The 227,094-nt window shown below is 70.2% G+C and carries 208 protein-coding genes, 2 tRNA genes and 1 riboswitch (1 of these 211 only partly in view); of the genes, 86 read left to right on the forward strand and 124 right to left on the reverse strand.

The genetic code is table 11. From position 1 onward, the window contains the following. The first annotated feature begins 133 nt into the window (after window positions 1-133). Genes HUS56_RS04405 through HUS56_RS04425 form a run of 5 tightly spaced genes read left to right on the forward strand, consistent with a single transcriptional unit; the run spans window position 134 to window position 5,318 of the window. Window positions 134-1,084: a hypothetical protein gene (locus HUS56_RS04405; protein ID WP_173922188.1), complete on the forward strand. Its 951-nt coding sequence runs from the start codon at window positions 134-136 to the stop codon at window positions 1,082-1,084. Then, entirely contained in the window at window positions 1,075-1,737 is a 663-nt protein-coding gene (locus tag HUS56_RS04410) for a DUF4129 domain-containing protein (protein ID WP_254431289.1), read from the forward strand. The genes HUS56_RS04405 and HUS56_RS04410 overlap by 10 nt, the downstream gene beginning before the upstream one ends. Further along, window positions 1,734-3,008, forward strand: coding sequence for a DUF4350 domain-containing protein (locus HUS56_RS04415; RefSeq protein WP_217423927.1), 1,275 nt, complete (start codon window positions 1,734-1,736; stop codon window positions 3,006-3,008). Before HUS56_RS04410 ends, HUS56_RS04415 begins: the two co-directional genes overlap by 4 nt. Next, entirely contained in the window at window positions 3,005-3,979 is a 975-nt protein-coding gene (locus HUS56_RS04420) for a MoxR family ATPase (protein ID WP_173922190.1), read from the forward strand. The genes HUS56_RS04415 and HUS56_RS04420 overlap by 4 nt, the downstream gene beginning before the upstream one ends. A 1-nt stretch (window position 3,980) precedes the next feature. Next, on the forward strand, window positions 3,981-5,318 hold the full coding sequence (locus HUS56_RS04425) for a DUF58 domain-containing protein (protein WP_173922191.1): 1,338 nt from the start codon (window positions 3,981-3,983) through the stop codon (window positions 5,316-5,318). A 105-nt stretch (window positions 5,319-5,423) separates the two neighbouring features. Here the strand turns inward: HUS56_RS04425 and HUS56_RS04430 are convergent, their stop codons facing one another. Next, entirely contained in the window at window positions 5,424-6,419 is a 996-nt protein-coding gene (locus HUS56_RS04430; protein WP_173922192.1) for a stage II sporulation protein M, read from the reverse strand. 17 nt (window positions 6,420-6,436) lie between these two features. Between HUS56_RS04430 and HUS56_RS04435 the strand changes: the two genes are divergently transcribed. Continuing rightward, complete coding sequence (locus tag HUS56_RS04435) at window positions 6,437-7,279, forward strand: RDD family protein (RefSeq protein WP_173922193.1); 843 nt, start codon at window positions 6,437-6,439, stop codon at window positions 7,277-7,279. A 102-nt stretch (window positions 7,280-7,381) separates the two neighbouring features. Here HUS56_RS04435 and ahcY read toward each other — a convergent pair whose 3' ends face one another. The 3 genes from ahcY to HUS56_RS04450 are packed head-to-tail and all read right to left on the reverse strand — an operon-like array spanning window position 7,382 to window position 10,554. Beyond that, window positions 7,382-8,869: an adenosylhomocysteinase gene (ahcY, locus tag HUS56_RS04440; RefSeq protein WP_173922194.1), complete on the reverse strand. Its 1,488-nt coding sequence runs from the start codon at window positions 8,867-8,869 to the stop codon at window positions 7,382-7,384. 39 nt (window positions 8,870-8,908) lie between these two features. After that, window positions 8,909-10,342 carry a phosphomannomutase/phosphoglucomutase gene (locus HUS56_RS04445; RefSeq protein ID WP_173922195.1) on the reverse strand — a complete coding sequence of 478 codons (1,434 nt, stop codon included), beginning with the start codon at window positions 10,340-10,342 and terminating at the stop codon, window positions 8,909-8,911. Next, on the reverse strand, window positions 10,339-10,554 hold the full coding sequence (locus HUS56_RS04450; RefSeq protein WP_173922196.1) for a DUF3499 family protein: 216 nt from the start codon (window positions 10,552-10,554) through the stop codon (window positions 10,339-10,341). Before HUS56_RS04450 ends, HUS56_RS04445 begins: the two co-directional genes overlap by 4 nt. Before the next feature lie 45 nt (window positions 10,555-10,599). Here HUS56_RS04450 and HUS56_RS04455 point away from each other — a divergent pair, with 45 nt between their 5' ends. Beyond that, window positions 10,600-11,040, forward strand: coding sequence for a hypothetical protein (locus HUS56_RS04455; protein ID WP_173922197.1), 441 nt, complete (start codon window positions 10,600-10,602; stop codon window positions 11,038-11,040). A 10-nt stretch (window positions 11,041-11,050) separates the two neighbouring features. On the opposite strand, the gene HUS56_RS04460 is transcribed toward HUS56_RS04455, so the two are convergent. From HUS56_RS04460 to HUS56_RS04480, 5 genes are all read right to left on the reverse strand, one after another. Continuing rightward, complete coding sequence (locus HUS56_RS04460) at window positions 11,051-12,499, reverse strand: DUF5719 family protein (RefSeq protein ID WP_173922198.1); 1,449 nt, start codon at window positions 12,497-12,499, stop codon at window positions 11,051-11,053. Beyond that, entirely contained in the window at window positions 12,489-15,584 is a 3,096-nt protein-coding gene (locus HUS56_RS04465; protein ID WP_173922199.1) for a glycosyltransferase, read from the reverse strand. Before HUS56_RS04465 ends, HUS56_RS04460 begins: the two co-directional genes overlap by 11 nt. A gap of 92 nt (window positions 15,585-15,676) precedes the next feature. Further along, complete coding sequence (locus HUS56_RS04470) at window positions 15,677-15,997, reverse strand: WhiB family transcriptional regulator (RefSeq protein ID WP_173922521.1); 321 nt, start codon at window positions 15,995-15,997, stop codon at window positions 15,677-15,679. A gap of 183 nt (window positions 15,998-16,180) precedes the next feature. After that, a complete protein-coding gene (gene galE, locus HUS56_RS04475) occupies window positions 16,181-17,149 on the reverse strand; it encodes a UDP-glucose 4-epimerase GalE (protein ID WP_173922200.1) in 969 nt (322 codons plus the stop codon). 97 nt (window positions 17,150-17,246) lie between these two features. Beyond that, window positions 17,247-17,396: a hypothetical protein gene (locus HUS56_RS04480; protein ID WP_173922201.1), complete on the reverse strand. Its 150-nt coding sequence runs from the start codon at window positions 17,394-17,396 to the stop codon at window positions 17,247-17,249. Between the two features lie 85 nt (window positions 17,397-17,481). On the opposite strand from HUS56_RS04480, the gene HUS56_RS04485 reads away from it, so the two are divergent. Next, window positions 17,482-18,438: a GlxA family transcriptional regulator gene (locus tag HUS56_RS04485; RefSeq protein WP_254431290.1), complete on the forward strand. Its 957-nt coding sequence runs from the start codon at window positions 17,482-17,484 to the stop codon at window positions 18,436-18,438. Window positions 18,439-18,469: 31 nt separating this feature from the next. On the opposite strand, the gene manA is transcribed toward HUS56_RS04485, so the two are convergent. Next, on the reverse strand, window positions 18,470-19,723 hold the full coding sequence (manA, locus tag HUS56_RS04490) for a mannose-6-phosphate isomerase, class I (protein ID WP_173922202.1): 1,254 nt from the start codon (window positions 19,721-19,723) through the stop codon (window positions 18,470-18,472). A gap of 76 nt (window positions 19,724-19,799) precedes the next feature. On the opposite strand from manA, the gene HUS56_RS04495 reads away from it, so the two are divergent. Together HUS56_RS04495 and HUS56_RS04500 are read left to right on the forward strand one after the other, a co-directional pair. After that, window positions 19,800-21,158: an O-antigen ligase gene (locus HUS56_RS04495; protein WP_254431291.1), complete on the forward strand. Its 1,359-nt coding sequence runs from the start codon at window positions 19,800-19,802 to the stop codon at window positions 21,156-21,158. Next, window positions 21,155-22,471 (forward strand): O-antigen ligase, encoded by a 1,317-nt coding sequence (locus tag HUS56_RS04500; protein ID WP_254431292.1) that lies wholly within the window; start codon window positions 21,155-21,157, stop codon window positions 22,469-22,471. Before HUS56_RS04495 ends, HUS56_RS04500 begins: the two co-directional genes overlap by 4 nt. A 62-nt stretch (window positions 22,472-22,533) precedes the next feature. Here the strand turns inward: HUS56_RS04500 and HUS56_RS04505 are convergent, their stop codons facing one another. From HUS56_RS04505 to HUS56_RS04520, 4 genes are all read right to left on the reverse strand, one after another. Further along, window positions 22,534-24,519 carry a glycosyltransferase gene (locus tag HUS56_RS04505; RefSeq protein WP_173922203.1) on the reverse strand — a complete coding sequence of 662 codons (1,986 nt, stop codon included), beginning with the start codon at window positions 24,517-24,519 and terminating at the stop codon, window positions 22,534-22,536. Window positions 24,520-24,547: 28 nt separating this feature from the next. Next, entirely contained in the window at window positions 24,548-25,702 is a 1,155-nt protein-coding gene (gene glf / locus HUS56_RS04510; protein ID WP_173922204.1) for a UDP-galactopyranose mutase, read from the reverse strand. Window positions 25,703-25,819: 117 nt separating this feature from the next. Beyond that, window positions 25,820-26,686, reverse strand: a complete 867-nt coding sequence (gene rfbA, locus HUS56_RS04515; protein WP_173922205.1) for a glucose-1-phosphate thymidylyltransferase RfbA — start codon at window positions 26,684-26,686, stop codon at window positions 25,820-25,822. Further along, the gene (locus HUS56_RS04520; RefSeq protein ID WP_173922206.1) at window positions 26,686-27,291 is read right to left on the reverse strand and encodes a dTDP-4-dehydrorhamnose 3,5-epimerase family protein; all 606 of its coding nucleotides are present in this window, start codon (window positions 27,289-27,291) and stop codon (window positions 26,686-26,688) included. The genes rfbA and HUS56_RS04520 overlap by 1 nt, the downstream gene beginning before the upstream one ends. A 73-nt stretch (window positions 27,292-27,364) precedes the next feature. Between HUS56_RS04520 and rfbB the strand changes: the two genes are divergently transcribed. From rfbB to HUS56_RS04535, 3 genes are read left to right on the forward strand one after another with little or no spacing between them, the layout of a single operon-like run. Next, a complete protein-coding gene (gene rfbB / locus HUS56_RS04525; RefSeq protein ID WP_173922207.1) occupies window positions 27,365-28,351 on the forward strand; it encodes a dTDP-glucose 4,6-dehydratase in 987 nt (328 codons plus the stop codon). Further along, window positions 28,348-29,226 (forward strand): dTDP-4-dehydrorhamnose reductase, encoded by an 879-nt coding sequence (gene rfbD, locus HUS56_RS04530; protein ID WP_173922208.1) that lies wholly within the window; start codon window positions 28,348-28,350, stop codon window positions 29,224-29,226. Before rfbB ends, rfbD begins: the two co-directional genes overlap by 4 nt. After that, window positions 29,223-30,503, forward strand: coding sequence for a lipopolysaccharide biosynthesis protein (locus tag HUS56_RS04535; protein WP_173922209.1), 1,281 nt, complete (start codon window positions 29,223-29,225; stop codon window positions 30,501-30,503). The genes rfbD and HUS56_RS04535 overlap by 4 nt, the downstream gene beginning before the upstream one ends. Before the next feature lie 35 nt (window positions 30,504-30,538). On the opposite strand, the gene HUS56_RS04540 is transcribed toward HUS56_RS04535, so the two are convergent. Genes HUS56_RS04540 through HUS56_RS04550 form a run of 3 tightly spaced genes read right to left on the reverse strand, consistent with a single transcriptional unit; the run spans window position 30,539 to window position 34,307 of the window. Further along, the gene (locus tag HUS56_RS04540; protein ID WP_173922210.1) at window positions 30,539-31,726 is read right to left on the reverse strand and encodes a hypothetical protein; all 1,188 of its coding nucleotides are present in this window, start codon (window positions 31,724-31,726) and stop codon (window positions 30,539-30,541) included. Between the two features lie 32 nt (window positions 31,727-31,758). Then, on the reverse strand, window positions 31,759-33,063 hold the full coding sequence (locus tag HUS56_RS04545; RefSeq protein ID WP_173922211.1) for a nucleotide sugar dehydrogenase: 1,305 nt from the start codon (window positions 33,061-33,063) through the stop codon (window positions 31,759-31,761). Window positions 33,064-33,116: 53 nt separating this feature from the next. Continuing rightward, window positions 33,117-34,307, reverse strand: a complete 1,191-nt coding sequence (locus tag HUS56_RS04550) for a glycosyltransferase family 1 protein (protein ID WP_173922212.1) — start codon at window positions 34,305-34,307, stop codon at window positions 33,117-33,119. 264 nt (window positions 34,308-34,571) lie between these two features. Between HUS56_RS04550 and HUS56_RS04555 the strand changes: the two genes are divergently transcribed. Genes HUS56_RS04555 through HUS56_RS04570 form a run of 4 tightly spaced genes read left to right on the forward strand, consistent with a single transcriptional unit; the run spans window position 34,572 to window position 39,299 of the window. Continuing rightward, complete coding sequence (locus HUS56_RS04555) at window positions 34,572-35,747, forward strand: glycosyltransferase (protein WP_173922213.1); 1,176 nt, start codon at window positions 34,572-34,574, stop codon at window positions 35,745-35,747. After that, window positions 35,731-36,903 carry a glycosyltransferase gene (locus HUS56_RS04560; protein ID WP_173922214.1) on the forward strand — a complete coding sequence of 391 codons (1,173 nt, stop codon included), beginning with the start codon at window positions 35,731-35,733 and terminating at the stop codon, window positions 36,901-36,903. The genes HUS56_RS04555 and HUS56_RS04560 overlap by 17 nt, the downstream gene beginning before the upstream one ends. A gap of 3 nt (window positions 36,904-36,906) precedes the next feature. Then, the gene (locus HUS56_RS04565; RefSeq protein WP_173922215.1) at window positions 36,907-38,079 is read left to right on the forward strand and encodes a glycosyltransferase family 4 protein; all 1,173 of its coding nucleotides are present in this window, start codon (window positions 36,907-36,909) and stop codon (window positions 38,077-38,079) included. After that, window positions 38,076-39,299, forward strand: a complete 1,224-nt coding sequence (locus HUS56_RS04570; RefSeq protein ID WP_173922216.1) for a glycosyltransferase — start codon at window positions 38,076-38,078, stop codon at window positions 39,297-39,299. The genes HUS56_RS04565 and HUS56_RS04570 overlap by 4 nt, the downstream gene beginning before the upstream one ends. 24 nt (window positions 39,300-39,323) lie before the next feature. Here the strand turns inward: HUS56_RS04570 and HUS56_RS04575 are convergent, their stop codons facing one another. Beyond that, a complete protein-coding gene (locus HUS56_RS04575) occupies window positions 39,324-40,637 on the reverse strand; it encodes an acyltransferase (RefSeq protein WP_173922217.1) in 1,314 nt (437 codons plus the stop codon). Window positions 40,638-40,646: 9 nt separating this feature from the next. On the opposite strand from HUS56_RS04575, the gene HUS56_RS04580 reads away from it, so the two are divergent. Then, a complete protein-coding gene (locus tag HUS56_RS04580; protein ID WP_173922218.1) occupies window positions 40,647-41,729 on the forward strand; it encodes a glycosyltransferase in 1,083 nt (360 codons plus the stop codon). Window positions 41,730-41,760: 31 nt separating this feature from the next. Here HUS56_RS04580 and HUS56_RS04585 read toward each other — a convergent pair whose 3' ends face one another. The 4 genes from HUS56_RS04585 to HUS56_RS04600 are packed head-to-tail and all read right to left on the reverse strand — an operon-like array spanning window position 41,761 to window position 46,267. Further along, entirely contained in the window at window positions 41,761-43,557 is a 1,797-nt protein-coding gene (locus HUS56_RS04585) for an ABC transporter ATP-binding protein (RefSeq protein WP_173922219.1), read from the reverse strand. Between the two features lie 19 nt (window positions 43,558-43,576). Continuing rightward, window positions 43,577-44,563 (reverse strand): Gfo/Idh/MocA family protein, encoded by a 987-nt coding sequence (locus HUS56_RS04590; protein ID WP_173922220.1) that lies wholly within the window; start codon window positions 44,561-44,563, stop codon window positions 43,577-43,579. Continuing rightward, window positions 44,563-45,666 (reverse strand): DegT/DnrJ/EryC1/StrS aminotransferase family protein, encoded by a 1,104-nt coding sequence (locus tag HUS56_RS04595; RefSeq protein WP_173922221.1) that lies wholly within the window; start codon window positions 45,664-45,666, stop codon window positions 44,563-44,565. Before HUS56_RS04595 ends, HUS56_RS04590 begins: the two co-directional genes overlap by 1 nt. Next, the gene (locus HUS56_RS04600) at window positions 45,656-46,267 is read right to left on the reverse strand and encodes an acyltransferase (protein WP_254431293.1); all 612 of its coding nucleotides are present in this window, start codon (window positions 46,265-46,267) and stop codon (window positions 45,656-45,658) included. The genes HUS56_RS04595 and HUS56_RS04600 overlap by 11 nt, the downstream gene beginning before the upstream one ends. A gap of 72 nt (window positions 46,268-46,339) precedes the next feature. Here HUS56_RS04600 and HUS56_RS04605 point away from each other — a divergent pair, with 72 nt between their 5' ends. Both HUS56_RS04605 and HUS56_RS04610 read left to right on the forward strand, forming a co-directional pair. Next, entirely contained in the window at window positions 46,340-47,050 is a 711-nt protein-coding gene (locus HUS56_RS04605; protein ID WP_173922222.1) for a glycosyltransferase family 2 protein, read from the forward strand. A gap of 2 nt (window positions 47,051-47,052) precedes the next feature. Next, window positions 47,053-47,424, forward strand: a complete 372-nt coding sequence (locus tag HUS56_RS04610) for a DUF2304 domain-containing protein (protein WP_254431308.1) — start codon at window positions 47,053-47,055, stop codon at window positions 47,422-47,424. On the opposite strand, the gene HUS56_RS04615 is transcribed toward HUS56_RS04610, so the two are convergent. The 7 genes from HUS56_RS04615 to purE all read right to left on the reverse strand — a co-directional run bounded on the left by HUS56_RS04615 (window position 47,421) and on the right by purE (window position 56,621). Further along, window positions 47,421-49,379 carry a DUF6541 family protein gene (locus HUS56_RS04615; protein ID WP_173922223.1) on the reverse strand — a complete coding sequence of 653 codons (1,959 nt, stop codon included), beginning with the start codon at window positions 49,377-49,379 and terminating at the stop codon, window positions 47,421-47,423. The genes HUS56_RS04610 and HUS56_RS04615 overlap by 4 nt on opposite strands. Further along, a complete protein-coding gene (galE, locus tag HUS56_RS04620; protein ID WP_173922224.1) occupies window positions 49,376-50,356 on the reverse strand; it encodes a UDP-glucose 4-epimerase GalE in 981 nt (326 codons plus the stop codon). The genes HUS56_RS04615 and galE (HUS56_RS04620) overlap by 4 nt, the downstream gene beginning before the upstream one ends. A gap of 114 nt (window positions 50,357-50,470) precedes the next feature. Continuing rightward, window positions 50,471-52,798 (reverse strand): VCBS repeat-containing protein, encoded by a 2,328-nt coding sequence (locus HUS56_RS04625; protein ID WP_173922225.1) that lies wholly within the window; start codon window positions 52,796-52,798, stop codon window positions 50,471-50,473. A gap of 105 nt (window positions 52,799-52,903) precedes the next feature. Beyond that, window positions 52,904-53,752, reverse strand: a complete 849-nt coding sequence (locus HUS56_RS04630; RefSeq protein ID WP_173922226.1) for a glycosyltransferase — start codon at window positions 53,750-53,752, stop codon at window positions 52,904-52,906. After that, entirely contained in the window at window positions 53,752-54,702 is a 951-nt protein-coding gene (locus tag HUS56_RS04635; RefSeq protein WP_173922227.1) for a glycosyltransferase, read from the reverse strand. The genes HUS56_RS04630 and HUS56_RS04635 overlap by 1 nt, the downstream gene beginning before the upstream one ends. A gap of 84 nt (window positions 54,703-54,786) precedes the next feature. Next, the gene (locus HUS56_RS04640) at window positions 54,787-56,157 is read right to left on the reverse strand and encodes an LCP family protein (protein ID WP_173922228.1); all 1,371 of its coding nucleotides are present in this window, start codon (window positions 56,155-56,157) and stop codon (window positions 54,787-54,789) included. Next, entirely contained in the window at window positions 56,154-56,621 is a 468-nt protein-coding gene (gene purE / locus HUS56_RS04645; RefSeq protein WP_173922527.1) for a 5-(carboxyamino)imidazole ribonucleotide mutase, read from the reverse strand. The genes HUS56_RS04640 and purE overlap by 4 nt, the downstream gene beginning before the upstream one ends. 167 nt (window positions 56,622-56,788) lie before the next feature. Here purE and HUS56_RS04650 point away from each other — a divergent pair, with 167 nt between their 5' ends. Continuing rightward, complete coding sequence (locus tag HUS56_RS04650) at window positions 56,789-57,928, forward strand: glycosyltransferase family 1 protein (protein ID WP_173922229.1); 1,140 nt, start codon at window positions 56,789-56,791, stop codon at window positions 57,926-57,928. Window positions 57,929-57,937: 9 nt separating this feature from the next. Here HUS56_RS04650 and HUS56_RS04655 read toward each other — a convergent pair whose 3' ends face one another. Beyond that, window positions 57,938-59,083 (reverse strand): 5-(carboxyamino)imidazole ribonucleotide synthase, encoded by a 1,146-nt coding sequence (locus tag HUS56_RS04655; RefSeq protein ID WP_256368776.1) that lies wholly within the window; start codon window positions 59,081-59,083, stop codon window positions 57,938-57,940. A gap of 72 nt (window positions 59,084-59,155) precedes the next feature. Here HUS56_RS04655 and HUS56_RS04660 point away from each other — a divergent pair, with 72 nt between their 5' ends. Then, the gene (locus HUS56_RS04660; protein ID WP_254431294.1) at window positions 59,156-59,782 is read left to right on the forward strand and encodes a GtrA family protein; all 627 of its coding nucleotides are present in this window, start codon (window positions 59,156-59,158) and stop codon (window positions 59,780-59,782) included. On the opposite strand, the gene HUS56_RS04665 is transcribed toward HUS56_RS04660, so the two are convergent. The 3 genes from HUS56_RS04665 to HUS56_RS04675 form a co-directional block, all read right to left on the reverse strand. Next, window positions 59,779-60,462, reverse strand: coding sequence for a DarT ssDNA thymidine ADP-ribosyltransferase family protein (locus HUS56_RS04665; RefSeq protein ID WP_173922230.1), 684 nt, complete (start codon window positions 60,460-60,462; stop codon window positions 59,779-59,781). The genes HUS56_RS04660 and HUS56_RS04665 overlap by 4 nt on opposite strands. Window positions 60,463-60,717: 255 nt before the next feature. After that, window positions 60,718-61,269: a PH domain-containing protein gene (locus tag HUS56_RS04670; RefSeq protein WP_173922231.1), complete on the reverse strand. Its 552-nt coding sequence runs from the start codon at window positions 61,267-61,269 to the stop codon at window positions 60,718-60,720. A 4-nt stretch (window positions 61,270-61,273) separates the two neighbouring features. Beyond that, window positions 61,274-62,173 (reverse strand): biotin--[acetyl-CoA-carboxylase] ligase, encoded by a 900-nt coding sequence (locus HUS56_RS04675; RefSeq protein WP_173922232.1) that lies wholly within the window; start codon window positions 62,171-62,173, stop codon window positions 61,274-61,276. 125 nt (window positions 62,174-62,298) lie between these two features. On the opposite strand from HUS56_RS04675, the gene HUS56_RS04680 reads away from it, so the two are divergent. Beyond that, window positions 62,299-63,897: an acyl-CoA carboxylase subunit beta gene (locus tag HUS56_RS04680; protein ID WP_371808294.1), complete on the forward strand. Its 1,599-nt coding sequence runs from the start codon at window positions 62,299-62,301 to the stop codon at window positions 63,895-63,897. Window positions 63,898-63,902: 5 nt separating this feature from the next. Next, a complete protein-coding gene (locus tag HUS56_RS04685; RefSeq protein ID WP_173922233.1) occupies window positions 63,903-64,151 on the forward strand; it encodes an acyl-CoA carboxylase epsilon subunit in 249 nt (82 codons plus the stop codon). Between the two features lie 374 nt (window positions 64,152-64,525). On the opposite strand, the gene HUS56_RS04690 is transcribed toward HUS56_RS04685, so the two are convergent. The 4 genes from HUS56_RS04690 to HUS56_RS04705 are packed head-to-tail and all read right to left on the reverse strand — an operon-like array spanning window position 64,526 to window position 68,737. Then, window positions 64,526-65,533 (reverse strand): hypothetical protein, encoded by a 1,008-nt coding sequence (locus HUS56_RS04690; protein ID WP_173922234.1) that lies wholly within the window; start codon window positions 65,531-65,533, stop codon window positions 64,526-64,528. Further along, complete coding sequence (locus HUS56_RS04695) at window positions 65,530-66,768, reverse strand: sensor histidine kinase (RefSeq protein WP_173922235.1); 1,239 nt, start codon at window positions 66,766-66,768, stop codon at window positions 65,530-65,532. The genes HUS56_RS04690 and HUS56_RS04695 overlap by 4 nt, the downstream gene beginning before the upstream one ends. Beyond that, window positions 66,755-67,441, reverse strand: coding sequence for a response regulator transcription factor (locus HUS56_RS04700; protein WP_254431295.1), 687 nt, complete (start codon window positions 67,439-67,441; stop codon window positions 66,755-66,757). The genes HUS56_RS04695 and HUS56_RS04700 overlap by 14 nt, the downstream gene beginning before the upstream one ends. 18 nt (window positions 67,442-67,459) lie before the next feature. Next, window positions 67,460-68,737 (reverse strand): class I SAM-dependent RNA methyltransferase, encoded by a 1,278-nt coding sequence (locus HUS56_RS04705; RefSeq protein ID WP_254431310.1) that lies wholly within the window; start codon window positions 68,735-68,737, stop codon window positions 67,460-67,462. A 124-nt stretch (window positions 68,738-68,861) separates the two neighbouring features. Here HUS56_RS04705 and HUS56_RS04710 point away from each other — a divergent pair, with 124 nt between their 5' ends. Both HUS56_RS04710 and HUS56_RS04715 read left to right on the forward strand, forming a co-directional pair. Further along, the gene (locus HUS56_RS04710) at window positions 68,862-69,500 is read left to right on the forward strand and encodes a nucleoside triphosphate pyrophosphatase (RefSeq protein WP_173922237.1); all 639 of its coding nucleotides are present in this window, start codon (window positions 68,862-68,864) and stop codon (window positions 69,498-69,500) included. A gap of 141 nt (window positions 69,501-69,641) precedes the next feature. Beyond that, complete coding sequence (locus tag HUS56_RS04715; protein ID WP_173922238.1) at window positions 69,642-71,423, forward strand: biotin carboxylase N-terminal domain-containing protein; 1,782 nt, start codon at window positions 69,642-69,644, stop codon at window positions 71,421-71,423. A 28-nt stretch (window positions 71,424-71,451) separates the two neighbouring features. Here the strand turns inward: HUS56_RS04715 and HUS56_RS04720 are convergent, their stop codons facing one another. Next, window positions 71,452-72,966, reverse strand: a complete 1,515-nt coding sequence (locus HUS56_RS04720) for an APC family permease (protein WP_173922239.1) — start codon at window positions 72,964-72,966, stop codon at window positions 71,452-71,454. 139 nt (window positions 72,967-73,105) lie between these two features. Between HUS56_RS04720 and HUS56_RS04725 the strand changes: the two genes are divergently transcribed. Continuing rightward, window positions 73,106-74,503 (forward strand): LLM class flavin-dependent oxidoreductase, encoded by a 1,398-nt coding sequence (locus HUS56_RS04725; RefSeq protein ID WP_173922240.1) that lies wholly within the window; start codon window positions 73,106-73,108, stop codon window positions 74,501-74,503. Continuing rightward, the gene (locus HUS56_RS04730) at window positions 74,500-75,027 is read left to right on the forward strand and encodes a flavin reductase (RefSeq protein WP_217423928.1); all 528 of its coding nucleotides are present in this window, start codon (window positions 74,500-74,502) and stop codon (window positions 75,025-75,027) included. Before HUS56_RS04725 ends, HUS56_RS04730 begins: the two co-directional genes overlap by 4 nt. A gap of 1 nt (window position 75,028) precedes the next feature. Here HUS56_RS04730 and HUS56_RS04735 read toward each other — a convergent pair whose 3' ends face one another. After that, on the reverse strand, window positions 75,029-76,459 hold the full coding sequence (locus tag HUS56_RS04735) for an NAD(P)H-quinone dehydrogenase (RefSeq protein ID WP_173922241.1): 1,431 nt from the start codon (window positions 76,457-76,459) through the stop codon (window positions 75,029-75,031). Between the two features lie 83 nt (window positions 76,460-76,542). Between HUS56_RS04735 and HUS56_RS04740 the strand changes: the two genes are divergently transcribed. Together HUS56_RS04740 and HUS56_RS04745 are read left to right on the forward strand one after the other, a co-directional pair. Then, on the forward strand, window positions 76,543-77,370 hold the full coding sequence (locus HUS56_RS04740) for a purine-nucleoside phosphorylase (protein WP_173922242.1): 828 nt from the start codon (window positions 76,543-76,545) through the stop codon (window positions 77,368-77,370). An 11-nt stretch (window positions 77,371-77,381) separates the two neighbouring features. Next, window positions 77,382-79,091, forward strand: coding sequence for a phospho-sugar mutase (locus tag HUS56_RS04745; protein ID WP_173922243.1), 1,710 nt, complete (start codon window positions 77,382-77,384; stop codon window positions 79,089-79,091). A 19-nt stretch (window positions 79,092-79,110) separates the two neighbouring features. On the opposite strand, the gene HUS56_RS04750 is transcribed toward HUS56_RS04745, so the two are convergent. The 10 genes from HUS56_RS04750 to HUS56_RS04795 form a co-directional block, all read right to left on the reverse strand. After that, the gene (locus tag HUS56_RS04750; RefSeq protein ID WP_217423929.1) at window positions 79,111-79,587 is read right to left on the reverse strand and encodes a PTS sugar transporter subunit IIA; all 477 of its coding nucleotides are present in this window, start codon (window positions 79,585-79,587) and stop codon (window positions 79,111-79,113) included. Window positions 79,588-79,639: 52 nt separating this feature from the next. After that, window positions 79,640-80,761, reverse strand: a complete 1,122-nt coding sequence (locus tag HUS56_RS04755) for an adenosine deaminase (protein WP_173922244.1) — start codon at window positions 80,759-80,761, stop codon at window positions 79,640-79,642. A gap of 34 nt (window positions 80,762-80,795) precedes the next feature. Further along, window positions 80,796-82,097 carry a thymidine phosphorylase gene (locus tag HUS56_RS04760; RefSeq protein ID WP_173922245.1) on the reverse strand — a complete coding sequence of 434 codons (1,302 nt, stop codon included), beginning with the start codon at window positions 82,095-82,097 and terminating at the stop codon, window positions 80,796-80,798. Beyond that, the gene (locus HUS56_RS04765; protein WP_173922246.1) at window positions 82,094-82,513 is read right to left on the reverse strand and encodes a cytidine deaminase; all 420 of its coding nucleotides are present in this window, start codon (window positions 82,511-82,513) and stop codon (window positions 82,094-82,096) included. Before HUS56_RS04765 ends, HUS56_RS04760 begins: the two co-directional genes overlap by 4 nt. Window positions 82,514-82,572: 59 nt before the next feature. Then, window positions 82,573-83,862 (reverse strand): ABC transporter permease, encoded by a 1,290-nt coding sequence (locus tag HUS56_RS04770; protein ID WP_217423930.1) that lies wholly within the window; start codon window positions 83,860-83,862, stop codon window positions 82,573-82,575. Then, on the reverse strand, window positions 83,859-85,238 hold the full coding sequence (locus HUS56_RS04775; RefSeq protein ID WP_173922247.1) for an ABC transporter permease: 1,380 nt from the start codon (window positions 85,236-85,238) through the stop codon (window positions 83,859-83,861). Before HUS56_RS04775 ends, HUS56_RS04770 begins: the two co-directional genes overlap by 4 nt. Next, complete coding sequence (locus HUS56_RS04780; RefSeq protein WP_173922248.1) at window positions 85,235-86,752, reverse strand: ABC transporter ATP-binding protein; 1,518 nt, start codon at window positions 86,750-86,752, stop codon at window positions 85,235-85,237. Before HUS56_RS04780 ends, HUS56_RS04775 begins: the two co-directional genes overlap by 4 nt. A gap of 163 nt (window positions 86,753-86,915) precedes the next feature. Beyond that, window positions 86,916-88,013, reverse strand: coding sequence for a BMP family protein (locus HUS56_RS04785; protein WP_254431296.1), 1,098 nt, complete (start codon window positions 88,011-88,013; stop codon window positions 86,916-86,918). 230 nt (window positions 88,014-88,243) lie between these two features. Continuing rightward, a complete protein-coding gene (locus HUS56_RS04790; protein ID WP_173922249.1) occupies window positions 88,244-89,305 on the reverse strand; it encodes a BMP family protein in 1,062 nt (353 codons plus the stop codon). A 26-nt stretch (window positions 89,306-89,331) separates the two neighbouring features. Next, on the reverse strand, window positions 89,332-90,456 hold the full coding sequence (locus HUS56_RS04795) for a mannose-1-phosphate guanylyltransferase (protein ID WP_173922250.1): 1,125 nt from the start codon (window positions 90,454-90,456) through the stop codon (window positions 89,332-89,334). A 178-nt stretch (window positions 90,457-90,634) separates the two neighbouring features. Here HUS56_RS04795 and sdhC point away from each other — a divergent pair, with 178 nt between their 5' ends. From sdhC to HUS56_RS04875, 16 genes are all read left to right on the forward strand, one after another. Beyond that, window positions 90,635-91,057 carry a succinate dehydrogenase, cytochrome b556 subunit gene (gene sdhC, locus HUS56_RS04800; RefSeq protein ID WP_173922251.1) on the forward strand — a complete coding sequence of 141 codons (423 nt, stop codon included), beginning with the start codon at window positions 90,635-90,637 and terminating at the stop codon, window positions 91,055-91,057. A gap of 10 nt (window positions 91,058-91,067) precedes the next feature. After that, a complete protein-coding gene (locus tag HUS56_RS04805; protein WP_173922252.1) occupies window positions 91,068-91,514 on the forward strand; it encodes a succinate dehydrogenase hydrophobic membrane anchor subunit in 447 nt (148 codons plus the stop codon). A 7-nt stretch (window positions 91,515-91,521) separates the two neighbouring features. Further along, window positions 91,522-93,330 carry a succinate dehydrogenase flavoprotein subunit gene (sdhA, locus tag HUS56_RS04810; RefSeq protein WP_173922253.1) on the forward strand — a complete coding sequence of 603 codons (1,809 nt, stop codon included), beginning with the start codon at window positions 91,522-91,524 and terminating at the stop codon, window positions 93,328-93,330. 1 nt (window position 93,331) lies between these two features. Next, a complete protein-coding gene (locus HUS56_RS04815; RefSeq protein WP_173922254.1) occupies window positions 93,332-94,087 on the forward strand; it encodes a succinate dehydrogenase iron-sulfur subunit in 756 nt (251 codons plus the stop codon). A 66-nt stretch (window positions 94,088-94,153) separates the two neighbouring features. Beyond that, a complete protein-coding gene (locus tag HUS56_RS04820; protein WP_254431297.1) occupies window positions 94,154-95,404 on the forward strand; it encodes a YihY/virulence factor BrkB family protein in 1,251 nt (416 codons plus the stop codon). A 10-nt stretch (window positions 95,405-95,414) separates the two neighbouring features. Continuing rightward, a complete protein-coding gene (locus HUS56_RS04825; protein WP_173922255.1) occupies window positions 95,415-96,254 on the forward strand; it encodes an exodeoxyribonuclease III in 840 nt (279 codons plus the stop codon). 26 nt (window positions 96,255-96,280) lie between these two features. Beyond that, a complete protein-coding gene (gene trpS / locus HUS56_RS04830; RefSeq protein WP_173922256.1) occupies window positions 96,281-97,291 on the forward strand; it encodes a tryptophan--tRNA ligase in 1,011 nt (336 codons plus the stop codon). A gap of 1 nt (window position 97,292) precedes the next feature. Continuing rightward, entirely contained in the window at window positions 97,293-97,871 is a 579-nt protein-coding gene (locus HUS56_RS04835; RefSeq protein ID WP_173922257.1) for a GNAT family N-acetyltransferase, read from the forward strand. 208 nt (window positions 97,872-98,079) lie between these two features. Next, a complete protein-coding gene (locus tag HUS56_RS04840) occupies window positions 98,080-99,321 on the forward strand; it encodes a hypothetical protein (protein WP_173922258.1) in 1,242 nt (413 codons plus the stop codon). Between the two features lie 78 nt (window positions 99,322-99,399). Further along, window positions 99,400-99,545: riboswitch (FMN riboswitch) on the forward strand. A gap of 70 nt (window positions 99,546-99,615) precedes the next feature. After that, window positions 99,616-100,686 (forward strand): bifunctional diaminohydroxyphosphoribosylaminopyrimidine deaminase/5-amino-6-(5-phosphoribosylamino)uracil reductase RibD, encoded by a 1,071-nt coding sequence (ribD, locus tag HUS56_RS04845; protein ID WP_173922259.1) that lies wholly within the window; start codon window positions 99,616-99,618, stop codon window positions 100,684-100,686. A gap of 11 nt (window positions 100,687-100,697) precedes the next feature. Next, on the forward strand, window positions 100,698-101,393 hold the full coding sequence (locus HUS56_RS04850; RefSeq protein ID WP_173922260.1) for a riboflavin synthase: 696 nt from the start codon (window positions 100,698-100,700) through the stop codon (window positions 101,391-101,393). Further along, window positions 101,390-102,724: a GTP cyclohydrolase II gene (gene ribA, locus HUS56_RS04855; protein ID WP_173922261.1), complete on the forward strand. Its 1,335-nt coding sequence runs from the start codon at window positions 101,390-101,392 to the stop codon at window positions 102,722-102,724. The genes HUS56_RS04850 and ribA overlap by 4 nt, the downstream gene beginning before the upstream one ends. Then, window positions 102,721-103,191: a 6,7-dimethyl-8-ribityllumazine synthase gene (gene ribH, locus HUS56_RS04860; protein ID WP_173922262.1), complete on the forward strand. Its 471-nt coding sequence runs from the start codon at window positions 102,721-102,723 to the stop codon at window positions 103,189-103,191. Before ribA ends, ribH begins: the two co-directional genes overlap by 4 nt. A gap of 87 nt (window positions 103,192-103,278) precedes the next feature. Continuing rightward, window positions 103,279-103,635: a hypothetical protein gene (locus tag HUS56_RS04865; protein ID WP_173922263.1), complete on the forward strand. Its 357-nt coding sequence runs from the start codon at window positions 103,279-103,281 to the stop codon at window positions 103,633-103,635. A 150-nt stretch (window positions 103,636-103,785) separates the two neighbouring features. Beyond that, window positions 103,786-105,210 carry an MFS transporter gene (locus HUS56_RS04870; protein WP_173922264.1) on the forward strand — a complete coding sequence of 475 codons (1,425 nt, stop codon included), beginning with the start codon at window positions 103,786-103,788 and terminating at the stop codon, window positions 105,208-105,210. A 202-nt stretch (window positions 105,211-105,412) separates the two neighbouring features. Then, entirely contained in the window at window positions 105,413-105,838 is a 426-nt protein-coding gene (locus HUS56_RS04875) for an aldehyde dehydrogenase (protein WP_173922265.1), read from the forward strand. Between the two features lie 11 nt (window positions 105,839-105,849). Here HUS56_RS04875 and HUS56_RS04880 read toward each other — a convergent pair whose 3' ends face one another. Next, window positions 105,850-106,203, reverse strand: coding sequence for a hypothetical protein (locus HUS56_RS04880; RefSeq protein ID WP_173922266.1), 354 nt, complete (start codon window positions 106,201-106,203; stop codon window positions 105,850-105,852). A 167-nt stretch (window positions 106,204-106,370) separates the two neighbouring features. Here HUS56_RS04880 and HUS56_RS04885 point away from each other — a divergent pair, with 167 nt between their 5' ends. After that, window positions 106,371-107,288 (forward strand): pseudouridine-5'-phosphate glycosidase, encoded by a 918-nt coding sequence (locus HUS56_RS04885; protein WP_173922267.1) that lies wholly within the window; start codon window positions 106,371-106,373, stop codon window positions 107,286-107,288. After that, window positions 107,272-108,171: a carbohydrate kinase family protein gene (locus HUS56_RS04890; RefSeq protein WP_254431298.1), complete on the forward strand. Its 900-nt coding sequence runs from the start codon at window positions 107,272-107,274 to the stop codon at window positions 108,169-108,171. Before HUS56_RS04885 ends, HUS56_RS04890 begins: the two co-directional genes overlap by 17 nt. A 22-nt stretch (window positions 108,172-108,193) precedes the next feature. Here the strand turns inward: HUS56_RS04890 and HUS56_RS04895 are convergent, their stop codons facing one another. The 10 genes from HUS56_RS04895 to HUS56_RS04935 all read right to left on the reverse strand — a co-directional run bounded on the left by HUS56_RS04895 (window position 108,194) and on the right by HUS56_RS04935 (window position 116,771). Beyond that, window positions 108,194-109,015 (reverse strand): IclR family transcriptional regulator C-terminal domain-containing protein, encoded by an 822-nt coding sequence (locus tag HUS56_RS04895; RefSeq protein WP_173922269.1) that lies wholly within the window; start codon window positions 109,013-109,015, stop codon window positions 108,194-108,196. A 13-nt stretch (window positions 109,016-109,028) separates the two neighbouring features. Next, window positions 109,029-110,204, reverse strand: a complete 1,176-nt coding sequence (locus HUS56_RS04900; protein WP_173922270.1) for a thiolase family protein — start codon at window positions 110,202-110,204, stop codon at window positions 109,029-109,031. A 1-nt stretch (window position 110,205) separates the two neighbouring features. Then, window positions 110,206-110,880 carry a 3-oxoacid CoA-transferase subunit B gene (locus HUS56_RS04905; protein WP_173922271.1) on the reverse strand — a complete coding sequence of 225 codons (675 nt, stop codon included), beginning with the start codon at window positions 110,878-110,880 and terminating at the stop codon, window positions 110,206-110,208. Continuing rightward, window positions 110,877-111,635, reverse strand: a complete 759-nt coding sequence (locus tag HUS56_RS04910) for a 3-oxoacid CoA-transferase subunit A (RefSeq protein ID WP_173922272.1) — start codon at window positions 111,633-111,635, stop codon at window positions 110,877-110,879. Before HUS56_RS04910 ends, HUS56_RS04905 begins: the two co-directional genes overlap by 4 nt. 77 nt (window positions 111,636-111,712) lie before the next feature. Continuing rightward, complete coding sequence (gene pcaC / locus HUS56_RS04915; RefSeq protein WP_173922273.1) at window positions 111,713-112,129, reverse strand: 4-carboxymuconolactone decarboxylase; 417 nt, start codon at window positions 112,127-112,129, stop codon at window positions 111,713-111,715. Continuing rightward, window positions 112,126-112,917 (reverse strand): alpha/beta fold hydrolase, encoded by a 792-nt coding sequence (locus HUS56_RS17120; RefSeq protein WP_217423932.1) that lies wholly within the window; start codon window positions 112,915-112,917, stop codon window positions 112,126-112,128. Before HUS56_RS17120 ends, pcaC begins: the two co-directional genes overlap by 4 nt. After that, a complete protein-coding gene (locus tag HUS56_RS17125) occupies window positions 112,914-114,389 on the reverse strand; it encodes a lyase family protein (protein ID WP_217423933.1) in 1,476 nt (491 codons plus the stop codon). The genes HUS56_RS17120 and HUS56_RS17125 overlap by 4 nt, the downstream gene beginning before the upstream one ends. A gap of 65 nt (window positions 114,390-114,454) precedes the next feature. After that, window positions 114,455-115,051 (reverse strand): protocatechuate 3,4-dioxygenase subunit alpha, encoded by a 597-nt coding sequence (gene pcaG / locus HUS56_RS04925; protein ID WP_173922274.1) that lies wholly within the window; start codon window positions 115,049-115,051, stop codon window positions 114,455-114,457. Beyond that, entirely contained in the window at window positions 115,051-115,917 is an 867-nt protein-coding gene (gene pcaH / locus HUS56_RS04930; RefSeq protein ID WP_173922275.1) for a protocatechuate 3,4-dioxygenase subunit beta, read from the reverse strand. The genes pcaG and pcaH overlap by 1 nt, the downstream gene beginning before the upstream one ends. Before the next feature lie 86 nt (window positions 115,918-116,003). After that, on the reverse strand, window positions 116,004-116,771 hold the full coding sequence (locus HUS56_RS04935) for an IclR family transcriptional regulator (RefSeq protein ID WP_254431299.1): 768 nt from the start codon (window positions 116,769-116,771) through the stop codon (window positions 116,004-116,006). Between the two features lie 164 nt (window positions 116,772-116,935). Here HUS56_RS04935 and HUS56_RS04940 point away from each other — a divergent pair, with 164 nt between their 5' ends. From HUS56_RS04940 to HUS56_RS04955, 4 genes are all read left to right on the forward strand, one after another. Then, window positions 116,936-117,163, forward strand: a complete 228-nt coding sequence (locus HUS56_RS04940; protein WP_173922276.1) for a hypothetical protein — start codon at window positions 116,936-116,938, stop codon at window positions 117,161-117,163. Between the two features lie 91 nt (window positions 117,164-117,254). Then, window positions 117,255-119,138, forward strand: a complete 1,884-nt coding sequence (locus tag HUS56_RS04945) for an ABC transporter ATP-binding protein (protein ID WP_173922277.1) — start codon at window positions 117,255-117,257, stop codon at window positions 119,136-119,138. Between the two features lie 259 nt (window positions 119,139-119,397). Next, window positions 119,398-120,234, forward strand: coding sequence for a hypothetical protein (locus tag HUS56_RS04950; protein ID WP_173922278.1), 837 nt, complete (start codon window positions 119,398-119,400; stop codon window positions 120,232-120,234). 44 nt (window positions 120,235-120,278) lie between these two features. Then, window positions 120,279-120,785 carry a 2'-5' RNA ligase family protein gene (locus HUS56_RS04955; RefSeq protein WP_173922279.1) on the forward strand — a complete coding sequence of 169 codons (507 nt, stop codon included), beginning with the start codon at window positions 120,279-120,281 and terminating at the stop codon, window positions 120,783-120,785. Here HUS56_RS04955 and HUS56_RS04960 read toward each other — a convergent pair. After that, window positions 120,782-121,174 (reverse strand): DUF1622 domain-containing protein, encoded by a 393-nt coding sequence (locus HUS56_RS04960; RefSeq protein ID WP_173922280.1) that lies wholly within the window; start codon window positions 121,172-121,174, stop codon window positions 120,782-120,784. The two genes, HUS56_RS04955 and HUS56_RS04960, sit on opposite strands and share 4 nt — an antisense overlap. Window positions 121,175-121,300: 126 nt before the next feature. Continuing rightward, window positions 121,301-123,154: a phosphoenolpyruvate carboxykinase (GTP) gene (locus HUS56_RS04965; RefSeq protein WP_173922281.1), complete on the reverse strand. Its 1,854-nt coding sequence runs from the start codon at window positions 123,152-123,154 to the stop codon at window positions 121,301-121,303. A 127-nt stretch (window positions 123,155-123,281) separates the two neighbouring features. On the opposite strand from HUS56_RS04965, the gene HUS56_RS04970 reads away from it, so the two are divergent. The 3 genes from HUS56_RS04970 to HUS56_RS04980 all read left to right on the forward strand — a co-directional run bounded on the left by HUS56_RS04970 (window position 123,282) and on the right by HUS56_RS04980 (window position 126,246). Then, complete coding sequence (locus HUS56_RS04970; RefSeq protein ID WP_173922282.1) at window positions 123,282-124,724, forward strand: helix-turn-helix domain-containing protein; 1,443 nt, start codon at window positions 123,282-123,284, stop codon at window positions 124,722-124,724. Window positions 124,725-124,930: 206 nt separating this feature from the next. Beyond that, window positions 124,931-125,272 (forward strand): PadR family transcriptional regulator, encoded by a 342-nt coding sequence (locus HUS56_RS04975; protein ID WP_173922283.1) that lies wholly within the window; start codon window positions 124,931-124,933, stop codon window positions 125,270-125,272. Next, window positions 125,269-126,246: a hypothetical protein gene (locus HUS56_RS04980; protein WP_173922284.1), complete on the forward strand. Its 978-nt coding sequence runs from the start codon at window positions 125,269-125,271 to the stop codon at window positions 126,244-126,246. Before HUS56_RS04975 ends, HUS56_RS04980 begins: the two co-directional genes overlap by 4 nt. 51 nt (window positions 126,247-126,297) lie before the next feature. Here HUS56_RS04980 and HUS56_RS04985 read toward each other — a convergent pair whose 3' ends face one another. The 3 genes from HUS56_RS04985 to HUS56_RS04995 form a co-directional block, all read right to left on the reverse strand. Next, window positions 126,298-127,086 (reverse strand): 3-hydroxyacyl-CoA dehydrogenase, encoded by a 789-nt coding sequence (locus HUS56_RS04985; protein WP_173922285.1) that lies wholly within the window; start codon window positions 127,084-127,086, stop codon window positions 126,298-126,300. Between the two features lie 76 nt (window positions 127,087-127,162). Beyond that, window positions 127,163-128,338: a thiolase family protein gene (locus HUS56_RS04990; protein WP_173922286.1), complete on the reverse strand. Its 1,176-nt coding sequence runs from the start codon at window positions 128,336-128,338 to the stop codon at window positions 127,163-127,165. Between the two features lie 44 nt (window positions 128,339-128,382). After that, on the reverse strand, window positions 128,383-129,876 hold the full coding sequence (locus HUS56_RS04995; protein ID WP_256368777.1) for a glyceraldehyde-3-phosphate dehydrogenase: 1,494 nt from the start codon (window positions 129,874-129,876) through the stop codon (window positions 128,383-128,385). Between the two features lie 309 nt (window positions 129,877-130,185). Between HUS56_RS04995 and HUS56_RS05000 the strand changes: the two genes are divergently transcribed. Together HUS56_RS05000 and HUS56_RS05005 are read left to right on the forward strand one after the other, a co-directional pair. Then, window positions 130,186-130,350, forward strand: a complete 165-nt coding sequence (locus HUS56_RS05000; RefSeq protein WP_173922288.1) for a hypothetical protein — start codon at window positions 130,186-130,188, stop codon at window positions 130,348-130,350. 233 nt (window positions 130,351-130,583) lie between these two features. After that, a complete protein-coding gene (locus HUS56_RS05005) occupies window positions 130,584-132,242 on the forward strand; it encodes a thiamine pyrophosphate-binding protein (protein WP_173922289.1) in 1,659 nt (552 codons plus the stop codon). Window positions 132,243-132,322: 80 nt separating this feature from the next. On the opposite strand, the gene HUS56_RS05010 is transcribed toward HUS56_RS05005, so the two are convergent. Next, complete coding sequence (locus HUS56_RS05010) at window positions 132,323-133,702, reverse strand: MFS transporter (RefSeq protein ID WP_173922290.1); 1,380 nt, start codon at window positions 133,700-133,702, stop codon at window positions 132,323-132,325. A 149-nt stretch (window positions 133,703-133,851) separates the two neighbouring features. Between HUS56_RS05010 and hpaH the strand changes: the two genes are divergently transcribed. From hpaH to hpaD, 6 genes are all read left to right on the forward strand, one after another. Further along, on the forward strand, window positions 133,852-134,637 hold the full coding sequence (hpaH, locus tag HUS56_RS05015; RefSeq protein WP_173922291.1) for a 2-oxo-hept-4-ene-1,7-dioate hydratase: 786 nt from the start codon (window positions 133,852-133,854) through the stop codon (window positions 134,635-134,637). Continuing rightward, entirely contained in the window at window positions 134,622-135,467 is an 846-nt protein-coding gene (locus tag HUS56_RS05020) for an HpcH/HpaI aldolase/citrate lyase family protein (protein ID WP_173922292.1), read from the forward strand. Before hpaH ends, HUS56_RS05020 begins: the two co-directional genes overlap by 16 nt. 72 nt (window positions 135,468-135,539) lie before the next feature. Beyond that, a complete protein-coding gene (locus HUS56_RS05025) occupies window positions 135,540-137,114 on the forward strand; it encodes a fumarylacetoacetate hydrolase family protein (protein WP_173922293.1) in 1,575 nt (524 codons plus the stop codon). After that, the gene (locus tag HUS56_RS05030) at window positions 137,114-137,821 is read left to right on the forward strand and encodes a GntR family transcriptional regulator (RefSeq protein ID WP_173922294.1); all 708 of its coding nucleotides are present in this window, start codon (window positions 137,114-137,116) and stop codon (window positions 137,819-137,821) included. The genes HUS56_RS05025 and HUS56_RS05030 overlap by 1 nt, the downstream gene beginning before the upstream one ends. Before the next feature lie 11 nt (window positions 137,822-137,832). Continuing rightward, complete coding sequence (gene hpaE, locus HUS56_RS05035) at window positions 137,833-139,368, forward strand: 5-carboxymethyl-2-hydroxymuconate semialdehyde dehydrogenase (protein ID WP_173922295.1); 1,536 nt, start codon at window positions 137,833-137,835, stop codon at window positions 139,366-139,368. Between the two features lie 53 nt (window positions 139,369-139,421). Further along, a complete protein-coding gene (hpaD, locus tag HUS56_RS05040) occupies window positions 139,422-140,588 on the forward strand; it encodes a 3,4-dihydroxyphenylacetate 2,3-dioxygenase (protein ID WP_173922296.1) in 1,167 nt (388 codons plus the stop codon). 60 nt (window positions 140,589-140,648) lie between these two features. On the opposite strand, the gene HUS56_RS05045 is transcribed toward hpaD, so the two are convergent. The 5 genes from HUS56_RS05045 to HUS56_RS05065 all read right to left on the reverse strand — a co-directional run bounded on the left by HUS56_RS05045 (window position 140,649) and on the right by HUS56_RS05065 (window position 145,816). Then, the gene (locus tag HUS56_RS05045; RefSeq protein ID WP_254431300.1) at window positions 140,649-141,473 is read right to left on the reverse strand and encodes an alpha/beta fold hydrolase; all 825 of its coding nucleotides are present in this window, start codon (window positions 141,471-141,473) and stop codon (window positions 140,649-140,651) included. Beyond that, window positions 141,470-142,075 (reverse strand): isochorismatase family protein, encoded by a 606-nt coding sequence (locus tag HUS56_RS05050; RefSeq protein ID WP_173922297.1) that lies wholly within the window; start codon window positions 142,073-142,075, stop codon window positions 141,470-141,472. The genes HUS56_RS05045 and HUS56_RS05050 overlap by 4 nt, the downstream gene beginning before the upstream one ends. Beyond that, complete coding sequence (locus tag HUS56_RS05055; protein WP_254431301.1) at window positions 142,072-143,283, reverse strand: M20/M25/M40 family metallo-hydrolase; 1,212 nt, start codon at window positions 143,281-143,283, stop codon at window positions 142,072-142,074. Before HUS56_RS05055 ends, HUS56_RS05050 begins: the two co-directional genes overlap by 4 nt. Further along, window positions 143,280-144,761 (reverse strand): D-alanyl-D-alanine carboxypeptidase/D-alanyl-D-alanine-endopeptidase, encoded by a 1,482-nt coding sequence (locus HUS56_RS05060; protein ID WP_173922298.1) that lies wholly within the window; start codon window positions 144,759-144,761, stop codon window positions 143,280-143,282. Before HUS56_RS05060 ends, HUS56_RS05055 begins: the two co-directional genes overlap by 4 nt. Window positions 144,762-144,832: 71 nt before the next feature. After that, complete coding sequence (locus HUS56_RS05065) at window positions 144,833-145,816, reverse strand: Gfo/Idh/MocA family protein (RefSeq protein WP_173922299.1); 984 nt, start codon at window positions 145,814-145,816, stop codon at window positions 144,833-144,835. Between the two features lie 140 nt (window positions 145,817-145,956). Here HUS56_RS05065 and trxA point away from each other — a divergent pair, with 140 nt between their 5' ends. Together trxA and HUS56_RS05075 are read left to right on the forward strand one after the other, a co-directional pair. After that, on the forward strand, window positions 145,957-146,283 hold the full coding sequence (gene trxA, locus HUS56_RS05070) for a thioredoxin (protein WP_173922300.1): 327 nt from the start codon (window positions 145,957-145,959) through the stop codon (window positions 146,281-146,283). 81 nt (window positions 146,284-146,364) lie between these two features. Next, complete coding sequence (locus tag HUS56_RS05075) at window positions 146,365-148,041, forward strand: thiamine pyrophosphate-binding protein (protein ID WP_217423934.1); 1,677 nt, start codon at window positions 146,365-146,367, stop codon at window positions 148,039-148,041. Between the two features lie 32 nt (window positions 148,042-148,073). Here the strand turns inward: HUS56_RS05075 and HUS56_RS05080 are convergent, their stop codons facing one another. After that, window positions 148,074-149,312, reverse strand: a complete 1,239-nt coding sequence (locus HUS56_RS05080) for a Bcr/CflA family efflux MFS transporter (RefSeq protein ID WP_173922301.1) — start codon at window positions 149,310-149,312, stop codon at window positions 148,074-148,076. 161 nt (window positions 149,313-149,473) lie between these two features. On the opposite strand from HUS56_RS05080, the gene HUS56_RS05085 reads away from it, so the two are divergent. Both HUS56_RS05085 and HUS56_RS05090 read left to right on the forward strand, forming a co-directional pair. Further along, entirely contained in the window at window positions 149,474-151,234 is a 1,761-nt protein-coding gene (locus HUS56_RS05085) for a dihydroxy-acid dehydratase (RefSeq protein ID WP_217423935.1), read from the forward strand. Then, entirely contained in the window at window positions 151,231-152,598 is a 1,368-nt protein-coding gene (locus tag HUS56_RS05090) for an FAD-dependent oxidoreductase (RefSeq protein ID WP_173922303.1), read from the forward strand. The genes HUS56_RS05085 and HUS56_RS05090 overlap by 4 nt, the downstream gene beginning before the upstream one ends. A 22-nt stretch (window positions 152,599-152,620) precedes the next feature. On the opposite strand, the gene HUS56_RS05095 is transcribed toward HUS56_RS05090, so the two are convergent. From HUS56_RS05095 to HUS56_RS05135, 9 genes are all read right to left on the reverse strand, one after another. Next, window positions 152,621-153,412 (reverse strand): IclR family transcriptional regulator, encoded by a 792-nt coding sequence (locus HUS56_RS05095; protein ID WP_173922304.1) that lies wholly within the window; start codon window positions 153,410-153,412, stop codon window positions 152,621-152,623. A gap of 84 nt (window positions 153,413-153,496) precedes the next feature. Further along, complete coding sequence (locus HUS56_RS05100; RefSeq protein ID WP_173922305.1) at window positions 153,497-154,294, reverse strand: ABC transporter permease; 798 nt, start codon at window positions 154,292-154,294, stop codon at window positions 153,497-153,499. A gap of 1 nt (window position 154,295) precedes the next feature. Then, complete coding sequence (locus HUS56_RS05105; protein ID WP_173922306.1) at window positions 154,296-155,132, reverse strand: ABC transporter ATP-binding protein; 837 nt, start codon at window positions 155,130-155,132, stop codon at window positions 154,296-154,298. 85 nt (window positions 155,133-155,217) lie between these two features. After that, window positions 155,218-156,324, reverse strand: a complete 1,107-nt coding sequence (locus tag HUS56_RS05110) for an ABC transporter substrate-binding protein (RefSeq protein WP_173922307.1) — start codon at window positions 156,322-156,324, stop codon at window positions 155,218-155,220. A 91-nt stretch (window positions 156,325-156,415) separates the two neighbouring features. Then, complete coding sequence (locus tag HUS56_RS05115; protein WP_173922308.1) at window positions 156,416-156,895, reverse strand: aconitase X swivel domain-containing protein; 480 nt, start codon at window positions 156,893-156,895, stop codon at window positions 156,416-156,418. Continuing rightward, window positions 156,892-158,172 (reverse strand): aconitase X catalytic domain-containing protein, encoded by a 1,281-nt coding sequence (locus HUS56_RS05120; RefSeq protein WP_173922309.1) that lies wholly within the window; start codon window positions 158,170-158,172, stop codon window positions 156,892-156,894. The genes HUS56_RS05115 and HUS56_RS05120 overlap by 4 nt, the downstream gene beginning before the upstream one ends. A 24-nt stretch (window positions 158,173-158,196) precedes the next feature. Then, window positions 158,197-158,454 carry a hypothetical protein gene (locus tag HUS56_RS05125; protein WP_173922310.1) on the reverse strand — a complete coding sequence of 86 codons (258 nt, stop codon included), beginning with the start codon at window positions 158,452-158,454 and terminating at the stop codon, window positions 158,197-158,199. 1 nt (window position 158,455) lies between these two features. After that, window positions 158,456-159,565: a hypothetical protein gene (locus tag HUS56_RS05130; protein ID WP_173922311.1), complete on the reverse strand. Its 1,110-nt coding sequence runs from the start codon at window positions 159,563-159,565 to the stop codon at window positions 158,456-158,458. A 2-nt stretch (window positions 159,566-159,567) separates the two neighbouring features. Beyond that, a complete protein-coding gene (locus HUS56_RS05135) occupies window positions 159,568-160,101 on the reverse strand; it encodes a UGSC family (seleno)protein (RefSeq protein ID WP_173922312.1) in 534 nt (177 codons plus the stop codon). A 204-nt stretch (window positions 160,102-160,305) separates the two neighbouring features. Here HUS56_RS05135 and HUS56_RS05140 point away from each other — a divergent pair, with 204 nt between their 5' ends. From HUS56_RS05140 to HUS56_RS05165, 6 genes are read left to right on the forward strand one after another with little or no spacing between them, the layout of a single operon-like run. Next, on the forward strand, window positions 160,306-161,430 hold the full coding sequence (locus tag HUS56_RS05140; RefSeq protein ID WP_173922313.1) for a zinc-binding dehydrogenase: 1,125 nt from the start codon (window positions 160,306-160,308) through the stop codon (window positions 161,428-161,430). Next, the gene (locus tag HUS56_RS05145; protein WP_173922314.1) at window positions 161,427-161,903 is read left to right on the forward strand and encodes a MaoC family dehydratase; all 477 of its coding nucleotides are present in this window, start codon (window positions 161,427-161,429) and stop codon (window positions 161,901-161,903) included. The genes HUS56_RS05140 and HUS56_RS05145 overlap by 4 nt, the downstream gene beginning before the upstream one ends. A 5-nt stretch (window positions 161,904-161,908) precedes the next feature. After that, window positions 161,909-162,817, forward strand: a complete 909-nt coding sequence (locus tag HUS56_RS05150) for an SDR family oxidoreductase (protein WP_173922542.1) — start codon at window positions 161,909-161,911, stop codon at window positions 162,815-162,817. After that, on the forward strand, window positions 162,814-164,421 hold the full coding sequence (locus HUS56_RS05155) for an AMP-binding protein (RefSeq protein WP_173922315.1): 1,608 nt from the start codon (window positions 162,814-162,816) through the stop codon (window positions 164,419-164,421). The genes HUS56_RS05150 and HUS56_RS05155 overlap by 4 nt, the downstream gene beginning before the upstream one ends. Next, complete coding sequence (locus HUS56_RS05160; protein WP_173922316.1) at window positions 164,418-165,299, forward strand: amidohydrolase family protein; 882 nt, start codon at window positions 164,418-164,420, stop codon at window positions 165,297-165,299. Before HUS56_RS05155 ends, HUS56_RS05160 begins: the two co-directional genes overlap by 4 nt. After that, window positions 165,296-166,477 (forward strand): acyl-CoA dehydrogenase family protein, encoded by a 1,182-nt coding sequence (locus HUS56_RS05165; RefSeq protein WP_173922317.1) that lies wholly within the window; start codon window positions 165,296-165,298, stop codon window positions 166,475-166,477. The genes HUS56_RS05160 and HUS56_RS05165 overlap by 4 nt, the downstream gene beginning before the upstream one ends. Window positions 166,478-166,502: 25 nt before the next feature. On the opposite strand, the gene HUS56_RS05170 is transcribed toward HUS56_RS05165, so the two are convergent. Next, window positions 166,503-167,633 (reverse strand): NDMA-dependent alcohol dehydrogenase, encoded by a 1,131-nt coding sequence (locus tag HUS56_RS05170; protein WP_217423936.1) that lies wholly within the window; start codon window positions 167,631-167,633, stop codon window positions 166,503-166,505. A gap of 178 nt (window positions 167,634-167,811) precedes the next feature. On the opposite strand from HUS56_RS05170, the gene HUS56_RS05175 reads away from it, so the two are divergent. Genes HUS56_RS05175 through HUS56_RS05190 form a run of 4 tightly spaced genes read left to right on the forward strand, consistent with a single transcriptional unit; the run spans window position 167,812 to window position 171,378 of the window. Beyond that, window positions 167,812-168,819 carry an ABC transporter substrate-binding protein gene (locus HUS56_RS05175; RefSeq protein WP_173922318.1) on the forward strand — a complete coding sequence of 336 codons (1,008 nt, stop codon included), beginning with the start codon at window positions 167,812-167,814 and terminating at the stop codon, window positions 168,817-168,819. A gap of 8 nt (window positions 168,820-168,827) precedes the next feature. Then, window positions 168,828-169,757, forward strand: coding sequence for an ABC transporter permease (locus HUS56_RS05180; RefSeq protein WP_254431302.1), 930 nt, complete (start codon window positions 168,828-168,830; stop codon window positions 169,755-169,757). Continuing rightward, window positions 169,754-170,524, forward strand: coding sequence for an ABC transporter permease (locus HUS56_RS05185; protein ID WP_173922319.1), 771 nt, complete (start codon window positions 169,754-169,756; stop codon window positions 170,522-170,524). Before HUS56_RS05180 ends, HUS56_RS05185 begins: the two co-directional genes overlap by 4 nt. Next, on the forward strand, window positions 170,521-171,378 hold the full coding sequence (locus HUS56_RS05190; RefSeq protein WP_254431303.1) for an ABC transporter ATP-binding protein: 858 nt from the start codon (window positions 170,521-170,523) through the stop codon (window positions 171,376-171,378). The genes HUS56_RS05185 and HUS56_RS05190 overlap by 4 nt, the downstream gene beginning before the upstream one ends. Window positions 171,379-171,478: 100 nt before the next feature. Here the strand turns inward: HUS56_RS05190 and HUS56_RS05195 are convergent, their stop codons facing one another. Continuing rightward, on the reverse strand, window positions 171,479-172,918 hold the full coding sequence (locus tag HUS56_RS05195) for an aldehyde dehydrogenase (protein ID WP_173922320.1): 1,440 nt from the start codon (window positions 172,916-172,918) through the stop codon (window positions 171,479-171,481). A 63-nt stretch (window positions 172,919-172,981) separates the two neighbouring features. Continuing rightward, window positions 172,982-173,842: an IclR family transcriptional regulator gene (locus HUS56_RS05200; RefSeq protein ID WP_173922321.1), complete on the reverse strand. Its 861-nt coding sequence runs from the start codon at window positions 173,840-173,842 to the stop codon at window positions 172,982-172,984. 219 nt (window positions 173,843-174,061) lie between these two features. Between HUS56_RS05200 and HUS56_RS05205 the strand changes: the two genes are divergently transcribed. Continuing rightward, a complete protein-coding gene (locus HUS56_RS05205; RefSeq protein WP_173922322.1) occupies window positions 174,062-174,409 on the forward strand; it encodes a hypothetical protein in 348 nt (115 codons plus the stop codon). A 43-nt stretch (window positions 174,410-174,452) separates the two neighbouring features. Here HUS56_RS05205 and HUS56_RS05210 read toward each other — a convergent pair whose 3' ends face one another. The 7 genes from HUS56_RS05210 to topA form a co-directional block, all read right to left on the reverse strand. Further along, window positions 174,453-174,755, reverse strand: a complete 303-nt coding sequence (locus tag HUS56_RS05210) for a hypothetical protein (RefSeq protein WP_173922323.1) — start codon at window positions 174,753-174,755, stop codon at window positions 174,453-174,455. Continuing rightward, the gene (locus HUS56_RS05215; protein WP_173922324.1) at window positions 174,752-175,078 is read right to left on the reverse strand and encodes an ATP-dependent DNA ligase; all 327 of its coding nucleotides are present in this window, start codon (window positions 175,076-175,078) and stop codon (window positions 174,752-174,754) included. The genes HUS56_RS05210 and HUS56_RS05215 overlap by 4 nt, the downstream gene beginning before the upstream one ends. A 214-nt stretch (window positions 175,079-175,292) precedes the next feature. Further along, a tRNA-Thr gene (locus HUS56_RS05220) sits at window positions 175,293-175,365 on the reverse strand. 103 nt (window positions 175,366-175,468) lie between these two features. After that, window positions 175,469-177,052 (reverse strand): alpha/beta hydrolase, encoded by a 1,584-nt coding sequence (locus HUS56_RS05225; RefSeq protein WP_371808295.1) that lies wholly within the window; start codon window positions 177,050-177,052, stop codon window positions 175,469-175,471. Then, the gene (locus HUS56_RS05230) at window positions 177,049-178,236 is read right to left on the reverse strand and encodes a DNA polymerase III subunit delta' (protein ID WP_173922325.1); all 1,188 of its coding nucleotides are present in this window, start codon (window positions 178,234-178,236) and stop codon (window positions 177,049-177,051) included. The genes HUS56_RS05225 and HUS56_RS05230 overlap by 4 nt, the downstream gene beginning before the upstream one ends. Before the next feature lie 72 nt (window positions 178,237-178,308). Next, window positions 178,309-178,929 (reverse strand): dTMP kinase, encoded by a 621-nt coding sequence (tmk, locus tag HUS56_RS05235; RefSeq protein WP_173922326.1) that lies wholly within the window; start codon window positions 178,927-178,929, stop codon window positions 178,309-178,311. Then, window positions 178,926-181,760 (reverse strand): type I DNA topoisomerase, encoded by a 2,835-nt coding sequence (gene topA, locus HUS56_RS05240; RefSeq protein ID WP_173922327.1) that lies wholly within the window; start codon window positions 181,758-181,760, stop codon window positions 178,926-178,928. The genes tmk and topA overlap by 4 nt, the downstream gene beginning before the upstream one ends. A 203-nt stretch (window positions 181,761-181,963) precedes the next feature. Between topA and HUS56_RS05245 the strand changes: the two genes are divergently transcribed. Further along, window positions 181,964-182,200, forward strand: a complete 237-nt coding sequence (locus tag HUS56_RS05245; RefSeq protein ID WP_173922328.1) for a hypothetical protein — start codon at window positions 181,964-181,966, stop codon at window positions 182,198-182,200. 9 nt (window positions 182,201-182,209) lie between these two features. Here the strand turns inward: HUS56_RS05245 and HUS56_RS05250 are convergent, their stop codons facing one another. The 5 genes from HUS56_RS05250 to HUS56_RS05270 form a co-directional block, all read right to left on the reverse strand. After that, window positions 182,210-182,608 carry an Rv3654c family TadE-like protein gene (locus HUS56_RS05250; protein ID WP_173922329.1) on the reverse strand — a complete coding sequence of 133 codons (399 nt, stop codon included), beginning with the start codon at window positions 182,606-182,608 and terminating at the stop codon, window positions 182,210-182,212. After that, window positions 182,605-182,913, reverse strand: a complete 309-nt coding sequence (locus HUS56_RS05255; protein ID WP_173922330.1) for a TadE family type IV pilus minor pilin — start codon at window positions 182,911-182,913, stop codon at window positions 182,605-182,607. Before HUS56_RS05255 ends, HUS56_RS05250 begins: the two co-directional genes overlap by 4 nt. A gap of 16 nt (window positions 182,914-182,929) precedes the next feature. Beyond that, window positions 182,930-183,154 carry a DUF4244 domain-containing protein gene (locus HUS56_RS05260; RefSeq protein WP_173922331.1) on the reverse strand — a complete coding sequence of 75 codons (225 nt, stop codon included), beginning with the start codon at window positions 183,152-183,154 and terminating at the stop codon, window positions 182,930-182,932. A gap of 70 nt (window positions 183,155-183,224) precedes the next feature. Further along, window positions 183,225-184,235 carry a type II secretion system F family protein gene (locus HUS56_RS05265; protein WP_173922332.1) on the reverse strand — a complete coding sequence of 337 codons (1,011 nt, stop codon included), beginning with the start codon at window positions 184,233-184,235 and terminating at the stop codon, window positions 183,225-183,227. Beyond that, entirely contained in the window at window positions 184,232-185,299 is a 1,068-nt protein-coding gene (locus HUS56_RS05270; RefSeq protein ID WP_173922333.1) for a TadA family conjugal transfer-associated ATPase, read from the reverse strand. Before HUS56_RS05270 ends, HUS56_RS05265 begins: the two co-directional genes overlap by 4 nt. 506 nt (window positions 185,300-185,805) lie before the next feature. Here HUS56_RS05270 and acs point away from each other — a divergent pair. Then, the gene (gene acs, locus HUS56_RS05275; RefSeq protein ID WP_173922334.1) at window positions 185,806-187,761 is read left to right on the forward strand and encodes an acetate--CoA ligase; all 1,956 of its coding nucleotides are present in this window, start codon (window positions 185,806-185,808) and stop codon (window positions 187,759-187,761) included. 194 nt (window positions 187,762-187,955) lie between these two features. On the opposite strand, the gene HUS56_RS05280 is transcribed toward acs, so the two are convergent. The 3 genes from HUS56_RS05280 to HUS56_RS05290 all read right to left on the reverse strand — a co-directional run bounded on the left by HUS56_RS05280 (window position 187,956) and on the right by HUS56_RS05290 (window position 189,805). Next, window positions 187,956-188,714 carry an endonuclease domain-containing protein gene (locus HUS56_RS05280; protein WP_173922335.1) on the reverse strand — a complete coding sequence of 253 codons (759 nt, stop codon included), beginning with the start codon at window positions 188,712-188,714 and terminating at the stop codon, window positions 187,956-187,958. Between the two features lie 387 nt (window positions 188,715-189,101). Then, entirely contained in the window at window positions 189,102-189,572 is a 471-nt protein-coding gene (locus tag HUS56_RS05285) for a RidA family protein (protein WP_173922336.1), read from the reverse strand. Continuing rightward, window positions 189,572-189,805 (reverse strand): hypothetical protein, encoded by a 234-nt coding sequence (locus HUS56_RS05290; RefSeq protein ID WP_173922337.1) that lies wholly within the window; start codon window positions 189,803-189,805, stop codon window positions 189,572-189,574. Before HUS56_RS05290 ends, HUS56_RS05285 begins: the two co-directional genes overlap by 1 nt. Window positions 189,806-189,918: 113 nt before the next feature. Between HUS56_RS05290 and HUS56_RS05295 the strand changes: the two genes are divergently transcribed. The 3 genes from HUS56_RS05295 to HUS56_RS05305 all read left to right on the forward strand — a co-directional run bounded on the left by HUS56_RS05295 (window position 189,919) and on the right by HUS56_RS05305 (window position 193,650). After that, window positions 189,919-192,477, forward strand: a complete 2,559-nt coding sequence (locus HUS56_RS05295) for a transglycosylase domain-containing protein (protein ID WP_254431304.1) — start codon at window positions 189,919-189,921, stop codon at window positions 192,475-192,477. Between the two features lie 7 nt (window positions 192,478-192,484). Further along, window positions 192,485-193,471, forward strand: coding sequence for a metallophosphoesterase (locus HUS56_RS05300; RefSeq protein WP_173922339.1), 987 nt, complete (start codon window positions 192,485-192,487; stop codon window positions 193,469-193,471). A gap of 102 nt (window positions 193,472-193,573) precedes the next feature. Beyond that, window positions 193,574-193,650, forward strand: a tRNA-Pro gene (locus HUS56_RS05305). 117 nt (window positions 193,651-193,767) lie between these two features. Here HUS56_RS05305 and HUS56_RS05310 read toward each other — a convergent pair. Next, the gene (locus tag HUS56_RS05310) at window positions 193,768-195,600 is read right to left on the reverse strand and encodes a glycoside hydrolase family 15 protein (RefSeq protein ID WP_173922340.1); all 1,833 of its coding nucleotides are present in this window, start codon (window positions 195,598-195,600) and stop codon (window positions 193,768-193,770) included. Between the two features lie 118 nt (window positions 195,601-195,718). Next, entirely contained in the window at window positions 195,719-197,020 is a 1,302-nt protein-coding gene (locus HUS56_RS05315) for a UDP-glucose/GDP-mannose dehydrogenase family protein (protein WP_173922341.1), read from the reverse strand. A gap of 115 nt (window positions 197,021-197,135) precedes the next feature. On the opposite strand from HUS56_RS05315, the gene HUS56_RS05320 reads away from it, so the two are divergent. Further along, the gene (locus tag HUS56_RS05320) at window positions 197,136-197,585 is read left to right on the forward strand and encodes a VanZ family protein (protein ID WP_173922342.1); all 450 of its coding nucleotides are present in this window, start codon (window positions 197,136-197,138) and stop codon (window positions 197,583-197,585) included. A gap of 33 nt (window positions 197,586-197,618) precedes the next feature. On the opposite strand, the gene HUS56_RS05325 is transcribed toward HUS56_RS05320, so the two are convergent. The 3 genes from HUS56_RS05325 to HUS56_RS05335 form a co-directional block, all read right to left on the reverse strand. Beyond that, entirely contained in the window at window positions 197,619-198,464 is an 846-nt protein-coding gene (locus HUS56_RS05325) for a universal stress protein (RefSeq protein WP_173922343.1), read from the reverse strand. A gap of 455 nt (window positions 198,465-198,919) precedes the next feature. Continuing rightward, on the reverse strand, window positions 198,920-200,734 hold the full coding sequence (locus HUS56_RS05330; protein WP_173922344.1) for a hypothetical protein: 1,815 nt from the start codon (window positions 200,732-200,734) through the stop codon (window positions 198,920-198,922). Continuing rightward, a complete protein-coding gene (locus HUS56_RS05335; RefSeq protein WP_173922345.1) occupies window positions 200,731-201,501 on the reverse strand; it encodes a glycosyltransferase family 2 protein in 771 nt (256 codons plus the stop codon). Before HUS56_RS05335 ends, HUS56_RS05330 begins: the two co-directional genes overlap by 4 nt. Window positions 201,502-201,563: 62 nt before the next feature. On the opposite strand from HUS56_RS05335, the gene HUS56_RS05340 reads away from it, so the two are divergent. Next, window positions 201,564-202,061: a GtrA family protein gene (locus HUS56_RS05340; protein WP_173922346.1), complete on the forward strand. Its 498-nt coding sequence runs from the start codon at window positions 201,564-201,566 to the stop codon at window positions 202,059-202,061. A 17-nt stretch (window positions 202,062-202,078) separates the two neighbouring features. On the opposite strand, the gene HUS56_RS05345 is transcribed toward HUS56_RS05340, so the two are convergent. The 15 genes from HUS56_RS05345 to HUS56_RS05415 all read right to left on the reverse strand — a co-directional run bounded on the left by HUS56_RS05345 (window position 202,079) and on the right by HUS56_RS05415 (window position 220,971). Then, window positions 202,079-203,851 (reverse strand): DUF4012 domain-containing protein, encoded by a 1,773-nt coding sequence (locus HUS56_RS05345; RefSeq protein ID WP_173922347.1) that lies wholly within the window; start codon window positions 203,849-203,851, stop codon window positions 202,079-202,081. A gap of 37 nt (window positions 203,852-203,888) precedes the next feature. Beyond that, window positions 203,889-205,364 carry a sugar transferase gene (locus tag HUS56_RS05350; RefSeq protein ID WP_173922348.1) on the reverse strand — a complete coding sequence of 492 codons (1,476 nt, stop codon included), beginning with the start codon at window positions 205,362-205,364 and terminating at the stop codon, window positions 203,889-203,891. A 172-nt stretch (window positions 205,365-205,536) separates the two neighbouring features. After that, a complete protein-coding gene (locus tag HUS56_RS05355) occupies window positions 205,537-206,601 on the reverse strand; it encodes a heparan-alpha-glucosaminide N-acetyltransferase domain-containing protein (RefSeq protein ID WP_173922349.1) in 1,065 nt (354 codons plus the stop codon). A gap of 76 nt (window positions 206,602-206,677) precedes the next feature. Then, window positions 206,678-207,307 (reverse strand): thymidine kinase, encoded by a 630-nt coding sequence (locus HUS56_RS05360; protein ID WP_173922350.1) that lies wholly within the window; start codon window positions 207,305-207,307, stop codon window positions 206,678-206,680. After that, window positions 207,307-208,014 (reverse strand): response regulator transcription factor, encoded by a 708-nt coding sequence (locus HUS56_RS05365; RefSeq protein ID WP_173922351.1) that lies wholly within the window; start codon window positions 208,012-208,014, stop codon window positions 207,307-207,309. Before HUS56_RS05365 ends, HUS56_RS05360 begins: the two co-directional genes overlap by 1 nt. Next, entirely contained in the window at window positions 208,001-209,140 is a 1,140-nt protein-coding gene (locus HUS56_RS05370) for a hypothetical protein (RefSeq protein WP_173922352.1), read from the reverse strand. The genes HUS56_RS05365 and HUS56_RS05370 overlap by 14 nt, the downstream gene beginning before the upstream one ends. Continuing rightward, window positions 209,137-210,378 carry a sensor histidine kinase gene (locus HUS56_RS05375; RefSeq protein ID WP_173922353.1) on the reverse strand — a complete coding sequence of 414 codons (1,242 nt, stop codon included), beginning with the start codon at window positions 210,376-210,378 and terminating at the stop codon, window positions 209,137-209,139. Before HUS56_RS05375 ends, HUS56_RS05370 begins: the two co-directional genes overlap by 4 nt. Before the next feature lie 132 nt (window positions 210,379-210,510). Continuing rightward, window positions 210,511-211,599 carry an Rv2578c family radical SAM protein gene (locus tag HUS56_RS05380; protein ID WP_173922354.1) on the reverse strand — a complete coding sequence of 363 codons (1,089 nt, stop codon included), beginning with the start codon at window positions 211,597-211,599 and terminating at the stop codon, window positions 210,511-210,513. Between the two features lie 98 nt (window positions 211,600-211,697). After that, window positions 211,698-212,123, reverse strand: coding sequence for a GreA/GreB family elongation factor (locus tag HUS56_RS05385; RefSeq protein ID WP_173922355.1), 426 nt, complete (start codon window positions 212,121-212,123; stop codon window positions 211,698-211,700). A gap of 101 nt (window positions 212,124-212,224) precedes the next feature. Beyond that, the gene (locus HUS56_RS05390; protein ID WP_173922356.1) at window positions 212,225-214,135 is read right to left on the reverse strand and encodes an ATP-binding cassette domain-containing protein; all 1,911 of its coding nucleotides are present in this window, start codon (window positions 214,133-214,135) and stop codon (window positions 212,225-212,227) included. Window positions 214,136-214,447: 312 nt separating this feature from the next. Then, on the reverse strand, window positions 214,448-216,832 hold the full coding sequence (gene ppsA / locus HUS56_RS05395) for a phosphoenolpyruvate synthase (RefSeq protein ID WP_173922357.1): 2,385 nt from the start codon (window positions 216,830-216,832) through the stop codon (window positions 214,448-214,450). Window positions 216,833-216,914: 82 nt separating this feature from the next. Continuing rightward, window positions 216,915-217,772 (reverse strand): pyruvate, water dikinase regulatory protein, encoded by an 858-nt coding sequence (locus tag HUS56_RS05400; RefSeq protein WP_173922358.1) that lies wholly within the window; start codon window positions 217,770-217,772, stop codon window positions 216,915-216,917. A gap of 255 nt (window positions 217,773-218,027) precedes the next feature. Next, window positions 218,028-218,528 carry an LLM class flavin-dependent oxidoreductase gene (locus HUS56_RS05405; RefSeq protein WP_217423937.1) on the reverse strand — a complete coding sequence of 167 codons (501 nt, stop codon included), beginning with the start codon at window positions 218,526-218,528 and terminating at the stop codon, window positions 218,028-218,030. 680 nt (window positions 218,529-219,208) lie between these two features. Next, window positions 219,209-220,183 carry an electron transfer flavoprotein subunit alpha/FixB family protein gene (locus tag HUS56_RS05410; RefSeq protein ID WP_173922359.1) on the reverse strand — a complete coding sequence of 325 codons (975 nt, stop codon included), beginning with the start codon at window positions 220,181-220,183 and terminating at the stop codon, window positions 219,209-219,211. Window positions 220,184-220,194: 11 nt separating this feature from the next. Then, window positions 220,195-220,971, reverse strand: coding sequence for an electron transfer flavoprotein subunit beta/FixA family protein (locus tag HUS56_RS05415; RefSeq protein WP_173922360.1), 777 nt, complete (start codon window positions 220,969-220,971; stop codon window positions 220,195-220,197). Between the two features lie 123 nt (window positions 220,972-221,094). Between HUS56_RS05415 and HUS56_RS05420 the strand changes: the two genes are divergently transcribed. After that, a complete protein-coding gene (locus tag HUS56_RS05420; protein ID WP_173922361.1) occupies window positions 221,095-221,628 on the forward strand; it encodes a MarR family winged helix-turn-helix transcriptional regulator in 534 nt (177 codons plus the stop codon). A gap of 12 nt (window positions 221,629-221,640) precedes the next feature. Here HUS56_RS05420 and HUS56_RS05425 read toward each other — a convergent pair whose 3' ends face one another. The 5 genes in view from HUS56_RS05425 to HUS56_RS05445 are tightly spaced (at most 14 nt apart) and all read right to left on the reverse strand, a layout consistent with a single transcriptional unit that may run on beyond the window. Continuing rightward, the gene (locus HUS56_RS05425) at window positions 221,641-222,417 is read right to left on the reverse strand and encodes an enoyl-CoA hydratase (RefSeq protein WP_173922362.1); all 777 of its coding nucleotides are present in this window, start codon (window positions 222,415-222,417) and stop codon (window positions 221,641-221,643) included. A gap of 10 nt (window positions 222,418-222,427) precedes the next feature. Further along, the gene (gene mmsB, locus HUS56_RS05430) at window positions 222,428-223,354 is read right to left on the reverse strand and encodes a 3-hydroxyisobutyrate dehydrogenase (RefSeq protein WP_173922363.1); all 927 of its coding nucleotides are present in this window, start codon (window positions 223,352-223,354) and stop codon (window positions 222,428-222,430) included. Then, window positions 223,351-224,430, reverse strand: coding sequence for an enoyl-CoA hydratase/isomerase family protein (locus tag HUS56_RS05435; protein WP_173922364.1), 1,080 nt, complete (start codon window positions 224,428-224,430; stop codon window positions 223,351-223,353). The genes mmsB and HUS56_RS05435 overlap by 4 nt, the downstream gene beginning before the upstream one ends. After that, window positions 224,427-225,575 (reverse strand): acyl-CoA dehydrogenase family protein, encoded by a 1,149-nt coding sequence (locus HUS56_RS05440; RefSeq protein WP_173922365.1) that lies wholly within the window; start codon window positions 225,573-225,575, stop codon window positions 224,427-224,429. The genes HUS56_RS05435 and HUS56_RS05440 overlap by 4 nt, the downstream gene beginning before the upstream one ends. A 14-nt stretch (window positions 225,576-225,589) precedes the next feature. Continuing rightward, window positions 225,590-227,094 carry the 3' portion of a CoA-acylating methylmalonate-semialdehyde dehydrogenase gene (locus HUS56_RS05445; protein ID WP_173922366.1) on the reverse strand. It continues 16 nt past the right edge of the window, so only the last 1,505 of its 1,521 coding nucleotides appear in the window; its start codon lies off the right edge, out of view — the gene reads right to left on this strand; its stop codon occupies window positions 225,590-225,592.

A 227,094-nucleotide genomic window follows, 5' to 3' on the forward strand; every position in this document is an offset into this window, starting at 1 on the left:
TTCTCGACGCGCGTGATGGTGAGGATCAGGAACGGCACGAACACGGCGGCCGCTCGGCTTCGGCACGCTCCTGTGGGCGCCGTTCCGCACCCTCCGCCGTAACCCGGTCCCCACCTTCGGCAGCGGCCTCGTCGTGCAGCTCGTCTCGGTCGTCGCCACGGCCGCCGTGTTCGTGCCGTTCCTGATCCTCACCATCACGCGCGTCGAGAACGCCTCCGCGGCCGACGCCGACGCGATCCTCTCGGGCGCCGTCGGCGGGCTGCTCCTGCTGATGCTCGTGCCCATCGCCGTCTCCGTCATCGCGAGCGCCTTCCTGCAGGGCGTCATGGTGCTCGAGGTCGCGACGGGCACGCTCGGCGAGCGGCTGAGCTTCGGTGCGCTGTGGCGGCGCGCGGCATTCCGCATCCGGCCGCTCATCGGCTGGACGCTCATGGTGGCGGCGGCCCTGCTCCTCGCGTTCGGCGTGGTCGTGCTCATCGTCGTGCTGGCCGCATCGATCTCGCCGCTCGGGCTCGCGATCGGCATCGGCGTGGCGATCCTCCTCGGGCTGGGCCTCCTGGTGCTCGGCGCCTGGCTGGGCGTGAAGCTGTCGCTCGTGCCGAGCGCGATCGTACTCGAGCGCGTCGGCATCCGGACGGCCGCCGTCCGCTCCTGGCGCCTCACCGACGAGTACTTCTGGCGCACGCTGGGCACGCTGCTGCTCGTCGCGGTCATCCTCAACATCGCGGCGCAGATCGTCGTGCAGCCGGTCTCCCTGATCGGCACCATCCTCGCGGTCGCCATCGATCCGACCGGCACCGGGTCGGGCCTGACGGTGACCATCGTCACCACCGTCGTCACGATGATCCTCTCGCTGCTGATCGGTGCGATCACGGCGGTCGTGCAGGCCGCGCTCGTCGCGGTCATCTACATCGACCTCCGCATGCGCAAGGAGGGCCTCGATCTCGAGCTCGAGCGGCACGTCGAGGCGCGCGACGCGGGCCGGGCGACGGACGATCCGTACCGGGTGCCCGACCGAGCCGCGCCGGCCCGAGCGAGCGCCACCCCGGCCACCCGAAGCGAGCCTCCGGCAACGTGGTCCTGACGCCCCGCATCGAGATCCCGCTCGATCCCGACGCCCCCGAGGCCCGACGCTGGCTCGAGGAGGAACTCGCGAAGCCCGAGTACCAGAACGCGAAGCCGAGCGCCTTCGACCTGGCCATGCTGGCCGTCCGCGACTGGATCGCGAGCCTCTTCGAGGGTGCGGTCGGCCTGCCGACGCCAGTGCTGTGGCTGCTCGGCGTGCTCCTCGTCGTGGTGCTCGTGGTGGTCGGCCTGCTGGTGTTCGGGGTCCCACGCCTTCGACGTCGGCGACCGGCACCCGCCCCGCTGTTCGACGACGGCGACCTGCGAGACCTGACGACGCTCCGCCGTGCCGCCGCCGCAGCGGCTGCATCGGGCGACTGGCCGCTCGCAATCGAGGAGCGGTTCCGAGCGCTCGTTCGCGGCATGGTCGAGCGCGACCTCGTTCGCGTTCACCCCGGCTCGACGGCACACGGAATCGCGGATGCCGCGGCGCGCCGCTTCCCGGGCGAGGCCGAGGGCCTGCGCGCCGCGGCCGTCGACTTCGACGCCGTGCGATACCTCGGTCGAGCGGGGTCGAGCGAAGCGTACGCCCGGGTCACGGAGCTCGAGCAGCGCCTGGCGCAGACCGCGCCGGCCGGCGCGGTCATGCCCGAACCGGAGCCCGCGCGATGACGGCGTCGCAGACCGCGACACGGCCTCCGCAGCGGGGCGGACCATCCGTCGCCCCGCCGGTGACGCCCACGTTCCGGGCCTTCCTGCGGCGCCACCGTGCGTGGATCGTCATCGCGGCGGTCCTCGTCGTGGGCGCGTTCGTCGTCCTCATCGTGCAGGGCGGTGTCCGAGGTCCCGGGGTTCCGCTGGGTCCGGACAATCCCGCGCCGGCCGGCGCGAAGGCCGTCGTCGAGGTCCTTCGGGCCGAGGGGGTCGACATCCTCGACGCACGCAGCGCCGACGTCGCCGTCGATGCGGCCCGACACGGCGCCACCGTCTTCCTGTTCGACGAGTTCGGGCTGCTCGCCGACGACCGGCTGACCGAGCTCGCCGAGGCGGCCGACCGGCTCGTCGTCGCTCGGCCCGGATTCTCGGCACTCGAGGCCATCGCCCCGGGCGTGCGGCTCGGGGGCGCCGCGACCGGCCCGCTCGACGAGGTCGCCTGCGAACTGCCCCCCGCCGAGCGCGCCGGCGCCCTGTCGGATGGGCAGCAGCTGCTCACGATCGACGATGACGCCGAGGCCCGGGGATGGCGTGGTTGCTTTCGCGACGGCGACTTCGGGTTCGCCGCCGCAACGGGATCCGGTCCGGGCGGGTCGAACGCGGGCGACCTGACCCTCGTCGCCGCGACCACGGTGTTCGAGAACGAGCATGTCGCGGAGGCGGGCAACGCGGCCTTCGCGCTGGGGCTGCTCGGGGCATCCGAGACCCTCGTCTGGTATCTGCCGGGGCCCGGCGACTCCGACGCGGCCGGTGCGCCCTCGCTCGCCGCCCTGCCGCCCGGCTGGGTCGGCCGGGTGATGGTGCTCGCGATCGCGGCCCCCCTCGCCGCCGCGATCGGGCGGGGGCGACGATTCGGCCCCCGGGTCGTCGAGACCCTGCCCGTGCGGTTTCCGGCCGGCGAGACGAGCGGGGGCCGCGCCCGCCTCTACGCGCGGAACGCCGCTCGCGGTCACGCCCTCGACCAGCTCCGGATCGGCACCATCGAGCGGCTCACGGCTCTCCTGAAGCTGCCGCGTTCCGCCTCCGTCGATGAGGTGTCGGATGCCGCGGCGGCCTCGCTCGGCCGCGATGCGGCATCCGTCACCCGGCTGCTCGCCGGCGACCCGCCGCGCGACGACCGCGAGCTCGTGACGCTCGCGGGCGATCTCGAGCATCTCGAACGCGACGTGCGCGAAACCCTGCGCCGAAGCGCCGACGACCACACCGACCCGACAGGAAGGCGAACATGACCGACACGATCGCGACGACCGACGAAGAGCTGCGGGCCGCGCTGAACCGCGTGCGCACCGAGGTCGGCAAGGCGGTCGTCGGGCAGGACGGCGCGGTCACCGGGCTCATCATCGCGCTCCTCACGCGCGGCCACGTGTTGCTCGAGGGCGTGCCCGGCGTCGCCAAGACGCTGCTCGTGCGCACGCTGAGCCGCACGCTCGAGCTCGACACGCGCCGACTGCAGTTCACGCCCGACCTCATGCCGGGCGATGTCACGGGGTCCCTCGCGTACGATCCCCGATCGGGCGAGTTCGCCTTCCGGGAGGGCCCGGTCTTCACGAACATCCTCCTCGCCGACGAGATCAACCGCACGCCGCCGAAGACGCAGTCGGCGCTGCTCGAGGCCATGGAGGAGCGGCAGGTCTCGGCCGACGGGGTGACGCGGCCGCTGCCCGATCCGTTCATGGTGGCGGCGACGCAGAATCCGATCGAGTACGAGGGCACGTATGCGCTGCCCGAGGCCCAGCTCGACCGGTTCCTCCTGAAGCTGGTGCTCGACATCCCCGAGCGCGACGACGAGGTGTCGCTGCTCCGCCGACACGCCGAGGGATTCGACCCGCACGATCTTTCCGCGGCCGGCGTCGAACCGGTGCTCGGCGCGGTGGAGCTCGCCGCGGCGCGCACGTCGGCCGCAGCCGTGGGCGTCTCCGACGACGTGCTCGCGTACGTGGTCGACCTCGCGCGCGCGACGCGTCGGAGCCCGTCGATGCGCCTCGGCGTGAGCCCGCGCGCGTCGACCGCCCTGCTTGCGGCGTCGAAGGCCTGGGCTTGGCTCACCGGCTACGAGTCGCTCACGCCCGACCACGTGCAGGCGATGCTCCTGCCCGTGTGGCGCCACCGCGTGCAGCTGCGGCCCGAGGCCGAGCTCGAGGGCGTGTCTGTCGATGCGGTGCTGCGCGGAGTCGTGCAGCAGGTGCAGGTGCCGCTCTGAGATGGCGGTCTCCGGTCGGTTCGCGCTGCTCGTCGCGCTCGGCGTCATCCCCGTCGTGGCGACGGGGCTGTCGAGCGCGGATGCCGCGTGGCTCGCCCTGCTCGCGTGGCTGGTGCTCTGCATCGGCGTGGGGCTGCTCGACCTCGCGCTCGCTGCTTCGCCTCGCCGGGCGGTGCTGAGCCGGTCGTTGCCCGGTCGCGTCCGGCTGGGCGAGACGGTGACCGCCGAACTGGCCGTGGCGAACACCGGAACGCGAGTCCTGCGCGCCGTGGTGCGCGACGGATGGGAGCCCTCGGCGGGCGTGGCCGGCCCGAACCGCACGGCGCTTCGAGTTCCGCCCGGCGAACGTCGGCGGATGTCGCTCGAGCTCACGCCGTGGCGTCGTGGCGACCGCCGGGTCGAACACGTCACCATCCGATCGTGGGGTCCGCTCGGGCTGTGGGCACGCCAGGCGACCCTCTCGGTGCCCGGACGCGTGCGCGTGCTTCCGCCGTTCCACTCGCGGGCGCACCTGCCGTCGCGCCTCACGCGGTTGCGCGAGCTCGACGGCCGCACTCCGATGCTCATTCGCGGGCAGGGCACCGAATTCGACTCCATCCGGGAGTACGTGCGCGGCGACGACGTGCGCTCGATCGACTGGCGCGCCACGGCGCGCCACAACGACCCCGAGGTGCCGGGCGGCTCACGGCTCATGGTGCGCACGTGGCGCCCCGAGCGCGACCGCCGCATCGTCATCGTAGCCGACCCCTCACGTGCCGCCGCGGCCCGGATCGGCGACGAGCCGCGCCTCGACACCGCGTGGGAGGCCTCGCTCCTGCTCGCCGCGCTCGCATCGCACGCGGGCGATCGCGTCGACTTCCTCGCGTGGGACCGCCGGCTGCGCGGACGCGTGCACGGCGTGAGCGGCGCCGAGCTGCTCGCCCGGATGGTCGACACGATGGCCGACATCGACGCCGAACTCATCGAGGCCGATTGGGCGGCCGTGCCCGGACAGGTGCGTCGGGTGACGAGCCGCCACGCGCTCGTCGTGCTGCTCACCGCCGCCGATTCCCCCGGCACCGCCAGGGGCCTGCTGGCGGTGCTGCCGCAGCTCACCGCGCGCCACACCGTGATCGTGGCGTCGGCCGCCGACCCCGCCCTCGTGGCGGCGAGCCGCGAGCGCGGGTCACTCGACGAGGCGTACCGGGCGGCGGCGGCCGGGCGCGCACTGCTGGACGGCGAGCGCGTCGCGGGGGCGATCCGCCGGCTCGGGGCGATCACCGTGACCGCGCCGCCCAGCGAGTTGCCGCCGGCGCTCGCCGACCGGTACCTCGAACTCAAGGCCGCCGGCCGCCTCTGATTCGACGTGTGACCGCCGAGTGTGCTCGAAACGCCACCGCCACGTCGGGGAGGAGCGGCGCGGCGAGTGGTTTCGGACACACTCGGCGCCGTGGCATCCGTCGACTCAGCCGGCCGTCATGCGGGTGGCCCCGGCGTCGAACTCCTCGAGGTCTCCGGTCGCCCCCGCCCTCGCGGCACGACGGCCGAGCACCAGCATGTAGGCGAGGAAGCCCGCGAGCGCGAGGAGGCCGACGCCGATCTTCACCGGCCACGGCCACGGAGCCGGCGTCACGAACCCCTCGATGACTCCCGAGACGAAGAGGAAGAACACCAGCCCGATCGCAACGCTGAAGAGGGCCCGGGCGTCCTCGGCGAGCGCCTGCGCTCGTGACCGCGACCCTGGCGCGACCCACGCCCAGAAGATCCGGAGCCCGGCCGCTGCGGCGACGAACACGCAGGTGAGCTCGAGCAGTCCGTGCGGCGCGATGTAGAGGAAGAAGGTGTCGGCTTCGTCGTACGCGAACATGATCGCGGCGGTCAGGCCGAGGTTCTGCGCGTTCTGCAGGATCACCCACGGCACCCACACCCCGAGGATGCCGAACGCCACGCACTGGGCCGCGATCCACGCGTTGTTCGTCCAGACGGCCCCCGCGAACGAGGCGGCCGGATTCTCGGAGTAGTAGGCGACGAACCCCTCCTCCGCGAGCTGGCGGAACTCCTCCTCGGTGCCGAGCGTTGCGAGCACGCGCGGGTCAGCGGCGACCCACCACGCGTACAGTGCGGCGACCGCGACGGTCGCGACGGCCACGGCGAGGGTCAGCCAGCGGAGCCGGTAGAGCGCGGCGGGCAGCCCGTCGACGGCGAACCGCGTGAACTGGCGCAGCGGGTTCTCGGGCGTTCCCGTGAACCGCAGTCGCGCCCGCGCGAGCGAGATCGAGAGGCGGTCGCCGAGCGCGGTGGATCCGGCGGTCGTCTGCACGAGCGAGAGGTCGGATGCCGCAGCCTGATACCGCTCGATGAGCTCGTCAGCGCCGGGACCGTCGAGCCGGCCCGAGCGTGCGAGCGCGTCGAGCCTCTCCCAGTCGGCGCGACGGGCGGAGGCGAGGGCGTCGAGATCCATCTGCTTGAATACTACCCATGGCCGACGCGACCACAGCGCCCCGCCGAGTCGCCCGGTTCGACGACGAGGGTCTCGTGACCGGCGAGGCCGTCACGCTCGATGTGCGCCCCGCGAGCGCCCTCATCCGCGCCGGCGGCACGGCCATCGACGTGCTGCTGACGATCGTGCTCCTGCTCGGGCTCCTCTTCGCGTTGAGCGGGCTCTCGGTCGATGCGGCGGCATTCCGCGCCATCATCATCACCGGTCTGGTGCTGTGCATCGTCGTGATCCCCACCGCGGTCGAGACCGCGTCGCGCGGACGCTCGCTCGGCAAGCTCGCGCTCGGCCTGCGCGTGGTCCGCGACGACGGCGGGGCCATCGGCTTCCGGCACGCGTTCATCCGAGCCCTCGTGGGGGTCCTCGAGATCTACCTCACGTTCGGCGGCCTCGCCGCGCTGGTCGGATTCCTGAACCCGTCGTCCAAACGGCTCGGCGACATCATGGCGGGCACGCACGCCCAGGTCGAGCGGGTGCCGAAGCTGCCGTCGACGGCGTTCGGCGTGCCGGCCGAACTGGCCGCGTGGGCGCCGCTCGCCGACGTCGCCCGGCTCCCCGATCCGCTCGCGCGCCGAGTCGCCTCGTTCTTCGTGAACGCGCCGCACCTCGTGCCCGACAGTCGACGACGCATCGCCGCGTCACTCGCGGCCGAGGTCGCGGCGTTCGTGTCGCCGCTGCCCGATGCCGACCCCGAGCTCTTCCTCGCTGCGATCGTGGCACTTCGACGGGAGCGCGACCTGGCGGCGCTCCGGCTCGAGGACGCGCGGATGACCGCCCTCGAGCCCCAGCTCACGGCGAGGCCCGTGGGCTTTCCCCGGCGCTGACCCTTCCTGTTGGTCGAGTAGGCGCGTCAGCGCTGTATCGAGACCCCGCGACCGGTCTCGATACGCGTCCTCCTGCGTCGAGCGCTACTCGACCACCGAGGCTCAGTACCGGTAGTGGTCGACCTTGTACGGCCCCTCGACGGGCACGCCGATGTAGGCCGCCTGCTCGGGAGTGAGCTCGGTGAGCTCGACGCCGAGCGCGTCGAGGTGCAGGCGGGCGACCTTCTCGTCGAGGTGCTTCGGCAGCACGTAGACGCCGACCGGGTAGTGCTCGGGACGCGTCCACAGCTCGATCTGGGCGAGCACCTGGTTGGTGAACGAGTTCGACATGACGAACGACGGATGCCCCGTCGCGTTGCCGAGGTTCATGAGCCGGCCCTCGCTGAGCACGAGCACGCTGCGCCCGTTCGGCAGGCGCCACTCGTGCACCTGCGGCTTGATCTCGATGCGCTCGGCACCGGCGAGCGACTCCAGCCCGGCCATGTCGATCTCGTTGTCGAAGTGACCCACGTTCGCGACGATGGCGAGGTGCTTGAGGGCGAGCAGGTGGTCGAGGCGCACGACGTCCTTGTTGCCGGTGCCGGTCACGAGGATGTCGATCTCGCCGATGACCGACTCGAGGCGCTTGACCTCGTAGCCGTCCATCGCGGCCTGCAGCGCGTTGATGGGGTCGATCTCGCTCACGATGACGCGGGCGCCCTGGCCGCGCAGCGCCTCTGCCGCACCCTTGCCCACGTCGCCGTAGCCGGCCACGAACGCGACCTTGCCGCCCATGAGCACATCGGTCGCGCGGTTCAGCCCGTCGGGCAGCGAGTGGCGGATGCCGTACTTGTTGTCGAACTTCGACTTCGTGACGGAGTCGTTCACGTTGATCGCCGGGAAGAGCAGCTCGCCGCGTGCGTGCAGCTCGTACAGGCGGTGGACTCCAGTCGTCGTCTCCTCGGTGACGCCCTGGAGCTCGTCGGCGATGCGGGTCCACCGGTCGGGGCTCAGCTCGAGCGAGCGCCGGAGGGTGTCGAGCACGACGCGGAACTCGTGACTCGTGGCATCCGTCGCCTCGGGCACCCGCCCCGCCGCTTCGAACCGGCGACCCTCGTGCACGAGCAGCGTCGCGTCACCGCCGTCGTCGAGGATCATGTTCGGGCCGATCCAGTCGGCATCGGATGCCGCGGCCTCCGCACTCCAGTCGAAGATGCGTTCGGTGCACCACCAGTACTCCTCGAGCGTCTCGCCCTTCCACGCGAACACCGGGACGCCCTTCGGGTCGTCGACGGTGCCGTCGGGGCCCACCACGACGGCTGCGGCCGCCTCGTCCTGCGTCGAGAAGATGTTGCAGCTCGCCCAGCGCACCCGGGCGCCCAGCGCCACGAGCGTCTCGATGAGCACGGCCGTCTGCACGGTCATGTGCAGGCTGCCAGCGATGCGCGCGCCCGCCAGCGGCTTGCTGTCGCCGAACTCCTCACGCAGGGCCATGAGGCCCGGCATCTCGTTCTCGGCGAGCCGCAGCTGATGCCGACCCGATTCGGCGAGCGAGAGGTCGGCGACCTTGAACGGGAGGGCGGATGTCGCGGGCGAGCTGGCGATCGTCATGGGCTCCATTCTCGCAGGCGATTCGACCGCGTTGCGCCGTCAGCCTCTGATGAGCCCCAGCACCTCGTCGCGGATCGCCGTCATGGTCGCGGCATCCGCCCCCTCGACGTTCAGGCGAAGCAGCGGCTCGGTGTTCGAGGGGCGCACGTTGAACCACCAGAACGGCTCACTCTCGGGGGTGAGGCCGGTGACGGTCAGGCCGTCGAACTCGTCGAAGTCGGCTCGGCCGGTGAAGGCCTCGACGATGCGGGTGTACGCCGCCGGCACGTCGTCGACCGTGGAGTTCACCTCGCCCGAGAGCGCGTAGGGCGTGAACCGGGCGGCGACCTCGGAGAGCGGGGCCTGCTGCGCACCGAACTCGGCGAGCAGGTGCATCGCCGCGAGCATGCCGTTGTCGGCGCCCCAGAAGTCGCGGAAGTAGTAGTGCGCCGAGTGCTCACCGCCGAACACGGCACCCGTCTCGTTCATGCGGTCCTTGATGAGGGAGTGCCCGACGCGGGTGCGGATGGCGGTGGCGCCGGCCGCCTCGATCGTCTCGGGCACGTATCGCGAGGTGATGAGGTTGTGGATCACCGCGATCTGCTGCTCGCCCGCCGCGCGCACGCGCTCGATCTCGCGCAGCGCGACGATGGCGGCGACCGCCGACGGGCTCACGGCCCCACCCAGCTCGTCGATCACGAAGCACCGGTCGGCGTCGCCGTCGAAGGCGAGCCCGAGGTCGGCGCCGTGCTCGACCACAGCCCGCTGCAGGTCGACGAGGTTCGCCGGCTCGAGCGGGTTCGCCTCGTGATTGGGGAACGAACCGTCGAGCTCGAAGTACAGCGGCACGATCTCGACAGGGAGCGGGGGAAGCCCGGCTGCCTCGCCGAGGACCGCCGGGACCGTGAGTCCACCCATGCCGTTGCCGGCGTCGACGACCATCTTCAGCGGTCGGATGCCGCTCAGGTCGACGAGCGAGCGGAGGTACGCGGCGTAGTCGGCCAGCACATCGACCTCGACGGCGGTGCCCGGCCTCGCGGCATCCGTGATGCCCTCATCGAGGTACTCGGCGGCCCGATCGCGGATCGCCGCGAGCCCGGTGTCGAGCGAGATGCCCTGCGCGCCCGCCCTCGAGAACTTGATGCCGTTGTAGGCGGCCGGGTTGTGGCTCGCCGTGAACATCGCGGCGGGCGCGTTCATGGATCCCGACGCGAAGTAGGTCTCGTCGGTCGAGCAGAGCCCGATCGACACCACGTCGGCGCCCCGCCGCGTGGCTCCGCGGGCGAAGGCGGCAGCGAATCGGGGCGAGGAGTCGCGCATGTCGTGCCCGACGACCACCCTCGCACCTGCGGCGCCGACCTCGTCGACGAACGCGGCGCCGAGCGCCTCGACGATCTCGTCGTTCAGGCCCTCGCCCACGAGTCCGCGCACGTCGTACGCCTTCACCACCGCGTCGAGGCGCGCGCGACCGTCGGAGGAAGCAGGGGGGTTCATGCCTTGAAACCTACCTCACCGAGCGACACGTGCCGCACGACCTGCCACCCCACCGGGGCCGACGTGCGCTCGGCGTGGCGGGCGCAGAGATCGTAGCCGCTCGGGTCGCGGGAGCCGGCGAGCGGGCCCAGCGCCGCCATGGAGTCGGCGTAGTCGAAGGTGAGGGGCGCGACCGCCTCGGCGGGGCAGGCGGGACGGGGGCAGCGTCTCATGGCTCGACCAGAGTATCGAGCGGGCCGGACATTACGATGGAGGGTATGGCTCGTTCCCGTCGTGTCGCCGCACCGCGCTCGCCCCGACGCCTCGCACGGGACCGGCACGGACGTGGCATGCGCCCCGCGGTCACCGGGCCCCACCTCGAGCCCATCCGCCCGCGGATCGACGAGTTCGACTTCACGATCGCGTCGCCGGCAGCGTACCTGCGCGGGTTGTGGCCCGAGCTCGAGGGCGTGGTGTTCGAGGTGGCGCAGGCGCCCGCCGAGGCGTTGCACGGCGACCACGTCGACCGGTGGCGGGTCTCGCACGACGAGCGGCGCATCACCTTCTATCGCCTGCCGATCGTACGATTCCTGCGGCTCCAGGAGGGCGAGGACCGCGACGAGAAGCTGCTCGTCGAGAGCTGCGTGTTCCGCGCCGTCGCCGAACTGCTCGACCGGGACCCCTGGGAGCTCGCCCCCGGGCGCTACCGTCACTTCTGACCGGGCCGGCTCAACGGGGATACACCTGCAGCGGCGAGTCGAGCGGCCCCGGGGGCTGCACCGCCATCGAGGCCAACTCGTCGGCGCCGCTGAACGACACCGACGCGTGCACGCCCTGCGTCCCGCCGAGCACCACGCGGTCGCCGTCGACGGCGACGGATGCCGCACCCGCTGCGGGCACCGAGACGACGCGCTCCCCGCCGGCTCCGGTCACCGTCGCCTCCACTGCCGCGCCGCCCGGGTTGACGAGGTGCAGGGTCGGCGACGGACCAGGAGGCACCGCCACGACGGCAGACTCGAGCAGCGGCGCCGTGGCGACGGTCCACGCCAGGTCGGACGGCGCCGACGCGTCGGTCTGGCCCTCGGCTCCGCCCACGGTGGTGCGAGCGGCCGCCACGACGGGGGCGTCGGCCTCGATGCGCAGGGTGTACACCCCTGCTTCGAGCGTGCCGAGCGGCACATCGAGCACCTGCCCGGGCTGGAGCGTCGTCTCGATCGTGTCTCCCCCGCTGCCCGACTCGGCGACGACGCCGATCGACCCCTCCACGGCCTCGCCTCCGGGTGCGAAGAGTCGCACGACCGGGTGATCGTCGCCATCGGCGTGATCCTCCGTCGCCTCGACGCCGCCCGCCTGCGGAACGGGCACGCCCGGGATCACCTGACTCGTCGCGGGCGCCGCCGTCGCGCCCGTCAACTCGATGCCGGCGGGCGCGAGGCCGACGACCACCGAGTGCTCGAGGCTCGCCGCGATCGCGCCGCCGGTGCTGGACACGTGCACCACGGGTGAGACGACGTCCGGTGCGAGGCCGGCCAGGGAGAGCACACGCTGGGTGCCGGCGGGCACGATGATGCCGAGCGCGGAGGGAGCGTCGACCGCTCCTGCCTCGCCGAAGACCCGGACGTCGACCGTCGCTGCGACCGCGGTCGGGTTGGCCAGCAGCACGAGGCCGGACCGCCCCAGGTTGGTCGCACCCGCGACCAGCCACGACTCGGCGACGGCCTCGGCGCACGCCGTGGCGGCGAAGCCCCGGAGCGTCTCGGAGTCGACGGCCTGCGACTGCGCACCGGCGAGCATCCCGGCATCGACGCCGCCCGGTTCGGCGGCGATGGCAACGGGGGTTCCGTCGGCACCGGCACCCGCGTCCTCGGACGCCTCGAGCTGGGTCTCCTCCAGCACGGCGTCCGCCGGCTCGGCGGCGGTGACGATGGTCGCCGGCCCGACCGACGTGACCGCCGTCGCGGCCGCGGCGTCCTCGCCCAGCGTGAGCAGCGGGCCGGGACACACGCGCTGCTGTCGGCTCTCCGCCGGCCGCACGAGCACCGAGGGCGGTTCGGCGCGATGATCGGGCCACGGGATGTAGGCAGCCGCGGCCAGCAGGCCGACCGCGAGCGCAGCCGCCCCCAGGAACCCGAGCGCTCGGATGCCGCCTCGAATCAGCGTCCTCCGGTCAACGGCCATCGTCGTCTCCCTTCGACGCGGGCTCGAGGGCATGGTCGGGCTCGGCGTCCGCGTCGGCCCCCGGCTCTGCACCGGCCTCGGGCTCTGCACCGGGCTCGGGCTCTGCACCGGCCTCGGGCTCTGCACCGGGCCCGGGCTCTGCACCGGGCCCGGGCTCTCCGCCGGGCTCGGCGTCCGCGTCGGCGCCGGGCTCGGGCTCGGCCGCCGCTTCGGAGTCTGCTCCGACCGCCGCACCGGCCTCGGGGGCGGGCGAAGCGGAGCCGCCGTCACCGCCTCGAGCACCTCGGCCGCGACGCGGCATCCGCCGATCGGGCTCGCGACCGGCACCGGTCGGGATCGACAGGAGCAGCGCAGCCAGGATCACGATCACCTGCACGGTCGTGATGAGGGCGCCGATCCAGCCGCCTGCCGCCGCGGGAATGCGGGCCGCCGGCTCATCGGGCACGGCGGAGGGGAAACGCCAGAGGGTGCCGAAATCGGTTCGGCCGACGGGTATGAGTGCCGGGTTCCCATCGAGCGCCGTCCGGGCACGCGCCTCCGCCTGCCCCGCCTCGCGGTCGTCGTCGCGTGCGGGCGCCAGCAGCACGAACGCGACCCCGAAGTCTCTCACGGCGGCCTCGGGGTCGAACCCGCTCCGTGAGGCGAGGTTGCCGGCCACGGTCGCGAGCTCCTCGTCGTCGGCACTCAGGTCTGTGCTCGTCTGGTCGAGGGTGGACTGATCGTCGAGCGTCGCACCGCTACCGTGTTCGAGCGTCGCGCGCATGCCGCCGTCGGACTCGGGCTGCATCACGAGCGTGGTGACCCTCGGGTCGGAGTCGGCCTGCGCGACGACGTACGCCGGAAGGCTCCGCTCGCCCGCAGGTGAGAGCGGGACGTCGTCCGTGGCGATCGCGACAACGGCGGGGATCACCGCCACCATGGAGACGACCGCGATCGCTCCGCCGATCAGCGCGGATCCCCGACGGATGGCGGAGATCGCCATCACGGCGGCGAGCGTGAGGCCGAGCCAGGCGAGGCTCAGGCCCCCACCGGCCCAGACCGGCACGACGTCGGGTCCGACGATCGCGACCGACACGTGCGTGGCCGCGACGGCGGTCGCGAACCCGAGCACCACGACGCCGAGCGCGAGGAGTGCCCGACGGATGCCGGGCACGATCACGGACGCGAGCGCGGCGAGCACGAGTGGGATCACCAGTACGCCGGCGATCACCCTCGGGTCGACATCCCAGACGCCGGCGAGGAGTTCGTCCCATCGGCCCCATCCTCCGCTGGGATGCCCGAGTGCGAGCTGCCAGACCGTCGGCGTCGGCCCGCCGACGGGCACGCCCGGGTCGGCCAGCAACGCCATGGGCGTGCCGCGCTGCACCTGCTCGACGATGAGCGGCAGGGCGAGCGCCAGCGCCGGGATGGGAAGCCCGGCCAGCCGCACGGCCGCCGGGCCGCTCACCGCCAGGGCGGCCATCCAGGCGATGACGAGTGCGGGCGCCAGGCTGGGCGATGCGGCGATGACGGCCGCGAAGAGCAGGGAGGCGGTCGCCGCCGCAGCCCACGAGGTGGCGGCGCCGAACACCGCGAACGCGAGCCACCCGAGCAGCACGTGGGCGACGACGGCACCGGGCCGGCCCTCGGCGAGTGCGCTGAGGAACGGCGGGGCGACGGCCCAGACGATCGCGGCCAGGGCGCGCAACGAGCCTCGCTCGGTCAGCCGGGATGCCGCGAACCATGCGCCCATCGCCGCGGCCGGCAGCGCGACGAGCCAGGCCAGCACGAGCGCGAACGACGGCGACCAGAAGGTCAGGGAACCCAGCACGGCGAGCGCACCGGCGAACGGGTCGGCCGCCCCGACGAAGCCCGTGCCGACATCGCGCCATCCATATGCGGCGTTGCGCCAGAGCTCCGCGAAGCCCGAGAGCGGGAGCAGCGCGCCGCCTCCGACTCCCGTCGCGCCGATCAGCCACGAGAACAGTGCGACGGACGCCACGATCGAACCGAGCAGCACCCAGCCCCCGCCCGTGCCGAGGAACTGCAGCTCGTCGGTGCGCCCTCGTGCGCGCACCTTGCGTTCCTCGGCCGCGGCCTGCCGACGACGCCGCACCTCATCGGGTTGCATGCGCAGCGGGGCGATGGCCGACCACCCGGTGGTGCGGGCCGATCTCAGCACACGGCGCGAACGACCTACGCGCAGGCCCGAGAACATGGTCGTGAGCGCTGCGGCGAACTCGCCCGGGATCGAACCGGGCTGCTTCAGCAGCAGGAGTCGTACCGACCGGATCACGGCGAGCGGCAGGAAGCTCAGCCAGTGGAGCGGCACGGCCCACGCGGGCGCGTAGGCGAGCCGTCGGTGCAGCGCCGCCGCGCGCGCGGCGCGAGCCCGTCGGCGCCTCGACCGCCCACGTTCATCGCGGGGTGGGCCGGCGACGCCGGCTCCGGCGAAGCGCACGCGGGCCTCGGGCACGACGCTCACGCGGTGGCCGGCGAGCCGGGCACGCACGCCGAGGTCGAGCGCATCGTCGATCGTCGGCAGCGCCGGGTCGAATCCGTCGAGCGCCTGCCAGACCGCATGGCGCACGAGGATCCCGGCCGGTTCGAGGCCGAGCACGTCGCTCAGCCGGTCGTGTTGCCCCTGGTCCAACTCGTCGACGACGATCGGCACGCTCCGCCCGAACCGGGTCATGGTGCGCCCGAGCGCTGCGATGCGTCGGGGTTCGTCCCACTTCACGAGCTTCGGGCCCGCGACGGCGACCGAGCGGGCGGTCTCGAGGGTCGCCAGCAGGGAACCGAGTGCTCCGGCATCCGGTGCCGAGTCCTCGGCGAGGAGCCAGAGCGCGTCGGCGTCCGACGCGGGGGCATCCAGCACCCGCTCCCCCGCACGCACGGCGTCTCCGAAGGGGAGCGGTTCGCCCGCGTCGACGATGTGCGATGCACCGATCGCCGCAACCTGCTCACGTGCATCGGCATCCGCTTCGGTGAGCACGACCACGAGCGCGTCGGGAGTGCGATCCTGGGCGCGGATCGCGTCGAGGGTGTGCCTGAGGCGGTCGCCGCCATGGTGCACGACGAGGATGGCGGTGACTCTGGGGAACATCGGGGCAAGCCTAAGCGCCGGTCAGTGCGGCATCGGGAAACCGTGCGGGCGTGCCTCGAAACGACGGGCGGGGCTCTGCGACCGGCAGACGCTCAGACGGCGCGCTTGCGCAGCTTGCGGCGCTCGCGTTCGGACAGGCCACCCCAGATGCCGAACCGCTCGTCGTTCGCGAGGGCGTACTCGAGGCACTCGCCGCGCACCTCGCATCCCGTGCAGATGCGCTTCGCGTCGCGAGTGGAGCCGCCCTTCTCGGGGAAGAACGCCTCCGGATCGGTCTGCGCACACAGTGCGTCGCTCTGCCACGCCAGCGGATTGTCATCGCCGACGCCCAGGCGAACCCCCGGAACGCCCAGTCTCACCGGATCGACGAACCAATCGTCAGGTACTCCAGAACGATATTCAGGGTTTCCCATATCGTCTCCCACCCAGTTGTACCGACCACCCAGAGGGTGTGTCATGACAATTACACCGGTGTAATTCGTGGGAGTCAAGTCGCAGATCGTAAACCCTCAACCGCCCGTGGAGGCTTCAACCCGGCTTCGACACGCCGACGCGCACCCGGAACGTTATCTTCCCCCCGAGTGAGGGACACGCCGTCACCCTCCTGTCGCCTCCCGGCGCGCGTCCCACGCGGTGCGCACCATGTCCGCGAGCGAGTGCCGCATGCGCCAGTCGAGGTCTCGAGCGGCGAGCTCGCCCGACGCCACGATGCGGGCCGGATCACCTGGGCGTCGCGGACCGACCTCGGGCGTGAAGTCGATTCCGGTGACCTCTGCGACCGTGCGCATGATCTCACCAACCGAGACGCCATCCCCCGAACCCAGGTTGTAGACCGGCTCGAGGCCCTCGCCGGCCTCGAGGCGCCGGGCGGCCACGACGTGCGCGTCGGCGAGGTCGGCCGCGTGGATGTAGTCGCGCACGCAGGTGCCGTCGGGCGTCGGGTAGTCGTCGCCGTTGATTCGTGGCGTGCGGCCGCCGAGCAGTGCGTCGAAGACGAGCGGGAAGAGGTTGTGCGGACTCGGGTCGAACACGTCGCTCGTGCCGGAGCCGACGACGTTGAAGTACCGCAGGCTCGTGTGCCGGAGCCCGGTCGCACGCCCCTGGTCTGCGAGGAGCCACTCGCCGATGAGCTTCGATTCGCCATAGGGCGACTGGGGGCGCGTCTCGGTCTCCTCGGTGACGAGGTCGACGTCGGGCGTTCCGTACACCGCGGCGCTCGACGAGAACACCATGCGGTCGACGCCGGCGGCGTCCATCGCGGCGAGGAGCGTCGCTGTGCCGGTCACGTTCTGCTGGTAGGTGTGCAGCGGCTTCGAGACCGACACGCCGGCGTACTTGTAGCCGGCCAGGTGCACGACCCCGCGAACCTCGTACCGCTGCATCGTCGACTCGAGCTGTGCTCCGTCGAGGATCGTCCCGTGTACGAACTCCGTGTCGTCGGGAAGGAATGCGTGTCGTCCTGACGAGAGATCGTCCACGACGACGGTGTCGATGCCCTGCGCGGCGAACGCCCGCACGACGTGTGCTCCGATGTACCCGGCACCGCCGGTGACCAGCCAACTCATGCATCCGCCCTTCGCGCCCGGTGCGTCCGGGCGCTTCCCCGATCGTATCGGGGGCGGGCGGCCTCATCCCGGCGCGGCGAGCGCCGGGCGAGCTGGGTCAGACGAGGCGAGTGGGGAGGTTCTCGGCGTGCCGGTTCCGGTCGCGGATCTCGGGACGACCGTAGCCGTCGCTCTCGAGACGCAGGACGGTTGCGAGCACCCCCCAGATCGCGAGGGCCGCGATGATGAGGAAGATGACGGTGTTCATGGCAGAAAATATACTCCTTGCAAGATCCTGCCGACAGTGGCAGAGTAACCACCAGACGACAAATTCCTGCCAATCGGAGGACCCCGTGCTTCACACCATCGCCTGCCTCGCGGTTCCGCAGATGGCGCCCTTCGAATTCGGCGTCATCTGCGAGGTCTTCGGCATCGATCGGGCCGATCAGGGCGGCCCCACGTTCGACTTCCACATCGTGGCCGCAGATCCTGGCCCGGTCACCACCAAGCTGGGGTTCGACGTGGTCGTGCACGAGGGCCTCGACTTCGCCCTCGACGCCGACCTCGTCGCCGTTCCGGCCTCGCTCATCGACACCCCACCCGACGAGCGCGTGCTCGAGATCATCCGCCGCGCCGTCGAGCGCGGGGCGTGGGTGCTGTCGGTGTGCTCGGGCGCCTTCACGCTCGGTCACGCCGGCGTGCTCGACGGCCGTCGGTCGACGACGCATTGGATGTACACCGACCGCCTCGCCGACATGTTCCCCGCAACCGACGTCGACCCCGACGTGCTGTTCGTGCAGGACGGCAAGGTCGTCACGGGCGCCGGCACCGCCGCGGGCATCGACGCCGCGCTGCACATCGTGCGAACCGAGCTCGGGGCGAGCGCCGCGAACATCATCGCCCGCCGCATGGTGGTTCCGCCGCAGCGCGACGGCGGGCAGTCGCAGTTCATCCAGACTCCGGTTCCCGAGGTGCAGAGCGACTCGTTCGCGAAGGTCACCGAGTGGATGCTCGAGCACCTCGACCAGGACCTCACGGTCGACCTGCTCGCTCGCAAGGCGCTGATGTCGCCGCGCACCTTCGCGCGCCGCTTCCGCGCCGAGACCGGCACGACGCCGAACGCGTGGCTGAACCGCCAGCGCCTCCTTCGCGCCCAGCAGCTGCTCGAAGAGACGACGCTCACCCTCGAGGAGGTGGCCCGCGAGACCGGCTTCGGCGCCGCGGCCGTCATGCGCCATCACTTCCTGAAGGTGCTTCAGACGACACCCACGCAGTACCGGCGCGTCTTCGGCCCGCGCGCCGTCGGCTGACCCCCGCCGCGAGTGCGCGCCGTCGACCTCTTCAGCCAGCGGATGCCGCGGAGTCCCCGGTCGTCGCGACCCAGGCGATCCCCGCACCCCTGATCTCGAGCGAACCCTCGTCGGGCGTCGCGTAGAGGGCATCGCCGCGCGAGAGCGACGCCTCGGCGTGTGCGCCCCGGACGCGGAGCTCGCCACCCTCGGCCAGCACGATCGCCGGGCCGGCGAGCGGCACCTCGGCGGCGTCCGCCCCCGGCTCCGCCCGGTACAGCACGAAGTCGGGGACCTCGGGTCGATAGGCGACGACGCCGGCACCCGCCCGCTCGGGCTCGAGTCGCGGCGGCGCCATCGGCGTGAAGTCGAGCACGTCGAGGAGCTCGGGCACGTCGATGTGCTTGGGCGTGAGGCCGCCCCGGAGCACGTTGTCGCTCGCCGCCATGAGCTCGACGCCGAGTCCCGACAGGTACGCATGGATGTTGCCCGCAGCCAGGTAGAGCGCCTCGCCGCGGCGCAGTCGCACCCGGTTGAGGAGCATGGAGATCACGATGCCGGGGTCGCCGGGGTAGGCCGCCGCGAGCGAGCCGACCGTCTCGAACGAGAGCGCGTACTCCGAACGGCCGGCGGTGTCGGATGCCGCGAGCGCCGTCACCCGCTCGGTGACCCAGGCGGCCTCGCCGGTGTCGCCGCCCCGCCCGTCGCGAAGGAGCCACTCGACCGTCTCGCGCAGCGGCTCGTCGCCGGAGAGGTGCTCCGCGAGCAGGTCGAGCGCGCCCTGGTCGGGCGTCGAGCTCGCGGCATCCGCTGCTCGGAGCACCCCGAGCAGGCCGTGCACCTCGGCGAGCGGACGGAACCCCGAGAGCGCATCGAACGTCTCGCTGACGGCGACGAGCAGCTCGGGCTTGTGGAACGGGTCGCGGTAGTTGCGGTCGTACGCGGTGAGGGGGATGCCGGAGGCCTCCTCGCGCGCGAACCCTGCCCGTGCCTGCTCGGGGGTCGGATGCGCCTGCAGCGAGAGCGGTGCTGCGGCCGCGAGGACCTTGAGCAGGAACGGCAGCCGGGCGCCACGAGCCGCCAGCGCCGGCCCGAGCGCACCGTGGGGATCAGCCGCGATCCACGCGGCCAGGTCGGCGTGGCCGACGGATGCCGCATCGCGGATCTTCGCCGGCGACCCCGCGTGAGCGCCCAGCCACAGCTCGGCCTCGGGCTCGCCCGACGGCTCGACCCCCCGGAACTCGGCGATCGCCGTCGTCGAGCCCCAGGGGTAGTCCCGGGGCGTGTTGCCGATCGCCACGAACATGCTCCGCGACCCCTTCCTCGTGTCCGCGGTCCAAGCTATCAACGCACCGCGGGTGCCGCCCGATAGCCTTGGGTCCATGAGCCCGGGACGACGACGCGCCCTCACCGGCGCGTACGCGACGTTCGCGCTGTTCACGGTGCTCGCGGGGCAGTTCTGGCGCAACCTCCTCGGCTGGTGGGGCTTCGGCGCCGTGGTGCTCGTCGTGGTCGGCGGCGCGATCGCCCTCGTCGTCGCCGAGCGTCCGACGTGGATCTGGCGGCGTGTGCCGAAGTCCACGATCGCGTTCCTCCTCATCGCCACGCTCTCGATCGCCTGGTCGTTCTACCCCGGGGCGTCGGCGTTGGGTGTCGCCATCACGCTCATCACCACGTTCGTCGCGGTCGTGCTGGCGCTGTGCCTCAGCTGGAATCGCTTCGTACAGACCCTCGCCGGCGCGCTCAAGTGGGTCCTCGTGCTCTCGATCCTCTTCGAGCTGTGGGTGGCCGTGTTCGTGCGCCAACCCCTGCTGCCGAACTTCCCCGACTTCGAGGTCGACGGCAAGCTGCCGATGGCGTTCTACTGGTCGCGCGCGCTGCTCTTCGAGGGCGGACCCATCGAGGGCATCGTCGCCAGCCGCAACCTCCTCGGCATGGTCGCGCTGCTCGGCCTCATCGTGTTCGGCGCGATGCTGGCGGCGGGCACGATGCGCCGCGCGCAGGGCATCGCGTGGCTCGTCGTCGCCGGCGTCGTGTTCGCCCTCACGCGATCGGCCACCGTCATCCTCGTCGCGGTCATCGTGCTCATCGCCCTCGGGTTCGCGGCGTGGGCCCGGCGCACCGAACCCGGCCGGCGGCGGGGCCTGTACTGGGCCGCAGCCGGCGCGCTCGCGGCATCCGTCACGGCGCTCGTGGTGCTCTGGAACACGCTGCTCGACGTCTTCGGCAAGGGCGAAGACCTCACGGGCCGGCTCGACATCTGGGCGTCGGTGATCGGGCTCGCGACCCAGCGGCCGTGGTTCGGCTGGGGCTGGGTCGGCTACTGGAACCCGCTCGTCGAGCCGTTCGACGATCTCGCCGTCCGCAAGGGAGTCACGTACCTGCAGGCCCACAACGCGTGGCTCGACGTGTGGATGCAGCTGGGGGTCGTCGGGCTCGTCGCGTTCGCCTCGATCGTGATCGGGGCGCTCTGGCGTTCCTGGTTCCTCGCCGTCGACCGGCCGATGGATGCCGCGGGCCGCTCGCTGCCGTACTCGGCCGCGTCGCTCCTGCCACTGCTGCTGCTCGTCGCGCTCATCGGGCAGAGCCTCGCCGAGAGCCGCATCCTCGTCGAGAGCGGCTGGCTGCTGCTCATCGCGATCGCGTGGTCCACCAAGCGGCGGCAGTGGGAGCATGAGCCGCTCCCGGCTGATCCGCCGCCCGTGCCGGCGTTCCGCCGCCCGCCCGAGGGGGACGCGTGAGCGCTGCCGACGACGGTGCGCACGTCGTGCACGCACTGCGCCAGTTCGCCGGTTCCGCCCGGTTCGCCCAGGCCCTCGCCCTCGTGACGGTCGGGTTCGCGTTCTCGACGCACGCACTCCGAGCGCTCATCGGATGGCCCGGGCTGATCGCGGTCCTCGCCGGACTCGTGGCGTTGTGCGGCATCTCGCTCGTCGCCCGATGGCGCGCGGTCGAGTGGTACGGCATCCTCCCGATCTCGATCCTCGTCTTCGTCGGGTGGTGCGTCGCCTCCGTGCTGTGGAGCGGCCCGACCGGCAACGCCCCGGCCGTGACGGCCGTGCGGGTGACGTACCTCGTGGCGTTCGCCTTCCTGGGCGTCTACGTGGCGCTCATGCGCGACACCATCCAGATCGTGCGGGCGTTCGGCGACGTGATGCGCGTGCTGCTCGGCGTGTCGCTGACGCTCGAGGTGCTCTCGGGGATCCTGCTCGACGTGCCGATCGCGTTCCTCGGCATCCAGGGCGACATCGCGCGGCTCGGGCCGATCCAGGGCATCTTCGGCTCGCGGAACATGCTTGGATTCGTCGCGCTCATCGCTCTCCTCACGTTCGTGGTGGAGTGGCGGACCCGGATCGTCTCACGCGCCCGCACCTGGGGGTCCCTGGCGCTCGCGCTCGTCTGCATCGCGCTGGCGGGGTCGCCGGCCACCTGGGTGGCCCTCGGCGTGTCCGTCCTCGCCGTCGCGGCCCTGTACGGCCTGCGTCGGGCCGAACCCGTGACGCGGTGGCGGTGGCAGGTCGCGCTGCTCGTCGCCGTGCTCGTCGTGCTCGTCGCCGGCTGGATCCTGCGTGTCCGCATCATCGAGCTCCTCGATGCGCGAGGCGAGTTCGACGTGCGACTCGACGTGTGGCGCGAGCTCTCGCGCTACCTCAACCTCAATCCGCTGCAGGGATGGGGCTGGGTCGGTGCCTGGCGCGATGCGCCGCCGTACACGTGGATCGAGCTCGCCACAGGGCGCCCGCACGCATCCGCGCTGAGCGCCTGGATCGACGTCTACTTCCAGGTGGGCGTGATCGGCGCCGTCTCGTTCATCGCGCTCGTCGGCGTCGCGCTCGTCCGCGCCTGGTTGCTCGCCTCCACGCGGCGCAGCGTCGTGTACGTGTGGCCGGCGCTGATGCTCGTCGTCATCACGGTGACGAGCTTCGCCGAGAGCTTCGCGCTCATCGAGGGCGGGTGGCTGCTGCTCGTCGTCTGCGCCGTGAAGGCCGCTCGCGACATGAGCTGGCGCGACGCGCTGGCTGCGGGGCGTGCGCCGGCAACCACCACGTTCTGAGCGGAGCACGTGCCTCGGCGACGAGCCGGCGCCGTGATGGGGTCACCGCGACCTCGACGCGGTCACTCCTCCCGGCCGAGTGAACGCGCCCAGACGTCCATCGACGTGATGTGCGGCAGGGCCGTGCGGTACCGCTTGCTCAACGCAGCCCAATCGCGTCGATACCGCAGATTCAGGCGGATGGAGTCGGCGAGCATCCGTCGGAACCGGCGCCGGTCGCGCACGTGCCAGGTCACGCCCGATCCCTCGGCGTTCGTGATGAGCACACTGTCGTGCTCGGGCACCTGGAACCAGCGGGCGTCCTGGTAGGGCAGGTGCGCCTTCGGGGCATCCGTTCCCCGGGGCTTCGTCATGGTGTGCCGCCACACCACGCCCAGCAACCAGCGGACGAAACCCACTCCTCGTGGGCCCGGATCGATCGTTCCGGTCGTCACCGACCGGATCTCGCGTGCCGGGAAGCGCGGCAGCTCTTCGGCCGACCGCAGCACCCGCGCCTCGGTGAAGTGGGCGCCGAGCGATCTGACCCGTGCCAGCCGGTCGACCATGTCGGTGTGGAGCTGCTCGGGTCCGCTGAGCACGTTGCGAATGGCCTCGTGCTTCATCGCGACCGTGTAGTAGTCCATCGTGAGGAGGTTCTTCAGGTCGCTGGCGAGATTCGAACGCCACAGCTTGCCACCTCGCTTCATCGGCGAGTGGAGCAGTGCCACGACGAGGCGGTTGCGCGCGTGGAAGAACGCCTGCCAGTCGTGCGTATCGTCCTTGTCGACCCAGGAGACGTGCCAGACCGCGGCACCCGGCAGGCTGACCGTCGCGTAGCCGTGATCGCGAGCCCGAAGCGAGTACTCCGCGTCATCCCACTTGATGAACACGGGAAGTGACAGGCCGATCTCGCGGATGATCTCGACCGGGATGAGCGACATCCACCAGCCGTTGTAGTCCACGTCGAAGCGTCGGTGGATCCACTGCGTCTGCCGCAGGTTGGAGTCGGTGAAGTCGTGCCGGTCGGGCGTGAACGGACCCCACATGAAGGGACCCCAGTGGATGCCCTCGGCGTAGGCGTGGAGCTTCGACTTGTCGTACATGTCGAGCATGTGGCCGCCGACGATCGTCGGGCGATTGCAGAAGTTGCCGAACGTGATCGCGCGCCGGATGCTCTCGGGCTCGACCTCGACGTCGTCATCGAGGAGCAGGACGTACTCCGAGCGACCGTCGCGCACCGTCTCGAGCATGCCGCGCGAGAACCCCCCCGAGCCGCCGAGGTTCGGCTGCTCGATGACCTCGAGGCGGCCGCCGAGGCTCTGCTCCGCGGCCGGGAATCCGCCGTCGTCCCTGATGCGCTGGGTTCCCTGGTCGACCACCAGCACCCGGTCGATCAGGGCGAGCGCGTGCGGGTCGTTCCCGATCTCGCGGAGCAGCCGCGTGCAGTAGTCGCCCCGGTTGAGGGTCGTGATCGAGACGGTCGCGGTTCCGGTGGTGCGTGGCGTCGCGCCGGGTCGTGCCAGCCAATCGGCCTCGACCAACGAGAGCGGCTCGTCGCCCGCCACGAGATCGAACCAGAGCCAGCCGCCGTCGATGAACGATGAGAACGGCAGGTCGAACTCGCTGACCGCCTCCCCCGAGACCTCGATTCCGTCGACGCGCTGCACGACGCCGCGGGCGTTGGAACGGAAGACGACGACGCGGCCCGAACCGCGGGTGCCGACCCGAAGCACCACGCCGTCGAGCGTGGTCCACGTGTTCCAGTAGCTCGCCGGGAACGCGTTGAAGTACGTCGCCAGCGAGATCGACCGGCCGGCGGGCACCGTGAGGCCCCGGCGTCCGTCGAGCAGGGCCACGCTGGTGCGGGAGGTGAGCCGAAGCGGACGACGCGCGAGATTGCCCATCTCGAAGCCGCGAGCACGCGCGAGCTGCGACGAGCCGTCGACGCTGTCGGTTCCACTCCAGGTCTCGGCGTCGAGATAGAGCGGCAGCGCCTGGGGATCGCCGTGCACGGGGAACACGACACGCTGCAGCACGGTCAGCGGCTCGGCCTCGATCGGATCCGTCATCTCGCAGTCCTCGGTGTTCGATCGGCGCTCAGGCGAACGCGGGCTTCAACTTGTTCTCGTACATCGACAGTGCCGAGCCGATCGCCATGTGCATGTCGAGGTACTGGTAGGTGCCGAGGCGACCGCCGAAGTACACGTCGGGCTCGGACTTCCCGAGTTCGCGATACGCGAGGAGCCGGGCGCGGTCATCGGGAGTGTTCACCGGGTAGTACGGCTCGTCCTGCCGAGCGGCGAAGCGCGAGAACTCGCGCATGACCACGGTGCGATCGGAGGGGTACTCCCGCTCGGGGTGGAAGTGCCGGAACTCGTGGATCCGCGTGTACGGCACGTCGAGGTCCGCGTAGTTCATGACCGACGTTCCCTGGAAGTCCCCCACGTCGAGCACCTCGACCTCGAAGTCGAGGGTTCGCCACGACAGCGCGCCCTCGGCGTAGTCGAAGTACCGGTCGACCGGGCCCGTGTAGACCACCGGGACGCTGCCGACCACCGTGCGCCGGTTGATCGGCTGCGACTCGTCGAAGAAGTCGGTCGACAGCCTCACCTCGATGCGGGGGTGATCGGCCATGCGCTCGATCCATGCGGTGTAGCCGTCGGTCGGCAGGCCCTCCCAGGTGTCATTGAAGTACCGGTTGTCGTAGGTGTACCTGACCGGGAGTCGGCTGATCACCTCGGCCGGGAGGTCCTTCGGGTCGGTCTGCCACTGCTTGGCGGTGTAGTCGCGGATGAACGCCTCGTAGAGCGGGCGCCCGATGAGCGAGATCGCCTTCTGCTCGAGGTTCTCGACCGACGCCGCGTCGACCTCGGCCGCCTGCTCGGCGACGAGGGCGCGTGCCGCCGATGGGCCGTGGGCTGCCCGGAAGAACTGGTTCAGCGTGCCCAGGTTGATGGGCAGCGGATACACCTCGCCGCGGTGCGTGGTGTACACCCGGTGCACGTAGTCGGTGAACGTCGTGAAGCGGTTGACGTACTCCCAGACCGCCGGGTTGGAGGTGTGGAACAGGTGCGCGCCGTACCGGTGGACCTCGATTCCGGTCTGGGGCTCGGGCGAGCTGTAGGCGTTGCCGCCGATGTGGTCACGACGATCGATCACCAGCACACGACGGCCGAGCTCCTCCGCGACGCGTTCCGCCACCGTCAACCCGAAGAATCCAGATCCGACGACTACGAGATCGACGTCCGCCATGTATTCAGTCCCATTCCTGTCGTGGATCCCGCCCGGAGCTGCAGCCGAGCGTGCGGCCGCTGGCGAGCCAACGGTCGATTCTAGCCGCCGACGGCTGAGCGCATGCGTCGGGCGCGCTCACCGGTCGCGGAGCAGGCCGGTGAGGTAGTCACCGTAGCCGCTCTTCGCGAGCGGTGCGGCGAGCGCCGCGAGGCGCTCGTCGTCGATCCATCCCGCACGCCAGGCGATCTCCTCGATGCATCCGATCTTGAATCCCTGTCGCTCCTCGATCACGCGCACGTAATCACCCGCCTGCATCATCGATTCCACCGTGCCGGTGTCGAGCCACGCGGTGCCGCGGTCGAGCACCTGCACGTGCAGGCGCCCCTCGCCGAGGTAGTGCTGGTTGACGGCGGTGATCTCGAGCTCTCCGCGGGCGCTCGGCCGGATGCCCTTCGCGACGTCGACGACCGAGTTCTCGTAGAAGTAGAGGCCGGGCACCGCGAAGTTGCTCTTCGGTCGCGCGGGCTTCTCTTCGATGGAGATCGCGCGGAAGTCGCCGTCGAACTCGACCACGCCGTAGTCGCCCGGGTTGCTCACGTGATAGGCGAAGATCCGGGCGCCGTCGATGCTCGTGTTCCGCTGCAGGGCCGTGCCGAGCCCCGCACCGTGGAAGATGTTGTCGCCGAGCACCAGGGCGACGGCCTCGTCGCCGATGAACTCCTCACCGATGATGAAGGCCTGGGCGAGCCCGTCGGGCGAGGGTTGCACGGCATAGTCGAGGCGCAGGCCGAGCTCGGAACCATCGCCGAGGAGCGCTCGGAACTGCGAGTCGTACTCGGGCGTCGTGATGATGAGGATCTCGCGGATGCCGGCCATCATGAGCGTCGACAGCGGGTAGTAGACCATCGGCTTGTCGTAGATGGGCATGAGCTGCTTGGAGATGCCCCTGGTGATCGGCCAGAGACGGGTGCCCGATCCGCCCGCGAGGATGATGCCGCGCATCAGCCGACGCTCGCGAGCGACTCGTAGTGCCGTCGGGCCTCGTCCCAGGTGGGGAGGATGCCGAGTCGCTCCGCCTCGGCGAGGGAGGGCGCCGCGGCATCCTTCTCGGACAGGATCGGAGCACCGGCGGCCGGCGGCAGTTCGAGCCCGATCGCCGGGTCGAGCGGGTTCACGCCGAACTCACGCTCGGGACGGAAGACGTCGTTGACGAGGTAGCTGACCGTGGCATCGTCGGTGAGCGCGACGAATGCGTGACCGAGCCCCTCGGACAGGTATACGACGCGTCGGTCGACCGCGTCGAGGAGCACCGAGTCCCAGCGGCCGAACGTCGGCGACCCCACCCTGATGTCGACGACGTAGTCGAGCACCGATCCGGACATCGCGGTCACGAGCTTGGCCTGGCCGGGAATGGCGGCGAAGTGGATGCCGCGGAGCACGCCCCGGCGGGACACCGAGAGGTTCGCCTGGCGCAGGTCGAGCGCGTGGCCGACCGCCTGCTCGAGGATCTCGAACCGGTACCACTCGAGGAAGAGGCCGCGGTCGTCTCGGAACTGCGTCGGCGTCAGCTCGTAGCCGTCGGGTATCGCCAGTTCGCGGATCTGCACCCGAGCAGCCTACCAACGGGGCTCCCGGTAGACTCGCGACCGCATCCCCCACCCAGAACGGACCCGCGCATCCATGAAGATCCTCGTGACCGGCGGCGCCGGCTTCATCGGCTCGAACTTCGTCCGCCGCACGCTCGAGGACGCTTACGACGGTCTCGAGGGCGCCGAGGTGGTGGTGCTCGACGCCCTCACCTACTCGGGCAACCTGGAGAACCTCGCCCCGATCGCGCACTCCCCCAGGTACTCGTTCGTGCACGGCGACATCCGCGACGCCGCCCTGCTCGACCGGCTCCTCCCGGGCCTCGACGCGGTCGTGCACTTCGCCGCCGAGAGTCACGTCGATCGGTCGGTCCGCGACGCGTCGGCCTTCGTCGACACCAACGTCGTGGGCACGCAGCGCCTGCTCGATGCCGCGCTGCGCGCCGGCGTCGCGCGCTTCGTGCACGTCTCGACCGATGAGGTGTACGGGTCGATCGAAGCGGGATCCTGGCGCGAGGATCACGTGCTCGAACCGAACTCGCCCTATTCGGCGTCGAAGGCGGCCAGCGATCTCCTGGCCCGCTCGTACCACCGCACCCACGGGCTGGACATCTCGATCACGCGGTGCTCGAACAACTACGGCCCGTACCACTTCCCCGAGAAGGTCATCCCGCTGTTCGTGACGAATCTCATCGAGGGCCGGCGAGTCCCGCTCTACGGCACGGGTGCCAATGTGCGCGATTGGCTGCACGTCGACGACCACACGCGCGCGATCGCCGCCGTGCTCACACGCGGCCGTTCCGGCGAGATCTACAACATCGGCGGCGGCACCGAGCTCTCGAACCGGGAGCTCACCGAGCTGCTGCTCGCGGCCACCGGACGCGACTGGAGCTACGTCGAGCTCGTCGAGGACCGCAAGGGACACGATCTGCGGTACTCGGTCGACAGCTCGAAGATCCACCGTGAGCTCGGCTACGAACCGCTCGTGCCCTTCGAGCAGGGCCTGGCCGACGTGGTGCAGTGGTATCGCGACCACCGTTCCTGGTGGGAGCCGCTCACCGCGAAGGCGGCACTCGGGTGAGCACGAGGGGGCGCACGCTCCTGGTGGGTGCGAACGGCCTGCTCGGCAGGGATCTGCGAGCCGCGCTCCGCGACCGGGATACGACGGCGGTCGCGCGATCCGATCTGGATGTCACGGATGAGGCGGCGGTCGTCGCCGCAGCCGCCGGCCACGACACCATCGTCAACGCGGCGGCATACACCAGGGTCGACGAGGCGGAGTCGGATGAGCCGGCCGCGTACGCGGTGAACGCCCTCGGGGCCCGCAACCTCGCGGTCGCGGCTGCACGACACGGCGCACGACTCGTGCAGGTCTCGACCGACTACGTCTTCGACGGGCGGTCGACCGCTCCGTACCCCGAGGACGCGCCGCGCCACCCGATCTCGGCGTACGGACGCACGAAGGCGGCGGGCGAGGAATTCGTGGAGCAGATCGCTCCCGACCGTTCGTACATCGTCCGCACGGCGTGGCTGTACGGGGCTCACGGACCGAACTTCGCCCGCACCATGCTCGCGCTCGCTGCTTCGAAGGACACGTGGGCGGTCGTCGACGACCAGCACGGCCAGCCGACGTGGGCCCGCGACCTGGCCGACGCGATCGTGGCGTTGCTCGACGCCGATGCACCGGCGGGCATCTACCACGGCACGAGCTCGGGCGAGACGACCTGGTTCGGATTCGCACGGGCGGTGCTCGCGGCATCCGGACTCGATCCCGATCGGATCACGCCGACCGGCAGTGCCGACTTCCCGCGGCCTGCACCCCGGCCCGCATACTCCGTGCTGGGCCACGCCGCGTGGACGTCTGCCGGGCTCGCGCCCATCCGCGATTGGGAGGAGGCGCTGTCGGCCGCCGTCGTCGCCGGCGCCCTCGCCGCGGCCGGGGCACAGGCGACATGATCCGTACCAGACGGCTGTTCCGCGCCGCGGGCGGGTACGGCATCTCCGTGGTCATCAGCGGAATCGTCAGTATCGCGGTGATCCCGACCGTCATCATCGTCGCCGGTGAGACGGCGTGGACCACGATCGCCGTCGCGCAGGCGGTCGCCGGGTTCGCATTCGTGATCGCCACCTACGGATGGGGCGTGACGGGACCCACCGATGTGGCGGGGCTCCGGGTCGAGGAGCGCGGACGGTACTTCTTCGACTCGCTGCTCAGCCGAGCGTGGCTCAACCTCGTCGTGCTCGCCGTCTCGATTCCACTGGCGATCGTGATCGCCGACGGGGATCCGTGGCTCGCAACGCTCACGGTGAGCAGCGGCATCCTGGTGGCGCTCTCGTCGGGGTGGTTCTACGTCGGCGAGAAGAGCCCGATCCGGTTCCTGTTGTACGACACCGTGCCGCGCCTGATGGGAACCGCGGCGGGTGCCGGAGTGCTCATCGTCACCGGCGAGGTGCGCTGGTTCGCCGGACTGCAGCTCCTCGGGGTGATCGCGGCAGCCGTCATCTGCACGATCGACATCCTCAGGCGTCACAGCGGATGGACCTTCACGGCATCGCCGGTGCGCGCCGTGCGGAACCTGCACGGCCAGGCGGCCCCCGTGACGATGGCGGCGACCACCTCGCTCTACGTGAACGTGCCGGTCGTCATCGTGCAGATCTTCCTGCCGAGCGCGACGGCGGTGTATGCGCTCGCCGAGCGCATGGTCCGGCTCTCGCTGTACGCGACGAGGCCCTTCGTGCAGGTCGCTCAGGGCTACGTTCCCGCCGATGATCGCAACGTGCTCGTCGAACGCGCTCGGCGGGTGACCGGTCTCGCGCTCGGAATGGCCCTCGTCGGCGGCATCGCCTTCGCGGCATTCGCGCCGTGGGTGAGCGGACTGCTGTCGGGCGGCTCGCTCGAGCTGTCCTGGGCCCTGGCCGCCGCGATGGGGGCGAACATCGCCGCGCTGCTCGCCTCGCAGCTCACCGGCTTCGCATGCCTGACCGCCCTCGGTCTCGCGCGCGTGCTCGCACGGAGCACGATCGTCGGCGCGATCGTCGGTACCGCGCTGATGATTCCGTTCACCATCTGGTTCGGCGTCGTCGGACTCGCGTGGGGTCTGGCGCTGTCGGAGTTCGCCGTGCTCGCCGTGCAGCTGGCGGCGCTGCGCACGGCGTTCGCCCACCCCGAGCGCGTCCGGAAGCGCCGCGAGCCGGCACCGATCGAGGGCCTCGACACCCCGTTCGAGCCCTGACCGCGGCGAACGGTGGCGTGCTCGAGGTCACCGGTTCACGAGCCAAGGAACTCGCGCTCCAGCACCTCGCTCGTCATCCGTCCGTCGTGCACCTCACGGACGAACGCCGGCCCCTCGGCCGCCACGTCGCGATACCGGGCTCGATCCGCGAGGATCCGACGCAGGGTCGCCTCGAGGTCGGCTGCCCGCGTCTCCACGACCGGCAGGTCGCGGCCCGTGGCGGACCGGACGTGCGTGCGCACCTGATCGCTCACGTGCGAGACGACGATCCTTCCGGCGGCGAGCGCCTCGCAGGCCGCGACGCCGTAGATCCCCAGCGAGAACTGGTCGAGCACGATGTCGGCGGCACCGTAGATCGCCGGCATGTCGGCTGCGGCCACCCCCTCGCGGCGCTCGTACCTCACGACACCCTCGTCGTGCAGGCGCCGCATCGTCTCCTCGATGAGCTCCGATCCCTTCAGGCCGGAGCGGCTCGGCACGTGCACGACCACGGGGACGTCGCGCTCGAGGGGCGCTTCCCGGCCGGAATCGAACCACGGTGCTCCGATGACCGCGGGCAACCAGATGCCCTCGGGCACGTCGATGAGGAGATCGGGAGTCGACACGAAGACCTTTCCGCCGACCTCGGTGAGCAGTGCGCGGTTCGCTCTCGCGTGCTCGTCGAGCAGGGCGGTGTCGCGGTACGCCGGAGACCCGCCGACGCCCGCGGCGAACGGGGAGTCCGCCTCGCGCGCCGCGTGCCGACTCGGCAGTCGGATGTCGGAGCCGTGACACGCCATCGCCGTCTGCACGCCGGACGCGCGAAGCGCCTGAACCTCGGCGCGAACCGTCGCCCAGACATCGGTGGCATCCCGGGCGAACCGCGTTCCGAACAGGGGACGCTCGGCCTCGATCATGACGTGCGTGAACCCGGAGGACACCGCGCGGAACTGCGCCCGCTGCCAGGTCGGTGACGCGTCGTAGACCGCGACGGGCACCTCGTAGTCGGCGGGGAAGGCGAAGCCGCCGGCCTCGCGGTAGACCATGTTGCGTGCGGCGACGCCCGGGATCCGCTCGGCGGCCCTGGCCCAGCCGGTCGCCGCCCCCGCGAAGTTCACGGGTGCGATGTAGAGCCGCCGGGAACCGGTCGGCGCAGCGATCGGCGGGGGCACGTCGCGACGTTCGAACCCGAAGGCGCGAGGCAGCAGCCGAGCCTGCACCGAGCGAGGGAGGCGGTCGAACATCCGCCCGCCGATCCGTCGGAGCGCCGCGAACATCAGGCGCTCGAGGGCGCCGCGCCGATGACGAGCCGGGGCGTGCCAGACCAGCGAGCGGGATCCGTCGCCGCTCGTCCATCGACCAGGAGCTTCACGCCCGGCAGGTCGTCGGGAGCGAGTTCGCGGTATTCGCGGTGGTCGGTGTGCAGGATCGCCACGTCGATCGCGTCGCCGAGCGAGTAGGGCTCGAAGCCCAGGCCGCGCAGCTCGTCGTCGGTGTACATGGGGTCGTGCACGCTCACCTCCGCGCCGCGGTCGCGCAGGGCGTCGACCGTCGAGAACACCCCCGAGAAGGCCGCCTCCTTCACTCCCCCGCGGTAGGCCGCCCCGAGGACCACGGCGCGCAGCCCCCGAAGGGAGCCGAGCGTGTCCTGTGCCTTGGCGACGAGCCGATCGGGCATGGATGCGTTGAGCAGTCGCGCCGTGCGCACGATGTCCGCCTCGGCGTCGGTCGAGAGGTAGAGCCGCGGGTACACCGGGATGCAGTGACCGCCGACCGAGATGCCGGGCCGATGGATGTGGCTGAAGGGCTGCGAGTTGCAGGCCTCGATGACCTGATGGATGTCGACGCCGTTGTCGGCGGCGAACAGCGCGAACTGATTCGCCAGCCCGATGTTCACGTCGCGATACGTCGTCTCCGCGAGCTTGGCCATCTCGGCGGCTTCGGCGGAGCCCAGGTCCCAGACACCGTTGGGACGCGCGAGATCGTCACGTTCGTCGAAGGACAGCACCGCCTCGTAGAAGGCCGTCGCCCGGCGGGCGCCCTCGTCGGACAGCGCGCCGATGAGCTTGGGATACCTTCGCAGGTCGGCGAAGACGCGACCCGAGAACACCCGCTCGGGCGAGAAGACCAGATGGAAGTCGCGGCCTTCCTTCAGGCCGGACTGCTCCTCGAGCATCGGCTTCCAGCGTCCGCGGGTCGCCCCGACCGGCAGGGTGGTCTCGTACGAGACCAGCATGCCAGGCTCGAGATGCTTCGCGAGCGCCGCCGTCGCGGCATCCATCCGGCCGAAGTCAGGATTCCAGGTCTCCTCATCCACCACCAGCGGGACGACGACGACGACCGCATCGGCGCCGGGGACGGCCTCTGCGTAGTGGGTCGTCGCGCGGAGCCTGCCCGACGCGACGACCGCTTCGAGCTTCTCCTGCAGTCCCGCTTCACCGGGGAAGGGCTCGGCACCACGGTTGATCGTGTCGACGAGGGCCTGGTCGATGTCGACGCCGACGACGTCGTGACCGGAGTCTGCGAACTGCACCGCGAGCGGGAGCCCGATCTTTCCGAGGGCGATCACGGCGATTTGCATGGGCTCCAGTGTATGGCCGCCGTCGGCCCGCCCATTCGCGGCTGCCGTGCCGCTCACGCGAGGGCGTCCGCCAACGAGCGCCGGTTCGCGACGATCGCATCGACTGCCGCGGCCCAGACCTCGACCTGGTTCTCGGATGACAGCGCCTCAGCCGCGGCATCCGATGCCCGCTTGAACGCATCGACCTGCTCGACCGTGAGCGAGGAGAGCGCGGCGACGATCGCCGGCTCGTCGAACGTCTCGGTCACGACTCCCAGACCTCGATCACGGGTGAGCCTGGCCATCTCGAGGGTCGGCCCGACGACGACGGCGAGCCGTGCCTGCACGTAGTCGAAGAACTTGTTCGGGAGCGCGAGGACGTGGTTCTCGTTGGTGGGCGGAAGCACGAAGATGCCGACGTCGTACCGGTTGAGCGTCTCGATGAGTTCCGACTGCGGCACCGGCTCGTGCACGGTGATGCGCGGGCCGAGCGAGTCGGCCAGTTCGACCAGGTACTCGCGATCGGACGTGTTGTTGTGCGTGAGGTAGAGGTCGAGCGTCAGGTCGGGCACCGCCGCCACGGCTCGCATGGTCTCCTCGGTACCGCGCTCGCGGAACGGGTTCCCGCTGTGGACGAGGCGAAGCGGTTGCCGCGTCGGCTTCACGTCGAGTCGGCGGTAGTGCGTCGCGTTCGTCACGACCCCGGGATTCAGCCCGTACTCCGTGTAGCGCTTCGCGATCTCGGCGCCCACGGTGGTCGACGACCTGGCCTTGGCCGCGTGTCGGCGTATCAGCCACCTCAAGTACCGGCGTTGCCGGTGGCCGAGCCGGGAATCTTCCACCGGCAGCCCCGGGAAGAACTCGTGCAGGTCGGCGTGCACGCGACGTGCGCCGAACATGCGGTTCGCCACTCCGATCGTCTCGGCGTCGTTGGCGATCACGGCGTCGAAGCGTCGACCACGGAGCAGCCGCCTGACCAGCTGCACGTTCGGGATGCGCCAGTACGACCACGTGAACCACTCGCGTTCGCGCGCGAAGCCGTCGAGGTGGTGCTCGATCAGTCGACGCGGACGCACCGAGGAAGGATCGAGCTCGACGTGCTCGACCTGCGGGTGCGGCTGAGGACCGGGCGAACAGGTGGTGACATCGAAGTCCGAGACCAGCCTGCGGACCTGCCTGATCACCCTGGGGTCGGTGCTGATGTCGTCGAAGCAGAGCACGAGGACGCGCGGGCGCGTGGTCGACGCGGCGGGCCGCCCGCTCATCGGGTGCGCCCCGGGAAGGTGGGCGCGCCGGCATCGGGAGCGTGCATGGAACCGCCGTTCGGGTCGAGGAGGCCGCAACTCCCCCAGTGGCGCGCCGTCGGATCGCCCAATCATACGCCACGGCCGTGCGGCGGCCCTCCGCATGGGCCTCGTTAGACTGGTCACCATGACCGATGCGCGACGGGACGACCGCCAGGGATGGTGAACCGGAACGACCTGCCGCGCTTGGTGAACGTTGCGATCGATGCGATCGCGGATGCGCCGATGAGCCCCCTCGGCCGCCTCGCGGCGAAGCGACTCGGCAGGCCCGCCCCTCGTGGCAGCATCGATGCGACGACCTTCGACGACCGCCCCCGGCGCGTGCTCATCGCCCCGGTGAACTACTCCGGCCAGGGAACCGCGTGGGCACGATCGCTCGAGGCGGCCGACCCGTCGATCTCGGCGCGCAACATGGCCGTCGACGTGCCGGGCGGATTCTCGTTCGATGCCGACCTCGTCGTTCCCGTCGGCACCTACCACAACGATCCCGACTGGCAGCGGCGCCAGTTCGAGGCGGCATCGCGTGCGACCCACGTGCTGATCGAGGCCGAGGAGCCGCCGTTCGGGCGACTGCTCGGGCGATCCGTCGGTGCACAGGCAAGGGCCCTGATCGACCGCGGCGTGAACGTCGCCTTCCTCGGGCACGGAACCGACGTGCGTCTCCCATCGCGTCATATGGCCGGCAACGAGTGGTCGTACTACTCCGACCCGTCGGTGTACGCGCCGCGCGCGGAGACCGTCGCTGCCAGGAACATCGCCCTCGTCGTCGAGAGCGGCAGGCCCGCGTTCGTCTCCACGCCCGATCTGCTCGTCGACCTCCCGCATGCCGTCTGGTGCCCGGTCGCCGTCGACCCTCGTCGATGGGCGGCCGGCCGACGACCGCGCGACCCGGCGACGCCCCTGCGCGTGGCACACGCCCCCTCGGTGGCCGCCGCGAAGGGCACGGCGCTCATCATGCCGGCACTCGAACGCCTCGAGGCCGAGGGCGTCATCGAACTCGCCCTGATCCAGGGCGTTCCATCGCGGCGCATGCCGGCCGCATTCGCCGAAGCCGATGTCGTGCTCGACCAGTTCCGGGCCGGATCGTACGGGGTCGCCGCCTGCGAGGCGATGGCCGCCGGATGCATCGTGGTGGGTCACGTGTCGGAGCAGGTGCGCCAAGCTGTTCGCGCGCGGACCGGGCGCGACCTGCCCATTCTCGATGCCACCCCGACGACGCTCGAGACGGTGCTCCGGCGCCTCGCCGACGACCCCGGCCTCGACGAGCGGCGCGCATCCATGATCGAGTTCGTGCGATCCGTCCACGACGGACGCCTCTCGGCCGAGATCCTCATCGACGGCTGGATCCAACCCGCCGCACCCGACGATCGGAAGGAAGCCTCGCGTGCATCCAGTTGTTGAGCGGGCGTGGAAGCTCGTCCCGAAGCCCATGCAGGACGCGATCGCGTCAGGCGTCGATCGCGCCCGCGGCGTCACTCCCCCGCCCGCGCCCGTGCCCGACACGAGCAAGAGGTACCGGATGCTGGTGGGGCCGGTGAACTACGCCGGCCAGGGATATCGCTGGTCGCGCGCCGTCGAGGAGTCGGGCGAGGTCTCCGCGCGCAACTTCGTGCACGTCGACAACAACCCCCTGCAGTACAAGGCCGACTACCTCGTGACGTGGCGAACCGCAGAGCACTCGCGGGCGTGGCAGAAGGACATGATCGACACCATCGCCCGCGACTACACCCACGTGCTGATCGAGGCCTGCTACCCCGTGCTCGGCGGCATGTTCAAGGGCGACATGCGCAAGCAGGTGGCGTTGATGCGGGATGCCGGCGTCAAGGTCGGCATCGTCGGGCACGGCACCGACGTCCGGCTGCCGTCCACGCACATGAAGAACGACGAGTGGTCGTACTTCCACAACGACGTCTGGGTGCCCGCCGACCTCCTCGAGCCGGTCGTGGCCGCGAACCTGCAGTTGATCGCCGACCTCGACGTGCCGACGTTCGTCTCGACCGCGGGCCTGCTCATCGACGTGCCCGACGCGCACTTCCTCGGCGTCGTCGTCGATCCCGACAAGTGGGCCAACGAGGAACCCCTGCTCGTGCGGGACCGCATCAAGGTCGTGCACGCCCCGACCAACCCGAACCTGAAGGGCACACTGCACATCGAGCCGATCGCCCGCAAGCTGCACGAGGAGGGCCTCATCGAGTACGTCGAGATCAAGGGCGTGCCGAACGACGAGATGCCCCGGGTCTTCGCCGACGCCGACGTCGTGCTCGACCAGTTCCGCACCAACGACTACGGCGTGGGCGCCTGCGAGACCATGGCCTCCGGCCGGGTGGTGCTCGCCCACGTGAGCCCCGAGGTGCGTGCAGAGGTCGAGCGCAACGCGGGGATGCCCCTGCCCATCCCCGAGACGACCCTCGACACCCTGGAGGAGGTCCTGCGCGACATCGCCGGCCGCAGGGATCACTACCGGGCGCTCGCCGCGACGGGGCCCGAATTCGTCCGCCGCCTGCACAGCGGCGACTTCTCACGCGATGTCCTCATGCGCCACTTCCTGGCGGTGTGAGTCGTGCGGGTCACGATCGTCTCGCGGATCTATCGTCCCGAACCGGCCGCCGCGTCGTTCTTCCTGGGCTCCGTCGCCGATGCGCTCCTCGCGGAAGGCCACTCGGTCGACGTCCTCACCGCGCGACCGCCGGCAGGATCGGGCAGCGCATCCCACGGTGAGCGGGTGCGCACGTTCCCCGTGCTGCGCGACCGCGACGGCTACGTGCGCGGATACCTCCCCTACCTGAGCTTCGACATCCCGCTCGCGTTCCGCCTGCTCCTCACCCGTCGTCCCGACGTGGTGCTGGTGCAGCCGCCGCCCACGACCGGCGTCGTCGTGCGAATCGTCTGCGCACTGCGCCGGATCCCCTACGTCTACGACGCGGCCGACGTCTGGTCCGACGCCGCGCACATGGCGACGTCGTCGACGATCGTCGTCCGCGTGCTCCGCGCGCTCGAACGCTTCGCCATGCGGGGCGCGGCACACCTGGTCACGATCTCCCAAGGTGTCGTCGACCGTGTCCGCGACCTGGGCGTCTCCCGCCCGATGACCGTGACGGGCTTCGGCGCCGATACGACGGCGTTCACGGTGACCGAGGCCGAGACCGTGCCGGTGTTCCTCTACGCCGGCAGCTACTCGACGTGGCACGGCGCCGAGGTGCTGATCGATGCCTTCGCGCGGTTCGTCCGAACCCGTGACGGCTACACCCTGCGATTCATCGGTCACGGTACGGAGCGACCGGCGCTCGAGGAGCGGGCCCACGAGCTCGGCATCGGCGGCATGGTCGAATTCCTCGACCCGGTGCCGCCGCAGCAGCTCGCGCCCCCCCTCTCGAGCGCCGTCGCGAGCCTGGCCACGCTCAGGCCGGGTACGGGCTACGAATACGCGTTCACGTCGAAGGCCTTCTCATCCCTCGCCGCGGGCTGTCCGGTGATCTTCGCCGGCCCCGGCCCGACTGCGACGTTCCTCGAGACCGCCAATGCCGACGTGCGCGCCGGAGTGGCGGTGCCGTACGACGCCGACGCCATCGCCGCGGCGATGACCGAGCTCGCCGCAGAACCCCTCGCCATGCCGCAGCGCGCAGCCCTCGGCGCGTGGACCGCTGCGCACCACTCCATCGCGGCGGTCGCTCGACGGGTCGCATCCGTGATCCACGGCGTCGGCGCGTCCGCGCCCGGACGGCCGCGACGATGAGGAGCCTCTTCTCCCGCGCCGCCGACTGGATGGTCCGGCATCGCACGAAGCTGCCCCGCTGGATCGACCGCGCGATCGAGTCGGCGGCACGCAATCCCGACGGCGTCGCCGGCCGCCTCGCGTCGCGATTGCTCGGCGGCGGCTCCGCTCCGGTGACGGAGGTGCCCGATCGACCCGTGCGCGTGTACATCGCCCCGACCAACTACTCCGGACAGGGATACCGCTGGGCCCGCGCCCTCGAACGTGCCGACCCCCGGATCGGCGCGCGCAACATGGCCGTCGAGCTACCGGGCGGATTCGCCTTCCCCGCCGACACCTCGGTTCCGATCGCCACGGTGAACTCCTCCGCCGAGTGGCAGGCCGAGGAGTGGGGTGCGGCGAGCCGGTTCACGCACGCGCTCATCGAGGCGGAACGATCGATGTTCGGGCGACGGTTCGACCGGGATGTCTCGAAGGAGATCAGGGCGCTCGAGTCGGCCGGCGTTTCCGTGGCGTACCTGTGCCACGGCACCGACATCCGCGACCCCGATCGGCACGCGGCACTGACACCGTGGTCGCCGTACCCCGAAGACCCGCGCACCGATGTGCTGAGAGCGGATGCCGCGGCGAACCTCGAACTCCTCAGCTCGCTCCGGCGGCCGACGTTCATCTCCACGCCCGACCTCGCGATCGATGTTCCCTGGGCGACCTGGTGCCCGGTCGTGATCGACCCCGACGAGTTCGCGAACGACACCACTCCGTTCGGCGCCGATCGGGTGCGGATCGTGCACGCCTCGAGCGCACCGGTCCAGAAGGGGAGCCACTACATCGAGCCGGCGCTGGAGCCGCTGATCCGCAGCGGCCTCGTCGACTACCGGCTCGTGACCGGAGTCTCGGCGGCGCAGATGCCGGCCGTCTTCGCGGATGCCGACATCGTGATCGACCAGTTCCGGCTCGGGTCCTACGGGGTGGCGGCATGCGAGGCCATGGCCGCCGGACGTGTCGTCGTCGGCCATGTCCTGCCGTTCGTGCGCCAACACGTCGAATCGGACTTCGGGATGCCGCTGCCCATCGTCGAGGCGACGCCCGACTCCCTGCGCGAGACCGTGGAACGGCTCGCCGACGACCGGGAGGCGGCCCGAGCTGCAGCCGCTGCGGGGGTGTCGTACGTCGCCGCCGTGCACTCGGGTCAGGCGAGCGCCCGCGCGCTCATCGAGGGATGGATCGCGAGCGTCGACTGATCCGCCGAGACCCGCCGGGCGGGGTCACGACTGTGCGGCCGCGGGCACGAGGCGCGCGGCATCCTTCCGGTCCTTCCATCGCCGCAGCCGCCGCTCGATCGGCCGCTCGATGAAATGGTGCAGCGCCCAGGCGGCCGTCAGGTCCACGGCGAGCAGCGCCGCGAACCACGCCAGGTTCATCCACGACGGCTCCTGGTAGCCGAAGATCCGCAGTGCGAGGTAGATGAACGTCGCGTGCACGAGGTAGAACGCGAACGACCACTCGCCGAGCTTCACCTGCAGCTTCGTCTCGAAGCCCGAGCGCTTGCCCTCGAGCGTGTACTGCGCGATCGACACGATCGCGAGTGCGCACGCGACCGTGAACAGCTCGTTGCCGAACACGGGCACGAGAGAGAGCACCGGCAGTCCGACGAAGTACTTCGAGGTCAGCACGATCGCACCGACGACGAGGCCCATGGCACCGACTCCCAGCGCCGGGTGGATCCGGATGCGCCAGCCCGATCGAATGGCCCACGCGAGTGCCATTCCGAGGGCGAACTCGGGCAGTCGGACGATCGGGAGCGAGAGGTGCGCGAACCAGGCGTCGGGCGAGCCGAAGGCGAGCGCGCGATAGCCGAACGCGAGGAGCACGATCGCTCCGGCGATGAGCAGGGCACCGCGTCGGGCCGTCGGCACCAGCACCTTGGAGATGTAGGGATGCAGGGCGTAGAAGAACGCCTCGCACGTGAGCGTCCACGCAGCCGGGTTTCCCGAGAAGAGGATGATCGGTGCGAGCCACCAGCCCTGGAGCACCACGAACGAGAGCGCGAGGATGGCCGGGTCGACGGGCTTCAGGAAGCTGTCGGGCGGGATCGGCGCGAAGGTGTAGAAGACCGGGATGGCCAGAATCAGGGCGACGAAGTGCGACGGATAGATGCGGGCGAATCGACGCCAGTAGAACGTCGACTGCCGCACCTCGGGCCGCGCCGACCACGTGAGCACGAAGCCCGAGAGCACGAAGAAGAATGTCACGCCGAGGTAGCCCTGCGCGAAGACCGCACTGGTCGCGCCTGGCAGTGGCGCGAAGACGAGCATGTGGTAGAAGAAGACCATGAACGCCGCCCACCACCGGAGGCCGGTGAGTGCATCGAGCCGCTGCGTCGGCTGGGCGAGGGTGGTGCTGGCGGTCAGGATGTTCTCTCTCTCGGCGTGTCGGAGCCGAAGATCGGCGCGGGCCGCAGTACAGGATACCCGCCTCGGGCCGTGGTCGGTGACGATGACACGTCGCGTGGCCCACCTCGCCCGCTCCGAACGTGCCCACCGCGGGCGCCAGTACGGGCCGGCGCGGGAGGGTAACATCGTCTCTCGATGACCAGCCCCCTCGTCGACGTCACCATCGCTGTCCACACGCCCACCCGACCCATCGCACGCGCAGTGTCGTCGATCGTCGATCACACGAGCGCGCCCGTGCGCGTCACCGTCGTCGCGCACAACATCGATCCCGAGCTCATCCGATCGAACCTCGGCGCGTACGCGGCCGACCCCCGTGTCCGACTCCTCGAGCTCCGCGACGGAATCCCTTCCCCGGCCGGGCCCATGAATCACGGGATCGCGAACTCGGACGCGCCGTTCATCGCGATCATGGGCTCGGACGACGAGCTCGCGCCGGGTGCCATCGACTCCTGGCTCGCCGTGCAGCGCGAGACGGGAGCGTCGACGGTGATCGCGCGCATCCGGATCGGCAGCCGCGGCACCGATCCCTATCCGCCGGTCCGCAACGGCAAGCGCACGCGACGCCTGAGTCCCCGGAAGGACCGCCTCGCCTACCGCAGCGCGCCACTCGGGCTCATCGATCGCGCGCGCTTCGGCGACCTGCGCCTGACCGAGGGGCTGCCCTCAGGCGAAGACCTCGCGTACTCCGCGACGCTCTGGTTCACGGGCGCCGAGATCGCCTACGACCTCGCCGGACCGCCCTACATCATCAACGACGATGCGAGCGACCGGGTGACCTTCTCGCCGCGGAGCGTCGATGAGGACTTCGCGTTCCTCGAGGCCATCGAGTCCGCGCCGTGGTTCGCGCGCCTCGGTCGTGCGGACCGCAAGGCACTCGTCATCAAGATCCTGCGCGTGCACTTCTTCGACGCTGTGCTGGCCCGGATCAAGTCGCCAGACGGCCTCTCGGCGCATCGTGCCAACCTCCTCGGAGTCATCGAGCGGCTCGAGTCCGTGGCTCCCGGGGTCGTGAAGCTCCTGGCCCGAGTCGACCGCCGCGTCATCGACGAGCTGCGAACGGACGACCCGAGCCCCGATGCGATCCTCGTGCTCCTGGATGCGCGGTGGAACTATCGCACGGTCGGCGCCCTCACGACCCGGAATCCGTTCCTCGTCCTCCACCGCCAGGCGCCGTTCCGCACCCTGTACGCGGGCCTGAAGGTCACGACGCGCGCCTGACCGAGCTCCCGGGGTGACCGTCGGTGCGCGACTACCGTTCGAGCTCGCCGGCGAGGCCCGCCAGCAGCACCTGCTCCGCGAACGACGGGAGCGTCGCCGCCACCTCCGCGAAGGTGCCCTCGGCGACGATCACGCCCTCGTCGAGGTAGCAGATCCGGTCGTAGTCCTTGATCGTCGAGAGGCGATGGGCCACCGAGATGAGCGTCACCTCGCCCTGCAGGGCGCGGATCGACTTCGTGACCTCGTCCTCGGTCTTGGTGTCGAGCGAACTCGTCGCCTCGTCGAGCACGAGCACGAGCGGGTCGGTGTACAGTGCGCGGGCGATACCGAGGCGCTGCTGCTGGCCTCCCGAGAGCGAGACCCCGCGTTCGCCGATGCGCTCATCGATGCCGCCGGCCCGCGATGCGACGAGCGAGCCGAGTTGCGCGCGCTCGAGGGCCTGCATGACCCGGACCCGATCGACGTCGTCACCCCAGGTGAGCGCGACGTTCTGCGCGATGGTGCCGTCGAAGAGCGCGACCTTCTGCGGAACATAGCCCACGCGGCCACGCCACTGCCGCAGCACCGACTGCAGCGGCGCCCCGTCGATCGTGATCGACCCGGAGGATGGAAGGCTGAGTCCGAGGAGGAGGTCGATCAGCGTCGACTTGCCCGCGCCGGACGGGCCGACGATGCCGAGGGAGCTGCCGAGTGGGATCGTCAGTGACATCCCGCGGATGACATCGTCGTTGGCCTTCGGATACCGGAAGCGGACGTCGTCGAGACGGAGCTCTCTCGGGTTCGCGGCGAGCTGCGCGGTGTCGGCCGGCGTCTGCGAGACCTTCATGTCCCTCTCCGCCGCGGTGAGGTCGCCGATGACGTCCTTCGCGGAGGGAATGGTCGCAGTGGCCTGGACGATGCCGCCCTGGATGCCGGTGATCGCGGGGATGAGCCGGAAACCCGTGACGGCGAACAGGGCGACGGACGAGAGCGCCGCGGTCATGCCGCCCTGCGAGAAGGCGTATCCACCGATCAGGATGACGCCGCCGATCAGCGCGGCCTCGAATGCGAATCCGGGGATGATGCCGAGGAACGAGCCGTTCGCCCGCGCCCGGACGGAGCGGTTCCGATTCGCCGTGACGAGGTCGGCGACCTCCGAGAGTCGATTCCGCAGGCTCAGCTCCTTCAGCGCCTCCATCATCTCGGTCATCAGGATCGCGACCCGATAGCTGAACATCAGGTTGACCTGACCGGCCTCGAGGGCGCGCTTCGTCACGACCTGGTGCACGACCAACGCGACGAGCGTCAAGTACACCAGCGCGATGATCGACGTCACCGGGTCGACCACGAGAACGACGGCCAGCACGAGGATGAACGTGAAGATCGAGCTCGGGACGCGCATGAGCGGCAGGAGGAACCCGGCCATCGTGTTCGCGATGCCGCCATCGGCGATGCGGGTGATCTCGGCGACCGAGCGCTTCGAGCGCTCCTCCCAGCTGGAGTTGATGTACGCCTTGAACATGCGGTCGCCGATCTCGAGCTCGTACTTGGCGAACCGTCGGGTCGCGAACCAGTGCAGGAGCAGCGAGAGCACGGACTTCGTGATGATGAGCAGGCACGCGGCGAGCGCGAAGACCGGAACGAGCGAGACCGGGATCTCACCCAGGATGGGCAGGTTCAGCGGCGCACCGGTCAGTGCGGGACCGAGGATCACGGCGAGGAGCGACATCGCCGCGACGTCGAGCGCCGTGATCAGCGTCGTTGCGACCATGTATCCCATGAAGTACCGCTGAGCGCCCTGCGGCAGGAGCGGAAGGAGGGATTTCAGTACGGGCCAGACGCGCTTCATCGCAGGCCATGCTTCCTGTTCAGAACTTCACCGGCTCGCCGGAGACGGCCGACTCGAGGGCACCCTCGACGACCTGGAGGGTGCGGAGTCCCTGCTCCATCGTGACGACCTTGTTCGACACGCCGAGGACGGCGTCGCGGAAGGCTTCATGCTCCATGCGCAGCGGCTCGCGCTTGGCGAAGGCGTACCGGGTGATGTCGCCCTCGGAGACGCCCCGGAACGACGAGATCGACTCCCACTCCAGCGGGATCGTGCCGTTCGCGAAGAAGGTCAGGTCGCCGGTCGTCGTGTCGGCGATGTACGCGCCACGGTCACCGCTGACGATCGTGACCCGCTCTTTCATGGGGCTCAACCAGTTCACGAGGTGATTGACGATGATGCCGTTGGCGAGGCGGCCCGTCACGGCGATCATGTCCTCGTACTCGCGGCCGCTCTTGTGCGCCGTCTGGGCGAAGACGCTCGCGTACGCGCTCTGTGCGACCCAGCTCGTGAGGTCGATGTCGTGCGAGGCGAGATCTTTGGCCACGCCCACATCGGCGATTCGCACCGGGAACGTGCTCTGACGCCGGGTGGCGATCTGGTAGACCTCGCCGATCGCACCGTCCTCGAGGCGCCGACGCATCTCTTGAAGCGCCGGATTGAAGCGTTCGACGTGCCCGACGGCACCGACGAGTCCCTTGGCCGCGAAGGCCTCCGTCATGCGGCGCCCGGCCTCGAGGCTGTGCGCGATGGGCTTCTCGACGAGCGTGTGCACGCCGGCCTCGGCGAGCTTCAGCGCGGCATCCTCGTGGAATCGAGTGGGCACGGCCACGACCGCGATATCGATGCGGGCCTCGATCAGCGCGTCGATGTCGGGGAGCACCTCGAGGTCGCCCGACACCCCGTGCGGGTCGCCGCCGGGGTCGGCGATGGCGACGAGATCGATGCCCTCCACTTCCCTCAGCACGCGGGCGTGGTTGCGGCCCATCATGCCGACGCCCAGGAGCCCCGCGCGAAGCGTCGCCATCAGGCGCCCGCCCCTGCGACGGCGTTGACGGCGGCGACGATGCGGTCGAGGTCGCCCTGGTCCAACGATGGGTGCACGGGAAGGGAGACGACCTCGCGCGCGGCTCGCTCGGTCTCGGGAAGGTCGAGCCCTGGCGCGTACGGCGCGAGCGAGGGCAGGCGGTGATTCGGAAGCGGGTAGTACACGCCGCTGCCGATGTTGTGCTCGTTCCTCAGGGCCGCGACGAAGCCGTCGCGGTCGTCGGGGACCCGGATCGTGTACTGGTGGTACACGTGCACGGCACCCGCGGCGACGGGCGGCACGACGACATGCTCGAGGTTCGCGTCGAGGAAGGCGGCGTTCGCTTGGCGCTGCGACGTCCAGTCCATGACCTTGGTCAGCTGGACCCGGCCGATCGCCGCATGGATGTCGGTCATGCGGGCGTTGAACCCGACGACCTCGTTCTCGTACTGGCGCTCCATGCCCTGATTGCGCAGGAGCTTGACCTGGCGGACGAGCTCGGGCGTGGCACAGGACACCATGCCGCCCTCGCCGCTCGTCATGTTCTTCGTCGGATACAGGCTGAACATGGCGAACGCTCCGAAGGTGCCCACTCGGCGACCGTCGAGTTCGGCGGCGTGCGCCTGCGCGGCGTCCTCGAAGACCTGGATGCCGTGCTTCTCACCGAGCGCGGTGAGCTCGTTCATCTTCGCCGGGTGACCGTAGAGGTGCACCGGCATGACCGCACGAGTGCTGGGGGTGATCGCGGCTTCGACGGCCGCGGGATCGAGGGTGAACTGCTCGGGCTCGATGTCGACGAAGACCGGAGTCGCGCCGGTCAGCGCGACGGAGTTGCCGGTCGCCGCGAACGTGAACGACGGGACGATGACCTCGTCGCCGGGACCGATGCCGGCGGCGAGCAGGCCCAGGTGCAGTCCGGATGTCCCGGAGTTGACGGCGACGGAGGCGCGACCGCCGACCATCGCCTCAGCGAACTCAGCCTCGAACGCCGCCACCTCGGGACCTTGGGCGACCATGCCCGAGCGCATCACCCGGTCGACGGCCGCCCGCTCGTCGTCACCGATGATCGGTTTCGCGGCGGGGATGAATTCGTCATTCGCCATCGTTCAACTCCATGAGTACTCCTTCGCGCTCCGCGTAGCGGGCGTTCGTTTCAGGGCAGATCCAGACTCCGTCGGACTCCACGAGGCGACGGCCGGATCGTCCGACCCACCCGATCCGTCGCGCGGGAACGCCGGCGACGAGGGCGAAGTCGGGCACGTCCCGCGTCACGACGGACCCGGCGGCGACGGTCGCCCACGCACCGATCCGCACCGGAGCGACGCACACCGCACGCGCGCCGACCGAGGCGCCCGTCGCGATCTCGACGCCGACCGGCTCCCAGTCGTGCGCGCTCTTCAGCGTGCCGTCGGGATTCACCGCGCGAGGATACGTGTCGTTGGTGAGAATCACCCCCGGGCCGATGAAGACGCCGGCGGCGAGCTTCGCCGGCTCGTAGACGAGCGCGTAGTTCTGCACCTTGCAGTTGTCTCCGAGGGAGACGCCCGTGCCGATGTAAGCCCCGCGCCCGATGACGCAGTTCTCGCCGAGAACCGCGCGTTCACGCACCTGTGCCAGGTGCCAGATGGAGCTGCCTGCGCCGATCGACGCGTCGGCGGCGACGTCGGCGGAGTCGACGACGCGCACGCCGGGACTTGGATTCACGTGGGCTCCTGGGGAGGGGTATGCGGACGAGGCACTGCCGACGAGTCTAACGCGCTCTGCAAGAATGGATGCATGCCGCCAACCCCCGAGCCGTCGTCCGTGGACCCGAGACGGCACGCCGCGGACACCTGGATCGTGGTCCCGCTCTACAACGAATCCACCGTGATCGGCGACGTCGTCCGTGGCCTGCTGGCATCGTTCGACCACGTCGTGTGCATCGACGACGGCAGCACCGACGGCAGCGCCGAGGCGGCGGCAGCGGCGGGGGCCCGGGGCCTCCCCCACCCCCTCCACCCCGGTCAGGGCGCCGCCCTGCCGACGGGGGTCTCGTACGTCGCCCCGCAGCCCGAGGCCCGGTTCGTGGTGACCTTCGACGCCGACGGGCAGCACCGCGTCGAAGACGCGCTCGAGATGCTCGACGTGGCGGAGGCCGAGGATGTCGCGATCGTCTTCGGTTCCCGCTTCCTCGACACCCGCACCGATCCGGGCATCCTGAAGCGCATCATCCTGAAGACGGCGGTCTCCGTCACGAACATGACGACGGGGCTCCGGCTCACCGACGCCCACAACGGCCTGCGCGTCATCCGCACCGACGCGATGCGGAGCATCGAGCTCGAGCAGGACCGGATGGCGCATGCCACCGAGATCGTCCTGAAGCTCGGTCGCACCAAGCTGCCGTGGCGCGAATACCCGGTCGAGCTGCTCTACACCGACTACTCGAAGGCGAAGGGCCAGTCAGTGCTCAACTCAGTGAACATCCTCGTCGACCTGCTGGTGCGGTGAGCATGATGTGGATCCAGATCCTCCTCGTCGTCGGCGTGATCCTCGCCGGGCTGTTCCTCGCTCGTCCCGCGGGCGGAGACAGCCACCTCGCCCTGCGCCGGCTCTTCATGTTCGTGTTCGTCCTCGCGGCGATCGCGTCGATCCTGTTCCCGCAGTGGCTGACCTGGCTCGCCAACCTCATCGGCGTCGGCCGAGGCGCCGACCTGCTGCTCTACGCGCTGGTGCTGGCGTTCCTCGTGACGGTCGCGACGAACTACCGGCATCACGTGGCGATGAATCGCAAGCTCACGCTGCTGGCCCGCGAGGTCACGCTCGCCCGCGCTGCGGCCGACGACGCCGCGGCCGCACGCAGCGCCGACGGCGGCGACCGCTAGCCGCACGCGTCCACGCGGTAGAGCACGGCGTCTTCGCCCTCGCGATCGACCTCGACGAAGCCGGGGGTGTCGGCCAGGTCGAGCAGCCCCTCGTATCCGACGGTGCTGTCGAAGTGCAGCTCGTCGGCCGCGTCCCGGAAGTACGTGCCGAAATCGAGGACCCACCGCACATCGAGGTCGCGCACGGCGTCGCAGACCGCGGCATCCGACCCTGCTTCGTTCAGCTGCGTGTTCACGACCGTGCGCTCGGGGAGGTAAGCGGTGTTGAAGTGCGGATTGAGCACGTGCTGGCCGACGAGCGCGTAGGCGAGGCTGCTTCCGGTCCAGGGGTTGCCCGCCGCGACGCCCTCGAGGCCCGTCGTCTCGGGGAGGCGCTCGATGAGCGCGAGCTCGTCGGCGGTGATGATGGGCGAGAACTCGTTCAACTCGTAGACGGCCCGCGCGTTCGCGACGGCTGAGCCCACCGCGGGCGCCTGCAGTCCGCCCACGGCGACGACGGCCACGACCGCGCCCACGATCGGAGCCGGTCGCACACGCGCCAGCGCGGGGACCCGAGCGATCCACTCCCGCAGCCGCTCCCAGACGAAGAGCCCGCCGGTGATCGCTGCCGGGAGGGCCAGCACCATGAACAGGGAGGCGAGGCGGGGCGGGTCCTTGTAGAACACCCCGAGCAGGATGTTCCGCAGGTCGGACACCGGCAGGACGACGGCGGCGTAGTAGAGCAGCGCCCCGACGAGCCACATGCCGGCGACCCAGCGCCGCCCTGGCCGAAGCGCCGAGCGGATGACTCCGACGACGACGAGGATCGCCAGTCCCAGCGCGGGCGGCCCATCGTCGATGGAGAACAGCAGCACGTCGTATGCGCCTTCGGCCAGGTCGCCCTCGGGACCCCACGGCGCGGTGTACCCGATCGCACCGGCCTGGCGCCACACCACGGCGAGCGCGGCGAGGGCCGCGAGCGCGAGGGCGACGATCGTGATGCGCTGCGTCGTGCGCCGGGTGCGACGGAACAGCCCGATGACCGCGGATGCGGCGACCGGAAGTGCGGCGGCGACGAGCCCGAACACGACCGAGGGCTGCGCCAGGCCCATCGCGGCGATGACCGCCACGAGCAGCAGGATCCTCGTCGCCAGCGGCAGCCCGAGCGATCCCGCCTTGCCGAGCACGGAGACGACGAGCGCGATGGCGAGGGGCAGGAACGCGACGGCGAGGAAGAACGGGAACAGCACCCCGAACGTGAGCGGGAGCAGTGGGAACCACGGAAGCAGCGCGCTCAGCACCGCGGCGATCCAGAGCGCTGACGGATGCCGCGGAGCGACCACCCGCGCCAGCACCAGCACTCCGCCCGGCCACACGAGCCCCGAGACCACGAGGCTGACCGCATTCGCCGCGGCCGGGAGGCTGCCACCCGCGCTCGACACGACGAGCGCGGTCAGGTCGTGCCACGCGGCCGGATAGACGCCGGTGCCGCCCGTGACGCCGCTGATGGCGAACGACGAGGCGTTCCCGGTGTCGAGGATGTAGCGCACCGCACCGAGGTGGAACCCGTTGTCGAACGTCTGCGAGATCGCGTCGGGCGCGCCGAGGCTGATCATCACCTGCACCGCGATCGTCAGCGCGGCCAGTGCCCACGCGCCGATGAGGTGCCAGGCGGGCTGGGCTTCACCGCTCGCGCGTCTCGCCGGGAACCGCCAGCGACGGCGCAGCAGCAGTCGGATGGCGAGGAGCACGATCACCACGACCGCGACGGCCGCGGCGACCGAGAGGGTCGACCACGGGATGCCGATCGCGCCGTACGCGATGGCGAGCACCCCGAAGAAGGCGACCGAGAGGGGGGCCGAGCCCGCGAGCAGCACGAGCCCTCGTACGTCGACGAGCCAGAGCACGAGGGCGCCGGGCAGTACGAGCCAGGCGATCGTCGTGAGCAGTGCTGGAACCAGTTCGAGCCAGCTCATGCCGACGGCCCGTGGTCGCGGGCGTGCCGGTGCGCCTCCCAGGCCGACGCGATGATGCTCCGAAGGTCGTGCTCGGCTCGCCAGCCGAGCTCCGCCGTGATGCGTTCGGTTCGTGCGACCACGGCCGCCGGGTCACCGGCGCGCCGCGCGATGACCTCGGTCTCGAAGCGGCGACCGGTGACGTCGGCGACCATGTCGAGGAGCTCGAAGACCGATGTTCCGACTCCGGTGCCGACGTTGAAGACTCGATGGCTGCCGGGTTCGCCCGCCTGGTCGAGGGCGGCGATGTGCGCGTGAGCCAGATCGACCACGTGCACGTAGTCGCGAACGCCCGAACCGTCGGGCGTCTCGAAGTCGTCGCCGAACACGACGGGTGGCAGTCCGCGCTCGATGCGATCGAGCACGATCGTCACCAGGTTCAGCGTCTCGGGGTCGCCGAGGTCGGGCCATCCGGCGCCGGCGACGTTGAAGTAGCGCAGGCTCACGGCGCTGAACGACTGCGCCCTGACGGCGTCGTCGAGCATCCATTCGCCGATCAGCTTGGTGCGCCCGTACGGGTTGATGGGACGGGTCGGCGAGAGCTCGGTGACGAACGATTCCTCGGGCGATCCGTAGACCGCTGCCGACGACGAGAACACGAACCGTTCGACCGCGGTGCCCTCCAGCGCGGCGAGCACCGCGGCGAGGCCGCCGACGTTCTGCTCGTAGTACCAGACGGGTCGGGCGAGCGACTCGTCGACGCGCTTGCGCGCAGCGAAGTGGATGACGGCTTCGACGCCCTCATCGATGATGAGCGTGCGGAGCTGCTCGGCCGATCCCGGTGCCAGGAGGTCGAGGCGGCGGACGACGGCGTCACGGTTCCGGCCCGGGTCGGGCTCCCGTGCATCGACGACGACGACCCGTTCCCCCCGCTCCTGCAGGGTTCGCACGACGTGAGCGCCGATGTACCCCGCTCCGCCGGTCACGAGCGTCGCCATTCGAGTACCTCAACTTCCCGCACCGACCTTCCGCGGCATCCGTCGAATGGAGTCCGCCGGGATCGGGCCGAAGTCGATCCTAGCGAGTACGGGGCACTGCCCCAGGCCGCCCGCTCACGAGATCAGCCGCATGCCCGACCAGCCCGACCCGACCTGCCGGGGCACGCCCCATCCGCCCGCGCCGTTGCCCGGGTAGAGCAGGAGCGACCCGTCGGTGGCTCGCGCCAGCACGTCGGCCCTGAGGTCGCCGTCGAAGTCGCCCGGGCTGAACACGTGATCGAGGCCGAGCCAACCCTGTCCGATCCTCCTCGCTTCGAGGAGCGTGCCGGCGCCGTCGCCCCGATACAGCAGGAGGTTGCCCTGGGCGTCGACCGCCATGATGTCGCTTCGACGGTCGCCGTCGAAGTCGCCCGGGCTGAACACCGCGCGCATGGCCGCCCAGCCATGGCCGATCTGCACCCGTCCCGCGAACCCGCCGGCACCGTCACCGGGATACAGCCACAGCGCACCGCTCCCGTCGCGACCGACCACGTCGACGGACCGATCGCCGTCGAGGTCACCGGGGCTGAACACCGCGGTGAACACGTTCCAGCCGTTGCCCGACCTCACGGGCGCGGCGAAGCCGCCCGACCCGTTGCTCGGAAGGCGCCAGAGGTCGCCGGCGCCGTCGCGCACGAAGACATCTCGCAGTCCGTTCCGATCGAAGTCGCCGCCACCGAAGACCGCGTCGGGCGCGGCGACCCCGAGGTCCAGCCGCTCGATCGCCGACCAGCCGCCACGCCCGTCGGTCGCATAGAGCCACGAGCTGCCATCGTTCCCGACCGCGACCACGTCGGACGATCCGTTCCCGGTGAGGTCGCCGATCCCCGCCGTGGGCGCGAATCGACCGGATGCCACGGCGCCGGCACCGATCACCAGTCGAGCGCCGCCCCAACCGGCGCCGACCAGCCTCCCAGCCATGAGCCCGCCCGCGCCGGTTCCCGGGTACAGCCACATTCGCGCGCCGCTGTCGACGGCGAGGAGATCGGCGGTGCCGTTGCCGGCGCAGTCGCCCCGCGACAGCACGGCCGTCATGCCGTTCCAGCCGTTGCCGATCTGCACCGGCACGCCCCATCCCGCGCGACCGTCGCCGGGATACAGCAGGAGCTGGCCGGACGGCTGCCGCGCGACCACGTCGGGCCTTCGGTCCCCGTTGAAATCGACACCGCCGACGAGGGCGCTGAACCCGGCCCATCCGTTGCCGATCGCCCTCGCGGGCGCGAACTGCCCGAGGCCGTTGCCCGCGAGGAGCTGCAGGTCGCCGGCCGCATCCCGAACGATGATGTCGTTCGTGCCGTCGGTGTTGAAGTCGCCCGCGCCGATCACGGCCGTCGCCGTGCCGAATCCGTCGCCGATCTTCGCGGAGCTCGTGAACCTCCCGAGGCCGTCGGTGCGGTAGATCCAGAGCGTCCCGGCGCTGTCCAGTGCGAGCACATCGCGGTTGCCGTCGCCGTCGAGGTCGCCCGCGCCGTCGACATGGCGCATCCCACCCCACCCGACGCCCGTCTGGTAGGGAGGCGCCCAGCTCCCCTGCCCATCGCCGGGGTAGACGGTGAAGTCGCCGTTCCATCCGACGGCGTAGACGGCCGGCCCCGTGTTCACCGGTCGCACCACGGATGCCGTACGCGTCGATCCGAACCAGTCTGTGAACATGCGCCAGAAGTTGCGGTTCCCGTAGCTCGAGCACGCGTCGCCCGTGCCGTAGAGATTGGCGAGCGCGGCCGCGTTCGGCCGGTACGGCGTGTAGATGTAGAGGCCGGCGGTGGCCTGGTTCGCGATGTACACCTGCGAGGTGCCGCAGGCGGTGTTCGGATGCCAGGGGATCGTGTTGGTGCGCCCGGCCTGGTAGGCGCGGATGGAGGGATTGGCACGATACTTCCTGAACTGCCAGGCCGCGTTGTACAGCTGGTTGAAGAACCCGTAGTAGAGCGTGTCGCAGGCGGCGGTGTCGGGACAGCCGTACCCGGCGGCGGAGCGGTATTGTCGTTCGGCCGGCGTCGCGTCGCTGACGAGGCCCTGCTCCTTCTCGAGGAGCACGATCAGCGCCTGCGGATTGATCCCGCATGCCACGGCCACGTTCGCGATGATCTGCGCGGCCGTCTCGCTCGGCTGCCCGGTGTACGGCGCGCAGCCCTCGGATCGGGCGGGCTGGCTCTGCGTCGCCTGCCGGTAGTCCTTGAGGCAGACGTACCCGCTGCTGCAGGTGGGAACTCGTGCGTTCAGGAAGCTCTGGACCTGGGACGCCGTCATCGTGGAGCTGTTGTAGAAGACCTCATCGGCGATGATCATGCCGGGGTCGAAATCCTTCGGGTCCGCGGCGTTCGCCGTGATCGTCGGCGCGACCGTCGCCGACTGGCCGAACTGCACGCCGGTCACGACGAGCGCTGCAGCGAGCACCGTCACGATCCATCGTCGCCGACCATTCACGAGCTACCCCCCGGTGCGCCGCGGCGACGGCGCCGCGGCGACACCAGAGTAGGGGTGCTCGACGCACAGTCGGCGATTGACTCACGGCGTGGCGTCGTGCTGGGGGATCGGGCCTCCCCGGGCGATCAACCGACGATAGGCGGCCTTCCGCACCGGTTCCGGGACGAATCGGTAGACACCCCGGACCGTCACGTTGCGCACCAGCTGCCAGCGCGAGGTGAAGCCGATCCGGCGCATGGCCCGCTGCAGGTCGAGCTCGCTCCGCCACTGCGCGAGCCCTCCGCGCCTCGCGTACGCGCCCGCTCCGACCCGGTACATCACGAGCGGCTCGGCGAGGGTGCCGACCCTGGCGCCGGCATCGATCATGCGCGCGAACAGCCAGTAGTCCTCCATCAGTCCGAGGGGCTGGTACCCGCCGGCCCGCTCCACCGCCGATCGGCGATAGACCACCGTCGGATGGCTGAAGGGATCGTGGAACCGCGCGTACCGCACGATGTCGTCGTGCTCGGTGCGGGGCACGCGGCGACCCACGATCGAGCCCACGTCGTCGAGGAACTCGAACATGCCGGTGCCCACCAGCTCCAGCCCGTCCTCCACGAGCGGTACCTGCTTCGCGAAGCGCTCGGGGAGCGAGATGTCATCCGCGTCCATGCGGGCGACGATGTCGTGGTCGCTTCGAGCGAGCCCCTCCGTGAGGGCGCGGGCCAGTCCCACGTTCTCCTCGATGCGGTGGTGCACCATCGGCACGGGCGACTCCCGCACCGCGTCCTCGAGGGCCGACGCGAGCTCAGGACCGACCGGCCCGTCCTGCACGAGGACGACCTGGTCGGGCCGGCGGGTCTGTCCTGCGACGCTCGATGTGAAGGCCTTGCGGAAGTGGGCCGCGTCGTCGCCGCGATACACGGGCATCAGCAGGGTGAACGACTCCATCACCCGCGCTCCACCCGCGCGACGGCCTCGCTGACCTCGCCGAGGCCCGCGAGCGACATCGCGTTCGGCCTCGGACGTGTGCGGGTTCCGTCGCGTCGGCCGCGGCGCCAGCCGTCGCGGAGCACGGCACGATCGCCGGATCGTGCGAACGTCACGATCCAGCGTCGCACGCTCGAGACGCCGTACAGCGCCTTCTCGAGCGGCGCGAGGCTCCGGGATCGCCGGAACATCCAGAGCTTGTTGCGCACCTCGTAGTAGAACCGGCCGCCGGGGTCGACGTCGGTCGATCCGAGGACCTTGGTCTTGTGCACGACGACCGAGGCCGGTACGTGGATGCCGCGTCGTCCCCGCAGCACCCGCGTCGAGTACTCGAAGTCGTCGTTCCAGATGAAGTAGTCGGCGATCGGCAGCCCGACCTCGCGGACGACGTCGGCGCGCACGAGCATGGAGACGAACGACGTGCTCCTCACCGGAATCCCACCCGCTCGCGCGGCGGCGAGGCGCTCGGCCCGGCTCGCGTAGGCCTTCGGACGCGGCGTGTTCATCGGGTGCTCGGTGCCGTCGGACCAGATCACGCGCGATCCCGCGGCGACGGCGTCTGCCCGACGCGCCGCGCGCAGCAGTTCGCCGAGCGCGCCGGGCTCCGGGATGGTGTCGTCGTCCATGAGCCACAGCCAGTCGGGCGCATGCCGGTCGAGGGCCACGGCCATGCCCGCAGCGAAGCCGCCCGCGCCACCGGTGTTGCGCGGAAGCCGGACGAGGTCGACGAGGTCGCCGGCCGCCCGCGCGACGTCTGCCGTGTCGTCCGTCGATGCGTTGTCGACCACGACGATGGCGCTGACCGGCGTGTGCTGGGCGGCGACCGCGTCGAGCGCCTCGATGAGCAGGTCGCGCCGGTTGTAGGCGACGACGACGGCGACGACGCGCGGGCGCTCAGGTGACGTGCTCATCAACTCTCGGACTCTCGGTGCGGCTCTGGGCTCACACCATCGTGCCATCTCCGGTCGGCACTGCCCGTCGGGCGTGGACGTGGACTACTCGGCAGTCGGTTCCTCCGTCGCCGGAGTCGTGGCCGACACGACGAGCGAGCGGATGTACTCCCAATCGGGATCGGTGGGGTCGATGCCGTTCTCGGGCACGAGATCCACCGTGACGACCGGCAGTTCCTTCGTCTTCATCGACAGGTTCACGAAGTACCCGAGCATCGTCTGGGGGATGTCGGTCTTCACCGTGTCCGCGCCCGCGGCGGCGACCTCCTGGAACTTCGTGAGCACGTTCGCCGGCGTGAACTGCTGCAGGATCGCCTCCTGCAGCACGGCCTGCCGTCGCATCCGCTCGTAGTCGCCGCCGGCGACGCCGTAGCGTGCGCGGCCGTACCAGAGTGCGTGGTACCCGTCGAGATGCTGCAGCCCCGGTTCGATCCATCCGTCGACACCCTCGTTGTCCTCGTCGCCGCCGATCGGGATGCGGGTCTCGACGTTGATGTCGACACCGCCGAGCGCGTTGATGAGCTGCTCGAATCCCTGCATGTCGATGAGCACGTAGTACTGGATCTCGAGGCCCGTCACGCCCTCGGCCGCGTCGCGCATGGCCTCGATCCCGGGTTCGCTGCCCTCGGCCACGGCGTTCGGGTACATCTCGGGGCTCTTCAGCTCGACCTCGGTGTAGATCGAGTTCAGCTGGCAGACGTCGACGTCGCAGCCGTCGATCGCCCCGTACCCCTCGGGGTAGACCGCCGTCAGCGGCGAGTCGTCGGGGAACGGCACGTACTCGAGGTCACGAGGCAGGCCGATCGTGACCGCCTGCCCGGTCTCGGCGTCGATGCTCATGACCCTCATGCTGTCGGGGCGCATGCCCTCGCGGTCGGGTCCCGAGTCACCGCCCAGCAGCAGGATGTTGTAGCGGCCGTCGACCGGCGGTTCGGTGGGCCCGGCGATGAACACCGAGGCGAGGAATCCGCTCGCGGTCGTGGCGAGGTAGGCACCGTACGCGGCCGTCCCCGAGATCGCGACCATGACGGCGATCGAGAGCATCGCCACCCACGCCCGCGCCGAGGGAGCCGTCTTCACGAGCCGGACGAGGCGCAGCGTGTCGAGGCTCAGCACGACCCAGAGCACGGCGTAGAACGCGAGCACCGCGGCGACGATCCAGAGCGTGATGGTGGTCGAGAACACGGTGTACAACGCGGTGGGCCAGAGGAGCCAGACCACGAGCGCGACGATCACGAGGGACCACAGCGTGAGCGTCGCCCCGAGGCCGAACCGGCCGAGCCGGCGGTCGCCCGCGAGCACCTGTGCGGAGCCGGGGATGAGGAAGTTCAGCACGACGAGCCACCAGGCGCGTCGGGTCATGACGGTGCGCGAAGCGACGTCGGGGAAGCGGATCGGACTGGCGGCGAGGGTCATCGGTTCGACTTGAGCCGTTCGTTCTTCTCCTCGACCAGGTCGGCGAGGGCGGTGGCGTAGTCGGCGAGCGCGCTGCTCAGCGCGGCGTCCGCGGTTGCCAGGATCCGGACCGCGGTGAGGCCGGCGTTCTTCGCGCCCCCGATCGAGACCGTCGCGACCGGAACGCCCGCCGGCATCTGCACGATGGACAGCAGGGAGTCGAGCCCGTCGAGCCGGGACAGCGGAACGGGCACGCCGACGACGGGGAGCGTGGTGACCGAGGCGAGCATTCCGGGCAGGTGCGCCGCCCCGCCGGCCCCGGCGATGATGACCCGGAGACCGCGTCCGGCGGCCTCCTTGCCGTAGGCGACCATCTTCTCGGGGGTGCGGTGCGCGGAGACGACCTCCACCTCGTGCGCGACGCCGAATTCGTCGAGGAGTTCGGATGCCTCGCGCATCACGTTCCAGTCCGAGTCGGATCCCATCACGACGCCGACGAGCGGGGTGGTAGCAGCAGTCACCCGACGATAGTAGAGCGGGGTGCTGTGAGATGGCCGGAGGCACGCAGGCGGCGATCCCCGAGTCTCCACAGCCCTCCGTCGCCCCCGCCGGGAACGGTTAGATTGAGTCCACGCCCGAGGAAATGAGGCCCATGACCACGAGGTTGCGCGTCGTCGTCGACCAGCTCGTCGCTCCGGTTCCCGGAGCTGTGGGGCGCTACACGAAAGACCTGACCCGTGCCCTGATCGCGACGGCTCCGGCGAACTGCGAGGTCGCCGGCATCGTGTCGTCCTCGCCCCCCACCGACTACGAGCTGATCGAGCGTGAACTTCCCGGTCTCGCCGACCTCTATCGCACCTCGCTCGCGCGCCGTGAGCTGGCGGCGGCCTGGCAGATGGGGCTGACCACGTCACCGGGCGGGGGCATCATCCATTCGCCCAGCCTGTTCGCCCCGCTCCGCAAGCACGACCGAGACGCGGGCAACCAGGTCGTCGTGACGGTGCACGACACCCTGGCGCTCAGCCATCCCGAGTCCCTGTCGACGGTCGAGTCCACCTGGCGACGGGCGATGCTGAAGCGAGCGCGCAAGCATGCCGACGCGATCGTCGTCTCGACGCACGCGCTCGCGGTGCGGCTCGGCGAGCACTACGACTTCGGAGATCGGATCCGCGTGATCAGCACCGCGGCACGCTCGGGATTGCAGATTCCCCACGACGCCGGCGAGCGGGCGGCCGAGCTCGGCCTGCCGCGCGACTACCTCGTCACGATCGGCTCGCTCGAGCCGCTCCGAGGCGTCGCCGATGTGCTCGCCGCGCTCGGTCGTCCGGGCATGCCCGAAGTGCCGCTGGTCGTGCTCGGTCCCCGGGAGTGGGGCGAGCAGCAGCTCGCCACCGTCGCCGAGGAGTCGGGACTGCGCCGGGAGTTCGTCCGCTCGTTCGATTCGCTGAGCGACAGCGACCTCGCGGTCGTCATCGGCGGCGCGACGGCGTTCATCGCTCCGTCGCACGAGGAGGGCGACCCGGCGACCCTGATCGAGGCGTTCTCCCTCGGCACTCCCGTCATCCATTCCGACATCCCCGAGTACACCGAGACCGCGGCCGGTGCCGCCATCTCGGTTCCGGTCGGGGTCGCCGACGAGGGCTACGTGAACCGCCTCGCCGCAGCGATCTCCACCGTCGTCACCGATGGAGTCCTCTCCGACCGGCTGTCGATCACCGGCCAGGACCGGGCCCGCAGCTTCAGCTGGCCCGACTCGGCCGAGCGGGTCTGGCAGCTGCACGCCGACCTCTGAGCAGACGCCTCAGTCGTGGAGGAACGCCGCCGCCGCGCGGGCCTCGTACACGACGTCGTCGAGATCGGAGCCGATCGCCGTGACGTGGCCGACCTTGCGACCCGGACGCGGCTGCTTGCCGTAGTTGTGCAGCTTCACGGTCGGATGCCCCGCCAGCGCCTCCGCGTACCGGTCGGTCATGGTGCCCTGATCGGGGCCCCCGAGCACGTTCACCATCACCGCCCACGGCTCGTGGCTGCCCGTGCCGCCGAGCGGCAGGTCGAGGACGGCACGCAGGTGCTGCTCGAACTGCCCCGTCGTGGAGCCGTCCATCGACCAGTGCCCGCTGTTGTGCGGCCGCATCGCCAGCTCGTTCACGAGCACGCGATTGTCGATGGTCTCGAAGAGCTCGACGGCGAGGACGCCGGTGACGTCGAGGCCCTCGGCGATCGTGATCGCGACGTCGGCCGCGACATCCGCGAGCAGGCCGGCCGACTTGGGCGCTGGAGCGATGACCTCGCTGCAGATGCCGCCGACCTGGACGGTCTCGACCACGGGCCATGCGGCGATCTCGCCCGAAGGCCGACGAGCGACGAGCTGGGCGAGCTCACGGCGGAAGTCGATGAGCTCCTCGGCGAGCAGGGCGCCACCGCGACCGTCCTCCGCGGCGGTGGTGAACCACTCCGCGACCTCGGCGCCCCCGTGCACCACGCGCACGCCCTTGCCGTCGTATCCCCCGCGCGGGGTCTTCACGACAGCGGTGCCGCCGTGGTCGGCGATGAAGTCGTCGAGGTCGCCGACGGTCTCGACACGAGCCCAGTCGGGCACCGGCAGGCCGAGCTCCGAGAGGCGTTGCCGCATGAGCAGCTTGTCCTGCGCGTACCGGAGCGCCTCGGGCCCGGGATGCACCCGCACCCCGGCGTCGACGAGCGCGTGCAGCACGTCTTGAGGGACGTGCTCGTGGTCGAACGTGATCACGTCGACCTCGCGGGCGAACCCGAGCACCGTGTCGGTGTCGGTGTAGTCGCCGACCTGCCAGGTGGCGAGGGCCGCAGACATGCCCTCGGCTTCGGCGAGCACCCGGAGCTCGACTCCGAGCTCGATCGCCGCCGGGATCATCATGCGGGCGAGCTGCCCGCCGCCGATCACTCCGACCCGCACCAAGAACTCCCTCACGCTCGCTTCCGGCACCCCCGGCGGCGCGCCCCGTTCAGTCTAGGCCGCAGCGGCACGGCATAGGATGAGCCGGTGTCCACCAGCACCGGCAGCCTGCCAAGCCGTCTCTGGCACGGTTTCCTCGCGTATCTCGTGAAGTTCGGCGTGGTGGGCCTCATCGGGCTGCTCATCGATGTCGCCCTGTTCAACCTGCTCCGCCTCGGGGTCTTCGGTGAGGGCCACTGGGCGCAGTCGGCGATCGGCGCGAAGACCATCTCGACGAGCGTCGCCATCATCTTCAACTGGCTCGGCAACCGGTACTGGACCTTCCGACGGCATCGCCGGCGCAACTACGTGCGCGAATTCGCCGAGTACGCGGTCGTCTCGCTCGGTGGCATGGCGATCGCGCTCGCATGCCTCTGGATCAGCCACCACGCGCTGGGCTTCACGAGCCTGCTGGCCGACAACATCGCGACGAACGTCGTGGGGCTCGCGCTCGGCACGGCCTTCCGGTTCCTGCTCTACCGCTACTGGGTCTACGGGCACCACCGCGCCGACGGCCTCTCCAACATCGACCGCGTCGAGGAGGCGCAGCGGGCGCTGTTCGAAGAGCCCGAGGCGGCGCCGGTCCTTGCGCCCGCCGACGTGCCCGACACCGGGTCCGTCGCTGCTCCCGCCGAGGGGCCGTCAGGAGCCGAGCAACCCGAGAGCCGGCGCTAGCTCGACGCGGCCGCCGCCTGGAACCAGGGCGGATACACGGCGACCCGGGTGCGCAGGCCGACGGCGTCGAGGGCGGCACGCACTCGGTCGCGAACGGGCTCGTTGCCGACCGCGATGAGGATCACGCGCTCCAGCGGGAGGTTTTCGCGCACGAGGAACTCCGCCGAGAGCAGCCGGGCTCCCTCGTCGTCTCGGTGCACCCGCTGCAGCAGGCGCAGCACCGCGGGCCACGACGAGGCCATGGCGACGCCTCCGGCCGCGGCATCCGAGTCGCTCACGACGACCGTGCCGGGCGACTCGGTGCGCGCGCCGACGGCGCTCGTGACCGAACTGACGAGGATGACGTGATCGGCCGCCGGGCGTTCGACGGCGTGCGGCGCGAGCCGGGGATCAGGCGTCCCGGTGCGCACCGCGTTCCAGACGTGTGCGTCGGTCGAGAGGAGGAACGGCACGTAGTCGGCGACGACCGACTCGGTGCCGTCGACGGTCGCCGAGCGGCGGAAGGCACGCGCATCGGGCGCCGAGATGTCGACCTTCGGCGTCGCGCCCGCCGAATCCGCGAGGATCGCTCCTTCGCCGAGGATCGACGCGAGGTTCTCGAGATGGGTGACGTGGTAGATGCGGACCGTCTTCGGGTCGAGGGGCGGGTCGACCAGGCTGCGCGCCTTGGTGCCTGCCACCCTCGATGCCGGCTTCGACGGCCTGGCCGATCGCCCACCGCCCTGGCTCGCCCGGGAGGCCGGCGCAGCGGTCGCCCTCGGTTTCGCCTCAGGTTCCTTCGGGGGGAAGCAGATGGCGCAGAGGCCATCGTCGAAACCGTGGATGCATTCGTCGGCCAAGTGGAACCCTTCATCGCCGGCTCGCACTCGGGGGCGCACGAGCCACCCTCTCTACGTTACGTCCTCGTGGCCGGCTTCATCCCGTCGGGGCGGAGTTCAGCGACGACCCCAGACGATGGTGTCGCCGTCGTCGATGGATCGGTCGGCAGCGCGCCAGTCGGCGCCCGACTCGGCCATCAGCTCCTGGATCGCGGCCTGCACGAGACCAGGACGCGGGACGTCATGCAGTACGAGCGGCATCTCCGCCCCGGTGTCGATCCGCACGTCTCCGGACCCGAACGCGCCCTGCACCCAGGTCCGGCGCACCGCCACGTCGTAGCCGCGGCTGAGGAGCAGCTCCCGGCGCATGCGCACGAAGAGCCCGCTCCGCACGATGATCCTGCGGTTCGTGATGGTGACCCGGCCCGCGAGCCAGGCGAGGAACGGCAGCAGGCACCCGAAGACCACGAGGAGCGCCGCGGCCCCTGCGATGGCGAGCCGTTGCCAGAGCTCGGGCAGCACGGCGAGCGCATAGGCCAGGCCGCCCGCGACGGCGATGAGCACCAGCGTCGGGAGGGTGAGCACGCGAGCATGTCGTCGAATCCGGGCGACGACGCGTTCGGGCGGCCCGGCGGGCTGGCCGGAAGCCCGGCGTGCGGCTCGGCTCATGCGCTCATCCGTACCTCAGGTGCGTGATGTCCCCTGCCGACACCGTCTGCGCCTCGCCGTTCCGGTCGCGCACGACGAGGCGACCGTCGCCGTCGAGCCGTTCGGCCGTGCCGACGAGTTCCTGGTCGGCGGGAAGGCGCACGTGCACGGCCGAGCCCAGTGTGCCGCACAGGGCGGCGACGCGTTCGGCGATACCGCTCGACGCGGCATCCCCGCCGTGTTCGGCGAGTGTGCCCACGAGGGCGAGCAACCGGGTGAGATAGGCCGCCAGGACCGCGTCCGCATCGGGGCGCACTCCGGTCGCCAGCAACAACGAGGTCGACGTGAGGGTCGGCAGGTCGTGCTCGTCGAGCGTGAGATTGAGCCCGGCGCCGACGACGACTCCGGCACCGGGTGCTGCACTGGCATCCATGCCCGACCCGGACGGAGCACCGGCCGGTGCCGTCGGCGGCAGCAGTTCCGAGAGGATGCCGCAGACCTTGTAGCCCGCCACGAGCACGTCGTTCGGCCACTTCAACTCGACCCGGATGCCGCCGGTGCCGTCGTCTTCGTCGCCCCGGAGCTGCAGGGCCGCACGCTCGACCTCGCCGCGCACCGCCTCGGTCATCGCCGCACCCGCGATCAGCGGGATCCACCCGTAGGCCTCGAGTGGAAGCGGTGTTCCACCCGGCCCCTCGGGGCGAAGGAGCACCGAGATCGCGAGCGTCTTGCCGGTGGGCGCCAGCCAGGTGCGGCCGAGGCGTCCGCGGCCATGGGTCTGGTCGTCGGTCACGATCACCGATCCGTGCGGCCATTCCGCCGCCTCTGGCCCGGTCGCAGCCGCCCGCAGGTCGTCGTTCGTCGATCCGGTGGTGGTGACGAATTCCAGGCGCGGCACCGATGCGCGGCTCAGCGGAAGCTCCATGTCGACAGTCTTCCAGTTCCCCGTCTTCCCGCTCTCTGCGCCACGGGAAGGCACCATGTCAGCGCGTGGATTTGTAGGAAAGCATCAACGAAGTGGCCAGGATGCTCGCCGGTAGAGTGAACGGCGTGACCGAAGCGACTGACGGCCCCGACCTCTCCACGACCGCCGGCAAGCTCGCCGACCTGAAGCTCCGATATCACGAGGCCGTGACCGCGAGCGGCGAGGCGGCCATCGAGAAGCAGCACGCCAAGGGCAAGATGACGGCTCGCGAACGCATCGCCGAACTGCTCGATCCCGGCTCGTTCGTCGAGCTCGACGAGTTCGTGCGTCACCGCACGCACGCGTTCGGCATGGATGCCAAGCGGCCGTACGGCGACGCGGTGGTCACGGGCACGGGCACCATCCACGGTCGGCACGTGGCCGTCTACTCGCAGGACTTCACGATCTTCGGCGGCTCGCTCGGCGAGGTGGCCGGCGAGAAGATCATCAAGGTCATGGAGCTCGCCCTCAAGATCGGCGTCCCGATCATCGGCATCCTCGACTCGGGCGGCGCCCGCATCCAAGAGGGCGTGGTCGCGTTGGGCAAGTACGGCGAGATCTTCCGGCGCAACACCGCGGCATCCGGAGTCATCCCGCAGATCTCCATCGTCTGCGGCCCGGCCGCGGGTGGTGCCGTCTACTCGCCCGCGCTCACCGACTTCGTGATCATGGTCGACAAGACGAGCCAGATGTTCGTCACCGGCCCCGACGTGATCAAGACCGTCACCGGCGAGGACGTCGGCATGGAGGAGCTCGGCGGCGCGCTCACGCACAACACGATCTCGGGCGTCGCCCATTACCTCGCGAGCGACGAGTCCGACGCGCTCGACTACGCGCGCACGCTGGTCGCATTCCTGCCCGACAACAACATGACGGATGCCCCGGTGTACGACGCCGAGGTCGAACTCGAGATCACCGACGACGACCGTCGTCTCAACACGATCATTCCCGACTCCCCCAACCAGCCGTACGACATGCACACGATCATCGAGGGCATCGTCGACCACGGCGACTTCCTCGAGGTCCAGCCGCTGTTCGCGCCCAACATCGTGGTGGGCTTCGCCCGCATCGAGGGTCGCTCGGTGGGCATCATCGCGAATCAGCCGAGCCAGATGGCGGGCACGCTGAACATCGCCGCGGGCGAGAAGGCGAGCCGGTTCGTGCGGTTCTGCGACGCGTTCTCCATCCCGATCCTCACCCTCGTCGACGTGCCGGGCTATCTGCCGGGCACCGATCAGGAGTGGACCGGAGTCATCCGCCGCGGCGCGAAGCTGCTCTACGCGTACGCGGAGGCGACCGTGCCGCTCGTCACGGTCATCACCCGCAAGGCCTACGGCGGCGCGTACATCGTCATGGGCTCGAAGCAGCTCGGCGCCGACATCAACCTGGCCTGGCCCACGGCGGAGATCGCGGTCATGGGCGGCCAGGGCGCCGTGAACATCCTCTACCGCGGCGAGATCAAGCGCGCCGAGGAGGCGGGCGAGGATGTCGCGGCGGTGCGCACGAAGCTGGCGAACGAGTACACCTACAACGTGGCGTCGCCATTCCTGGCTGCCGAGCGCGGCGAACTCGATGGCGTCATCGAACCTGCGGCGACCCGCGTCTCGGTCGTGAAGGCGCTCCGAGCGCTGCGCACCAAGCGCGCCAGCCTGCCGCCCAAGAAGCACGGGAACATCCCACTCTAGGGAGCATGATGGAATCCGACCGCGTCTCCGCGCCCGATGCCGCCGCCAGGGGCGTCGACCTCCGATTCGTGACCCGACAGGTCACCGAACAGGAAGCCGCCGCCGTCACCGCGGTCATCATCACGGCGCTCGACGAGGCGAGCACGGCCCAGCCGATGGCCGAGCTCGGCCGACACCCGTGGGTGCAGAGCGGCGGAGCGCTGCGATCGCCCGTCTCGGTCGGCCCCGGCAATTGGCGCCGAGCCGCACGCTGAACCTCGATCGCTTGTCCCCCGATCGGGGATGGTAGGAGGATCCGCCGAGGCGCGCGTCCGTGTGCCGGCGCCCCGCCCCGCTGATCCGGAGGGGGACACGCCATGTCCCCCGAAATGCTGACTTTCTCGGCGTCCGCCCCTCCGTCAATATTGATATCGCAGGCTCCACTGGAGTCGCCACCGTCACCGGTCGGGTAACCGGTGACCGTTGGGGGCGAGTCAGGGCGATATTCGGGTTGTCGCCGTGGCTCGGGCTTGATGGGGGCCGATCATCGATCGGCCCCCACCTTCCGTTACAGGGCGGTGTCACCCTGTTGCCGCAGCGTCGTTGCCGCAGCGTCGAAACGCACCGTCGTTCGGTGCGGCTGCGGGCCTCAGGTGCGCGGGATCTCGAGCCAGAACTCCACCTCGAGATCGTCGGTGTTCTCGACGTGCTCCGTCCCTTCGGGCTCGCGCAACCCGACGACCGTCACCGCGACCGCCGATCCCTCCGCCGCCGTGCGAGCGATGATCCGGTCGGCCTTCGACGCTGCGACCGCCTCGGCGAGCCGGGACAGCACGCGGTCGCGAGTCGGCTCGTCGAGTTCGTCGATCCCGCCCTCGTCGAGCAGGGTGACGACGCTCCCCCGCGCTCGTGCCCGCTGCACGGCGACGCGCACGGCATCGGTGAGGAGCATCCGGCCCCTGATCTCGTCGCGAATCGCCGCCTCGAGCATGCGGCACTCGCGTCGTTGCTCGTCGGTGAGGGCACCGCCGCGGTCGGCGATGCGCCGGAGCATCGGCGCGGCGATCCGGTTCGTCTGCGCGAGCCGCATCCGGCCCTCGAAGAGATGCGCGTCCTGCGCGGCCTGCCACGCGGCCGCCTCCCGCTCGGCCTGCGCGTACCGGCGCGCCTCGCGGGCCGCGGTCGTGAGCGCCGCGGTCAACGTGTGCGCGATGGCGACCCACACGATGCTGCCGATGACGCCGAGGGTGCCGAGCGCGAACGGACCCGCCCACACCGCGGTCTGCACGGCGAGCACGATGACGCCCACCCAGGCCGCCACCAGTTGCCGCCGGGCGGCGGCGATGGTCATGAGCGTGCCGACGGCAGCGACGTACCAGGTCGCATAGCCGTTGTCCACGGATGGGTCGAGCTGGCTCGTCACGAGCAGCGGGAGCATGATGCTGACCGCGAGGTCGAACGCGGCCATCCAATCGGGCATTCGCACGCGCTCCACGGGCCAGAGGCTCGCGACCGTGGCGATCGCGTAGAGCACCAGGGCCACGATCGTCGGCCATGGCGAGCGGGGCACGTCGAGCGAGTAGATTCCGAGGATCACGTGGTAGGCCGAGAACAGGGCGCCGAGGGCGAGAAGCAGGGAACGGGGGACGGAGATCATGCGTCGGCCTCGTCCGGCGCCGCCGGCCACGCGATGGTCACCGTCGTGCCCTCACCGGGGCTCGAGACGATCGCGGCGCTGCCACCGGCATTCGCCATTCGTTCCTCGATCGAGACACGCAGCCCGAGGCGCTCGACCGGCACCTCGTTCCGGTCGAACCCGACGCCGTTGTCGGCGACCTCGATGACGCACCCGCCGGCTCGGACGCCCCGGATGCGCAGCTCTCGTCGCGTGCTGAGTGCCGGGTCGTCGGCGTGCTGCACGCTGTTCACCATCGCCTGGACGGCCGCCGTGTAGAGCGCATCGACCGCCTCGACGGGCAGCTCGACCCCGCCGGCATTCACGACGCGCACCGTGAACGGAGCCGACAGGGTCGTGAGGGCAGCTCGAAGCCGCCGCACGAGCACGGTCAGCCCCACCCGGTCGAGGGCCCGCGGCCCGCTTGCACCCGCCTCGTCGAGGCGCTTGACCGCGTCGGCCGCCATCCGCGCGGCGAGCGCCTGCTCCTCGGCGGTCCGAGCTGCGGCGGCCGTGAGCAGCGTCGTCAACACGCTGTCGTGCACGAGCGCGTCCACCTTCACCCGCTCGTGCTCCGTCGCGTGCTGGCGGGCGGCGACGTCGTACCGTTCCAGCGCCGCCTCCTGGGCGCTGTCGACCGACTCCGCCGCCTGCCGGAGCATGGTGACGATGATGAGCACCACGATGCCGAGGATCGCCGCGTACATCGCATCGAGCACCGCGAGCAGCGGGTCGACGGCACCCCCGGCAGGCAGCAGGCGGACGAGACCGTAGATGGCGGGCACGACGAGCGTGTACCCCGTCGCGATCGGGGCCGACACCGCGACGACGGCCGCGGTGGTCGCCACCGTGCAGATGTAGTACAGCCAGGGCGCTTCGTCTTCGAGCAGGGCGGGATCGGAGACGAGGAAGGGCCACGCGACCAGCGCCGCCGCGTACAGCACGGCGAACACGAGTGCCGCACCGCGAACGGCGACCTTCGTGATCGACGCGATCGCCATCGCCACCATCGCGCCGTACAGCACGGCCATCAGCCCCGCTCCGGCGCCGGGGATGAGCGCCGGCGACTGGGCGAGCGCCATCGGCAGCGTCTGCACCCCGAACACGAGCCCGAAGAGCCCGAGCGCCCGACCCGACACGGTCCCGACCGGGGCCCGCGTGATCGCAGTCCGGCGGCGCGTGGCGAGTCGTGCGACCCGCCATTCAGCGGCGGGCATCCCCGCCTTCGCCCTCGAGCCCCGGCAGGATGCCGTCCTCGACGGCCCGTCGCAGCAGGTCGACCTTCGTCGGCGCCGGCCGCCCGACCTCGACGTACTTGGCGCGGATCCGGTCGAGGTATTCGCGTGCGGTCGAGTGCGCGATGCCGAGCTGGAGCGCCACCAGCTTCAGCGGCAGGCCCGACGCGTAGAGGTGGAGCACGTCCCGCTCGCGGTTGCCCAGCTGCGCCTTCGCGAAGTCGCGGTCGGCCTCGATGGCGCTCGCCCATTCGACGTTGTTGAGCACCTCGCCGTTCGCGACCGTCGCGATCGCCCCGATGACCGCCGACATGGGAGACGCCTTCGGAATGACACCCGCCGCCCCGGCCGCGAGCGCCTCGCGCACCGCCGCGACTCGATCGGCGATGCTGTGCACGAGTACCGCGCTCCCGGTGGCGCGCACGGCCCTCACGTTCTCGGTCACGGAGGAGCCGTCGCCCAGGGAGAGGTCGAGCACGACGACATCGCACGAGGCACCGTCGAGCGCCGCGAGCAGGTCGGGGACGTTGGACGTCTCGGCGACCACCGTGTAGCCCGCCTCGCGGCACGCGGCACGAAGCCCGAGTCGCACTGCCTCGTGGTCATCGACGATGGCGACCGTCGCCGCGGCGACCGGAGTGGTTCGACCTGCCACGCGTCTCCCTTCCGTCAGTCACACGATAGCGGTCAGCCTCGCCACCGCCTCGACGTGGTGGGTGTTCGGGAAGAGGTCGAACGCGACGAGGTCGTCGAGCTCGTACCCGCCGGCACGCAGGAACCCGACGTCTCGAGCGAGGGCGACGGGGTCGCACGCGACGTAGACGAGCTGGCGGGGACGAAGCTCCACGTGCCGTTCGACGACGGCGCGCCCGGCGCCCGATCTCGGCGGGTCGAGCACGACGGTCGCGTCACGCAGGCGAGAGCGCTGCGCCGGGCCCGCGTCTGCGACGAGCTCGTCGAGGAATCGGTCGACCCGTGCCGTCACCGCCCGGGCACCGGCCCAGTCTGCGAGGTTGGCGCGGGCGTGCTCGGTCGCACTGGGGTCCGCCTCCACGGACGTGATGCGGACCCGTTCGCCGAAGCGATCACCCACGGCGGCTGCGAGCAGGCCCACGCCGCCGTAGAGGTCGAGGTTCTCGGCGCGGGGGTCGAAACGCTCGCCGTCCACGAGCTGCTGCACGGCCTGCGTCAGGGTCGCCGCGGCACCGCGATGGACCTGCCAGAACCCGTCGCGGTCGAGGCGGAAGCGCCGCTCGCCGACGCGCTCCTCGATCGTCGGACGAGCGCCGCGCGGCGTGCGCCCGCCCTCGACCACGACCGTCGCCGGGCCGCCGATGCTGGGCGCCACCAGGTCCACCGCCCGCGCGCCGGGGAATCGTTCACCCAGGGGGGCGAGCTCGGCGAGCTCGGCGACCGCGAGCGGCACGCTCGTCACTGGCACCACCGTGTGGCTCCGCGACGCGTACGGCCCCACCGTGCCGTCGTCGCCCACCTGCAGGCGCACGCGGGTGCGCCATCCGGTGCCCTCTTCGACGGAGACGCCGGGCGCGAGGACCGGCTCGATCGCACGCACCTCGACGGCGCGGGACGTGCCGCCCATGCGCTGCAGGGCATCCTCGAGCACCTCGGCCTTGAGCGCACGCTGGCGGTCGGCGCGGATGTGGCCGAACTCGGCGCCGCCCGCCCGCGCCTCGGGTGGCCGGTCGATCCCCGCCTCGGCCCACGGATGCGGGCGCCGATCGGGCGACGCCTCGATCACCTCGATCGTCTCGGCACGCCAGAACCGTTCGTGGCTGCGATCGGTGATGCGAGCGGCGACCCGTTCGCCGGGGATCGCGTCCGCGACGAAGACGACGCGACCCTCGTGACGGGCCACGAAGACGCCGCCGTGGGCGACGCGCTCGACCTCGAGCTCGACCACCGGTCCGTCGGTGTCGGGAGCCCGCGACACGCGGCGCGTTGCGGGTCGCCGGCGCGAACCCGAGCGGTGGGATCTGGGGTTCTCTGCCACGATTCGAGCATTCCACAGACCGGCCGCGGGCACCCGCCGGGATCGAGGCGGCAGGATGGTGGTCATGCGCCTCTACCTCGCATCGACCTCGCCGGCCCGGTTGCAGACGCTTCGCGCCGCGGGGATCGAGCCGATCGCCGTTGCGCCCGGGGTCGACGAGGAGGCGCTCGTGGACGCACACGAGGCGGCATCGGGCCCGCTCGAGCCGCCAGAGCTCGTGCAGCTGCTCGCCCGGGCGAAGGCCGAGGCCCTCGTCGGACGCGACGTCGACGGCGGTCCGATCGACGGGCTCGTCCTCGGCGGCGACTCCGCCTTCCTCACCGGAGGCGCTCTCCACGGAAAGCCCCATCGCCCCGAGGTCGCGCGCGAGCGCTGGCTCGCACAGAACGGAGGGCACGGCGACCTCTGGTCGGGTCACTGGCTGATCGATCCCCGCGGAGGCCTGCCGCGGGCCGCGGTGGGGCGAGCGGATGTCGCCACCGTCCGCTTCGCGGCGCTCGACGAGAGCGAGATCGATGCGTACATCGCCTCTGGCGAGCCGCTGCTCGTGGCGGGCGCGTTCACGATCGACAGCCTCGGCGGACCGTTCATCCGGCGGGTCGAGGGCGACCCGTCCACGGTCGTCGGCCTGTCGCTGTCGACCCTCCGCGATCTCGTCCGGGAGCTCGGCGTGGACTGGCCGTCGCTCTGGAACCGGCGCTGAGCTCCGAACGACGCGCGGCCGCGGCATCCGACACAGATCTCGACCCGCGCAACGGAATTGTCGACGCCCGCAAGGGTCAGACAACTTTTTTGTGGGAGCGACCCAAATGACGAAAGAGGCGCGCCAATAGGCTTGACGATTATGCCGCGCATCACCAAGGTCCTCATCGCCAACCGTGGAGAGATCGCCGTTCGCGTCATCCGCGCCGCTCGTGACGCGGGCATCGGCTCGGTGGCCGTGTACGCCGACCAGGATCGCGACGCCCGGCACGCACGGCTCGCCGACGAGGCCTACGCACTCGACGGCTCGACGAGCGCCGAGACCTACCTCGTGATCGACAAGCTGCTCTCGGTGGCCCGTCGTTCGGGCGCCGACGCGGTGCACCCCGGCTACGGCTTCCTGGCCGAGAACGCCGACTTCGCCCGCGCGGTCATCGACGCCGGCCTCATCTGGATCGGCCCCAGCCCCGAGGCCATCGAACGGCTCGGCGACAAGGTGTCGGCCCGGCACGTCGCCGAGAAGGTGGGCGCTCCGCTCGCACCGGGCACCCTCAACCCGGTGTCGGATGCCGCGGAGGTGCTCGAATTCGTCGACCTGCACGGGCTGCCCGTGGCCATCAAGGCCGCCTTCGGCGGCGGTGGGCGCGGGCTCAAGGTCGCGCGCACCCGAGAGGAGGTGCCCGAGCTCTTCGACTCGGCCACCCGCGAAGCGGTCGCCGCGTTCGGCCGGGGCGAGTGCTTCGTCGAGAAGTACCTCGACCGGCCGCGGCACGTCGAGACCCAGTGCCTCGCCGATCAGCACGGAAACGTCGTGGTGGTGTCGACCCGAGACTGCTCGCTGCAGCGGCGCCACCAGAAGCTCGTCGAGGAGGCCCCCGCCCCCTTCCTCACCGAGGAACAGAACCGCCTCCTCTCCGAGGCGTCGAAGGCGATCCTCAGGGAGGTCGGCTACGTGGGCGCCGGCACCTGCGAGTTCCTCATCGGCCAGGACGGCACGGTGTCCTTCCTCGAGGTCAACACTCGGCTGCAGGTCGAGCATCCGGTCTCCGAGGAGGTCACGGGAATCGACCTCGTGCGCGAGCAGTTCCGGCTCGCCGAGGGCGGTGCGCTCGACTACGGCGACCCCGAGCCCACCGGCCACTCGATCGAGTTCCGCATCAACGGCGAGGACCCGGGCCGTGATTTCCTCCCGTGCCCCGGACCGGTGCACGTCATGCGCTTCCCCGGCGGTCCCGGCGTTCGCGTCGACTCCGGCGTGACCAACGGCGACGAGGTCTCGGGCGCCTTCGACTCGCTGCTCGCGAAGCTCATCGTCACGGGCTCGTCGCGGAGAGACGCGCTCGAGCGCGCGCGTCGCGCCCTCGACGAGTTCGAGATCGCTGGTCTGCCGACGGTGCTGCCGTTCCACCGCGACATCGTTCGCAACCCCGCCTTCGCACCCGAGGACGACGCGCCGTTCTCGGTCTTCACGCGCTGGATCGAGACCGAGTACGAGAACCAGCTCGAGCCGTGGTCGGGTGAGCTCACCGAGACCACGGATCCCGTCGACCGCACCTCGGTCGTCGTCGAGGTCGACGGCCGGCGCATCGAGGTGTCACTGCCGAAGAAGCTCGTCGGCGACCCCGCGGCCACGAGGGCCCAGGCCGGCCCGGCGCCTCGACGTCGCTCGGCAGCGCACTCGGTCGGCACCGCCACCGGCGATGCCGTGAAGGCGCCCATGCAGGCGACCGTCGTGAAGATCGCCGTCGCCGAGGGCGACAAGGTCGTGAAGGGCGACCTCGTGCTCGTGCTCGAGGCGATGAAGATGGAGCAGCCGATCGTCGCCCACAAAGACGGCATCGTCGGTGTCGTGAACGCGGAGGCGGGCTCGACCGTCTCGAGCGGTCATCTGCTGCTCGCGATCACCGACGCCCCGGCGGCCTGAAGCCGAGAACGTCAGCGCTGCCCGCCCCTCAGGGCAGCGGTGGGACGCCCTGCGGCGACGGCAGTTCGACCCCGCTGACCTGCTCTCCCGCCAGCCGTGACCGGCGCCGGCCGTACAGCAGGTAGATCAGGATCCCGATCGCGAGCCAGACGAGGAACCTCACCCAGGTCAGGGTCGTCAGGTTCAGCATCAGCCAGAAGCACAGCGCGGCGGAGAGGAGCGGGAGCACCGGCGACCAGGGCACCCGGAACCCCCGCGGCAGGTCTGGGCGGGTGCGGCGCAACACGACGATGCCCACGCTCACGAGCACGAACGCCGAGAGCGTGCCGATGTTGATCATCTCCTCGAGGAGCCCGACGTCGGTGAACGCCGCGATGATCGCGACGACGAGGCCGCCGAGGATCTGGATGCGCGCCGGGGTCTTCGTGTGCTCGGTCGTCTTGGACAGCCACCGCGGAAGAAGTCCGTCGCGGCTCAGCGCGAAGACGATGCGAGAGAGCCCGAGGAGCAGGACCATGATGACGGTCGTGAGGCCAGCCAGCGCCCCCACGGAGATGACGGCCGACGCCCAGTCCTGCCCGACGAGCCGGAAGGCCGTGGCGAGTGACGGCGTCTCCTCTGCGGCGAGCTCGCGGTACGAGACCATTCCGGTCATCACGATCGAGACGAGCACGTAGAGCGCCGTGACGATGGCGAGGCCGAGGAAGATGCCGCGCGGCAGGCGCTTCTGCGGGTCGCGGACCTCCTCGGCGCTCGTCGCGACGACGTCGAAGCCGATGAAGGCGAAGAACACGAGCGATGCCGCCGCGAGCAGCCCGAAGACACCGTACTGGGCGGGCGCCGCGCCGGTGGCCCACGAGAAGAGCGACTGCTCCCATACGTCGCCGGTGCCGCCCTCGGTGGGCACCGGCTCGGGGATGAACGGCACGTAGTTCGCCGCGTTGACGAAGAAGAATCCCACGACGATCACGAACAGCACGATCGCGACCTTGATGATGGTGAAGACCGCACCGACGCGGGCGGTGAGCTTCGTCCCGGCGACCAGCAGCGCGGTGAAGACGGCGACGATCAGGAACGCCGGCCAGCTCACCTCGAGTCCGCCGAGCTCGATCGTCGCCGGGAACGGCAGGCCGACCGCGAGCAGCGCCTCTCCCAGGTACACGCCCCAGTACTTCGCGATCACCGCCGCAGCGGTGAACATCTCGAGGATGAGGTCCCAGCCGATGATCCAGGCGAGCAGTTCGCCCATGGTCGCGTACGTGAACGTGTAGGCGCTGCCCGCGACCGGCACCGTCGACGCGAACTCGGCGTAGCACATCATGGCCAGCCCGCACGTGATCCCGGCGAGCACGAACGAGATGATCACGCTCGGGCCGGCGAAGTTCGCCGCCGCCTGCGCGCCGACCGAGAAGATGCCCGCGCCGACCGCGACCGCGATGCCCATCAGGGCGAGGTCCCACGTGCCGAGCGAGCGCTTGAGACTCCGGTCGCGGTCGACGGAATCCGCGATCGAGGCCTCGACCGACTTGACTCGAAGGTCCACCGTTCCTCCTGGCGCCGCGCCGGCCCAGCGGCGCCGCCGTCCCAGCGTACGCGCTTCGAGGATGACCGACCATGACGGAGTCTGACGTCATGTTTCGTGCGCGGTCGCGGACCGCGCGGCATCCGTGCACCCTATCGACATGACACGAGAGCACGACGTCCGCCAGATCCGGTTCAACGCGTTCGACATGAACTGCGTCGCGCACCAGTCCTCGGGGCTCTGGCGGCATCCGTCGGACCAGTCGCAGCGGTACACCGAGCTCTCGTACTGGACCGAGCTCGCCAGGCTCCTGGAGCGCGGCACCTTCGACGGCATCTTCATCGCCGACGTGCTCGGCACCTATGACGTGTACGGAGGCAGCAATGAGGCCGCCATCCGCAACGGCGCACAGGTGCCCGTGTCGGATCCCCTGCTCCTCGTCTCGGCCATGGCGCTCGTGACCGAGCACCTCGGCTTCGGCATCACCGCCGGGACCGCGTACGAGCACCCGTATCCGTTCGCCCGGCGCATGTCGACGCTCGACCACCTCACGAACGGACGCGTGGGTTGGAACGTCGTGACCGGCTACCTGCCGAGCGCGGCGCGCAACATGGGCCACGACGACCAGCGCGAGCACGACGACCGCTACGACCATGCCGACGAGTACCTCGAGGTCCTGTACAAGCTGTGGGAGGGCTCCTGGGAGGACGATGCGGTGCTGCGCGACCGTGAGACGGGCGTGTTCGCCGACCCGTCCAAGGTGCACGAGATCGGCCACCGGGGAACGCACTTCACGGTGCCGGGCATCCACATCTCGGAGCCGTCGCCGCAGCGCACGCCGGTGATCTACCAGGCCGGCGCCTCGCCACGAGGCGTCGCGTTCGCTGCCGAGAACGCCGAGGCGATCTTCGTCGCGGCACCGACCAAGGGGGTACTGCGATCCACCGTGTCACGCATCCGAGATGCGCTCGAGGCGGCCGGACGCGACCGGTACGCCGCGCGCATCTACACGCTCGTGACGATCATCACCGACGAGACGCCCGAGAGGGCGCGTGCCAAGTACGACGATCTGCTGTCGTACGCGAGCGAGGAGGGCGCCCTCGTCTTCATGAGCGGCTGGATGGGCGTCGACCTGTCCAAGTACGACCTCGACGAGCCGGTCGGCAATGTCGAGTCGAACGCCATCCGGTCGGTGATCGCGAACTACGAGGAATCCGCCCGCAACGGCGAGGTGTTCACCGTGCGCGACATCGCCCGCGGCGGCGCGATCGGCGGCCTCGGCCCGACCATCGTCGGCTCGGCCACCGAGGTGGCCGACGAGCTGCAGGAGTGGGTGGAATACACCGACGTCGACGGATTCAACCTCGCCTACGCCATCACGCCAGGCACGTTCGAGGACATCGTGGAGTTCGTCATCCCCGAGCTGCGCCGACGGGGCGCGTACCCCACCGAATACGCCCCGGGCACGCTGCGGAACAAGCTGCACGGGCAGGGCGACCGGTTGCCCGATGAGCACCGGGGCGCGCGGTATCGACTCGCCGGGGTGCGGGAGCGGTGAACCCGACCACCGCGATGGAGGTCTGGCAGGCGGCGGATGCGGAGAACTTCGCGTGCCTGTTCCGCGCCCAACCGGGTGGCGTCACGGTGATCACGGCCGACGACGGAAGCGGGCCCGTGGCGCTCACCGCGACGAGCGTCTCGTCGGTGAGCGTGGTGCCGCCGATGCTCGTGCTGTCGGCATCGGATCGGTCATCGGCCACGCCGACCATCGTGGCCGCCGAGACGCTCGTCGTGCACTTCCTCGACGTCGTCGACCTCGAGCTCGCGAAGCTCGCTGCGACGAGCGGTGTCGACCGCTTCGCCGACCGGCGTCTGTGGTCGAGGCTGCCGAGCGGCGAACCGATCTACGACTCGGTGGCCCGCAAGGTGCGAGTCCGAACGGTGGACCGTGTCCGTGCCGGCGGCGCCACCGTGCTGATCGCGCAAGCGCTCGACGTGCACTCGGCGCCCTCGGCGGCATCCCACCCGCTCGTCTATCACGACCGCACGTGGCGGGACCTCGGCGACAGCTACGTGATCTGATTCAGCGGACGATGTGCATCGCCCTCGCGGCATCCGTCAATGAACTCGTCAGCGACGGGTAGATCGGGAACGCCTCGGCGAACTCGTCGACGGTGAGCCGGTGCTCCACCGCGAGCGCGAGCGGAAGCATCAGCTCCGACGCCTTCGGGGCGACGATGACGCCGCCGATGATCGCGCCGGATCCGTTCGACGCGAACAGCTTCACGAATCCCTCGCGGATCCCCATCATCTTCGCTCGCGGGTTCGACGAGAGCGGCAGCTCGTAGACCACCCCCGGGACGAGACCCTCCTCGATCTCGCGCTGCGTCCATCCCACCGTGGCGATCTCGGGCTGCGTGAAGATGTTGGAGGTGATGTTGCGCTCCGTGGGCGGGTCCACGATGTCGCCCATGGCGTGGAAGACCGCCGTGCGGCCCTGCATGAACGCGACCGAGGCGAGCGGGATGAACGTGGTGCAGTCACCGGCGGCGTAGATGTTCGGCATCGACGTGCGGGCCACGCGATTCACGCGGATGTGGCCGCTCTCGGCGAGCTGCACGCCGGCCTCCTCGAGTCCGAGGTCCGACGTGTTGGGCACGGAGCCGACCGCCATCAGGCAGTGGCTGCCGCGTACCTCGCGCCCGTCGGTGAGCGTCGCGACCACCGAGTCGCCGTCGCGCACGACCGACTCGGCGCGAGACTTGTTCATCACCTTCATCCCGTTGCGCTTGAAGACCTTCTCGATGACGGATGCCGCGTCCGCGTCCTCGCCGGGAAGGACCTGGTCGCGGCTCGAGATGAGCGTGACCTTGGACCCGAGGGCGCGGTACGCCGACGCGAACTCCGCGCCGGTCACCCCCGACCCGACGACGATGAGGTGCTCGGGGATGTGCGCCAGGTGGTAGAGCTGGGTCCAGGTGAGGATGCGCTCGCCGTCGGGGACCGCGGTCGGCAGGATGCGGGGCGACGAACCGACCGAGATCACGAGCGTGTCGGCCTCGATCCGGTCGAAGTCGGTGCCGCCCTTCCCGGTCGCGACGATGATGGCGTTCGGACCGTCGAGCCGGCCCTCGCCGTGCACGAGGTGCACCCCGGCGTCGAGGAGGTTCGAGCGCATGTCCTCGGACTGCTGCGCGGCGAGCCCGAGCAGCCGCTTGTTGACCGCGGCGAGGTTGATCGCCACGAGCGGCTTGACCGGCTTCTCGCCCTCGCCCTTGGCGTAGAACTGCACGCCGAGGTCGGCCGCCTCCTTCACCGCGTTCGACGCCTCGGCGGTCGCGATGAGCGACTTCGACGGGACGACGTCGGTGAGCACCGCCGAGCCGCCGACCCCCGCACGCTCGACGAGCGTGACGTCGGCGCCCAACCGGGCGCCGGCGAGCGCCGCCTCGTACCCTCCGGGTCCTCCACCGAGGACGGCGATCCGTTGCGTGCGGGCGAACTCGTAGGCCATGCTCACATTCTGTCGTATCGGTCTCGGGCGAGCACGGGAGCGGGCGCCTGCCGAGGCATCCGCCCCATCATTAGAGTGGTGGGATGCACGCAGCCAATCCGCTCGACGATCCCACCGCAGATCCCTTCCAGGTCGCCGCCGCCGCGGCATCCGTCATCGCCGAGACCACCGGCGTCGAGCGTCACGACATCGCGCTCACGCTGGGCAGCGGCTGGGGTCGCGCGGCCGACGTGATCGGCGAGACGACGCACACGATCGCCGCCCACGAGGTGCCGGGCTTCTCGAAGCCCGCGCTCGAGGGACACGTCGGAACGCTGCGCTCGATCGCCCTGCCGAACGGCAAGCGCGCCCTCGTCATCGGCGCCCGCACTCATTACTACGAGGGTCACGGCGTACGACGGGTCGTGCACTCGGTGCGCACCGCCGCCGCCGCGGGCGCGACGACCATGATCCTCACGAACGGCGCCGGCGGCATCCGCGAATCGTGGACGGCGGGCACGCCCGTGCTCATCCGCGATCACATCAACCTCACCGCGGACTCGCCGCTCGAAGGCGCGACCTTCGTCGACCTGACCGACCTCTACTCGGCGCGGCTGCGCGCACTCGCGCACTCGATCGAGCCGTCGCTCGACGAGGGCGTCTACGTGCAGTTCCGCGGTCCGCACTACGAGACGCCGGCGGAGGTGCAGATGGCGAAGGCCATCGGCGGCGACATCGTCGGGATGTCGACCGCGCTCGAGGCCATCGCCGCGCGGCAGGCGGGCATGGAGGTGCTCGGCATGTCCCTCATCACCAACCTCGCTGCGGGCATCCAGCAGACTCCGCTCAGCCATGAGGAGGTCATCGAGGCGGGGCGTGCGGCGGAGCCGGTGATCTCCGCGCTGCTGGCCAGGATCGTGGCGGAGCTGTAGGAGGCCGGCGGATGTCGCAGACGAACCCCTCCGACGCCGAGCGCGTCGCCCTCGCAGAAGCGTGGATCGCCCAGGATCCCGACCCCGAGACCCGTGCCGAACTCGCCGCGCTCGTCGAGGCCGCCCGCGGCGGCGACGGCGCAGCGACCGCCGAGCTCGCCGACCGGTTCGACACGCGACTCGCGTTCGGTACGGCCGGCCTGCGCGGGGCGATCGCCGCAGGACCCAACCGCATGAACCGGGTGCTCGTCGCCCAGGCGGCCGCCGGGCTCGCCGCCTACCTGCTCGAGCGCGCGAGCGGCGGTGCGACCCCGTCCGTCGTGATCGGGTGCGACGGGCGCAAGAACTCGGCGGTGTTCGCCCGCGACTCCGCCGAGGTGATGGCGGGCGCGGGGGTGCGGGCGGTGCTCCTCCCGCGGCTGCTGCCGACCCCGGTGCTCGCCTTCGCCGTTCGCCATCTCGACGTGTCGGCCGGCGTCATGGTGACCGCCTCGCACAACCCGCCGAACGACAACGGGTACAAGGTCTACCTCGGCGGCGACGATCATGGGTCGCAGATCGTGGCGCCGGCCGACGCCGAGATCGCCGCCCACATCGAGCGCGTGGCCGCCACCACCGCGGTTCCCGACCTGCCCCGCGCGGAGTTCGAGACCGCTGATGAGTCGGTCGTCGACGAATACATCCGGCGCACCGCCCTCGTCGCGGACCGACCGGCAGCGCAACCCCGCGTCGTCTACACCGCCATGCACGGCGTCGGATGGGAGACCGCCGCGCGGGTGCTGGCCGCCGCAGGATTCGACGCCCCGACGCTCGTCGAGGCGCAGATCTCGCCCGACCCGACGTTCCCGACCGTCGCCTTCCCGAATCCCGAAGAGCCGGGCGCGATGGACCTCGCCTTCCAGCGCGCGCGCGAGGCCGGGGCCGAGCTCATCCTCGCGAACGACCCCGATGCCGACCGGCTCGCCGTGGCCGTTCCCGATCCGGCGACGCCCGAGGGCTTCCGTCGCCTGAGCGGCAACGAGGTGGGACTCCTGCTCGGCTGGCGGAACGCTCGCCGTGCACAGGGCGCCGCCAGGGGCGAGCGCGGGGCCGACGGCACGCTCGCCTGCTCCATCGTCTCGTCGCCGGGCCTCGAGGCGGTCGCCCGCGCGTACGACCTCGACTTCGAGGCGACGCTCACCGGCCTCCAGTGGATCTCGCGGGCACCGAATCTCATCTTCGGCTACGAGGCGGCGCTCGGCTACCTCGTGAACCCCGAGACCCTGCGCGACAAGGACGGCATCTCCGCGGCAGTGGCGTTCCTGTCGCTCGCCGCCGAGCTGAAGGCGCAGGGCCGCACGCTCGCCGACCACCTCGACGAGTTCGTCGAACGATTCGGATGCTTCGCCTCGACCCAGATCTCGATCCGGGTCACGGCGCTGTCGCGCATCGGCGAGGTCATGGCACGGCTTCGCGCCGAGCCACCGGCATCGGTCGGCGGGATCCGGGTGGAGCGCATCGAAGACCTCGCCGACGGGTTCGGGGCGCTCCCGCCGTCCGACGTGCTGCGAATCGTGCTCGAGGGCGGCGGCCGGGTCATGGTCCGCCCGAGCGGCACCGAGCCGAAGCTCAAGGTCTACATCGATGCGGTTGCCGACGACGGCACCGTCGCCGAGCGGCGCGCCGCGGCATCCGCTGCCGTCGCCGCGCTGGAGGCGGGAATGCGCGAGCTGACCGCGTGAGGTCGACTCCCGCCGCTCGTCAGGCGCGAGACGCCTGCTGATCCGTCGGGGCGGCGAGTCCGAGGATCTCGCGCACCTCGTCGGCCGAGGTCGCTCGGGCCAGGCGCCTGACGATGCCGCCGTCGTTGAACGTGTTCGCGAGCTTCGCGACGGATGCCACGTGCTCTTCGGCGTTCGAGGCGGCGAGCCCGACGATCACCCGCACCGGATCGTTGTGCGGATGCCCGAACTGCACCGCGGGGGCGAGCGTGACCACCGCGATGCCTTCCCGACGCACATCAGGGCCCGGCCGAGCGTGGGCGAGCGCGAGGCCGGGTGCGACCACGACGTACGCGCCGAACTCTTCGATGACCGCGATCATGCGATCGGCATACTCGGAGCGCGTGGAGCCCGAGCGCATGAGGGCGCGGCCCACCTCGCGGACCGCGGCGCGCCAGTCGTCGACGTGCGCACCGAGCACCACGGCGGTGTCGGCGAGGGGCGGCAGGTCGATCATCGGGTTCCGTTCGGGGGCGGCGTCGAGCGCGACGGGATCACTGGCGGCACGATCAGGCTTCGTCGAAGCCGTCCTGGATGAGCTCGGCGAGCTCCTCCCGGTCGTCGAGGGGAAGGAAGGCGGACGCGGCGGCGTTGAGCTGGAACCCCTCGAGGTCGTCGAGGTCGTACCCGAAGGCGTCGCTGAGGAGCGCCAGCTCGCGAGTCAGGCTCGTGCCGCTCTGCAGGCGGTTGTCGGTGTTCACCGTGACGCGGAAACCGAGCTGGTAGAGGAGGTCGAACGGGTGATCGACGAGTTCGTCGCCCCAGGCCGCGATCGCACCGGTCTGGAGGTTCGACGAGGGACTCGTCTCGAGGGCGATCTCGCGGTCGCGCACCCATTGGGCGACGGGACCCAGCGAGACGTACGTGTTGTCGTCGTCCTGACGCTCGATGACGAGGTCTTCGGCGATGCGCACGCCGTGCCCGAGTCGCAGGGCACGACCGTCGAAGATGGCGCTGCGGATGGAGTCGAGGCCGTCGGCCTCTCCGGCGTGCGCCGTCACCGGGAAGAACTGACTCGCGAGGTAATCGAACGCGGTGCGGTGACGGCTGGGGAGGAAGCCGGCCTCGGGCCCGGCGATGTCGAAGCCCACGACGCCGCGGTCGCGATGCCGCACGGCGAGCTCGGCGATCTCGAGACCGCGATCGGCATGGCGCATCGCCGTGACGAGCTGGCCGACCCGGATCGCGTGGCCCTGGTGGGCGACGTCGTCGATGCCCTCCTCGATGCCCGCCTGCACCGCTTCCACCGCCTCGTCGAGGCTGAGTCCACGGGTGAGATGCTGCTCGGGGGCCCAACGGATCTCGCCGTAGATGACCCCGTCGGCTGCGAGATCCTGCACGAACTCCCGCGCGATGCGCTGCAGACCGGCGCGCGTCTGCATGACGGACGTCGTGAGGTCGAAGGTCTTCAGGTACTCGACGAGCGAGCCCGAGTTCGACTGCGTACCGAACCACTCGGCCAGACCCTCGGCGTCGCCCGCGGGAAGCTCGAGGGAGATCTCGTCGGCGAGCTCGAGGAGCGTCTGCGGCCGGAGCCCGCCGTCGAGGTGGTCGTGGAGGGACACCTTCGGCAGCGACCGCAGGTCGGTGCCGACGCCTTCGAGCCGGTACTCCGTGGGATTCGTGTTCACGTGGTCCACGATAGCGGCGGCCCTCGCGATCGTCCTACCGGCCGATGCGGTCGGCGATGAGGGGGCCGCCGTCTTCGATCGCGTCACCCGGATCGCCGATGCGATACGCGCCCTCGACCGCCTCGAGGGCACGAGCGAAGCGGGCCGGCTCGTCGGCGTGCAGGGTGAACAGCGGATCGCCGGCGCGCACCCGGTCGCCCGGCTTCGCGTGCAGGTCGATACCCGCCGCGTGGTGCACGGGGTCCTCCTTGCGGGCACGCCCGGCGCCGAGTCGCCACGCCGCGATGCCGAACGGCAGTGCCTCTTGCTCCACGAGGACGCCGTCGCGCTCGGCGGTGACGACGTGCCGTTCGCGCGCGACCGGCAGCGGAGCATCGGGGTCGCCCCCTTGGGCGCGGATGGCGCGCCGCCAGGTGTCCATGGCTCGACCGTCGTCGAGCGCCGCCTCGACGTCGGCATCGAGGACTCCCGCGAGCGAGAGCATCTCTCGGGCGAGCTCGACGGTGAGCTCACGAACGTCGGCGGGGCCACCTCCGGCCAGCACCTCGACCGACTCGCGCACCTCGTTGGCGTTGCCGATCGTGAGCCCGAGGGGCACGTTCATGTTCGTGATGAGCGCCGAGGTCGCCACGCCGGCATCCTCGCCGAGCTCCACCATGGTGCGTGCCAGTTCACGAGACCGATCGATGTCCTGGAGGAAGGCCCCCGAGCCGAACTTCACGTCGAGCACCAGCGCACCCGTTCCCTCGGCGATCTTCTTCGACATGATCGACGAGGCGATCAGGGGGATCGCCTCGACCGTGCCCGTGATGTCGCGCAGCGCGTAGAGCTTCTTGTCGGCGGGCGCGAGCCCCGCACCGGCGGCGCAGATGACTCCGCCGACGTCGCGGAGTTGGGCGAACATCTCGTCGTTCGTGAGCTCGGCCCGCCACCCCCGGATCGACTCCAGCTTGTCGAGCGTGCCGCCCGTGTGCCCGAGTCCCCGGCCCGACAGCTGCGGAACCGCGACGCCGAACGTCGCCACGAGCGGCATCAGCGGCAGGGTGATCTTGTCGCCCACGCCGCCGGTGGAGTGCTTGTCAGTGGTCGGCTTGCCGAGCCCCGAGAAGTCCATCCGCTCGCCCGACGCGATCATCGCCATCGTCAGGTCGCGGATCTCACGACGCGACATCCCGTTCAGGAAGATCGCCATGGTCATCGCCGACATCTGCTCGTCGGCCACGTACCCGCGGGTGTAGGCGTCGATCAGCCAGTCGATCTCGGCCGTCTCGAGTTCGTGTCCGTCGCGCTTCGCGCGGATGAGGTCGACGGCGTCGAACGCCTCCACGACGCTCACGCGTGGCCTCCCCGGAACTCCTCGAGTTGCCGCGGGCCGAACGCGTCGGGAAGCACCTCGTCGATGGTCTTGATGCCCGAGACCGTCTCGAGCAGCATCCCCTCGGCCGAGTGCTCGTACAGCAGCTGTCGGCAACGACCGCACGGCATCAGCGTGTTGCCGTGCCCGTCGACGCACGCGAAGGCGACGAGCCTGCCGCCCCCCGACATGATGAGCGCCGACACGAGGGAGCATTCTGCGCACAGCGTCACCCCGTACGAGGCGTTCTCGATGTTGCAGCCGCTGACGACACGGCCGTCGTCGACGATCGCCGCCGCACCGACCGGGAACTCGGAGTAGGGCACGTACGCCTTCGCCATCGCCTCTCGTGCTCGCTCGCGAAGCGACGGCCAGTCGATCGCATCCGTTGCGGTCATGGTGCTCCCCCGTTCAGGATCGGTCGGTGTCGACGGATGCCCCGCGGCCGGGGCATCCCTCAGGACTTGATGTACGGCTTGCCGTCGGCGGCGGGCGGGCGCGACCGGCCGACGAGCCCGGCCACCGCGAAGATCGTCACGACGTACGGCAGCATGAGCATGAACTCGCTCGGAACCGGTGAACCGATCACCGACAGCGTGTTCTGCAAGTTGGAGGCGAAGCCGAACAGCAGCGCGGCGAGTGTCGCCTTGATGGGATCCCACTGTCCGAAGATCACCGCGGCGAGCGCGATGAAGCCGGCGCCCGCGGTCATCTCCTTGTTGAACGCGATTCCGGAGCCGATCGTGAAGAACGTGCCGCCGAGGCCGGCGATCGCTCCGGCGAGCGCGACGTTCCAGAACCGGGTGCGGTTCACGTTGATGCCCACCGTGTCGGCGGCCTGCGGGTGCTCGCCGACCGCGCGGACGCGCAGGCCCCACCGCGTGTAGAACAGGCCGAAGAACACGAGCGCGACGGCGATGTACATGAGGTAGACGATGACGGTCTGGCGGAAGAACACCGGACCGATGATCGGGATGTCGCTGAGGAGCGGAATCGGAAGGCGATCGAAGCGCGGCGGCGTGTTGAGCGTGGCGGCATTCGGGGCGAGCACCTGCGAGAAGAAGAAGCTCGTGAGGCCGGTGACCAGCACGTTCAGCACCACACCGACGATGATCTGGTCGACGAAGTACTTGATCGCGAACGCCGCGAGCACCATGCCGACGAGCATGCCGGCCACCATGGCCGCGACGAGCCCCAACCACGGCTGGCCCGTCACCGAGGCCACGACGGCCGCCGTGAAGGCGCCGGCCAGCAGCTGGCCCTCGATCGCGATGTTCACGACACCGGCCCGCTCGCCGATGACGCCCGCCAGGGAGCCGAAGATCAGCGGCACGGCCAGGCTGAGCGACCCGAAGAGGAGGCCGATCATCGGCAGTGACGAGCCCGCACCCGCCCAGGTGAGGAACCCGAACATGAAGAGGATCGCGAAGACGACGATGAGCCAGAGCGGCACGCGCCGCTTCGACCGCACGAGGAGCACGGAGTAGACCGTCGCGACGGCGAGGAGCGCGACCACGGCCCAGAGCGCCTGCTCGGCGGGAACCACGAGGTCGGGCACCTGGATGGCGTCGGTCTCGCGCGACCACCGGTAGGTCGTGTCGCCCGAGCGCGGTGCGAACACGGCGAGCGCGAGGGCGACGACGGTGAAGATGGCGAAGGCGATCGGCGCCTTCCAGCTCGTGACGACGGTGGTGTCGAGCGTCACGGCCTGCGGCGACACGTCGTGGTGTTCGGCGGTCCTGGTCACTTCGCCGCCACCTCCTTCTTCGCGGCCTTGCGAGCTCGCTTGGGCTTCGCATTCGGGTCGGGCAGTCGGAAGATGGTGCGCACGAGCGGCGGCGCCGCGATGAAGAGCACGATCAGCGACTGCACCACGAGCACGATCTCGATCGGCACGCCCTCGGCCGCCTGCATCGAGAAGCCACCCGCCTTGAACGCGCCGAACAGGATGCCGGCGGCGAAGGTTCCCCACGGCGTCGAACGGCCGAGCAGCGCCACCGTGATGGCGTCGAAGCCGATGCCCGCGTCGATGCCGGCCGTGAAACCGGTGGTGACGGTACCGAGCACCTGGTTCACGCCGGCGAGACCCAGGAGCGCGCCGCTGATGAGCATGGCGTAGACGTACATGCTCTTGACATTGATGCCGGCCACCCGGGCCGCGTTGGGGTTGATCCCGACCGCGCGGAACTTGAATCCGAGGCTCGAGCGATTGAGGATCCACCAGACGAGGAAGGTGGCGGCGAGCGCGAGGAGGAATCCGAGATGCAGGTTGAACTGCGGCCCGAGGAGGGCGGGGAAGATGGCGGTGTCCTTCATGCCCGGCGTTTTGGGGTTCGACGACCCGGGCGCCTGGAGCAGGCCCGGCGTCCGCAGCATCCACGACACCAGGTAGAAGGCGACGTAGTTCAGCATGATCGTCACGATCACCTCGTGCGCACCGGTGCGGGCCTTCAGCACGCCCGCGATGCCCGCCCAGATCGCACCGCCCACCATGCCGCCGATCAGGGCGACGAGCATGTGCAGGCCCCACGGCAGGTCGAAGCCGAAGCCGATCCATCCGGCGACGGAGGCGGCGATGAGCATCTGGCCCCGGCCACCGATGTTGAACATGCCGACCCGGAACGCGAGGGCGACGCCGAGGCCACCGGCGATGAGCGGGGTGGCGAACGTGAGCGTCTCGGTGAGCGGCCGGATGCCCGCGAGGAAGGTGTCGCGCCGGAAGTTGTAGATCGAGCCCTGGAACAGTGCCGCGTACGCGCCGGACACCGAATCCCAGATCGCGCCGAGCATGTCGGACGGACGAGCGAAGAAGTACGCGCTCGTCTCCTGCACGCGTTCGTCGGTGAACGCGATCATGATCGCGCCGACGATGAGCGCGAGGATGACCGAGAGCACCGAGATCAGGGCGTTGCCGGTCGCGATCTGGCGCAGCATGGTGTGCCACCTCGAGGGTGGCGGTGCGTCGGGCTCGGTCGGGCCGCCCGGGCCGGTGGCCGTGGCGCGAGCGTCGACGGTGGCGGTGCCCGTTGCGGGCGACGCTGCCCCCGGCTCCTCGAGGGCGACATCGGGATCGAGGTCGTGCGCTCGGGGGGCCTCGCCCCTCGGCTCTGTCGGGTCGCTCATGCGGCGGCTCCTTCTGCGGGGGATTCCCCGGCCATCATGAGGCCGAGGACGTCGCGGGGGGTGTCGCCCGGCACGATGCCGACGATTCGGCCGCGGTACATCACCATGATGCGATCGGCGAGGGCGACGACCTCGTCGAGCTCGGTCGAGACGACGACGACCGGCACGCCGGCGTCGCGCGTCTCGACGATGCGCTTGTGGATGAACTCGATGGATCCGACGTCGACACCACGCGTCGGCTGTGCGGCGACGAGCAGCCGCAGGTCTCGGCTCAGTTCGCGGGCGAGCACCACCTTCTGCTGGTTGCCGCCCGACAGCCGCTGCACGTATTCGTCGATGCCCTGCGTGCGGATGTCGAACTCGTCGACCTTCTCGCGTGCGAACTCGGCGAGCACGCGGCCCTGGAGGTTGCCGGCTCGCACGAACGGCTCGCCCTCGCTGCGGTTGAGCATCAGGTTCTCGGCGATGGTGAACTCCCCGACGAGCCCGTCTTCGGTGCGATCCTCGGGAACGAAGCCGACGCCGGACTCGAGGATCCGGCGGACGCTCGACCCGTTCAGCTCGACTCCGTCGAGCTTGATGGACCCCTGCACGCGTGGCTGGAGTCCGACGAGCGCCTCGGTGAGCTCGGTCTGCCCGTTGCCCTGCACGCCGGCGACCGCGAGGATCTCGCCGCGTCGCACGGTGAAGCTGACGTCGTTCACGACCAGCTGGCCGATCTGGTCGACGACCGTGAGGTTCTGCACGACGAGGGCGTGGTCGCCCAGCTCCGCTTCCTCCTTCTGCACGGTGAGTTCGACCGCCCTGCCCACCATCATCGAGGCGAGCTCGGCGTTCGACGCCGTCGGCGCCGCCTCGCCCACGACCTTGCCGAGCCGGATCACGGTGATGCGGTCGGCCACCTCGCGCACCTCGCGAAGCTTGTGCGTGATGAAGACGATCGACGTGCCCGACTCCTTCAGCTGGCGCATCATGCCCATCAGCTCGTCGGTCTCCTGCGGCGTGAGCACCGCGGTCGGCTCATCGAACACGAGCACACGCGCGTCGCGCGACAGGGCCTTGATGATCTCGACGCGCTGCTGGATGCCGACGGGCAGGTCTTCGACGATGGCGTCGGGATCGACGTGGAACCCGAATCGGGCCGAGATCTCGTTCACCTTGGCACGGGCCGTGGCGAGATCGAGCACGCCGACCGCCTTCGTGGACTCGTTGCCGAGCATCACGTTCTCGGCGACCGTGAACACGGGGATGAGCATGAAGTGCTGGTGCACCATGCCGATGCCGGCGGCCATGGCATCGCCAGGCCCCTCGAAGTGCTGCACCTCTCCGTCGAGGAGCACCTCCCCTTCATCGGCCTGGTACAGGCCGTAGAGCACGTTCATGAGCGTTGACTTGCCTGCGCCGTTCTCGCCGAGGAGGGCGTGGATCTCGCCGGCCTCCACGGTGAGGTCGATGTGGTCGTTGGCGACCAAGCTGCCGAATCGCTTCGTGATGCCGCGAAGTTCGAGCTTCATGTCCCTGATCCTAGTGAGATGGCTGCATCGGTCGTTGATGCTGCACGAAAGATGAGCGCCGCGGATGCCCCTGCTCGATGTTGCGGAGAACGCGCCGATGCGCCCCGGGCAAGGAATCGGGGAGGTCGGCGTCCGACGCCGACCTCCCCGGACCTTCGTCGCCTTACTCGGAGAGGTAGGACGTGACCTCGACGTCGCCGGCGATGATCGCTTCCTTCAGCGCGTCGAGCTCGCCCTGCAGCTCGGCCGGGACCTTCGACTCGAACTCGTGGAACGGCGCGATGCCGACTCCATCGTTCTCCAGCGTGCCGATGAACGGCGTGGTGTCGAAGTTGCCCTCACCAGCAGACAGCACGGCCTCCTCGGTGCCGACCGCGATGCCCTTGAGGATCGACGTGAGCATGAGGTCGGCGACCGACGGGTCGGTCTCGGTGAAGTCGGCGTCGACGCCGACCATCGCGATCTCACGACCGGCCTCGCGGATCGCGGCGGCGGCCGACTGGTAGATCGGGCCGCCGACGGGCAGCAGCACGTCGACGTTCTGGTCGATCAGGCTCTGCGCCACCTGGCGGGCGGTGTCGTTGGCCTCGAAGCCACCCGTGAAGAGGCCGTCGGTGCCGTCCCACCCGAGGACCTGCACGTTGGTGCCCTTCTCCTGGTTGTGGTAGTCGACGCCCTGCTTGAAGCCGTCCATGAAGATGGACACGGTCGGGAAGTTCATGCCGCCGAAGGTGCCGACGACGCCGGTCGTCGAGTACGCCGCTGCGGCGTATCCGGCGAGGAAGGCCGCCTGCGCGGTGTCGAAGAGGATCGGCTTGATGTTCGGCGCGTCGACCTCGCCGTCGAAGTCGTTGTCGGCCGCGTCGTCGATGATGACGTATTCGACGTCGGGGTTCGCGAGCGCCGACTCGACCGTGGCCGCCGAGAGGGCGAAGCCGACGGTGACGATGACGTTGCAGCCCTGGTCGACGAGGTTGGTGAGGTTGGGCGCGTAGTCGGTCTCAGCGTCGGACTGCACCGCGATGAGCTCGACACCCAGCTCGTCGGCTGCGGCGGTCGCGCCCTCGAAGCCCGACTGGTTGAACGACTTGTCGTCGAAGCCGCCCGAGTCGGAGACCATGCAGGGGATGAAGTCGCTGGCCTCTCCCCCGTCGGTGCCGTTGTCGGACTCCTCTGGGGCGGTACCGCAACCGGCGAGCAGCACGGCCGCCCCCAACATCGCGAGGCCGCCGAGGGCGGCCTTCCTGGTCGTGACCTTCACTGTGTCCTCCAAAGAACTCGCCCCAACCCTCGTGGGACCCGGGCATCACGTTACCCAAAGTTGCGTTCACTGCTCAGGTGCCGGGCGCCTGCGACATCCAATGGTTATCAAGACGCGATGTTCTGCTCATATGAGCACGGCCGAGCGCCCCCGAACGGGGGTCGGTCGGCCGTGGAGGAGCGCCGCCGGAGGGCGACGCGTCTCGAGACGGGGTATTCGGCGTGGGCGAGTCAGGGTGCCGACGGCGACTCGACGACGATCTCGCCCGAGATGATCGCCTGCCGAAGGCCTTCGATCTCGCCGTCGAGCGCGGGCGACACGAGCGGGGCGAGGTCGTGGTAGGGCGCGATCTCGACGCCGCCGTTCTCGAGCGTTCCGACGTACGGCTCGTTCGAGAACGAGCCGTCCTGCACGGCGCCGACGATCTCGACCATCGCGTCCTGTGTGTTCTTCAGCACGCTCGTGAGCAGCACGGGGCGGAACTCCGCGGCCAGCGACTCGTAGCCGTCGCTGTCGACCCAGATCACCGAGACGCCGCCGCGCTCGAGGGCCGCAGCCGTTGCGCCCTCGCCCACCTGACCGGCGACCGGCAGGATGACGTCTGCGCCCTGGTCGATCAGGCTCTCCGACAGGGCCTTGCCCTTGTTGATGTCCTCGAAGTCGCCGGTGAACGCGCCATCCTGCGCCGCCTTGTCCCAGCCGAGCACCTGCACCGCGGTGCCATGCACCTCGTTGTACTTCGCGACGCCGTCGACGAAGCCGTCCATGAACAGGGTCACGGGCGGCTGGTTGCCGCCGCCGAACGTGGCGACGATGCCGGTCTTCGACACGCCCGCCGCGAGGTAGCCGGCCAGGAACGAGGCCTGCGCAGTGTCGAAGATGACGGGCTTCACGTTCTCGGCCTCGACCACCTCGTCGACGATGGCGAACGCGAGATCGGGGTTGGCCTCCGCCTGCGACAGGGTCGCGTCGGCGAGCTCGAAGCCGACGGTGACGATGAGCTCGCACCCCGACTCGACGGCCTGCTGCACGTTGGGAGCGAGATCGGTCTCGCCGGTGGAGACGATGGCCTCCGCCTCGACCCCGAGTTCGTCCTCGGCTCGCTGCAGCCCCTCCCAGCTCGCCTGGTTGAATGAGCGATCCTCGAGGCCGCCCGAATTCGTCACCATCCGCACGCAGGACTCGCTCGCCGCCTCGGTCGAGCCGCCCTCGGGTGCAGGGCCGCAGCCCACGAGGGTGACGGATGCCGCGACGAGCACCGCTCCGTAGCCGAACCACCGACCCACCGACATCCCTCGCCCCGTTCTCTCGCGTGCCGTCAGAGCACGTCGTTCGATCCGCCGAGCCGGAGGGCGTCGACGACCGCCTTGACCCGCTGGGCGTGCTCGCTCGTGGTGACGAGGAGCGCGTCAGGCGTGTCTACCACGACGATATCGTGCACGCCGATGAGGCTGATCACGCGATTCGACCGACTCACCACGATGCCGCTGGAGGCGTCGGCGAGCCCCCTGGCGTTCTCGCCGAGGATGGCGAGCTCGCCCGAGCGACCCGCCGTGTTGAGCTTCGCGAGCGACGCGAAGTCGCCGACGTCGTCCCACTGGAAGTGACCGCGGATGACCGCGAGGCGACCCGCGGCTGCGGCAGGCTCGGCGACCGAGTAGTCGATCGCGATCTTCTCGAGGGTGGGCCAGATGCGGTCGACGGCCGGGCCGCGCGTGGCGGGATCGTCCCAGACCGCGGCCAGCTCGAGCAGGCCGGCGTGCAGCTCGGGTCGCGTGCGGGCGAGCTCCTCGAGCAGGGTCGACGCCCGGGCGATGAACATGCCGGCGTTCCAGAGATGGTCGCCGCCATCGACGTAGCGTCGGGCCGTCTCGAGGTCGGGCTTCTCCACGAAGTTCGAGACCGCCTCGACGCGGTCGGCGCCCGGGACGCTCAGCGGCCCGCCGCACTCGATGTAGCCGAAGCCGACGGCCGGTTCGGTGGGGGTGATCCCGATGGTCGGGATGTACCCGGCACGAGCCGCTGCCACGGCGTCGGCGACCGCCGACTGGAACAGGGCGTCGCCGGAGATGACGTGGTCGGCCGCGAACGATCCGATCACCACGCCCGGCTCGCGGCGCTCGAGGATGGCGGCGGCGAGCCCGATCGCGGCGGACGAGTCTCGCGGCTCGCTCTCGAGCACGATGTTCGCGTCGGCGAGCTCGGGCAGCTGCGCTTCCACCGCGGCGCGGTGGGCACGACCCGTGACGACCATGATGCGCTGCTCGCCGGAGAGCGGGACGAGCCGATCCCACGTGTCCTTGAGGAGGGTCTGGCCCGATCCGGTCAGGTCGTGCAGGAACTTGGGAGCGTCCGCGCGCGACAGGGGCCACAGCCGTGACCCGACACCGCCCGCCGGGATGACACTGTAGAAGCCGTCGAGCGGCGCGGTTGGAACGGGCATGCGTCCGAGGATAGCCGTCGAGCCTCCGCCGCATCGGATCGCCCGTCTGTCTCGACGTCGAGACAGTTCGCTCGCCGGGCGTCTCGGCCACCCGGAACCCGGCGATAGACTCTCCTCGGGCCGCGCGCCCTCATGCCCGCATGTCACGGGCGATCCACACAACCAGGGAGGGTTGTCCATGTCAGAGGCATCGACAAGGACCCTGACCGCATCCACGAAGCCGGCGCAGCAGCGGCCGGGCGGCACGCTCTATCGCGGTCGCGAGGGCATGTGGTCGTGGGTGCTGCATCGCATCACGGGCGTCGCCATCTTCTTCTTCCTCCTGGTGCACGTGCTCGACACGGCCCTCGTGCGCGTGAGCCCCGAGGCGTACAACGCGGTGATCGGCACGTACCAGACCCCCATCATGGGCCTCGGCGAGGTCGCCCTCGTCGGAGCGATCGTGTTCCACGCCTTCAACGGCCTCCGCGTCATCCTCGTCGACTTCTGGTCCTGGGCCACGAGGCACCAGCGCGTGCTCTTCTACGTCGTCATCGCCCTCTGGGTGGTCACGATGCTCGCGTTCGTGCCCCGCCACCTGATCAACGTCTTCAGCCACTAGGAGCGCCGAGATGACCGTCATCGAATCCCCGCGCACCCCCGCCCGGCCGGCGCCCAAGCGCGGCGTCAACTGGGAGAAGTGGGGCTGGATCTACATGCGCGCCTCGGGCGTCGTGCTGATCGTGCTGATCTTCGGGCACCTGTTCACCAATCTCATGGTCGGCGAGGGCGTGAAGGCCATCGACTTCGGCTTCGTCGGCGGCAAGTGGGCCGATCCGTTCTGGCAGTGGTGGGACGTGCTGATGCTGTGGCTCGCCCTCATCCACGGTGCCAACGGCATGCGCACCCTGGTGAACGACTACACGAGCCCCGGCGTGATGCAGAAGGTGCTGAAGGGCGCCCTGTTCGCCGCAGCAGCCGTGCTCATCGTGCTCGGCACGCTCGTGGTGTTCACCTTCGACCCGTGCCCGGCCGGCTCGCCCGCCGACCTGCTCCCCTCGTTCTGCGAAGCCGCCTAGGAGATCTGTGAAGTCCGAGAACGCCCACGTCGAGACGAAGGTCGTCGACGGCGTCCACTACCACCAGTACGACATCGTCATCGTCGGCGCCGGCGGCGCCGGCATGCGGGCCGCCATCCAGGCCGGGCCCGGCGCGAAGACCGCCGTCATCACCAAGCTCTACCCGACGCGCTCCCACACGGGAGCGGCGCAGGGCGGCATGGCCGCCGCGCTCGCGAACGTCGAGGAGGACAGCTGGGAGTGGCACACCTTCGACACCGTGAAGGGCGGCGACTACCTCGTCGACCAGGATGCCGCCGAGATCCTCGCCAAGGAGGCGATCGACGCGGTGATCGACCTCGAGAACATGGGCCTGCCGTTCAACCGCACGCCCGAGGGCAAGATCGACCAGCGCCGCTTCGGCGGTCACACGCGAGACCACGGCAAGGCGCCGGTGCGCCGTGCCTGCTACGCGGCCGACCGAACCGGCCACATGATCCTGCAGACGCTGTTCCAGAACTGCGTGAAGCTCGGCATCGAGTTCTACAACGAGTTCTACGCGCTCGACCTGGTGATGACGGAGGTCGACGGGGTCGAGCAGCCGTCGGGCATCGTCGCGTACGAGCTCGCGACCGGTGAACTCCACGTGTTCCAGGCGAAGGCGATCATCTTCGCGACCGGCGGCTTCGGCAAGATCTTCAAGACCACGTCCAACGCGCACACGCTCACGGGCGACGGCGTCGGCATCATCTGGCGCAAGGGCCTCCCGCTCGAGGACATGGAGTTCTTCCAGTTCCACCCGACCGGGCTCGCCGGCCTCGGCATCCTCCTGACCGAGGGCGCCCGCGGCGAGGGAGCCATCCTGCGCAACGCCAGCGGTGAACGCTTCATGGAGCGCTACGCACCGACGATCAAGGACCTCGCACCCCGCGACATCGTCGCCCGCTGCATGGTGCAGGAGGTCGCAGAGGGCCGCGGCGCCGGCCCTGACAAAGACTATGTGCTCCTCGACTGCACGCACCTCGGCGCAGAGGTGCTCGAGACCAAGCTGCCCGACATCACCGAGTTCGCCCGCACCTACCTGGGTGTCGATCCCGTGTACGAGCCGGTGCCGGTCATGCCCACCGCCCACTACGCGATGGGCGGCATCCCCACGAACGTCGCCGCCGAGGTGCTGCGCGACAACGACACGGTCGTCCCCGGCCTCTACGCCGCCGGCGAATGCGCCTGCGTCTCGGTGCACGGCTCCAACCGGCTGGGCACGAACTCGCTTCTCGACATCAACGTCTTCGGCAAGCGCGCCGGCGACAACGCCGTCGAGTACGTGAAGACGGCCGACTGGGTTCCGCTTCCTCCCGATCCCGCCAAGAACGTGCGCGAGGAACTCGACCGCCTGCGCAACTCGAGCGGCACCGAGCGCATCGCGACCATCCGCAAGGAGCTCCAGGACGAGATGGACCGGAACGCGCAGGTGTTCCGCACCGACGAGTCCCTCGCCCATGTGACCGAGGTCATCGAGGGCCTCCGCGATCGCTACCGCAACGTGGCCGTGCAAGACAAGGGCAAGCGGTTCAACACCGACCTGCTCGAAGCCGTCGAGCTGGGCTTCCTGCTCGACCTCGCCGAGGTCGTCGTGTTCTCGGCCCGCAACCGCAGGGAGAGCCGCGGTGGGCACATGCGCGACGACTTCCCGAACCGCGACGACGCGGAGTACATGAAGCACACGATGGCCTACCTCTCGGGTGACCCGCACTCGTCGAACGCCGCAGATCACATCCGGCTCGACTGGAAACCCGTGACCATCACCCGCTACCAGCCGATGGAGAGGAAGTACTGACGTGTCCACCGCAATCCTCGAGGCACAGCCCGACACCGCCGTCCGCTCGTTCACCGTCACGTTCCTCATCCGCCGGTTCGACCCCGACTTCGACACCGAGCCGCGCTGGCAGGACTTCGATGTCGAGATGTACCCCACCGACCGCGTGCTCGACGCCCTGCACAAGATCAAGTGGGAACAGGACGGCTCGCTCACGTTCCGCCGCTCGTGCGCGCACGGCATCTGCGGATCCGACGCCATGCGCATCAACGGCCGCAACCGGCTCGCCTGCAAGACGCTCATCAAGGATCTCGACATCTCGAAGCCGATCTACGTCGAGGCCATCAAGGGCCTGCCCCTCGAGAAGGACCTGGTCGTCGACATGGAGCCGTTCTTCGCGAGCTACCGCGAGGTGCAGCCGTTCCTGATCGCGAACTCGCAGCCCGAGCCCGGCAAGGAGCGCGTGCAGTCGATCGCCAAGCGCGAGATCTTCGACGACACGACGAAGTGCATCCTCTGCGCGGCATGCACCTCGAGCTGCCCGGTGTTCTGGACCGACGGGCAGTACTTCGGCCCCGCCGCGATCGTCAACGCGCACCGGTTCATCTTCGACGACCGCGACGATGCGGCATCCGTTCGCCTCGACATCCTGAACGACAAGGACGGCGTCTGGCGTTGCCGCACGACGTTCAACTGCACCGACGCGTGCCCGCGCGGCATCGAGGTCACGAAGGCCATCGCCGAGGTGAAGCAGGCGATCCTGCGCGGCCAGCCCTGACCGCGACGCGATGCCGCGGCATCGGGGTGACACGGATGCCGCCGGTGCCCTCGCTACGCTGAGAGCGTGAGCGAGCGAACCCCGCGTTCGGATGCCGCGCCCGATGCGGCCGGCGATCGATCCGCCGCCGGCGAGGCGGGCGCTCGCGAGCGATTCGATGCGTTCAGCCAGCCGATCCGGGAGCGACTCGAGGAGCCCATCTCGAGGGTCTCGACGATCACTCGCAAGACCATGGCGCTGTTCCCCGTCCGGGTCTGGCGCCACTTCCTGGCCCGCAACGGGTTCCTCCTCTCGTCGGGCATGAGCTACCAGGCGCTCTTCGCGATCTTCGCCGCGGTCTACGTGGTGTTCGCGGTCGCCGGCATCTGGCTGACGGGCGATCCCGAAACGCTGAACGCGTTCGTGACGCTGCTCAACACGTATGCGCCGGGGCTCATCGGCGACAACGGCATCATCACGACCGACGACCTCACCGAGATCGCCACCTCCAGCACGAGCCTGTTCGGGCTGACGGGAGCGGTCGCCCTGGTGGGCCTCATCTGGACGGCCATCGGGTGGGTCACGTATTCCCGGCTGGCCGTGCGCAGCATCTTCGGGCTCCCGAAGGACACCCGTGCCTACGCGCTGCTGAAGGCGCGCGACTTCCTCGCCGCCCTCGTGTTCGGAACCGCGCTGCTGATCGCGGCAGTGCTGTCGGCGGTGACGACCTCGTTCCTGGGATGGTTGACCGACCTCACGGGGATCGACCCGTCGTCGGGATGGTCGACGTTCCTCCTGCAGGCGGGCGGCTTCGCCGTCGTGTTCGGGATCGATACGCTCGCGCTCGCGGTGCTGTTCCGGTTCCTGTCGGGGGCTGCCATGCCGTGGCGCCGCATGTGGATCGGGTCGCTGCTCGGGTCGGCGGCCCTCACCGTGCTGCAACTCGTGAGCGGATTCCTGGTGTCGAGGGTGAGCACCAACCCGCTGCTCGCGACGTTCACCGTGTTCATCGGACTGCTGCTGTGGTTCCGCCTCGTGAGCATCGTGATCCTCGTGGCCGCGAGCTGGGTGGCGGTGGAGGCATCCGACCACAACGAGTCCCTCCGTGCGGTGACGCCCGAGCAGCTGCTGGCCGAGCAGCGCGAACGAGAGCGGAGGGCGCTGGTCACCGCGGCGGAGGTCCGCGTGCGTCAGGCGCGTTCCGAGCTGGCCGATGCGAAGTGGTGGGAGCGGGTTCCCGCGCGCCGGAAGCTCGCCCGGGCCGAAGCGGAGCTCGAGCGCGCGGAGGCGGCCGCGATGGCTCCCGCGGCGGCATCCGACGTCGGCGGGCTCCCATAGGATCGAAGGCATGCCCTCCGCCAGACCCCTCCGTGTCGCCAGCGTCAACGTGAACGGAGTACGGGCGGCGTTCCGTCGCGGCATGGGCGACTGGCTGGCCGGCCGCGACGTCGACATCCTCGCGATGCAGGAGGTACGTGCCTCCACCGAAGACCTGCAGGCGCTCCTCGGCGAGGAGTGGGACCTGCTGCACGACCCGGCGACCGCGAAGGGTCGCGCCGGGGTCGCCATCGCGAGCCGCAACCGCGCGAGCATCCACCGCGTCGAACTCGGCGCGCCCGACTTCGACAGCGCGGGGCGCTGGCTCGAGGCCGACTACGAGGTGGGCGATCGGGTCGTCACGGTCGTCAGCGCGTACGTGCACTCCGGCGAGGCCGACACGCCGAGGCAGGTCGAGAAGTACCGCTTCCTCGACGCGATGGAGGCACGACTGCCCGAACTCGCCGCCCACTCCGAGCTCGCGCTCGTGGTCGGCGACCTCAACGTCGGCCACCGCACGCTCGACATCCGCAATTGGAAGGGCAACGTCAAGCGCGCCGGCTTCCTGCCCGAAGAGCGCGCGTACTTCGACCGGTTCGTCGGCGCCGAGGGTGACGAGGGGTACAACAACGGCGCCGGGCTCGGCTGGGTCGACGTCGGGCGTCGGTTCGCAGGCGAGGTCGAGGGGCCGTACTCCTGGTGGTCGTGGCGCGGCAAGGCGTTCGACAACGACACCGGATGGCGCATCGACTACCAGCTGGCGACCGCATCGCTCGCCGACGCCGCGGTCTCCTACTCGATCGACCGCGCCGCCACGTACGACGCCCGATGGTCCGACCACGCTCCCGTCGTCGTCGACTACGCCGTCTGACCCACCTCGACAAGGATCACCTCCACATGAACGCTTCCCGTCCCGTCGTCTTCTCGGGCATGCAGCCGTCGAGCGACTCGCTCCACCTCGGCAACTACCTCGGCGCCCTCGTCAACTGGGTCGCGCTGCAAGACGACTACGACCCGATCTACTGCGTCGTCGACCTGCACGCGATCACGGTGCAGCAAGACCCCAGGGCGTTGCACGAGAACGTCCGCCGCACCGCGGCGCAATACCTTGCGGCCGGCGTCGACCTCGACCGGTCCACGCTCTTCGTGCAGTCGCACGTGCCCGCTCACGCCGAGCTCGCCTGGGTGCTCGGCACGCTGACGGGCTTCGGCGAGGCGAGCCGCATGACGCAGTTCAAAGACAAGTCCACGAAGCAGGGCGCCGACGCCACCACGGTCGGGCTGTTCACCTATCCCGTGCTGATGGCCGCCGACATCCTGCTCTACGGCACGCAGCTGGTTCCCGTGGGCGACGACCAGCGCCAGCACCTCGAGCTCACGCGCGACATCGCCGGTCGCTTCAACTCGCGCTACGGCGACACCTTCGTCGTGCCCGAGGCGCTCATCCCCAAGGAGTCGGCGCGCATCTACGACCTGCAGGACCCGAACGCGAAGATGTCGAAGTCGGCGGGCTCCGAGGCCGGGCTCGTGAAGCTCCTCGACGATCCCTCGGTCACGGCGAAGAAGTTCCGCAGCGCGGTCACCGACACCGGCCGCGAGGTGCGGTACGAGCCGGTCTCGAAGCCCGGCATCTCGAACCTCCTCGACATCCTCGCCGCAATCACCGGCCGGCCGATCGCCGATCTCGAGGTCGAGTACGAGGGCCGTGGGTACGGCGACTTCAAGAAGGACGTCGCCGATGCGGTGGTCGAGCGCATCGCGCCCATCCGCCGGCGCACGCTCGAGCTCATGGAGGACCCCGCCGAGCTCGATCGGCTGCTGGCGATCGGGGCCGACCGCGCCGGTGAGCGGGCCGAACGGATGCTGCGCACGGTCTACGACCGCGTCGGTTTCGTTCGCCGGGGCTGACGTGCGCCCGGTCGAACTCCGCACCGCGCGGCTCGTGCTCGACCTGCCGACGCTCGACGACGCCGACCTCGTCACGCAGTACTGCCAGGACCCGGCGTTCGAGCAGTACCTCACCACCCCATGGCCGTACACCCGCGCCGACGCCGAGGAGTTCCTCGGCACGCATGTTCCCGAGGCGTGGGCGACGGGTGCCGAGCTCACCTGGGCGGTGAGGGATGCCGAAGGCGGCCCCCTCCTCGGCGTCATCAGCGTGCGAGAGACACAGCACGAACTGGGGTTCTGGATGGGCGAGGAGCACCGCGGAACGGGCATGATGAGCGAGGCGGCAACGGCGGTCGTCGAGGGGGCGCCCGGGGGCGGCATCCGGGGCGCCGAGAGCGTGCTCTGGCGGGCCGTCGAGGGCAACATCGCCTCGGCCAAGGGCGCCCGCGCCGCCGGCTTCCGGCGCATCCAGCCCGACCGGCCGACCGTGCCGACTCGCGACGGGGGCACCCTCCCGGCCTGGTACGGCGTGCGTGAGGCGACCGTCGATCCGAGGGCGTACGACAGCTGGATCGACATCCTCGGCGCCGACGCCTGAGGCCACACCGCGACCTGCGACTCCACGGCGACGGAAGGGCCGGGCGCACCCCCATGCGCCCGACCCGTGGTGACAGGGTAGCCTGCTGACCGGCCTCTGCCCCGACCGCACGCCGGTGTGCCGTGCCCCTTCGGGATGCGCGCGAGCCTCGGAGGCGGTTACCTTGAACTGGCCGTCCCCCAGACGGCGTACCACCGAACGGACAGACGTGACCGAGACCACCCCCACTTCCGGCCCCGCGGCGGCCGAGCCGGCTCTCGACGAAGGTCCCGACCTCGCGGTCGCCGGTGGGAGGACGCCTCCGAAGCGGCCGCGTGGCGGGGCCATCCGATCGCTCGGCATCGGGCTCGTCGCGGTGTCGGCGGTCGCGGCCGGGTACCTGGCGCACCATGCGCTGTCCACGGAGCTCTACGAGGGCGCGTACCGGGAGCTCGAGCAGGCGAATGCCGCGGTGATCGCCAACTCGGCTGACTACCAGCGGTCGCTGCGCACGTCGGATGTCGCGGCCGAACAGGCCGAGGCGCTCGAGCAGGTCATCGTCCCCGGGTACGCGAAGCCCGAGGATGTCGAGGCGTTCCTCGCGGCGAGTGACGCGCTCGGGGCGGCCCTCGCCGACGCGGCACCCGCCGAGCCGGGCGACATCGACACGTTCACCGCGCCGGCGGCGCTCGAGTCGGCCGCGTGGGAGCGGTACGCCGATGCGGCGACCATGCTCGACCTGGCGTCGGCTCGTGAGGACGAGGCCGCGATGTTCGAGGACGCCGCCGACCCGCTGTTCGAAGCGAGGGCGCAGAACCAGGCTGCGGTCGAGGCCCTGTTCGCCGGTGCGCGTGAGGTCGCGGCGGCCGAGCTGCAGGCGAACCCATCGGCGACGAATCGCACGCGGATCCCGGTGCAGCGGATCATCGACGACACGAGGGATGACGCGGGCCCGCCCGCCCATTCCGCCACGGCGTTCACGGCGCTCGTCCAGGCCGTCGATGCGCTGCGCGCCTCGCACGCCGCGGAGGAGGCGCGCAAGCTGGAACCCGAGTACCCGATGCGAGCCGAGATCGAGGCCTTCGCCCGCTCGATCGCCGGGGGTGTCGCACTCGATTTCGTGTGGGCCCATCACGTGAACGGCCTGTCGAGCGACGGCTGGTACTCGGGGACGGCCCAGTTCTGGCCGACGGACGGCGGATGGGCTGAGATCAATCTCACGCACAGCGTGTCCGACCACTGGGCCGACGACCCCAACGCCCGCGCGGTCGTCGTGCACGAGGTCGGCCACACCCAGGTGGTGCGGCCACTGTGCGAGCCGCTCTTCACCGGACCCGAGTTCGCCGGCGACCACGAGATGTGGGCGACGGCGTGGGCCATCGGCATGGGCCACGACCTGCCCGGCGCGGGAATCGAGGCCTACGGGCGGCCGTCCGACGCCCAGATCGCTGTCGCGGCGCAGTGCCGATGAACACCACGGAGGTCCCGAAGGATCGTGGCGGCGTCGGGAATATCCCGACCATCCGCGCGTTGGCTAGAATCGACAGAGAAACGTGCTCCGGGGTCGGTGTAATTCCGAACCGGCGGTGAAAGTCCGCGAACCGCGAGCGCGAGGCCCACGGGCCCTGCGCGAACGGTCGAACCGGTGGAATTCCGGTACCGACGGTGAAAGTCCGGATGGGAGGCGGCACGTGTCGACCGTGTCGTGCATGGTCGACGACCGGCATCGCCGAGCACCCCCGGAGCCCTGAGACAGGACGACCGGATGACGAGCGATGTGCACACGATGGCGGATGCCGATGCGATGCGCCGTGCGCTCGAGCTCGCTACACGGGGCCCGTCGAAGGGCGTGAACCCGCGCGTAGGCTGCGTCATCCTCTCCCCCCACGGTGACGTGCTGGCCGAGGGCTGGCACCGCGGAGCGGGCACCGCGCACGCCGAGGTCGATGCCCTCTCGCGCCTGGCACCCGGCGATGCCGAGGGGGCGACCGTCGTCGTGACGCTCGAGCCCTGCAATCACACCGGTCGCACCGGGCCGTGCGCAGTGGCCCTCATCGAGGCGGGCGTCGCCCGCGTCGTCTATGCCGTCGCGGATCCCGGCGCCGACTCGGCGGGCGGCGCTGAACGGCTGCGTGCCGCGGGCATCGAGGTCACGCACGACGTGCTGGGCGACGAAGTCGAGGCGTTCCTCGGCGACTGGCTGTTCGCCGCTCGACAGCGGCGACCCCGGGTGACGGTGAAGTGGGCCGCGAGCCTCGACGGACGTGCCGCGGCATCCGACGGTTCGAGCCGATGGATCACCGGCCCCCTCGCGCGCGCCGACGTGCACCGCCGCCGGGCCGCCGCCGACGCGATCGCGGTCGGCACGGGCACGATCTTCGCCGACGACCCCGCGCTCACCGCCCGCGACCCGGGTGGGGAGTTCTTCGACTCGCAGCCGGTTCCGGTGGTGTTCGGTCGCCGGCCGGTTCCAGTGGATGCCGCGGTGACCCGTCATCCGCACGCCCCCATCCTGCTCGAGGGCGCAGATCTCGCGCGCGACCTGGCGCTGCTGCAGCGCCGAGGCATCCGCTCGCTCTTCATCGAGGGCGGGCCCACGCTGGCCAGCGCCTTCATCGCGGCCGGCCTCGTCGACGAGCTGCTCGTGTACGTCGCGCCCGTACTGCTCGGTGGGCCACGACTCGCCATCGGCGACCTCGGCATCGACAACGTCGCCGATGCCCGTCGCTTCGACTTCGCCGCCATCGAGCGGCTCGGCGACGACCTCCTCGTCGTCGCACACCCGACCGATCACCGACCCGCCGAGCGGCCCGCGCTTCTCGACCACCGACCCTGAGAGGGACCGACATGTTCACCGGAATCATCGAGGAGCTCGGCTCCATCGCGCGCGTCGAACGCGCCGTCGACGCCGCTCGCCTCACCGTACGCGGACCCATCGCGGTCGAGGGCGCGAAGCACGGCGACTCCATCGCCGTCTCGGGCGTGTGCCTCACCGTCGTGGACTTCGATGCCGAGTCGTTCACCGCCGACGTCATGGCGCAGACGCTCGCGATGTCGACGCTCGCGGATGCGCGCGAAGGACGTCGCGTGAACCTCGAGCGCGCCGCGCGGGTGGGTGACCGCCTGGGCGGCCACATCGTCCAGGGGCACATCGACGGCACCGCGCGCGTGCTCGAGGTGCGGCCGGGTGAGGCCTGGCGCGTCATCCGGTTCTCGCTCGACGAGGCGCACGCCCCGCTCGTCGTCGACAAGGGCTCCATCGCGGTCGACGGGGTCTCGCTGACGGTGAGCGCGCTCGGCGATGAGCCGGATGGGTCCTGGTTCGAGGTGTCGCTCATTCCCGAGACCATCACCGCCACGACGCTCGGCGATCTCGAGGTCGGCGACCTCGTGAACATCGAGACCGACATCGTCGCCCGCCACGTCGAGCGGATGCTGCGGCTCGACGCCCATCGCTCGCTGCCGTCATCGGTATCGGGCCTCGAGATGCCGCCGTCCGCGGCGCCGCAACCCGCAGCTTCCGATGCAAGGAGCCTCGCATGAGCCTCGCCACGATTTCCGAAGTGCTCGACGCGCTGCGAGCGGGCAAGCCCGTCATCGTCGCCGACGACGAGGCCCGCGAGAACGAGGGCGACGCCATCATGGCCGCCGAGTTCGCCACGCAGGAATGGATCGCGTGGATGGTGCGGCACACGAGCGGCTTCCTCTGCGCCCCCATGCCCGGCGAGGTCGCCGACCGCCTCGAACTCCCGCTCATGACGGAGCGCAATGAGGACGTGCGAGGCACCGCGTACACGATCTCGGTCGACGCCGCCGACCGCAACTCGACCGGGATCAGCGCCGCCGAGCGTGCCCACACGCTCCGAGTCCTGGCCGACCCCGAGTCGGGCCCCGAGCACCTCATCCGGCCGGGCCACATCCTCCCGCTCCGGGCCGTCGAGGGTGGCGTCCGCGAGCGCGCCGGGCACACCGAGGCCGCCGTCGACCTGCTCCGCCTCGCGGGCCTCTCCCCCGTCGGCGTGATCGCCGAGATCGTCGAGGACGACGGCGAGATGATGCGCCTGCCGGCGCTGATCGAGCTCGGCGAGCGCGAGGGGCTTCCGGTCACGACGGTCGCCGCCCTCATCGACTGGCTGCGCGAGCGCCACGGCGGGCACGACCTCGCGACGGCGGCCGGACACGCCCCCGAGGTACCCGAGTCATCGCTCGTCGCCTTCGAGGTCGAGACCGCACTCCCGACCGAGCACGGGGTCTTCCGTGTCCGCGCCTACCGCGACCGCCGCACGGGCGCCGATCACGTCGCGATCATCGCGGGCGAGCCTGCCGAGGATCCACGCGGCGCGGTCGTCCGAGTGCACTCCGAGTGCCTGACCGGCGAAGCCTTCGGATCGCTCAAGTGCGAGTGCGGACCACAGCTCGACGCCGCGCTCGAGGCGATCCAGGACGAGGGCGGCGTGGTCGTCTACCTCCGCGGCCACGAGGGCCGGGGCATCGGCCTCATCAACAAGCTCCGCGCCTACCGCCTGCAGGAGGACGGCCTCGACACCCTCGACGCGAACCTCGCGCTCGGGCTCCCGATCGACGCGCGCGACTACACCGCCGCGACCGCGATCCTCGCGGACCTCGGCATCGACACGGTGCGACTGCTCACGAACAACCCCGAGAAGGTGCGCCAACTCGAGGCCCGCGGCATCCGGGTCTCGGAGCGCGTGCCGCTGGTCGTCGGGGTCGGCGCCGGCAACGCCGGATACCTGCAGACCAAGCGCGCCCGCATGGGGCACGCGATCGACGATCGGCAACTGGCAGACACCTCGACGGAGCTCAGCGGAACGGCCGCTGACCCCGAGACCATCCTGGAAGGACACGCATCGTGAGCGGCAAGGGCTCCCCCGAACTCGACATCGACGGCACCGGCATGCGGGTCGTGATCGTCGCGGGCAGCTGGCACGAGGAGATCTCGAACGGGCTCATCGCCGGCGCGACACGCACCCTCGAGGCATCCGGTGCCTCGTACGAGCTCATCCGGGTGCCCGGCAGCTTCGAGTTGCCGGTGGTCGCCAAGGCGGCGCTCGAATTGGGCGCCGACGCGGTGGTCGCCCTCGGCGTGATCATCCGCGGCGGCACGCCGCACTTCGAGTACGTCTCGTCTGCGGCGACCGACGGCCTCACGCGGGTGGCGCTCGACACGGGAAAGCCCGTCGGCTTCGGTGTGCTGACCCTCGACGACGAGCAGCAGGGGCTCGACCGCGCCGGCCTCCCGGGCTCGAAGGAGGACAAGGGCCGCGAGGCGGCCGAGGCGGCGATCGCCACGGTTCGCGCGCTGCGGGGCCTCACCGTCTGAGCCCGCGGCATCCGTCGTTCGATTGATTCCCGCCCGGCGCCCGCTCCTCGGCTGGCCCCCGGCTCTCGCGGCTCCTAGGCTCGGGGCATGGACATCCTTCGCATCATCCTCCTGATCCTGCACTTCGTCGGCCTCTCGATGCTCCTCGGGGGCTTCCTCGTGCAGGCGAAGGCCGTCGCGCAGGGCAAGGGCACGGTGGTGCGGGCGATGATCGACGGCGCGCTCACCCAGTTGATCACCGGCCTCCTGCTCGTCGCGACGATCGAGATGGGCGACCTGGGCGACGTGAACAACATCAAGATCGGCGTGAAGCTCGTCATCGCGATCATCATCACGGTGCTCGTCTTCATGTACCGCAAGAAGACCCCGGCTCCGTCGTGGGCGCTGTGGACGATCGGCGGGTTGACGCTCGCGAACGTCATCATCGCGGTCGCCTGGCGCTGACCGCGTCGGACGGTCGGGTTTCGGGATCGTATACGAAAGCCGTAGACTTGTTCGGTTGCCACAAGCGACCATTCCTCATTCCGCACGCCGATCCGTCCGACCGACGCCCCCGTGCGGCTCCATCCCTTCAACGGAGCCTCCCGCACGAACATGTCCACTCCCGATACCGCGACCTCCACGGGCGCAACCGCTTCCCCCGCCAACCCGCGCAGCCGGGTGGTGCTCGCCAGCCTCATCGGCACGACGATCGAGTTCTACGACTTCTACGTCTACGCCACCGCGGCGGTGCTCGTCTTCCCGCACCTGTTCTTCCCGACCGGTGACCCGACAACGGCCCTGCTCTCGTCGTTCGCGATCTTCGGCGCCGCCATGGTGGCGCGCCCGCTCGGCGCGATCTTCTTCGGCCACCTCGGCGACAAGCACGGTCGCAAGGCCACCCTCGTCGGCGCGCTGCTCACCATGGGCATCGCGACCTTCCTCATCGGCGTGCTGCCCACCTACGCCGTCGTCGGGTGGTTCGCCCCGCTGCTGCTCGTGATCCTCCGCCTCGCGCAGGGCTTCGCCCTCGGCGGCGAGTGGTCTGGCGCCGCGCTCGTCGCCACCGAGAACGCTCCGGCCGGCAAGCGCGCCTGGTACGGCACGTTCCCGCAGCTCGGTGCGCCGCTCGGCTTCATCATCGCGAACGGCCTGTTCCTCATCATCGCCGCGGTGCTCCCATCGGACGACCCCACCCGGCCCTCGCAGGCATTCCTCGACTGGGGCTGGCGCATCCCGTTCCTGTTCTCGATCGTCATGGTCGCCGTCGGACTGTGGGTGCGACTTCGACTCGTCGAATCGACGGCCTTCTCCAAGGCATCGAAGGAGGGCAGGCTCACGAAGCTGCCCCTCGCCACGGTCTTCCGCAGGTACTGGAGGCAGCTCATCCTCGGGACCTTCTTCATGCTCGCGACGTACGTGCTCTTCTACCTGATGACGACGTTCTCGCTCAGCTACGGTCGCGCGGCGGTGGAGCCCACCGACGGCTCGCTGCCCGGACTCGGCTACTCGTACAACACCTTCGTGCTCATGCTGATCGCGGGCGTCGTGTTCTTCGGCATCTTCACGCTCGTCTCCGGCCCGTGGGCCGACCGATGGGGTCGCCGCAGGACGCTCATCTGGGTGACCATCGGCATCATCCTGTTCGGCCTCGTCTGGGTGCCGCTGCTCGGCGCCGGCTTCATCGGCGTGATGGCCTGGCTCATCATCGGCTTCACCCTCATGGGACTCACGTTCGGCCCGATGGGCGCGCTGCTGCCCGAGCTGTTCCCCACGAACGTGCGCTACACCGGATCCGGCATCTCGTACAACGTGTCGTCGATCCTCGGCGCCGCCGTGGCCCCGTTCATCGCGGTCGCGCTGTGGCAGGCCGGCGGCGGCTCCCCGTTCTGGGTGGGCGTGTACCTCGCGGGCTCCGCGGTGCTCACGCTCATCGCCCTCCTGCTCTCGAAGGAGACGAAGGACGTCGACTACGAGGCCGCGGGCGACGAAGCCGAGGGCCGGCTGGCCGAGGGCCAGGCCGAGGCCGCGGCGCTGTAGCGACCCGACCGATCACGGGGTGGATGCCGCGACCGACGGCTCTGCGGCATCCACCGCCACCATCCTCATCATCGACGGTGCGCGACGTCTCGCGACCCCTTCTCCCCCTGCCACTCGCGGCGTAGCATGGCCCGCGACAGGGGCCGCCGGGTCATCCGCCGGCAGTCGTCGGCGCTCGGCCGCCCGGAACGATGAGCGAGCGATGAACATGACGATGGACATGATGAAGGGCGCCATGTCGTCGTCGGACATGCCCATGAAGGACATGGATCCGGCGATGATGCAGGAGTGTATCGAGGCCGTCTCAGCATGCGCGCAGGCCTGCATCATGTGCGCGGACGCCGATGCCGGAGAGGGCATGGGCCGATGCGCCGGGCTGTGCGCGAACTGCGCAGACGTCTGCGACACCATGGTCCGCATGATGCTCCGCATGAACGGCATGGACATGCAGGTCACGATGTCGATGATGCAGACGACGGTCATGATGTGCCGGGCCTGCTCGGCGGAGTGCATGAAGCACGCCGAAATGAGCGAGCACTGCCGCATGTGCGCCATGGCGTGCGATCAGGCCGTCATGGCCATGGAGAAGATGATGGGCGCGATGCGGGAGTCGATGCCCACGACCTGAGCCGCTCGGGATCAGGCGTCGGCGACGCTCCATCGTCCGCCGCCGAGTGCGAGCACGCCGTACACCGCGTGCAGTGCGACCGGCTCGCCGGGGCGAAGCGCGCCGTCGAATGCGTCGTGGTGCCAGACGCGGTGCGGGTCGCCGCCATCGAAGCGGATGAGCGTGGCGTAGCCCTCGTCGTCGACGTCGGCGACGATCGCGTCGACCCACCTGCTCGGCGTGGCCAGCGCGAGGCGCTCCTGCATCGCATGGAGGCCGTGTCCGGGTCGGTGGCTCTCGCAGGTCGCCGCCGTCACGCAGCCGCGCATGCCCATGACCTCGCCCGTGCGGGGCTCGGTGGCGGCGTGCGGCTCGCGGTACGACATGAGGACTCCTCGGTCTCGGATGCAGCCACGATACGCCCGGCATCTGCGGATTCCGCGGCCGGGTGTCACATACGGAAACACGCTTCGACCCTCGGCGACCCGAGCGGGTCGAGGCGGCCCGCATCTCCCGATACGGCGGCCTCGGCGAGTGCTCGTACGATGTCGCCATGCAGACACCTCCCCACGGCATCCGGGTGGCCGACGAGGTGCGCGTCGCCATCGAGGCCGGCGCGCCCGTGCTCGCGCTCGAGTCGACGATCCTGAGCCACGGCCTGCCGACCCCGCGCAACCTGGAGGTGGGACTGGCGTCGGAGGAGCAGGTGCGCTCCGCAGGGGTCCTGCCCGCCACCATCGGCGTGATCGACGGCGTCGCGACGGTCGGTCTCGCGCGCGACGAGATCGAACGCCTCTGCACGTCGGCCGAGGTCGTGAAGGTCAGCGTGCGCGACCTCCCGATCGCGCGAGCGCAACGCAGAGACGGCGGCACGACGGTCGCCGCCACCGCCTGGCTGGCGCACCGCTGCGGCATCCGGGTCATGTCGACGGGCGGGCTCGGCGGAGTGCACCGCGGCGCCGCGGAGACCTTCGACGAGTCGGCCGACCTCACGACGCTCGCCGAGACGCCCATCACGCTCGTGAGTGCCGGGGTGAAGTCGATCCTCGACATCGGCGCGACGCTCGAACGCCTCGAGACCCTCAACATCCCAGTGGTGGGCTACCGCACCGACCGGTACCCGGGCTTCTACGTCGCCGACTCGGGGTTCGGCCTCGAGTACCGGATCGAGAGTCCGGCGGATGCCGCGGAGCTCGCGCGTGCCCGCGATGAGCTGGGGCTCCGTGGTGCCGTGCTCGTCGCGAACCCGGTGGATGCCGCGAAGCAGCTCGACCCCGAGTTCCACGACCGCGTCCTCGCGGAGGCGCTGGCCGCGGCATCCGACGCCGGAATCAGCGGCCACGACACGACCCCGTTCCTGCTCGACCACGTGCAGCGCGCCACCGGCGGACGGAGTCTCGAGGTGAACCTCGAGGTCTACCGGGGCAACGTCGCCCTCGGCGCGGAGATCGCACGTGCCGTCGCCGGGTAGCCCGATGCTCGCCGTGGTCGGCGACCTCGTCGAGGACATCGTGGTGTGGGCGGGCGAACCTATCCGCTCCGCCACCGACACCGCTGCGCAGGTGTTCCGAGCCCGCGGCGGCAGCGGCGCGAACGTCGCGGCGCTGGCCGCGCCGCACGTGCCCACACGGTTCATCGGCCGGGTCGGGAAGGATGCCGCGGGCGAGGCGCTCGTCGCCGACCTCGCCGCGCTCGGGATCGACGTGCGGGTGCAGCGCGACGGTCGCACCGGCACGGTCGTGCTGCTCGTCGACACGGAGGGCGAGCGCACGATGTTCCCCGACCGTGCTGCCGCGGCCCGGCTCGACCGCGTCGACGACGCCTGGCTCGACGACGTGGCGTGGCTGCACGTTCCGGCCTACGGGTTCGAGCTGGAGCCCATGCGCAGCGAGGTCGTGCGGCTCGCGGGGGTGGCGCGATCGGTCGGGGCGGGCGTGTCGGTGGACGCATCCTCGACGGGCCTGCTCGCCGGCCTCGGCGTCGATCGTGCGCTCGAGCTGATCCGAAGCGCCACTCCCGATGTGCTGTTCGCCAACGAGCACGAGGCCGCACTGCTCGGACTCGCGGGCGGTGGTGCGGTCGCGGCGTCCGTCGCCCCCGTCGTGGTCATCAAGCACGGTCCGCTGCCGACGGACGTGATCGGGTCGGGCGAGCTGGTCGCGCGCGTCGACGTGCCGCCCGTGTCCGACATCCGCGACCTCACCGGGGCCGGCGACGCGTTCGCGGCGGGCTACCTGGCCGCCACGCTCGGCGGGGCGGATGCCGCGGCCGCGTGCATCGCCGGGCACGCCCTTGCGGCATCCGTCCTCGCGAACCCCGGCGCGCACGCGTCGCCGTCCGCCGGCCCGCGCTGACCGCCGGCCTCGTCGTCGCGAGTCAGACGAGGCGCAGCTCGGCGTCGACCGCCGCTGCCGTCGCCAGCAGCCGCGGCAGGTACTCGCCCGTGACGTGTTCGACGGTGTCGCGGGTGGCGCTCGTCGACACGTTGACGGCGGCGACGACCGCGCCGTCTCGCCCGTGCACCGGTGCGGCCACCGAGCGCAGGCCGGGCTCGAGTTCACCATCGACCATCGCCCATCCCTGCTCGCGGACCCGGCGGAGTTCGGCGCTCATCGCCGCGACATCGGTCATCGTGCGCGCCGTGAGGGCCGAGAGGTCGGATGCCTCCAGCATGGCGATCGCCTCGGACTCGGGCATCGCGGCGAGCAGCACCCGACCCATGCTCGTGGCGTGGGCGGGAAATCTCGTTCCGATCGTGATCCGCACGCTCATGATGCGGCGAGTGGGCACGCGGGCGATGTAGACGATGTCGGTGCCGTCGAGCACGGCCGCCGACACGGACTCGTCGACCTCGCGCGAGAGACGCTCGAGGTGCGGCTGGACGATCTCGGGCAGTGACAGTGCCGACAGGTAGCTGAATCCGAGCTCGAGCACCCGGGGCGTCAGCGTGAATCTGACGCCGGCGGCCGAGCCGGCAGTGCCATCGGTCGCGCGCACATATCCCAGCGCCTCGAGCGTGCGCAGGAACCGCCGGGCCGCGGCGCGGGGCATGCCAGCCCGCCGTGAGACCTCGCTGAGGGTCTGCTCGGCGTGATCGGCGTCGAACGCGCGGATGACCGCCAGCCCGCGTGCGAGCGACTGGACGAAGTCGCCCGGCGCTGCGCCGACCGCGTTGTCGGATGCCGCGTCGCTCGCCATCGCTCGGCTCCGCCTACCGCTCGAGCACGACGGCCAGCCCCTGGCCCACGCCGATGCAGATGGCGGCGACCGCGACGCCGCCGCCGCGCCGCTTCAGCTCGTGCGCCGCGTGCCCGACGATGCGCCCGCCCGACGCCCCGAGCGGGTGACCGATCGCGAGGGCGCCGCCGTGGATGTTCACCCGCTCGGGGTCGAGATCGGGCCAGCCCCGCAGGTCGGCGAGCGACTGCGACGCGAAGGCCTCGTTGAGCTCGACGAGATCGACGTCGGCCCACGTCCTTCCGGCGCGGGCGAGTGCCTTGTTCGCCGCCTCGATGGGGGCGAGCGGGAACACGTCGGGGTCGACGGCGTGTGCGGCCCGGGAGGCGACCCGCGCGAGCGGCTCCCCCGGCAGCACGCCCTCGCCGGCGAGCAGCACCGCCGAGGCGCCGTCGTTGATGGGCGAGGAGTTGCCGGCGGTGACGCTGCCGTTGCCGTCGGGGGCGAAGAGCGGCTTCAGCGCCGAGAGCTTCTCCATCGACGTGTCGTCGCGGATGCCCTCGTCGCGAACGAGCTCGGCGCCCGGGACCTGCACGATCTCGCCGTCGTAGACGCCGTCGGCCCACGCTTTCGCGGCGAGCCGATGCGATCGCACGGCGAACTCGTCCTGTGCCTCGCGGGAGATGCCCCACTCGCGCGCGACCTTCTCGGCCGACTCGCCGTTGCTGATCGTCCAGTGCGTCGGGAAGTCGGGGTTGACCATCCGCCACCCGATGGACGTGTTCCACAGGGTCTGGTTGCCGACCGACGGCCATGCTCGCGCCGACTTCTCGACGACGAACGGAGCTCGGCTCATGGACTCGACGCCGCCGGCGAGCACGATCTCGGCATCCCCCGACTCGATCGCCCGGGAACCCTGGACGACGGCCTCCACCGACGAGGCGCAGAGCCGGTTCACCGTGACCCCGGTCACCGAACTCGGGAAGCCCGCCAGCAGTGCCGCGAACCTGGCGACGTTGCGATTGTCTTCGCCGGCCTGGTTGGCGTCGCCGAGGATGACGTCGTCGATGCGAGCGGGGTCGATGCCCGTGCGCTCGACCGTCGCCCGCAGCACGACAGCCGCCAGGTCGTCGGGGCGCACGCCCGAAAGCGCGCCCCCGGCTCGACCGAACGGAGTGCGCACGGCGTCGTAGACGAATGATGCGGTCATATCAGGTCTCCGATCCGGATGTCGCGGCCGCGGCATCCGCTTCTCGCAGGGTGAGCCCGGTCAGTTCGGACAGCGATTCGACCGTGTTCTCACCGAACGCCTCGCGCACGGCGAAGCCGTCGGGTGTCACGTCGAACACGGCGTGATCGGTGTACACGCGCGTCACGCACGCCACGCCGGTGAGCGGATACGTGCACGCGGCGACGAGCTTGGGTTCACCCGTCTTGGTCAGCAGGTCGGTCATCACGTAGACCGATTTCGCGCCGATCGCGAGATCCATCGCACCGCCCACGGCGGGGATGGCACCCGGGGCGCCGGTCGACCAGTTCGCCAGGTCGCCCGTCTCCGACACCTGGAAGGCACCCAGCACGCACACGTCGAGGTGACCGCCGCGCATCATCGCGAACGAATCTGCGTGGTGGAAGTACGCCGCTCCGGGCAGCGCGGTGACCGGCTGCTTGCCGGCGTTGATGAGATCGGGGTCGATGCGGTCGGCATCGGGAGCGGGCCCCATGCCGAGGAGCCCGTTCTCGGTGTGGAGGATGATCTCCTGGTCGTCGGGCAGGTAGTTCGCCACGAGCGTCGGTGCGCCGATGCCGAGGTTCACGTACGAGCCCTCGGGGATGTCGGCCGCGACACGCTCGGCCAGCTCGTTCCGGTCGATGCGAGTGCTCACTGGTCCACCTCCGTCTGGGTCGGAGCGGCGGTCGCCGGCCGCCCTTCGATGTCGACACCGCCGACGAAGACGCCGTCGTCGAGCCATGCCCGTTCCCCGACCGCGACGAGGCGGTCGACGAAGATGCCGGGCGTGACCACGGCCTCGGGATCGAGCGACCCGAGCTCGACGATCTCGTCGACCTGGGCGATGGTGCTGGCCGCCGCGGTCGCCATGATCGGCCCGAAGTTGCGTGCCGTCTCGCGGTACACGAGGTTGCCCCACCGGTCGCCCTGCAGCGCCGAGACGAGCGCGAAGTCGGCCTTGATCGGATACTCGAGCACGTACGAGCGGCCGTCGATCTCGCGGGCTTCCTTGCCCTCGGCCAGCTCGGTTCCGACACCGGTCGGGCTGAAGAACGCACCGATGCCGGCGCCCGCGGCACGGATGCGTTCGGCGAGGTTGCCCTGCGGCACGAGCTCGAGCTCGATCTCACCCGCGCGGTACAGGCCGTCGAACACCCACGAGTCGTGCTGCCGCGGGAACGAGCAGATGATCTTGCGCACGCGCTTCTTGGCCAGCAGCGCGGCGAGTCCGGTGTCGCCGTTGCCCGCGTTGTTGTTGACGATCGTGAGGTCGCCGGCGCCCTGGGCGATGAGCGCGTCGATGAGCTCGACCGGCTGCCCGGCCCGTCCGAATCCGCCGATCATGATGGTGGCGCCGTCGGGGATGCCGGCGACCGCGGCTTCCACGTCGGGCACGGTCTTGTCGATCACCGCTGCTCCGCTCTCGATGTCTGCTCGGTACGCGTCGAGTGTTCGCTGTGCGAACGTGCGCGCGTATAGCGAACAGTCTACCGAGTGTCGCGATCGCCGTCGAGTTCGTCCGCGAAGACCTCGCCCGCGATGCGGAACGCCGTGTTTGCGGCGGGTACGCCGGAGTAGATCGCCGACTGCAGGATGACCTCCCGGATCTCGTCGACCGACAAGCCGTTTCGCCGGGCGGCACGCAGGTGCATCGCGAGCTCCTCATGGTGGCCATGCGCGATGAGCGAGGTGAGCACGGCGACCGACCGCGAGCGCCGGTCGAGGCCCGGCCGCGACCAGATGTCGCCCCACGCGACCCGCGTGATGAAGTCCTGGAAGTCGGCCGTGAGGTCGGTCGTGCTGGCGATGGCCCGGTCGACGTGCTGGTCGGAGAGCACGGCGCGACGCACGGTCATTCCCTGTTGCCGGCGCTGCTCGTCGGAGAGTCCCTCGTTCGCCGTCATGCTCCCGTCCTCTCATCCACTCCGTCGAAGAAGTCGCGCAGCAGCGCTGCCGTCGCCTCGGGCTGTTCCGCCGGGGGAAGATGCGCCGCGCCGGCGACGCGTGCCGTTCGCCCGTCGCGCACATGCTCGGCGATCTCGACCGCCTTCGCCTCGGGCGCGACGCCGTCGTGCTCGCCCCACACCGCCAGCACCGGCATCGGGATCTCGCCCAGTCTCGTGCGCACGTCGTGGCCGGCGAGCGCCTCGCAGCACAGCGCGTACGACTCATCGTCGGCGTCCTGCAGGGCGTGCAGCAGCCGGCCCGAGAGCTCGGGCTCGCGGGCGACCGAGTCGGGAGCGAACCACCGCTGCGCCGACCCGGTGATGAGGCTCGAGGTCGACTGGTCGCGCACCTGCGCGGCGCGATCGTGCCAGGCCTGCGGGTCGCCGATCTGCGCGCCCGATGCGATGATCGCGGCGGCACGCACCAGGTCGGGATGCCGCAGGCACAGCTCCTGCCCGACGGCGCCGCCGAGCGACACTCCCGCGTAGAGGATCCGATCGGCGCCGAGACCGCGCCCCGCCTCGGCCACCGCGTCGGCGAGATCCGCCACGCTGAACGACTCACGTGCAGGGCTGGATGCGCCGTGGCCGGGCAGGTCCCATGCGACGACGCGATACCGCTCGGCGAGCGCCGGGATCGCCTTCTCCCAGAGGATCGTCGACGTGCCCAGCGACGGCCCGAGCACCAGCAGCGGGGCGCCGTCGGGGCCGACCGGGTCGGTCACGGCGATGGCGGGAACGGTCACGGAACTTCCTCCTCGGGGGTGGCGTGCGATGTGGTCTGCTCGGGGGTCGAGTCGCGCCCGACTGGGATCGCGGCGGGGCGCCCGAGTGCCTCGTCGACCAGCTCGCCGCCGAGCCCCGTGTACTGCGCGGGATCCACGAGCGCCTCGACATCGATACCCGCGGCATCCGTCGAGGCGATCTCGGCCCGCACGGCATCGGCCAGGTCGCCGCCGGAGGCGACCTCGGCCACGATGCGCGCGACGGCGTCGGCACCGATCACCGGGCCGAGCACGAGCGAGATGCGCTCGGCGACGACGAGGCCGCGGGTGAGCCGCACGTTCCGCGCCACGGCGTCGTGGTCGACGCGGAGTCGGGCGACGAGCCCCGCAGCCGTGGCCGTCGAACCCGACGCGAGTCGCAGGAGCTCGCGCAGCGTCGGCCACTCGGCGTGCCACGCGCCGTCGGGTCGCTCGTCGACGGCGAGCGCGGACGCGAGGTGCAGCGTCGCAGCGAGCTGCGGAGCACGCAGTGCCGCCGACCGGATGAGCACGGACGCCGTGGGATTCTGCTTCTGGGGCATCGCCGACGAACCGCCGCCCGTGCCCTCGGCGAGCTCGCCGATCTCCGTGCGCGAGAGCGTCGCGACATCCGCCGCCACGACCCCGACGGCGTCGATCGTGGCCACGAGCGCGTCGCCGAGCTCGGTCACCGGCCAGCGCGTGGTGTGCCACGGGGCTTCGGGTGCGGTCAGCGTCACCTCGCTCGCGAACTGGGACACGAGCGCTCGGGTGAGGGTTGCTGGGCTGGCATCGGCGCCCCATCGCTCGTGCAGCGCCGGCCCGGTCTCAGGGGCGTCGAGGCCGCGTGCGGCGATCTCGGTGAACGACGCGAGCGTGCCGCCTGCACCGCCCAGCTGAGCCGGCAAGGTCAGCCGGTCCAGGCGATCCTTCGCCCGACGGATGCCGCGAAGCCATGCCGCGGCGCGCAGTCCGACGGTCGTGGGCACCGCGTGCTGCGTGAGGGTGCGCGCCGCGCCGACCTCGTCGCGGTGCGCCCCGGCGAAGGCGCCGAGCGCACTCTCGATCTCGTCCAGGCCGCTGCGCACCTGTCGGACGGCTCGGCGGGCGACGATCATGAGGGCCGTGTCGAGGATGTCCTGGCTCGTCGCTCCTCGATGCACCCAGATGCGGGCGCTCTCGGGCACCTTCCTGCGAAGCATGCCCACCAGGGGAATCACCGGGTTGCCGCCGGCGACGGATGCCGCTGCAAGCTCGGCCGCATCGACGCCGTGTCCGCGGCAGAGCCGCTCCGTCGCGTCCCAGCCGGTCGCGTCTGCGATGGCGTCGACCGCGTCCTTCGGCGCGAGCCCGACCTCACCGTAGGCCCGAGCGAGACCGACCTCCGCCGTCACGAGCGCATCGACCACCGCGGCATCCGTCACCCGGTCGTGGCCGACCGTCACCGGGGAGAGCAGCCCTGCGTCCAGGTTCATCACTGTGCCTCCTGCGCGCTCGACCTGCTCAGGAGCGTATCGTGCGACATCCCGTCGATCGCGGTTCAGAACCTGATGAACACCGTCTCCTTCTCGCCCTGCAGCCGGAGGTCATGGGTCAGGTTGCCCTCGGGTGTCCGCGTCGCGATCAGCGTCGCCCGCTCCTCGTCGCTGAGCGAGGCCAGGAGCGGGTCGGCCGCGAGACGCTCCTCGTCCTCGGGGAGGTAGATGCGGGTGTGCAGCTTGTCGGGCAGGCCGCGGGCGAACACGATCACGGCGAAGAACGGCGCCTTGCCGTCGACGGCGCCCGGGTTCCGGGTCCAGAACTCGTAGTGTCCCTCGTCGGTGGCGAACGAACGGCCGAACCCGGTGAAGGTGTGGTCGTCGCGACGACGGCTCCCGCGGGCACGCGAGATCCTGCCATCCGAGTCGGCGCCCCAGATCTCGACCATCGCATCGGGGATCGGTGCACCGGCGCCGTCGTAGACGGTGCCGCTCAGCAGGATCGATCCCGGTGCATGCGGGAATCCGACCTCGTGCATCTTCGGGTAGCCGAGTCCGAACGCGAAGAACGGCCCGACCGTCTGGCCGGCCGATGGCTTGTGGGTCGGCTCGCCGGCGGCGGCGATTCGCCGCGAGCGCGCATCGGTGGTGTCGGCCATCAGTGGCTCCCCTCGGGTTCGAACCACGTGGCATCCGGGCCGTCGACGACGATGTCCCACCGGTAGCCCATCGAGAACTCGGGAACCGTGAGGTCGTGGTCGTAGGTGGCGATCAGCCGGTCGCGGTCCTTCTGGTCACGGATCGTGTTGTAGATCGGGTCGAGCGGGAACAGCGGATCGCCCGGGAAGTACATCTGGGTGACGATGCGCTGCGTGAACGCCACGCCGAAGAGCGAGAAGTGCACGTGGGCCGGTCGCCATGCATTGATGTGGTTCTTCCACGGGTACGGACCGGGCTTGATCGTGGTGAAGAAGTACTCGCCCCGGTCATTGGTGATCGTGCGTCCGGCCCCCGTGAAGTTGGGGTCGAGCGGGGCGGGGTGCTGGTCGCGCTGGTGGATGTAGCGGCCGGCGGCGTTGGCCTGCCAGATCTCGACCAGCTGGTTGGGCAGCGGGCGACCCCAGCTGTCGAGCACCCGGCCGGTGATGGTGATGCGCTCGCCCAGCGGCTCGCCGGAGTGCTGCAGCGTGAGATCTCGCTCGATCGCGGCGATGTCGCGCTCACCGAATGCCGGCGAGAACAGCTCGATGGTCTCGGGGTCGACGAGGCGCGGGTTCTTCGTCGGGTGCCGCAGGATGCTCGAGCGATACGGCGCGAAGTCGTACAGGGTCGCGGGCACTTCGTCGCCGGCTGCCTCCCGCCTCGCGGCCTCGGCGTGCAACTGGCCGATCTCCTCGGTGATCTGCCGTTGCGGCGGCATGTCGGCCGACGCGAGCAACGACTCGGGAGCGGCGGCCGGCTGCTCGAGCACGACGGATGACGAGAACGCCTCCTCGCCGCTCGGGTCTGAATCCGTGAAGCTCATGGGATCTCCTTCGACGTCCCTTGGTGATCTGTCCAGCGTCGCATCCGGACGCCCGCGCGCCCCGGCCGGGTCCCACTGAGTGGGAGTCACGAGGCCTTGAGCGCCCTGGTGACCTCTCTCGCCGCCTGAACCACGAGTGGAGCGAGCGTCCGCTCGTCGGCCCGGGCGAGGTGCACGACGATCCCGATCGCGGCGGGCGGCAGGCCTTCCACGAGTCCGAGCGGTGCGGCGACCGAGATGTTGCCGAGGGTCATCTCCTCCCGCGTCTGCGCGAAGCCCCGTGCGCGGGCGCGCTGGAGGTCGACGCGCAGCTCTTCCTCGTTCGTGATCGAGTGCGTCGTTTCGCGCTGGAGGGGCACCGAGAGGTACCGGTCGAGCCAGTCGGGCTCCCGGGTCGACAGGAGCGCCTTGCCGACTCCGGTCGTGTGCAGCGGATGTCGTCCGCCCATCCGGCTCAGGGTGGGGATCGAACCCGGGCCGGTGATCCGGCCGACGTACAGGGCCGTCGCCGTCTCGGGCTCGGGAGCGTCGAGGACCGCGAGGTGCACGTTCTCACCCGTCGCCTCATACAGGCGCAGCATGTGCGGGAGCGCGGTCTCGCGCAGCCGGAGCGAGAGCGGCGAGAGCTCGCCCAGCTCGAACAGTCGCGGCCCGATGGCGTAGCGGTGGCCGGGTGCCCGAGCGATCAGGCCGAACTCCGTCAGCTGGGCGAGCAGCCGATGCAGCGTCGACGGCGCCAGACCCGTGCGCTCGGTCAACTGCGCGGCCGTCAGCTCGGGGTCGTCGTCGGTGAACGACCGGAGCACCCTCATCGCCCGAGCGAGGATCCCGACGGCGCCGGTCGTGTCGTCCACGATCCCTCCCCTCACCGAAGCGTGGTCCGAGGGTATCGCGGCCGGATCGCACGGGCCGCCGGCGGCATCCGTGCCCAGGCGCCTGGAGCGGACGACCGGTCGCAGTCTCGCCCGTGCGTCAATCCGGGTTGACGGATGCACCGCTCGTCAACTACGGTTGACGTATGGACCACGGCACCCTCCGCACCGCCATCGCGGCGGCCGACGGCGACGACCCGTATCGCGCGCTGCGCGAGCTGCACCGCGTCCGCGTCGAGCTCACGCGCGAGCTCGACCGAGCCGAAGCGCTCGCCGTGCGCCGCGCCCGAGCTGCGGGCGCCAGCTGGCAACTCATCGCACTCGCGCTCGAGGTCTCGAAACAGGCGGTGCACAAGAAGTACGGCCGCGGCTGACCTCCCAGCCGCGCCGCGTAAGCTGCAAGGCGGCGACGGCGCGGCATCGGGCGGATGCGGCATCCGCGGGTCGCGCGGATGAGGAAGAGACATGAGCGAGACCACGACCCGAACCCGGCGCAGCCCCTTCGCCCGGCGAGACACTCCCCCGGGCCCACGAGCGACCTTCGGTCAGCTCCTCCCCTTCATCTTCGAGCACCGACCCGTGCTGGTCTGGGTCGCGATCCTCAGCATCATCGGCGCTCTTGCGAGCCTCGCCCAGCCGCTCCTCGTCGCCCAGGTCATCGACATCGTCGAAGCGGGCCAACCGCTCGGGTGGATCGTCTGGGGGCTCATCGCCCTCGTCGTCGTGAGCGGCGTCATCTCGGGCTACCAGCACTACCTGCTGCAGCGCACCGGCGAGGGCGTCGTGCTCTCGAGCCGCAAGCGCCTCATCGCGAAGCTGCTGCATCTGCCCATCGCGGAGTTCGACACGCGTCGCACCGGCGACCTCGTCTCGCGCGTGGGCAGCGACACGACACTGCTGCGCGCGGTGCTCACGCAGGGGCTCGTGGAGGCCATCGGCGGCGCAGTCACCTTCGTCGGCGCGCTCATCGCGATGCTCATCCTCGACCCGGTGCTCCTCGGCCTCACCGTGCTCGTCGTGGCGATCGCGATCACGACGGTGACCCTGCTCTCGCAGCGAGTACGCGAGGCGTCGCACCGGGCACAGCAGCGAGTCGGCGACGTCGCGGCATCCGTCGAGCGTGCGATCAGCTCGGTGCGCACGATCCGGGCGGCGGGCGCGACCGACCGGGAGATCCGCAGCGTCGAGACCGAGGCCGAGGGCGCGTGGGAGGCGGGCGTGAAGGTCGCGAAGGTCTCGGCACTCATCGTGCCGATCGCCGGTATCGCGATGCAGGTCTCGTTCCTCGTCGTGCTCGGCGTCGGCGGATTCCGCGTCGCGTCGGGCGCGATCACCGTCGCGAACCTCGTCGCGTTCATCCTCTTCCTGTTCATGATGATCCTGCCGCTCGGGCAGGCATTCGGCGCCATCACGTCGGTGAACCAGGCGCTCGGCGCGCTCGGCCGGATCCAGGAGATCCTCGACCTGCCCGATGAAGACGCGCACGACCGCGACCTCGCGCCGCGAGCCGTCATGGTGGGCGAGGCGAACGCGACGGTGATACCCGATGCCCCGGCCATCGAGTTCGACGACGTGCACTTCGCCTACGCGGCAACGCGCCAGGACCCAGCCGATCCAGCCAACGAGTCACCCGACGAGCACCAGCCCGAGCCGAACGTGACCGATCGCCAGCCCGTGCTCCGCGGCGTCTCGTTCGAGGTACCGCGAGGGCAGCGCATCGCCCTGGTCGGCCCGTCAGGTGCCGGCAAGTCGACCATCCTCGCGCTCATCGAACGCTTCTACGACCCCTCGGTCGGCACCGTGCGCATGGGCGGGCTCGACCTCCGCACGCTCGACCGCGCCGAGTTGCGCGCGCAGATCGGCTATGTCGAGCAGGACGCACCGGTGCTCGCCGGGTCGCTCCGCGACAACCTCAAGCTGGGCAGCCCCGATGCGACCGATGCCGAGTGCGAGCACGTCCTGCGCGCCGTCAACCTCGGCGGCGTGCTCGATCGCGACCCTGCCGGCCTCGATGCCGCGGTCGGCGAAGACGGCATCATGCTCTCGGGCGGTGAGCGCCAGCGGCTCGCGATCGCGCGCGCGCTCCTCGCCGCGCCACCGATCCTGCTGCTCGACGAGTCCACCTCGTCGCTCGACGGCGTGAACGAGCGCATGATGCGCGAGGCGATCGACGCCGTCTCCGCCGGGCGCACGCTCATCGTCATCGCGCATCGCCTGTCGACGGTGATCGACTCGGATCGCATCATCGTGCTCGAGGAAGGCCGCGTCGTCGGCGAGGGCGCGCATGCCGAGCTCGTGGACTCCGTACCCCTGTATCGGGAGCTCGCCGCGCACCAGCTGCTGGTTTAGCCTCGTCGTGCGCCGGTCCCCGTCCGGCGCACCGCGACGCCGCGAGTGTGCTCGTTGTGCAGGTCGGGGCCTCCGTGGGGCCGGCTCAAGCGCGATTTCAGGCACACTCGGCGCCTCGGCGCGACGGCGAGGTTCAGGGTTCACCCCGGGGAGGTTTGGGGGTCAGCCGGGATGGGGCGGCCGAACGGCGATCGTAGCGTGGAGAACCGCATCCACTGCTGCGGATGCCTCACGGCCTCCCCCTGAACGAAGGACCATCATGACCATCGCCACCGTGTCCCGCGCGCGTGATCTCTCTCGTCTCGACGAGCTTCCCATCGACCTGATCGACGACCTCCCTGCCGCCTCCGACGCCGGCGCCTCGGCCACGGGCCCATCCCGCAACGGCCTCGGCGACTCGTTCGACCGCGTGCAGTCGGGCATCCAGGCGTGGTTGCGCACCTGGGAGCCGCAGCGGCTACCGGCCTTCACCGCCGTTCGCGATGTGATGCCCGACAGCGATCGCGGACGCAGCTCGCTTCGTGCCGCGCCCACCCGGCCCGACGGCGCCGTGCGCTTCACCGCCAGTGTCTACGACGGCCCCACCCGCGAGGGCGGCCCGCTCAGCTGGTCGCGGAACTGGGCGACGCTGGCCGTGCTGCCGGCCGCCCGCGAGGCCGGTCGCCTGTTCTACCGCTTCCGAGTTTCGAGCCGACTGGTGCTCGACGGCCAGGCATCGCTCAGCCTGATGTCGACCAGCGTGAACTTCGGCATCGTCGCGGATGCCGCGAAGGCGAGCCCGTTCGATGCGCCGGGCTTCGCCACCCCGATCGCCCGTCCCCTCGTCGGCGTGCAGTGCCGCGAGGATGCCGACGCGCAGGCGTCGCAGGTGTTCGAGGGCTCGATCGCGGTGCGCCAGGGAGACGCACCGGCCATGGCGTTCGTCATCGGCACGGACCTGCTCTTCGACAAGGGCTGGGTGCGCGTCCACGAGGGCTCGAGCACCTGGATCGGCCCGACCGAGCCGGGCGCGAGCGGCACCGTGGAGTTCCGCTACGCGCCGGCCGCGATGCTCCGCCTGCTCGGTCGGCTCGACGAGCCGCACCGCGTCGGCTGACGCGGCCACCCTCCGACGGAGCGCGCCCCGGCTAGACTCGCCGGATGGCGCGCTTCGTCGTCGTCCTGACGCTCGCCGCGCTCGACGCGGGCGACGAGTTCACGGTCGCCGACTGGCCGCTCCATGTCACGCTCGTCGAGCCGTTCTCGACCGAGCGACCGGCGATCGTGGTCGCCGGCGCGCTGCGGACGGCGCTCGCCGGGTCCGCCGTCGTGCGGGCGACCGCAGGCGAGGACGCGATGTTCGGCCGTCGGCGCAACGTGCCCGTCACGCTCGTGCACGACGGCGGCCAACTGTCGGCCCTGCGGACCCGGGCGCTTGATGGCCTCGATCGCGCCGGCGTCGACACCGGACACGTGCGGGCCGACTTCCGTCCGCACGTCACCCGGAAGCGACACGGCCGTCTGCATGCGGGTCAGCGAGTTCCGCTCGAATCGGTCGCGCTCATCGACATGCGACCGCCCGAAGGGTCGCACCATCGTCGCGTCGTCGACGCCTGGCGGCTCGGCCCGCGGGCTTCGCCGGGGAACGACGGGGGCGGCTCCGACTAGGCGGGCCGGGAACCGACGGCTGCGGCCGGAACGTCCTGGTCGGTTCCGTCGTCCCGTTGCGACTGCCAGGGCCACCGGCCCGAGATCTCGAGTTCCAGCGACCAGCTGAGGAAGGTTCGGATCAGCACGATGATCGCGAGCACGATCACGGAGTCGAGCGTCGGGGTGACGGCGACCGTCTTGATGATGTCGGCGGCGACGAGCAGTTCGAGCCCGAGCAGGATCGCCTGACCGAGCACGCGACGGAACCGCGTGTAGACGGGGCTCCGCCGACGGAGGCCGCGGAGAGCCGCATCGGCGACCGCGTACAGGACACCCACGACGATGGCGATCACGCCGACGATGTCGACGATCTCCCCGATCATCTGGATGATCGCGCCGAACTCCATGCCACCCTCCCGCGGCACAGGCTAGCGTCGTGCGTCCGCTCTCGGCTCGCGGCGTGCCGGTGAAGCGCATGACGGATGCCGCGAGGTGGACGAATGCAGAAGACGCCGCCCTGCGGCATCCGCGATTCAGTGCTGGAGGTGGTAGCGCAGGCTGGCGAGCTCCGCCTTCAGCGCCGCCGGCACGCGGTCGCCGAACTGCGCGAAGTACTCCTCGGTGAGATCGCACTCCGAGAGCCAGGAGTCGCGGTCGATGTGGAAGAGCTGGTCGAGCTCGTCATCCGTGATCTCGAGGCCCTCGAGGTCGAGCGAGTCCTTCGCGGGGACGAGTCCGATGGGCGTCTCCTCGGCGTCAGCCGTGCCCTCGACGCGGCCGACGATCCACTCGAGCACGCGCGAGTTCTCGCCGAAGCCCGGCCAGAGGAACTTGCCGTCGGAGCCCTTGCGGAACCAGTTCACCTGGAAGATCTTCGGCGCGTTCTCGCCGAGCACGCGCCCCATCTTGACCCAGTGGCCCCAGTAGTCGGCCATGTTGTAGCCGCAGAACGGCAGCATGGCGAACGGGTCGCGTCGAAGCTCACCGACCGTGCCCTCGGCGGCCGCGGTCTGCTCGGACGAGATGGTCGCACCCATGAAGACGCCGTGCTTCCACGAGCGAGCCTCGGCGACGAGGGGAACGTTCGTGGCTCGGCGACCGCCGAACAGGATGGCGTCGACCGGAACCCCGTCGTGCGCGTCCCAGTCGTCGGAGATCTGCGGGCACTGCGCCGCGGCCACCGTGAACCGCGAGTTCGGGTGCGCGGCGGGCGTCGACGAAGCCGGGGTCCACGGGTTGCCCTGCCAGTCGATGAGCTCCTTCGGCGCCTCGTCGGTGAGGCCCTCCCACCAGACGTCGCCGTCGGGCCGGAGCGCCACGTTCGTGAAGATGGTGTTGCCCCAGAGCGTCTGCACGGCGGTGGGGTTGGTGCTCTCGCCGGTGCCCGGCGCGACGCCGAAGAAGCCCGCCTCGGGGTTGATCGCGTAGAGGCGACCGTCGTCGCCCGGGCGCATCCAGGCGATGTCGTCGCCGATCGTCTCGACGGTCCAGCCTGGGATCGTGGGCTGGAGCATCGCGAGGTTCGTCTTGCCGCACGCCGACGGGAACGCCGCAGCGACGTGGTAGCTCTTGCCCTCGGGCGAGGTGATCTTGATGAGCAGCATGTGCTCGGCGAGCCAGCCCTCGTCCCGGGCCATGACCGACGCGATCCGCAGCGCGAAGGACTTCTTCGCCAGCAGCGCGTTGCCGCCGTAGCCCGATCCGTACGACCAGATCTCACGCGAGTCGGGGAACTGCACGATGTACTTCGTCTCGTTGCAGGGCCACGCCACATCGGCACGACGGTGCCCGACGCCGTCGACGAGCGGGTAGCCGACCGAGTGCACCGTGCGCACCCACGGCTCGCCCGCCTCGATGAGGCGGTAGATCTGCTCGCCCATGCGCGTCATGATGCCCATCGAGAGCACCACGTAGGGCGAGTCGGTGATCTCGACGCCGAGCTGCGAGATCGGGCCGCCGAGCGGCCCCATCGAGAACGGCACGACGTACATCGTGCGGCCCTTCATGGAGCCGTCGAAGACGTGCGTGAGCTCCTCGCGCATCTCGCGCGGGTCGACCCAGTTGTTCGTGGGGCCGGCGTCCTCCTCGTACGTGGAGCAGATGAACGTGCGGTCTTCGACCCGAGCGACATCGCCCGGATCGGTGCGCGCGAGGAAGCTGTTCGGGCGCCACTCGGGATTGAGCTTGATGAGCTTGCCCTCGGCGATCATCTGGCGAGTGAGCAGGTCGGCCTCCTGCTTGGACCCATCGCACCAGACGATCTCGTCGGGCTTGGTGAGACCCGCGATCTCGTCGACCCAGGCGCGGAGTGCAGGGTCGGTGGTGCCGCGCTCAGTGCCGGCCGCACCGGATGCCTCGGTTCCGATCGAGAACTCGGAGATGGTCATCTGCGTCCCTTTCTGGGATCCCCGACGGCGCGCCGGAGGTTCCGTACTTCAAGGATGCGCCACATTTCGTCGCTCGTTTCGACGGACCGGCAGTTAAGAACACGAGTTCTTTCGCTATGATTAAGTCATGAAGGCAGGCAGTCCCGATCTCGCAACCCTCGGCCAGCGCATCCGCCACTTTCGCGGTCAGCGCGGGCTCACGCTCGACCAGCTCGGGGAATCGGTGGGGCTCGCGGGCAGCCAGCTGTCGTTGATCGAGAACGGCAAGCGCGAACCGAAGCTGTCGACACTCGACTCGCTCGCCGACGCGCTCGACGTCGAGCTCGCCGACCTGCTCGCACGTGAGGCACCCAGCCGCCGCGCCGCGCTCGAGCTCGAACTCGGCCGGGCGCAGGCGAGCCCCCTCTACGCGAGCCTGGGCCTGCCGGCCATCCGGCCCAGCCGCGGCATCAGCGACGAGTCGCTCGAAGCGATCGTCGGGCTGCATCGCGAGCTCCAACGTCGGGCGAGCGAGGCCATCGCGACGCCCGAGGAGGCCCGGCGGGCCAACACCGACCTCCGCGAGCGCATGCGGAGGCAGGCGAACTACCTCCCCGACATCGAGCAGCTCGCCGAGGAGCAGGTGCACGCATCGGGCCACCGCAGCGGTGCGCTCACGCACCGCGAGGTGAGCGTCATGGCCGAGCGGCTCGGATTCCAGCTCATCTACGTGAACGACCTCCCCGATTCGACGAGGTCGATCACCGACCTCGAGAACGGGCGCATCTACCTGCCCCCCGCGTCGATCCCCGGCGGCCACGGCCTGAGGTCCATGGCGTTGCAGGCCATGGCGCACCGCCTCCTCGGTCACGAACCGCCGGCCAGCTACGACGAGTTCCTGTGGCAGCGGCTCGAGATCAACTACTTCGCCGCGGCGTGCCTCATGCCTCGCGAGGCATCCGTCGCCTTCCTGCAGGCCGCCAAGAAGGAGAAGCGGCTCGCCATCGAGGACTTCCGCGACGCCTTCGGCGTGACGCACGAGGCGGCCGCGCTGCGGTTCACGAACCTCGGAACGAGCCACCTCGACATGACCCTGCACTTCCTGCGGGTGGCGGGCGACGGTGCCCTGATGAAGGGCTACGAGAACGACGGGTTGCCCCTGCCGACCGACGTCACGGGCTCGATCGAGGGCCAGTGGGTCTGCAAGAAGTGGAGCGCTCGCACGGCGTTCGAGCACACGAACCGCACGACCGAGAACTACCAGTACACCGACACTCCTGCCGGCACGTTCTGGTGTGCGACGCAGACCGGCCGCACGGATGCCGCGGAGTTCTCGATCACCGTCGGCGTGCCGTTCGCGCAGGCCAAGTGGTTCCGCGGGCGCGAGACGACGGTGCGAGCGAGTTCGACGTGCCCAGATGAGTCGTGTTGTCGCAAGGCGCCCGATGAACTGGCCGAACGCTGGGCCGGACGGGCATGGCCGAGCGCCCGGCTGCACGCGCACGTGCTGTCGCCGTTGCCGTCCGGCACCTTCCCGGGCGTCGACGACTCCGAGGTGTACGCGTTCCTCGAGGCGCACGCCGGGCAGTAGCGAGCCGTCCGCTTCCCTGGGCGGTCCTCCCGTGTTGCCGGATTCGGGGATTTCTGCGACACACCGCCGCCATCGCGGCGCCGGCCGGCGTGTCGCGGAAATCCCCGAAACGGGCAACCGGTCGAGAACGGATGTGTTCCCGTGGCATCCCCGGCACCATGAAGTAGCACTTGCAATAGTGTGTGTCACACAGTACCGTGTGTGACATGAACGTTGACGAGACGACTGCCGGGCACATCCAGGAGTTGCGTCGCGGCACCGTGGTGCTCGCGTGCCTGGTGCGGCTCCGGCATCCCGACTACGGCTACGCGCTGCTGGAGTCCCTCAATGGGCTCGGCATCCTCGTCGATGCCAACACGCTCTATCCGCTCCTCCGGCGCCTCGAGAAGCAGGGCCTGCTCTCGAGTGAGTGGAACACCGAAGAGGCGCGCCCTCGCAAGTTCTATCGCACCAGCCCTGCCGGCGACCGACTCGCCGCCGCGCTCATGACCGACTGGCGCCGCATCGACGCCGCCCTCGCACGACTCGACACGGGAGAAGAACGATGACCACCTCCACCCTCACCGACCGCTACGTGTGGGCGGCGGCCCGCAGCCTGCCCGAGGCGCAGCGCGATGAGTTCGGCCGCGAGCTGCGCGAGCGCATCGGCGACGTGATCGACGCGCACGTCGAGCGCGGCGCGGCGCCGGCCGACGCCGAGCACTCCGCGCTCGTCGAACTCGGCGATCCGCTGCGACTCGCTGCCAGCTACGTCGACCGGCCCCTGCAGCTCATCGGCCCGAAGTACTTCCTCACGTGGTGGCGACTGCTGAAGCTGCTCGTCGCCATCGTCGTGCCGCTCGCCGCTGCCGGCGTACTGCTGGGCCAGGTGGCCTCGGGCGCTGACGTGGGCGGCATCATCGGCACGACGATCTCGACGGCGCTGGCGGTCTTCGTGAATCTCTGCTTCTGGGTGACGCTCGTCTTCGCGGTGCTCGAACGCAGCCCTGGAACGGCGGTGCCGGCCAGCACGTGGACACCCGAGCAGCTGCCGCAACCGCGTGACGACGCCCGCGCCGGGCGGCTCGGCGACCTGATCGCGTCGCTCGTGTTCCTCGGCGTGTTCGCCGTGGCGATCGTGTGGCAGCAGTTCGGCGTCGTCTGGATCGGCGGCGAGCGCCAGCCCATCCCGGTGCTCGACCCCGCCCTGTGGTCGTTCTGGATCCCGTACTTCCTCGCTCTGATCGCCCTCGAGGCGGTCTTCGCGATCGTCATCTACCTGCGTGGCTGGAACTGGACCATGGCCGGGCTGAACGTGCTGCTGAACGCCGCATTCACGATCCCCGCGGTCTGGCTGTTCGTCAGCGGGCAGCTCCTCGCGCCCGAGTTCGTCGAGGCGATCGGCTGGCCGTGGGGCGAGGCGAGCGACGTCACGGTCGCCGTCCTGCTCATCGCCGTCATCGGCGTCGCCGTCTGGGACGTCGTCGACGGCTTCATCAAGGCGGCGCGCAACCGCGGCGGATCGGCGCTCGGCGGGTACTGATGCTGGTCGAGGAGCGCCCGCTGCGGGCGCTCCTCGAGCCGCAGACCTCGACTACTTCGGCTGCATCCGGATCGCGCCGTCGAGCCGGATCGTCTCCCCGTTCAGCATCGGGTTCGCGATGATCGATCGCACGAGCGCGGCGTACTCGGTGGGATGCCCCAAGCGCGACGGATGCGGCACCTGCGCCTCGAGCGAGGCTCGCACATCGTCGGGCATGCCGGCCATCATGGGCGTCTCGAAGATGCCCGGCGCGATGGTGACGACCCGCACGAGCAGCTTCGAGAGGTCGCGCGCGATCGGCAGCGTCATGCCGACCACGCCGCCCTTCGACGCGGAATACGCGGCCTGGCCGATCTGTCCGTCGAAGGCGGCGACCGATGCGGTGTTGATGATGACGCCGCGCTCGGCCGTGACCGGCCCGCCCGGGACCTGTCCGTCGACCGGGTCGTTCGCCGACATCGCAGCGGCCGCGAGCCGGATGACGTTGAACGTGCCGATGAGATTCACGCGGATGGTGCGCTCGAACGCGTCGAGGGGTGCCGGCCCCTCGCGACCGACCGTGCGATTCGCCGTCACGATGCCGGCGCAGTTCACGGCGACGCGAAGCGGTGCGATGGCGGATGCCGCGTCGACCGCGGCCTGCACCTCGGCTTCGTTCGCGACATCCGCCGCCACGAATCGAGCCCGGTCGCCCAGCGCCGCAGCCGCCTCCTCGCCGCGCGGCCCCGGCAGGTCGACGAGCACCACGGATGCGCCGGCCTCGACGAGGGCTCGGGCCGTGGCATTGCCGAGGCCGGATGCGCCGCCGGTGACGATCGCCGATGCGCCGTCGAGTTCCATGTGGTGTCCCTTCGTTTTGTCGAGTGACCGAGTTGCCGGATTCTCGGGAGATCGGGGCAACTCGGGGTGCGCTGGGTCAGAGGCGCTCGATGATGGTGGCGTTGGCCATGCCGCCGCCCTCGCACATCGTCTGCAGGCCGAGGCGCCCTCGGGTCGCCTCGAGCTGGTTGACCAGCGTCGTCAGCAGGCGCGTGCCCGAGGAGCCGAGCGCGTGTCCGAGCGCGATGGCGCCGCCGCGCGGGTTCAGCTTCGCGGCATCCGCACCCGTGTCCTTCAGCCACGCGAGCGGCACCGAGGCGAACGCCTCGTTCACCTCGTACGCGTCGATCTCGTCGATCACCACGCCGGCGCGCTCGAGCACGCGTTGCGTTGCCGGGATCACGCCCGTGAGCATGTAGAGCGGGTCGCTGCCGACGACCGAGAACGCGCGGAACCGTGCCCGCGGCGCGAGGTCGAGCTTCGACGCGGCCTCGGCACTCATGATGAGCGCCGCGGAGGCGCCATCGGTAAGCGGTGACGAGTTGCCGGGCGTGATCCGCCAGTCGAGCTCGGGGAAGCGCTCGGCGAGCGCGTCGGTGCGGAACGCCGGGTTCAGCCCGGCGAGCGATTCGACGGATGTCGCGGGTCGCACCGTCTCGTCGACGAGCGATTCGACGCCCGGCACGGGCACGACCTCGGTGGCGAATGCGCCGGACTCGCCCGCCGCGGTGGCGAGCGCGTGCGAGCGGGCCGAGTACGCATCGAGATCCTCGCGCGAGAAGCCCCACTTCGCCGCGATCAGCTCGGCCGAGACGCCCTGGTTCACCAGCCCCTCGGGGTATCGCGCCCGAACGCGAGAGCCGTAGGGGTCGGCGCCCGCCGCGCTCGAGCCGAGCGGCACGCGGCTCATCGACTCGACGCCGCACGCGATGACGATGTCAGCCTGCCCGGCCATCACCGCCTGGGCGGCGAACGTCGCGGCCTGCTGGCTCGACCCGCACTGGCGATCGATCGTGGTGCCGGGGACGGTCTCGGGGAAGCCCGCCGCGAGCACCGCGTTGCGGGTGATGTTGTAGCTCTGCTCGCCGATCTGGCTGACGCACCCGCCGATGACGTCGTCGACGAGTGCCGGATCGAGGTCGTTGCGCGAGACGAGCGCGTCGAGCACACCCGCGAGGAGGTCGACCGGGTGCACGCCCGAGAGGATTCCCCCCGGCTTGCCCCGCCCGACGGGCGTGCGGATGACATCGACGATGACGGCTTCAGTGCGCATTCTCCCAGCCTATGGTCTCGATACGCGTCCGGCTCCGCCGCGCACTACTCGACCAGCGCCGCCGCCCGCTCGACGAGCACCGGCTCGCGCTCGGGGAGGACGATCGGGTGCGTCCCCGCCATCGCCTCGACGACGCGCACCACCTGGCAGCTGTAGCCGTACTCGTTGTCGTACCAGACGTAGAGCACGACGTCGGTGCCGTCGGCGATCGTCGCGAGCCCGTCGACGACCCCCGCGCGGTTGGATCCCACGAAGTCGGTCGAGACCACCTCGGGCGACTCGATGTAGTCGACCTGCTGGCGCAACGGCGAGGTCAGCGACACCTGGCGGAGGTACCTGTTGAGCTCGGCCTTGTCGGTCGGGCGCTCGAGCTGCAGGTTGAGGATCGCGAGCGACACATCGGGGGTGGGCACGCGGATGGCGCTGCCCGTCAGCTTGCCCGCGAGCGCCGGCAGCGCCTTCGCGACCGCCTTCGCCGCGCCCGTCTCGGTGATCACCATGTTCAGGGCGGCGGAGCGACCGCGGCGGTCGCCCTTGTGGAAGTTGTCGATGAGGTTCTGGTCGTTGGTGAACGAGTGCACGGTCTCGACGTGCCCGCGGGCGATCCCGTACGCATCCTGCACGGCGGCGAGCACCGGCGTGATCGCGTTGGTCGTGCAGGATGCCGCCGAGAGGATGGTGTCGGACGGCTGGATGTCGCCGTGGTTGATGCCGTGGACGATGTTCTTGATGGCGCCCTTGCCCGGCGCGGTGAGCAGCACGCGAGCGACGCCATTGGAGCGGAGGTGCTGCGACAGCCCCTCCTCGTCGCGCCAGCGGCCGGTGTTGTCGACGACGATCGCGTCCCGGATGCCGTACTCGGTGTAGTCGATCGATGCCGGGTCGTCCGAGTAGATGACCTGGATCAGCGTGCCGTTCGCCAGGATCGTGTTCGCCGCCTCGTCGACCTCGATCGTGCCCTGGAACGGGCCGTGCACGGAGTCGCGACGCAGCAGGCTCGCCCGCTTCATCAGGTCGTTGTCGGAGCCCTTGCGCACGACGATCGCTCGAAGCCGCAGGCCCTGCCCACCGCCCGCGTGCGCGATGAGGATGCGGGCGAGCAGGCGCCCGATGCGTCCGAAACCGTAGAGCACGACATCGGTGCCCGAGGCCGGGGCCGAGCCGTCGGCGACCAGCACGGGGGCGAGCTCGCTGCGCAGGAAGTCGACGAGCGGCATCCGCTCGCCCTCGGCGCCGGAGTCGTTGTAGCGCGAGACGAGCCGAGCCACGTCGATGGACGCCGGACCGGGGCCGACTTCACGCAGCGCCTCGAGCACGCGCATGGAGTCCTCGAGCGCAAGCTCGTCGGCGCCGGCCTGCCGGGCGAACCGGTGCGCCTTCAGCAGTTCGATGGCCGAGCGGTTGATGAGCCGGCGGCCGTGGATCGACGTCACCACCCCGTGGTCTCGGTAGAGGCCGCCGATGAGCGGGATCATGCGCTCGGCGAGCTCCTCTCGGGCGATCCAGTCGGTACGGCGGGCGGCGAAGTCGTGGCTCACGGTCGTCCTTCTCGGGCCGAGCACGCGGATGGCAGCATCGACCACGTCAGTTTTCGGGGATGCCTCGAGTCTAGGCGAGATCCGGTGCACGCCTCGTTGTACAGCGCGTCGCGAGCGGATGCCGCGACGTGACGCCGTGGCGCGAGCGGCGGGCGGCGGCATCCCGAGCGCGTTCCGCGCATGGGAGCGCTTTACACGCATGGCGACAGGCCGCGCAACCGCTGGACAAGCCATTCGTCCATGTGGTCGAGTGGCCTTGAGATCCCGCGGTTCCCGACATCGCGGGGACCGGAACGGAAGGGAAGATCCATGAACATCCTCCTGATCATCGTCGCCATCATCGCCATCATCCTGCTGTTCACGGGCGGGTTCGTGCAGTCACTGAACTTCCTCCTGTGGGTCGGCATCGCGCTGCTCGTCATCGCCGTCGTGGTGTGGCTGGTGCGGATGCTCACCGGCAGCCGTCGCGTCTGACGCCTTCGCGGCTGACGCGGCTCGGCAACGGCTGAGACGCAGCGTCATCGGCGGAGGCCGGGCGGGTTCCGCCTGCTCGGCCTCCATGCCGCTTCGGGGATATACTCGGACGGTCCAGGTGCCTGCGAGGGCACCGGTGCTCGAAAAATGGGCGCGAAGCGAAGGTCGGTCCGCGGTCGGCTGCGCGAGACACATACGGGAACCGCATCCGTCCTGTCTCGAAAGGCCTCAGCATGCCCGACGTCTCCGCCCATGTCGCGCACACCCTCGCCGCCCACGTCGACCATGTCTTCGGAGTGATGGGGAACGGCAACGCCCGGTTTCTCGATGCCCTCGCGCGCAACACCCGGGTGACGTACATCGCCGTTCGTCACGAGGCCGGCGCGGTCGTAGCCGCCGACGCACATTATCGCGCGTCAGGCCGGCTCGCCGGCGCGACCGCGACGTACGGCGCCGGCTTCACCAATACCCTCACGGCGCTCGCGGAGGCGGTACAGGCCCAGATTCCACTCGTGCTGTTAGTCGGCGACCAGCCGACCGCCGGGCGACGGCCCTGGGACGTCGACCAGATCGCCCTTGCGTCGGCGGTGGGTGCCCGCACCTACACGGTCGGGCGAACGGATGCCGCCGCGACCGTCGTGCTCGCCGTCGAGCACGCCGTGGCGAGCCGGCGGCCCGTGGTGCTCGCCCTGCCCTACGACGTGGTCGCCACGGACGCGGGCGAGTTCGCCGAGCCGCCCGCCCTGCGGCATCCGTCGCCGACGATGCCGACCGGCGCATTCGCGACACATGCCGTCGCCGGCTTCGCCGGGGCGCTCGCCGGTGCGCGACGACCGCTGCTGCTCGCCGGACGCGGTGCCTGGCTCGCCGGCGCAGGTGAGGCGCTCGGCGCCCTGGCCGACGCGACGGGCGCCCTCACGGTGACCACGGCCCTCGGCAGGGGGATCTTCCCCGACGCGCGCTACGACCTCGGCGTCGCCGGCGGATTCGGCGCACACGGCGCCATGGAGCTGGTGCGCGAGGCCGATGTCGCCGTCGTCTTCGGTGCCGGCCTCAACCAGTTCACGATGCGGTTCGGCGAGTTGTTCGCGCCCGGCACGCGAGTGATGCAGGTCGATGTCGCACCGACGCCGACGCACCCCAACGTCGCGGGCTACATCCGTGCCGATGCCGCCGTCGTGGCGCGCACGCTCGTCGCCGAGCTCGCGGCCGTCGGTGCACGCTCGTCGGGTTGGCGGGAGTCCGGCGACATCGACGCCGCCCGCGCCTACGACGCGCCCAGCCACGAGCTGGCGGGCGACGGGCGCCTGGCCCCGCGGGCCGCCGCGATCCGCCTCGGGGAACTGCTGCCCGACGACCGCGTCGTCGTCTCCGACGGCGGGCACTTCATCGGCTGGGCCAACATGTACTGGCCGGTCGTCGCACCCGACCGCATGATGATGGTCGGCACGGCGTTCCAGTCGATCGGCTTGGGCTTCCCGAGCGTGGCCGGCGCCGCGGCCGCGAAGCCCGAGTCGACCGTCGTGCTCACCACCGGCGACGGCGGCGGCCTCATGGCGCTCGCAGACCTCGAGTCGGCGGTGCGCGTGGCCGGCGGACGCGGCATCGCCGTCGTGTGGAACGACGCCGCCTACGGCGCCGAGGTCAACCTCTACGGGCTGATGGGACTCGCCGAGGCGCCCATGCGCATCCCCGAGGTCGACTTCTCCAGCCTTGCAACCGCGGTCGGAGCGGAGGGCGTCGTCGTGCAGCGGCTCGCCGATCTCGATCGACTCGCCACTTGGGCGGCGACTCCCGTCGAGGAGCGCCGGTTCCTGCTGCTCGACTGTCGCATCTCGTCCGACGTCATCGCCCCGTACCAGCAGGAGATCGTCGCGATCAACCGGCGCTGAGCAGCGGGCCGGAACGGGCGGATGCCGCCAGCTCGCGCCCGCGACATCGGCCCCATTCTCGGTCGACCGATGATGGTCTGCTACTTCTCCCAGACGAAGTGGCTTCGCGACTGCTCCGCCTCGTGGTCGGGCCCGAGCGGGATGCGCGTACGATCGCGCAGCAGCAGCGTGGCGATGAAGGCGACCACCATGATGCCCGCGATGTAGAACGCGACGGAGGTCGCGGTGCCCGTGGACGCGACGAGCCAGGCGGCGATCGTCGGCGCGAACGCTCCACCGAGGATGGCACCGATCGCGTAGGTGATCGACACGCCCGAGTAGCGGATGGATGCCGGGAACAGCTCGGTGTAGTAGGCCGCCTGCTGGCCGTAGGTGAACCCGTTGCCGATAGCGAACAGCGAGACGCCGAGGAACAGCAGCCACGGGTTGCCGGTGTCGGCGAGCGGGAACAGCAGGAACACGGTCGCGAGGAACGCGATCCAGCCGATGATGTACGTGTTCTTGCGCCCGATGCGGTCGGAGACCATGCCGGCGGCGAAGGTGCAGACGAGCCAGACGACCGATGCTCCGGCGACGGCCAGGAGCACGGGCGTGCGTTCCATGCCGACGAGACCGCCCTGGTCGACGGGCATCGTCGCGTAGTTCTGCAGGTACCCGCCGGTCGTCATGTAGCCGGCGGCGTTGTTACCGGCGAACGTCAGGGCGGCGAGCAGCACGAGCAGCCAGTGCTTGCGGAAGAGCGTGAGGATCGGGGTGCGCGCCTTCTCCTTCTTCGCGGCGATCTCCTGGAACACGGGGCTCTCGTCGACGGCACGGCGCACGATGATGCCGACGATGATGAGCACGAAGCTCAGCAGGAACGGGATGCGCCAGCCCCACCCGAGGAAGGCGTCGCCGGGCGAGATGACCCCCGTCATGAGCGCGAGCACGCCCGACGCGAGCAGCAGGCCGATCGGCACGCCGATCTGCGGGAACGCGCCGTAGCGACCGCGCTTCTCGTCGGGTGCGTGCTCGACGGCCATGAGCACGGCGCCGCCCCACTCGCCCCCGGTGGAGAGCCCCTGGAGGATGCGGAGGAGGATCAGGAGCACGGGCGCGGCGACGCCGATCTGCTCGTACGTGGGCAGCACGCCGATGAGGGTGGTGGCGGCACCCATGAGGATCAGCGTGATGACGAGCATCGCCTTGCGGCCGATCTTGTCGCCGTAGTGGCCCGCGAGGAACGCGCCGAGCGGACGGAACAGGAAGCTCACGCCCACCGTGGCGAACGCGAGGATCGTCGCGAACTGCGGCCCGGCCGGCGCGAAGAACAACGCACCGAAGACGAGGCCTGCGGCACTCGCGTACAGGAAGAAGTCGTACCACTCGATGGTGGTGCCGATGACGGTGGCCATGGCCACGCGGCGAAGCTCATGCTGCCTCGTCTTGGGATGGAACTCGGTGCCGGTTGAGGCGGTCATGCGGGGCGACTCCTCTGTCGTTTCGCTTTCGGGGTTCGGATGCACACGCGACGCGGCATCGCGGCTTATCATATATCATTTCGGATACCATATCCGACCACGATCGAATATGATCAGCAGCGGAGTCTGACATCGAAGTGGAGCCCACCGTGCTCGATCCAGAACGCATCGCCGGTATCGCCGACGAACTCGTCGCCGCCGAGCGCGACCGCACCATCGTTCCACTCCTCACGGCACGGAACCCCGGCATGACGGTCGAGGACGCGTATGCCGTGCAGAGCCTCTGGGCTGAGCGCGGCGTCGCCGCAGGACGGCGGCTCGTCGGCCGCAAGATCGGCCTGACCTCGAAGGTCATGCAGGTCGCCACCGGCATCACCGAACCCGACTATGGGGTGATCTTCGACGACATGGTGATCGAGTCGGGCGCTTCCGTCGACTTCGACCGTTTCTCGAACGTGCGCATCGAGGTCGAACTCGCATTCGTGCTCGCGAAGCCGCTGAGCGGTCCCGACGCCACGATCTTCGACGTGCTCGACGCCACGGCGTACGTCGTGCCTGCGCTCGAGATCCTGAACTCCCACATCGAGATGCAGGGCCGAACCATCGTCGACACGATCTCCGACAACGCCGCCATGGGCGCAATGGTGATCGGCGGCAATCCGGTCAAGCCCGACGCGGTCGACCTGCGCTGGGTCTCGGCGCTGCTCTACCGCAACCAGAGGATCGAGGAGTCGGGCGTCGCCGCCGCCGTGCTCGGCCACCCCGCGATGGGCGTCGCCTGGCTGGCGAACAAGCTCGCTCAGCACGGGCAGTCGCTCGGCGAGGGCGAGATCATCCTCGCGGGCTCGTTCACCCGCCCCATGTGGGTCGAGCGAGGCGACACCGTGCACGCCGACTACGCACAGCTGGGAGCGATCACATGCCGGTTCGAATGACCCTTCCGTCGACCTTCGCACAACGGCTCGCGGCATCCGACCGCCCCCTCGCGGGGATGTGGGTGTGCTCGGGCAGCCCGCTCATCGCCGAGATCGCCGCCGGCAGCGGTCTCGACTGGCTGCTCATCGACGGCGAGCACTCCCCCAACACGCTCGAATCGATCCTCGCCCAGCTCCAGGCGGTCGCCGCCTACCCCACCACCCCGCTCGTGCGCCCGCCGTACGGCGACGTCGTGACGATCAAACAGTACCTCGACCTCGGCGTGCAGAACCTCCTCGTGCCCATGGTCGACTCGGCCGAGCACGCCGCCGAGATGGTGCGCGCCGTGCGCTACCCGCCGGCCGGCGTCCGCGGCGTCGGCAGCGCACTGGCCCGTGCGTCGCGGTGGAATCGCGTGCCCGATTACCTGGCCGATGCCGCAGGCACAGTGTCGCTCACCGTGCAGGTGGAGTCGGCCGTCTCCGTCGCGCACGTCGACGAGATCCTCGCGGTCGACGGAGTCGACGCGATCTTCGTCGGCCCGTCCGACCTCGCCGCATCGATGGGTGTGCTCGGGCAGCAGGACCACCCCGACGTCGTGGCCGCGGTCGAGCAGTGCATCCGCGCTGCCGTCGCCGCCGGCAAGCCGGCCGGAGTGAATGCGTTCGTCCCCGAAGCGGCCGATCGGTACCTCGCGGCGGGTGCGTCGTTCGTGCTGGTCGGCGCGGATGTGGCGATGCTCGCACGCGCGTCCGAGGCCCTCGCCGACCGGTTCATCCAAGCCGAGGGCGGCCGCGAGGCCCCCGACACGACCGACGATGGCGAAGACGGGTCTCGTCCGGGCTACTGACAACTTCACAACCAGAGCCAAATCGTATATGATTTAAGATACGTTCACGCGCGCGACAGACGAGGGAGTCCAATGACCACATACGGGATCGCCACCCCGGGCAAGATCATCGCCGTGCACCTCAACTACCCGTCGAGGGCCGCACAGCGGGGCCGCACGCCCGAGCAGCCGAGCTACTTCCTGAAGCCGGCATCATCCGTCGCGCGCACCGGTGATGCACTCGAGCGCCCGGCGGGCACGGAGCTGCTCGCATTCGAGGGTGAGATCGCGCTCATCATCGGCGAGCCGGCGCGGCGGGTGAGGCCCGAGCAGGGCTGGGCGCACGTTGCGGCCGTGACGGCGGCCAACGACTTCGGGCTCTACGACCTGCGAGCCGCCGACAAGGGCTCGAACCTGCGCAACAAGGGCGGTGACGGATTCACCCCGATCGGCCCCGTTGCGATCCCCGTCGCAGACCTCGGCGAGGGCGACTGGCGCGTCCGCACCTGGGTCAACGGCGAGCTCGCGCAGGAGGACACGTCCGACACGCTGCTCTTCCCCTTCCGCCGGCTCATCGCCGACCTCTCGCAGCTGATGACCCTCGAGACGGGCGATCTCATCCTCACCGGGACCCCCGCCGGATCGAGCGTCGTGGTCCCCGGCGATGTCGTCGAGGTCGAGGTCGACGCACCCGGAGTTCCCGGCGCCCCGACCACCGGCCGACTCGTCACGACGATCACCCAGGGCACCACCCCGTTCGGGGACTTCGGCTCCACGCCATCGGTCGACGACCAGCAGCGGATCGAGGCGTGGGGGTCGGAGGAGGAGCTGGCCGCGGCGGTGGCGGCGGGGCGGGCGCCCGGTCTGGACTCCGCGGCCACGGCCGCCGCGGCTCGACCAGCGGGATCTGCGGCCGCGCCGCCGGCTCGTCCAGCGGCCGACGACTTCGAGCTCACCCCCGAACTGCGCGAGCAGCTGCGCGGCGTCGCCGTCGCGACCCTCTCGGTCGCACTTCGCAAGCGCGGATACCACGACATCTTCATCGAGGGGGTGTCGGCGAACCACGCGGGCGACCGCATCGTGGGCCGGGCGCGCACCCTCCGCTTCATCCCGGCTCGGCCCGATCTCTTCGAGCGGTACGGCGGCGGGTTCAATGCGCAGAAGCGCGCGTTCGACTCGATCGGTGAGGGCGAGGTGCTCGTGGTCGACGCCCGAGGCGAGCGCGGCACCGGCACCGTCGGCGACGTGCTCGCCCTTCGCGCGAAGGTGCGCGGCGCCGAGGGCATCGTGACCGACGGCGGCGTCCGCGACTTCGACGCGGTCGCCGAGATCGGCATCCCGGTGTTCTCGCAGGGCGCGCATCCCAGCGTGCTCGGCCGCCGGCACGTGCCGTGGGAGGTCGACGTGACGATCGCCTGCGGGGGTGCGGCGGTGCAGCCGGGCGACGTCATCGTGGGCGACGGCGACGGCGTCATCGTCATCCCGCCGCACCTGGCCGCGGAGGTCGCGGCCGAGGCCGCCGAGCAGGATGCCGCGGACGCGTGGGTCGCCGACCGCGTCGCCGAGGGCGAGCCCGTCGACGGACTGTTCCCGATGAACGCGCAGTGGCGTGCGAAGTACGAGGACTGGCGCGCAGCGCACGACGCGGCCGGGCGGCTGGAGGCGTGATGACGACGCAGAGCAAGTCCGAATTGGCGTACGGCTTCATCCGTTCCCGCATCGATGACGGGCGCTACGTGCCGGGGTACCGGCTCGTGCTCGGTCAGATCGCCCGCGAGCTCGACGTCTCGGTCGTGCCCGTGCGCGAGGCGATCCGCCGGCTCGAGGCCGAGGGACTCGTGACGTACGTGCGCAATGTCGGCGCCCAGGTCGCCCTCGTGGAGGAGGCTGAGTACCAGCACACCATGCAGACGCTCGCGCTTGTCGAGGGGTATGCGACCGCCCTCAGCGCACCCAGGCTCACGAGCGCCCGTATCGGCCGCGCACGCGAGATCAACGAGCGGATGCGGCAGACCCTCGACCACTTCGACCCGCACCGATTCACCGAGCTCAATCTCGAGTTCCACTCGGTGCTGTTCGAGGAATGCCCCAACCCGCACGTGCTCGACCTCGTGCACCGCGGATGGAACCGTCTGACCGTGCTGCGCGACTCGTCGTTCAGCTTCGTGCCCGGACGTGCGCACGCCTCGGTCGAGGAGCACGACCGCCTGCTGCAACTCATCGAGCAGCAGGCCGCGCCGCTCGACATCGAGCTCACGGCACGAGCCCACCGCACGGCCACCCTCGACGCGGTGCTCGCGTTCCAGTCCGACCACCGGGCGCCCGCCGATGTGCAGCGCACCGGATCAGCCGACTTCTCCGTCGCCGCTCAGTGAAGGGACCATCCATGGCGCATTACATTCCCGAGGGCCTGCCCGACCGCATCCGCCACTACATCGACGGCGAGTTCGTCGACTCCGTCGGCGGCGAGACGTTCGACGTGCTCGATCCCGTCTCGAACGAGACCTACGTGCAGGCCGCGGCCGGACAGAAGGCCGACATCGATCGCGCCGTGGCCGCGGCGAAGCGCGCCTTCCACGAGGGCCCCTGGCCGCGCATGCTCCCCCGCGAACGCTCGCGCGTGCTCCACCGCATCGCCGACGGCGTCGAAGCCCAGGACGCGCGCCTCGCCGAGCTCGAGACGTTCGACACCGGACTCCCGATCACGCAGGCCCTCGGCCAGGCGCGGCGCGCGGCCGAGAACTTCCGGTTCTTCGCCGACCTGATCGTCGCGCAGGCCGACGACACGTACAAGGTGCCCGGCCGCCAGATCAACTACGTCAATCGCAAGCCGATCGGCGTCGCGGGCCTCATCACGCCGTGGAACACGCCATTCATGCTCGAGTCGTGGAAGCTCGGCCCCGCGCTCGCCACTGGCAACACTGTGGTGCTCAAGCCCGCCGAGTTCACGCCCCTCTCGGCCTCGCTCTGGGCCGGGATCTTCGAGGACGCGGGACTGCCGAAGGGCGTCTTCAACCTCGTGAACGGCATGGGCGAGGAGGCGGGTGACGCCCTCGTCAAGCACCCCGAGGTGCCGCTCATCTCGTTCACCGGCGAGAGCCGCACGGGTCAGATCATCTTCGGCAACGCAGCACCGTACCTGAAGGGCCTCTCGATGGAACTGGGCGGCAAGAGCCCGGCCGTGGTGTTCGCCGATGCTGACCTCGATGCCGCGGTCGACGCCACGATCTTCGGCGTGTTCTCGCTGAACGGCGAGCGCTGCACCGCGGGCAGCCGCATCCTCGTCGAGCGATCCATCTACGACGAGTTCGTCGAGAAGTACGCCGCGCAGGCCGAGCGCGTGGTCGTGGGCGATCCGCACGACCCGAAGACCGAGGTGGGCGCGCTCGTGCACCCCGAGCACTACGAGAAGGTCATGAGCTACGTCGAGATCGGCAAGTCCGAGGGCCGCCTCGTCGCCGGCGGCGGCCGCCCCGACGACCTGCCGACGGGCAACTACGTGGCGCCGACGGTGTTCGCGGACGTCCCGAAGGACGCGCGCATCTTCCAGGAGGAGATCTTCGGCCCGGTCGTCGCGATCACGCCGTTCGACTCCGACGAGGAGGCGCTCGAGCTCGCGAACGGCGTGAAGTACGGCCTCGCCGCCTACATCTGGACGAACGACCTGAAGCGCGCCCACAACTTCGCGCAGGCGGTCGAGGCCGGCATGGTCTGGCTCAACTCGAACAACGTGCGAGACCTGCGCACCCCGTTCGGCGGCGTCAAGGCGTCCGGCCTCGGCCACGAGGGCGGGTACCGCTCCATCGACTTCTACACCGACCAGCAGGCCGTGCACATCACCCTCGGTGCCGTGCACAACCCGACGTTCGGCAAGCAGGATGCCCACGAGGCCACCGACCTCGACGATCCCGACCCGCGCTGAGCACGACACCGCGGCATCCGACACATCCAGACATACGACGCAAGGACCCTGACATGACCGCACGAGCAGACAAGACCCTCACCTCCTCGGGCTTCTTCGTCTCGCAGGAGGCTCCCATCCACACCGACGACCCCATCCCGACCCCCACGGCACCGGCCCCCGACATCCTGCGCTGCGCCTACATGGAGCTGGTCGTCACCGACCTCGAGCGCTCACGTGACTTCTACGTCGACGTGCTGGGTCTCACCGTGACCGACGAGGACGAGGACACCGTCTATCTGCGGTCGCTCGAGGAGTTCATCCACCACAACCTGGTGCTGCGCCAGGGCCCGGTCGCGGCGGTTGCGGCGTTCTCGTACCGGGTCCGCACGCCCGAGGACCTCGACCGGGCCGTCGCCTTCTACGAGGAGCTCGGATGCCGCGTGGAGCGCCGCGCCGAGGGGTTCACCAAGGGCATCGGCGACTCCGTGCGCGTCGAGGACCCGCTGGGCTTCCCGTACGAGTTCTTCCACGACGTCGAGCACGTCGAACGGCTCGCCTGGCGCTATGACCTCTACACCCCCGGTGCCCTCGTGCGCCTCGACCACTTCAACCAGGTCACGCCCGACGTGCCGCGTGCGACGAAGTTCATGCAGGACCTCGGCTTCCGCGTGACCGAGGACATCCAGGACGACGCCGGCACGGTGTACGCCGCGTGGATGCGTCGCAAGCCCACCGTGCACGACACCGCCATGACGGGCGGCGACGGCCCCCGCATGCACCACGTGGCGTTCTCGACGCACGAGAAGCACAACATCCTCGCGATCTGCGACAAGCTGGGCGCGCTGCGGATGTCGGATCGCATCGAGCGCGGGCCGGGGCGTCACGGCGTCTCGAACGCGTTCTACCTGTACCTGCGCGACCCCGACGGCCACCGCGTCGAGATCTACACGCAGGATTACTACACCGGCGACCCCGACAACCCCGTGGTCACGTGGGACGTGCACGACAACCAGCGCCGCGACTGGTGGGGCAACCCGGTCGTGCCGTCCTGGTACACCGAGGCGTCGCTCGTGCTCGACCTCGACGGCAACCCGAAGGAGGTCGTCGCGCGCACCGACGACTCGGAGATGGCGGTCACGATCGGCGCCGACGGGTTCTCGTACACCCGAGCCGACGAGGGCGAGGAGTCCATGCCCGAATGGAAGCAGGGCGAGTACAAGCTCGGTCATCAGCTCTGAGCTGATCCGGCCACCGGGGGTTCGAGCGCTGTGCGTGCCCGGACCTCGCTCGCCTCGACGCTACCCCACGGCCGGTTTCGGTGCCCGCTCGGCCCCGGCGAGGAACGAGATCGCGGCGTCCTTGAACGCTCGGGCCGTGAGCGTCGAGACGTGGTCGCGGCCCGGGATCGTGACGAGTTCGGCATCCCAGTCGAGCGCGAGCTCCTGGACGCCCGCGGGCACGGGATCGTCCTCGCCCACCACGAACAGCGTCGGGATGTCGCCGGGAACCGCGAGCGGCGAGCCGGCGACGCCCTCGATGCACGCGAGGAGCGCCTCGCGATCGGCGCCCGCATCGATCGCCGGTCGCAGCACCCGCTCGATGAGGGGGTTGCGGGCGCGCTCGTCTCGGAGGAGCACGTCCCGCACCTCGTCCAGGTCCCAGGACGCGAACAACTCGACCGGGCCGGCGCCGCCGATGACCACGCGCCGCACCCGCTCGGGCGCGAGCTCGGTGAGCGCCGACACGACGCGATTCCCCATCGAGTAGGCGATCACATCGGCCTGCGCCGCTCCCGCGGAGTCGAGCACGGCGACGAGGTCGGCGCCGAGACGGTCGGGTGCGTACGAGTTGCCGTCGATCGGCTTGTCGCTGTCGCCGTGACCGCGCAGGTCGACCGTGATCGCCGCGCGACCCGAGTCGCGCAGCGCCTTCACCCACCCGGTGCCCTCCCAGGTCACCGCCGCGTTGGATGCGAAGCCGTGCACGAGCAGCACGGGCGTCGCGGCATCGGCCGCGTCCGAGGCATCCAGCGCATCACCACCATGGATCCGGTAGGCGATCAGCACGCCGTCGGGCGATTCGGCGTACAGGAGGGGAGTATTCGCGGCCGCGGGCCCCCTCACGCGTCGGCCCTGTCGAGCGCGCTCGACTCCGTGATCTCGGCACCGGCGTGGCCCAGCTCGGCCAGCGCGGCCTCCGACGACTCGGTCGCGACGCCCGCGATGAGGTCGGTGAAGACGCGCACGTGCTGTCCGTGCTCGAGCGCGTCGAGCGCGCTCGCTCGCACGCAGTAGTCGGTGGCGATGCCCACGACGTCGACGTCGCTGATGCCGCGAGAGGTCAGCACCTCGCTCACGGATGCGCCCGACTCGTCCGTCCCCTCGAAGATCGAGTAGGCGGGCACGCCCTGGCCCTTCTTGATGTGCACGTCGATGTGCTCCTGCTCGAGGCCCTCGTGGTACTCGGCCCCCTCGGTGCCGGCAACGCAATGCGGTGGCCACGAGTTCACGAAGTCGGGATCCATGTCTCCGATCGCGAAGTGACCCTGGTTGTCGTGCTCGCCCGAGTGCCAGTCGCGGGATGCCACGACGAGGTCGTACTCGTCGCGATGGCGCCCGAGGAACTCCGTGATCCCCGCGGCGACCGCCGCTCCCCCGTCGACGCCGAGGGCTCCCCCTTCGGTGAAGTCGTTCTGCACGTCGATGATGAACAGCGCACGCGTCATTGCTCGCTCCTTCGCTCGTTCCATCCATTCTCGCCGTTCGCGGCGTCCTCGTGGCAGATGGCGCGGATCACGAGCTCGAGCGTGCCCACCAACTGCGTGAGCGAGTCGAGCGACACCCATTCCGCATCGGCATGCGCACCGCCACCGGCTGCGCCCACGAGGACCACCGGGATTCCCGCCTCCGCGATGAGCCCCGCATCCGTCCACCAGGGGTCGCCGCGACGCACAGCGGGTCGCCCGGTGACCTGCTCGACGGCGGCGAGCACCGCCCGGGCGATCGGCGAGTCGGGGTCGGCCTCCATCGCCGGCCGCGCGACGAGCGGCACGACCCGTGTCGGCTGCGATGGTGCGAGCAGGCGCTCCAAGTCGGCACCCGGGTCGGCCTCGCCCGGCAGCGTGCGACGCTCGACGACGAGCACGCATCGGTCGGCGACGGTGGCCGCGTCGGTTCCTCCCTCGATGGTGGCGACGCGCACGCTTCCGGTACCGAGCAGCGGATGCCGCGGCGACGCGTTGAGACGACCGCGGAGGCCGCGCATCGCGATCATCCCGTCCACGGCCCGGTCGATCGCGTCGACGCCGAGCTCGGGCTGCGAGCCGTGCGCGGCGCGTCCCTCGTATTCGACCCGGAACCACGCGAACCCGCGGTGCGCGAGGGTGACCTCGAGGTCGGTCGGCTCGAGCACCACGGCCGCGTCGGGCCGGGGTCGGCGGGCCTCGCCGGATGCCGCGGCGTCGGCGTCGATCGCGGCGAGCAGTTCCTCCATGCCGACCGACCCGAACTCCTCGTCGGCGGCGAACGCGAGCACGATGTCGCCCGCGAGCCCCGCGGAAGCGGGGGCGGCGGCGATCATCGCGGCGGCCAGGCCGCCCGCCATGTCGTACGCGCCGCGTCCCACGATGCGGCCGGCCGGGTCGTGGGGTTGCGGCGTGCCCGGGCTCGCGGCATCCGGCCCCGCGGTTTCGACGCCGTCCCCCGCGCCGCCGACGGTGTCGAGGTGTCCGGCCAGCATGAGCGTGCGCCGCTCGAGCCACTCGGCGATGAACCGGGCGATGTCCCGCTCGCCGGCTCCACCGGGCACGAGTGAGGGGTTCGTGGCATCGATCGCGACGAGGCGTCGGGTGAGTGCCGCGACCTCGCGACGGCGCTGCGGTTCCCCCGGCTCGCGACCGGTGGACCCCGCGACATCCGTCACCGCTCGGCTCACTGGTTCGCGAGGTTGTCGCCGCAGAGGAAGAACCCCGTCGTCAGTGTGTCGATCGCCTGCTTCGCCTCATCGGTCACGTCTCCCAGTGCGTAGATCGCGAAGGTGAGGGTGGCGCCGTCCTGAGCCCGGATGACGCCCGACAGCGTGTACCCGGTCTCGATCCAGCCGGTCTTCGCGGACACCGCGCCGTCTGCCACGGCGTTGTCGCCCGCGAAGCGGTCGGCGTACGAGAGCGAGCCGCGTTCACCCGAGACGGGCAGGCCGTCCAAGATGACGCCCAGGTTGCCCTCGCGGGCGTTGATCTTGACGAACAGGCGCGTGAGGTACGACGGCGGCACCGCGTTGTCGTCGCTGAGGCCGGAGCCGTCGACCACGACGATCCCCGTCGTGTCGAGGCCGTACGCGGCGAGTCCCTGGAGCACGCCGGCGTTGATGTCGGCGAACGTGTTGCCCGCTCCCGTCTCGATCGCGACCAGCCGCCCGAGCATCTCGGCGACGGCGTTGTCGGACACGACGAGCGCCTTGTCGACGAGCTGGGCCACCGTGGGCGACGCCACCTCCCCGAGCACGGGCGCACCTGCCGGCGCCGTGCCGCGCTCGATCGCCGAGATGCCGCCGAGCTCCCTCGCGAACGCGTCGCCGGCGCGGCCGATCGGGTCGCCGCTGCGCCACGACGTCTCGGCATACGGATCGTCGCGGTCGCCGTCGACCATGAGCGCCGTGATGTTCGGCATGTACCCGTACTCCCGCTCAGCGGGATCCCAGCTCGGCTGCCACTCGTCGCCGGCGAACAGGCTCGCGTCGAGCACCAGCTTCGTGAGCGGCGGATTGGAAGGGTCGGCATCCCACGCGGCCCGCACCTGCGCGGCCAGCTCGTCGAGGTGCGCCGCCCCCGGATACACGGTCGCGGACCCGCTCGGGGTGCTCGACAGCGTGACGTCGCCGCCGCCGACCAGCACCGCGGATCCGGGCTCCGCGCCCTTCACGACCGTCGTGGTCGTGCGGTACTCGGGCCCGAGCACCGAAAGGGCCGCGGCGGACGTGAGCACCTTCATGACGCTGGCCGTGCGCGACGGAGTCGTGCCGCCGCGGTCGTAGAGCACCTCTCCGGTCGTCGCGTTCATCACCTGCGCCTGCAGGTTGGCGAGGCGAGGGTCGGCAGCACGGTCGGTCACCGAGCAGGTCCGGAGCCGGCTCACGGATGCCGCGGCCGGCGCAGGCCGGGTGGGCTCGGCGGTGGGGGTCTGCGTGACGGCGGCGGGCGCCACCCGGTCGCCATCCGCCAGTGCGGCCCCGGCGTAGACGGCTCCGGTGCCGAGCAGCGCGACGGCAAGGGCCCCGCCCGTGAGGGCGGTCGCCATCCGATGGCGCCGCACGAACGAGATGACGGGGTTCGACGAGCCGGCAGCGGGGTCGGCGGACGTCGTGGGCTCGTCGGCCTCATGCGCGCGCTCGGGGAACGCCGTCTCGTCGTTCACCCGGGAATTGTACGAAATGGCCCGGAGTGGAGCCTGACCGTCGCCCGAGCGACCGCCCCACCGTCACACCGTCACTCTCCGGGGTAGCGCAACCCGATCTGCTCGCGGATCGCGTCGAGCGTGCCCATGATGGCGATCGATTCGTCGATCGTCAGCAGGTCGCCGCGCAGGTTGCCCTCGGCGACGAGCCGCTCGACCGCCTCAGCCTGGAAGTGCATGCCTCGACCGACGACCTCCGAGCGGAACTCCTCGATCACCGCACCATCGGCGGCGACGACCCGAAAGGAGGTGGGCATGTACCACGTGCGGTCGATCTCGATCCGGCCATCGGTGCCGATCACCGTCGCCGTGTTCGGGCCGAGCACGTCGCTCGCGGTCACCATCGACGCCATGCGGTCGCCCCGGTAGCCGAAGATGGTGGCGACCTGCGCATCGGCGCCGGTGGGCTTGAACGTGGCGGTGGACTGGATGGTGGCCGGCGCCCCGAACACGTCCCACGCGAACGACACCGGGTAGACGCCGAGGTCGAGCAGGGCTCCGCCGCCGAGCTCGAGCGCGTTGATGCGGTGCAATGGGTCGTCGGAGAGCTTCTGGGTGTGATCGACGATCAGCGTTCGCACCTCGCCGAGCGTGCCTTCCGCGAGGATCTCGCGGACACGGGCCATGTGCGGCAGGTACCTGGTCCACATGGCCTCCAGCACGAGCAGACCGCGTGCTGCGGCCACATCGGCGAGCTCCTGTGCCTCACGCTGGTTGAGGGTGAAGGGCTTCTCCACCAGCACGTGCTTGCCCGCTTCGAGCATCAGCCGGGCGCTGCGGGCATGCATCGGGTGCGGAGTGGCGACGTAGACGACGTCGACGTCGGGGTCGGCGGCGAGTGACTCGTAGCTGCCGTGCACGTCGGCGATGCCGAACTCGGAGGCGAACGCCTCAGCGGATGCCCGGGATCGCGAACCCACGGCCTGCACCGTGAGCCCGTTGAGATGCAGGTCGTTGGTGAAGGCTCGGGCGATGCCGCCCGTTGCGAGGATGCCCCAGCGCAGTCGTTCCGTCATGAGCGAAGCCTACTGGCGGCTCGCCCTCCGGCCTTTCACCTGTTGAACACGGCTGTTCCGCCGTCGGGACTGCAGCGGTACCGTGCTGATTCGCCCGAGCACCGGCTCGAGCCGCACCCCGACGAGTCAAGGAGTATCCGATGGGCGCAGCTGTATCCGTCACCGACGCCACCTGGGACGAGCAGGTGCTCGCCGCCGACCGGCCGGTACTGGTGGACTTCTGGGCCGAGTGGTGCGGGCCGTGCGTGCGCATGTCGCCGGTGCTCGACCAGTTCGCCGCGCAGCACGCCGACAAGATCCTCGTCGCGAAGCTCAACGTCGACGAGAACATGACGACCGCAGCCAAGTACAAGATCATCGGCCTCCCCGCCCTGCGGGTGTTCGAGGGCGGGGAGCCCGTCAAGTCGATCTCGGGCGCGCTCTCGAAGGCGGCGCTGGAAGCGGAGCTCGCCGAGTTCATCGGCTGACGCGAGGGCGCGATTCCGTGCGCCGTGCCGATCGCCCGGCGCAGGCCGGCCGGCTCGCCGGCCGAGACAGGAGGTCAAGGGATGGGCGAACGCATCACCGTCGCCGACGCGATCGGACGAACGGTCGCGGCACTGGGAGCTGGACACGTGTTCGGGGTGGTGGGCAGCGGGAACTTCCACGCCACGAACGCGGCCATCGCAGCCGGCGTTCCGTTCACCGCCTCACGGCACGAGATGGGCGCGGCCACCATGGCCGACGCGTTCAGCCGGGTGACCGGACGCGTCGCGATCGTCTCGGTGCACCAGGGGTGCGGGCTCACGAACGCGCTCACCGGCATCACCGAGGCCGCGAAGTGCCACACCCCGATCCTCGTGCTCGCAGGAGACACCGCGACCGGCGACACGACCTCGAACTTCCACATCGACCAGGATGCCGCGGTGCTCGCGATCGGCGCGACGCCCGCGCGGGTCGTCTCGGCCGAGACGGCGGTGACCGACGCGGCCGACGCCTTCCGACTGGCACTGCATGAGCGACGCACCGTGGTGCTGTCGATGCCGGTCGACATCCAGGATGAGCTCATCGAGTGGGATGACGCGAGGATCCCCGCGCTCGGCGGGCCGGTGGCGCGCGCGGCCGATCCCGACTCGATCGCCCGGCTGGCGCAGCTCCTGAGGCACGCCGAGCGTCCGGTGATCGTGGGCGGACGCGGCGCGTGGGGCGCGAAGGCGGAGCTGCGGCGGCTCGCCGAAGCGGGCGGCGCGCTGCTGACGACCTCGGCGGCGGCCCGGGGGCTCTTCGTCGGCGACGAGTGGGCGCTCGACATCATGGGCGGATTCTCGACTCCGGGTGCCGCGCGGCTCATCGCCGACGCTGACGTGATCGTCGGCTTCGGCGTCGCGTTCAACACGTGGACGACTCGGAATGGCACGCTCCTCGACGGAGCGACGGTCGCCCAGGTCGACGATCGCAGGGAGGCGTTCGGGCTGCACCGGCCGGTCGACCTGGCCGTGATGGGCGACGCCGCACTCGTGGCCGCCGCCGTCGCCGACGCGCTCGAGCAGGGCGGCCCGCGCACGGGCTACCGCCGCCCCGGCATGCGGGACCACGTGCGGGCGGTCCGCTACTGGAAGGACCAGCCCGTCGAGCCTCACGAGGAGCCCGGACGCATCGATGCACAGGCGCTCGTCAACTCGCTCGATGCCCTGCTCCCCCTCGAGCGTGTGGTGGTGCCCGACGGCGGCAACGTGAACTGCTACGCGGGAGCGCATCTGCGCGTGCCCGACGAGCGGGGTTACTGCATCCCCCTGTCCTTCCAGGCGATCGGCATGGGGCTCTCGGCGGGGATCGGTGCCGCCGTGGCGCAGCCGCACCGAACGGCCGTGGGCGGCACGGGCGACGGGTCGTTCATGATGTCGCTCGTCGAGCTCGACACGGCGGGGCGGCTCGGGCCCGGCATGGTCGTGATCGTCTTCAACGACGAAGCGTACGGCGCCGAGGTGAACCTCTTCCAGGGCGATACCGCGCAGCTCGACACGGTACGCTTCCCCGAGACCGACATCGCCGCCGTCGCGCGCGGGTTCGGCTGCCACGGGGTCACCGTGCGCGACCTCGACGACCTCGCACCGGTCGTCGAGTGGCTCGACGGCCCACGCGCCCGCCCGCTGGTGATCGACGCGAAGATCGTGCGCCATCCGTCGCGGATGATGATGCGCAATCCGGCGGTCCGCGAGGGGGTCGCTTCGCCCGCGCTCGCCTGAGCCCGATGCGATGCCTGGACGCGTCGTCGGCCTCAGCGGGCCGGCACCGGCATCCGACGCTCCCAGTACCGCGCGAAGGCGCGCGCCGCGAGGCTGAGGAGGAAGCAGCCGAACATGGCGGCGGCCATGGGCACCGCCGTGTGCGGGCCCCAGAGGCCGCCGATCGGCGAGGCCGCCGCCCCCGCCGCGAACTGGATGCTGCCCATGAGGGCCGCCCCGGATGCCGCGGCGAACCCGGCCCGCGCCAGGGTGAGGGTGGTGGCGTTGGCCATGATCGCGGTGGCACTGCCGCACGCGAGGGCGATGAGCGGCAGGTAGGACGCGACGGTGAGCAGGCCGGTCGCGGTGATCACCGTGAGCGCCGCGGTGCTCGCGATCGCCACCGTGAGGGCGATGGCCTGCATGCGCTGCGCGCCGAACCGTGCCGAGAGTGGTGCATTGGCCATGCCGCCGACGAGCACCGACAGGGCGTAGACCGTGAACATCGCCCAGAAGCCCCAGACGTCGGCACCGAGCACGTCCTGCGCGACGAACGACGACGCGCTCACGTGCGCCATGATCCCGCCGAGGGCCAGCGCCATGGTCAGGGCGTTGCCGACGTACGCCGGATCCTTCAGGAGTCGCCCGTAGGTCGCCGCCATGCTGGCGGGGTGCAGCGTGGCGCGACGGTCGAGCGCGAGCGTCTCGGGCATCCGCCAGGCCACGAGCAGCAGGAAGAGCGCCGAGATCACCGTGATGCCGACGAGGATGAGCCGCCAGCCGCCCACCTCGAGCAGCACGGTGCCGAGGAACGACGCGACGAGTGGACCGATCGCAAGCGTGCCGGTGAGCAGGCTGTACGCCCGGGGCACCTGTGCGCGGACGCCGATGTCCGCGATGACCGCGCGGATGACGACCACGCCCGCCGACGCCCCCAGGCCCTGGAACACCCTGCCGAGGATGAGCAGGTCGAGGTTCGGCGCAGCGGCCACGAGCACGCCCGCTGCGGTCAGCACCGCGAATCCGATGATGATGACCCTCCGACGGCCGAGCGCGTCCGACAGGGCGCCGACCATGAGCTGCCCGACGGCCACGCCCAGCAGGAACGCCGTGAGGGCGACCTGGATGCCCGCGATGGTCGTTCCGAGGTCGTCGGCCATGATGCCGAGCGCCGGCAGGTACATGTTGGCCACGATCGGATTGAGGATCATGATCGCGCACAGCACGACCAGCAGGGTGCCGTTCAGCTCGGGCGGGACACCCGTGCCGGCGACCCTGCGCGTGTACACCATTCGGAATCTCCTTGTTTGGGGCGACGCCCCGTCCAGGTGTCGGCGGATGCCGCGAAGGCACCCTTGATTCTACGCATTGCGACATATCGCCCGCAATGCGTACAATTGGAGGGTCGCGAGGGCGCCGGCGATGGCCCGCGGCGATGGAGACGAGGACGACGATGCCCGAACTGCGCAGCAACCTTCCCCCCACCTCGGCCCTGGCGATCGCGCGAAGGGCGCACTACACGGCCCTCGGCATTCCCCGCGAGGACTGGACGAAGCCCAAGGTGGCCATCGTCAACACGTCATCCGAGCTTGCGGCCTGCTACTCCCACCTCGACCAGATCGCCGACGTGCTGAAGGGCGAGCTGCGTGCCGCCGGCCTGCTGCCGTTCGAGATCCGCACCACGGCACCATCCGACTTCGTCACGAGCGCCGGGCGTGCGGGGCGCTACATCCTGCCGAGCCGCGATCTCATCGTCGACGACATCGAGGCCGCGGTCGAGGGCGCCAAGCTCGACGCGATGATCTGCCTGAGCTCGTGCGACAAGACCACGCCGGCGCACCTCATGGCCGCGGGCCGCCTCGACGTGCCGACCATCATCGTGCCATGCGGGTACCAGCACAGCGGTCTCGCCGAGGGCCGCGAGGCCGACATCGAGGAGATCTTCCTGCTCGCGTCGAAGGCCGCCGTCACGGGTGAGCCGACGGGCGAGCTCGAGGAGCTCGCCGAGGACGCGATCCTGGGTCCGGGCGTGTGCGCGGGGCTCGCGACGGCGAACTCCATGCACATCCTCGCCGAGGCCATCGGCATGGCCCTGCCGGGCGCCGCCCCAGTGCGTGCGCTGAGCGAGCGGATGTGGGACAACGTGCGCCGCTCCGCGGTCGCCCTCGCCGAACTGATCGAGCGCGACATCCGCCCACGAAGCATCATCACCGAGGGGTCCGTCCGCAACGCCGTCCGCGCCGTGCTCGCGATCGGCGGCTCGATCAACACCATCAAGCACCTCCAGGCGATCGCCGTCGAGGCCGGTCTCGACGTCGACGTGTGGGAGGCCTACCGGCAGCTCGGCCGCGAGACGCCGCTGCTGTGCTCGGTTCGCCCCAACGGCCCGCGCCTCACCGAGGAGTTCGAGGACGCCGGCGGCGGCGCAACGATCCTCCGGGAGCTGCTGCCCCTGCTCGACGGGAATCAGCTCACCGTCAGCGGCCGCACCGTCGCCGAGAACGCCGAGCTCGCCCCGCCCGCCGACGGCGACGTCATCCGCGGCATCCACGACCCGTTCGGCACCGATCCGGCGATCAGCGTGCTGAAGGGCACGCTCGCACCGGGCGGGGCCGTCGCCAAGCGGCCCGTACCCGACCCGGGGCCGCGGCGGTTCACGGGCCCCGCACGGGTCTTCGCGAATCGCGAGGAGGCGATCGCGGGCATCGCGAGCGGCCGGCTTCGCGAGGGCGATGTGGCGGTGATCCGTGGAATCGGCGTGGCGGGCGCGCCCGGAATGGGCATGACCTCGGCGTTCATCTTCGCACTGCACGCCCGCGGCCTCGCGCAGAAGGTCGCGCTCGTCACCGACGGGCAGTTCAGCGGCCTCGTCAACCAGGGCATGACCGTGGGCGAGGTCTCACCCGAGGCTGCCGCTCCCGGCGCACCCCTCGGGCTCGTGCGCGACGACGACCGCATCGACATCGACCTCGAGCGTGGCGTCGTCGACCTGCTCGTCGACCCCGCCGAGCTCGAGGCCCGCCCACCCTACGAGCCACCCGCCGACCGTGACAGCGGCGGTGGCTATCTCGACCAGTACGAACAGCTCGTGCAGCCCCTGAGCTGCGGTGCGGTGCTGTGCGGGCGCCCGTGCGGCAACGCCGAAGAACGACTCACCCAGCCGGGCGCCGCGGCGCCGCGGTATCCCGTCGACACCCTGGAAGGCCCCCGATGACCACAGCGACCATCCACGAACCCGCCCGCGACATCCCGGTGATCGGGGAGTACGACGTGGTGGTGTGCGGGGGCGGGCCGGCCGGCCTGCTCGCCGCCACGGCCGCCTCCCGAGCGGGCCGCTCGACGCTGCTGATCGAGAAGTACGGCTTCCTCGGCGGTGCAGGCACCATGGGCGGGCTCGCGACCTTCTGCGGCATGCACGCCCGCTCGTACGGCACCGACATCCAGTCGGTGCACGGTTACGTCGACGAGCTGCTCGAACGCATGGCGGCGATGGACGGGCTGAACCGGCCGCACCTCTCGGTCGACGACCGCATCGCAGCACTGTCGTACGACATCTCGGCACTCAAGATCGCCGCCGACGAGCTCGTGCTCGCGGGCGGGGCCGAACTGCTCTTCCACACCTCCGTCGTCGACGTCGTCAAGGCCGACGACGCCACGATCGACGCGGTCGTCGTGGAGTCGAAGTCGGGTCGCGGCGCGATCCGGGGGCGATTCTTCATCGACGGCACCGGCGACGGCGACATCGCCGCGTGGTCGGGCGCGCCCTACGAGCGCTCCGAGCACCTCATGTACCCGTCGCTCATGTTCCGCATCAACGGCGTATACCCGGCCGAGGCAGGGCCGGCATGGAAGACGGTACGACGCCTCATGGAGGAGGCCGAGGAGGCCGGTACGCATCGCTTCCCGCGCAAGAAGCCGATCGTGCGGCCGCAGCGCAACCCGCTGGAATGGCGCTCGAACCTCACCCAGCTCTCGAACGAGGACGGCTCGGCCATCGACGGCACCGACGTGCGGCAACTGACCCGGGGAGAGATCCAGGGTCGCCGCCAGGTGAAGGACGTCTTCGACTTCATCAAGACGAACACGCCGGGCTTCCAGGACTCGTACATCGTCGACATCGCCCCGTCCATCGGCATCCGCGAGACGCGACGGATCGTCGGCCAGTACCAGCTCACCGAGCAGGACGTGCTCGGGTGCGCGGACTTCGACGACACCATCGGAGTGAACGGATGGCCCGTCGAGGCCCATGTCGTGGGCGACGTGGAGTTCCGGTTCCCGCCCGTCGAATCCCGAGGCTTCAACCAGTTGCCCTACCGGATGCTGGTGCCGCAGCTCGTCGACAACCTGCTCGTGGTCGGCCGATGCGCGTCGATGACGCAGGGAGGCCAGTCGTCGGGCCGCGTCACCGGACCCTGCTTCGCCATGGGACAGGCGGCCGGAACCGCCGCCGATCTCGCCCTCTCGGGCGATGGGGCGGCCGCGAGCGTCGATGTCCCCACGCTGCAGGGCCGCCTCGAGGCCGACGGTGCCTATCTCGGCACGACCGAGCCGACGGGCATGGAGATCGCGGTGGCCTGACGGTCGGCACGCTCACCCGGATTCAGCGGGACCGGAAGATCTGCGGATTCGCGTTTCGGTAGGCGGCGGCGATGCCGTCGGCCGCGCGCTGCAGCGCGGGCCTCACGGTCTCGCGCAGTGATTCCTCGGTCTCTCGCACGGTGGTCGACGAAGCGGTGATGCCTCCGACTGCGCGGTCGTCGACCACGACGGGCACCGCGACGGCGACCTGCCCGGGGTGCAGTTCCTCGATGGACACGTCGTAGCCGCGCTCGCGTACGACGTCGAGGCGCGCGCGCAGCACATCGGGGTCGGTGATCGTGTTCGGCGTGTGCACCTCGAGCCGCGCCTTCGCCAGATACCGCTTGAGCTCCCGCTCGGGCAGGTCGGCCAGCAGCACCTTGCCGATCGCGGTCGCATGCGCCGGAAGGCGCGTGCCGATGCGGATGGCGTCGGGAAGCGGCCGACGGTCCTCGACGCGGGCGACGTGGATGACCTCGTGGCCGTCGAGCACGCCGACGCTGCAGGTCTCACCGGTCGCCTCGACGACATCCGCCATGTACGGGTAGGCCACCTCGGGAAGGGAGGAACGCTGGAAGTAGCCGGCCCCGAGTTCGAGAATGCGCGGTGCCAGGCTCCACTGGCCGCTCTGGACGACCACGTAGCCCAGGTGCTGGAACGTGAGCAGGATGCGCCGCACCACCGGGCGCGAGAGATCCACCCGCGTGGCGATCTCGGCGACGCTCATCGTGGTGTCACGCTGCCCCAGCGCGCGGAGCACCTCCACGCCGCGCTCGATGCTCTGGATCCGATCGCGCGACCGTTCCTCCGCCACCTCTACCTCCGGTCGTACGCATTGCGTTCAGGACGTTCCCATCCTATGCCGACGACCGGATGGCGGCTGGCGTGGCGCGGCCGATCAGGCGGACGTGTTCCTCAGGCCATACACGGATTCGTGCCACGGGATGAAGAACCGCTTGAGCTCATTGACGATGAGGTACAGCACCAGGCCGATGATGGAGAGCCACAGGATGAGGGCGAACGTCATGGCGGCGTCGAGCGAGTTCATCGCCGCGACGACCATGTTCCCGAGGCCGTTGTTGCCACCGAGGTACTCGCCGACGATCGCACCGATCGTGGCCAGCACGATGGCCACCTCCATGCCGGCGAAGAGGTACGGCAGGAGGCTGCGCATCTCGAGTTGGGTGAACCGCTGCCGACGTGTCGCGTTCAGGCTGGTCATGACCTCCCGGTGCCCCTGCTCCACCGAGCGGACACCGAGCAGCACGTTCAGCATGATCGGGAAGAAGGCGAGCAGCGCCGACAGCACGACCTTCGAGGTGAGGCCGAACCCGAACCAGATGACGAAGAGGGGCACGAACGCGACCTTCGGCGCGACCTGCGAGATCACGATGAGGGGCCGGAGGCTCACCTCGAGCCACTGCAGCTTGCCGAGCACCACGCCGACGACGACGCCGACCACCATGGCGATCAGGAAGCCGGTGATGATCTCGGTCACGGTCGTCAGGGTCGCCGCCCAGGCACGCTCGTTGGTGAGGAGGCTGACGAAGGCCTCCCAGACCTCTCCGGGCGGCGGGAAGATGAACGGATTGACGTTGAACGCCGTCACGATGACCTGCCAGGCCACCACGATCAGGACGATGAGCGACGGCGTGACGATCCAGGGCAACAGCTTGATCGCGCGATTGCGGGACATCTCATTCCTCCTCGTCGATGTCGTGCCGGAGCTTCCGCACGATCTCGTTGAATTCGACCGTGGTCTGCAGGTCGACCGACCGGGGCTTCTCGAACTCGGCCGGCAGGATCTGCCGGATGCGGCCCGGCCGCGGGGTCATGTGCACGACGCGGTCCGCGAGGAACACCGCCTCGGGGATGTCGTGCGTGACGAACACGACCGTGGAGTTCGTCTCGAGCACGATGCGCTGCAACTCGAGGTTCATGCGCTCGCGGGTGAGCGCGTCGAGCGCGCCGAACGGCTCGTCCATGAGCAGCAGTTCGGGCTCGGTCGACAGGGCGCGCGCGATGGCGGCGCGCTGCCGCATGCCGCCCGAGAGCTCACGGGGGTACGACTTCTCGAACCCGGTGAGGCCGACGAGCGCGGCGAGGTCGGCCGCCCGCGCCCGGCGCTCGGCCTTGCCGACGCCGCGGAGCTTCATGGGCAGCGCGATGTTGTCGAGCACCGAGAACCACGGGAAGAGGTTGCTCTCCTGGAACACGAAGCCGAGCTTCGTGACCGCGGTGGGGTCGACCTGGGCGCCGCGCCAGAGCGAGCGTCCGTCGACCTCGATCGTGCCCGTGGTCGGCGAGAGCAGCCCGCCGATCATGCGCAGCAGGGTGGTCTTACCGCAGCCCGATCGGCCGATGAGGGCGACGAACTCGCCGACCCGGATATCCAGGTCGATCCCCGAGACCGCGTGCGTCACGCCGGCCCGGGTGGTGAAGTCGCGTCCGAGGTCGGTGATGTGGAGCCTGGGAACCTCTGGTGCGGGCGCGTTCGACGGCGCGACCCGGGCGGACGTGTCGTGTGTCGTCATGGTGGGCATCGTCGCTCTCTCTCGATGTGAGGCGGGGTCCCGCGTTCGGTCGCGCGACCCCGCCTCGCTGTCCTGTGCGGCTGGGTCAGTCGGCCGGCAGGTACTCGTCCGTGATCCAGTCCTCGGGGTTCTGGCCGCCCTTGAGCAGCCCCGACTTGGCGTACGTCTCGTAGGCGTTCGTCCACGCGTCGAGATCGTTCTCGAGCAGGCCGAGCTGACCCTCGGGGTCGACCCAGGTCTCGGTCGTGTACACCTCGAGCGCAGCCTTGGCGACCGCGTCGTCCTCGAGCGCGGCGAACGAGAAGTCGCCGCTGTCGCGGAGCGTCGCGAGCACGTTCTCGAAGTCGTTCTCGGCATCGTCGATGACCGCCTGCGTGGCCTCCTTGATCGCCGCGAGGAATGCCTCGATCTGCTCGACCCGGGCTGGGTCCTCGAGGTTCGACTGCGTCGTGATCCATGCCTGCAGGTCGGGCGCGTCGCCGAGACCGGCGGGGCTGACGGTGGCGTCGGGGTTCTGCTCGGCGAGCGCGATCGACGTGTCGAGGCTCACGATGTAGCCGCCCAGCTGTCCCTGCTTCACGAGCTCGAACGTGGCGCCGGTCACCGGCACCGCCTGCCGCGTCACGGAGTCGCGCGGGATATCGTTCGCGTCGAGCGCGAGGTTGAGCATCTTCTCGCTCGTGCCGCCGATCGAGCCCATTCCCATGACCTCGCCCTCCATGTCCTGCGGCGATTCGATGGGCTCGCTCTCGAGGGAGGCGACGCGGAGGTTGGACTTGTGCGCCATGGTGCCCACCGCCACGATCGGCTGGCCGTCCTCCATGCCGGGGAAGACGTCGACGGTGCTCGCGCGGGTGATGGGCGCCGCGCCGCCGAGGAGGGTCTGGATGGCGGCCGCTGTTCCCTGGACGGGCTGCAGCTGCACGTCGAGGCCGTGCTTCTCGAAGTATCCGCCGGCATAGGCGTACATCTCGGGTGTGAAGGTGAACGACTCGAGCGGGAGGAAGGTGACGACCACCATCTTCGTGAGCTTCTCCTGGTCGCCCGCGCCCGCCGTCGAGTCCGCCCCGTCGGACGGCGATCCGGCGCACGCGCTCAGTACCAAGGCTCCGGCTGCGGCCATGACCGCCGCCATCCGGGTGAACCGCCGTCTCGGGGTGCTCGTGCCCCGAGCTTTCACTGCTGTGATCATTTCGACTCCTGTGTCGGACTGATACGCCCGCTACAGTGCGGACGGCTGGGGTCGAGTCTGCCGACCGGCGGCGGCGCCTCCAAGTACCTTTTCAGATAGTGAAAGCAAGCGTAGTCTGGATTCCACCAGCTCCGGCTCGGCGAAGGACCGAGACGAGGCCGGCATCGCCGTCGACCCGCACGAGGTCCCCCGTCCGGATCGTTTCGAGGGGGTCGGGTTCGGCCTCGACCACCGTCGGCACCCGGGTCACGATGGCGCCGAGCACGGCTTTCGTGGTGAGCACGTTGAAGACCATGGCCGCCGGCCCGGTGCCCATGAGCCGGGTGCTCTGGAAGTAGCCCGACCATCCCGACGAGCCCTTCGCGCCGGGGAACACGAGCACCTTGCCGGTGAAGCACACGCCGAACAGCTCGTGCCGCGGTTCGATGATCGTGCCCGTCGCCACGTCGATGCCGCCGAAGCCCGAGATGGCGTCGTGCGTGACGAGCGCCTCGGCCTCCACCACGCCGGGCACGATGCCACGTCCGCGCAGCTCGAGCAGGGGCTCGCCGTCGGGCGCGGGCCCGGTCATGAGAGTCCGCCCCGCCATCTCCCGGTGACGGCCGCGTCGATGCACTCGTCGAGCGAGCCGAACCACGCCTCGATGCCGAGGATCGCGGGCAGGTAGTGCGCCTGCTTCGCCGAGTCGGTCGCGAACACGCGGGTCCCGGGTGGCGCCGCCTTCGACATGGCCGGACACGAGTCGGTGAGCACCCGGCCGCCCGCCTGCGTGATCGTGCGCGTGTAGCCGTTGCGGTCCGCCATCGTGCGAAGCGCTCGGGGTGTCATGACCCACAACTCGGTGCCGTCGTGCAGGCGACGATCCTCCAGCAGGTACGCGATGCGCGCGATCTGGTCGAGCGAGGCGTGGGGGCACCCCAGCAGCACGAAGTCGACATCGGTGCTCGTGCCCTGCCCGTTGAGCGTCTCGTAGACCCACTCGCGTTCGCGGGGTCCGTACCGGATGGGCTCGGGCGCGGGGCGACCGCCGAAGGCCGCCTCGAGGCTCGGCGCCTCGGGCGTGATGCCCGGGATGTGGTACAGCTCGACGCCGCCCGACGTGGCGGTCGCGGCACCGAAGTGCTTGAGGTCGGCCAGGTCTGGCTGGGCGAGCTCGCCGATCACCGCCGGCCGCGCCTCCTGCACGGTCTCACCGACGAAGTACCCGAACATCCCCCACTCCTGGAAGTCGTCGACCGACACATCAGCCTGGAGCAGGTGCGTCGCGAAGCGGTTCTCGGGCAGGTGGTTGCCCCAGTAGGGGATCTTCCCCGTGAGGCTGGCGGCACCGGTCGACGCCCCACCCTCGCAGTTCGTGCGAGCGCCGAGCACCGAGTTGCAGTACACGACCGCCGACGACTCCATCCATGCGCAGTGCTCGCCGCGCACGGGCAGGTTCCCCACCTGGTACGGCGTGCACGTGGCGAGGATGTTCACGCCGCGCTCGCTGTAGTACGACTCGGCGCTGCCCTGCAGCTCGATCGACTCGGGAGCGTACTTCGTCAGCCCCGCGGCATCCGGCCCGAATCCGTGCTGCAGCTGGCAGGTCGGCACCCTCATGCGCGGAATCTCGATCTCGCGGTCGCAGTCGAGGTTGATGACGGCATAGGCCTTCGCCCAGCCGCCCTCCTCGAACAGCCTGCGCTTCGCCGGCGACGGCTGCGTCATCGTGCCCGCGACGTTGCGCGTCTCCACGAGCCGCTCGGCGCCGAGGGCGTCGCCGTAGCGGATCAGCAGGTCCATCGCGGCCGCGACGGCCTCGCCCTCGGCACCGTCGCGCATCCCCTTCTCCTCGTCGGTGAGGAACATGTCGACCTCCTGTGTCGTGGACTCCTAGTGGCCCTCGCCCTCGGGCAGCACCACGCGGCTCAGCGTGTAGGGCGTGTCCTCGAGCGCCGTGGACAGGATGGACTCCATCACCGGCAGCGGAACGAGGCAGTCGGCACAGGCGTCGGGACCTGCGTCGATCGTCACGACGAGCTTCTCGTCGTCATCGGGCGTCCACCGCAGCAGGTAGCCGTCGTTCGCCACCATGTCGGCGAACTCCTTGAATGCGGCATCCACCACTGCGGGGTCGGTCACCTGGGCCATCTCAGCCTCCGATCTTGCTCGTCGAGCACGGGATCTCGCGCGGCGGATTGAGCGTGAACACCTCGACGACCGCCGAGACGCCCGCGTTGTTCGCGCCCGCGACCATGATCTGCACCGAGGTCGGGTGGCTCAGGAGACGCACGTTGTCGGGGTCATCGGTACCGCTCGCGGTATCGGGCATCGCGTCGGGGTGCGCGGCGGGCAGGCGCCAGCGCGACTTGTGCGACAGCGCGTCCTTGCCGACGGCGGCGAGCGCCGAACGACGGCGCGTCGCGTGCTCGAACACGAAGTTCCGCAGGTCGTCCTTGCTCCATCCGGCGTTCGCGAACAGCTCGGCGTGCTCGGGAACGAGCACGAGCAGCGCACTGGTGTACTCGTGGATGAGCGCCCCCGTGCGGCAGATCGTGTCGACGAAGTCGAGTGCGAGCTGCTCGGGCTCCATGCTGTGCCTGGCCTCGATGTGGATGACCGAGCGGATCACGAACGTGGTCACGACGTTGTCGGTCGCCTCGTAGCCGAACTCGGTGTGCAGCGGCGGCCAGGGGCTCTGCTCCTCGTTCTCGCCGATCACCGAGGTGTACTTGGCCGGCGTGCCCTGGGTGGCCTGGTCGAGCTTGTGCGGGTGCAGGCCGAACACGTTGATGCATCCGAGGCGGATGGCGCGGCCGATCGTCGCATTGGCCCGGAACCCGGAGCCGAAGATGTTGCCCCGGCTGTTGATCTCGAGCTCCTCGCGCACCGGGCCGTTGACCACGAGGAAGGGCGCGGTGCCGGTGGTCGACTGCCAGATGCCGCGGCGAGGATGGGGCTCCTTGGCGATGCCCTCCCAGGCCGCGATGACGACCGGGAAGTACTCGGGCTTGCATCCGGCCATGGCCGCGTTGATCGCTGCGAGCCGCACGGTCATGTGCCGGTTCAGGTGCGTGATCGTGAAGAGGATCTCATTCGGGTCGCGGTCGACGACGGCGAGGAACTCTGCGAGGTACGACTCGGTCACCGGGACGACCGGCAGGCCGTCGGTCCATTCCTGGTTCCAGTAGTGGTCGAGCGCAGCAAGCAGGTGCTCCTCGTCGACGGCCGGCGCCGTCGAGTTGTCGATGGTGATGGTCATGTTCATTCCTCCACGCCGAGAATTCGCAGCAGTTCGGGCAGCGCGGTCTGCGCTCGGTCCTTGATCTCTTCGGACGACAGGCTCGCCACGGGGTGCTTGACGGCGTAGAAGTCGAAGCCGGGGAAGCCCATCACCCGCGCCATCGCCTCGCCCGACGGCAGGAACGAGTCCGAGGTGATGGATGCGGTCGGGATGCCACGGCGCTCGAGCAGGATGCCGTCGGCCACCGAGGCCGCGCTGCACGAGCCGCAGTCGCCGACGGCGGTGATCACGAAGTCGACCTCGTCGGCGATGCGGTCGAGAAGCTCGTCCTTGGCCGGGGTGCCGAAGTAGTCCTTCGTGTACAGCTTCGACTCGCCCGCGCCGTAGTGGCGCTGGAGCAGCCGGCCGATCTCCTCGAGGAGGAGGGTCGCGTTCGGTTTCGTGTTGTCGAGCAGCCCGATCGTGAGGCCCTTGAGGCTCACCGGGCGCGGGGACAGCGTGCTGTCCTGTGCCCCCTCTTCCATCCCGGTGGGATCGAGGAGAAGCTCTGTCATCGCCATTTCATGCCCTTCTTCGCGCTCTGCTGAATCGGCGTCGACACTCTCTCACGCAGAAAAAGGAGGGCCCCACCGCGCTTTCATCCTGCGGAAGGGATCCTCACCCGAGCCGATCGGAGCGTGCAGGATGGCTCTGTGCCGATCACCACCAGAGGACCCAGTGCCGTGCCCTCCCGCGATCAAGCGACGATTCCCCCGACGATGCGAGCCGCCGTGCTCCGCGGCGACGAGCCCCGGCTCGAGGTGCTCGAGGTCGCCACTCCCACGCCGCGTGCGGGCGAAGCCCTCCTCGAGGTGATCTCGTGCGGCGTCTGCCACACCGACCTGCACGTCATCAAGGGAGAAGTCAGGTTCCCGCGGCCCGCCGTGCTCGGCCACGAGGTGAGCGGCCGCATCGTCGCGATCGGCGAGGGCACCGAAGAGACGCGCGGCCTGCAGCCGGGCGATGTCGTTGCGGCGGGCTTCATCATGCCCTGCGAACGCTGCGACCAGTGCGCACGCGGTCGCGACGACCTCTGCGTCGAGTTCTTCGCGCAGAACCGCCTGCGGGGAACGCTCTACGACGGGGAGAGCCGGCTGGCGATGCCCGACGGTTCGTTCCTCGCCATGTACTCGATGGGCGGACTCGCGGAGTACGCCGTCGTGCCGCTCTCGGCGCTCACCGCCCTGCCCGACGGCCTCGATCCCGAGCTCGCGTGCATCCTCGGCTGCTCCGGGCTCACCTCGTACGGCGCGGTGTTCCGGGCCGGCGAGGTCGCACAGGGCGACTCCGTCGCCATCGTGGGCGTGGGCGGGATCGGCTCGAGCCTGATCCCGATGTCCCGATCGGCCGGAGCCACCACGATCGTCGCCGTCGACGTGGCCGACGAGAAGCTCGAGCGGGCGCGCGAACTCGGCGCGACGCACACCGTGAACGCCCGGGAGACCGATCCCGTCGCGGCCGTCCGGGAGGCGACCGGGGGCGTGCGCGTCGCGTTCGAGGCGCTCGGACATCCCACCACCTTCGCGCAGGCGGTGGGCATGCTCGATGACGGCGGCCGCATGGTGGCCATCGGCATCGCCGCGGGCTCCGCGACGGCCGACGTGGAGATCACGCCGCTGGTGCGCCGTGGTCACCACATCGTCGGATCGTTCGGCGGACGCACGCGAACGGACCTGCCGGAGGTCGCCGCCCTCGCCGCCGCGGGGGCGTTCGACGTGTCGTCGCTCGTGACCCGGCGGTTCGACCTCGACGACGCCGATGCGGCGTACCAAGCCCTCGCGCGCGGCGAGATCACCGGACGCGCCGTCATCGTGACGGGCGCGGCAACGAAGGAGTTCGGATGACAGACACCCCCACCGCCCCGGCGACCGTGGAGACCACCATCCACGACGTCGGCGACATCCTCGGCGCCAAGTTCGGCCCGTCGGACTGGCGAGCGATCCCCCAGGAGGACATCGACCTCTACGCGCAACTGTCGGGCGACGACAACCCGATCCACGTCGACGCCGAGCGCGCCGCGCAGTCGCCGTACGGCGGGCGAATCGCGCACGGCATGCTGACGCTGAGCATGATCGTGCCGCACCTCCGGCAGATCTACCGGGTCACCGGCACCCGCACGGGCATCGTCTACGGCTTCAACAAGATCCGGTTCCCGCAGCCGGTGCCGTCGGGCGCCCGCATCCGGGTGTCGGGTGAGGTCGTCGGGGTCACCGACCTCGGCGACGGATGGCAGGTCGAGCTCGCCCTCGTCTGGGAGGTCGAGGGCGCCGTCAAGCCCGCCGTCGTGGCGGAACTCGTCCTGAGGCACTACCGATGAGCGGCGTGCGCCTCGACGGCCGCGTCGCGATCGTGACGGGCGCGGGCCGCAGCCTGGGCAGGGCGTACGCGATCGCCCTCGCTGCGGCGGGCGCCGCCGTCGTCGTCAACGACATCGACCAGGCGAGCGCCGACGAGACCGTCGATGCGATCACGACCGCGGGCGGCCGGGCCGTGTCGTCGGTCGGGCCGGTCGGCCCGACCGAGACGGCCGACCAGCTCGTGACCGCCGCCGTCGACGCCTTCGGCCGACTCGACGTGCTCGTGGCCAACGCGGGCGTGCTTCGCGACCGGGTGCTCTGGAAGATGAGCGACGACGACTTCGACGCCGTGATCGGCACCCATCTCCGCGGCACGTTCACCTGCGGCCGGGCCGCCGCCAGGTTCCTGCGCGAGCAGGGCGAGGGCGGCCGTCTGATCCTCATCGGATCGCCCGCCGGACAGTTCGGCAGCTTCGGCCAGACGAACTACGCCGCGGCCAAGGCCGGTCTGGTGGCCATGGCCCGCACCTGGTCGCTCGAACTCGCCCGTGACGGGATCACCGCGAACACCGTCATCCCGACCGCCCTGTCGCCGATGACCGCGACGATCCCCGAATACGCCGAGCACTATCGGCGGTTCGTCGAGGGCGAGCCGATCCCCCGCGACCTCCGGCGCGACCGTGCCCTCGGCAGCCCCGAGGACGTCGCGCCGCTCGTCGTCTGGCTCGCGAGCGGCGAGTCGCAGGAGGTCACCGGCCAGGCCATCGGGATCGGCGGGGACCGACTCGCCCTGTACTCGCATCCGGCGGTGCTCGACGTCGAGTACGCCGAGGGCGGCTGGGGCGCAGACGGCATCGATGCGGCCTGGCGCGCTCGCTTCGCGCCCCAGGCGCAGCTGTCAGGACCCCCCAGCCGGAAGGGAGCAGACGAATGACCGGCCCCCACTACAGCGACGTCTGGCGCGGGATCGCCGAGCGGGAGCCCGCCCGAACGGCTGTCGCCACCCGGCACGCCACCTGGAGCTACGGCCAGTTGGCGGCCGAGGCCGACGCCGTCGCCCGCTTCCTCGTCGAGCGAGGCCTGGCCCCTCTCGACGCGGCGGCGCTGCTGCTCTACAACCTGCCGGAGTACCTGTCGATCAACTGGGGATGCCTCGCGACGGGCGTGGCACCGGTCGCCATCAACTATCGCTATCGCGCAGGCGAGGTTCGCGACCTGCTCCTCGACTCCGACTCGAAGGTGCTCTTCGCCCCGACCTCGCTCGGGGCGATCGCCGCCGAGGCGGCGACGGGGCTCGAGATCGAGCTCGTCACGATCGACGACGGGGGCGAGCCCGTGCGCGGCGCGACCCGCTACGAGGACCTCGTGGCCGCCGGCGGCCATCTGCCGCCGATCGCACCGAGGGGGGCCGACATGCGCATCTACACCGGCGGCACGACCGGCTCTCCGAAGGCGGTCGTGTGGGAGCTCGACACGCTGCTCGAAGCCCGCAGGCAGTCGACGTGGGGCATCATCGGGGTCACGCCCCCCGAGACCGTCGAGGGCGCCGTCGAGATCGCGACCAGTCCCGCGACCCCGCGGGTGACCACGCTCCCCCTCAGCCCGATGCTGCACGGGACCGCGTCGTCGACGACGATGGGCACCCTCGCCATCGGCGGCACCGTGGTGTTGCACGCGAGCCCCAGGATGGACATCGACGAGGCCTACCGCCTCGCGATGGAGCACCGGGCCACACGGCTCATCGTGGCCGGCGACGCGCTCGCGCTCCCGCTCGTGGAACGGGCCGAACGCGGCGAGGGCCTCCCGTACGTGACCTCGATCCTGAGCTCGGGCATGCGGTTCAGCGACGACGTGAAGCGACGGCTGCACACGGTCGGCGACCTCTCGATCGTCGACATGCTCGCGTCGAGCGAGGGCGGACCGTACGCGTTCGGCATCACGAAGGGCGTCGACGACCTCCCCGCCCGGCTCGTGCTCCAACCCGGCGCGGTGCTGCTCGACGACGAGCACCGCGAGATCACCCTGGAGGCGGGCGCCCTGGGCCGCCTGGCCTTCCGCGGCATCCTGCCCAAGGGCTACTACGGCGACCCCGAGAAGACGGCGTCGGCCTTCCCGACGATCCGCGGGCACCGGTACGTGATCCCCGGCGACTGGGCTCGTTCCAACGGCGACGGCACGATCGAGCTGCTGGGCCGGCTGAGCGCGGTCGTCAACACCGGTGGTGAGAAGGTCTTCCCCGCCGAGGTCGAGAATGCCCTGCTGGAGCATCCGGCGGTCGACGACGCCGTCGTGTTCGGCCTGCCCGACCGGCGGTTCGGCGAGGTGGTCTGCGCGATGGTCGCGCCGGCCGAGGGCGCCGAGGTCGACGTCGAGGCGCTGCAGGCGTTCGTGGGCGAACGGCTCGCCGGGTACAAGAAGCCGCGGCACATCCTCGTGCGTCAGAGCCTCGAGCGCACCCTGACCGGCAAGGTCGAGCTGGCACGCGTGAAGGAGGACGCGCTCAGCGAGCTCGCCCGGCAGACGGAGGCGGTCGGATGACCCCGGCGCAGCCGAGCCTCGACCTCGACGCACTCACCGCGGTCGACGTGCACGTGCATGTGCAGGTCGACAGCACCGGACGACGGGCGTCCCCATCCGCACTGACGGAGGCGCTCGCGAAGTACTTCAAGAGCTCCGAGGAGCCGCGCACGGTCGACCAGACCGCCGAGTACTACCGCGAGCGCGGCATGGGCGCGGTGGTGTTCACGGTCGACGCGACGACGAACCTCGGCCACGCACCGAACAGCATCGACGAGCTCATCGAGGGAGCGCTGCGCAACGGCGACGTGCTGATCCCGTTCGGCAGCGTCGATCCGCTGCAGGGACCGGCCGCCGTCGACGAGGCGCGGCGGCAGGCGGCGCTCGGGGCGCGGGGCTTCAAGTTCCACCCGTCGGTGCAGGCGTTCGATCCCTCGTCACCCGATCACGTCCCCCTGTGGTCCGCGATCGAGGAGCTCGGACTGCCCGTCGTCGTGCACACGGGACAGACGGGGGCCGGCGCGCAGCTCCCGGGCGGATGGGGCTTCCGGCTCTCGCTGTCGAACCCGATGCTGCTCGACGACGTCGCGGCGCGGCATCCCGACCTGCAGATCGTGATGGCGCACCCGAGCGTGCCTTGGCAGGACGAGGCGATCGCCGTAGCGACCCACAAGGGCAACGTCTGGATCGACCTCTCGGGCTGGTCGGCGAAGTACTTCCCGCCCGCACTGGTCCGCGCGGCACGCACGTTCCTGAAGCACAAGGTGCTCTTCGGCACCGACCTGCCTGCACTGACTCCCGACCGGTGGCTGCGCGACTTCGAACTGCTGGAGTACGACGACGACGTGCGCGAGCTGATCCTGAAGCGCAACGCCGCCCGATTGCTGGGCCTGGAATGAGCACCGCGCCGCCCACCGATCTGCTCGGGTACTGGGATGAGCTGCTCACCGACGTCGAACGCGAGAAGCTGCGGTCGCTGCGCGCCCTTCTCGAGGAACGCGCGAGACCGCATCTCGCCGAGTGGTGGGAGGCGGCCGAGTCACCCGCTCACCTGCGCCAGGAGCTCGCCGCCCTGCGCCTCGAGGACGACCCGGCGCTGCTGGGCGACGATGGGCGCCCGAGCCCGTTCTACATCGGGTTCAAGCACTTCGAGTTCGCCCGCTTCGACCTGTCGATCGGCACCGTCTACGGCGGGCAGGTCGGCATGTTCCGAACGGTGGTGCGCGAGGGCGGCTCACCCGAGCAGGTGGCGGCGCTCGACGAACGCATCGCCAGGTTCGAGTACACCGGATGTTTCGCGCTCACCGAGCCCGATCACGGCTCCGACATCGCGCTCGGGCTCGCGACCACCGCCACGCGCGACGGCGACTCCTGGACGATCACCGGACGCAAGCGCTGGATCGGCAACGCGGCGATCTCCGACGTGATCCTCGTGATCGCGAAGGATGCCGCGGACGGCCGCGCGAAGGCGTTCCTCGTGCCGCGCGAAGCGCCCGGCGTGTCACTCACCGAGATCCGCGGCAAGATCGCCGCGCGCATGGTCCGGAACGCCGACATCGTCCTCGACGGGGTGCGGGTCGATGAATCGCAGCGCCTGCAGCGCATCGACTCGTTCCGCGACGTGTCGGCGATCCTCGCGCAACTGCGCTTCGTGATCGGCTGGAACGCCGCGGGCCTGCAGACCGGCGCCTACGAGGCGGCGCTGCGGTACGCCCTGGCACGGGAGCAGTTCGGGCGACCGATCGCCGGCTTCCAGCTGATGCAGGAGAAGCTGACACGGATGCTCGGCAACGCCACAGCCACCCTCGCACTCGCGGTGCGCCTCACCGAGCTCAAGGCGCGCGGCGAGCTCACCGAGGTGCACGCCGCACTCGCGAAGACGTGGGCGGCAGACCGCACCCGCGAGACGGTCGCGCTCGGGCGTGAGATCGGCGGGGCGGAGGGGGGGCGGGTCGAGACCGATCTGGCCCGCTTCTTCGGGGATGCCGAGGCCGGCTACACGTTCGAGGGCACCCACGAGATGAACTCGCTCATCGTGGGCCGGGCGATCACGGGGCTCAGCGCGTTCACTCGCTGAGCCCCGTGCCCGGCGTCTGCCGGCTTCAGCGGTGAAGCACGCCGCCGCGCATGTTCCGCCCGTCGAGCAGGTCGACGTAGCCCTGGTTGATGTCGTCGAGGTCGTAGGTCGCGGACACGAGTTCGTCGAGCTTCAACTGCCCCGCTCGGTACATGGCGTACTGGCGCGGGATGTCGGCCCGCGGGTTGCTGCCCCCGTAGATGCCGCCCATGATGCGCTTCTGATAGCGCGTGAGATCGAGCGGCGAGATCGGGATGCTCTGCTCGCTCTCGGGCGTGATGCCGGTCACGACCACCGTGCCGGCCTTGCGGATCGAGTAGAACGCGTCCGCGACATCCTGACCCGATACGACGCCGATCGTCACGATCGTCTTGTCGGCGCCCTGGCCGTTGGTGATGGACTTGACGAACTCGGTGGCCTCCGCGATCGTCTCGAAGGTGTGCGTGGCGCCGACCTCGAGGGCCTTCGTGCGCTTGAGCTCCACGGGGTCCACGGCGATGATCGTCGTCGCGCCGGCATGCTTCGCCCCCTGTACCGCGTGCACGCCGACCCCGCCGACACCCATCACGATGATGGCGTCGCCGGGGCGCGTCTCGGCGAGGTAGACGGCGGAGCCCCATCCTGTTCCGACCCCGCAGCCCAGCAGCCAGGTCTTCTCGAGGTCGGCGTCGGCCGGCAGCTTCACCGCGGAGTCGACCGACACGACGGTGCGCTCCGCGAAGGTGCCGAGCCCGCACATCTGCCCGACAGGGGTGCCGTCGGGCAGGGTGAATCGGTAGCTGTCGAGGTCGTCGAATCGGCTGCCGCGCATGAGGTAGGCGCCGAGGTCGCAGAGGTTCTGCATGCCCTCGGCGCACCAGCGGCACTTGCCGCAACTCGAGATGAACGAGAACACGATCTTCTCGCCGACCTCCCACCCCGGCGTGTTGGGTCCCACCGCCTCGACGATCCCCGTGCCCTCGTGGCCTCCGACCATCGGAAGGTGGTGCGGCACGCTGTCGCCAGTGAGCAGGTGGTAGTCGGAATGACAGAGTCCGCTGGCGACCATCTTCACGAGGATCTCGCCCTGGCGCGGGTCATCGAGTTCGATGTCGACGATCTCGAACCCATCGGTCGGTTGCTGTCGGATGATGGCCGCTCGGGTCTTCACTGGCACTGAGATTCTCCTTCGAATTTGTACCGCAGAGCGTACATTTTGAACGCATTGTGCGAAGATCAGTCTAGACAGCAGGCGGCGGTTGTGAAACCATCGCCAGCGCAGAACAAGCGTCGACTGCAGCGCGAACACGTCACTGCAGCACCGAACAACGCGTCAACTGGCAATGGAGGCAGTCATGGCAATCACCCTCACCCGTCCGGCTCTCGGGGCCGTCGCGGCCCTCATGGCCGTCGGCCTCGTCGCATGCGCCGGGCAGCCGGCGTCACCCGGCGAGAACGCATCCGACGGCGCCGCACGTTCGTCCGAACCGCAGGCCCTCGTCGCGGGCGTCATCCCGGTCACCGACATCGGCCCCGTCTACATGGCGCAGCAGAACGGCCTGTTCGACGACGCGGGCTTCGACCTGACGCTGCAGAAGGCCGGCTCGTCGACCGAGATCATCCAGGCCATGCAGTCGGGTCAGGTGCAGATCGGCTACGGCGGCACCACGGGCGTCTTCCAGGCGGTCGAGGGTGGCGTCGACCTCGTCATCATCGCTGCCGCCAGCTCGACCCCCGAGGACCCCGACAACGGCATCAACGACCTGCTCGTGACGGCTGACAGCCCCCTCGAGTCCGCGAAGGACCTCGAGGGCAAGAAGGTCGCGGTGAACGCGCCCGGCGGATACACCCAGCTCCTCTCCGACATCGCTGTCAAGGCCGATGGCGGCGACCCGACCAAGGTGCAGTACGTGCAGATGGGCGTCCCCGACCAGCCGGCCGCGCTCGAGAGCGGCGCGATCGACTCGTTCGTCGCGGGCGAGCCGTTCGGCACGCTCGGTCGCGAGGAGAAGGGCTTCCGCACGCTCGCGAACCCGTTCGAGTACCTCTCCGACCACGCTGTCGTGGCCGGTGTCTGGTACGCACTCCGGTCGGAGGTCGAGGCGAACCCCGAGATGTACGCGCAGGTCGCCGAGACCATCGACGCTGCGAACACGTACGCTCTCGAGAACGACGCGGAGCTTCGCGAGAACATCGCGGAGTTCACCGGCATCGACCCGGCCCTCGCCGAGCGGATCCGGCTCGGCACCTACGGCAAGTACGAGCTCAGCATCGAGAACGTGCAGCCGATCGCCGACTGGTCGCTGGAGCTCGGATACATCACGAAGCCCGTCGACCTCGAGAACCTCATCTGGGAGCCGTGAACGATCGGATGACCCGGCCCGCCGCGGGCCCCGCAACCGGGGTCCGCGGCGACTCGGCCGATCCCGACGCACGCACCACCTCGAACCGGAGCACGCGCATGGCCACCATCGCCTCAGCCCGCCCCACGGGCTCACGCCGGGCGACCTTCGCCCGCAAGGGATGGTCGACCCCGGTGCTGGGCGCCGTCGGCGTCCTGGCCATCATCGCGATCTGGGAGCTCAGTTCCCGACTCGGCCTCGTCGATCCCAGCTACCTCCCGCCGTTCTCGACGGTCATCGTCGAGGTGGTCGACCTCCTCGTCGGGCAGCGCAGCGGAGAGTTCTGGGCGGCGCTCGGCATGACCATGTACGGCTGGAGCGTCGGGCTCGTTATCTCGCTGGCGCTCGGCATCGTCATCGGCGTGCTCATCGGCTCCAACCGGTGGGTCCGCGAGTACACCAACTCGACGATCGAGTTCCTCCGTCCCATCCCGTCGGTCGGTCTCATCCCGATCGCCATCGTCATCTTCGGCGTGCGACCCGCCGCCACGATCGCCGTCGTCGTCTGGGCGTGCTTCTGGGTCATCCTGATCCACGTCATCGCCGGCGTCGCCGATGTCGACCCTGTCGCCGACGCGACCGCGCGCAGCTACGGCCTCAAGTCCTTCCGACGAGCCGGACACGTCGTCTGGCCCACCGTCCTGCCCTACCTCATGACGGGCCTGCGCCTGTGCGGCACGATCGCCCTCGTCGTGGCGATCACGATCGAGATCGTCGTGCAGGCCCCAGGCATCGGCGCCATGATCGCGACCTACCAATCCGCCGCCAACGTCACGGTCGTCTACGCACTCGCGTTGCTGACCGGCGTGCTCGGCCTCGCGATCAACCTGCTCATGCGGCTCCTCGAGAACTCGGTGCTCGCGTGGCACCCGTCCGTTCGGGCGGAGGTGGAGAAGTGAAGGCGCTGAAGGCCCTGTCGGCGGCGCTCGCCCTGCCGATCCTGATCGTGATCGTCTGGTGGCTCGGCACGATGAACGAGACGAACCCGTTCGTGCCGAAGCCCGGGCAGATGCTGAACGACCTCTTCACGGTCTGGGTCGGCCCCCTTATGGCTGAGCAGGTCGTTCCCTCCCTGTACCGGCTCGGGGTCGGCCTGGGCGCCGCGATCATCGTCGGCATCACGCTCGGGCTCCTCATCGGCGCAAGCCGCCTCGCCCGCGCACTCACTGGCCCGGCGTTCGAGTTCATCCGCGCCGTGCCGCCCCCCGTGCTGCTGCCGGTGCTGCTGCTCATCCTCGGCATCGACGACCGGTCGAAGATCTTCCTCATCTTCCTCGGATGCCTCTGGCCCATCCTCCTCAACACGATCGACGGGGTGCGATCGGTCGATTCGGTGCTCGCCGACACCACGAGCACTTACGGGATGCAGGGCTGGGCCCGGTTCCGGTGGTTCGTCTTCCCGGCGGCGCTCCCCCGCATCATGACCGGCATCCGCCTGGCCCTGCCCATCGCAATCATCCTCATGGTCGTGTCGGAGATGTACGCCGCGCTCGACGGGCTCGGCTACCGGATCATGCTGTTCAAGCAGACCTTCCAGATGGGTCCGATGTGGGCGGGAATCCTCATCATCGGCCTCATCGGTATCCTCATGGCCGGGCTGTTCCGGCTCGTAGAACGACGGGTGCTGGCCTGGTACTACGGTCAACGAGAGATGGAGAAGCAGTGAGCACGGATGTCACGGGCACGACACCCAAGGGCGAGGTTCTGCTGTCGGTGCAGGGCGTACAGAAGGTCTACTCGACGCCGACCGGTCCGGTCGAAGCGGTCCGCGACCTCACGTTCGACCTCGGGAAGGGCGAGTTCGCCTGCCTGGTCGGGCCGTCCGGCTCGGGCAAGACCACGCTCCTCAAGGTGATCTCAGGTCTCATGCCGGCCACGTCTGGGCGCGTCGTACTCGACGGCAAGACCATCGACGGGCCGCCGCGGGGCATGGCGCTCGTGTTCCAGGAGTACGGCCGCTCGCTGTACCCGTGGATGCGCGTCGCGGAGAACGTCGTTCTCCCCCTCCGGGCCGCCGGCGTGCCCAAGGCCGAGCGCCGGGCACGCGTCGACGAGGCCCTCGAGCAGGTCGGACTCGCGCACGTGCCGAAGTCCTACCCGTGGCAGCTCTCGGGCGGCATGCAGCAACGCGTGGCGATCGCCCGCGCCATCGCCTACCGCCCCGAGGTCCTGCTCATGGACGAGCCGTTCGCCGCGGTCGACGCGCAGACCCGCGCCGACCTGGAGGACCTGGTGCGCAAGGTCTGGAAGGAGCTCGGCATCACCGTGCTCTTCGTGACCCACGACATCGACGAATCGGTGTACCTCGGCGAGCGCGTCATCATCCTGTCGTCATCGCCGACGATCATCCTCGAGGACCTGCGCATCGACCTTCCAGCCGAGCGCGACCAGCTCGAGACACGATCGATGCCCGAATTCGTCGAGCAGCGCCACCACGTGTACGAGCAGATCCAGAAGGCCAAGCGCGGATACAACGCCGACACCGCGAGCATGTCGGCCGTCGCGGCATCCGGCGTCTGATCCGTCGCGGCACCAACGCAGGAAACGAGGCCCCACCGTCGCGTCGCCCGACAGGCGGGATGGGCCTCGTTTCCTGCGTTACCGCGCGGCCGTGACGGCGTCAACGCCAGATCGACTTCGTCTCCTGGAAGTTGCCGATCGCCTCAGGGCCGAACTCGCGGCCGAGGCCCGACTCCTTGTACCCGCCGTAGGGGTGGTTGAGGTCGGGCCGGTATCCGTTGAGCCCGATCGAGCCCGTGCGGATGCGGCGCGCCACCGGGAGGACCTCGTCGGGGTCGCCGTAGACGGCTCCGGCGAGCCCGTATCGGGAGTTGTTCGCGATCTCGATGGCCTGCTCGACCTCGTCGTACGGCAGGATCGTGACGACCGGTCCGAACACCTCCTCCTGCGCGATGAGGCTGTCGGGCGACACGCCGTCGACGATGGTGGGTGCCACGAAGTACCCGACGTCGGGCAGTGGCGTGTCTCCGGCGAGGATCGTCGCGCCCTGCACCCGCGCCGTCTCGACCAGGCCCGTGACGCGATCGTGGATGCGCTTCGACACGAGCGGCCCGAGCTCGGTGGCCTCGTCGTCGGGATCGCCCACGCGCAGGTCGCGCGCGAGGTCGACGAGCCGATCGCGCACGGTGCCGTACAGGCTGCGCGGCACCACGACGCGGGAGAGCAGCGCGCAGGTCTGGCCCGTGTTGTCGAACGAGGCGTTACGCAGGCTCGCGAACATCTCGTCGAGGTCGGCCGACTCCAACACGATCGCAGCCGACTTGCCGCCCAGCTCGAGGGTGACGGGGATCAGCCGCGCGCCTGCGGCGGAGGCGATCTGCTTGCCCGCCTCGGCAGAGCCGGTGAAGCTCACCTTGTCGATGCCGGGGTGCGCGACGAGCGCGCGCCCGGTGTCGCGGCCGCCCGGGACGATGTTGATCACGCCGGGCGGCATCCCGATGGCTGCACTCGCCTCGGCGAACTGGAACGCATCGAGCGGGGTCTCTTCTGCCGGCTTGATGACGACGGTGCAGCCCGCCGCGAGCGCGGGCGCGAGCTTGAGGGTCGTCGATGCCTGGGGCTGGTTCCAGGGCACGATGAGTGCGGCGACGCCGAGCGGCTCCTTGCGGATGATCGAGGTGCCCTCGCGGCGCACGTTCGGCCGCACCTCCTCCTCGTCGTAGTCCTTCGCGATGTTCGCGTAGTAGCGCACGTGATTGACGGGGATGACCTGACCCCAGGGCCGCGAGAGCCGCACCGGCTGGCCGATCTCGTCGGTGATGAGACCGGATGTCTCCGCGCCGCGGCGTTCCATCTCGTCGGCGAGCTTGAACATCCACTCCGCTCGCTCGGCGAACGTCATCCGCGCCCACGGGCCGTGGTCGAAGGCCTCGCGCGCCGCACGCACGGCGACATCCACGTCGTGGGCGGACGCGTCGGGTGTGCGGCCGACTTCGCTGAGGTCGAAGGGGTTCTCCACCACGAGCTGGTTGCTCGTGACGGGATCGACCCACTCGCCGCCCGCGAAGATGCGGTCGCGTTGCACCGACGTCGTCGTCATCGCCGTTCCTTCCTCTGCCGCGCGTCAGCGGCGTTCGTGTTCTCGTACCGTTCCGGATGAGCGTCAGTCGGACGTGCCGACGTACCCGGCGTTCGCGAGGGTGCGCGAGATCATCACCGAGGTGAGCCGCACGAGGTGCACCATGTTCTTCTCGTCGACGTCCTTCTCGGTGAGGGCGAGCGACACCGCGGCGATGACCTCACCGGCCGCATCTCGGATGGGGGCGGCGACGCCGATGTGCACCGTGTCGACCTGGCGGTCGCTCACCGCGTAGCCGCAGCGGCGGATGTCGGTGAGCACGCGTTCGAGCGTCGATCGGTCGGTGTACGTGTTCGACGTGAACTTCGGCAGGTCGGAGTTCAGGACATGCTCCTGGACGTCTTCAGGCGCGTGCGCGAGCAGCACCTGGCCGATCGCGGTGGCGTGGAGCGGGTATCGGTTGCCCGCGATGGGACGCTTCACCATGCGACGCGGGCTCTGGAAGCGCTCGATCGAGACGAGCTCGGTTCCCTCGCGGACGGCGAGGTGCGACGCATAGCCGGTGGTCTCGTACAGGTCCTGGAGGTGCGGACGCGCGAGTCGCTGAAGGCCCACCGCGCGTGGCGCGAGCGAGGCCACCTCCCACAGCCGCAGGCCCACGCGATACCGGTTCTCGGCGTCGCGCTCCAGTGCGCCCCACTCGACGAGGCGCTGCGTGATGCGATAGCAGGTGGCGAGGGGAAGACCGGAGTGACGGCTGATGTCGGAGAGCGCCTGCCGCGCGCGCCCTCCCTGGAAGGTGCCGAGGATGGCCAGCGCCCGGTCGACCACGGACCTGGATCCACCGTGCACCTCGTCGTCGTCGGGCCGCGCCAGCCCCACCTCGGGTACGTTGTCGCGATGCTTCACGCCACGGTCGGGACTGCTCGAGATCGCCACACTCATCGTGCTTCCAATCCGGGGCCGATCGGGCCCCTTCGCCTCGTGTCTCCGTAGTCAAGGGTACCGCAACTCGAGGCAGTTTTGAACGCTGTGCGTGCGATCTGAACACATTGCGTTGCAGGGATGCCGCGGAGCCGAGCCCCCAGCGCGATAACCGTAGCCCGCCGCGGGGGTTCGTCAAGGGCGTTGAGCCAGGCCGTCGCCTCGGCTATTCGTGGAGGTATGGACCGGGTTCACTATGCTGGCGACCACTTCCTCACGGGCTCCCGGATCGCCAGGGCATTGCTGGAGTACGCGGCCGCGCTCGCCCGGTTCGGCTCTGCCTCGTCGGTGGACATCCCCGTCCGACACGACGACGGTTCCGACGGCACCGCCACCATCCTGGTCGGGCCTGCCAGCCAGCTCATCAGCGAGCACGTCGACCACGAGGGCGACGAGATCATCGACGAGGCGCTCGTCGAGCGACTCAGGGGTCTCACGGCCGAGCTGGCCCCGATCCGTCCTGTCGTCGTCGATCCGAACTCGAACACCGATCGGCCGGTCGATTACGACTGGACCGACGAGGTCTAGGGCCGCCACCGTCGACGTCGGAACCGTCGACCTCAGTACGACGTCAGAACAGGGAGTCGACGCCGCCCACGGAGGTGTCTGCACCGGTTTCCGCGTCTGGCGACGCGCCGCGACCCGATGCTCCTCCGCGGTCGGGTGACGACCCGTCGATCGGGATCAACGCGATGGGGATACCCGGCCCGACGAGGAGCTCAGCCGGTTGCGGCCGGCCCTCCCCGTGATTGACGGTGATCCATTCCGTGCGGCCGGCCTCGTGGGCGGCCCTGATGACGTCCTTGAGCCGATCGAAGTCCTCCTGACCCACCGAGAACTCTCGCCCGGCGTAGACGATCGAGATTCGCTTCACGGTTCCCGCTCCCCGCCATTGGTGTACTCCGGCGGCTCGGGTACCAGGTGGAGCCCGCCGGGCGAATTGGCCGCGTTCATCAGCTGGTCGACCCAGGCCCGGTTGACCGACGGCTGCCGGCCGCCGGAGAACTTGAAGTAGAGAGGGATGGTCGGATGCAGCCACAGCGTGCTCCGCCCGTCGCCGACGCCCGGGTCGTCACGCCAGCTGAAGAAGAACGCCTCCGACCGCCGCAGCTTCGCGCCGATGACGAGCTGCAGATGCGCGAGGACCCGATCGTCGAAGTCGACGGTCAGCGTCGAATCGTAGGTGAGCTTGCCCATTCGATCTCCTTGCTCGGTCGCACACGTGTCGCGCACAACACCCGTCGGGCTCTCGTCAGGGTAGCGCCAAGTGTCTGCAGCCGCGCCCCCTTGACCTTCCGTCGGATCCGGGCCTTCCTCCGGATCAGGAACGCATCCACCCGTGATCGTCGGCATCGGACGAGAGCGCATGGAATGAGGGCCCCGAGACAAGTCTCGAGGCCCTCGCGATCGGAGCCGCCTGAGGGAATCGAACCCTCGACCTATTCATTACGAGTGAATCGCTCTGCCGACTGAGCTAAGGCGGCGTGGCATCCGCGATCGGTCACGATCGGGTTGGCACGAGAATCCATGTTAGCGGGTTTCGCAGGTTCGGTTGACCACCTCGACGCATCGATCCAGCCCCCAGCGTCAGCACCTCGGGTCGGCGCTGGGGACGATACCGTCGATGAGGTATCGCTCGACGGTGTCGCTCACACAGGTGTTCGACTTGTTGTACGCCGTATGACCCTCACCGTCGTACGTGACGAGCACGCCGCTCTCGAGCTGGCCGGCGAGCTCGACCGCCCACTCGTAGGGGGTTGCGGGGTCGCCCGTCGTACCGACGACGAGGATCGGGTCGGCGCCCGCTGCGTGGATCGGCGCGCGCTCACGGTCACCCTGATACGGCCAGTCCGAGCAGCCGATGTCGCCGAACCCGAAGTACGGCCCGATGATCGGCGCCGCCTCGGCGATCGACGCCGCCTTCTCGCGCATGACCGCGACGTCGGACTGATACGTGTAGTCGAGGCAGTTGATGGCCCGGAACGCCTCGGTCGAGTTGTCGCTGTAGGTGCCGTCGGCTTCACGGCCGTAGTAGATGTCGGCGAGGGCGAGGGCGACGTCGGCCTGGCCGAACATGACCGACTCGAACATCTGGCTGAGGTACTCCCACGACTCGACGCTGTAAAGCGGCGTGATGATCGCGGTCAACAGGGTGTCGGCGCCGACCATGCGGCCATCGGTTCCGCGCAACGGACTCGCGTCGACGGAGGCGAGGATTCGCGCGACCTCGTCCATGGCCGCGTCGACCGACCCATCGAACGGACATCCCTCACCGGAGAGGCACTCCTCGAGGTAGGCGCGGAGGGCCTGCTCGAAGCCGACGGCCTGGGCCTCGGTCACCTCGGCGTCGCTGGCCGACGGATCGAGCGCCCCGTCGAGCACGAGTCGGCCCACCTTCTCAGGGAAGAGGTCGGCATAGGTGGCACCGAGGAAGGTGCCGTATGAGAACCCGAGGTAGTTCAGCTGCTCGTCGCCGAGGATCGCGCGCAGCAGGTCGAGGTCGCGCGCGGCACTCACCGTGTCGACCTCGCCGAGCAGGTCGCCGGTGTTCGCGCTGCACGCCTCGCCGAAGTCGACGGCCGCGGCGCTCACTGACGCGACCCACTCGTCGCTGCCGCGCTCGGCCGGCACGATGCCGAAGAGGTAGTCGTCCATCTCGGCGTCGTCGTAGCAGGTGACCGCCGTCGACCGGCCGACGCCCCTGGGGTCGAACCCGACGATGTCGAACCGCTGCTTCAGGGGCGCGCCGACGGCGTAGTCCAGCGAGTCGGCGACGAAGTCGTAGCCGGATCCCCCGGGGCCACCGGGATTCACGAGCAGTGACCCGATGCGTTCGCCCGACGCCACGTGACGGACCAGCGCCAGCTCGATGCTGCCGCGATCGGGATCGTCCCAGTCGAGCGGTGCGGTCGCCGTCGCGCAGCCGAGCGCATCGCCGCAGCGCTCCCACTCCAGCACCTGGGTGTAGAACGGCTCGAGCGCGGCATCCACCTGCTCCCCGGTCGGCGTCGAGGCCGGCTGGGCCGCACTGAGGAACGAGGGCACGCAGCCCGTGAGTGCGAGGAGAGCCGCGGCCAGCCCGGCGGCCACCGCCGCGCGGCCCGTCCGCGGCATCCGTTCGATCGCCTCGTGCTGGCGTCGTCTCGCGCTCGCGGTCTTCGGGCGGGTCATGCGGCTCCTCGTTTCGGGCTGGTGCGGATGGCGCTCACGAGCATCGCCTCGAGTGCGAGGGCCGGTTGCACGTTGCCCTCGATCCGCTCGCGTGCCGCTTGGATGGCGTCGAGCGTGGCGAGGGTGCGAGCGGGTGTCGCGGATGCCGCGGCCGAACGCAGGTCGTCGTGCAGCTCGCGGTTCACGAGATCGACTCGGGCGTCGAGCTGGATGAGCAGGATGTCGCGGTAGAGCGAGGCGAGGTCGACGAGGATGCGGTCGATGCCGTCGCGGAGGCTTCGCGTGGCACGGCGCTTCTGGTCGTCTTCGAGCGCCTTCAACTGCGGGCGCAGCGCCTGCGGCACCGCCTGGCCCGGCGCGAGCCCGAGCGAGTGCAACGCGTGCGCCCGCTCCTCGGCGTCGCGCAACTCGGTGATCGCCTTGGCGTCGTCGCCGGCGATCTCGAGGAAGCGTGCGGCCGTCATCACGGCGGTCGATGCGGATCGCACGGCGAGCGCGAGCTGCAGCGTCTCGGAACGTCGCCGGCGCGCCTCGGGACTCGTGGCCAGGCGGTGGGCCATGCCGATGTGGCATTGTGCCTCGCGAGCGCAACGCTCGGCGAGTTCGGGGTCGACACCGTCGCGTCGCACGAGCAGGTCGGCGACATCGGCCACGGTCGGCATCTGCAGGCGCACCGGCCGCACGCGCGACCGGATCGTGGGGATGAGGTCGGCCTCGCTCGGCGCGCAGAGGATCCAGACGGTGCGTTCGGGCGGCTCCTCGAGCTCTTTCAGGAGGAAGTTCGAGGTCTGTTCGGTCATGCGGTCGGCGTCTTCGACGATGATGACGCGATGACGGCCCACCGACGGCGCATAGTGCGAGCGCCGGACGATCTCGCGCACGTCGTCGCGCTTGATGATCACACCCTCGGTCGCGAGCACGTGCAGGTCGGGATGGCTTCTCGCCTCGACCTGGATGCGTGTGGCGTCGTCGCCCTCGGGCGTGCCCGCGATGAGGGCGGTGGCGAACGCGTAGGCCAGGTTCGAGCGACCGGAACCGGGGGGTCCGGTGATGAGCCACGAGTGAGTCATGTGCTGACCGGATGCCGCATCGCCCACGCTCGCCGCATGGCCGGCGCCCCGCGCCGCCGCGCGGAACACGGCGATCGCCTGCTCCTGCCCGGTCAACTCGGTCCAAACACTCACGCGATCACGCTACCTTCCGCCCCCGACGGCGATCTGTGAGTTCGGTGATCGGTGCATCCCCGGGTCGGCCCCTCAGAGCAGCGGCGCGACGCGCTTGCTGATCTCGGCGGCGATGTCGACCACGGGCCGGGTGGCGTCGACGACCAGGAAGCGGTGCGGCTCCGCGTCAGCGAGCGCGAGGTACGCGGCCCGCACGCGATCATGGAACGCGGCCGCCTCGGCCTCGAGCCGGTCGTATCGGGTGCGGGCTGCGTCGAGACGGTCGCGCGCGGCATCCGCGTCGATGTCGAGCAGGATCGTCAGGTCGGGCGCCAGCCCCTCGGCCGCCCATTCCGAGATGCCGCGCACGGCATCGGGATCGAGCACGCGCCCCGCGCCCTGGTACGCGACCGAGGAGTCGATGTAGCGATCCTGGATCACGACATCGCCCCGCTCGAGTGCCGGGCGGACGACCGTGGCGATGTGGTGCGCGCGGTCGGCGGCATAGAGCAGGGCCTCAGCACGGGGCGCGATGTCGCCGCGGTGGTGCAGCACGATCTCGCGCACCTCCACGCCGAGGTCGGTGCCGCCGGGCTCGCGGGTGCGCAGCACGGAACGCCCCTGCAGGGCGAGCCACTCGCGCAGGAGCTCCGCCTGCGTCGACTTGCCGGAGCCGTCTCCACCCTCGAGGGTGATGAAGACGCCGCGACTCACGCGGTGCTCTTCTTGGCCGAGGCCTTCGTGGCGGAGGGCTTCTTGGTCGTCGAGCGCGTCGAGCGCTTGGCCTTCGGTGCCGGACCCTTGTCGCGCTTGATCTGCAGGAGCTCGACCGCGCGCTCGAAGGTGATGTCCTCGACGGATTCGGCACGCGGGATGGTCGCGTTCGTGGTGCCGTCGGTGACGTACGGACCGAATCGACCGTCTTTCACCTTGACGGGCTTGCCGCTCACCGGGTCGTTGTCGAACTCCTTGAGTGCACTCGACGCCCGGCGGGCACCGTACTTCGGCTGCGCCAACAGCTCGAGCGCGCCGGCGAGGTCGATCTCGAAGATCGCGTCCTCGGTCGGCAGCGTGCGGGTTTCGGACCCCTTCTTCAGGTAGGGGCCGTACCGCCCGTTCTGCGCGGTGATCTCCTCGCCGGAATCGGGGTCGGCGCCCACGACGCGGGGAAGGTCGAGCAGCTTCAGGGCCGTCTCGAGGTCGATCTCCTCGGGCTGCATGCTCTTGAACAGCGAGGCCGTGCGCGGCTTGGGCGCGGCGGGCTTCTTCGCGCCCCGCTTGGGCTTGGGCGCCTCGAGGACCTCCCCGGTCGCCGGGTCGACCGCCTCGGCGTCCGAACCCGTGGAAGGGGCGGTGTCGACCGTCTCATCGGCGGGCGGGTCGATCTCGGTGACGTACGGACCGAACCGGCCGTCCTTCACGACGCCCTGCTTGCCGTTCGCCGGATTCTCGCCCAGCACGCGGTCGCCCTGCACCGGGGCCTCGATCAGCTCGCGCGCCTTGGCCTCGGTGAGCTCGTCGGGAGCAAGGTCGGGCGGGAGGTTGACCCGGCGAGGCGGGGCGTCGGGTGCGGCGTCGGGATCGACGGACTCGAGGTAGGGGCCGTATCTGCCGATGCGGAGCGTGACGCCGGGCGCGACCGAGATCGAGTTGATCTCGCGTGCATCGATCTCGCCGAGGTTGTCGACGACCTGGCGAAGGCCGCGGTGCGTGTCGGACCCGAAGTAGAACCCGTTGAGCCAGTCGACACGATCGGCCTCACCGGAGGCGATGCGATCGAGATCGTCCTCCATCTCCGCGGTGAAGTCGTACTCGACGAGGTCGCCGAAGTGCTCCTCGAGGAGTCGCACCACCGAGAATGCGACCCAGCTGGGAACGAGCGCTTGGCCGCGCTGCGTGACGTAGCCCCGGTCGAGGATCGTGGAGATGATCGACGCGAACGTCGACGGTCGGCCGATGCCGAGCTCCTCGAGTCGCTTCACGAGGCTGGCCTCGGTGTAGCGAGGCGGTGGTGACGTCTCGTGGCCCTTGGCCTCGAGGTCGGCGAGTGCGACCGACTGTCCCTCCTTCAACGGGGGCAGCTTCGCCTCACGGGGCGCGTCATCGGCATTGCGCTCCTCGTCATGCCCCTCTTCATAGGCGGCGAGGAACCCTCGGAACGTGATGACCGTGCCGCTCGCGGTGAACTCGGCGATGGTGCCGCCGATCTTCACGGACGACTCGGGCTGCGCATCGAGCGCTGCGGCGGCGTCGGCGGCGGTTGGCCCGACCTCGATGGTGACCGTCGCCGTCTGCCCCTTGGCATCGGCCATCTGCGAGGCCACGGTGCGCTTCCAGATCAGGTCGTACAGCTTGAACTCGCTGCCGCGCAGGACGCTCTGCAGTTCGGAGGGGGTGCGGAACACTTCGCCCGACGGACGGATCGCCTCGTGCGCCTCTTGGGCGTTCTTCGACCTGCCGGCGTAGACGCGGGGCTTGTCGGGCACCGAATCGGGGCCGTAGAGCTTCGTCGCCTGGGTGCGCGCCGCCGACACCGCCTGCTGCGAGAGCGCCACGGAGTCGGTGCGCATATAGGTGATGTAGCCGTTCTCGTAGAGGGACTGTGCGACGCGCATGGTGTCGCGCGCCGACAGCCGGAGCTTGCGGGCGGCCTCCTGCTGCAGCGTCGACGTGGTGAAGGGCGCTGCCGGACGCCGTGAGTACGGCTTCGATTCGACCTTCGAGACGGTGCGCGAGACACCGTCGGCGCGAAGCGCGGACACGAGGGCGTGCGCAGCTGCTTCGTCGAGCACGACCGCCGAGCTCTTGAGCCGTCCGGCGTCGTCGAAGTCCCGACCCGTGGCGACACGTTGACCGCCCAGGCGCACGAGGCGGGCTTCGAAGGACGGGTCCGTGTCGGACTCCTCGGATGAGAAGCGCCCGGTGAGGTCCCAGTAGCTCGCGGCGACGAAGGCGAGTCGCTCGCGCTCGCGGTCGACGACGAGGCGCGTCGCGGCGGATTGCACGCGCCCGGCAGAGAGGCCGGGGCCGACCTTGCGCCAGAGCACCGGCGAGACCTCGTAGCCGTAGAGCCGGTCGAGGATGCGCCGGGTCTCCTGTGCGTCGACGAGCGCGGTGTCGAGGTCGCGGGTGTTGTCCTTCGCCTTCTGGATGGCGTCCTTGGTGATCTCGTGGAAGACCATGCGCCGCACCGGCACCTTCGGCTTCAGCTCCTGGAGCAGGTGCCACGCGATGGCCTCGCCCTCGCGATCCTCATCGGTGGCGAGCAGCAGTTCGTCGGCGTCCTTCAGCGCGCGCTTGAGCTCGGCGACGGTCTTCTTCTTCGCGTCGGAGACGACGTAGTACGGCTCGAATCCGTGTTCGACGTCGACGGAGAACTTGCCGAGGGACCCCTTCTTGAGCTCGGCCGGGAGGTTCTTCGGCTCGATGAGGTCGCGTATGTGGCCGACCGACGACAGCACCTGATAGCCCTCGCCCAGGTACTGGGCGATCGACTTCATCTTGGTCGGCGACTCGACGATGACCAGCTTCTTCGCGCCTGACACCAGACTCCTCTTTGTTCCGTGAATGGGAGAACGCACATCCGTGCCGTACCCCCGAGCGGTGTGCCGTCTACCCGCGAGCACTCCGCCGACAGGCACACGATACACACACTGACCGTGAGCGTATCCCACGTGGGTCGGCGGATCGCCGCAATGTCGTGCTCCCGGACCTTGCCGTGGCGGGTGGGCGGAGGAGAATGGACGGCATGGACACCTCTTCCACGAGTTCGTACACCGCGAAGCTGATCGACGGTCCGCTCGAGGGCAAGACGGTCTCGACTGCCTTCCTCGACACCGGCGATCCCCGTCCGCGACTCGAGCTGAACGCCGACAAGGGAAAGCGGTACATCTACACCAGGGGTGCGGGCCTCGAGTTCAGCGGCGACGACGACGATCGCCCGACCGCGGTCGACTACCGCTACGTGGAGACCGTGTTCGACTGACGCGGCCGTTCATTCGGTCCAGCCGGGCGGCCCGGCTCGAGCCGCGGCCGCGAACTCGATGCCGAGCGCCGACATCACGACGGTGACGGATGCCGCAGGGCCGTCGACCTCGCACGACACGAGCCTCGCTCCGTTCCGTGCGGCCGTGACCACGGCGAGGGTGCACGGCGTGCCGGGCAGGGCGCCCGAGAGCGCGTCGGCCGCCGCGAGCGCGGCCGCGTCTGCCGCATTCTCGGCGCGCTGGGTCAGCACCGCGGTTGCGGCGAACGGGACGACCAGCACGGTCAGCGCCAGGGTCGCACCCACGATCGCGACGGCGAGCACGGAGGCGGCGCCTCGCTCGCGACAGCGCCACCCGGTCGCCGCCCGATGGGCCGCCGAATCCCGGCCCGATGCCGCCGTCGTCATCGTCCCTCGCCGACGGCGCACGATTCCGCCCGGAGCTCGATGGCCGCGAGCAGGCCGTGACCCGGTGCGCTCAGCGCCACGCAGACGAACGGGTCCTCGCTCCACGTTGCGATGGAGGCGCCACCCGAGACCCGATCGGCGATCGCTCCGGCCTCGGCTGCGGACTCCCCGCGGCCGAGCGCCCGCGCCGCGTCGGCCGCGGCATCCGTCAACCGCACCTGCTGCGCGACGAGCACGACCGACGCCAGGCATACGGCGAGTACCAGCGCGACGGCGGGCAGCGCGACGGCGAACTCGGCCGTCACGCGGCCCCGGTCGCGATCAGCCCACGGTGAGCGCATTCCGAACGAGATCGGTGAGGATGCCGCGGACCTCGTCGCCCCGCAGGATGACGACGAGGAGCCCGGCGAAGCCGACCGCCGCCATGGTGGCCACGGCGTACTCCGCGGTCGCTGCACCGCGCTCGCCCGCGAGTCGGCGTACGACGGCGGTGCAGGCGCGTCGCACGCGGCCGGGCCGTCGTGCGTCGCTGATGGGATGCTGCATTCTGGTGTTCCTTCCTGTGGTGCCGGTCTCCCGGCGGATGGGCGGCACGAGTTCATGGGCGTCGCGGCGATCATGCGGCACCGCCGAGCGTGCCCGAGACGACCGAGACGAGCAGCGGGACGACCCCGAGCAGCACGAACGCCGGGAGCACGCAGGCCCCGAGCGGGAGCATGAGCCGGGCACCCAGGGCCGCCGCACGCACGGCGCCCTCGGCACGTGCGACTCGGCGGACACGGAACGCCTCGGCACGAAGCAGGTCGGCGATCGGCGCCCCCGCGCGCTCGGCGAGCGCGATCACCTCGTGCGCCCGATGGTCGTCGTTGGGAATGCGATGAGCCGCGAGCGTCTCGGCCACGAGGGCCCTCGAACGCTCGACCGAGGCGCCGCCCGACATCGCGATCGCCAGGAGCTCGAGGTCGAGACCGGCCCCAGCACTCGAGCGCGACGCCCGGCGTGCGAGTCGCATGCTCCACGAGCGGCCCGCCCACAACAGCGCCGCGCCGACCACGACGCAGGCGATGCCGACCGGGCCGCCGAAGAGCACCCCGAGCGTGTCGAAGCCGAGCAGGACGCCGAACGCCACGGCGATGAGCGGCAGTGCCGTCACGAGCCGCGCACTCGCGAGCGGTCCGGCGAGCGCGCTGCGGACCTCGCGCCGCAGTTGGGCCTCGTCGCGAAGCGCCGCCGCGAACGTCAGGAGGCTCGCGGCGAGCGGGGCTCCCGAGGCCACGGCGACCGACCACGCGGCGCCGAGGACCGACCACTCGGAGGATGCGGCCGGCTGGTTCCGAAGGGCCGCGGCGATGGCACCGGAGACCGAGTCGCCCCGGCCGGCGGCGTCGGCGGCGGCGTCGAGCACGGCATGCTCGGCGTCGAGGGTCGCGGGCAGGTCGGTGGCCGTGCCCGCACGCCGCTCGCGCACGTGAGACCACGCGGATGGTGCCGGCACCCCGGCCGACAGGAGCGCCGCCACCCGCTCGGCCACGGCGGCGACGGTGTCGACGCCTGCGGCCGGGTCGGCGCGGCGCAGCCGCGAGCGCACCCGGGCGAGCAACGGGGAGCGCACCGCGAGCCCCGTCACAGCGGCTCCACGATGAGTCGGTCTTCGCGCAGCGCGAAACGCCCGACCTGCGCGAGGCGCCGGCGCCCGTCGACGCGTTCGAGGTGAAGCACGAGGTCGAACGCGCTCACGGTCTGCCGCGCGACGGCGTCGGGCGGGAGTCCGGCGGTCGACCCGAGCGCCTCGAGTCGGGCGGGAACGTCGGCGAGCGAGTTCGCGTGCAGCGTGCCGGCACCGCCGTCATGGCCGGTGTTCAGGGCGGCGAGGAGTTCGCGAAGCTCGGCACCGCGGCACTCGCCGACGACGAGCCGATCGGGCCGCATGCGGAGCGCCTCGCGCAGCAGCGCATCGAGCCCGACTCGCCCGCTGCCCTCGAGGTTCGCCTGCCGAGCCTCGAGGGAGACGACGTGCGGGTGCGTGACCGTGAGCTCTGCGACGTCTTCGATGAGCACGATGCGTTCGCGCTCGGGTGCCTCGCCGAGCAGCGCCGCGAGCAGGGTCGTCTTGCCGGTGCCGCCGGCGCCCGTGATGAGCAGATTGCTGCGCTCGGCGACGGCGTCGCGCAGCATCGACTCCTGGGTGGTGTCGAGCATGCCCGCGCGCGCGAGCGCCGCCAGGGGGAATCCGGCCGCCCGCGGGACCCGCACCGAGATGAGCGCTCCCTCCGTGGAGACCGGTGGCAGCACGGCATGCACACGGATGCCGCGGCCCAGGCGAACGTCGACGGCGGGCGTCGCCTCGTCGATATGACGGCCGCCCCGGGCGATGAGTCGCACGGCGAGCGCCCGCACCTCGTCGTCGTCGGCCGACCACTCGGGCTCGCGCACCGGACCCGAGCCTCGATCGATCCACAGCCCGCGCGCGCCGTTCACGAAGAGGTCGGTCACCGGTCCGGACGCGGCGAAGGCGGCGAGCGGGCCGAGTTCGGCGAGGTCGGCGAGCGGCGACGGCACCGCACTGGCCGCCCGCGCGAGATCGGTGTCGACCACGCCGGTGACGCCGGGCTCGATCGCGCCCGCGCCGCCGCCGCCGGCGCCGTGCGACCCGTGCTGCCATGACGGGCTCGCGACGAAGGGAATGGTCATGCGACGACCGTACGAAGCGGCGTCGGACGCCGCCGCCGTGCTGAGTCGAAGCGTGGGATCGGAGCCTCCTCCACGCCGTTGTGGAGGAGGACTCGCTCACGCCGCACACTACGAGAAGTGCCGTGAAGACAGAAGGGGGCGGCACCCATTGGGGGGAACAGGTGCCGCCTCGGCAGCGCAAGGATTGGGGGGAATCACAATCGCTGCAGGCCACGAAACGAGTGTTCGGGCGGTACTCAGCATACGGGTTGGTGAAAGATGCGCAAGCATTACCCGTCCTCATTTGTGCGGACATACAGTTTTTCTTGCGCAAAGGCACAGTAACCGCTCTCACGGCTGCTCGGAAGAGCGCCCTGGGTGACCCGGAAGTCGGCCGGCCGGGTGCCCCCGACCTCGTGGGTCGCTCCATGACCGGCGCATTGCGACGAGCGCGCGACCGGGAGGTAGTGTGCTGGAGGGGCAGGCGACCCACCGATGAACTCTCGCGAAGGAGCGACCGCAGAACCATGACCGTTCAGATCGACCACGCACTCGAGGAGATCCGCCGCTTCCGGCCGAGCCCCGAGTTCGCAGCCCAGTCCGTCGCGGACCCCGCCCTCTACGAGGCGGCACGCGCCGACCGCCTCGCGTTCTGGGCCGACCAGGCCCGCGAACTCGTGCAGTGGGAGAAGCCGTTCACGCGCACGCTCGACTGGACGAATCCCCCGTTCGCCAAGTGGTTCGACGATGGCGAGCTCAACGTGGCGGTGAACTGCCTCGACCGCCACGTCGAAGCCGGCCTCGGAGATCGCGTCGCCATCCACTGGGAGGGCGAGCCGGGCGATAGCCGCGACATCACGTACGCGCAGCTCACCGACGAGGTGAAGCGCGCCGCGAACGTGCTCGAGAGCCTCGGAATCGGGTCGGGCGACCGCGTCGCCATCTACCTGCCGATGATCCCCGAAGCGGTCGTGTCCATGCTGGCCGTGGCGCGCATCGGCGCGATCCACTCCGTCGTGTTCGGAGGATTCAGCTCCGACAGCCTCGCGTCGCGCATCGACGACGCCGAGGCATCCCTCGTCATCACCGCCGACGGCGGTTTCCGCAAGGGCCGGGTCTTCCCGCTGAAGCCCGTCGTCGACGAGGCGCTCGCCAAGACCGAGGGCGGCACGGTGCGCAACGTGCTCGTGGTGCGTCGCGGCGAGAACGAGATCGAGTGGACCGAGGGTCGCGACCTCTGGTGGCACGAGACGGTGACGGATGCCTCGAACGAGCACGTGCCCTCGGCGTTCCCCGCGGAGCATCCGCTGTTCATCCTGTACACGTCGGGCACCACCGGAAAGCCGAAGGGCATCCTGCACACGTCGGGCGGCTACCTCGTGCAGACATCGTTCACGCACAAGTACGTGTTCGACCTGCACCCCGAAACCGACGTGTTCTGGTGCACCGCCGACGTCGGATGGGTCACCGGCCATTCCTACGTGGTCTACGGACCGCTCGCGAACGGCGCCACGCAGGTGCTCTACGAGGGCACGCCCGACACGCCGCACCCGGGCCGCTGGTGGGAGATCGTCGAGAAGTACAAGGTCTCGATCCTGTACACGGCGCCCACCGCCATCCGGTCGTTCATGAAGCTCGGCCGACAGATCCCGCAGCAGTTCAACCTGCGTTCGCTGCGAGTGCTCGGCTCGGTCGGCGAGCCGATCAACCCCGAGGCCTGGATCTGGTACCGCGAGGTCATCGGCGGCGGTTCGATCCCTGTCGTCGACACCTGGTGGCAGACCGAGACCGGGGCGATCATGATCTCGCCCCTGCCCGGCGTCATGGACCTGACGCCCGGCAGCGCGCAGGCGCCGATCCCCGGCGTCGAGGTCGACATCCTCACCGACGAGGGCGAACCCGTCGACGGTGAGAACGGCGGCTTCCTCGTCATCACCGAGCCATGGCCCGCGATGCTGCGCGGCATCTGGGGCGACCCCGAACGGTTCAAGCAGACGTACTGGGAGAAGTACGGCGAAAAGTACTTCGCCGGCGACGGCGCCCGACGCGACGAGGACGGCGACATCTGGCTGCTCGGTCGTGTCGACGACGTCATGAACGTGTCGGGCCACCGCCTCTCGACCACCGAGATCGAGTCGTCGCTCGTCGCGCACCCGTGGACCGCCGAGGCCGCCGTCGTCGGGGCGTCCGACGAGACCACGGGCCAGGCGGTCGTCGCGTTCGTGATCCTGAAGGCCAGCCAGGTCTCGCACATCACCGACCCGAACGACGCCTCCGAGGAGCTGCGCAAGCACGTCGCCGTGCAGATCGGCGCGATCGCCCGGCCGCGCCAGGTGTTCATCGTCAACGAGCTGCCCAAGACGCGCTCGGGCAAGATCATGCGCCGACTCCTGCGCGACCTCGCAGAGGGTCGTCAGGTCGGCGACACCACCACGCTCGCCGACACCTCGATCATGGAGGTCATCAGCGCCCAGGTGCGGTGACCCGCACGTGCTTCACCCCACGGGGTGCTCCACCCGCACGGTGCTCCGCCCCGCACGTTGCTTTGTAGGACACACGGGGATTCGTAGGACGCGACGACGCCTGAGCGTCCTACGAATCCCCGCTCGTCCTACATGCCCGGGGCTGCGCGGTGCCGCGGCATCTGCACGCGGACACCCTCCGCCGCGGCATCCGTTCACCAGTTGTGACGACCCTGAGCGATGATGCTCAGCACGGCCGACTCGATCATCGGCCACTCGTGAACCACCGCGTCACGACCGAATCGCAGCACGACGTATCCGCGGCGAACGAGGCGGGCGTCCTCGCGGAGATCCTTGTTGCGCTGCTTGCGCGAACGATGCGGCCCGAACCCATCGAACTGCAGCACGAGCCGCTCGCCCACCAGTCCGTCGACCCGGTGGCCGTCGACCACGACCTGCGGGATCATCGCGACGCCTCGCTGGGCGAGTCGCACCCGCGGAATCGATTCGATGCCGCTGTCTGCGAGCGGGTGCACGTGCTCGACGACGCGGAGCATCACCGAGTCGGATGCCGCGAGCCCGCGCAGCTCGGGCATCGACGTGATTCCGCGACGCACAGCCGAGTCGAAGACGGCCACCGCCTGATCAAGGGGCTGACACCGGGCGATCTGCCTGAGGATGCGCGGGAGGCCGTCGACGATGGGGCGAACACGCGGCTCGGTCGGGGCCGTCGGCGTCCGCGTCCAGTGCACGAGGAGCTTCCGTTCGTCGTGGGCGAAGGCGGCCAGTGGCGTTCGATCGATTCGCGGACAGTTCCGTGCAGCTGTGACGTGGATATCGGGTGGATCGACATCCCACATCCCGAGAACCGCCGCTCCTGAAACGCAGGCGAGGGTCACGCCGGCATGGAGGGCACGCTCGACGAGCGGGTTGCACTCGGCACCGACGATCCAGTCGCGGCGCACGGACCTCACCGTTCCAGCATCGAGTGCAGCCCTGAGATGTTTCGGCGCGACACCGGCGTCTCGCAGCGTGCGTCGGTGAGCAGCGTTGAGCGTGCCCAGAGTGGTTTCGATCGATGCCACGATTCCAGTCTTCGCGCCGGCATCGGCGCTCGTGGCGAATCCGGCCGACCGGTGAGCTGGTTGAGGTGCTCGCACCCTGTGGAGGGCGAGAGGCACGGACTCCGCGCACGTCCCGGCAACCTCGGAGAGCGCAGGAAACTTCGTATGTAGGACAAACGCCTGCTTGGAGGACGCCCACATCCCTGATCGTCCTACGAAGACCGAAACGTCCTACGAACCCGACGTGGCAGGCCGTGGCGCCGGGGCTGCGCCGCCCCGGGCAGCGGCGACCTGCGCCTACGCGAACTCGACGACGAGCTCGACCTCGACCGGCGCGTCGAGCGGCAGCACCGCCACGCCGACCGCCGATCGCGCGTGTCGACCGGCCTCGCCGAAGATCTCGCCGAGCAGTTCGGACGCGCCGTTGACGACGCCCGGCTGCCCGGTGAACGACGGGTCGGATGCCACGAACCCGACGAGCTTCACGATGCGCCGGACCCGATCGAGCGATCCGAGCTCGGCGCGCACCGCGGCGAGCCCGTTCAGCACGCAGGCCCGCGCGTACTCCTTGGCGTCGTCGGCCGGAACGAGCCCGTGTCCGTCGCCGACCTTGCCCGTGGCGGGCAGGGCGCCCGCGATGAACGGGAGCTGGCCCGACGTGTAGACGTACGAGCCCGTGACGAGGGCGGGCACGTAGGCCGCCACCGGCGGTGCGACCTCGGGAAGGTCGATGCCGAGCTCGGCGAGGCGGGCCTCGAAGCCCGCCATCAGGCGTGACCTTCGCCTTCGAACTGCTTGGCCGCCTCGGCCGACGCCGCGAGGCCGGCCGAGGCCTCAGCCGACGCCTCGCCGCCGACGGGACGCTTCAGGTACGCGACGAGCCCGCCCTCGGGCCCCTGCACGACCTGCACGAGCTCCCATCCCTGGGAGCCCCAGTTGTTCAGGATCGCGGCGGTGTTGTGGATGAGCAGGGGGGTGGTGATGTACTCCCAGGACGGCATGCGTTCCCTCGTCTCGGCCGGTGGTGATCTCGGGCACGGCACTCCGCCCGCCATGGCGGGTTTTGCCAGCCTTCTCAGTTAAGCTCCACTATATGTCTGCCCAAAAACGTACGATGAGCGACGTCGGTTCCGGCATCCTCGGCTTCGTCGGATTGAGCGCTCTCGCCGGTGTCCTCGTCACGGCAGCAGTGACCCCGGCTCTCGCAGTGACCGGTCTGGCTGCGAACAACAGCATCTCGATGTTCGAGAACCTGCCCGGCTACCTCGACATCGGCGAGCTCTCGGAGAAGACGGACATCTACGCGACCGCAGCCGACGGCACGCCCATCCACCTCGCGTCGTTCTTCGACGAGAACCGGGAGGAGGTCCCCTGGGACAGCATCAGCCAGTACGTGAAGGATGCCGCGATCGCCGGTGAGGACCCCCGGTTCTACGAGCACGGCGGCGTCGACCTCCAGGGCACCATCCGTGGTGCGCTGAGCACGTACGTCCTGAACCAGGACGTCCAGGGCGGATCCTCGATCACGCAGCAGTACGTGAAGAACGTGCTCATCAACAACGGCGTGCGCGAGGCGAAGACCGAGGAGGAGAAGGATGCCGCGTACGCTGCGGCGACCGAGACCTCACCCGAGCGCAAGCTCAAGGAGATGCGATACGCGATCGCCCTCGAGAAGAAGTTCTCGAAGGACGACATCCTGCTGGGCTACCTCAACATCGCCGCCTTCGGCGGCCGCGTCTACGGCATCGAGTCGGCGGCGCAGTACTACTTCGGCAAGACGGCCGCCACGCTGACGCTCGCCGAGGCAGCCAGCCTCATCGCGATCGTCAACCACCCCGAGAAGTTCCGTCTCGACCGACCCGATAGCGAGACGAACGGGGCGGCCACCGTCGTCGACGGGCAGCCGGTGCCGTACGCCGAGAACAAGCAGCGCCGCGACTACATCCTCGAGCAGATGCTCAAGGAGACGAGGATCACGCAGGAGGAGTACGACGTCGCCGTGGCGACGCCGGTGGCGCCCGTGATCACCGAGCCGAGCACGGGCTGCCAGAGCGCGGGCGGCAGCGCGTTCTTCTGCGACTACGTGACGTGGGTCATCAAGAACAACTACGACGACCCCACCACCGAAGACGTCAACGAGGGCGTGCAGATGCTGCAGCAGGGCGGCCTGCAGGTCTTCACGACGCTCGACCTCGACCTCCAGGCCGCTGCCGAGGCCGCGATGACCGAGAACGTCCCCTACTGGGACGACCGGTTCGACGTAGGGTCCTCGGCCGTGACCGTGCAGCCCGGCACGGGCCGCATCCTCGCGATGGCCCAGAACAAGATCTTCTCCAACGACCCCGACGTGCTCGCCTCCAGCCCCGTCTACAGCGCGGTGAACTACGCCACCGACTACGAGTACGGCGGCTCGAGCGGCTTCCAGCCGGGTTCGACCTACAAGGTGTGGACGCTCGCGGAATGGCTGAACGCCGGCCACTCGCTGAGCGAGACCTTCAACGGATCGCGGCGCACCTTCACGTCGTTCACCGACAGCTGCGAGGGCAACTGGTCGGGCAGCTTCAACCCGCGCAATGACGACGGCACCAACGCCAACAATGCGGTCAACGCGACGAAGTACTCGGTGAACACGGCCTTCATGGCGATGGCCGAGCAGCTCGACCTCTGCAAGATCAAGCAGACCGCACAGGCGTTCGGCATGCACCGCGCCGACGGTCTCGAACTGCAGATGAACCCCTCCGACGTGCTCGGCACGCAGGAGCTCGCGCCGCTGACCATGGCGGCCGGCTTCGCCGGCATCGCCAACAACGGCATGACCTGCACGCCGATCGCCATCGACCGGATCATCAACGCCAAGGGCGAGGACATCACGCCGCCCGCGTCGACGTGCACCCAGTCGGTCACGCCCGAGGTCGCGCACGCCATGGCCTACGCCATGGAGCAGACCTTCAACGGCGGAACCGCGGACGCGTCGAACACGGGCACCGGTGTCGCGCACCTCGGCAAGACGGGTACGACCGACAACGCGGTCGACACGTGGATGGTCGGCTCGAGCACCACGGCCGCCACGGCCGTCTGGGTGGGCAACGTGACCGGCGGCGACAACCGCACGAACCTCCGCAACGTCAGCTTCGACAGCGGCAGCGCGGCGACCGCGCGTCACCGCATCTGGCCGTGGATCATGGAGACCGCCGACAACAAGTACGGCGGCGAGGACTTCCCCGAGCCCGACGCCAGCGCGTTCCGGCAGGTCATGGTCGACATCCCGCAGGTCGTGGGCCTGTCGCTCGACGCCGCCAAGCAGGCGCTCGAGGACGCCGGCTTCGTCTTCGAGGACGGCGGCCAGCAGGACTCGAACCTTCCCGCCGGCACCGTGACGGGAACCGACCCCTCGGGTCAGGCCGGTCGCGGAAGCACGATCCGCGTCTTCACGAGCAACGGCAACAGCAATGCGACGACCGTTCCCGACCTGACGGGCATGAACGCCCTGCAGGCGAAGGCGGCACTCGACGCCGCCGGGCTGAAGATGAAGGGCGGCGGAGGCAACCCGACGGCGGTCGTCGAGAGCCAGAACCCGGCGCCCGGCACCCCGGCCAAGCGTGGTGACGACGTCACCGTGAACTTCGGCGGCGGCGGGGGCCCGGGCAACGGCAACGATTCCGACGGAGACTAGCCGACGAGTGTCTGCCACGAGCACGCGCACCTCCCCTGCTGCGGCGATCACGCTCACGATCGCCGCAGCAGCGGCGGGAGCGTTCGCCTGGGGTGCGTTGATCGAGCGCACGCGCTGGACCCTCAGGCGAGCGGATGTCCCGGGGCTGCCGCCGGGCGCGCAACCGGTTCGCGTGCTGCACCTCTCCGCCCTGCACATGGCGCCGTGGCAGCGTGACAAGCAGGAGTGGGTGCGGGGCCTTGCCGAACTGGAACCCGACCTCGTCGTCAACACGGGCGACAACCTTGGCCACGAGCGGGGACTCGAGGGCGTCCGACACGCACTCGAGCCGTTCCGCGGCATCCCAGGCGTCTTCGTCAACGGGTCGAACGACTACTACGGCCCCGCGATACGGAACCCCATCGCCTACTTCGGCGGTCCATCAGGGCCGGGCAGCCGCCCCAAGGTGCTCGACATCGGTGCGCTCCACGAGTTCTTCGGCGAGCTCGGGTGGGCCGACGTCGACAACGCCGCGACCAGCTTCGACATCCGGGGCACCCGCTTCGAGTTCTTCGGCGTCGACGACCCGCACCGCGGCTACGACCGCCTCGACGTCATCGCGGGCGCCATCGACGAGTTGCGGGCGAACGACCCACTCGGCGACGACACGTGGCCCGACGAGGCATCCGTCACCGACCGCCGCCGCCCGACCGTCACGGTCGGCGTCACCCATGCCCCCTACCAGCGGGTGCTGAACTCGTTCGTGAACCATGGAGCCCAGCTCATGCTGGCCGGCCACACGCACGGCGGCCAGGTGTGCCTGCCCCGATTCGGCGCACTCGTCACGAACTGCGACATCCCGCGCCAGCAGGCGAAGGGGCTCAGCGTGTGGCGGCACGGGCTGCGGTCGGCGTTCCTCAACGTGTCCGCGGGCCTCGGCACGTCGATCTACGCGCCGGTGCGTTTCGCGTGCCCACCCGAGGCGTCGCTGCTCACGCTGGTTCCCGCCGACTAACCGAGCCCGCGCATCGACTGACGGCGACGGATGCCGCGGCAGCCGCCGTGGTCGGGGGGCCGCGTTTTATCGGCTATCCTTGTGGAGGCTCTTCGGGGCCACCGGGGTGTGGCGCAGCTTGGTAGCGCGCGTCGTTCGGGACGACGAGGTCGCAGGTTCAAATCCTGTCACCCCGACCATCACCTGCGAGAAGGCTCCCTCCGTGCGAGGGAGCCTTCTTTCGTCGCACCCGGTCCCGCGACCGGTGACCAGGGCGCCGCCGCGACTGCTCAGAGCGTGAGCTCACGGTCGACGGGTCAGGCGTGGGCGCTCCGGGCCAGCGTCTGACGCGCGCCGGCCGACGCGGTGCCGCGGGCGGCGGCGATCGCGTCGGCGGCACGCACGAGCGCGAGGTGGGACAGCGCCTGGGGTGTGTTGCCGGCCTGTCGCCGCGTGATGGGGTCGGCCTGCTCGGACACGATCCCGAGCGGACTGCAGCAGGCGAGCAGGCGGTCCATGAGCTCGATGGCGTCGTCGAGGCGGCCCGAGTTCGCGTACTGCTCCACCAGCCAGAACGAGCACGCGAGGAAGGCGTTCTCGTCGCCGGGCACGCCGTCGATGTCCGCCTCGGTGCGGTACCGGCAGACGAGCCCGTTGCGGACGAGGGTCTGCTCGATGCGCGCGACGGTGCCCAGCATGCGCGGGTCGTCATAGGCGACGTAGCCGATCTGCGCGAGCTGCAGCAGGGCGGCATCCACCTCCGTGGTCCCCGCGAACTGCACGTAACTGCCGAGCGCCTCGTCGTAGCCGTCCTGCTCGATGCGATCGGCGAGGCCGGCGCGGGTGGCTCTCCACTCGTCGACCGGACCCTCCAGTCCGTCGTGCTCGACGGCGCAGATCGCGCGGTCGAACGCGGCCCAGAGCATCGCCCGCGAGTGGGTGAAGTTACGCTCGGGCCCGCGGATCTCCCAGATGCCCGAATCGGGGCGATCGAGCTGCGCTGCCGCCTCGTCCAGCAGCGCCACCTGCAGCGACCACGAGAACGCATCCCGTTCGATCCCGGCGTGGCGGGCGGCGTCGAGCGCGATCAGCACCTCTCCGAAGACGTCGGCCTGGTACTGCTCGGATGCCGCGTTGCCGACGCGCACCGGCCTGCTGCCTGCGTAGCCGGGCAGCGTGGTGACCTCCCATTCGGTGAGCCGCCGCTCTCCGGCGAGCCCGTACATGATCTGCACGTCGCCGGGATCGCCGGCGATGGCGCGGAGCAGCCATTGCCGCCACGCCTCGGCCTCGTGGTTGTAGCCATGGCTCATCAGCGCCTCGAGGGTGAGTGCGGCATCCCGGAGCCACACGTAGCGGTAGTCCCAGTTGCGCGCACCGCCGAAGTCCTCGGGCAGGCTCGTGGTGACGGCCGCCACGATGCCGCCCGTGTCCTCGTGGGTGAGCAGGCGCAGCACCAGCAGCGAGCGCCGCACGGCCGCGTCGTAGGCGCCCGGCTCGGCGCACGAACGCACCCACGACCGCCACCAGGACGCCGTGTCGTCGATGACCGCATCGACGTCAAGCGGCTCGGGCGGCGTCAGGTGCGCGGGGAACCACGACAGCTGCAGGTCGATCGTCTCGCCCTCGCTGACCTCGAACTCGCCGCGATGGCGGTGGTCGCCGGGGGTGAGCCGGGGTCCGCGAACGACGATGGCGTCGGGGCCGGCGACGGCCAGCAGTACGGGTGCATCGGGTGTGCCGACCTGGCGAACCCACGGCATGGCCGCGGCGTACTCGAAGCGCACGCGCAACTCCTGCTGCACGGTCACGCGACCACGGATGCCGCGGACGCGCCGGATCACGTCGCTGCGGCGGTCGGAGTGTTCGCCCACGGGCATCAGGTCGGTCACCTCGACCTCCCCGTCGGCGGTGACCCAGCGGGTGACGAGCGTGAAGGTGTCGGTGGCGTACTCGCGCGTCGTGGTGGCTGCGGCATCCGCCGGCCTGAGCAGCCACCGGCCCTGCTCGGCGTCACCGAGGAGTGCGCCGAACATGGATGCGGCGTCGAATCGAGGCATGCAGAGCCAGTCGATCGACCCGTCGGTGCCGATGAGCGCGGCAGTGCGACAGTCGCCGATGACGGCGTACTCCTCGATCGGCTGTGGCATCGTGCGGCCTTCCCGTGGAACCGGTTCCATTCTGCCGCACGGGACCGCGCCGCGAGTCCCCCGGGTCTCCATGCGCGACGGCTGTGCCGACGCGCCTCGACCACCGGAGGCGCCGACGCTACGGTCGCCCGAGGCCGCGATAGCCCCACCCGGCCTTCCGCCAGGCGACGGGATCGAGCACGTTGCGTCCGTCGATCCCCCGCGCGCCCGCCACGAGCCGCCCGGTCACGACGGGGTCGAGCGACCGGTACTCGCGCCACTCGGTCACGAGCACCATGAGGTCGGCGCCACGCAGCGCCTCGGACGTCGACGAGGTGTACTCGAGCTGAGGATGCCGCAGGCGCGCGTTCTCGATCCCCTGCGGGTCGGTGGCGATCACCTCTGCGCCGAGCCCCTTGAGCTGCACGGCGACGTCGAGGGCGGGCGAATCGCGGACATCGTCGGATTCGGGCTTGAACGTGACGCCGAGTACGGCGATCTTCTTGTGGAACACGGATCCGCCCAGCGTCTCGATCGCCAGATCGACGACCCGCTGCCGCTGGCGCAGGTTGATCGCGTCGACCTCCTTCAGGAACCGGAGCGACTCGCCCCGCCCGAGCTCATCCGCGTGGGCGGTGAACGCCCGGATGTCCTTGGGCAGGCACCCGCCGCCGAACCCGACGCCCGCGTTCAGGAATCGGCGGCCGATGCGGGCGTCGTGGCCGATCGCGTCGGCGAGGAGCGTGACATCCGCTCCGGTGGCGTCGGCGATCTCGCTCATCGCGTTGATGAAGCTGATCTTCGTCGCGAGGAAGGCGTTCGCCGCGACCTTCACGAGTTCGGCGGTCGCGTAGTCGGTCTTGAGACGCGGCGTGCCGGCCTCGATCGCGGCCCGGTAGACGTGATCGAGCACGGATGCCGCGTGGTCGTCGGCCACACCGTACACGAGGCGATCGGGCTCGAGCGTGTCCTTGACCGCGAACCCCTCGCGCAGGAACTCGGGGTTCCAGGCGAGCGACGCGTGCGGCGCCTCGTCGGCCAGCCGAGCCGCGAGGCGAGCCGCCGGGCCGACGGGGACGGTGCTCTTGCCGACGACGAGCGCGCCGTCGGCGAGGTGCGGCAGCAGCGACTCGAATGCCGCGTCGACGTGGGTGAGGTCGGCGGCGTGGGTGTCGGACGACTGCGGCGTGCCGACGGCGAGGAAGTGCACCTCGGCGCTCGCGGCATCCGCGATCTCGGTGCTGAACCGGAGCCGGCCGCTCCCCGTCGCCGACGTGAGGATCTCCGCGAGTCCGGGCTCGAAGAAGGGTGGCCGACCGGCGGCGAGCGCCTCGATCTTGCGCGGGTCGACATCGATGCCGACCACCTCATGTCCGAGTTCGGCCATCGCCGACGCGTGCACGGCACCGAGGTAGCCGCAGCCGATCACCGAGATGCGCATGCAGGGATTCCTTTCGTGGGCGGGCCTTCATTCTCTCAGCGTCCGGCCGCGGGCGAGTGACGGGTGCCCGTGCGGGCGGCTCAGCCGACGGATGCCCCGAAGCTACGCTGGAGCCATGACCACCTCCTCCGACACGACGCCCCGGCGTCTGCGTTGGACGGTCATCGCACGCGTCGCACTCGTCCCCTACCTGGTCGCACTCGCCCTCGTCGTGTTCCTGCCCGCGCGGGACGCCGGGCGCGTGACGGGAATCGTCGGATGGGCGGCGGACCTCGTCGCCGCTTGGCTCGGCCTGGCTCGGGAACCCACCGGGGTCGTGTTCGAATTCCTCGCGAACATCCTGCTGTTCGTGCCGTTCGGCGTACTCCTCGCGCTTGCGGCTCCGCGATGGTCGCCCCTGGTCGTCATCTCCGCGGGATGCCTCCTCAGCGTCGCCATCGAAGTCGTGCAGCTGGGTATTCCGTCACGGGTCTCGGCGCTGTCCGACGTGATCGCGAACACGACGGGCACCGCGCTCGGACTACTCGTGATCGCCCTCCCCCGCATCCGCTCCACCACGGGTTGACGCCCCGGTGCGGGCTGCACGCGGGTGGCGATCTCACCTGACGATGACCGTGGGCGCGTCCAGATGCGTGAGGATGCCGTGACTGACCGATCCGAGCAGGAACCGCGCCAGGGCGCCGCGGCCGTGGCTGCCGACGACGAGCAGGTCGGCGTCCTCCGCGGCATCCCCCAGCACCTCGACCGGGTCGCCCGCGACGACGACCTTCCTGACCTGCAGGTCGGGCCGCTCGGCGATGACCGGCTCGAGCACTTCGTCGAGGAGCGCCTCGGCGGCTCTCGAGAGGTCGTCGGTGGCGGGCGTGTCGAAGCCGTACCCGTATTCGAGGTTGGTGTTCCACGCGACGTCCCAGGCATGAACCGCGATGAGCGGCACCTTGCGCCGGGTCGCCTCGTCGACGGCGAAGGCGAGCGCGGCATCGGAGGGACGCGACCGGTCGACCCCGACCGCGACGCCGCGACGCCCTGACACGTCGATATCGGGAATGACGGCGACCGGCACCTTGCTTCCGGCGGCGATACGGAGGCTGGTGAGACGGCGACGACTGGCCCGATTGCCGCCGTGCCAGTCGCTTCCCACGACGAGCAGGTCGGCGTCGCCCGAGAGGCGGTCGAACACCTCGACCGGTTGCCCCTGCTTCGCGTCGGTGACGATCTCGACATCGGGGTCGACGGCGATCGCGGCCGCTCGCGCCTCGTCGAGGCTGCGGAGCGCGGCCTGCTCCACCTCGGCTCGCGCGGCCTCATCGGCCGTGTCCTGCCCGTCGAGGGTGTACACGAGACGCAGACGGATGCCGCGTGCCGACGCCCGCTCGGCCGCCCACCGCACCGCGGCCAGGGCTGCGGGTCCGCCGATGTTCGCTCCGACGACGATCTCGCTCACTCGCACCTCCGATGTCACTCCCATCATGTTCCGGATGCCGCGGCCCCGCCAGTACGCTCCCGGAGCGGCGGCGGCGCCGACCCGGGGCTTGCAGCCGCCCGATCACCTCTGCGTCCTCCGGTGTCTCCGGCACTTCGGCACGTCGGCACTCCGGCACCGGCTTCCGGAACGGCGGACACCCTTGCGACGCGGAGCGCACACCCGAGGCGCGAGTGCACCGCCGGCCGCTAGGCTGCACCCCAGGACGTACGCAGGGGGTGCCGCATGACCGCGACGCCGGCACGCGTGGAGCCGGCCGATCGTGCCGGCCGTTGGGCGGCGCTCGTGCTCGTGGTCTACGCCCTGGCGGCAGGCGCCGCGCTGGTCGTTCCCCGGCCCATCGATACGGGATTCACTCCATGGATCCGAGGGCAGCTCTCATTCCTGCAGCGGGGCGGGCTGCGCGCCTGGATCGACTACGAGCTCGTCGAGTACGCCTCGCATGCGGTGTTGTTCGCGCCGCTGGGCATCCTCGCCGTGGTGGCCGCGGGTCGACGACTGGCATGGCTCGCGACGCTCCTGGCGGTCGGCATGGCGGTGCTCGTCGAGGCCGCGCCGTCGTGGATCTCGGCGGACCATCGGGCGTCGGCGCTCGACCTGGCGCTCAACGTCGTCGGAGCCGTCGCGGGCGCGGCGGTGGGGTGCGTCGTGCTCCGGGGCCCGCGTGGCACGGCGTCGACGCGCGCACCGGCGCCTCGGCCGCCGGGTGGCGCGCAGAGCAGGTAGGCGCCCGTCGACAGCAGCAGCTCGCACTCGGGCGGCGCGACGGCCAGCCAGACCTGGGCGTCGTCGGCCACGGCGGCGCCCGCGTCGACCAACCCGGCATGCGCGCCCGACAGGACGATCACGCTGACCGGGGCATCCCAGGTGCTCGCGAGCCGGTCGTGACCGAGTTCCGCGATGTCTCGCGCGGCCGCTCGCTGCTGGTCGAGCGTCTCCCACGTGCCGTACGACGGCGTCATGATGCGGCCGACGAGCGAGACCGCGAGCAGCGCCATGCCGGCGAGCCCGAGCACGACGGCCGAGACCCGCCACGGCGCCGGCCGAGGTGCACCGCGCGACCCCAGGGCGACGCGAGCAAGGGCGATGACGGAGGCCACGACCACCGGCAGGAATGCGAGCACACCGGGGGCCGGATGCCGCAGCCACCCGGGTGTGTGCGACGACCCCAGCCCCCACGCGAGGTAGGTGACGAGGCCCACGGCGGCCGCGCCGGCGGTCACGGTGAACTCGCGCCCTTCGACCCGCGCCAGGCCGATGGTCGACAGGGCCGACGGCTCTCGCCGAACCGCCACGATGCCGATCACGGCGAGCACGACTCCCAGGAGCGCGACGGTCGCGACGAGCCACCACGGCAGATGCCAGGCATCGAGGAACGCGCCGATCTTCTCGACCGGGGACACCCGGTAGCCCGCCTGGCCGCCGCTGAGCAGGAACCTCGCCTGGAACCGCAGGTTCTCGACGTAGCCTGCCGGGCCGAGGGCGAGGAGCTTCCACAGCTCGACCGCGACGGTGGGCGCGGCCGCGCACACCGCCGCGGCGAGCACCCGCCGCCAGGTGGCCCGAAGCCGCTGCCCGAAGCCCGGGCCGGGAGCGTCGAGGATGCCGGCGATCGCGAACGCCGGCACGGCCAGCAGCGCGATGAACTTCGCCTGCACCGCGAGGCCGAGCAGCAGCCCGGCGAGCCAGGGCCGGCGATGCAGCACGAGCAACGCGGCCGCGAGCAGTGCGGCCGCGCTCACCTCGCCGAGGATGTCGACGGGCGTCTGGATCGGCGACGGCAGTGCGTCGGTCGCGTACGCGAGCGGCAGGGCGGCCGCCGCCAATGCAGCCCAGCGACCACCGAGCCGACGGCCCAGCAGCCAGAGGCAGCTGAGCAGTGCTCCGTAGCCGACCAGCGCGACCGAGCGCCCGGCGATGACGGGGTCGATGCCGAGCGCCATGAGCGCCGCGATCGGAAGCAGCACGACGGGCCCCGTCGAGATGCGCACGTCGAACGGGGTGAGCTCGCTGCCCGAGAGGGTGCCGTCACTCGTGTAGCCGAGCCCGCGCAGCAGGTTGAGCGGCACGGTGAGATTGAACGCCTCGTCCTCCCAGAGCCGCACCGTGGTGAACGCGGGGACGAGCACGAAGAGGTTGGCGACCACCGCCGCGGTCACGGCGACCCAGAACAGCACGTCGATCGCACGAAGGGCGCGACGCGTCGTCGGTTCGGTCGCCTGCGCCGTCATCCGCGCCGCCTCGGCTTCAGCGAGACGCTCCAGAGTTCGACCGCGGCGCCGCGGACGAACTGCCGGAGCCGCTTCGGCGGCAGCAGCGGCGGCCGGTGCGGTGCGGCACCCCACATCGTGCCCTGCTCGTCGCCGCCTCGCCGGGGCAGGCTTCGCACCCGCACATAGCGCACGCGGCATCCGCGTCGCACCTCGGCCAGGGAGAAGTGCACGTGCGGTACGGATGCCTCGACCGGAACGGAGGCCACGAGCGCCTCGAGGGCCTCGGGACGATACGCGCGCAGCGGAGTGTTCACGTCGGGGATGCGCCGGCCGGCGACCACGGCCACGAGGCCGCCGACGATCGCGGTGAGCACGCGGCGGAACCACGGGTCGGAGCGGCCGACGCGAACACCGTGCACCACGTCGGCGTTCGTGTCGACCGCGGCCGCGACGACGCGCGCGAGGTCGGCGCCGGTGAACTGTCCGTCGCCGTCGACGTGCACGATGAGATCGGGATGCCGCTCGAGGCCCGCGCGGTAGGCGGCGAGCGCCGTGGCCCCGTGCCCGCGGTTCGCCTCGGCGGTGACCACGGTGATGCCCGGAAGCTCCTTCGCGAGGGCGCGCAACACGCCCGCGGTGGCATCCGTGGACCGATCGTCGATCACCACGATCTCGAGCAGCTCGGCCAAGGGCGTGAGACTGTCGTGCACCTCGCTCACGAAGCCCGGTATGCCGGCCGCCTCGTTGTACGCCGGCATGACGACGGCGAGGTGATTCAGGCGCACGCCGTCTCCCAAGCACTCGATCGTGCGCGAATCGCACGGAACAGAGTAGTAGCGTAGTCGAGATGTCGACACGCGCCCGCTTGCGCAGCCTCGCCGGGCTCGGTGCCCGGTTCCTCACCGTGGGCGCCATCAGCACCCTCATCGAGATCGGCGTCTTCAACCTTCTCTACCTCGCCTTCGGGTGGGATCCCGTCGCCGCGAAGATCGTCGCCTCGCTGGTGGCGCTCGTGAACGCCTACTTCGGCAATCGCGAGTGGACCTTCCGCCACCGCGACCGGCGTGGCCGCATCGCCGAGGTCGTGCTGTTCCTGCTGGTGAACCTGTTCTGCACCCTGCTCGGCGCGGCGATCGTGTGGGCCGGGGTGGAGGCGGCGCAGTTGCTCCTCGGCCGCACGGTCGGGCCGTTCATCGTGAACGCGGTGAACCTCGTCAGCATCGCCGTCGTCGTGCTGGTGCGGTTCTGGCTCTACCACAGCCTCGTGTTCCGGACGTCGCCCCGCGACGAAGCGCCCCGCGCCGACGCACAAGCCGACGCCGACGCCGGCCGCGGCGCCCGCTGAGCGGCACCGCGGCGGGGTCAGCAGCCCGGCATCGAGACCGTGACGTCGGTGGGCTGCACCATCGGCGTGTGCCACACCTCGAGGGGACCGTACTCCCCCGCCGCGCCGGTGAACGTCGCCGCGACCGTGTGGCTCTCGCCGGGGCCATTGAGGATGTTCACCTTCACCGCCGGGCGACCCAGGTGCGGGAGCGCGGTGGCCTCGGCCGGCGCCCCGTCGACGGTCGCCGACGAGAACGTCGAGCCGACCGGCCCGTAGAGCACGAGGTCGGTCGAGATCCACCCCTTCTCGAAGAAGCGCGCCGGCGAGATGTACTCGGCGAGGTCTTCGACGGCGGCCGGATCCAGGGTCGATGCGAACGTCGCGGTGGTCGTGAACGTGGGTGCGTCGGCGGTGCATTGGTCGGATGTCGCGTCGACCGCGAGCTTGGCGTAGTAGTCGAGCTTGCCCTCGGTGATGTCGTCGACGTAGACGCCGACGATGGTCTGCCCGGTGTTGTCGACGGGCAGCGTGCCCGAGACCCGTGTGTCGGCGATGTACTCGGCCTCCGCGGCATCCGATGGCACGTACATCAGGCGCCCCTCGTCGATGGCGCGGCCGAGGGACTCGACGAGGGCGCTCATGTCGCCCGAACCCGAACGAAGCACCTCGAAGACCGTCGCCGCAGCGCCGGCGAAGAACGCGTCCTGCTCCTCGGCCTCGTATCGGAAGTACACCTCGTTGAGCAGCTGCGACACCGCGTTCTCGCTCGTCAGCGTCTCACCGGTCGGCAGGGTCACCGGACCGGTCGCACCGAGCAGGTAGCTGAGCCCGACCGGGTCGAACGAGACGACGCCGTCGACCTGCGTGCCGAACGTCTCGGCCCACCACGCGCGCATGATCTCGGCGCTCTCGGTGAAGTCGGGCGTCAGTGTGATGTCCTGCATGAAGCGACCGATCTTGTCACCGTAGAGCGCCTCGGTCTCGGGATCGATCGCGACGATCGGCTCAGGCCGGTTGTTGGCGAAGTCGGCGCTCGACGCCTGCTGCGCGATCGAGATGACGCCGTCGGTCACGTTGACCATGACGATCGCCGCGGGGTTGCCTCCGGTTCCCCGGGACTCCGCGTTGTTCTGGAAGAGCATCAGGTAGTTGCGCGGACCGTCGGCGCCGAGTGCGGCCGGCAGCAGCTTCAGGGTCTTGTCGGCAGCATCGAGGGTGGGCGTCAGCTCGGCGACCACCCGGTCGAGCTTCGCGATGCCGTCGGCGACCGGGCCGATCAGCGCCGGCCGGTCGAGGCGCTCGAGTTCGGCGGCCACGTTCCGCACCGAGCTCGCGGCGGTACCGACCGTCTGGGCCAGCTGCTCGACGGCGGCGACGTCGATGGCCCCCCCCTGGGGCTTCAGCGCCTCGACGCTCACCTCCGTCGCGGGCAGGACGGCATCGGAGACGAGCTCATCGACCGACGCGGATGCGACGCGGACGGCCTGCAGGTTCGGCCCGGCCACCGGCACCCACTCCAGCGAACGCCACAGCGGGTCGTCCGTCTGCTTCCGCGCCTCGGCCGCGTACTCGGTGACCTGCTGCGCGGTCGCCTTCGCTCCCTCGTTGTCGCCGGCCGCCAGCTGCTGCTGCGTCTGCTCGGCGAGCGGGATCGCCGCCTCGAGCGCGTCCTTCGCCGCGAAGGCACGGTTCGCGAGCAGCATGCCGACGATGCCGAGCCCGACGATGACGACCACGATGCCCACGGGAACCCACAGGCGGGCGCTGCGGATCAGGGGTCGTTTCGTCGCGGGGGCTCGGCTGGTCATCCCAGACATCGTAAGTGCCGCCGCTGCATCGGCGGAATCAATACGCACCCTCCGCCCGGGCCACGGAACGCACGGTGCGGTAGAGGACGATGATGTCGCCGGTCAATGACCAGTTCTCGACGTAGTAGAGGTCGAGCCGCACGCTGTCCTCCCACGAGAGGTTCGAGCGGCCCTGCGTCTGCCAGAGCCCCGTGATGCCGGGTCGCACGAGCAGCCGGCGACGGGCCCAGGTGTCGTAGCGCTCGACCTCCGACGCGAGCGGAGGCCTGGGACCCACGAGCGACATGTCGCCGAGCAGCACGTTCACGAGCTGGGGTAGCTCATCGAGGCTGTACTTGCGGAGCACGGCCCCCACCCTGGTCACGCGCGGGTCGGCACGAAGCTTGAAGAGCACGCCGTTGCCGTCGGTGCGGTCGAGGAGGGACGGCAGCTGCGCTTCGGCGCCGACGACCATCGACCGGAACTTCAACATGTGGAACCGCTTGCCGTTGAGCCCGACGCGCTCTTGAAGGTAGAACGCGGGCCCGGGGCTGTCGCTGCGAACCAGCACCGCGATGACGAGGAACACCGGGCTCAGCAGCACGAGCGCGAGGAACGACACGACGAGGTCGAAGGCTCGCTTCGCGGCGTACTTGCGCCCTTCGAACTCGGGATAGTCGACCTGGATGAGCGGCAGCCCGGCCACGGGTCGGGCGTGGATGCGCGGGCCGGCGACATCCGTCAGCGCCGGGGCGACGATGAGGTTCGTCGACTTCGCCTCGAGCTCCCAGCCGAGCTCGCGCATGCCGCGGGGGTCGATGGTGTCGGCACCCGTGAAGATGACGGTGTCGGCGCGCGCCTCCTCGAGCACCCGGGTGAGGTTGTTGAAGTCGCCGAGCACCGGAATCCCCGGGCAGAGCTCTCGATCGACGGTGCCGCGCTCGGTGATCGCGCCCACGATGCTGAATCCGGATGTGCCGTCGCGGGCGATCTGCTGGGCGACGTGCACCGACTTCTGCCGCTCTCCCATGAGGATCGCGCGATGCGAGAACGCCCCCTCGGCGCGGCGGTGGATGAGCCACTTGCGCCATGCCCACCGGGAGACGAGGAGCAGGGCGAGGCCGAGCGGGAGTGCGACGAGCAGGTAACCGCGTCCGACCTCGGACTGCAGCAGGAATGCGACGATCGCCAGCAGGGCGAACACCCGGATCGTGGCATCCGTGATGCGCCGGTACTCACTGGTTCCGGCTCCGATGATGTTGCGGTCGCGGGTCGCGAACAGTGCCAGCGCGAGCAGCCAGCCCCCCGCCAGGATCGCCGAGACCAGCGTGTAGTTGAGCTCGAAGACCCCGCCCTGTTCGCCGGGAATGCGCAGCATCTCGCGATGCGTGCCGAATCGGATGAACTGCGACGCGTAGACCGCGAACACGATCACGATGAGGTCGGTGACCAGGAGGCGCCGAGCGTAGGCCCGCTGCCACGCAGCAACGACCGCGACCGGCGAACCGGCGACACTCTGTCGTGTCAGGGTCATGGCAGCCTCCTCGCCGTCCCGTTCTTCGGGCGACGGGGCGACGAACCCGCCGTTCGGGCGGCGGGCAAGCACAGGCTAACCCGGAATGTCCCCCGAAGAGAGGACTCCCCGACAAGTTACCCCCGAAATGGGGAGGAAACGTAGCCCGCCACCCGTTTCGTCACCGGTCGCACTACCTGGCCTCAGGAGCCGTGGCGGCATCCGCTCGATCCCGCCCGCTCGCCCACCGCAGCACCTGCTCGAGCGGCCCCCGCCCGACGTATCGGCGCCACAGCCATGCGAACACCATCGAGCCGACCACGAGACCGATGAGCAGGGGCCAGGAGTCGTCGGTGACGACGCCGTTCTCGGTGCGTTTCGCACCCGCGATCACCACGAGGTGGATCGTGTAGATGCTGAGCGGCATCGCTCCCATGGCGATGATCGGCGACAGCAGGGTCCGGGCAACCCGACGCACGGGCGGGCGGGCGAGCGCCGTCACGGCCACGAGCGCTGCGACCACGACCACGCAGACGCCGACGTTGCCGACGGTCATGATCGACTCGTGCAGCGGCACCGACCACGACGCCTCGCTCACGACCTCGGGGCCCGGCATGCTCGCCGCGATCGGCAGGAACACTGCGGCCGCGAGGCTGCCGATCAGCGCGGCCGCCGCGAGCACGCGCGCGCGTGCGAGGTCCAGTCGCGCGAGCGCGAGCCCGATCAGCATCACCGGCACCCACACGATGACCGGATAGGCACCCCCGACGACCCAGTCGGAGAGGAACTTGACCGGGGTCTGGCGCACCGCCTGGACGAACTCGGTTCGCGCGCCCAGCTCCGCCAGGCCGGGGGCGATCACCACGAGGCCGACGCCCAGCGCCAGCGCCACCCACGGACGCAGGAACAGCAGCGGCAGCATGATGAGGAACGCGACACCGTAGACGTCGAGGATGATGAAGACGAGCGGGTTCAGCAGCGCCCAGATCAGGAAGCCGAGCACGATCAGGATGACCGCGCGAATCGCGATCTGTCGGCGCAGCGTGTCGCGGCCCTCCGTGATGGGGGCCGCGCCGCCCGAGATGAACCCGAGCCCGATTCCGGCCGTCAGTGCGAAGAGCAGGCGTGGCCGCTCCTCGGCGATGGAGAGGAGCTGCGTCACCTCCACCGAAGCCACCACGGGCGCGACGTGCGCCACGAACATGCCGATGAGCGCCAGACCGCGTGCCGCGTCGACCCCGTCGACCCTGCGGGGCATCCGGTTCGCCTGGCGCGTCGGGTTCGCCTGCGGCATCCGTTGGTCTCGACTCACCACGTGGTCGTCGCTCGACCGGCTACCCGACCGCCGTGTGGTGACGTCCGTTCAGCACGCCGCCGCTCTCCTGGAGGTAGCAGACACCGCAGAGCGACTCGTACGTGACATCCTGGCCATCGATGGCGACCTGATCGCCGTCGAAGACGAACCGTCCGTCGATGAGCCGGCCGTTGAAGATCGCCTTCCGCCCGCACCGGCAGATGGTCTTCAATTCCTCGACGCTGTGCGCGATCTCGAGCAGGCGGCGACTGCCGGGGAACGCCACGGTACGGAAGTCGGTGCGGATGCCGTAGGCGAGCACCGGGATGTCGTCCATGAGCGCGATGCGCAGCAGGTCGTCGACCTGATCGGACGTGAGGAACTGCGCCTCGTCGAGGAGCAGGGCGCTGACGTCGCGCCCGAAGGCCTCGATGACGCGTGTGCGGTGCTCCTGGAACCGGTCGAGCACGTTCGTGTCGGGCTCGAGGGTGAAGTCGACGTCGCGCGTGACCCCGAGCCGCGAGAGGATGCTCCGATCGCCCTTCGTGTCGATCGAGGGCTTGGCGAGCAGCACCCGGTGGCCGCGCTCCTCGTAGTTGAAGGCCGCTTGCAGCAACGCCGTGGACTTGCCGGAGTTCATCGCTCCATACCGGAAGTACAGCTTCGCCACTAGTCGAGGTACCCATCTTCCGCCGCGCGGCGGATCAGTTCGGACTTGCGGCTCGCCGGCCGCCCGGCCTTCGCGTACTTCTCGCGCACCCGGCGAAGGTAGGTCTTCGCGGTCTCGTAGCCCACTCCCATGTGGCGCGCCACCTCGAGCGTCGAGAAGCCCTGCGTGTACAGGCGCAGCGCGCGCTCCTCCGCGGCGCTGAGGTGGGCGGAATCGTGCTCATCCTGAGCGGGTCGGCCGTCGCGCGCGGCCACGCCCTTCGACCCGGGCGGATGCCGCCGCAGCTTCTCGCCCCGGGCGACGCGTCGGGCCAGCTCGACCAGCTCCTCGGCCGGCAACGTCTTCGAGACGAATCCCGAGGCGCCCGCAGCGAGGCAGCGATCACGGGATGCCTCGTCGTCGAGCGCGCTCACCACGAGCACCTTCGCTCCGGCCGCCCTGCAGGCACGGATCCGGGACTCGATCGAGACTCCGTCGGGCAGCTGCAGGTCCATCAGCACGAGGTCGACGGGGAACGCGGGGCTGCGGATGAGCTCCATCCACGTCGTCGCGCGCACCACGACCGAGAAGTCGGGGGCGTGGTCGCCGAACCAGGTCGCGAGACTGTCGACGATCAGGCCGTGATCGTCGAGGAGCGCGAGTCGCACGGGAGGCGGTGATGCCGGCTCGGGTTCGGCGACCGGAGTCGTGGTCTCAGTCGGGCACATGCGTCACCTCCACCTTCACATTCTCACCCGTCAGGGCCACTTCCGCGCGCAGTGCGACGGCACGGGCCACGGCCGCGAACCGGTCGAGCTCGCGCCGGGTCGGCGGTGCGGCTCCGTTCACGGCCCGGATCGTGATGCGGTGACGCGGCGGATCGATCGCCAGCACCACCTCGATGGCGGTCGTGCGCCCCGAGTCCGAGAGCCACGAGAGCAGCGCCGTGAGCGCCGAGCGCTGGTCGGATGCGAGGTCGTCGGCGGCACCCGACGGATCGTCGACGACGACATCGATGGCGCGCGTCAGCTGCAGGTTCGCGGCGAGGTCGTCGAGCCAGGTCGACTCGATCCCCGCCTTCAGGGCATGCCGCAGGGTCTCGGCGAGCTCGCGGGCGTGATCGGCGTCGTCGACCGAGATGCGGTCGGCGGGCATGACGCCCGCAAGGAACGGGAGCACCTCCCTGCCGAGCACCGAGACCTGGCTCTGCTGCACCGAGCGAGCAATGCCGGCGCGGAGTTCTGCGTCTCGCTGGAGGGCGGCGCGGTTCGCCTTGCGCTGCCAGGCGAGCGTCTCGTCGACGATCGCGTAGGAGTACCCGGCGGCTGCGGCCGACAGCGAGAGGACCGCGGCGGAGTTCACCGCGATCAGCGATGCGATGGGGACATCCACGGCCGTGGCCATCGCGGATCCGACGACGAGGAACGACAGCACCGCCGCCGACAGGAGGCCGGCGGCGAGCAGGGAGAGCCAGGTGCAGTACGGGGCGAGCGCGAGGATGAGCATGCCGATCACGATCGATCCGAAGTCGTCGTAGAGCATGCGGTTCGCGCCGATGGTGCTGACGTACTCGGCGACGGCCGCGGCCACCGCGAGGCCGACCACGAGCCAGAGCCGCTCGGTCGTGAAGGGCGCGCGTTGCGGAGTCGCCGAGACGGCGGCGACGATGCCCGCCACGGCGACCAGCCCGAGGGCGATGATGGCGGCCACCGGGGAAACGACCTCTCGCCAGTGGGCGACGGTCTGCACGACCGCCGTGCCGAGGGCCAGTGCCGCGCCGATGGTGACGATCCAGGCCGCCGTGATGCCACCGATCGGGTCGGCCTCCTGCTGGCTCAGGCGTATCCGGTTCATCGGCCGCCCTCCGGTACGGTCAGCACGACCGTCGTTCCGATGCCCTTCGTCGACCAGACCCGGACGGTGCCGTCCTCCTGCTCGATACGGGCCCGCACCGAGGTGCGGAGGCCGATCCGGTCCTCGCCCACCTCGCTCTCGTCGAAGCCGACACCGCTGTCCATGACGGCGACCGTCACTTCGCCGCCTGCGAACCCGATCGCCAGCTCGGCCTCGCCGACCCCCGCATGCCGGGCGACGTTGATGACGCACTGCGCCGCTGCCTGGTCGAGGGCGGCTGCGCGGCCCGGCCCCAGCGCTCCCAGCACTGCGAGATCGCCGGTCACGCGCAGCTCGAGTCCGGCATGCTCTGCCGCGGTGAAGGTCTGCTCGAGCGTCGGCGCGGTCTGGGTCGCCGCGTCCGCCGGCCGCGACCCCGGCGAGCCCGCGCGGGCCGCAGCGCCGTTGCGCCCCGGCTCGTCGGCGAAGTGCGCGTGCTCGGTCGCCCAGTCACGGCCGACGATGAGGCCCAGGTCTCGTCGGATGCCTTCGCGGAGTCGCTCGTCGACCGGTCCGGACCCGGCCGCCGCGATGGCGACGAGGTGACTGAGCGCCGTGTCGTGAAGCCTGGCCGTCGCGCGAAGCTCGTAGTCGTGCCGGATGGCGAGTTCGCGGTTCTGCTGGCTGGCCCGATGCAGTCCGGTCTCACGACGTTGATCCGAGGAACGGGTGACGCCGTCGTAGATGCGGACCACGAGGAAGATGCCGAATGCCATGCCGGCGGCCAGGTTCGGCGCCCAGGTCGCACCCGCGATCATCGCGCCGAGGAAGGTGGCCGCGAGGCCCAGGCCGTACCCGAGCGTTCCCCACGTGATCGCGATCGCGGTGCCGACTCCAGCTCCCCCGACGAGGATGAGGGCGACACGCGGAAGGGCCAGGAGCACGTTGTTCGTCGATTCGAATCCGTACGCCGGATCCATGACCAGCACGGTCGCGGCGAGCACCGCGCCGGCACCGGCCACGAGGTACAGCACCGTGAACGTCACCGAATCGAACCGTGCGACGAGCAGGAGCAGCAGCGCCATCGCGCCGCAGAGCGCCGCTCCTGCCCAGCCCGCGGGGTCGGCGTTCACGACGGCGCCGATGAGGCTGATCAGCGCGCCGATGCCGAGGCAGACCCATGCCGCGCAGTGGCCAGCATGCGCGAGGGCGCGGCTCATGGAGTCCCGCGCAAGGTGGCCCGGTAACCCCAGGGTCATCGTGCTTCCTCCGCTCGGGGGCCCCGCAGCACTGGGGTGTGCGGTGGCCTTGACCCGGATTATCCCAGTTCGACCCGGTTCGCGGCATCCGTCGAAAGACGCAAGCAGTTTCTCGCTCCAGGGCCTGCCTTCTCAGAAGAGGGCGGACGGGTCGGATGGCGCTCCGAACGCGTCGGGCAGTGAGGCATCGGTTCGCCGGGGCGCTCGCCCGCGCCTCGCCGCCTCGAGGGCGGTCGACCTGACGCCGCCCGTCGACGGATCCTCCCGCCCCTGTTCGAGACCGTGCGCCCTGATGAGCGGGCGGATGCGATCGGCGAGCCACCGGCGGTACTCCTTGGGCGCGTAGGTGTTCTTGCCGTAGTACATCGACCGGTACTTCGGTACCAGCTCGGGATGTTCCCGCTCGAGCCACTGCATGAACCAGGCCTTCACGCCCGGCTTGAGGTGCAACGCGGTGTAGAGCACGCTCGTTGCGCCCGCGTCCTTGGCCTGCCGGAGGGACTCGTCGAGGTGCGCCCGAGTGTCGGTGAGGTACGGGAGGATCGGCATGAGGAACACCGAGCAGTCGAGCCCGGCCTCGCGCACCGCAGTGACGGTCGCGAGGCGCGCCTTCGTGGTGGGCGTGCCCGGCTCGATGGACTGCTGCAGGTCGTGGTCGTACACCGCGATCGACATGGCGAGGTCGACGGGCACACGCGTGGCGGCATCCGCCAGCAGTGGCAGGTCTCGTCGCAGCAGCGTGCCCTTCGTGAGGATGCTGAACGGCGTGCCGCTCGACGTCAGCGCATCGATGATGCCGGGCATGAGCGCGTAGCGACCCTCGGCGCGCTGGTAGGGGTCGGTGTTCGTGCCGAGCGCCACCGGCTCATGGCGCCACGACGGCCTCGCGAGCTCGGTGCGCAGCACGTCGCCGACGTTCACCTTCACGATGATCTGCCGATCGAAGTCGTCGCCCCCATCGAGGTCGAGATACGTGTGCGTCGGCCGCGCGAAGCAGTAGACGCACGCATGGCTGCAGCCCCGGTAGGGGTTGATCGTCCAGCTGAATGGCATCGCCGACTGGCCCGGCACGCGGTTGAGCGCGGACTTCGCGAGCACCTCGTGGAAGGTGACCCCAGCGAACTCGGGCGTCTGCACCGAGCGCACGAGGTTGTTCAGCTTCGCGAGCCCCGGCAGCGTGTCCGACTGCTCGACGCCGAGTTCCCGGTTGCTCCACCGCATACCGACATTCGAACACACGTTCGAAACTCAGGCAAGCGCATGTGGCGGCGAGCCGCAGCGCGCCGGGGTGTCGGGAGCTGGAGGCGACGCCTCTCGGTTCACCCGTGGAAGGGCGTCGCCGAGATGATCTCGCCCTCGATGAGCCGGCCGGTCGGCGTCTCGTACGCGAACCCGTCGCCCGCGTACTTGCCGATGATCGCCTCGCCCAGCGGAGAGGTCGGCGAGTACACGTCGATGTCGATGTCGGCGTCGTCGGCGGTGAGGCCGCGCTGCGCGAGGAGGAACGTCGTCGTCGAGGCATCGCCGCCGAACTGCACGACGATGATCATGCCCGGCTCCACCAGCCCGTCGTCGGGCTTGTCACCCACCTCGGCTCGCCGAAGGATCGACTTCAGCTCGAGGATGCGCGCCTCCGTCTGCGGGCCGACATCCCCCGTGCGGCTGGTGAGCTCGCCGAGCTCCGCCTGGAGGCGATCGTAAGCGGCTTGCGTGAGCCAGAGGGTGTCGTGCGAAGACGTCGACATCAGGTCTCCTGTCGTATCGGGCCACTCGGTTCGAGCTCCCGCCGATGAAACGTAAACTGCCAGTTTACCCGAGCCGGCGGCGGATGGAGATTCCCGCCCGCTCACACCGCCTCGGGCGCATATGCTTCCTCCGGCATGGGCGGCGGCTCCGGCATGCCGACCCTGCGACCGGCCGTGAGTTCGAGGGTCTCCCCCGCCCACCGACGCCGCAGCCACCGGTCGTGGCTGGCGATCACGACGGCACCCGGATACGTGCCGAGTGCGTCTTCGAGATCGGTCGCCAGGTCGAGCGACAGGTGGTTGGTCGGTTCGTCGAGCAGGAACACGTGCGGCGGCCGCGCGATGACGAGCGCGAGCGCCAGCCGACGCTGCTGGCCGACCGAGAGGGCGCCGACCGGCCGCGACTCATCGCGCCGGGAGACGAGCCCGAGGCTCGACAGCGGCCCCTGCCCCGCCCGCCGCTCACCGAGAACGCGCTCGTACAGCCGTCGCGGCGAGACATCCGCGTCGCCGAACCGCACATCCTGCTCGAGCAACTGCACTCGCAGGCCCTTGCGCCGGTGCACGGCGCCGCGGTCCACGGCGGTCGTGCGCGCCATGACCCCGAGGAGCGTCGACTTGCCCGCTCCGTTCGCGCCCGTCACGAGCAACCGCGTGAGCGGAGCCACCCACAACGCCTCGATGTCGAGTCGGCCGGCGACCGCGACATCCGACAGCTTCAGCAGCAGGCCGGATGCCTCGTCGAGCGCGTGCGACCCCGACGGGATGCCGGCGAACTCGAGCGGCGCCGGGGGCTTCGGGACCTGCTCGCGCTCGAGGACTGCGAGACGTTGGGCGGCATTGCGCACTCGCCGACTGATCTGCCCGTCGACGCGATCGCCCTGGCGACCGTAGGCCATCTTGTTGCGATCGGCCATCGGGGCGTGATGCGAGACGTGACGCGCGGTCTCAGCCACCCCGGTGCGCAGGCGCTGCAACTCGTCCTGCTCGGCCTCGTACTGGCGGCGCCAGCGCTCGCGCTCGGCGGCCTTCACGTGGAGGAACTCGCTGAACCCCCCGCCGAAGACGGTGCCGCCGGATGCCGCGAGCCGGTCGCGTCTCGTGATCGCCGGGTCCGCGGTGGCGTTGCGGGTGCCGTCGCCGGCGAGCGCGAGGGCTCCCGCGCGCGCCGGATCGAGGTCGAGCAGGCCGGTTGCCACGCGGTCGAGGAACTCGCGGTCGTGGCTCGCGAACATCACGGGCCCACGCCAGGCGCGAAGTCGTGTCTCGAGGAACTCCGCCGCGGCATCGTCGAGGTGATTCGTGGGTTCGTCGAGCAGCAGGGCGTCGGGCGCGCGGAGCAGCAGCGCCGCGAGCGCGAAACGGCTGCGCTGGCCGCCCGAGACCTCGTCGAGGCGGCGGTCGAGGCCGATCCCCGCGAGCCCGAGTCCGTCGATCAGCTCGTCGCGACGTGCCTCGGCGGTCCAGACGTCGACGCGCTCTGCCGCCTCGAGGGCATCGGCGTAGCGGTCGGCGGGGTCTGCGGGTCGAGGAGCGCCGCCGAAGGCGGCGCGTCTCGAGGCCACTCCCGCGGCAGCCGGGTCTCGAGACGCGTCGCTTCGCGGCGCTCCTCGACCCTCAGCTGCCGCGTCCGCGAGCGCGGCGGCCGCCTCGTCGAGCTCGCGCTCGATCGCGCGGACCTCGGCAAGTGCGTCCTCGAGCACCTCGCCGATCCGGTCGTGGGGCCGGAACGGCAGCTCCTGCTCGAGGAAGCCGGTGCGGAGCGGCCGCGAGAGGCGCCCCGAGACCGTGGCGCGTTCGAGTGCGGGGTCGGATGCGGCATCCGCTCGCCCAGCGCTCGTCGCGATGAGTCGCAGCAGCGTGGACTTTCCGGCGCCGTTCTCTCCGATGAGGCCGAGCCGCTCGCCGGGCGACACGGCGAAGCCGAGATCGGTGAAGACGCGTCGATCGGGATACGAGGCCGACAGGCCGTCGGCGTGGATGTGGAGGGAGTGTGAGAGTCGTACAGCCATGCGGAACGTCCGTTCGCGAAGGCTCCCGGGTCGCCGACCCTCGCCACGTCGGGCGGGCGGCACCGAACGATGCACCGAGCGGGCGCACCCGCCTGCGGTGCGAGGCGGACGACGACCCGGGAGCGGAGTGGAAGATCCCGCCGGGCATCTACCGTCACGAAGGGAGCGCACGCGAACACTGTCGCGATCAGTGCGAGGAGCACACCCGACGTCAACGGCGCCTCAGGCGCGGGACGATGGGATGTGCTCACTTCATAGCGGGGTCGACGATAGCAGGTCGTGCGCACGTTCGCCACCGTCGGGGGAGAGCACTCAGGCCGGCACGGGCGAGAGCTTCGCCAGGCGCAACCACGTCTCGACGACCGTGTCGGGATTGAGGGAGACCGACTCGATGCCCTGGCCCACCAGCCACTCGGCCAGATCAGGATGATCGCTCGGGCCCTGCCCGCAGATGCCGATGTACTTGCCGTGGCGCCGGCACGCCTCGATCGCCATGGCGAGCATCTTGAGCACGGCGGGGTCGCGCTCGTCGAACGTGTCGGCGACGAGCGACGAGTCGCGGTCGAGGCCCAGGGTGAGCTGCGTCATGTCGTTCGACCCGATCGAAAACCCGTCGAAGTGCTCGAGGAACTCGTCGGCGAGCAGCGCGTTCGACGGCACCTCGCACATCATGATGACCTTGAGGTCGTTCTCGCCCCGCCGCAGCCCGTTCTCAGCGAGCAGGTCGACGACGGCGCTCGCCTCGCCGACCGTGCGCACGAACGGCACCATGATCTGCACGTTCGTGAGCCCCATCTCGTCGCGCACGAACCGCAGCGCCTCGCACTCCATGTCGAAGCAGTCGCGGAAGTCGTCGGAGATGTACCGCGACGCGCCGCGGTAGCCGATCATCGGGTTCTCCTCGTGCGGTTCATAGCGCTCCCCGCCCATGAGGTTGGCGTACTCGTTCGACTTGAAGTCGCTGAGCCGCACGATCACGGGTTCGGGTGCGAACGCCGCGGCGAGCATCGAGACGCCCTCCGCGACGCGCTGCACGAAGTAGTCGCGCGGCGACGGATAGGCGGCGATCTTCTTCGCCACCGCGTCTTTCAGGTCGCCCGGGAGCGTATCGAACTCGAGCAGGGCACGCGGATGGATCCCGATCTGCCGATTGATCACGAACTCGAGACGCGCCAGGCCCACGCCCTTGTTCGGCAGCTTCGCGAAGGCGAAGGCCTGATCGGGCGTGCCGACGTTCATCATGATCTTGACGGGGGCCTGCGGCATCCGATCGAGCTGTGTCTCCTGCTCTTCGAAGGCGAGTCGGCCGGCGTACACGAACCCCTCATCGCCCTCGGCGCAGGAGACCGTGACCTCGGTGCCGTCGGTGAGCACGCGGGTCGCGTCGCCCGTGCCGACGACGGCGGGGATGCCGAGCTCGCGGGCGATGATCGCCGCGTGGCATGTGCGCCCGCCGCGATTCGTGATGATCGCCGAGGCCCGCTTCATGATCGGCTCCCAGTCGGGGTCGGTCATGTCGGCCACGAGCACATCGCCGGCCTGGAACTGGTCCATGTCGACGAGGTCGGTGAGCACGCGCACCGGCCCGGCGCCGATCTTCTGGCCGATCGCCCGGCCCGCACTGACCACCTCGCCGCGCTGCTCGAGCACGAAGCGCCGCATGACATTGCCATCGGCTCGCGAGACCACGGTCTCGGGGCGCGCCTGCAGGATGTAGAGCTCGCCGTCGACGCCGTCCTTGCCCCACTCGATGTCCATCGGGCGGCCGTAGTGCTCCTCGATCGTGAGGGCGTGCCGGCCGAGCTCCTCGACCTCGTCGTCGGTGATGCTGAAGCGCGCGCGATCTTCGACCGGGACGTCGCGGAACACCGTGCTGCCGCCGACGCTCGTGCTGTCGGTGTAGCGCATCGCGATCGCCTTCTCGCCGATCGAGCGCTTGAGGATCGCCGGCCGCCCTTCACGGAGGGCCGGCTTGTACACGTAGAACTCGTCGGGGTTCACGGCACCCTGCACGACGGCCTCGCCGAGTCCGTACGAGCTCGTGATGAACACGGCGCGATCGAACCCCGACTCGGTGTCGACGGTGAACAGCACGCCGGAGGCGCCGACATCCGACCGCACCATCCGCTGCACGCCGGCGGACAGGGCGACGTCGTGGTGGTCGAAGCCGTGGTGCACGCGGTAGGCGATCGCGCGGTCGTTGTAGAGCGACGCGAAGACGCTGCGGATCGCCGCCAGGATGTTGTCGATGCCGCCGATGTTGAGGAACGTCTCCTGCTGCCCGGCGAAGCTCGCCTCGGGCAGGTCTTCAGCGGTCGCGCTCGAACGCACCGCCCAAGTGACGTCTTCAGGATTGGAGTCGTTCTCGAGGAGCTTCGCATAGGCCGAGCGGATGTCGCGCTCGAGGTCGCTCGGGAACGGCTGCTGCTCGATCCATTCCCTGATCGACGAGCCGACGCGGGCGAGCTCGGCCACGTCGTCGGTGTCGAGCTGCTCGACGGCCGCGCGAATGCGGTCGTCGAGGCCGTCGTGGGCCAGGAAGGATCGGAAGGCGTCGGCGGTGGTCGCGAACCCGCCCGGAACCCGCACACCCGCGTCGGAGAGGTGCGACACCATCTCGCCGAGCGAGGCGTTCTTGCCGCCGACCTGGAGGAGGTCGTTCATGCCGATCTCGTCGAACCAGAGGATGTTGCTCATCGTTGTGTCCCTCGCTCGGTGTTGCGTCGTGGTCGCCGTGTTCTTGCCCCGGCCATGGTTCGCGGTGTCTGCCCGTGTCGGGTCATGCCCGCAAGTGCATGGTCTGCATGATGACGGCCGACATCTCCTCGACGCTCTTCGTCGAGGAGTTCAGGAATGGGATGTGGTTGCGGCGGTAGAGGTCTTCGGCGCGTCGCAACTCGAGCGTGCACTGCTCGAGGCTGGCGTACCGCGAGTTCGGGCGACGCTCGTGCCGCACCTGGCTGAGCCGCAACGGCGTCGTGGTCAGCCCGAAGCAGCGTTTCGCGTATTTCGCGACGGAACGCGGCAAACCGTCGGTGGGGAAGTCGTCGTCGGTGAGCGGATAGTTGGCGACGAGGAGGCCGTACTGCAGCGCGAGGTACATGGTGGTCGGGGTCTTGCCGCATCGGCTCGGGGCGATGAGCACGACGTCGGCCTGGTCGAGGGCCCGCCGACTCTGGCCGTCATCGTGCTCGATGGCGTACTCGACGGCGCGCATCCGCGCGAAGTACTTCTCGACGTCGCCGACGCCGTGGAACTGCCCGAGCTGGGCCGACGCGGTCGTGCCGAGCGCCTCCTCGAGCTCGACCAGGTGGCCGGCGAGCAGGTCGATGATCACCGCGTTCGCGCCGGCGATCACGGCGCGCACGTCGGCCGCCTTGACCGTGGTGAACACGATCGGCAGGCCACCGTTCGCGGCCGCCTGATCGATGTCGTGAACGACTTTGCGCGCGCCTTCCACCGTGTCGATGAACGGAATCGTGTGGCGCGCGAACCCGATCGTCGGGAAGTTGGCCAGGAGGGCGTTCCCGACGGTTTCAGCGGTGATGCCCGTGCTGTCGGAGACGAAGTACGCCCGGCGCTTCGCCGTCTGCACCGGGATCGACCCGGTCGCGATCGGAACGCTGCGGTCGATCATGGGATGCCGCTCTCACGCGTGGCGCCACGGCAGAAGGATCCCCTCATGAATTGACCCTAACCTCGAGGACTGCTCTTCCTTCGCCGCTCCCGACGAGAAAGAACCGGACTTCTTGCTCTGTCATCATGATCACGCGCTCAACGGACCGGTCGTCGCTCTGCCCGTCGGCTCGGCTTCAGGCCGACGGCGTGGGATCAGGACGAGTCGGCGCGGTCCGGTCCTGGTTTCGCGGTGTCGGCCTCCTGATTCCGCGTCTCAGCTGCTCAGTGCGCGCAGGCGTGGGGCGAGGTCGCGTTCGAACAGCTCCAGGAACCGGCGCTGGTCGTGGCCGGGGGCGTGGAACACGAGGTGGTTGAACCCCCAGTCCACGTATTGCTTGATTCCGGCGACGACCTGGTCGGGGTCGGTGCCCACGATCCACCGCTTCGCGATCTGCTCGATCGGTAACGCGTCCGCGACCCGCTCCATCTCGACCGGGTCGGTGATGTCGTGCTTCTGCTGCTTCGACAACGACAACGGCGACCAGAACCGGGTGTTCTCCAACGCGGCATCCTCGGTCTGTTCGTACGACACCTTGATCTCGATCATCCGGTCCAGGTCATCGAACGAACGGTCGGATGCCGCGGCCCCCTCCGTCACCGCCGGGATCAGCTGATCCACATACAGCTCGGCACCCTTGCCCGAGGTGCAGATGAACCCGTCCCCGGCCCGGCCCGCGTACTTCGCCACCGTCGGCCCGCCCGCCGCGATGTACACCTATAAGCGACAGCCCCCGGCGCGACCGGCTCGGACGCCGCCGGAGTGACCGGCTCGGGCGCCGCGGTCGCCGGTGCCAACCCAGCCGCAGGCCACGGCTCGCCGCCCTTGACACGCGGCAGACCACGACGAAGCGCGCGACCGGATGCGGTCGCCGCCGTCGCGACGACCGGCGCTCCAGCAGTGTGCGAGGTCGGCACGGCGGCGGCAACGCCATCCCCCTCCGCCGCGGGAGACTGGACCGTGACGCTCGGCGCCTCCGCCGCCGGAGCCGCGTGCTGCGGTGCCGGGGCGGTGACCGACGCCGCGGCGGGCAGCGTCACTCGGCCGGCGGACGGCCACGGCTCACCGCCCGCGACCCTCGGCAACCCGCGACGGATCGGCCGAGAGCCACCCGTCGGCGCGGCAGGCGCCGCAGCCGCCACGACAGGGTCCGCCACGCCGGGGTCCGCCACGACGGGCTCCACCGCGGCCGGTTCCGTCACGCTGGGTGCGGGCGGCGTCCCGGAGATCACCGACGGGGCCGCGGCATCCGCTCTCATCGGCTGCTCGGGTGCAACCGCGACAGGGTCGCGATCGAGTACCGCTACCGGGGCCTCCCCGCCGGGCGGCCAGGGTTCGCCCCCGGGCCATCGCGGAAGACCGCGTCGAACCAACCGAGCGTACGTTGCCATTGGTGCCTACTTCGTCTTCTTCGCGTCGAGTGCCGAGATCAGCTGCGGCACCACGGTGAACACATCGCCGACCACGCCGAAGTCGGCGATCTCGAAGATCGGCGCCTCGGCGTCCTTGTTGATCGCGACGATCGTCTTCGCGGTCTGCATGCCGGCGCGGTGCTGGATGGCGCCCGAGATGCCGAGCGCAACGTACAGCTGCGGCGACACCGACACGCCCGTCTGACCGACCTGGTGGTTCTGCGGAATGTAGCCCGCATCGACCGCGGCACGCGACGCACCCACGGCAGCGCCGAGCGCATCCGCGAGTTCCTCGACGAGCGCGAACTTCTCCTCCGAGCCCAGCCCGCGACCGCCCGACACGACCTTCGCCGCCCCGCGCAGCTCGGGCCGGGACGAGGTCACCACGGCCTCGTCGACCGAGACGACCGTGCCCGCCTTGCGGCCCGACGCCGCCACCGCGAGCTGCTCCACCACCGGCGGCGCGACCGCCTCGGCGCGGGCATCGATCGCGCCCTGCCGGACCGTGATCACGGGCGCCCCGAACGTCACCGCGGAGTCCACGTTGTAGGCGCCGCCGTAGACGGAGTGATGTGCGACCACACCCTGGTCGTCGCGCGAGATCCCGACCGCGTCCACCGCGAGGCCCGAGCGAGTACGCGCAGCGAACCGGCCCGCGACTTCCCGTCCTTCGATCGAGTTCGACACCAGGATCGCATCCGGTCCCACCAGGTCGGATGCCGCGACCAGCGCATCCACGATCGGAACCGTCAGCCCGGACCCGGGCGCCGCGACCAGCACGGTTGCCGCACCGAGGGCGGCTGCGGCATCCACCAGCCCTGCGGCATCGGAGGTCAGCAGCGCCACCGGTGTGCCCACCCCTGCCGCCGCACCGAGCAGGCCAGGAGCGCTCTTCGCGAGCTGGCCCGACGGGGTCACGTCCAGCAGCACCAGGATCGAATCGTTTGCGTACACAGCCATGGTCGCGCCTTTCACACCAGTCGGTTCTGGACCAGGAACTCCGCGAGCTGCTCGCCCGCGTCGCCCTCATCCGAGATCTTCACGCCCGCCGCCCGCGGCGGCTTCTCGGCGAGCCCGATCATGATCGACCGGGCCGCCTCCGGATCCTCGGGATCGACACCGAGATCGGCCAGGCTCAACGTCTCGAACGGCTTCTTCTTCGCCGCCATGATGCCCTTGAAGTTCGGGAACCGGGCATCGGGCAACCGCTCCGTGACCGAGATCACGGCCGGCAACTCCGCGGTCACCCGCATCGTTGCCCCGTCGCTCGCCCGCTCGCCCGACACGGTGCCGTCACCGATCTCGACCGAGTTCAGGTTCGTGGCGGCCGGCACATCGAGCAGCTCCGCGATCATCGCGGGCAGCACCCCGCCCGACCCATCCGTCGACAGGTTGCCCGCGACCACCAGGTCGAACCCGGCGCGCTTCACCGCCGCAGCCAGCACCTCGGCCGTGAGCCCGAGGTCGGCGCCCAGCAGGCCCTCGTCAGCTACGTGCACCGCCGACGCGGCACCCATCGCGAGCCCCTTCCGGATCGTCGAGGCCGACCCCTCGGGCGCCATCGACATCACCACGACCTCGGTATCAGCATGCTTGTCGGCGTAGCTGAGCGCGACCTCGAGCGAACGCTCGCCGATCTCATCGAGCACCGGCTCGCTCGCACCACGATCCGCGAGGCCGGTCTCGAGATCCAACTTCCGGTCCCCGTACGTGTCGGGAACCTCCTTGACCAGAACGACGATCTTCATCGGCTACTCTCCTCTGCCGGGGGTCGAATCGAAATGTCGGGGATTCCGCGCTGCGGAAGCCCGTGAGGCCCGTGAAGGGCTAGCGTGGACAGGAATGCCCGAACGCGTGCGAAGGAGGTCGGCATGGCACAGCGGAGGCCGCTGCCCGTGGACCCGATCGCCGAAGCGAAACGCCAGTGGGCCGAGCACGGATGGACGGATGCCGCGACCGGCATGTCGGCGGTCACGTCGATCATGCGCGCGCAGCAGATCATGCTCGGGCGCGTCGAGCGCGCGCTGAAGCCGTTCGGTCTGTCGTTCGCCCGGTTCGAGATGCTTCGACTGCTCGCGTTCACGCGTGAAGGGCGGATGCCCATGGCCAGCGCCATCGCGCGACTGCAGGTGCATCCGACCAGCGTCACGAACACGGTCGACCGGCTCTCACGAGATGGCCTCGTGCGGCGGGAGCCGCATCCTGAAGACGGTCGGGCAGCCCTGGTCGTGCTCACTCCCGAGGGTCGGGAACTGGTCGAGCGGGCGACGCTCGCCCTCAACGAGGTCTTCGTCGAGCCGGGCCTGGCCGAAGACGACACCCTGCAACTGGTGCGGATCCTCGCCAGATTCCGCAAGGAGGCCGGCGACTTCGCCGACCCGCAGCCCATGCCCGACCCGCTCTGAGTTCGTGCCTGCTCAGCTGTGAGTGAATTCGGGTGTGCGCTTCTCACGGAACGCCCCCATCCCTTCACGCTGGTCGTCGAGCGCGAACGTCGCGGCGAACGCCTGCTTCTCGATGCGCAGCCCCTCCGAGAGCCCGGCCTCCTGGGCGGCCTGCAGGGCGTCCTTGGCGGCATAGACGACGGGCAGCGACTTCGATGCGATGATCTCGGCGACCTTCTCGGCCTCGGCGAGCAGGTCGGCGGCGGGCACGATGCGCGAGACGAGGCCCGCGCGCTCGGCCTCTTCGGCACCCATCATCCGGCCTGTCAGAACGAGTTCCGCGGCCTTGTACTTGCCGACGGCGCGCGGCAACCGCTGCGTGCCGCCGATGCCCGGGATGACACCGAGATTGATCTCGGGTTGGCCGAACTTCGCCGTGTCGGCAGCGAGGATGATGTCGCACATCATCGCCAGCTCGCATCCTCCGCCGAGGGCGAAGCCCGACACTGCCGCGATGACGGGCGTGCGGAGTCGTCCGAAGTCGCCCCACGACTTGAACGGGTCGTGCAGGTACATGTCGACGTACCCCTTGTCGGCCATCTCCTTGATGTCGGCGCCGGCGGCGAACGCCTTCTCGGAACCGGTGAGCACGATCGCGCCGATTCCCGGGTCGTGATCGAACTCCTTGCCGGCCGTGACGATCTCACGGATGAGCGTCGAATTGAGGGCGTTGAGCGCCTCGGGCCGGTTCAGGGTGATCCATCCGACGCGTCCGCGCGTCTCGACGATGATGGTCTCGTAGTCGGTCACTGGAGCTCCTTCATGCCTCGACGCTCGCGACGTCCGCGAGCGATTGGTCTCGAATCGTGTTGATGATGCCCGAGAAATCCCTGCCGGCCCCCTCACCTGCGGCGAATTCGCCGTAGATGCTGCGGGCGAGCAACCCGAGCTTGGCGTCGACGCCGGTGAGGGCGATCGCGTGCTCGGCGAGCCCGAGGTCCTTCGACATCAGCGCGCCGGCGAAGCCGGGCTGGTAGTCGTTGTTCGCCGGGCTGGTCGGCACTGGTCCGGGCACCGGGCAGTTCGTCGTGAGCGCCCAGCACTGGCCCGACGCGTTCGATGCGACGTCGAAGAGCGCCTGATGCGTGAGGCCGAGACGCTCACCGAGCACGAAGGCCTCGGCGACGGCGATCTGCGAGATGCCGAGGATCATGTTGTTGCAGATCTTCGCGGCCTGGCCGAGGCCGGCACCACCGCAGTGGACGATGCGACGGCCCATGGCCTCGAGGATCGGGAGGGCCTCGGCGAAGTCCGCTTCGCTGCCGCCGACCATGAACGCGAGGGTCGCGTTCTCCGCTCCGACGACGCCGCCCGAGACGGGTGCGTCGAGGCTGCGATGCCCAGCAGCCTCCGCGAGTCGATGCGCCGCGCGCGACTCGTCGACGGCGATGGTCGACGAGTCGATGAACAGCGTCCCGGGTCGGGCCGCGGCGAGCAGTCCTGTGCTCTCGTCCGGACCGTCGTAAGCCTGGTGCACGTGACGGCCGCTGGGCAGCATCGTGATGACGATGTCGGCGGATGCCGCGGCGTCCGCTCCCGACGCCGCCACCGTGACGCCGGCCGCTGCCGCCGCCTCGAGGGCAGTAGGCACGACGTCGAAGCCGACGACGTCGTGGCCGGCCTTCACGAGGTTTGCGGCCATGGGACCACCCATGTGGCCGAGTCCGATGAATCCGATCGTGCTCATGCTGTCTCCTTCGACGCGAGTTCTGCTGACAAACCGAGGTCCCCGTCGGACGGCTCCTCGAAGACTGCGGCGACGTCCGCGTGGGTCACCGCGCCATGACTCGACGGACTCCATTGCGGGTTGCGGTCCTTGTCGATGAGCTGAGCGCGGATACCCTCGGCGAAGTCGGGGACGCCCGACATGTGGCGGGAGACTCGATATTCCTGATCAAGAGCGGCCTCGAGCCCGGGAAGCTCCCGCGCACGGCGCAGGGACTCGAGCGTGACGGCCAGCGCGAGCGGCGACTTCCGGTCGATGCTGTCGGCGAGGGCGGATGCCTCGGGGTCGCCCTGCTCACGCAGCCGGTCGATGATCTCGGTGACCGAGTCCCCCGCGAAGGCGTCGTCGGTCCATTCGCGCTGGCCCGCGAGGACACCGGGCTGGGGCGCGTCAGCGAGCATTGCGATGGCCGTGGTGGGCGCCTGCCATTCGAGCGCCCTCAGCAGCGCCGGAATGCGTTCACTGGGCACGAAGACGTCGGCGAAGCCCACGAGGATCGCGTCAGCCGGGCCGATGCTGGCCGCCGCGAGCGCGAGGCGGGTGCCCAGTCCGCCGGGAGCACGCGACAGCAGCCAGGTGGCGCCGACGTCGGGCACGAATCCGATGGTCACCTCGGGGAACCCGAGCATGGATCGCTCCGTCACCACCCGATGCGAGCCGTGCGCCGAGACGCCGATGCCGCCACCGAGCACGATGCCGTCCTGGATCGCCACGAACGGCTTGGGATAGGTGGCGATTCGCGCGTTCATCGCGTACTCGTCGCGCCAGAAAGCTGCGGCCCCCATGCCGTCGGACCCGGTGACATCCCGATGCAGGCTGACGACGTCGCCGCCCGCGCAGAGCCCGCGGTCGCCGGAACCGATCACCGCGACGGTGGCAATGGAATCATCGTCGGCCCACCTGTCGAGCGCGGCACTGATGAGGCGGACCATCTCGTGCGTCAGCGCATTCATCGCCTTGGGCCGATTCAGCGTCAGCAGACCGAGCTTGCCTCGTTGCTCGACGATGACCTCGGCGCCGACGCCGTGCGCGCTCATCGTGCCCTCGCCAAGAGGTCGCGGCCGACGATGAGCTTCATGATCTCGTTGGTCCCCTCGAGGATCTGGTGGACCCTGAGGTCGCGGACGACGCGCTCGATGCCGTACTCGTGCAGATAGCCGTCCCCGCCGTGCAGCTGCAACGCGGCATTGGCGGCATTGAATGCGGCGTCGGTTGCATACCGCTTGGCGAGCGCGCAGGCGGCGGCCACGTCGGGGGCGTCCTCGTCCATCTTGTCGGCGGCACGCTGCAGGAGCGCTCGGGCGGCCTGCAGCTCGGTCTCCATGTCGGCGAGGGTGAAGACGATCGACTGGTTCGCCGCGAGCGGCTTGCCGAACGCCTCACGCTCCTGCACGTACTGGAGGGCGCGCTCGAGCGCCCACTGGGCACCGCCGAGCGAACAGGCGCCCATGTTGACGCGGCCACCGTTGAGCCCCTTCATGGCGATCGCGAAGCCGTCGCCCTCGGCACCCAGGCGGTTCGAAACCGGCACGCGCACGTCGTCGAAGATCACCTGACGTGTGGGTTGCGCGTTCCAGCCCATCTTGTGCTCGTTCGGGCCGAAGCTGAGCCCGGGGGTTCCACCCGGCACCACGATCGCCGAGATGCCCCGTGATCCTGAGCCGGGTTCGCCGGTGCGGGCCATGACGACATACACCGCTGAGGAACCGGCGCCCGAGATGAACTGCTTGACCCCGTTGATGACGTAGTCGTCGCCCTCGCGTCGGGCCGAGGTCGTGATGGCCGCGGCATCCGACCCCGCGCCCGGTTCGGTCAGGCAGTAGCTGCCGAGATCGGTCATCGCGACCATGCCGGGGACCCAGGTCTGACGCTGCACCTCGTTGCCGAACGCGTCGATCATCCAGGCCACCATGTTGTGGATCGAGATGTATGCGGCGATGGTGGTGTCGCCCTTCGCGAGCTCCTCGAAGATCGCGACGGCGTCGGCGCGTGACAGGCCCGAGCCGCCCACGTCCTCCTGCACGTAGACGCCGCCGAGCCCGAGCTCTCCGGCCTGTGCGAGCGCGTCGACCGGGAAGTGCTTCGAGGCGTCCCACTCGGCCGCGTTCGGAGCCAGCACCGTCGACGCGAAGTCACGGACCGCCTCGACGATCGCGAGGCGTTCTTCGGTGATGATGGTCATGGGTCTCGTCCGCCTCAGTGCATCGTCGGGATGACGAAGCTCGCGCCCTCGCGCAGATCGTGCGACAGCCAGCGGCTCGTGACGGTCTTGGTCTTCGTGTAGAAGCGGAAGGCGTCGGGGCCGTGCTGGTTGAGGTCGCCGAAGCCCGAGCGCTTCCAGCCGCCGAACGTGTGGTACGCGATCGGCACCGGGATCGGCACATTCACGCCAACCATGCCGACGTTCACACGGGCGCTGAAGTCGCGGGCGGTGTCGCCGTCGCGGGTGAAGATCGACACGCCGTTGCCGTACTCGTGATCGGTCGCCATGGCGAGCGCCTGCTCGTAATCGTCGGCGCGGGCGATGAACAGCACCGGACCGAAGACCTCCTCCTTGTAGACCGTCATGTCGGTGGTGACGTCGTCGAAGAGCGTCGGACCGAGGTAGAAGCCGTTCTCATAGCCCTCGACGGTGTAGCCGCGGCCATCGGCGAGGAGTGTGGCCCCCTCCTCGATGCCCTTCTGGATGTAGCCCTCGACGCGCTGGAGCGCCTCTGCGCTGACGAGGGGTCCATAGTCGACTCCCTCTGCGAGTGCGGGGCCGACCTTCAGTTCCTTCACCCGCTCGGTGAGCTTGACCGACAGGGCGTCAGCCGTCTCCTTGCCGACCGGCACGGCGACCGAGATGGCCATGCACCGCTCGCCCGCCGAGCCATACCCGGCGCCGATCAGGGCATCGGCGACTTGATCGAGATCGGCGTCGGGCATGACGATCATGTGGTTCTTCGCCCCGCCGAAGCACTGGGCGCGCTTGCCGTACGCTGCGGCCGTTTCGTAGATGTACTGCGCAATCGGCGTCGAGCCGACGAAGCCCACGGCCTTCACGCGGTCGTCATGCAGGATCGCGTCGACCGCCTCCTTGTCACCGTTGACCACGTTCAGCACGCCCTCGGGCAGGCCGGCTTCCAGGAAGAGCTCAGCGATGCGCAGCGGAACGGAGGGGTCGCGCTCGCTCGGCTTCAGGACGAAGGCGTTGCCGGCGGCAAGTGCAGGGCCCATCTTCCACAGCGGAATCATGGCCGGGAAGTTGAACGGGGTGATTCCCGCGACCACGCCGAGGGGCTGGCGCATGGAGTACACGTCGATGCCGGTGCCTGCACCAGTCGAGTACTCGCCCTTCAGCAGGTGCGGTGCGCCCGCGGCGAACTCGATGACCTCGACACCACGCTGGATGTCGCCGAGCGAGTCCTCGTACGTCTTGCCGTGCTCGCGCGACAGGGTCCGGGCGAGCTCGGGGGCGTCCTTCGCGATGAGGTCGAGGAACTTCAGCAGCACACGCGCGCGCTTCTGCGGGTTCGTCGCGCCCCAGGCCACCTGTGCCGCCTCGGCGTTCGTGATGGCCGCCTGGACCTCGGCGGTGCTCGCGAGCGGGACCCTCGCCTGCACTTCGCCGGTGCTCGGGTCGAACACATCGCTGTAGCGCCCGGAGGCGCCGTCGACGTGTCGGCCGCCGATGAAGTGGGTGAGCGTCTTCGTCTCGG

The organism is Agromyces sp. Marseille-P2726 (assembly GCF_902809835.1).
Lineage (GTDB): Bacteria > Actinomycetota > Actinomycetes > Actinomycetales > Microbacteriaceae > Agromyces.

Bases quoted from the DNA above. Each gene is read 5' to 3' on its own strand.
- HUS56_RS04940 (WP_173922276.1), top strand. From the start codon at position 116,936: ATGGACCACGGCACCCTCCGCACCGCCATCGCGGCGGCCGACGGCGAC.
- HUS56_RS05140 (WP_173922313.1), top strand. From the start codon at position 160,306: ATGCGAGCCGCCGTGCTCCGCGGCGACGAGCCCCGGCTCGAGGTGCTC.
- HUS56_RS04970 (WP_173922282.1), top strand. From the start codon at position 123,282: ATGAAGGCAGGCAGTCCCGATCTCGCAACCCTCGGCCAGCGCATCCGC.
- HUS56_RS05030 (WP_173922294.1), top strand. From the start codon at position 137,114: ATGACGACGCAGAGCAAGTCCGAATTGGCGTACGGCTTCATCCGTTCC.
- HUS56_RS04960 (WP_173922280.1), bottom strand. From the start codon at position 121,174: ATGGAGTTCGGCGCGATCATCCAGATGATCGGGGAGATCGTCGACATC.
- HUS56_RS04990 (WP_173922286.1), bottom strand. From the start codon at position 128,338: ATGCGCACTGAAGCCGTCATCGTCGATGTCATCCGCACGCCCGTCGGG.
- HUS56_RS05145 (WP_173922314.1), top strand. From the start codon at position 161,427: ATGACAGACACCCCCACCGCCCCGGCGACCGTGGAGACCACCATCCAC.
- HUS56_RS05175 (WP_173922318.1), top strand. From the start codon at position 167,812: ATGGCAATCACCCTCACCCGTCCGGCTCTCGGGGCCGTCGCGGCCCTC.
- HUS56_RS04450 (WP_173922196.1), bottom strand. From the start codon at position 10,554: ATGAGACGCTGCCCCCGTCCCGCCTGCCCCGCCGAGGCGGTCGCGCCC.
- HUS56_RS04795 (WP_173922250.1), bottom strand. From the start codon at position 90,456: ATGCCCGTTCCAACCGCGCCGCTCGACGGCTTCTACAGTGTCATCCCG.
- HUS56_RS04535 (WP_173922209.1), top strand. From the start codon at position 29,223: ATGATCCGTACCAGACGGCTGTTCCGCGCCGCGGGCGGGTACGGCATC.
- HUS56_RS04955 (WP_173922279.1), top strand. From the start codon at position 120,279: ATGGCGCGCTTCGTCGTCGTCCTGACGCTCGCCGCGCTCGACGCGGGC.
- HUS56_RS04605 (WP_173922222.1), top strand. From the start codon at position 46,340: ATGCCGCCAACCCCCGAGCCGTCGTCCGTGGACCCGAGACGGCACGCC.
- HUS56_RS05330 (WP_173922344.1), bottom strand. From the start codon at position 200,734: ATGACGGCGCAGGCGACCGAACCGACGACGCGTCGCGCCCTTCGTGCG.
- HUS56_RS05270 (WP_173922333.1), bottom strand. From the start codon at position 185,299: ATGACCATTCCCTTCGTCGCGAGCCCGTCATGGCAGCACGGGTCGCAC.
- HUS56_RS05295 (WP_254431304.1), top strand. From the start codon at position 189,919: ATGAGCGACGTCGGTTCCGGCATCCTCGGCTTCGTCGGATTGAGCGCT.
- HUS56_RS05130 (WP_173922311.1), bottom strand. From the start codon at position 159,565: ATGACCATCACCATCGACAACTCGACGGCGCCGGCCGTCGACGAGGAG.
- HUS56_RS04480 (WP_173922201.1), bottom strand. From the start codon at position 17,396: ATGAACACCGTCATCTTCCTCATCATCGCGGCCCTCGCGATCTGGGGG.
- manA (WP_173922202.1), bottom strand. From the start codon at position 19,723: ATGTTCGTGGCGATCGGCAACACGCCCCGGGACTACCCCTGGGGCTCG.
- pcaC (WP_173922273.1), bottom strand. From the start codon at position 112,129: ATGACGGCGAACGAGGGACTCTCCGACGAGCAGCGCCGGCAACAGGGA.
- mmsB (WP_173922363.1), bottom strand. From the start codon at position 223,354: ATGAGCACGATCGGATTCATCGGACTCGGCCACATGGGTGGTCCCATG.
- HUS56_RS04675 (WP_173922232.1), bottom strand. From the start codon at position 62,173: ATGGAGCTTCCGCTGAGCCGCGCATCGGTGCCGCGCCTGGAATTCGTC.
- HUS56_RS04725 (WP_173922240.1), top strand. From the start codon at position 73,106: ATGACACGAGAGCACGACGTCCGCCAGATCCGGTTCAACGCGTTCGAC.
- trpS (WP_173922256.1), top strand. From the start codon at position 96,281: ATGAACGCTTCCCGTCCCGTCGTCTTCTCGGGCATGCAGCCGTCGAGC.
- HUS56_RS04630 (WP_173922226.1), bottom strand. From the start codon at position 53,752: ATGGAGTCGTTCACCCTGCTGATGCCCGTGTATCGCGGCGACGACGCG.
- HUS56_RS05020 (WP_173922292.1), top strand. From the start codon at position 134,622: ATGCCGGTTCGAATGACCCTTCCGTCGACCTTCGCACAACGGCTCGCG.
- HUS56_RS05000 (WP_173922288.1), top strand. From the start codon at position 130,186: ATGAACATCCTCCTGATCATCGTCGCCATCATCGCCATCATCCTGCTG.
- HUS56_RS04805 (WP_173922252.1), top strand. From the start codon at position 91,068: ATGACCGTCATCGAATCCCCGCGCACCCCCGCCCGGCCGGCGCCCAAG.
- HUS56_RS05260 (WP_173922331.1), bottom strand. From the start codon at position 183,154: ATGCAGCATCCCATCAGCGACGCACGACGGCCCGGCCGCGTGCGACGC.
- HUS56_RS17125 (WP_217423933.1), bottom strand. From the start codon at position 114,389: ATGAACCTGGACGCAGGGCTGCTCTCCCCGGTGACGGTCGGCCACGAC.
- galE (WP_173922224.1), bottom strand. From the start codon at position 50,356: ATGGCGACGCTCGTGACCGGCGGAGCGGGGTACATCGGCGCTCACGTC.
- HUS56_RS04765 (WP_173922246.1), bottom strand. From the start codon at position 82,513: ATGACCGCAACGGATGCGATCGACTGGCCGTCGCTTCGCGAGCGAGCA.
- HUS56_RS04715 (WP_173922238.1), top strand. From the start codon at position 69,642: ATGCCGCGCATCACCAAGGTCCTCATCGCCAACCGTGGAGAGATCGCC.
- HUS56_RS04640 (WP_173922228.1), bottom strand. From the start codon at position 56,157: ATGACCCTCGCCGCCAGTCCGATCCGCTTCCCCGACGTCGCTTCGCGC.
- HUS56_RS05415 (WP_173922360.1), bottom strand. From the start codon at position 220,971: ATGAAGATCGTCGTTCTGGTCAAGGAGGTTCCCGACACGTACGGGGAC.
- HUS56_RS04975 (WP_173922283.1), top strand. From the start codon at position 124,931: ATGAACGTTGACGAGACGACTGCCGGGCACATCCAGGAGTTGCGTCGC.
- HUS56_RS05010 (WP_173922290.1), bottom strand. From the start codon at position 133,702: ATGACCGCCTCAACCGGCACCGAGTTCCATCCCAAGACGAGGCAGCAT.
- sdhC (WP_173922251.1), top strand. From the start codon at position 90,635: ATGTCAGAGGCATCGACAAGGACCCTGACCGCATCCACGAAGCCGGCG.
- HUS56_RS04880 (WP_173922266.1), bottom strand. From the start codon at position 106,203: ATGTCGTACCGCGAGCCGCACGCCGCCACCGAGCCCCGCACGGGCGAG.
- HUS56_RS05025 (WP_173922293.1), top strand. From the start codon at position 135,540: ATGACCACATACGGGATCGCCACCCCGGGCAAGATCATCGCCGTGCAC.
- HUS56_RS05410 (WP_173922359.1), bottom strand. From the start codon at position 220,183: ATGGCTGTGTACGCAAACGATTCGATCCTGGTGCTGCTGGACGTGACC.
- purE (WP_173922527.1), bottom strand. From the start codon at position 56,621: ATGGGATCCGACTCGGACTGGAACGTGATGCGCGAGGCATCCGAACTC.
- trxA (WP_173922300.1), top strand. From the start codon at position 145,957: ATGGGCGCAGCTGTATCCGTCACCGACGCCACCTGGGACGAGCAGGTG.
- acs (WP_173922334.1), top strand. From the start codon at position 185,806: ATGACCGTTCAGATCGACCACGCACTCGAGGAGATCCGCCGCTTCCGG.
- HUS56_RS04875 (WP_173922265.1), top strand. From the start codon at position 105,413: ATGAACATGACGATGGACATGATGAAGGGCGCCATGTCGTCGTCGGAC.
- HUS56_RS04540 (WP_173922210.1), bottom strand. From the start codon at position 31,726: ATGTTCGACCGCCTCCCTCGCTCGGTGCAGGCTCGGCTGCTGCCTCGC.
- HUS56_RS04685 (WP_173922233.1), top strand. From the start codon at position 63,903: ATGATGGAATCCGACCGCGTCTCCGCGCCCGATGCCGCCGCCAGGGGC.
- rfbA (WP_173922205.1), bottom strand. From the start codon at position 26,686: ATGCGCGGCATCATCCTCGCGGGCGGATCGGGCACCCGTCTCTGGCCG.
- HUS56_RS04590 (WP_173922220.1), bottom strand. From the start codon at position 44,563: ATGGCGACGCTTCGCGCGGGGCTCCTGGGCGTCGGCATGATGGGCCGC.
- HUS56_RS04695 (WP_173922235.1), bottom strand. From the start codon at position 66,768: ATGCCCGCCGCTGAATGGCGGGTCGCACGACTCGCCACGCGCCGCCGG.
- HUS56_RS04415 (WP_217423927.1), top strand. From the start codon at position 1,734: ATGACGGCGTCGCAGACCGCGACACGGCCTCCGCAGCGGGGCGGACCA.
- HUS56_RS05125 (WP_173922310.1), bottom strand. From the start codon at position 158,454: ATGGCCCAGGTGACCGACCCCGCAGTGGTGGATGCCGCATTCAAGGAG.
- HUS56_RS04950 (WP_173922278.1), top strand. From the start codon at position 119,398: ATGACCATCGCCACCGTGTCCCGCGCGCGTGATCTCTCTCGTCTCGAC.
- HUS56_RS05065 (WP_173922299.1), bottom strand. From the start codon at position 145,816: ATGACGGAACGACTGCGCTGGGGCATCCTCGCAACGGGCGGCATCGCC.
- HUS56_RS05005 (WP_173922289.1), top strand. From the start codon at position 130,584: ATGCCCGACGTCTCCGCCCATGTCGCGCACACCCTCGCCGCCCACGTC.
- HUS56_RS04670 (WP_173922231.1), bottom strand. From the start codon at position 61,269: ATGAGCCGAGCCGCACGCCGGGCTTCCGGCCAGCCCGCCGGGCCGCCC.
- HUS56_RS04465 (WP_173922199.1), bottom strand. From the start codon at position 15,584: ATGTTCCCCAGAGTCACCGCCATCCTCGTCGTGCACCATGGCGGCGAC.
- HUS56_RS04980 (WP_173922284.1), top strand. From the start codon at position 125,269: ATGACCACCTCCACCCTCACCGACCGCTACGTGTGGGCGGCGGCCCGC.
- HUS56_RS04455 (WP_173922197.1), top strand. From the start codon at position 10,600: ATGGCTCGTTCCCGTCGTGTCGCCGCACCGCGCTCGCCCCGACGCCTC.
- HUS56_RS04885 (WP_173922267.1), top strand. From the start codon at position 106,371: ATGCAGACACCTCCCCACGGCATCCGGGTGGCCGACGAGGTGCGCGTC.
- HUS56_RS04570 (WP_173922216.1), top strand. From the start codon at position 38,076: ATGAGGAGCCTCTTCTCCCGCGCCGCCGACTGGATGGTCCGGCATCGC.
- HUS56_RS04555 (WP_173922213.1), top strand. From the start codon at position 34,572: ATGAGCCCCCTCGGCCGCCTCGCGGCGAAGCGACTCGGCAGGCCCGCC.
- HUS56_RS05180 (WP_254431302.1), top strand. From the start codon at position 168,828: ATGACCCGGCCCGCCGCGGGCCCCGCAACCGGGGTCCGCGGCGACTCG.
- HUS56_RS05245 (WP_173922328.1), top strand. From the start codon at position 181,964: ATGGACACCTCTTCCACGAGTTCGTACACCGCGAAGCTGATCGACGGT.
- HUS56_RS04610 (WP_254431308.1), top strand. From the start codon at position 47,053: ATGATGTGGATCCAGATCCTCCTCGTCGTCGGCGTGATCCTCGCCGGG.
- HUS56_RS04865 (WP_173922263.1), top strand. From the start codon at position 103,279: ATGGACATCCTTCGCATCATCCTCCTGATCCTGCACTTCGTCGGCCTC.
- HUS56_RS05080 (WP_173922301.1), bottom strand. From the start codon at position 149,312: ATGGTGTACACGCGCAGGGTCGCCGGCACGGGTGTCCCGCCCGAGCTG.
- HUS56_RS05165 (WP_173922317.1), top strand. From the start codon at position 165,296: ATGAGCACCGCGCCGCCCACCGATCTGCTCGGGTACTGGGATGAGCTG.
- HUS56_RS05345 (WP_173922347.1), bottom strand. From the start codon at position 203,851: ATGACCAGCCGAGCCCCCGCGACGAAACGACCCCTGATCCGCAGCGCC.
- HUS56_RS05100 (WP_173922305.1), bottom strand. From the start codon at position 154,294: ATGTCCCGCAATCGCGCGATCAAGCTGTTGCCCTGGATCGTCACGCCG.
- HUS56_RS04430 (WP_173922192.1), bottom strand. From the start codon at position 6,419: ATGGATCTCGACGCCCTCGCCTCCGCCCGTCGCGCCGACTGGGAGAGG.
- HUS56_RS05075 (WP_217423934.1), top strand. From the start codon at position 146,365: ATGGGCGAACGCATCACCGTCGCCGACGCGATCGGACGAACGGTCGCG.
- HUS56_RS05225 (WP_371808295.1), bottom strand. From the start codon at position 177,052: ATGACCCGCCCGAAGACCGCGAGCGCGAGACGACGCCAGCACGAGGCG.
- HUS56_RS05340 (WP_173922346.1), top strand. From the start codon at position 201,564: ATGTCGACACGCGCCCGCTTGCGCAGCCTCGCCGGGCTCGGTGCCCGG.
- HUS56_RS05205 (WP_173922322.1), top strand. From the start codon at position 174,062: ATGGACCGGGTTCACTATGCTGGCGACCACTTCCTCACGGGCTCCCGG.
- HUS56_RS05120 (WP_173922309.1), bottom strand. From the start codon at position 158,172: ATGTTCCTCACCGACGAGGAGAAGGGGATGCGCGACGGTGCCGAGGGC.
- HUS56_RS05440 (WP_173922365.1), bottom strand. From the start codon at position 225,575: ATGACCATCATCACCGAAGAACGCCTCGCGATCGTCGAGGCGGTCCGT.
- galE (WP_173922200.1), bottom strand. From the start codon at position 17,149: ATGAGTTGGCTGGTCACCGGCGGTGCCGGGTACATCGGAGCACACGTC.
- HUS56_RS04985 (WP_173922285.1), bottom strand. From the start codon at position 127,086: ATGGAACTCGACGGCGCATCGGCGATCGTCACCGGCGGCGCATCCGGC.
- HUS56_RS05105 (WP_173922306.1), bottom strand. From the start codon at position 155,132: ATGACGACACACGACACGTCCGCCCGGGTCGCGCCGTCGAACGCGCCC.
- HUS56_RS05420 (WP_173922361.1), top strand. From the start codon at position 221,095: ATGGCACAGCGGAGGCCGCTGCCCGTGGACCCGATCGCCGAAGCGAAA.
- HUS56_RS04735 (WP_173922241.1), bottom strand. From the start codon at position 76,459: ATGGCCTACGAGTTCGCCCGCACGCAACGGATCGCCGTCCTCGGTGGA.
- HUS56_RS04420 (WP_173922190.1), top strand. From the start codon at position 3,005: ATGACCGACACGATCGCGACGACCGACGAAGAGCTGCGGGCCGCGCTG.
- HUS56_RS04825 (WP_173922255.1), top strand. From the start codon at position 95,415: ATGCCCTCCGCCAGACCCCTCCGTGTCGCCAGCGTCAACGTGAACGGA.
- HUS56_RS04710 (WP_173922237.1), top strand. From the start codon at position 68,862: ATGCGCCTCTACCTCGCATCGACCTCGCCGGCCCGGTTGCAGACGCTT.
- HUS56_RS04425 (WP_173922191.1), top strand. From the start codon at position 3,981: ATGGCGGTCTCCGGTCGGTTCGCGCTGCTCGTCGCGCTCGGCGTCATC.
- HUS56_RS04635 (WP_173922227.1), bottom strand. From the start codon at position 54,702: ATGAGCACGTCACCTGAGCGCCCGCGCGTCGTCGCCGTCGTCGTCGCC.
- HUS56_RS04460 (WP_173922198.1), bottom strand. From the start codon at position 12,499: ATGGCCGTTGACCGGAGGACGCTGATTCGAGGCGGCATCCGAGCGCTC.
- HUS56_RS04435 (WP_173922193.1), top strand. From the start codon at position 6,437: ATGGCCGACGCGACCACAGCGCCCCGCCGAGTCGCCCGGTTCGACGAC.
- ribA (WP_173922261.1), top strand. From the start codon at position 101,390: ATGAGCCTCGCCACGATTTCCGAAGTGCTCGACGCGCTGCGAGCGGGC.
- HUS56_RS05365 (WP_173922351.1), bottom strand. From the start codon at position 208,014: ATGTGCCCGACTGAGACCACGACTCCGGTCGCCGAACCCGAGCCGGCA.
- HUS56_RS04870 (WP_173922264.1), top strand. From the start codon at position 103,786: ATGTCCACTCCCGATACCGCGACCTCCACGGGCGCAACCGCTTCCCCC.
- HUS56_RS05290 (WP_173922337.1), bottom strand. From the start codon at position 189,805: ATGCCGTCCTGGGAGTACATCACCACCCCCCTGCTCATCCACAACACC.
- HUS56_RS04595 (WP_173922221.1), bottom strand. From the start codon at position 45,666: ATGGCGAATGACGAATTCATCCCCGCCGCGAAACCGATCATCGGTGAC.
- HUS56_RS05310 (WP_173922340.1), bottom strand. From the start codon at position 195,600: ATGCCACAGCCGATCGAGGAGTACGCCGTCATCGGCGACTGTCGCACT.
- HUS56_RS04900 (WP_173922270.1), bottom strand. From the start codon at position 110,204: ATGACCGCATCATTCGTCTACGACGCCGTGCGCACTCCGTTCGGTCGA.
- HUS56_RS04650 (WP_173922229.1), top strand. From the start codon at position 56,789: ATGACCACGAGGTTGCGCGTCGTCGTCGACCAGCTCGTCGCTCCGGTT.
- ppsA (WP_173922357.1), bottom strand. From the start codon at position 216,832: ATGAGCAACATCCTCTGGTTCGACGAGATCGGCATGAACGACCTCCTC.
- HUS56_RS05200 (WP_173922321.1), bottom strand. From the start codon at position 173,842: ATGAGTGTGGCGATCTCGAGCAGTCCCGACCGTGGCGTGAAGCATCGC.
- HUS56_RS04495 (WP_254431291.1), top strand. From the start codon at position 19,800: ATGAGCCCGGGACGACGACGCGCCCTCACCGGCGCGTACGCGACGTTC.
- HUS56_RS04580 (WP_173922218.1), top strand. From the start codon at position 40,647: ATGACCAGCCCCCTCGTCGACGTCACCATCGCTGTCCACACGCCCACC.
- HUS56_RS05090 (WP_173922303.1), top strand. From the start codon at position 151,231: ATGACCACAGCGACCATCCACGAACCCGCCCGCGACATCCCGGTGATC.
- HUS56_RS04780 (WP_173922248.1), bottom strand. From the start codon at position 86,752: ATGAAGCTCGAACTTCGCGGCATCACGAAGCGATTCGGCAGCTTGGTC.
- HUS56_RS04745 (WP_173922243.1), top strand. From the start codon at position 77,382: ATGTCGCAGACGAACCCCTCCGACGCCGAGCGCGTCGCCCTCGCAGAA.
- HUS56_RS05350 (WP_173922348.1), bottom strand. From the start codon at position 205,364: ATGACCCTGACACGACAGAGTGTCGCCGGTTCGCCGGTCGCGGTCGTT.
- HUS56_RS05115 (WP_173922308.1), bottom strand. From the start codon at position 156,895: ATGACCGGGCCCGCGCCCGACGGCGAGCCCCTGCTCGAGCTGCGCGGA.
- HUS56_RS05370 (WP_173922352.1), bottom strand. From the start codon at position 209,140: ATGAACCGGATACGCCTGAGCCAGCAGGAGGCCGACCCGATCGGTGGC.
- HUS56_RS04750 (WP_217423929.1), bottom strand. From the start codon at position 79,587: ATGATCGACCTGCCGCCCCTCGCCGACACCGCCGTGGTGCTCGGTGCG.
- rfbB (WP_173922207.1), top strand. From the start codon at position 27,365: ATGAAGATCCTCGTGACCGGCGGCGCCGGCTTCATCGGCTCGAACTTC.
- HUS56_RS05320 (WP_173922342.1), top strand. From the start codon at position 197,136: ATGACCACCTCCTCCGACACGACGCCCCGGCGTCTGCGTTGGACGGTC.
- HUS56_RS04470 (WP_173922521.1), bottom strand. From the start codon at position 15,997: ATGGGAAACCCTGAATATCGTTCTGGAGTACCTGACGATTGGTTCGTC.
- HUS56_RS05380 (WP_173922354.1), bottom strand. From the start codon at position 211,599: ATGCGGTGGAGCAACCGGGAACTCGGCGTCGAGCAGTCGGACACGCTG.
- hpaD (WP_173922296.1), top strand. From the start codon at position 139,422: ATGACCGCACGAGCAGACAAGACCCTCACCTCCTCGGGCTTCTTCGTC.
- HUS56_RS04575 (WP_173922217.1), bottom strand. From the start codon at position 40,637: ATGTTACCCTCCCGCGCCGGCCCGTACTGGCGCCCGCGGTGGGCACGT.
- HUS56_RS05385 (WP_173922355.1), bottom strand. From the start codon at position 212,123: ATGTCGACGTCTTCGCACGACACCCTCTGGCTCACGCAAGCCGCTTAC.
- HUS56_RS04850 (WP_173922260.1), top strand. From the start codon at position 100,698: ATGTTCACCGGAATCATCGAGGAGCTCGGCTCCATCGCGCGCGTCGAA.
- HUS56_RS04445 (WP_173922195.1), bottom strand. From the start codon at position 10,342: ATGAACCCCCCTGCTTCCTCCGACGGTCGCGCGCGCCTCGACGCGGTG.
- HUS56_RS05195 (WP_173922320.1), bottom strand. From the start codon at position 172,918: ATGACGACGACGTCGGTGCAACGCGACCGCATCTTCGCGGGCGGCGAG.
- HUS56_RS04895 (WP_173922269.1), bottom strand. From the start codon at position 109,015: ATGGCGAGCGACGCGGCATCCGACAACGCGGTCGGCGCAGCGCCGGGC.
- HUS56_RS05050 (WP_173922297.1), bottom strand. From the start codon at position 142,075: ATGACGCGTGCGCTGTTCATCATCGACGTGCAGAACGACTTCACCGAA.
- HUS56_RS04945 (WP_173922277.1), top strand. From the start codon at position 117,255: ATGAGCGAGACCACGACCCGAACCCGGCGCAGCCCCTTCGCCCGGCGA.
- HUS56_RS05285 (WP_173922336.1), bottom strand. From the start codon at position 189,572: ATGGCGGGCTTCGAGGCCCGCCTCGCCGAGCTCGGCATCGACCTTCCC.
- HUS56_RS04775 (WP_173922247.1), bottom strand. From the start codon at position 85,238: ATGAGCGACCCGACAGAGCCGAGGGGCGAGGCCCCCCGAGCGCACGAC.
- HUS56_RS05375 (WP_173922353.1), bottom strand. From the start codon at position 210,378: ATGACCCTGGGGTTACCGGGCCACCTTGCGCGGGACTCCATGAGCCGC.
- HUS56_RS05400 (WP_173922358.1), bottom strand. From the start codon at position 217,772: ATGATCGACCGCAGCGTTCCGATCGCGACCGGGTCGATCCCGGTGCAG.
- HUS56_RS04505 (WP_173922203.1), bottom strand. From the start codon at position 24,519: ATGACGGATCCGATCGAGGCCGAGCCGCTGACCGTGCTGCAGCGTGTC.
- hpaE (WP_173922295.1), top strand. From the start codon at position 137,833: ATGGCGCATTACATTCCCGAGGGCCTGCCCGACCGCATCCGCCACTAC.
- pcaH (WP_173922275.1), bottom strand. From the start codon at position 115,917: ATGAGCTTCACGGATTCAGACCCGAGCGGCGAGGAGGCGTTCTCGTCA.
- ahcY (WP_173922194.1), bottom strand. From the start codon at position 8,869: ATGACGATCGCCAGCTCGCCCGCGACATCCGCCCTCCCGTTCAAGGTC.
- HUS56_RS05215 (WP_173922324.1), bottom strand. From the start codon at position 175,078: ATGGGCAAGCTCACCTACGATTCGACGCTGACCGTCGACTTCGACGAT.
- HUS56_RS05110 (WP_173922307.1), bottom strand. From the start codon at position 156,324: ATGATCACAGCAGTGAAAGCTCGGGGCACGAGCACCCCGAGACGGCGG.
- HUS56_RS05315 (WP_173922341.1), bottom strand. From the start codon at position 197,020: ATGCGCATCTCGGTGATCGGCTGCGGCTACCTCGGTGCCGTGCACGCG.
- HUS56_RS04965 (WP_173922281.1), bottom strand. From the start codon at position 123,154: ATGACCATCTCCGAGTTCTCGATCGGAACCGAGGCATCCGGTGCGGCC.
- HUS56_RS05250 (WP_173922329.1), bottom strand. From the start codon at position 182,608: ATGACGACGGCGGCATCGGGCCGGGATTCGGCGGCCCATCGGGCGGCG.
- HUS56_RS05390 (WP_173922356.1), bottom strand. From the start codon at position 214,135: ATGGCTGTACGACTCTCACACTCCCTCCACATCCACGCCGACGGCCTG.
- HUS56_RS05085 (WP_217423935.1), top strand. From the start codon at position 149,474: ATGCCCGAACTGCGCAGCAACCTTCCCCCCACCTCGGCCCTGGCGATC.
- HUS56_RS05355 (WP_173922349.1), bottom strand. From the start codon at position 206,601: ATGCCCCGCAGGGTCGACGGGGTCGACGCGGCACGCGGTCTGGCGCTC.
- HUS56_RS05435 (WP_173922364.1), bottom strand. From the start codon at position 224,430: ATGAGCGCGCACGGCGTCGGCGCCGAGGTCATCGTCGAGCAACGAGGC.
- HUS56_RS04690 (WP_173922234.1), bottom strand. From the start codon at position 65,533: ATGATCTCCGTCCCCCGTTCCCTGCTTCTCGCCCTCGGCGCCCTGTTC.
- ribD (WP_173922259.1), top strand. From the start codon at position 99,616: ATGACGAGCGATGTGCACACGATGGCGGATGCCGATGCGATGCGCCGT.
- HUS56_RS04585 (WP_173922219.1), bottom strand. From the start codon at position 43,557: ATGAAGCGCGTCTGGCCCGTACTGAAATCCCTCCTTCCGCTCCTGCCG.
- HUS56_RS05160 (WP_173922316.1), top strand. From the start codon at position 164,418: ATGACCCCGGCGCAGCCGAGCCTCGACCTCGACGCACTCACCGCGGTC.
- HUS56_RS04550 (WP_173922212.1), bottom strand. From the start codon at position 34,307: ATGAGCGGGCGGCCCGCCGCGTCGACCACGCGCCCGCGCGTCCTCGTG.
- HUS56_RS04615 (WP_173922223.1), bottom strand. From the start codon at position 49,379: ATGAGCTGGCTCGAACTGGTTCCAGCACTGCTCACGACGATCGCCTGG.
- HUS56_RS05135 (WP_173922312.1), bottom strand. From the start codon at position 160,101: ATGACAGAGCTTCTCCTCGATCCCACCGGGATGGAAGAGGGGGCACAG.
- pcaG (WP_173922274.1), bottom strand. From the start codon at position 115,051: ATGGCCGACACCACCGATGCGCGCTCGCGGCGAATCGCCGCCGCCGGC.
- HUS56_RS04545 (WP_173922211.1), bottom strand. From the start codon at position 33,063: ATGCAAATCGCCGTGATCGCCCTCGGAAAGATCGGGCTCCCGCTCGCG.
- glf (WP_173922204.1), bottom strand. From the start codon at position 25,702: ATGGCGGACGTCGATCTCGTAGTCGTCGGATCTGGATTCTTCGGGTTG.
- HUS56_RS05155 (WP_173922315.1), top strand. From the start codon at position 162,814: ATGACCGGCCCCCACTACAGCGACGTCTGGCGCGGGATCGCCGAGCGG.
- HUS56_RS04790 (WP_173922249.1), bottom strand. From the start codon at position 89,305: ATGTCGGTGGGTCGGTGGTTCGGCTACGGAGCGGTGCTCGTCGCGGCA.
- HUS56_RS04740 (WP_173922242.1), top strand. From the start codon at position 76,543: ATGCACGCAGCCAATCCGCTCGACGATCCCACCGCAGATCCCTTCCAG.